This window comes from Microbacterium sp. W1-4-2, from assembly GCF_058349885.2.
This window is the reverse complement of the sequence record NZ_JBYRJC020000001.1, coordinates 115,590-346,275: the sequence shown is the minus strand read 5'-3', so window position 1 is coordinate 346,275 and position 230,686 is coordinate 115,590. Positions and strand designations below refer to the sequence as shown.

Below are 230,686 nucleotides of genomic sequence, written 5' to 3'. Positions count from 1 at the left end.
CCGAGGCCTGCCCCCGCGGCATTCAGGTCACCCGCGCGATCGCCGAGGTCAAGCAGGCCGTCCTGCGCGGCGGTCGCTGACCCGTTCCCTGCTGAGCTCGAGCGCCCGTCGGATTCCGGCGGGCGCTCGCTAGTCTGTGACCGTGACCCAGCCCTCGCGCGCACAGCGATCCGCCGGCAGCCATGAGGCGGCGCAGCGGGCCCGGGTGCACGAGGAGCGGCTGAAGGAGCGGTTCGACGAGACCGAGCGCGAGCTGCGCGACCGCTTCGCCGCGCCGATCGCACGCGCGACGCAGCTGACGCATCGCACGCTGGCGCTGTTTCCGGTGCGGGTGTGGCGGCAGTTCCTGCAGCACAACGGATTTCTGCTCGCCGCCGGGGTGAGCTATCAGGCGCTGTTCGCGTTCTTCGCCGCGCTCTACGTCGCGTTCACGATCGTGGGGCTGTGGCTGGGATCCGATTCGGACGCCGTGAGCGACTGGCTGATCGGGCTGATCAACCAGTACGTGCCCGGGCTGATCGGCACGCAGGGCTCGAAGGGCATCATCGAGGCGTCGCAGCTCGTGGGCATCGCCTCCAGGAGCGCCGGCACGCTGACCGTGACCGGCATCATCGCCGCCGGCGCCCTGGCGTGGACCGCGATCGGCTGGGTGACCTTCTCGCGCCGCGCCGTGCGCGACATCCTGGGCCTGCCGCTGGACACGCGCGGCTACGCGCTGCTGAAGGCGCGCGACTTCCTCGCCGCGCTCGCGTTCGGCCTGGCCATGCTCGTCGGCGGCCTGCTGAACAACCTCGGCACATGGGCGCTCACGTTCGTCTTCGACCTGCTGCGCGTCAGCACGGCATCGGGCTGGTTCTACGCGGCGGTGCGCGTGCTGACGATCCTGATCACGCTGGTGCTGAACACCGCCGCGCTGGCAGGGCTGTTCCGCCTGCTGGCCGGCGTCGGGCTCAAGGGCAGACGCGTGCGGCCCGGGGCTCTGCTCGGCGGCATCGGGATCACGGTGCTGCAGCTGAGCGTGGGCCTGCTGCTGCTCTACACCCCGTCCAACCCGCTGCTGGCGACGTTCGCGATCTTCATCGGGCTGCTGCTGTGGTTCCGGCTGATCGGGATCGTCACGCTGGTGGCCGCCTCGTGGATCGCCGTGGCCGCCGGCGACGACGACATCCCGCTGGAGCGGCTCAGCGAGCAGGAGCGGCTGCGCGCCGCGCACGAGCAGCTGCTGCGCGCCGCCCGGGAGCGTCTGCGCACGGCGCAGGCCGAGCGCGACGCGACCCCCTGGTTCCGCCGGCTGCGCGCGAACCGCGCCGTGCGCGAGGCCGAGAGCGAGCTGCTGCAGGTCGAGACAGCGGCGCCGGCACCGCGGGCCCGCGCCGGCGGGGGCGGTGCCGGCGCGCGTGGGCGTGTCGCCGGCCCTCGCTAGGGTGGAACGCGTGCCAGTTCCCGAACGCCTGCCCGACACCCTTCGCATCGCCTCGATCAACGTGAACGGCATCCGTGCCGCCGTGCGCAACGGCATGCTCGACTGGCTCGAGACGGCCGACGTCGACGTCATGGCGCTGCAAGAGGTGCGGGCCACGACCGACCAGCTGACCGCCGCCCTGCCCGGCTGGCGGATCGTGAACCACGAGGCGCTCGCGAAGGGCCGCGCCGGTGTCGCGATCGTCACCCGCACGCCGGTGACGGCGGTGCGCGCCGGGCTCGAGGCCGACCAGCTCGACTCCGCGGGCCGGTGGATCGAGGCCGATGTCGCGTTCGGCGATCGCACGCTCACGGTCGTCAGCGCCTATGTGCCGACCGGTGAGGCCGACACGCCCAAGCAGGACCACAAGTGGGCGTTCCTCGACGCGATGACCCTGCGCATGCAGCAGCTCGCCGGCGAGGAGGCGCTCGCGCTGATCATGGGCGATCTGAACGTCGGCCACCGCGAGCTCGACATCCGCAACTGGCGCGGCAACGTCAAGAAGGCCGGGTTCCTGCCGCGCGAGCGCGCCTACTTCGACTGCTTCTTCGGCGACGGCGGCGCCGAGGTCATGTGCGTGGACGGGTCGACCGGCACGGGACTCGGCTGGGTGGATGTCGGCCGCCGCTTCCACGGCGAGGTGGACGGCCCGTACACGTGGTGGTCGAGCCGCGGCAAGGCGTTCGACAACGACACCGGGTGGCGCATCGATTACCACGTCGCCACGCCGGCCCTCGCCGAACGCGTGCGGAACTACTGGATCGGCCGCGCCCCCTCGTGGGACACGCGCTGGAGCGATCACGCGCCGGTCGTCGTCGATTACGCCGTCTGAGCGGTGAGCGCGGTAACCGCGGGTCGACGACGGCGAAGGGACGCGGCATCCACTCAATAGACTGTCGTGGTGAACAAACCCCGCCTCTACTCCGGAATGCAGCCCTCCGCCGACTCTCTTCAGGCCGGCAACTACATCGGGGCGCTGCTGCAGTGGCGGGATCTGCAGGACACCTACGACGCGTACTTCTCGGTCGTCGATCTGCATGCGCTGACCCAGCCGAACGATCCCGCCGAGCTGCGCGAGAAGACCCGCCGCACCGCCGCCCAGTACATCGCCGCCGGCATCGAGCCCTCGCGCTCGACGCTGTACGTGCAATCGCACGTGCCCGCCCACGCCGAGCTCGCCTGGGTGCTGTCGACGGTCACCGGCTTCGGCGAGGCGAACCGCATGACGCAGTTCAAGGACAAGTCGCAGCGCTACGGCGTGGACGCCACGACCGTCGGCCTCTTCACGTACCCGGTGCTGATGGCCGCCGACATCCTGCTGTACCAGACCGACATCGTGCCCGTCGGCGAGGACCAGAAGCAGCACGTCGAGCTGACCCGTGACCTGGCCGAGCGCTTCAACGGCCGCTACGGCAAGGCCTTCGAGGTGCCGCGGCCGGTGATCCAGAAGGAGACCGCCCGCATCTACGACCTGCAGAACCCGACGTCGAAGATGTCGAAGTCGGCGGAGTCGGATGCCGGGGTCCTGTGGCTGCTGGACGAGCCGAGCGTCTCGGCCAAGAAGATCATGCGGGCCGTGACCGACTCCGAGGGCACCGTGCGCTACGACCGCGAGGCCAAGCCGGGCGTGTCGAACCTGCTCGTGATCTACGCGGCCCTGACCGGCCGGCAGATCGGCTCGATCGAGGACGAGTACGCCGGTCGCGGCTACGGCGACTTCAAGAAGGGCCTGGCCGAGGTCGTCGTGAACGAGTTCGGCCCGGTGCGCGAGCGCGCGCTGGCCCTGCTGAACGACCCGGCCGAGCTCGACCGGGTGCTGGCCGCCAACGCGGCGCGTGCGTCCCAAGTCGCCGAGCGCACTCTCGCCGAGGTGTACGACAAGGTGGGCCTGCTGCGCCGCGTCGCGCTCTGAGTCGGGTCTGCCGGACCGTCATGCGCGGGCAGGAGCGTCGTTCTGCGCGACTGACCAGTTGATGGCGGATACGCATCAGCTGGTGAGCGCGTGCGCGGTCGCATGTGGTCGCCTCGGCGCCGCGCAAGCGGCACACCGGGGCGGGGGTTCGAGCCGGGTCCCCGAGCGAGTGCGCTCTTGCCGGACTCACGCTGACGCGGCGGTCGAGATCGCGCAGACTGCGCGCTGAGCGCGCTCCGGCGCACAGTTCGTGCAGTCTCGACCGGGGCCGGCGGCCACGTCCAGCGGCGCGGCCGGCCGCTAGCCTGGTCGGATGCAACTCGTCACGCTGCGCACCGCGCGCCTCGAGCTGAGCCTGCCCACCCGCGATGACGCCGAGGCGATCACGGTGGCCGCGGCCGACCCCGAGGTGCCGCGCTGGACGACGCTGCCGTCGCCGTACGCCTTGAGCGACGCCCACGATTTCATCGCCTTGAACGAGAAGTGGGTGGCCGAGGGGACGCAGCTGAACTGGGCGATCCGCCTCGACGGCGCATGGGTCGGCATGCTGGGACTCGCCCACCTCGCGAAGGGCGGATCGGCCGAGATCGGGTACTGGATGGCGGCGCACGTGCGCGGCCAGGGGCTGCTCACCGAGGCCGCGCGCGCGGCGATCGACTTCGCCTTCGCCCCGGACGGCCTGCACCTCGCGCGCCTCGAGTGGCGCGCGATCGTCGGCAACATCCCGTCGGCGCGCACCGCGCGCACGCTCGGCTTCCGTTACGAGGGGATGCTGCGGCAGGGCCTGTCGGACGCCCGCGGCCGGCACGACGGCTGGATCGCCGGTCTGCTGCGCGACGATGACCGAACGCCGGTGGACTGGCCGATCCTCTGACGCGCATCGCGGGGCGCCCCGCCCTGCCGCGTGTCGGCGCCCCGTGGCAGGATGAACGCATGCCCGAGATGCCCGAGGTGCAAGGTCTCGTCGAGTTCCTGCGCGGGCGCATCACGGGTCTGCAGCTCGCGCGGGCCTCGGTGGCCAACATCGCCGCGCTGAAGACCTATGACCCGCCGATCGACGCGCTGCGCGAGGCGCGCATCACCGACGTCACCCGGCACGGCAAGTTCGTCGACGTCACGACCGAGGCCGCGCACCTGGTCTTCCATCTCGCGAAGGCCGGCTGGCTGCGCTGGTACGACGCGCTGCCGTCGACGATCATCAAGCCCGGGCGCACGCCGATCGCGCTGCGGGTCGCCCTGTCGGACGGCTCGGGCTTCGACCTCACCGAGGCCGGCACCAAGAAGTCGCTCGCGGTGTACGTCGTGCGCGATCCCGCCGATGTGCCCGGCGTCGCACGCCTCGGTCCCGATCCCCTTGATGAGGGGCTCACCCGCGACGCCTTCGCCGCGCTGCTGGCCGGCAAGCGCACGCAGATCAAGGGGCTGCTGCGCGACCAGGCGGTGATCGCCGGCATCGGCAACGCGTACTCCGACGAGATCCTGCACGCGGCGCGCATGTCGCCGTATGCGCTGGCGGCCACCCTCGCTGACGACGAGGTCACAGGTCTGTACTCCGCGATGCTGGCGACAGTGAAGGATGCCGTGGCCGAAGCATCCGGCAAGCCGCCCGCCGATCTGAAGGACGCCAAACGGCGCGGCATGCAGGTGCACGGCCGGCGCGGCGAAGCGTGCCCGGTGTGCGGCGACACGGTGCGCAGCGTGTTCTTCGCCGACAACAGCCTCGAGTACTGTGCGACGTGCCAGACGGGTGGCAAGATCCTCGCCGACCGCCGGCTGTCGCGGTTGCTGAAGTAGCGCATTCCGACTCGGGCGCGCTGCGCGCGTCCTCGCTCAACGAGCGGCCGGCTCAATGAGCGGGTCGGTCAGCCCGCGGGGTCGCGGTCGTCCATCAGCGCCCGGGCATCGGCATCCACCCAGTCCAGCGACTTGCCCACCGCCTTCTGCCACATGCGGTAGCGGCGCTCGCGCTCGTCGGCGTCCATCGCGGGCTCGAACCGCCTGTCCTCGCGCCACAGCGCGCGCAGCTCGTCGAACCCGCCCCACACGCCGGTGGCGAGCCCCGCGGCATACGCCGCGCCGAGCGCGGTCGTCTCGACGATCTCGGGGCGCACGACCGGCATGCCGAGGATGTCGGCCTGGAACTGCATGAGCGTGTCGTTGCGGGTCATACCGCCGTCCACGCGCAGCTCGGGCAGTGCCCGGCCGGTGTCGGCGACGACCGCATCGATCACGTCGCGGGTCTGGAACGCCGTCGCCTCGAGCGCGGCGCGCGCAATATGCCCCTTGTTGACGTACCGCGTCATCCCGACCAAAGCGCCCCGCGCATCGGGCCGCCAATACGGGGCGAACAGGCCCGAGAACGCCGGCACGAAGTACGCGCCGCCGTTGTCGTCGACCGTGGCGGCGAGCGTCTCGACGTCTTCGGAGCGCTGGATGATCCCGAGGTTGTCGCGCAGCCACTGCACGAGCGACCCGGTGACGGCGATCGACCCCTCGACGGCGTAACGGGCGGGTTCGTCCGCGCACCGGTAGGCGACCGTCGTGATGAGGCCGTTGCCGCTGCGCACGATCTGCCCGCCGGTGTTCACGATCAGGAAGTTGCCCGTGCCGTAGGTGTTCTTCGACTCCCCCGCGTCGAACGCGACCTGGCCGAAGGTCGCCGCCTGCTGGTCGCCGAGGATGCCGGCGATCGGGATGCCGCGGGCCACCGCCGGCAGGTCGACCGTGCCGACGACCTCGGACGACGAGCGGATCTCGGGCAGCATCGCGCGCGGGATGTCCCACACGGCGAGCATCTGGTCGGACCAGTCGAGGGTCTCGAGGTCCATCAGCAGGGTGCGCGAGGCGTTGGTGACGTCGGTGACGTGCACGCCCCCGTCGGGGCCGCCGGTGAGGTTCCAGATCAGCCAGGTGTCGGGGGTGCCGAACAGCAGGTCGCCGGCCTCTGCGTCGCTGCGGGCGCCGGGCACCCGGTCGAGGATCCAGGCGACCTTGGACGCCGAGAAGTAGGACGCGAGCGGAAGACCGGTCACCCCGGCGAAACGCTGCGTGCCGTCGGGATGCTCCGCCGCCAGCGCGTCGATCCGCTCCTGCGTGCGGGTGTCCTGCCACACGATCGCGTTGTGGACGGGCTTGCCGGTGCGGCGGTTCCACACGATCGCGGTCTCGCGCTGGTTGGTGATGCCGATGCCGGCGACCTCGCGGGCGGTCAGCCGCGCCCGGGCGAGGGCGTGTGCGACGACCCACTCGGTGTTGGTCCAGATCTCGACCGGGTCGTGCTCGACCTGACCCGCGCGGGGGAAGATCTGCTCGTGCTCGCGCTGCGCGACCGCCACGATGCGCCCGCCGTCGTCGAACACGATCGCCCGTGTGGATGTGGTGCCCTGGTCGATCGCCAGCACGTGTCGCGCCATGCCGCCCTCCCTCACGCCGTCGTCCGGCCAGGCTATCGCGTCGCCGATCGCGCTCCCTTCGACCGGCGAGCCGGGCCGCACGTGTCCGCAGCATGATTCGGCTCGGGCGAAGTGAACGAAACGGCCCGCCGCATCGTGTCATCGGTGAGGGTGACTTCGCCGTGCCCCGCCTGCGAAGGACATCCCCGCGCACCGCGTGGAAGGTCGCCGCCATGACCATCAGAACCGAGAGCCGCATCGCTGTCGCCGCGGCCGTCGATGACGCGTGGGCCTACCTGTGCGACGTCGCCCGGTGGGCGGAGTGGGCGCCGACGGTGCTCGAATGCCGGGTGCGCGGCGGCGGCCCGCTGCGGCCCGGTGCATGGATCGAGCAGCGAGCGCGGGATCTGGGCTGGAATCACCACCGGGTCGAGCAGGTGACGGCGGTCGATGCGCCCCGGACGATGGCGTTCGCCGGCACGATGGCGGCGAGCCCGGCGCGCTGGGGGATGGAGTTCGACTCCGTGGACGGCGGCACGAGCGCGATGATGTGGGTCGAGGTCGAGCTCACGGGCATCCTGCGCACCGTCCCCGCCGGCATGCTCCGCCGCCAGGTGCAGCGCGTGAGCGACATCGAGATGGCCGCGATCAAGACGGCGGTCGAGGGTGATCGATCGGAGGCCGAGCGGCCCGAGGTCGAGCGGCAAGAGGGCGCGGGATCGCCGTGAACCAGGCCGACAACGCTCGGGCGCGCCTGGTCGAGACCTACCGCAGAAAGGCGGCGCACTACGACGTGACGTCCCGGCTGTACCCCGTGCCCGGCTACCCGCAGCGGGCGCAGCGGTTGCGCACGGTGCAGGCGCTCGGGCTGCGCGCCGGCGACAGCGTCGTCGATGTCGCGTGCGGTACGGGCCTGAACTTCGCGCTGCTCGAGCAGGCGATCGGCCCCCGCGGCCGGATCGTCGGGGTCGATCTGACCGACGCGATGCTCGTCCAGGCGGCGGCCCGGGTCCGGGCGATGGGCTGGCACAACGTGACGCTCGTGCAGGCGGACGCGGCCCGGTTCGGCTTTCCATCCGAGGTCGACGCGATCCTGTCGACCTACGCGCTGACCCAGGTGCCCGACTGCGGACGGGTCATCGCCCACGGCGCCGCGGCCCTCGCCGCCGGCGGACGCTGGGCGGTGCTGGATCTGAAGGTCCCCGACCGCACCCCGCGCTGGCTGGCGCGGTTCGCCGTGAGCGTGGTGCCCACTTCGGCGTCGCTCGACGCGTGGGTCGCCCACCGCCCGTGGGAGACCATCCGCGCGGCCATGCAGCAGCTGGCCGACCCGTCCTGGGCCGAGCTGTGCTTCGGGACCGCATTCCTGGCCAGCGGGTCGGGCCGGCCGGTCCCCCGCTGACGAGGGCGTGGTTCAGGATGCCACGGGCACGGCCGCATGCACGGCGGCCAGGGCGCGATCGACCTCGGCGTCGACCGCTGCCGCATCCCAGCCGAGCACGTCGGCCACGGCCTCGGCGACCTCGCGTGCCGCCTCCGGCCCGGCCTGCCCCCGGAACGCGACGTCCGTGCGCCGCAGCAGCAGGTCGTCGAGGTGGCGCACCGCCTCGGTGCGGGCGAGGTGACGCAGTTCGCCGGTGCTGAAGTGCGGCAGCGACGCGAGGGGCGCATCGTCGGGGTCGGCGGCGATCGCCGCGATGACGTCCGCGGCCACGGTGCCGTAGCGCTCGAGCAGCCGGCCGACGCGGATGACCGAGACGACGGCGGCGTGATCGGCGATCCACTGCTGGCGCGCCCGCTCGGTGCGCGGGTAGCCGCGGCCGCCGCCGATCGGCACGCCGCGGGTCGAGCGCCGGCGCGGATGCGCGAGCACCGCCAGCGCCCGGTCGGCCAGGTGCTCGGCCGACGCCCGGAAGGTCGTCCATTTGCCGCCCACGAGGCTCAGGATCCAGGCTCCCGTCCCCGGCAGGGGGACCGTCTCTACCCGGTAGTCGCGCGACACGAAGCCCGGTGCCAGGTCGCCGTGCCCGGGCAGCGGGCGCACCCCGGCATATCGATAGACGATCTGGTCGCGCGCGACCGCCACGCCCGGCAGCACATGCCCGATCAGGTTGAGGAAGTAGTCGACCTCGGCGTCGCTGCACACGATCGGGTCGGCCATGTCGTGCTCGAGATCGCTCGTGCCCACCAGCACGCGGCCCTTCAACGGATAGATGAGCACGATGCGTCCGTCGCTGTGCTCGAAGAACAACTCGCGGCCGCCGGTGGCCGCCAGCAGCTCGGCGTTCTCGAGCACGATGTGCGACCCCTTCGTGCCGCCCATGTAGTGCGTGCGCTCGTGCAGCGCGTCGTTGGTCAGGTCGGTCCACGGGCCCGTGGCGTTGACGACGACGGACGCCGCGAACCGCGTCTGGTCGCCGGTGTCGGCGTCGCGCAGCACGATCCGCCCGCCCTCGATGCCCACGGCCGCGGTGTAGTTGGCCGCGCGGGCGCGACCGGCTCCGGCCGCGTGCGCTCCCGCCGCGATGCCGTCGCGCAGCACGTCCAGCGCCAGGCGCTCGGGATCGCGCAGCGACGCGTCCCAGTACGTCGCGGTGTACTTGATGTCGGGGTTCAGCTGCGGCAGCCGCGCCAGCGAGGCCCGCCGGCCGTGGAATGTGTGCCGCGGCACCCGGCTGCCGCCGCGCGAGAACGCATCGTAGATCTCGAGTCCGATCTTGATCAGCACGGCGCCGCGTTCGTGCGGCACGCTCGTACCGTGGCGCAGGAATCGCAGCGGCGCCGCCAGGATCCCCGCGAACGTGGAGAAGATCGGGATCGTGGTCTGCAGGGGCCGTACGTAGTGCGCGGCGGTGCGCAGCAGCATGTTGCGCTCCGTGACGGCCTCGTGCACGAGCCGGAACTCGCCGTTCTCGAGGTAGCGGATGCCGCCGTGGATCATGTGGCTGGATGCCGCGGATGCGCCGGACGCGAAGTCCGCGCGCTCGACGAGGGCGACGTCGATGCCCTGCATCGCGAGGTCGCGGAAGGCGGCCAGTCCGTTGATCCCGCCGCCGATCACGAGCACGTCCGCGTAGGGGCGGTCGGTGAGCGCGCTGAACCCGACGGTCTCGAGAGTGCCGTGCATGTGTCTGTCCCCTTCCCCCTCCCCAGGCTATGCCGCCCGTGCGCCTTCGAGCGCCGCCCGCGCCGGGAGCCTGGTGGGAATGATCCGGTGCCCGATGCGTTGGGTAGACTCGTGAGCATCAACGTGCTCCGGGGTCGGTGAGAATCCGAACCGGCGGTGACAGTCCGCGAGCTGCTCGCGCCGCGCAGGCGCAGCGGTTGACCCGGTGGAATCCCGGGACCGACGGTGATGCGATGGTCCGCCATCGCTAGTCCGGATGGGAGGCAGCACGCGACGCGCGCCTGCGCGTCGTCTCTGGCCCTCTCGTCGAGCTTCGGAGCCGGCACGGTCGGTCAGGAGAACGGGATGACGGTCAGCGACATCGAGCTCGGCGCCATGCGCCGCGCGCTCGAGCTGGCGCGGCGCGGCCCGCGGGGAGTGAACCCGCAGGTGGGCGCGGTCATCCTCTCCGCCGACGGGGACGTCCTCGCCGAGGGCTGGCATCGCGGCGCCGGTACGCCGCACGCCGAGGTCGACGCGCTCGCGAAGCTGTCGCCCGGCCAGGCCGAGGGTGCCACGGCCGTGGTGACGCTCGAGCCGTGCAACCACACGGGGCGCACCGGGCCCTGCGCCGTGGCCCTCATCGAGGCCGGCGTCGTCCGCGTCGTGTATGGACTGGACGACCCGACGCCCCGCGCCGGGGGCGGCGCCGACCGCATGCGCGCCGCCGGCCTGCAGGTCGTCGGCGGGGTGCTCGCCGTCGACGGCCGGGCGCAGCTGTCCGACTGGCTGGCCGTGCAGCAGCTGGGCCGACCCCGGGTGACCGTGAAATGGGCGCAGAGCCTGGACGGCCGGGCTGCGGCATCCGACGGCACCAGCCAGTGGATCACCGGACCCGCCGCGCGCGCCGACGTGCACCGCCGGCGCGCCGCAGCCGACGCGATCGTCGCGGGCGTCGGCACCGTGCTGGCCGACGACCCCGCTCTCACCGCCCGCGCCGGCGACGGCTCCCTGTACGAGCACCAGCCGATGCCGGTCGTGCTCGGCGCCCGCGCCGTGCCGGGCGACGCAGCCGTGCGGCGCCACCCGCTGCCCGCGCTGTTCCTCGACGGACACGACCTCGACGCCGTCCTCGCCGACCTGCGCGGGCGCGGTGTGCAGCGTGTGTTCGTCGAAGGCGGACCGGCCGTCGCGAGCGCGTTCCTGCGCGCGGGGCTGGTCGACGAGGTCGTCGCCTACATCGCCCCCGTGCTGCTCGGCGGCGACCGGCCGGCGCTCGGCGACCTCGGCATCGAGACGATCGGCGACGCGCGGCGGCTGGCCGTGGCATCCATCGACCGCCTCGGCGACGACCTGCTCATCGTGGCGCACCCCCTGCTCTGCGCCCACTCTCCTGCCTCCCCCGACTCACCGACCGTGAAGGAGAACGACTGATGTTCACCGGAATCATCGAAGAGGTCGGCCAGATCACCGCCGTCACCGACTCCGGCGACGGCGTGCGACTGACCGTGCACGCCCCGCTGGCGGTGTCGGATGCCTCGCACGGCGACTCGATCGCCGTGTCGGGCGTGTGCCTGACCGTCGTCGAACAGGGCGAGGACTGGTTCACCGCCGACGTCATGCGCCAGACGCTGGTGATGTCGACGCTCGACCGGATCCCCGCCGGGCACCGCGTCAACCTCGAACGCGCCATGCCCGCCGGTGCGCGCCTGGGCGGGCACATCGTCCAGGGGCACATCGACGGCACCGGCGAGGTGCTGCAGACCCGGCCGGGCCAGCAGTGGCGCGTGCTGCGCATCTCCATCCCCGCCCACCTCGCCGACCTCGTCGTCGACAAGGGCTCGATCGCCGTCGACGGCGTCTCGCTCACCGTCAGCGCGGTCAGCGCCGCGGACGAGGCGCGCCCCTGGTTCGAGGTCTCGCTCATCCCCGAGACCCTGACCGCCACCACCCTCGGTGAGCGCGCACCCGGCGAGCGCGTGAACCTCGAGACCGACATCCTCGCCCGCCATGTGCGGCGGCTCGCACAGTTCGCGGCCGCCTCCGCCGCCCCGCGACGGGCAGACGACGCCGACGCCGCATCCGACCTCAACGAAGGAGGGCTCGCATGAGCCTGGCCACGATCCCCGAAGCGCTCGAGAGCCTGCGAAAGGGCCGCCCGGTCCTCGTCGCCGACGACGAGAACCGCGAGAACGAGGGCGACGTCATCCTCTCAGCGCAGCTGGCGACGCCGGAGTGGCTGGCGTGGACCATCCGCTACTCGAGCGGCTACCTGTGCGCGCCCATGCCCGGCGAGTGGGCCGACCGACTCGACCTGCCACCCATGGTGGCGCACAACGAGGACTCGCGCGGCACCGCGTACACCGTGAGCGTGGACGCAGCCGACCGCATCTCGACGGGGATCAGCGCCGCCGACCGGGCGCATACGCTGAACGTGCTGGCGAACCCCGAGTCGACGCCGACCTCGGTGATCCGGCCCGGTCACGTGCTGCCGCTGCGCGCCGTCGACGGCGGTGTGCGCGAGCGCAGCGGCCACACCGAGGCGGCCGTCGAGCTCATGCGGCTGGCCGGGCTCGCCCCGGTGGGCGCGATCGCCGAGGTCGTCGCCGACGACGGCAGCATGATGCGCCTGCCCGGCCTGATCGAGATGGGCGAACGCGAGGACGTGCCGGTCATCACGATCGAGCGCCTGATCGCGTACCTGGACGAGACCGAGCCGCGCACAGAGCCGGTCGCGCACCGCCGCCGGGTGAGCCTGCGCGCCGAGGCGAACGTGCCGACCGCGCACGGCCGGTTCCGCTTGCTCGCCTACAAGGACCGGGTCACCGGCACCGACCACCTCGCGGTCGTCTCGGGCCAGCTCGACGACGGCGCGCCGCTCGTGCGCGTGCACTCCGAGTGCCTGACCGGCGAGGCGTTCGGGTCGCTCAAGTGCGAGTGCGGGCCGCAGCTGCAGGCGGCGCTGGACGCGATCGACAAGGACGGCGGCGTCGTCATCTACATGCGCGGCCACGAGGGCCGCGGCATCGGCCTGATCAACAAGCTGCGCGCGTACAGCCTGCAGGAGCGCGGGCTCGACACGGTCGACGCGAACCTCGCCCTGGGTCTTCCCGCCGACGCGCGCGACTACGCGGCGGCCGCCGGGATCCTCTCCGACCTCGGCGTGCAGAAGGTGCGCCTGCTCACGAACAACACCGACAAGGTCAACCAGCTGCGCGAGTTCGGGCTCGAGATCATCGAGCAGGTGCCGCTGCTTGTGGGCGTCGGCCCCAACAACCACCAGTACCTGCAGACCAAGCGCGACAAGATGGGCCACGTCATCGACGCCGACGACCTCGAAGAGGCACTGCACGTCATGCGCGACGGCGAGGACGGGTTCGGCGCGCACAGCGCGCACGGCGACATCGGACATCGCGACATCGAGCACAAGGGAGCGGACGCGTGAGCAGGACCGGCGCACCGAAAGCGCAGCAGATCGACGGCACCGGAGTGCGGACGGTGATCGTCGCCGGCACGTGGCACGAGACGATCACCGAAGGACTGATCGCGGGCGCGCAGCGCGCCCTGCACGCCGCGGGCGCCGAGCACACCCTCGTGCGCGTTCCGGGCTCGTTCGAGCTGGCGCTGGCCGCACAGGCCGCGTTCGCCGGCGGGGCCGATGCGGTGGTGGCCCTGGGCGTCATCATCCGCGGCGGCACCCCGCACTTCGAGTACGTCTCGCAGGCGACCACCGACGGTCTGAATCGCGCGGCGCTGGATGCCGGCAAGCCCATCGGATTCGGCGTGCTGACGTTGGACGACGAGCAGCAGGGCCTGGACCGTGCCGGCCTGCCGGACTCGAAGGAGGACAAGGGCGCCGAGGCGGCCGAGGCCGCCCTGCGCATGGTCGGCGTCCTGCGGCAGCTCGCCGGCGCAGCCGAGCCCGCCCGCTGAGCCCGTCCGCCCACCGGCTCACCGAAGCCGCTCGATGAGTCCGCACGGCCGTGACATGCTGGGAGCATGAGCCTGCCGCACGCCCTCCCGCACGATGACATCGACCCCGACGGACTGCTCGAGTACTCGGTGGTGTTCACCGACCGCTCGCTGAACCACATGTCGGCGCGCTTCATCGGCGTCATGCAGCAGCTGCTCGACATCCTGCGCACCACGTATCGCGCCGACAGCGCGGCCGTCGTCCCCGGCGGCGGGACGTATGCGATGGAGGCGGTGGCGCGGCACCTGGCGACCGGCAAGCGGTGCCTCGTCGTGCGCAACGGCCTGTTCTCGTACCGCTGGTCGCAGATCCTCGAGACCGGGCGCATCAGCGACGACATCGCCGTGTGCACCGCACGCCCGGTCGACGACGGCGCTCAGGCCGCGTGGCAGCCGGCTCCGATCGACGAGGTCGTCGAGGCCGTGCGCACCCAGCGCCCCGAGGTCGTGTTCGCCCCGCACGTCGAGACGGCAGCCGGGATGCTGCTGCCCGACGACTACGTGCGGACCCTCGCCGACGCCGTGCACCATGTGGGCGGTGTGTTCGTGCTGGACTGCGTCGCCTCCGGTGCGATGTGGGTGGACATGGAGGCGCTGGGCGTCGACGTGCTCATCAGCGCACCGCAGAAGGGGTGGAGCGGCACACCATGCGCCGGGTACGTCATGCTCAGCACCGCGGGGCGGGCGGCCGTGGCATCCGGAACCTCCACGAGCTTCTCGATCGATCTGGCGAAGTGGCTCGACATCTCGGACGCGTACCGGGACGGCCGCGCCGCCTACCACGCGACGATGCCGACCGACTCGCTCGCCCACAACCTCGCACAGATGGTCGAGACGCAGGGCCGCGGACTCGAGACCCTGCGCAGCGCGCAGATCGAGCTGGGCACCCGGGTGCGCGAGCTGTTCGCCGCACACGGGCTGCCGTCGGTCGCAGCGGCCGGATTCGACGCGCCCAGCGTCGTCGTCGTGCACACCGACGACCCTGACCTGCGCAGCGGCGCAGCGTTCGTGCGAGCGGGGGTGCAGGTGGCCGCCGGCGTGCCGCTGCACTGCGGCGAGCCGGCCTCGTTCTCGACGTTCCGGGCGGGGCTGTTCGGCCTCGACAAGCTGGGCGATGTCGACGGCACGGTGGCGCGCCTGGCAGAGGCGCTCGAGCGCATCCGCGGCTGAGCCGCCGCAGCGTCAAATGAGGCCGGCGCCCTGTGCGGGACGCCGGCCTCGTGCCGTGTGCGGTGTGACTGCTCGGTGGGTCAGGGGTGCCACACCATCAGGACGACCACGAGCAGCAGCAGCAGGCTCGAGATGCCGCTGCTCGCCGCGATCGCCCCGTAGGCGGCGGGCTTGGTGATCTCGGCTTCGCCGTCGACCTGGTCGGCGGCCTTATTCATCTGCGGCACGACGACGAACACGCTCAGCACGAACGCGATCACGTACGCGACGATCGACCACAGGATCCACGGCGTGCCGATGCTGATCTTCCACATGCCGGCCACGCCGAACCCGATCACGAAGGTGATCAGCGACAGCCAGCCGAAGATCGCGGTGGACTTGGCGAGACTGCGCACCGCCGACGCGTTGCCCGAGCGCAGCGTGCGCAGTCCGGTCATCGGGATGATCGCCATCGGGCCGACGATGAAGACGGCCGTGGCGACGTGCAGGATGATCATGACGGTACCCATGCTGTAGAGCATACGTCAGTTCCCGCCAACCTTATGACACCCTGAAGGTTGGCCCGTCGGGGGGGGGGGGGGGGGAAGAGAGGAGGGATGCCGGTGACAGAACGGGGTGGTCAGTCCAGGAAGAGGGCGCGCAGGCGCTTGGTCGTGAAGACCAGGCCGACGGCGATCATCGCGACGTAGTACAGGATGTGCCAGACCATCGCGGTCGAGTAGGCGCCGGTGGTCAGGGCCCGGATCAGCTCGACGCCGTGCCAGAGCGGGAGGGCCATGATGATCGACTGGATCCACTGCGGGTAGATCGCGATCGGGTACAGCGTCGCCGAGAACAGGAACATCGGCAGCAGCACGATGTTGATCCAGTCCATGTGCTGGAACGTCTTCATGTAGCTGGTGACGGCCATGCCCAGGCTCGCGAACCCGAACGCGATCAGCAGCACGGCCGGCAGGGCGAGGATCGCGGTCGCCGCCAGGTTGAGCCCCGCGATCTGCATGATGATCATGAACCCGCACGCGTACAGCAGGCCGCGCAGCAGCGCATACAGGATCTCGCCGAGGGCGACGTCGAGCGGACCGAGCGAGGTGGCGAGCATGCCCTCGTAGAGCTTGCCGTAGTTCAGCTTGAAGAACACGTTCCACGTCGAGTCGTAGATCGCGCCGTTCATCGCCGAGACCGCCAGCAGCGCCGGGGCGATGTAGGCCGGATATGACACCGACACCTCGGGCGACACCTGCACGTTGCCGACCAGGGCGCCCAGGCCGATGCCCATCGACAGCAGGTAGAACACCGGCTCGAAGAAGCCCGAGAGGATGACGACCCAGCTCGACGAGCGGGCTGCGATCAGGCCCCGCTGCACGACCGCCCAGGGGTTGCCCGCCCACAGCGCCCGCACGCCGCCGCGGCGGGTCGTGGCATCCTGCACTGCTTCGGAAGTCGCCACGGTCACTTCGCCAGCCTCCGCGTGAAGATGCGGCGCGTGAGCAGATAGCCGCCGACGCTGAGCACGAGCAGATACGCCAGGTGCACGACGAGCATCACGACATCCACCGGGCCGCCGAAGGTCGCCATGCGGCCGAGCTCGGTGGCGTGCCACAGCGGCGAGATCCAGCCGATCCACTGCAGCCACACAGGCAGCGCGGCCAGCGGGTAGAACGTGCCCGAGAACAGGAACATCGGCATGAACACGAACCGCTGCACGAGCGCGAACTGCCCCTTGTCGTCTTCGAGCGACGCGGCGTATGCCATCAGCGGCATGCCGAAGGCGAGCCCGGCGAGCAGGCCGACCGGCACCGAGATCCAGCCGGAGGCGGGGTCCGGCACCGTGACCAGCGGGAACACCGCCCCGAACGCCCAGATGAACAGGTAGTACGCGGCACCGGCGAACAGCATGCGCCCGGACGCGGCGATCGCGACGCCGTTCGCGATCTGCGGCGACGACAGCGGCGACGCGTTGAAGCCGTAGAAGTAGCGGCGCCACTTGAATCCCGCCATCACCGGGTAGGTGAACTCCTCGGATGCCACGGCGATCGTCGCGGTCATCAACAGCGCCGGTGCGACGAAGACGAGGTACGACACCGACCCGCCGCCCGCCGTCGGGATGTCCTGCCGGATGAGGGCGGCAAGGCCCACGGCCAGTCCGAACAGGTAGACCAGCGGCTGGCCGAGCGCGCCGACGACGATCGTCCACCCGTACGCGCGCATCGCGCGCAGCATGTGCTCGGTCGCGTACCACGACCCGTACCGGCGCGGCCTGCGGCCGCGCTCGATCGCCTCGGCCCGCAGCTCGTCGAGCGAGGGGTGTGCGCTGGTCGCGGCATCCGTCATTCGATCAGCGACCTTCCGGTCAGCCGCAGGAACACGTCCTCGAGGCTCGAGCGGCGCACGAGGCTCGTCAGGGGCTGCAGCCCGGTCTCGGCGATGCGCGCGAGCACGGCCTCGCCGTCATGCGCGTAGACGAGGATGCGGTCGGGCAGCACCTCGATGCGGTCGCCGAAGCCGGCCAGCTGCGCCGCGGCCTGCTCGTTGTGCTGCGAGCCGAACCGCACCTCGGCGACCTCGCGGCTGGAGTGCTCGCGGATCAGCGCCGACGGCGTGCCCTGCGCCATGATCCGCCCCTTGTCGACCACGATGAGCCGATCGCACAGCTGCTCGGCCTCGTCCATGTAGTGAGTGGTCAGCACGAGCGTCGTGCCGCGCTCCTTGAGCCGGAACAGCCGGTCCCACAGGATGTGCCGCGCCTGCGGGTCCAGGCCGGTCGTCGGCTCGTCCAGCAGCAGGATGCGCGGGTCGTTGATCAGCCCGCGCGCGATCGTGAGCCGTCGCTTCATGCCGCCGGAGAGCTGGTCGACCTTGTTCTTGGCCTTGTCGGCGAGCTGCGCGAACGCCAGCAGCTCGTCGGCCTTCTGCGCGCACACCTTGCCGGGCAGGCCGAAGTACCGCCCGTACACGTACAGGTTCTCGCGGGCGTTCAGCTCGCCGTCGAGGTTGTCCTCCTGCGGCACGACGCCCAGCCGGGAGCGGATCTCGGGCCCGTACCGGTCGGGGTCCAGGCCCAGGATCTCGAGGTCGCCGGACGTGCGCGTCGAGACCGCGCCGACCATCTTCATCGTCGTCGACTTGCCGGCGCCGTTGGGCCCGAGCAGGCCGAAAGACTCGCCGGGCGCGACCTCGAAATCGAGGCCGTCGACGGCCAGGAAATCCGGTTTGCCTTTGACCTTGTACGACTTGACGAGGTTCGCTGCGCTGATCACGGGAGCGGGCACCGCACCACTCTAGCCGCGCGCTCCGACACCGGGCGGGACGCCGAACCGGGACGCCGGCTCGCACGCCGCCCGCACGCCGATGACGCCCGATGACGGGTGGGATGCCGCGGCCTGGCCGCCCGTCTAGGATCACGGGATGACCGTTCCTCCGTTCCGTGCCGACATCGTCGGAAGCTTCCTTCGCCCCGCCGCCCTCAAGGACGCCCGCCGCCGGTTCGCCGACGGACAGCTCGACGCCGACGGGCTGCGGGCCGTGGAGGACGCCGCCATCGCCGACCTGATCCGCAAAGAGGCCGACGCCGGACTGCGCCTGGCCACGGACGGCGAGTTCCGCCGCTCCTGGTGGCATTTCGACTTCCTCGGCCACCTCGGCGGCGTCGACATCGTCGAGCTGGACCACGGCATCCAGTTCCAGGGCGTGCAGACCAAGCCGCGGGGCGTCGAGATCTCGGGTCCGATCCGGTTCGACCCACGGCATCCCTTCCTGGAGCACTTCCGGTTCGTGAAGGACGCCGTGGCTGCGGGCATCACGCCGAAGTTCAGCATCCCCGCGCCCACCGTGCTCGACTTCCGACTCGAGCCCGGGCACATCGACGCGTCGGCGTACGACGGGCGCGACGCGATCGTCGACGACCTCGTGCAGGCGTACCGGGACGCGCTGGCCGCGTTCTACGACGCCGGTGCCCGCTACCTGCAGCTGGACGACACCGCCTGGGCGTACCTGTGCAGCGAGACCGAGCTGGCCAAGGCGCGCGAGCGCGGCATCGACACCGACGGCATCGCCGAGCGCTACGCGGGCATCCTCAACCGGGTGCTCGACGGCAAGCCCGACGACCTCGTCGTCACCACCCACGTGTGCCGCGGCAACTTCCGCTCGACGTGGATCTCGTCGGGCGGCTACGAGCCGATCGCCGAGCAGCTGCTGGACGTCGTGCAGTACGACGGCTACTTCCTCGAGTACGACAGCGACCGTGCCGGCGGGTTCGAGCCGCTGCGGTTCCTGCCCAAGGGCGACAAGACGGTCGTGCTCGGTCTGGTCACGACCAAGTCCGGCCAGCTCGAGAACCCCGACGACATCAAGCGCCGCATCGACGAGGCCGCCGCGTACGCGCCGCTCGAGCAGCTGGCCCTGAGCCCGCAGTGCGGGTTCGCCTCGACCGAAGAGGGCAACGTGCTCAGCGAGGACGAGCAGTGGGCCAAGATCCGCTCGGTCGTGGGCATCGCCGGCGACGTCTGGCGCTGATCCCGCGCCGTTCCCGGCGTCCTCCCACCCCGATATGCTGGCGACAGCCTCGAGGAGGAGGAGTCATCATGGGGAACACCGACTACGATCCGAGCGAGCTTCAGCGCGTCTTCGAGTCCCACTTCACGTGGGCCGCCGCGTTCGAGCGCAACACGCATCGCCACGCGCATCGGCCGGCGATGACCGATCCGCCCAGCGGCCGGTCGTGGACGTACGCCGAGCTGGGTCAGGTGACCGGAAGCCTCGTCGAGGGCCTGCGCGCCCACGGCGTCGGCGTGGGCGACATCGTGTGCCATCAGCTGAAGAACTCACCCGAGTTCGCGTTCCTCTATATCGCCGCGCAGGGGCTGCGGGCGGTGAGCTCGCCGATGAACTTCCGGCTCGCACCCGCCGAGACCGCCCACATCCTCGATCAGGCCCGGCCCGCGGTCTTCGTGTACGACGGGACGGATGCCGCGAACGTCGCTGCTGCGCTCGACCTGGCGGCGCACCGGCCCCGCATCATCGCCGCCGTCGGCGGGCAGGACGCCGATCTCGTCGAGGGCGCGATCCGGTTCGAGGAGCTGTTCGCCGCGGACGCGGCATCCTTCCACGCACCCGAGGGCGCGAGCACGTGGGACGAGACGAGCCGCCTGTACACGAGCGGCACAACCGGCATGCCGAAGGCGGTGCCGCTGACGAGCCTCAACGAGATGCTCACGGCCCACGACGTCACGATGCACTTCCCGCTCGGTCCCACCGACAAATCCATGAACATGTCGCCGTGGTTCCACCGCGGCGGCAACTACTGCGCCGGCCCCAACACGGCGTTCTTCGTCGGCGCCGAGGTCGTCACGCTCCCTCAGTTCGACCCCGACGTCGTGCTCGACGCGGTGCAGGAGCATCGGCTCACATACGTCATCGGCGCCCCGACGAACCTCGAGCGCCTGGCCGAGACGCAGGAGGCGCACCCGCGCGACCTGTCGAGCCTGCGCGGCATGGTGACGATGGGCGCCCCGCTCAGTCACGACGCGGCCCTGCGCTACCAGCGTGTGCTGACCCCGCGCATCGCGAACGGCTACGGCACCACCGAGGCGTTCTGGAACACCTACCTGCGCCCCGACGACCTGCCCGCGGCCGCGGGCGCGGCCGGGCGCGCGTGCCTGGACGACGACGTCGCGGTCGTGCACGTGCAGCAGGACCGCATCTCGGAGCCCCACGAGCACGCCCGCCGCGACGGGCAGGAGATCGGAGAGGTCATCATGCGGTCGGTGAAGTCGGGGTACGCGTACCTCGGCAACCCCGACGAGCAGGCCGAGAAGTTCCGGGACGGCTGGGTGTACCCGGGCGACCTGGCCACCTGGGACGAGGACGAGATCGTCACGATCGTGGGCCGCAAGGACGACATGATCATCTCCGGCGGCGAGAACGTGCACCCCGTGCAGGTCGAAGAGGTGCTGGCCTCGCACGCAGGCGTCGCCGACTCGATCGTGGTGGGCCTGCCCGACCCGCAATGGGGCGAGCTGGTCGTCGCCTACGTGCAGCCGCGGGCGGGCGCGTTGACGGATGCCACGGCCGCGGCATCCGAATTGGACGCGTTCCTGCGCGCCAGCGTGAAGCTCGCCGACTACAAGCGGCCCAGGCGGTACACGTTCGTCACCGAGCTGCCGTACACCGCGACCGGCAAGAAGCAGCACTTCAAGCTGAAGGAGCAGGCGCCCGCCGACGCCGAGGCCGGCCTGTTCGTCGACCCGTAGCGGCGCCCGCCCGTTGAGCGAGGCCGCGCGCAGCGCGACCGAGTCGAAACGCGCACAGAGAGTCGTTTCGACTCGCTGCGCTCGCTCAACGGCCGGGCAAGGTTCGTTGAGCGAGGCCGCGCGCAGCGCGACCGAGTCGAAACGCCCCGATGTCCGTCCCCCTGAGTACCGTGGCGTGGATGATCGGCTTCACCTACATCCTGCGCTGCGCCGACGGTACGTTCTACGTCGGCAGCACGCGCGACCTCGTCCGGCGACTCGAACAGCATCAACAGGGACTCGGAAGCGCATACACGCGGCGACGTCTCCCGGTTCAACTCGCGTGGAGCAACGAGTTCGACCGGATCGACGAGGCGTTCCTCTGGGAGAAGCGCATCCAGGGCTGGAGCCACGCGAAACGGCAGGCGCTGGTCGACGGCGGGTTCGATGCCGTCCTCGGGTGGAGCTCACGGACGCGAGCTGCGGAGCGCGCGGCGAGCAGCTAGGCGGCGTCTCGACTCGCGCGCACGGGAGCGAGTCGTTTCGACGCGCCTTCGGCTTGCTCAACGACCGGGGGTCAGGACGTTTCGACTCGCTGCGCTCGTTCGACGGCCGGGCAAGGTTCGTTGGGCGAGGCCGCGCGCAGGGCGACCGAGTCGAAACGCGCACAGAGAGTCGTTTCGACTCGCTGCGCTCGCTCAACGGCCGGGCGGGTCAGCGGCCGGCGAGGGCCTGGCGGTCGATCTCCTCCTGGTTCTCGACGAACGGGGTGCCGTGCGTGTGGAACGTGGCCACGGTCTTCATGCCCCACGCCTGTCCCTTGGCGCGTTCGGCCTGACTCCACTCGACGACCGGCTGGTCGGGGTCCAGCAGCAGGCGCGCCTGCGCGTTGGCGAACTCGATGCGGTTGCCGCCCGGCTCCCACAGGTACAGGAAGAACGTCTGGTTGATCGCGTGCTTGTACGGTCCGTACTCGATGTGGATGCCGTTCTCGAGCGCGATGTCGGCGGCCTTGAGGATGTCTTCGCGTGAATCGGGCGCGAACGCGAAGTGGTGGAAGCGGCCGCGCTCGCCGGTCCAGTCCTCGGAATACACGACATCGTACGACTTCTGGTGGAACCGGAACCACCACGCCGCCATGTGGCCGTCGTCCATCCGCACCCGTTCGGACTCCCGGGCGAACATCACGTCGCGCCAGAACTCCCCCGCCGCGTCGACGTCGGCGGCGAGGTAGTTGATGTGGTCGAGCCGGCGGGCGTTGATGCCGCGCCCCGGGTAGGCCGACGCCTGGTTCTTCAGCGCCGGGCGGTCCTCATCGTCGGCCACGTAGCGCTCGGTGTCGTAGTAGACGGCCATGGTGTGCCCGTCCGGGTCCTCGAACTCATACGAGCGGCCGACGCCGACCTCGGGGTCGCGCCAGCCACGGCCGAGGCCCGCCTTCTCGATCGCGGCGACGCGGCGGTCGAGGGCCTCAGGGCTGGTCGCACGGAACAGCGTGCGGCCGACGCCGTTGGTGTCGGAGGCGGTGAGCTTGAGCGAGTACCGCTGGTATTCGTCCCACGTCCGCAGGTACGCGGAGTCGCCGACCCGGGCGACCTCGCGCATCGCGCAGATATCGCGGAAGAAGTGCAGGCTCTCGTCGAACTTCGGGGTGAACAGCTCGATCGCACCCAGGTGGGCGAGGTCGAAGTTCTCGGGTCGTGCCATGGCGGGTCCTCCTGGACGGTTCGGGGCGGTCAGAGGCGTGGACGGGCGAAGACCCGTCCGTCGAACAGCTTGCGTGCGGTGCGCAGCGAGAACGAGCGAGCCCGCCACTGCCGGTCGTCGCCGTGCTCGACGACGACCCGGGCGGTGAACGCGCCGCTCGGGTGTTCGAGCACGGTGCGGTCGGGGTCGTCGAGCCGGGCCAGGCCCGCGCCCACCGTGCCGGGGATGCGGACGCCGGCGGCGACCGAGGCCGCCATCAGCACGCCGATCGAGGTGTGCACACGGGCGGGGATGAACGCGCGGGTGCCGATCGCACCACCTGACCGCGGCGGCGACAGCAGGAACATCTTCGGCACCGTCTGCGCCGACACATCGCCCAGCCCGAACAGCTCGCCGGCTGCGCGTCGCACGGTCTCGACGGCGGCGCGCAGGTCGGCGCGCTCTTCGAGCTCGGCGGGCGTCTCGGTGCCGTCGACGCCGAACTCCGCGGCATCCATCAGCACGACCGGCATGCCGTTGTCCACGAGCGTGACCCGATGGCCGGCGACCTCGTCCACGACGCTCCCGGTGGGCAGCAGCGGCACCGACGGCGCGATCTCGAGGTCGATCGCGCAGGCCGTGCCGGGGACGCCGTCGATCGCCGCGGATCCGTCGTAGTCGGGTCTGCCGCCGGGGGTGGCGAAGGATGCCGTGGCCACGTCGCCCGTGTTCACCAGTCGGATCCGCACTGCCGTGGTGCCGCCGGACGCTTCGATGAGGCCGCGTTCGATGGCGAACGGGCCGACGCCGGCCAGCAGATTGCCGCAGGTCTGGGTATGGCTGACGACCGGATCGTCGACGGCGACCTGCAGGAACAGGTAATCGACGTCGATGCCGGGCTCGGCCGAGCGCGACACGATCGCGACCTTGCTGGTGAGCGGGTGCGCGCCGCCGATGCCGTCGATCTGGGCGCGGTCGGGGCTGCCCATGATCCGCAGCATGAGTTCGTCGCGGCCGCCCGGATCGGCGGGCACGTCGTCGGCGACGAAGTAGGCGCCCTTCGAGGTCCCGCCCCGCATCAGCATGCAGGGGATGCCGTCGCGGACCGGATCGGACCGGACGGGGTCGGAGGGGGCGAGGTCAGCGGGCATCGTATTCCTGCTGGGGCATGTACACGACGCCGAGGTCGGCCAGGCTCTGCCGCAGCCCCTTGCGGTCCAGGCTCAGCCCGCCCTCCCGGTAGTCGGCGCGGTCAGCGGCCTCTTTCTCGGCGCGCGCATCGGCGGCGGCCAGGGTGGCCGCGGCATCCCGACGGGGCACGCACAGCACACCGTCGTCGTCCGCGACGATCACGTCGCCGGGATGCACGGTGGCTCCCCCGACGATGACCGGGACGTTCACCGAGCCGCCGGTCGATTTCACGGTGCCCTGCGCGTTGACAGCCGCCGACCAGACCGGAAAGCCCAGCTCGCGCAGCTCGGCGACGTCGCGCACCCCGGTGGTCGTGACGAGGCCCCGCACGCCGCGCGCGTGCAGCGCCGTGGCGAACAGCTCGCCGAACGCCCCGTCGACCGACGGCGACACGGTCGTCACGACGAGGACGTCGCCGGCCCGGCACTGCTCGACTGCGGCGTGGATCATCAGGTTGTCGGCGGGCCAGCTGAGCACCGTCACGGCCGTGCCGGCGATCCGTGCGCCGTCCTGGATCGGCCGCAGTCCCGCACCGACGAGCCCCGTGCGTCCCATCGCCTCGTGCACCGTCGCGACGCCGTGCACGGCGAGCGCGTCGACAGTCGCGGCATCCGTGCGTGCGATGTCGGTGACGATCACCCCGCTCACTTCAGAACCCCCGTGACCTCGGGGTAGTAGCGCATGTAGGCCTCGCCCATCGTCTCGTGCGGCAGACCAAGGTTCGGACCGGCGTTGCGCTTGACCTGCACGCCACGACGGACCGCCAGATCCGTGTAGTACGACCACATGTGCTTCTGCGCCGGCAGGCATTCCATGGCCGCGCGCTTGCGTGCGAACGCCTCGGTGATGTCCAGCAGGACGTTCGGCTTGAAGTCACACTGCTCACTCTGGTGCGGTTCGAAGAAGAACACGGGCGGGGCGCCGATGATGTCCTGCTTCGACGGGTACGAGCCGTCGGAATTCGCGACCCCGATCGCCTGGGCGAGCACGCGCGCCTGCAGCGCCATGCGCGCCGCGGCCGGGTGGTCGCCGTTGTACGGGTCGACGAGCGGATGCGTCAGCACGACCGTCGGCTGGGTGCGCCGGTACACGTCGACGAGCCTCGCGACGGCCTCGTCGCTCTCGCGCAGCGGGTAGTCGCCGAGGTCGAGGAACTCGATGTCGGCGCCGAGGGCGGATGCCGCGGCCTCCGCTTCCCCACGACGCACGGCCTTGATCTCGTCGAGGCTCTTGCCCGCCAGCCACTGGCTGGCCGACTCTCCGCGCTCGCCGTAGCTGAGGCAGACCACCGTCGCCCGTTCGCCGCGCATCGCGGCCGCCGCGATCGCTCCGCCCGCGCGCCACACGAAATCCCCGGCGTGGGCGCTGACCACCAGAAGCGACGGGATGCTGTCGGCCATGGGGCTCCTCGAAACTCGACTCGCCGCGCAGATGTCGGCATGCTGACACCAGACAAGCACAGCGCCGCAGAATGGTCAAGATATTGTCTACAATTTTGGTTCCGCCGATTTCCCTCTGCCACATACCTATGGACATAGGTTCCGAGACGCCCTAGCATGAGGGCGGATCGAAGCCCCGGGACAGGGTTGTCCCGGGATCCGCCGGCGACAACGAGGGAGCCCCATGGCCGAGAATCTGCAGCAGCTGCTCGATGAGAACGGGAACATCGTCCAGATGCTCCGCAACTCCCAACTGGGGGCCTACATCTACCCCGTCGTGCCGGCCGAGTTCAGCAACTGGCGGCGCGAGCAGAAGGCCTGGCGCGAGAGCGCGGTGCTCTACGACCAGACGCACCACATGGTGAACTTCTTCATGTCGGGCCCCGACGCGCTGCGGCTGCTGAGCGACACCGGGGTCAACTCGTTCGCGAACTTCCCGGTCGACACGGCCAAGCAGTTCGTGCCGACGGCGTCGAACGGCGGCGTGATCGGGGACGGCATCCTGTTCCACGAGGCCGAAGACGAGTACGTCTACGTGGGACGCAACCCCGGTGCGAACTGGCTGCAGTTCCACGCCGAGACCGGCGGCTACGACGTCGAGACCCGGTACGACGACCGGTCCCCCTCGCGCCCGTACGGCCAGCCGGTGCACCGCGACTACTACCGGTTCCAGATCCAGGGCCCGAACGCGTGGCCGATCATCGAGAAGCTCGCGGGCGGGCCCGTCGAGCAGGTCAAGTTCTTCCACATGGGTCATCTGACCGTCGCCGGCTCCACCGTGCGCACGCTCCGGCACGGCATGGCCGGGATGCCGGGGCTCGAGCTGTGGGGTCCGTATGCCGAGCACGGCCGCATCCGCGACGCGATCCTCGAGGCCGGCGCCGAGTTCGGCATCGAGCCGTGCGGCGCACGGGCCTATTCGTCGAACACCCTGGAGTCGGGCTGGATCCCCTCCCCGCTGCCGGCGATCTACACCGGCGGCGAGATCGAACGCCGCTTCCGCGAATGGCTGCCCGCCGACGGTTACGAGGCGATCAACGCGATCGACGGCTCGTTCGTGTCCGACCGCATCGACGACTACTACCTGAACCCGTGGGAGCTCGGCTACGGCTCGTTCGTGAAGTTCGACCACGACTTCATCGGCCGTGACGCCCTCGAGAAGATCGAACCCGCCACGCAGCGCCGAAAGGTCACGCTGGCCTGGAACGACGAGGACCTAGGCAGGATCCTGACCTCGGTGCTGGACCGCTCCGGCCCCGGGTACCAGTTCTTCGACCTGCCGAACGCGAACTACGGCTCCAGCAACTTCGACGCCGTCATCGACGCCGACGGCACCACCGTCGGGCTGTCGATGTTCACCGGCATCACCGCCAACGAGCGGCGTGGCCTGTCGCTGGCCACGGTCGACCACGACGTGCCGATCGGCGCCGAGGTGCGGGTGCTGTGGGGCGAGAGCCCGAACACCGCGAAGAAGACCGTCGAGCCGCACGAGCAGATCGCGGTGCGCGCCGTGGTCAGCCCGGTGCCGTACGCCGAGACCGCCCGCACCGAGTACCACGGCGGCTGGCGCACGACCGTCAGCCGGTGACCCCGCCCGGGCGCCGGTGCCGCCGCGGCTATCCCGCGGCGGCATGCCGGCCGTCGCCGAGACCCGCGAAGTAGTCGAGCGATGCCAGCGAGCTGCTGACCACGGTGTGCACGCCGCCGCGCGCATGGCTGGGAGCACCATCGGGCAGGTAGGCCTCTTCGAGTGCACGGGTGACTCCGGCGGCGGCGACCGTCAGCAGCTCGACGATCCCCTGCGCGGCGCGCCCGTCGTTGGGCACGACGACACCCAGCGCCGCGTACACCACGCCGTGCGGGCCGACCACCGGCACCGCGATGCCGCGCGACTGCTCGTGGATGTGTCCGGGCAGGTCGGCGAAGCCGTCACTGCGCACCCGCTGCAGGCGGGCGCGCAGCGCCTCTGAGCCGTCGAGGGTGTGCGCGGTGTAGCGCGGCCACCCCGCCGCGATCACCTCGTCGACGAGCCGCGGATCGGCGTGCGCGAGCAGCACGAGTCCGCTGGAGCTGACGGGCAGCGGCGTGCGCCCGCCGATGAGCGTGGCGTTGATCACGGCATCGCGGGTCGACATCCGGTCGATGAACAGCACGTCGCGCCCGCTCAGCACGCCCAGCTGAGTGTGCTGCCGCACCCGGGCATGCACACCGCCCATCCACGGGCGTGCCAGCTCCCGCAGCCCGATCGCCCCCGGAGTCCGTGACGCGAACTCCCACAGCCGCACACCCAGTCGATACGTGCGGTCGGGCAGACGCTCCAGCAGTCCTTCCTCTTCGAGCTGCGCGACGAGGCGATGCGCCGTCGACGGGGCGAGTCCCGTGGTCTGCGCGATCTCGGTGAGGGTCAGGAAGGGGCGCAGCGCGTCGAACGCCTCGAGCACGCGCAGATGTTTGCGCAGCGCTGTCTCGCCGTCCGATCGGCGCGCCATGGCGACCTCCTCGACGCCAGGCTACCGGCCCGACGCCGAGGCGGTGCCGTCAGGAATCCGCGCGATAGACCGTGCGGGCGTACTCGTGGTACGGCGCCGGCGCCACGACCGCCCGGATGTGGACCTGACGGTGGTTCCGATCGGCCTGCGGCTTGTCCGAGACCGGGTCCTCACCCCACACGATCTCGACCTCGGCACCGTCGGGGATGTCGGCGTCGAGCGTCGCGAGCGACATGTACAGCTGGTCGTAGGCGACGTAACCCGCATCGGTGGAGATGCCGACAAGAGAACCGTCCTTGCGCACCTCGTCCATCTGGAAGAGGCCGTACCGGCCTTTGGGGAACTCGAGGAACTTCGCCGGCGTTCCGGGCTCGAGCTGGGAACGCACCACCCCGGCGACGTCGTCGGCGTTCCACAGCAGCGTGACCTTGCGCCGGCGCTGGTTCTCGGCGTGCTTCTCGAGCGCGGCCCGGCCGTGGAAGTCGTGGTCGAAGCGCACCGACTTTCCGAGGCCGATGTCGTACGGGGTCATGTAGTAGTCGTGTACGTCGGCCGAATGGAGCGACCCGCCGATCGAGCCCGCCCGAGCGGCCGGCAGCCACTCGCGGTACTCCGCGAAGTCATCGTCGAAGATCGCGGGGAACGGCGTCGGGACCCAGCCCGACTCCAAGGGCGTCGCCGAATACGCCTTGGCCCCGACGCGGCGGATGCCGAACTCGGCGCCGGCCTCGAGAAGCGCCGTCAGCACGGCCTCGTTGTCGTCCCACGGTCCGTAGAACTCGAAGCCGGGCTGACCGGCCATGCCGTGGCGCAGCGCGCGCACCGGGCGTCCGGCGATCGTGACCTCGCCGATGTGGAAGAACTTGATCTCTGGCACGGGGCCCGCGAACACCTTCTCCATCACCCGGTCGGCCGACGGCCCCTGAAGCTCATAGCGGTAGAACGTGGGCGGGCCCTGCCGCATGTGCGAATTGGCCTCCAGTCGCTGATGGACGTCCTGGCCCGACGCCTCGGCGCGCTCGGCATTGAAGCGCACCCAGTCGATGAGCAGGTGGTGGCCGATCAGCACGAGCCCCTCGGGGCCGTCGTGATTGAAGAAGAGGATGCCGTCGCCGATGAGGTAGCCGTCGCGATTGACCGCGATCAGCTGCTTGGCAACGCCCGGCCGGAATGTGCCGAAGGTGTTCGGCGAGATGCCCGAGAGCATCGGGATCAGGTCTGCACCGTGCAGGAACAGCTGGGTCATGTGATGCGACTGATCCATCAGCGCGACCGTCGTGTTCCACGCCCGCTGCTCGTCACGCCAGTTCGTGAACTCGGGCGCCACCGGGAACGTGAATGCGGGCCAATCCTGGTTGCGCAGCAGCTCGACCGCGCCGCCGGCGCGGTCGATGGCCTGGGCGAGGGACTCGGTTGTCATCATCGACCTCCTGTTCGGGATTCGCAGGCAGAGTATGCACGATCCCCTCGAGCCAGGGTCGCAAATTCCGATCAATGGAATCTCCGCCCCGCCCGGGTCCCGCGAGCGACATCCTGAACACACCCGCTGCACGGGCGGTCCACAACGGTTGCATAAAGACACGCCCAATCTCACACCAAAATCGTTGACAATCTCAGCGCGGATCCGTACCGTCCCTAGCCAGGGACAGTGTCCGTCCTCACCCGGGACGCACCCGAAGACGCTGACCCGCACTGCCCGACCCGCCGAAGACGACAGGAGGCGAGCATGGCCGCTCGACTGACGCTGCAGGACGTGAGCCTGCGCTTCGGTGGCGTCTCGGTGCTCGACGACGTGGGATTCGAGGTCGAGCCCGGCCAGATCTTCGGCCTCGTCGGCCCCAACGGTGCCGGCAAGACGTCGCTGTTCAACTGCATCTCGGGCCACTACCGCCCGAGCGGCGGCTCCATCCGCATCGACGACGACGAGGTGCGCGGTGCGCGCCCGGCGACGCTCGCCCGGCACGGCCTTGCGCGCACGTTCCAGCATCCCGCGCTGCAGCTGAACCAGACCGTGCTGCAGAACGTGCTGCTGGGCGCGCACACGCGCCTTCCCGGCGGTCCGCTGGAGTGGGCGCTGCGCCTGCCGCACACCGTCCGGGCCGAGCGCGATCGGCGCGACGAGGCCCGTGCGCTTCTGGAGCGCAACGGTCTCGGCTGGGCCGCCGACGTGCGCGCCGACGAGCTCTCGCACGGCCTGCACAAGGGCATCGAGCTGTGCCGCGCGCTGCTGATGAAGCCGCGCCTGCTGCTGCTGGACGAGCCGGCAGCGGGGCTGCCCCACTCCGAGGTCGAGCAGCTGATCGCCACCGTGCGCCGCATCCGCGACGACGATGACATCACGGTCGTGATCGTCGAGCACCACATGGGCCTGATCGCCGCACTGACCGACCGCGTGATGGTGCTCGACCACGGCCGCAAGCTCATGGAGGGAACCGCCGCGCAGGCACAGTCCGACCCCCGGGTCATCGAAGCCTACCTCGGGAAGGACGCCGCGGATGCCGCTGCTTGAGTTGACCGATGTGACGGCGTTCTACGGGCCGGTGCAGGTGCTCGATGCGGTGTCGCTTTCGGTGCCCGAGGGCGGGGCCGTGGGCATCCTCGGCGCCAACGGCGCGGGCAAGACGACCACGCTGCGGGCGATCAGCGGCACGGTCCGCACCGGCGGGAGCATCACGTTCGAGGGGCGCGACATCCGGGGGCTGCGACCCGACCGGGTGGCGGCCCTGGGCATCGCCCATGTGCCCGAGGGCCGTGGCACGCTCGGCGGCCTCACGGTGCGCGAGAACCTGCGCGTGGGCGCGTACCTGCGCCGCGACCGCAAAGCCATCGCACACGACATCGACTACTGCCTCGACCTGTTCCCGCAGCTGCAGGACCGCATCCGCTCCACCGCCTCGGCGCTCTCGGGCGGCGAGCAGCAGATGCTGGCGGTCGGCCGGGCGATCATGGCCCGCCCGCGACTGATGCTGCTGGACGAGGCATCCCTCGGTCTCGCGCCCGGCACCGCCAAGACGGTGTACGAGGCGATCGGGCGGCTGCGACGCGAGTCCGGCATCGCCATGGTCGTCGTGGAGCAGAATGCCAACCTCGCCTTCACCCTGGTCGACTCGGCCACGGTGCTCGAGACGGGGCGCAACGCCCTGTCGGGCACCGCCGCCGAGCTCAAGGGGATGGACGAGATCCGACGCGCGTACCTGGGAGGCTGACCGGTGGGCACGTTCATCCAACTCGTCATCGACGGGCTGTCGACGGGATCGATCTACGCCGCGCTCGCGCTCGCGATCGTGCTGGTGAACCAGGCCACCGGCCTGATCAACTTCGCACAGGGCGGCATGGCGGTGCTCTCGGCCTACATCGCCTGGTGGTTCACCGGCGTCGGCGTGCCGCTGATCCCGGCGATCCTGCTGTCGATCGTCGTGTCGTTCGCCCTGGGCGCGATCATCGAGCGCTTTCTGATGCGCCGCTTCGAGCGCGGCGACCCCGACACCGCCGTGGTCGTCACGATCGGCCTGCTGACGCTGATCACCGGTCTGTGCGGCTGGCTGTGGAGCTACAACAACAAGCAGTTCGGCTCGATGTTCACGCTCGACACGATCCCGTTCCTCGGCGCGTCGATCAGCCTGCGCTCGGTCGGCACGATCGTCGTGATCGTCGTGATGATGGCGCTCCTGCAGGCGCTGTTCCTGGGCACCAAGCTGGGCTTGGCGCTGCGCGCGGTGGCGATCAATCCGCAGTCCGCGTCGTTCTCGGGCCTGCCCGTCGGGCGGCTGCTGATGGTCGGGTGGGGCCTGGCCGCCGTGCTGGGGGCCGTGGCCGGGGCACTGGTGGCCCCGCAGCTGACGCTCACGCCCGGGATGATGGACAACGCCCTCGTCTACGCCCTGGCGGCGGTGATCCTCGGCGGCCTGTCGAGCCCGATCGGCGTCGTGGTCGCCGCCTGGCTGATCGGCGTGCTCGAGAACCTCGCGGCCGTGTACGTGCAGTTCATCGGCTACGACCTGAAGGTCGCGGTGCCGTTCATCCTCATCTTCGTGGTGCTCATCGTGCGACCTCAGGGCCTGTTCGGACGGAAATCGGTGGTGCGCGTCTGATGTCCACGCAATCCTTGATGCAGAACACGACACGCAAGAGCCTCCAGAAGACGGCGCAGAAGCCGTGGGTGCGCTGGGTCGCCATCCTCGTCGTCGTCGCCCTGCTGGCCGTCGGTCCCCTGATCCTGCCCGAGTTCGCGAACCAGACGATCGCCCGCATCGGCGTGTTCGCGGTCGGCGTGCTGGGCCTGAACGTGATCATGGGGTACGCCGGCCAGGTCTCGCTCGGCCAGATCTTCTTCGTCGGCCTGGGCGCCTACATCACGGCCTACGGCGTGCAGCACGACTGGAACATCGTCGTGGTCTTCGTCGCCGCCCTCGTCGGCCCCGCCGTGGTCGGGCTGCTCATCGCCCTGGCCGCCGCACGCCTGGGCGGACTCGCGATCGCGATGGTCACGATCGCCCTGCCGATCGTCGGGGTGCCGCTGGCCAAGCGGCTCGGCGACGTCACCGGCGGGTCCCAGGGCATGTCGGCACGGTTCAGCGACACGCCGGAGGGGATTCCGCTGTACAACGACCAGTGGCAGCTGTACCTGGTCATCGTCATCACCGCGATCGTGTTCCTGCTCACCCGCAACCTCGTGCGCGGCAGGTATGGCCGGGCCTTCGCGATCGTGAAGGGCAACGAGGCCGTCGCGTCCTCGATGGGGATCTCGCCGTACTGGTACAAGGTGATCGCCTTCACCGTGGCATCCCTCATCGGCGGCGTCTCGGGCTTCCTCTACATGCTCGTCGTGCAGTACACCTCGCCCGAGACGCTGAGCTTCGGCCATTCCATCACGCTGCTGGCCTCGATGGTCATCGGCGGCGCCGCCAGCATCGTCGGGTCGCTGCTGGGCGGCATGTACTACGTGCTGGTGCCGCAGCTGACCAACATCGTCGACCCGAACGCGACCGCGCTGCTGCAGGGCGCGATCCTGCTGGTGGTGCTGTTCGTACTGCCCGGCGGCCTCGTGTCGCTGCCGCGCGTGCTCCGCCGGCTCGTACAGCGCGGCCGGGGCAGCGGCCGCAGCCAGACCGCTCCGCTCGCCCAGCCCGACACTGCGGCCGCATCGGAGGGAATCCCAAGAGAGAGGCAAGGTCACGCATGAACATGCGCACAACAGCACGGAAGGCCGTCGGCGTCGTCGCCATGGCGTCCGTCGTCGCACTCGCCCTCGCGGGCTGTGCTCGCGGCGGCGGCGGGGACGGCAACGCCGCCGCGAGCCCCGGCATCACCGACACCGAGGTGACGATCGGCATCACGACCCCGCTCAGCGGCGCCACGGCCGGGCCCGGCACCTGCACCGTCGCCGGTGTCACGGCCTACTTCGGCGCGAAGAACGCCGACGGGGGCGTGAAGTTCGGCGACGGCAAGACCCGCAAGGTCACGATCGACGCGCTCGACGACGGCTACGATCCGCAGAAGGCCAAGGCCAACTACGACCAGCTCAAGGACAAGGTCTTCATCATGGGAGTGGGCCTGGGCACGCCGACCAACCGGGCCTGGCGCGAGGCGGCCATCGCCGACAAGGTGCCCCAGGTGCTGGTCGAGACCGGCGACCCGATCTTCAGCAACAAGGAGCAGAGCTCCTGGCAGCTCGGGTTCGTGCCGACCTACCTCAACGAGGGCGAGGCGTTCGGCAAGCTGCTGGCGGCATCGGGCGGACAGCACAAGGTCGCGATCCTGTCGCAGAACGACGACTACGGCCAGGGCTATGTCGAGGGCTTCAAGAAGGGCATCGAAGGCGCCTCGAACATCACGATCGCCAAGGAGCTCACGTACGAGGCCACCGACACCTCGGTGGACGCGCAGCTCACCGAGCTCGCCGGCACGGGCGCCGACGTGTTCTTCAACGCGATGTCGATCACCCCGCTGGCGATCGCCTCGCTGCAGAAGGCGCAGCAGCTTAACTGGAAGCCCAGCTGGTTCCTGCCGTCGAACACCTCGAGCCCCGCCGCGATCCTCGGGCCGGGCAAGGCCTCGGCCTTCCCGGGCGTGTACTCGGTGGCGTTCTCGAAGTCGGCGGCCAGCCCCGCCACGGCGGAAGACCCCGACATGAAGCAGTTCCTGTCGGACCTGAAGACGTACGGGAAGTACGACGGCGTGCCGGCGTTCCCGCACTGCGTCTGGAGCTACATCAGCGGAGCGACGCTGGAGCAGGCGTTCGGCAAGATGACCGCGCCGACCCGCACCGATTTCATGAAGGCGCTGCGGTCGATCTCGGACTACAAGGCGCCGCTGATGCTCGACGGCACCGCCGTGGACACCACCGAGGACGGCCAGCCCGCCGTCTCGACGGTCGTCGTGCAGAAGTACAACGGCAAGGGCTACGACACGGTCACCGAGTTCAAGTGATCACGTCCGAATGACGAGGGCCCGGCCGGTTCGCACCGGTCGGGCCCTCTGTCGTCGAGCGGGCGCAGCGAGTCGAAACGACGCGTGCGCCCTCTTCAGTCCAGGCCGCGCAGCACGTCGATGATGCCGGCCAGGTGACGGCGCGTCTCGCGTTCGGCGGCATCGGCGTCGTGCGCGAGGATCGCGTCGATGATCGCGATGTGCTCGGGGGCGGATGTCTCGGCCCGGCCGGGAACGAACGCCAGCCGGAACTGATGCCGCGCGGACTGGGCGCGCAGCCGCTCCAGCAGCTGCGTCGCGGTCGCGTGCGCGCCGATCTCGCGGATGCGCTGGTCGAGCTCCTGGTTCACACCGGAGTACTCGACGAGGTTGCCTGCCTCGGCCGCCGCGGCGATCCGCCCGCGCAGCTCGCGCAGGGACGCGGCATCCTGTGCCGTGAGGTTCTCGGCCGCCTTGCGGGCCACAAGCGACTCCAGCCCGATGCGCACCTCGACGATCTCGACGGCCTCGTCGACCGTGATCGCCCGCACGCGCGCACCGCGGTTGGGCAGACGCTCGACGAGTCCCTCGTTCGCGAGGTTCAGCAGCGCCGTGCGCACCGAGGCGCGCGATGCGCCGAAGCGCTCGCTGAGATCGGCCTCGATAAGGCGCTGATGCGGGGCGAACTCCGCGTTCTGGATCGCGTCGCGCAACCGCTGCGTGAGATTCGGTCCTGTGACCTGATCGGTCTCGATCGTCGTGGACACTCCGCCTCCTGCAGACGCCGTCGTCGGGAAATCCCGTGTCCGGCCGTGATGCGGCCGCGTTCCGAGACTAACGCGTATGGAGAGTTGTCGCCGAGATTCGTGATGATTTTGTCGCGAGTCTTGAATACGAAGCGATGGTGCGCGAGCATGGAGCCATCGGCGTCCCGCTCCGCCGGGTACGGCGGACGCCGCGACCCGGCGCGACTGTCTGACCCGCGCGCACCCGGGCGCGGGCGGGGCGCGGCACGGAGAGGTGTGGTGGCGATGTCTGGAACGGTGCAGGCGACGGGCGCGGTCGATCAGACGGTGCGGACGGGGCTGTTCATCGGCGGCGAAGAGCGGTTCACGGACGAGGTGCTCGCCGTAGCCGATCCCGGCAAGCCGGGTGTGATCGTCGGCGAGGCGGCATCGGCGTCGCCGCAGGACGTCGCCGATGCCGTGGCGGCGGCCAAGGCCGCCTATCCGGCGTGGGCTGCGCTCGGCGCGGCCGGCCGGGCGCAGGCCATGGCCGAGGCGATCGCCGGGATCGGCGACGACCGCGACACGGATGCCGCGATCCTGTCGCAGGAGAACGGCAAGATCCGCCTCGAGGCGTGGATCGACGCGCTCGTGTTCGAGCTGCGCTGGAACCTCGCGCTGCAGGTGGCCGACCAGGTCGACGAGACCACGACCCTGCCGGTGGTCCCGGGGGCGATCCCCGTGGAGACGACGGTGGCCCATCAGCCGCTGGGCGTCGTGTCGATCATCGTGCCGTTCAACTGGCCGATCGCGATCCTCGGCGCCTCGCTCCCCTACGCGCTGCTGGCCGGCAACGCCGTGGTCGTCAAGGCGCCGCCGACCACGCCGCTGGCGATCACCCGGGTCGTGCAGCGGGTCGCCGCCAAGCTCCCCGCCGGCGTGCTGAACGTCGTCAGCGGCAAGGACGAGAACATGTCGGGTCTGATCGAGAGCCCGGATGTGGCGAAGGTCTCGTTCACCGGCAGCGTCGGCGGCGGCAAGCGCATGATGCAGATGGGGGCGACCAACCTCACCCGGGTCACGCTCGAGCTCGGCGGCAACGACCCGGCCGTGTTCCTGGCCGACGCGATCGTCGACGACGAGCACCTCGACCGGCTGTACGCGGCCGTCTACGACACCACGGGCCAGATCTGCATGAACGCCAAGCGCGTCTTCGTGCACCGCTCGCGGGTCGACGAGGTCGTCGCGGGCCTCACCGCCCGCCTCGAGAAGGCGGTGCTCGGCTACGGCCTGGACGAGGGCACGACCATGGGCCCGCTCAACTCGGCCGCACAGAAGGCGTTCGTCGACGAGATCGTGCAGGAGGCGAAGGATGCCGGAGCCGACGTGCGCGAGTTCGGCACCCTGCCCGGCGGCGACCTCGCGGGCGGCAACTTCGTGCGCCCCGCGATCGTGGTCGACCCCGACCTGTCGCTGCGGGTCGTGGTGCAGGAGCAGTTCGGTCCGGTCATCCCGATCATCCCGTTCGACGACGAGGACGAGGCGGTGCGCCTGGCCAACGACACCTGGGCGGGGCTGTGCGGCTCGGTCTGGACGGCGTCGACCGAGGCGGCGCAGCGCGTCGGCTCGCAGCTCGAGTGCGGCTACGTCTGGGTCAACGACCACGGTGCGACCCGCCTCGACCTGCGCGCCCCGTTCGGCGGCATGAAGGGCTCGGGCTTCGGACGCGAGCAGGGCATCGACGGCGTGCGCGACTTCCAGGACACCCGCGCCATCGCGTTCCTCGACGCCGACGCGTTGGCGGCGATGCCGCACTGACGCGCAGGCACAGAGGGGGATTCGACTCATCTGACGTGCGCCGCGAAGTGGTCGCGATCCCACACCCAGGACCACGTCAACTCGAGTTGACACAATCCGACTACGTCAACTATGGTTGACGACATGAGCGACCAGCTGCACACCGCGATCGACGCCGCCGGCCGGGCCGAGCCCCTGGCCGCCCTGCGCCTGCTGCGCGATGCGCGCGCCGAGATCGCCCGCGCCGAGGCCGAGCAGGTGCGCCGCGCCCGCGCGCAGGACTACTCGTGGGTGGCGATCGCCGACGCGCTCGGGGTGTCCAGACAGGCCGCACATAAGAAATACGGAAGAAAATAGTCCGGGCGCCTCCGAAGCCGAGCTGCGCCATCCCCCACGCCTTCGAGGAGACTCATCGTGTCCGCCACCACCGCGCGGTCCCAAGCACCGGCCCGCCGCTCGCTGTTCCGTCGCCGCAAGGACGACGGCCCGCGCGCGAGCCTGCGCCAGCTGCTGCCGTACATCTTCGAGCACCGCGGTGTGATCACCGTCGTCATCGTGCTGAGCATCATCGGCGCGATCGCGAGCCTGGGCCAGCCGCTCGTGGTGGGCCAGGTGATCACCCGCGTGCAGTCCGCCCAGCCCCTGGGCCAGCTCGTCTGGCTGCTGGTCGCGCTCGTGGTCGCGGCATCCCTCATCTCGGGCTACCAGCACTACCTGCTGCAGCGCACCGGCACCGCCGTCGTGTACTCCAGCCGGCGGCGCCTGATCGCGCGGATCCTGCACCTGCCGATCAGCGAGTTCGACGCCCGGCGCACCGGGGACCTGGTCTCTCGGGTGGGCACTGACACGACGCTGCTGTACGCGGTGCTGACGCAGGGGCTCGCGGATGCCGTGGGCAACGCGCTCATCTTCGCCGGGGCCCTGATCGCCATGGCGATCATCGATCCCGTCCTGCTCGTGCTGATCGTGCTCGTGATCGGGGCGTCGGTCGCCGTGGTCGGGGCCCTCAGCGGCCGGATCCGGCGCGAGACGCGCGCGCAGCAGGAGAAGGTCGGCGAGCTCGCCTCCGGCGTCGAGCGGGCGGTGGGCTCGATCCGCACGATCCGCGCCGCCGGGGCGGCTGAGCGCGAGGAGGAGTCGATCACGGCCGTCGCCGCCGAGACCTACACGGTCGGCGTGCGCATCGCCAAGGCGTCCGCGCTCATCGTGCCGATCGCCGGGATCGCCCTGCAGGTCTCGCTGCTGGTCGTGCTGGGCGTGGGCGGGTTCCGCGTCGCGTCGGGCGCGATCTCGATCGCCGCGCTCGTGACGTTCGTGATGTTCCTGTTCATGCTCATCCAGCCGCTGGGCACGTTCTTCGGCGCGATCATGTCGGTCAATCAGGCCCTCGGCGCGCTCGGCCGCATCCAAGAGGTGCTCGATCTGCCCGTCGAGACCGCCGAGGACGCCGCGATCGCGGCCCGCGTCGCGTCGGCCCCCTCGCCCCAGACGAGGAGATCTCACGAAACGAGGAGCGAGTCGGCTGATTCCATCCTCTTTTCGCCGGATCTCCTCGCTTCAGGCGAGGACGGCGGCCGGGACGCGGCATCCACCCCCGCCATCGAGTTCCGCGACGTCCGCTTCGCCTACCCCGCCGCGGTGGTCGAGGCGCGGCGCAAGACCGAGTCCGAGGCCCTCGCCCTGCTCGAATCGGCGCGCGTGGACACCTCGACGATCGAGCTGCCCGACACCGTCCCCGCCGATGGCAGCACCGACGGCGACGCCGACGTGCGCCGCGAGCGGGTCGGCGGGCGCGACGGCGAGGTGCTGCACGGCATCTCCTTCGCCGTGCCGCACGGCGCCCGCGTGGCCCTGGTCGGCCCGTCGGGCGCGGGCAAGTCCACGACGCTCGCACTCATCGAGCGGTTCTACGACCCGACCGGCGGGGTCATTCTGCTCGGCGGACAGGATGTGCGCACGCTGGACCGCGCCGCCCTGCGCGCGCAGCTCGGGTACGTGGAGCAGGATGCCCCGACCCTGGCGGGATCCATCGCCGACAACCTGCGTCTGGCCGCGCCCGAGGCCTCCGACGCCGACTGCGAGCGGGTGCTGCGCGCCGTCAACCTCGGCGAGGTGCTCGAGCGCAGCCCGCTCGGGCTGGACGCTCCGGTCGGCGAAGCCGGGGTCATGCTGTCGGGCGGCGAGCGCCAGCGCCTCGCGATCGCGCGGGCGCTGCTGGCCGCTCCCCCGATCCTGCTGCTGGACGAGTCGACCTCGTCGCTGGACGGTTTGAACGAGCAGCGCATGCGCGAGGCGATCGACGCGGTCGCCACCGGCCGCACGCTCATCGTGATCGCGCACCGGCTGTCGACCGTGGTCGACTCCGATCACATCGTGGTGATGGACCACGGACGGGTCGTGGGGTCCGGAACGCACTCCGAACTCGTGGCATCCACGCCGCTGTACCGGGACCTCGCCAAGCACCAGCTGCTCGTCTGAAGGCACGACCTCCGAACGGTTGTGAAAAGCTTGTATTAAAGCGTCCGCGCTCCTAGCCTGAAACCGTGGACCGCACAGAGCCAGCACACCCGACACCCGAACCGGTACGTGCGCCGCAGAACTCCGTGGACGACGCGATCACACCCGGCGCCCTGCATGATCTGCGGCAGCAGCTGAAACTGCCCGAAGACACCATCGACACGCACACGTGGGCCGGATCCATCCCCGATGCGCGGGGCACCGCGCCGCACGTACGCGTCGGACGCGACAAATGGTTCAACCTGATGTGGTTGATACCGCTGGGGTTCGCGGTGCTCGTGGCCATGATCGCGATCGCGCAGGGGCTGCGCGAGATCCCCGCCGTGCAGCAGTTCATGCACACCTACCCGGGCACGGTCTTTCCACCGGACGCGGAGCAGAACGCCGGGTTGCCCGCCTGGGTGGGCTGGCAGCACTTCTTGAACATTTTCTTCATGATCTTCATCGTCCGCTCGGGTGTGCAGATCCTCACCGACCACCCGCGCCTGTACTGGACCCGCCACTCGACGCCCGGCAAGGAGTGGTTCCGGTTCCAGAAGCCGGTGCCCGACGATCCGCTGTGGACGGCCAAGCAGGACTCGGTCAACGTGCCGAGCTGGATCGGCCTGCCCGGCCTGCGCCACTCCATCGGCCTGGCCCGGTGGTGGCACCTGGGCATCGACACGCTGTGGCTGCTGAACGGCATCGTGTTCGTCGTGCTGCTGTTCTCTACCGGGCAGTGGAAGCGCGTCGTACCCACGAGCTGGGACGTGTTCCCCAACGCCGTGTCGGTGGCCATCCAGTACGCGTCGCTGAACTGGCCGACCGAGCACGGCTGGGTCGCCTACAACAGCCTGCAGCTGCTGGCCTACTTCATCACGATCTTCATCGCCGCCCCGCTCGCCCTGATCACGGGTCTCGGGATGTCGCCGGCCCTGTCGACTCGCATGCGCTGGATCAGTTCCCGCTTCAGCATCCAGGCGGCCAGGTCGCTGCACTTCCTGGTGCTGTGCTGGTTCCTGATCTTCATCGTCATCCATGTCACGCTCGTGTTCACGACCGGGGCGCTGCAGAACCTCAACCACATGTACGCGGGACGCAACGACCAGACCTGGGTCGGGTTCTGGATCTTCGCCGCATCCATGGTGGTGATCATCGTCGGCTGGGTCGCGGCATCCCCTCTCACCCTGCACAAGCCGCGCCTGATCCAACGCGTCGGCTACGCCCTCATCGGACCCGCCCAGCGCCTGTTCGAGCACATCGACGCCAAGCCCGGTCAGTACACCGAGAAGGACATCTCGCCGTATCTGTGGCACAACGGCAAGTACCCCGAGACCGACGAGTACCGCGCACTGTTCGAGAACGACTTCGCGAACTACCGGCTGCGCATCGGCGGGCTGGTCGACAACCCCGTCGAGCTGAGTCTGACCGAGCTGCGCGCGCTGCCGCACCACGAGCAGATCACCCAGCACTTCTGCATCCAGGGGTGGTCGGGCGTGGCGAAGTGGGGCGGGGTGTCGATGTCGACGATCCTCGAACTCGTCAAGCCCGAGCCCGACGCGAAGTGGGTCGTGTTCTATTCGCTCGGCGACGGGCCCGACGGCGGCACGTACTACGACGCGCACCCCATCGAGCAGATGAGCTACCCGCTCACGATGCTCGCGTACGACATGAACGACGAGCCGCTCTCGTACGGGCACGGTGCCCCGCTGCGCCTGCGCAACGAGGTGCAGCTCGGGTTCAAGCTCGTCAAGTGGATCCGCGGCATCGAGTTCGTCGCCGACTTCGCCGAACTCGGCGGCGGGTACGGCGGCTACAACGAGGACCACGAGTTCTTCGGCTACCGCCAGTCGATCTGAAGGGCCCGTCGCGAGCGCACACGAAAGCGACGAGCGCACATCGAACCTGTGTCGGGTCGATGTGCGCTCGCCGGAATCACACGATCTCGACGCGGCGGATCAGGATGCCGCGGCCTGCTTCAGTCGGTAGCGCAAGGCCGCGAGCTCGGCTTGGAGCGCGGCTGGGATCTTGCCGCCGAACATCGCGAAGTACTCCTCCGTGAGGTCGGCCTCCTGCTGCCAGGTCTCCGGCGTCACCGCGAACAGCTCCCGCAGATCGTCGTCCGAGATCTCCAGGCCCTCGAGGTTGAGGTCGTCGGTGTGCGGCAGGCGGCCGATCGGGCTCTCGACCGCGCCGATCTCGCCGTTTACTCGACGGATGATCCAGTCGATCACACGCGAGTTGTCGCCGAAGCCCGGCCACAGGTAGCGCCCGTCGGCACCCTTGCGGAACCAGTTCACCTGGAAGATGCGCGGGGCCCTGTCGAACCGCATGGCCTGCCCGACCTTGAGCCAGTGCGCGAAGTAGTCGGCCATGTTGTAACCGCAGAACGGCAGCATCGCGAACGGGTCGCGGCGCAGCTCGCCCACGGTGCCCTCGGCGGCCGCGGTGCGCTCGCTCGAGATGTTCGCGCCGAGGAACACGCCGTGCGTCCAGTCGGTGGCCTCGACCACGAGCGGCACGTTCGTGGCGCGGCGTCCGCCGAACAGGATGACATCCAGCGGCACCGCGTCCTCCCAGTCCGGGGCGATCTGCGGGCACTGGGCGGCGCTGACCGTGAAGCGCGAGTTCGGGTGGGCGGCCGGGCGGCCCGAGTCGGGCGTCCAGGGGTTGCCCTGCCAGTCGGTGAGCTGGGCCGGGGCCTTGTCGGTCAGCCCCTCCCACCACACGTCGCCGTCGGGGCGCAGCGCCACGTTGGTGAAGATCGTGTTGCCCCAAAGGGTCTCGACCGCCGTCACGTTCGTGGACTCGCCGGTGCCGGGGGCCACGCCGAAGAAGCCGGCCTCGGGGTTGATCGCCCACAGCCGCCCGTCCTCGCCGGGGCGCAGCCACGCGATGTCGTCACCGAGAGTCTCGACGCGCCAGCCCGGGATCGTCGGACGCAGCATCGCGAGATTCGTCTTGCCGCAGGCCGACGGGAACGCCGCGGCCACGTGGTATGCCTTGCCGTTCGGGTCGATGACGCGGATGAGCAGCATGTGCTCGGCCAGCCACCCCTCGTTGCGGCCGATCACCGAGGCGATGCGCAGCGCGAAGCACTTCTTGGCGAGGATCGCGTTGCCGCCGTACCCCGAGCCGTACGAGTAGACCTCGAGCGTGTCGGGGAAGTGCACGATGTACTTCTCATCGCTGCACGGCCACACGACATCCTCTTCTCCGGGCGCCAGGGGCGCGCCGACCGAGTGGACCGTGCGCACCCACGGCGCGCCCTCGGCGATGAGCTTCGTGACGGCGTCGCCGACGCGGGTCATGATGCTGATGGATGCCACGGCGTAGGCGCTGTCGGTCACCTGCACGCCGATATGCGAGAGCGGGCCGCCGACGGCGCCCATCGAGAACGGGATCACGTACATCGTGCGTCCGCGCATGGACCCGGCGAACACGCCGTTCAGCGTCTCGCGCATCTGGTCGGGGTCGGCCCAGTTGTTCGTGGGACCGGCGTCCTCTTCGCGCGCCGAGCAGATGAACGTGCGCGCCTCGGTGCGCGCGACGTCCTTGGGGTCGGAGCGGGCCAGGTATGAGCCCGGACGCCACTCGGGGTTCAGCTTGATGAGCTTGCCCTCGTCCACCATGTCGCGCAGCAGCGCGTCGTTCTCGGCGCGCGAGCCGTCGATCCAGTGGACGCGCTCGGGCTGGGTGAGCGCGGCGATCTCGTCGACCCAGTCGATCAGCGCCTGCATGCCCGGTCCGTCATAGTCGGGCCGTTCGCCGAATTCGTGAGCAGTGCGCAGGTGCTGCAGTCCTGCGGGTGCGTGGTGGGTGATCGATTCGGCAAGGGCCATGGCTGCTCCCATCAGAAGGCTGAGATCCAGAGGGCGTGAGATCCCGGGATGTGGAATCCACGATCAGATCGTCGCTACATGTCAACTGTCCCAAGAGTTGGGGCAGTCTTTCCGTCATTCTCGGCGCAAAGAAGTGCCTTTCTTTCGCTATGATCAAGGAATGCCGTCCACCGTCGAACTCAGCACCCTCGGCCACCGCATCCGTCATCATCGTCTCGCGTCGAGCCTGACCCTCGACGAGCTCGGCGCAATGGTCGGGGTGGCGGGCAGTCACCTGAGTCTCATCGAGAACGGCAAGCGCGAGCCGAAGCTGTCGCTGCTGCAGGAGATCGCGCGGGCGACCGGCACCGACGTCACCGACCTGCTCTCGCCCGAGCCGCCGAACCGGCGGGCGGCCCTCGAGATCGAGCTGGACCGTGCGCAGTCCAGCTCGGTGTTCCGGCGTCTGGGCATCGCGCCGGTGAAGATCACCAAGGGCACGAGCGACGAGACGATCGAGTCGATCCTGGGCCTGCACCGCGAGCTGCAGCGCCGTGAGCGCGAGGCCATCGCCACGCCCGAAGAGGCGCGGCGGGCCAACACCGAGCTGCGGCTGAACATGCGCGAGCGCGACAACTACCTGCCCGACATCGAGAAGCTCGCCGAGAAGCAGCTGCGAGCTGCCGGCCACGCGACCGGCGCGCTCACGCACCGCACCGTGAGCATCATGGCCGAGCAGCTCGGCTTCGAGCTGATCTACGTGAACGACCTGCCGCACTCGGCGCGGTCGGTCACCGACCTCGAGAACGGCCGGATCTACCTGCCCCCGGCCTCGATCCCCGGCGGCCACGGGCTGCGCTCGATGGCGCTGCAGGCGATGGCTCATCGCCTGCTCGGCCACACCCGGCCGGAGGACTACGCCGATTTCCTCAAGCAGCGCCTCGAGATCAACTACTTCGCCGCCTGCTGCCTGATGCCCGAGACGGCGGCGGTGGCGTTCCTGCAGCAGGCGAAGAAGGAGCGCAACCTCGCGGTCGAGGACTTCCGCGACGCGTTCGGCGTCACCCACGAGGCGGCGGGCATGCGCATGACGAACCTGCTCACCCGCCATCTCGGCATCCAGCTGCACTTTCTGCGGGTCGACGGCTCGGGCGCGATCTCACGCGTCTACGAGAACGACGACCTGCCGCTGCCGATGGATGTGACCGGGTCGGTCGAGGGTCAGATGGTCTGCCGCAAGTTCTCGGCCCGTTCCGCGTTCACCGAGCAGAACCGCACGACCGAGCACTACCAGTACACCGACACGCCTGCGGGCACGTTCTGGTGCGCGACGCAGACCGGATCGACCTCGGCCGGCGAGTTCTCGGTCACGGTGGGCGTGCCGTTCGACGATGCGAAGTGGTTCCGCGGGCGCGAGACGCCGGGGCGCGCGGTCTCGACCTGCCCCGATCCGGCGTGCTGCCACCGCCCCGCCCCCGAGCTGACCGCCCGCTGGGAGGGCAAGGCGTGGCCGAGCGCCCGGGTGCACATGCAGATGTTCAGCCCCCTGCCGCGCGGCGCGTTCCCCGGAGTGGACGACAGCGAGGTGTACGCCTTCCTCGACAAGCACGCGCGCGAGTAGAACCGGTCGCCCCCGTTGTGCTTCGCGCGGCGCGGCCCGCGGTTGTGGTGCCGACGCCCACCAGCCGATCCCCGCGTGGATCAACGGTGAGCGCGCCGAACGTTGAGCGCCAGGCGCGGCGCCGCGCGAGGCTGTCGCGCACCCCGGGAGCGGCGGGTGTTCGCGGCTCGGCGCCGCTGTGCGATCAGCCGGCGATGAAGCGTGCGTAGCGGTCGAGGGCCGCCGACACCTCGTCGATGGATGCCGCAGCCCCGTCGACGAGCTCGGGAACCGGATCGTCGGCATGGCGGCCGACGGCTTTCGAGTGCGCCCACGCACCGGCGACGAGCCCGTCGACGAGCAGGATCGGACGCACCATGCCGTTCTTGCCGGGCCCGATGAGCGCAGCGAGCTCGGGGGTCGCCACCGTCGTGCGATCGGCATAGGAGATGTAGTACTCGTCGAACGACGGCAGCGCGACCACGCGTGCGGCGGACGGGTCGACGGCCGGCGCGTCGCGCGCAGCGAAGACCCCCTCGTCGATCTCGTCGAGGCGAGAGGCGGATGACTCGGCCGCCTGGCGTGCGACGGTGATCGGCAGTCCCGACCACCAGGCGAAGTCGGGGGCGCCGGCCGGGCCGTGCCCCTGGATGTAGCGCACGAAGAACTCGGCGAGAGGATCAGCGGGTGCGGCGGCCTCACGGATCCACTCGTCGCTGAGCACGAAGTACTGCTCGCGTGTGGGTGCGCCCTCGCGCGGCACCACGGGACCCTGGCAGATCCGTCCGGCCACGCTGAGCGCGTACAGCAGGTGGTACCCACGCTGACCCGCCGTCGAGACGCCCGCGCCCTCGAGTACCGCGAAGACCTCGGCGCGGGTCAGACGCCCGCCGCCGCGCAGGGCTGACACGACCGCGCGCTCGGCCCGCTCGAGATCGGCGTCATCGAGCCCGAGCTGCCGCTGCCGCGACGCGGCCTTGCGATGCTGGCGCTCGCCGGTGACCTGCAGCACCCAGCCGAGGTCGCGCGCGGGGATCACGTGGATCGTGCCGCGCATCGTCCACGATCGCACGAGGTCGCCGCGCTCGAATGCGACATCCACGTCCGACAGCGTCGGCGCCGCAAGATGGCGGTCGTTCGAGCCATGATTGCGCTCGTCCCCCGCGCGGCCGTGCGCGCCGTCCCCGCGATGGTGCGCGCCGGCGCCGTGGCCGTCCGTCGCGGCGCCGTCCGTCGCGGCGCCGCGCCCTCCGCGCGAGCGGACCGCGAGCGCCCAGCGACCGCCCCAGAACTCCTGCGCCTGCACGGCGAGCAGATGCACGGCGGCATCGACCGGCGAGGCGGCGGGAGCCGTCAGACGGTGCGCGCGCAGACGGGCGTCGATCAGAGAGGCGGCCGTGCTCATCCGTCCATCATCGTCGCCGGTTCCGACATCCCTCGGCCGCCAGTTGCGCTCTCGCGAACAGGGAGCTGCACTCTCGCGGGCAGCGGGGGTGGCGGCAGCGGGGGTGAGGCGGACGACGGCAACGGGCGGCAGCAGCAGGCGGCGGTCACCAGGGGCGCCAGAGGGCGACCATGATGACGACCGCGGCGGCGCAGGCGATGACGACGGATGCCGCGACGAGGGCCGGCAGCGTTCCCCCGGTCGTGAGCTGCTCGGCGCGGACGAGCCCGGCGTGCGCCCGCCGGTAACGCATCGCGCTGAGCACCCACGCGACGCCGGCCAGCGCGATGCCGGCGACGCCGAGGAACGTCGCCCACGTGCCGAGTGCGTCGGAGAGGTACTTGATCGCGACGCCGTTGCCCGCCACCAGTGCCAGGCTCGTGCGCTGCCACGCCAGCAGTGTGCGCTCGGGCTGCAGGCCCCGATCGAACGGGGCATCCGGTGGGGCGTCGGACGCGGCATCCGTCACAGCAGCATCCCGACCACCAGCAGCAGGGTCGCGAGCACGACGCCGACCACGAGAACGACGCCGGTCGACGGTCCGGGCAGGGCGCGGTGCAGCCGCATCGCCTTCTCGTGCCGCGCCCACGAGAACCAGGCGTGGATTCCCGCGATCACCGCGAGCACGACGAAGATCATCGCCGCGATGAACCGCAGCACGGGCTGCATCTCCAGCCGCAGTGCCTCGATGGCGACGCCGACGGCCAGAAGCCCCAGCGAGGTGCGGATCCAGGCGAGGAACGTCCGCTCGTTGGCGAGACTGAAGCGGGGGTCGGGCTCGTTGCCGACCTGGTACACGCCACGGGGGAATCGGCGACCGGTCATGGATCGATTCTGCCCGCCGACCGCCCGGCCGTGCCTGATCCGCCCGGGTGCGTCGCGCCGGTCGACTCGGCGCCGGGCCCCGCCGTCCCGCGCCGTCAGCGCCGCGGGCGCAGCGCGACGGCCCCGGCCACGGCGATCGCGGCGGTCACGACGGCGAGCGCGCCGAAGCCGGTGGCGAGGGATGCCGCTGTCCCGACGGCGCCGACGAGCAGAGGTCCACCGGCATCGCCGAGCTCGCGGCCGAGCTCGGCATTGCCCATCGTGCGCCCCATGCGCTCGTGCGGAGTCGACGCCGAAAGGTGCGCGTACGCCAGCGGTGTCGCGATCCCGACGGCCGCGCCGATCAGCACGGCCACGACGAACATCGTCACCACCGACACAGCGACACCGGCCGCCGTCCCAGTATCGGCCACCACACCGACCACCGTACCGGCGCCCGCGACCCCGCCCGAGCCGGCGATCGTCTCGACGACCATGAGCAGCGCGAACGCGACCACCCCGGCCGCCAGCGCTCCGGTCGCTCCCCCGCGGGCGGTGAGCGCGCCGCGGTCCCGCCATCTGCCGGCCATCGGCTGCGCGACCGCCGAGACGATCGCGAGCACCGCGACCGGCGCGGCGCTGGCCACGGCATCCATACCCAGACGCGTGCCGAGCAGCGGAAGATAGCCGACCGCGACCCCCAGCATCCCGGTCGACGCGGCCAGGATCAGCACCGGGATGACGAATCCGCGCTCGGTGGTCTGTCGCACCAGATCCGCCAGCGTGTAGCGCGGGCGCGGCAGCACGGCCGGCGCGGGCAGTGCGACCAGGATCCACAGCGCGGCGACCGCACCGAGCACGGCGAGGGCGGCATACAGCGCCCAGAGCCCCGCGAGCATGATGAGCACTGCACCCAACAGCGGGCCGGCGACATAGCCGATGCTCTTCCACGCGCCGTACCGGCCGAAGTACCGGCCGAGTCGGTCGGGGCCGGCCAGGCGCGCGACCGCCGACGACGACGCGGGCGAGAACGCCGACGCGGCCGCGCCCTGCGCGAACCGCACGACGCCGAGCGCGACCGGGTCGGTGGTGAACAGACCGACCGCCGACACGAGTGCGAACGCGATGAGGCCGCCGAGGATCACCGGTTTGATGCCGATGCGGTCGCTGAGCACCCCGAACACCGGTTTGAGCACGACCTCGGCCAGGTCGTACAGCGCGAGGATCGCGCCGAAACCCAGCAGCGACAGGCCGAGCTCGCCGGACTCGACGCCGAGGCCGGTCGCAACGCCGTGGGCGCCGAACGCGGTCGTGAAGCCGGCGAGGTAGAGCGGCGCGAGCATGCGCGGAGCCGCGTCGGGCCGGGCGTCTCCGAGAGAAGTCACCGAACCGTTCTAGCGCATCCGGTCGCGACGGCCATCATTCCTTCTCGGCCGGCGCCGAGCCGCGACGTCGGTGCCGCGCCTTGTGCCGCGCCTTGTGCAGCCGGTACTCCCGTGCGGTCAGAGCGACGATGAACACGTCGAACAGCGTGAGCGCCAGCATCCCCCACGTGTAATTCACGACCATGTCGTAGACCTGGTAGCCGATGAACACGATGAGAAAGCCCATCAGCCACGGGTAGGCCCACAGCCGGTCGCGCAGCACGGCGACCACGAGCACGACCTTCACCGCCCCATGCAGCAGCAGATAGATCGCGCCGAACAGCGTGGCGGATGCGTCGAGGGATGCCGCGGCCCGCACGAGTGCGTTCGCGATGAGGTCCTTGGGGTCCTCCGACAGCTCGTGCTGGGTGAGCACCTGGACGATCGCCGCGATCTGGGTCGGCTTCAGCACGAGCAGCAGCCCGCCGCCGATCAGCTCGAGCACGCCGTCGGCGCCCTTCAGGACCAGGCTGATCCAGAAGACCCTGTCGAGCAGCCACCTCCCGCCCGGTACCCTCATGCCTCGGAGGCTACCGCGGCGGGGCGGCCTTGTCTCCGAGCACAAGAGCCTCGTCTGCGTTTGCGGGCAGCGGGCGGCGGGCGGCGAGCAGCGGGCAGCGGGCGGCGGGCGGCGAGAATGGGACCATGCCGCACACCTTCACCGCCGATGCCGTCCTGCTCGACATGGACGGCACCCTCGTGGACTCGACCGCCGTGGTCGAACGCCTCTGGCTCGCGTGGGCGGATCGCCACGGCGTCGACCCCGACGCGGTGCTCGCGGTGGTGCACGGCCGGCAGGGCCACGAGAGCATGGCGATCCTGCTGCCCGAGCGCGACACAGCGATCAACCACGCCGAGAACGCCGAACTGCTGGCGGCCGAGAGCGCCGACACCGACGGCGTCGTCGCGATCGCGGGGGCTGCGGAGCTGCTCGACGCGGCCGTCGGCGCGCCGCACGCGCTGGTCACCTCCGCCGACGCGCGGCTCGCGGCCGCGCGCATGGGCGCGGCAGGGCTCAGGATGCCGGTGGTGCGCGTGACGGCCGAGCACGTATCGCGCAGCAAGCCCGACCCGGAGGGCTTTCTGCGGGCAGCGACCCTGCTGGGCGTCGAGCCCGCCCGGTGCGTCGTGTTCGAGGACTCCGAGGCGGGGATCGCCGCGGGCCTGGCCGCCGGCATGACCGTGATCGGCGTCGGCGAGCGCGCCGCCGACCGAGGAGCGCACGCCGTGGTGGCCGACCTCACGCAGGTGCGGGTGGAGCCCGACGCCGCGAGTCGCGGCATCCACATCGTCATCGACTGATCGTCAGCGCGAGCGCGCGGCGTCCAGCAGCTCGCGCACTCGCTCGTGCGGCGGGCGCCGCGAACGTACCCGCCGATGGTCATCGTCAGCCTCGCGCCGAGGTCCTTCGGGTTGTCGGGCTCGTTGTGGTCTCCAAGCAGGGGCAGGATGCGGCATCCATGCACGCATCGCGGGCGAAATGGCACTTCTGCCCGCCGGTGCCCCTGCCCGATCGTCTGGCACCGGTGCGGTACTTCTCCGCTGATGCGACAGGAATTCTCTGGCGCATCATCAGGAGACTGCAGCGTCCGGTGAATCCCTGGCGCATCAGCAGAGAGCTACAGCTTCGGCGCGCAGGCGCGATCCTCGCTTCAGGCGAGGAGATCTGACGAAACGAGGATGCCACGGCCCGATCCGGTCCTCGCTCCGTGAAATCTCCTCGCCTCGCGCGAGGACCGGCGCCGACCGGCCCGCCGCCGACAGTCGGCTGCCGCCGCTCGCCGGTATACTCGGTGCGTCCGGCAGTCGCGCGATCGCGCGAGAGGGTCGGTGCCCGAAAAAGGGGCACGAAGTTCGCGCCGCACCGCAGCGCACGGGCGAGACACATACGGATCCGCTTCCGTTCCGTCTCGAAAGGCTTCGCCATGCCCACCGTGTCCGCCCACGTCGCCGCGACCCTCGCCGCCCACATCGACAACGTGTTCGGGGTGATGGGCAACGGCAACGCGTACTTCCTCGACGCGCTCGAGCGCGACACCGCCGCCACCTACACCGCGGTGCGTCACGAGGCGGGCGCGGTCGTCGCCGCCGACGCGCACTACCGCGCCTCGGGCAGGATCGCCGCGGCCACCGCGACGTACGGCGCAGGGTTCACCAACACGCTGACCGCGCTCGCCGAGGCGGTGCAGGCCCGCATCCCGCTGATCCTCGTCGTCGGCGACGAGCCCACGAGCGGTCCGCGCCCCTGGGACGTCGACCAGATCGCGATGGCGTCGGCCGTGGGCGCGCGCACCTACACGGTGGGGCGGACGGATGCCGCAGCCACGACCGTGATCGCGATCGAGCATGCCCTCTCCTACCGGGTGCCGACGGTGCTGGCCATCCCCTACGATGTCGCGCGGCTCGAGGCCGGCCCCGTCCCGGCCGCGCCCGAGCCGGTGCTGCCCGTTCCGGTGGCCCCGAGTCCCTTCGGCACGGCCGAGATCGCAGCCCTGGCCCGCACGCTGGCCGGGGCGAAGCGTCCCTTCCTGCTCGCCGGCCGCGGCGCGTGGCTGGCCGGCGCGGGCGAGGCGCTCGGCGCGCTGGCCGCCGCCACCGGCGCGGTCACGGCATCCACGGCCCTCGGCCGCGGCGTGTTCCCCGACGCGCGGTACGACCTCGGGGTGACCGGCGGGTTCGGCGCCGACGGCGCCATGGCACTCGTGCGCCAGGCCGACGTCGCCGTCGTGTTCGGGGCATCCCTCAACCAGTTCACGATGCGCTTCGGCGACCTGTTCGCGCCCGGCACGCAGGTCGTGCAGGTCGACGTCGCCCCCGCCGCATCGCACCCGCACGTCGGCCGGTTCATCCGGGGCGACGCCACCCTCGTGGCCGCGGCCCTGGTCGCCGAGCTCGGCACACTGGAGGCCGTCGGCAGCGGCTGGCGTGAGACGATCGATCTGGCCGCGGCGACGGTCCGCGAGCCCGGCGACGAGCTCGCCGCCGACGGTCTGCTCGACCCGCGCTCGGTCGCGCGCCGGATCGGCGAGCTGCTGCCGGCCGACCGCGTGGTCGTCTCGGACGGCGGTCACTTCATCGGCTGGGCGAACATGTACTGGCCGGTCGCCTCGCCTGACCGGATGATGATGGTCGGCACCGCGTTCCAGGCGATCGGTCAGGGCTTCCCATCGGTGGCGGGGGCGGCGCTCGCTCGCCCCGAGTCGACCGTCGTGCTCACCACAGGCGATGGCGGCGGGCTGATGGCGATCGCCGATCTCGAGACCGCAGTGCGCGTCGCCGGCGGCCGGGGCTTGGCGGTGGTGTGGAACGACGGCGCCTACGGCGCCGAGGTCAACCTCTACGGCCTGAAAGGCCTGGCGACCGCGCCGATGCTGATTCCGCACGTCGACTTCGCCGGGCTCGCCGCCGCGGTCGGCGCTGAGGGCGTCGTCGTGCGGACGCTGGCCGATCTCGACCGGCTCGCCGAGTGGGCTGCCACCCCGGCATCCCATCGCCCGTTCCTGCTGCTGGACTGCCGCATCTCGTCGAGCGTCATCGCGCCCTACCAGCAGGAGATCATCCGCGTGAACTCCTGACCGCCCGGCCGCGTGCACCCGGCCCCAATCCATCCCGCCGCAATCCACAGGGATTGGGCGAGTCAACACCCCATAGGGCATGGATTCGCCCACTCCCTATGGATTCGGCGGTCAGCGAGACCGCCGGCGAGACAGACAGCGGGACCGACAGCGAGATCGACAGCGAGACCGACCGACAGCGGGACCGGCAGCAGGAAGGCGACAGGTCAGTCGGTCATGCCGCGGCGCAGCAGCCGACCCTTCGGCGTCTGGCCGTCGACGACCTCGCCGTGCAGATACGTGCGACGCACCTTGCCGGCCACGGCCTTGCCCTGGTAGGGCGTGATCGGGTTCTTGTGGTGCAGGTTCTTCACGTCCACGACGTACGCGTCGTCGGCGGCGAAGATCGAGAAGTCGGCGTCGTACCCGGGGGCGATGCGGCCCTTGCCGGTCAGGCCCGCGAACTGCGCCGGGCGGTCACTCATCCACGACACCACGGTCTCGAGGGCGATACCGCGCTTGCGCGCCTCGGTCCAGATCAGCGAGAGGCCGAGCTGCAGCGACGACACCCCGCCCCAGGCGACGGCGAAGTCGCCGTTCTCGAGGTCCTTGAGGTCCAGCGTCGAGGGCGAGTGGTCCGACGCGATGAAGTCGATCGTGCCGTCCAGCAGGCCCTCCCACAGGTGCTCGCGGTTGCCTGCCTCGCGGATCGGCGGGCAGCACTTGAACTGCGTCGCGCCGGCCGGGATCTCTTCTGCGGTCAGGGTCAGGTAGTGCGGGCACGTCTCGACCGTGAGCTTCAGCTTGTCGCGCTTGGCGCTGCGGATCATGTCCAGCGCGTCCGACGACGACAGGTGCAGGATGTGCGCGCGCACGCCGGTCCAGCGGGCCCGCTCGATGACCTCGGCGATGGCGAGGTTCTCGGCGCCGCGGGGTCGCGACGCGAGGAACTTGCCGTAGTTGTCGCCCTCGGGCTGGGGCGCACGGTCGATGGCGCGCGAGTCCTCGGCGTGCACGACCATGACGGAGTCGAACGACGCGAGCTCGCGCATGTCCTTCTCCATCTCGTCGGGATCCAGCGGCGGGAACTCGTCGACGCCCGAGTGCAGCAGGAAGCACTTGAACCCGAACACGCCGGCATCGTGCAGCGCGCGCAGCTGATCGGTGTTGCCGGGGATCGCACCGCCCCAGAACCCGACGTCGACGTGCACCTGGTCGCGGGCGACGCTGCGCTTGAGGTCGAGCGCCTCGACGTCGACCGTGGGCGGAATGCTGTTCAGCGGCATGTCGATGATGGTCGTGACGCCCCCGGCGGCGGCGGCGCGGGTGGCCGACGCGAAGCCCTCCCACTCGGTGCGGCCGGGCTCGTTCACGTGCACGTGCGAGTCGACCAGGCCCGGGATCAGCGTCTCGTCGTCGGCGAGGTCCACGATCTCGTCGCCGACGAGGTTGTTGCCCAGCGGCTGCAGCGCCACGACGACGCCGTCGCGCACGCCCACCTCGCGGGCGCGGATGCCGGCGGTGGTCAGCACCTTCTGGCCGCGGATGACGAGGTCGTAGCGCTCGCCCGTCGGGTCGAGCGAGACCGTGCCGGCCGCGGCATCCTGCTGTTGTGTCTCCTGCGACATGTCGCTTTTCCTTTCCCGTCCGGCGCCGCGCCGGGCGGTTGATCTATCGATTCCGATGAGAAGATTCTGCGCCCGGCTCAATGCGCGAGCGCCGGGAACCCGGTGACCCGCTTGGGCCGCGGCGGCGCGTACGTGCGCACCTTCGAGGTGGTCAGCCCCAGGCGCACGAGCCCCTCGGCCACCGCGACTGCGGCCTGGACGCCGTCGACCACGGGCACGCCGCAGCGTTCGACGACGCGGTCCTTCAACTCGGCCATGCCGCCGCAGCCGAGCACGACGACCTCGGCGCGGTCCTGCTCGACGGCGATCTGCGCCTCGGCGACGATGGCCTCGATCGCGCGGTCGGGGTCGGACTCGAGCTCGAGCACGCCCAGGCCCGACGAGCGCACCGACGCGCACCGCTCGTGCAGCCCCGCCAGGATCAGCCGGTCCTCGATGAGCGGCACCGCCCGGTCCAGGGTGGTGACCACCGAGTACGATCGCCCGAGATACTGTGCGGTGGATGCCGCAGCCTCGGTGATGTCGACGACGGGCACCGTGAGCAGCTCCTGCAGGCCCTCGCGGCCGTGCTCGCCGTAGCCGGCCTGGATCACCGCGTCGTACTCGCCCTCGTACCGGACGATCGCGTCCATCACGGCGATCGCGGCGAGATAGCTCTCGAAATTGCCTTCGCACGACTCCGCACCGAACGCCGGGGTGATCGGAACGATCTCGGTGCCGGGCGAGGCGACCGCGCGAGCAGCCTCGGCGATGCCGTCGGTCATGGTCTGGGTGGTGTTGACGTTCGCGACGAGAATGCGCATGTGTGCTCCTTGGGGATGGCCTGTGCGATGACTGGTGCGTGACGGGTCAGTGCTTGGGCGTGACGGCGATCTCGTCGCCGTGCAGGTCGTGGAACGGCCCGCGCCGGTCCGCGATGATGCCGTAGATGATCGCGGCCAGGCCCGCGGCGAAGAACCACGAGAAGTCGCGTACCGCTTCGAACTCGGGCAGGAACGTGAACAGCAGCGAGAGCACACCGGAGATGATCAGGGCGGTCACGGCGCGCGGGTTGAAGCCGCGGCGGTAGCCGTACTCGCCGCTGGGCGCGTCGGAGTACAGCGCCGGCACGTTGACGCGGGTCTTCTTGATCAGCCAGTAGTCGACCATGATGATGCCGAACAGCGGGCCGAGCAGGGCGCCGAGGCCGCCGAGGAACACGTTGATCACGATCGGCGAGTTGTACATGTTCCACGGCGTGATGACCAGGCCGATGACGGCCGAGATGAGCGCCGCCTTGCGGAAGTTCAGGTGGCGCGGGAACAGGTTGTTCAGCGCGTAGGTCGGGGCGACGAAGTTCGCCATCAGGTTGACCGCGATGGTCAGGGCGATGAGGGCGAGCGAGGCCAGCACCAGCAGGAACGTGTTCGGGATCGCGGCGACCACGTCGGCGGGCGACGTGATGAGCTTGCCCGAGATCTTGAACGTGCCGCCGGTGAGCACGACCACGATCGTGCCGAAGAAGAGCATGTTGACCGGGATGCCCCAGACGTTGCCCTTCACGATCGACTTCTTCGACTTGGCGTTGCGGGTGAAGTCGCAGAAGTTCAGCACGAACGTGCCGTAGATGGCGACCCACAGCGAGGCGGCGCCGAGCATCTTCAGCCACATCTCGCCGCCGGTGGCGGACGGCGTGGGCGCCCAGTCGATCTGGAAGCCGGACTGCACGAGCACCCAGCCGGCCAGCGCGACGAACGTGACGAGGATGATGGGGCCCGCGTACGCCTCGTAATGGCGGATCATCTCCATGCCGTAGCTGACGATGACGACCTGCACGACCCACAGCGCGACGAACGTGATCCAGCCCGCGGGCGACAGACCCAGGAACGACCCGTGCTGCAGCGCGGCGAAGCCGGGGAAGATCGCGATCACAACGACCTGCAGCACCTGCGAGGCGAGGTAGGTCTGGATGCCGAACCAGGCGATGGCCACGGCGCCGCGCAGCACGCCGGGGATCTGCGCGCCGTGGATGCCGAACGAGACGCGGCTCATCACCGGGAAGGGGACGCCCGTCTTCTCGCCCATGAAGCCCGAGAGCGTGAGCAGGATGAACAGGAACAGTGCGCCGAACGCGAGCGCCCCGAGGATCGCGCCGCCGGACAGGCCCAGCGAGAACAGCCCGATCGCGAACGCGTAGTTGCCGAGGCTGTGCACGTCGTTGGCCCACAGCGTGAAGATGCTGTAGCCGCTCCAGTGCCGCCCCCTGCGGGTCGTCGGCGCGAGGTCGTTGTTGTACAGCCGGGGGCTGATGCCCATCTCGACCGCGAACGTGCCGGACGGCGGATTGGCGAGGCCCTCGTGCTCCAGGCTGGGGACGTGGACGTATTCCTTTTCGGTAGACATCGAGAACCCTCTTTCGGACGTCGTTGTCGAGTCTGCAACCCTGGAGCAAGTTCCGATATGTGGAAGATTACTTTCGGATGTAGAGAATCGTGGCATGCCCGAGCCGATTCTGTCAAGATCGGATGTCGCATTCGCACGCCGGGATCCGGCATCCCATTTCGTGCGTTCTGCTCACGCCGCGACCGCGCCCGCACGCAGCCTCGCGTGGCATGATGTCTGCGGCGGTCCGCGCGCACCCGGGCGCGCTGCCGCGTGTCCGCAACGAAGCTGGAGCGTCCGCATGACCCGCAGCAGTCGCCTGTCGACGAGCATTCTGCGCACCCAGCTCGCCGTGCTCTTCTCGGCCCTGCTGGTGGGCTTCGCGCTGTCTCTGTGGCAGGCGCACAACATCCTCGTGCACCAGTTCGAAGAGCGGGCGCTGGCGATCGCGAACACCGTGACGGTCGAGCCCGGCATCGCCGCCGCAGTGCTGTCGCACGACCCGCTGGGTGTCGTGCAGCAGCGCGCCGAGACGATCCGGCACTCGACGGGCGCCCTGTTCGTCGTCGTCACCGACGACCAGGGCGTGCGCTACTCGCACCCGACTCCGGAGCGCGTCGGCCAGGTCGTCTCGACCGACCCGGAAGAGGCGCTGTCGGGCAAGACCGTCGTCAACGTCGAGCGCGGCACGCTCGGCCTGTCGGCCCGCGCGAAGGTCCCGCTGCGCGCCGACAGCGGCCGCATCGTGGGCGAGGTCTCGGTCGGCATCGACGCTGAAGAGATCGAGACCGGTGTGTGGCGGCTGCTGCCCTCGATCGCCCTGTACTCGGGCATCGCGCTGGCCGTCGGCGTCGTCGGATCGATCCTGCTCGCCCGACGGCTGAAACGGCAGACGTTCGGGCTCGAGCTGCGCGAGATCGCGACCCTGCTGCAGGAGCGCGAGGCCATGCTGCACGGCATCGCCGAGGGCGTCATCGGCCTCGCGCCGGACGGGCGGTTCGCGCTGATCAACGACGAGGCGCGCCGGCTGCTGGGCATCCCCGGCGCGCAGATCGGGATGCCGGTGGCACAGGTGGTACCGCCAGGGCGGGTCCGCGACATCCTGACCGGCGACATCACCGGCGGCGACCTCGTCGTCGTCACCGACGAGCACTTCCTCGTCGTGAACCGGATGCCGGTGCACCTGCAGGGTCGCGACCTCGGGCACATCCTCACGGTGTCGGACCGCACCGAGCAGGAGGGGTTGCTGCGCGAGCTCGACAGCGTGCGTGGCCTGACCGACGCGCTGCGCGCGCAGCAGCACGAGTTCGCCAACCGCGTGCACGCCCTGTCGGGCATGCTCGAGCTCGGCGCGATCGACGAGGCGACGGCGTACGTCGCCGAGCTGTCGGCGACGGCGACGAACATGGCCGCCCAGCTGCAGCAGCAGATCGCGAGCCCGCAGCTGGTCGGGCTCCTCGTCGCCAAATCCGTGGTGGCCGCCGAGCGCGGCGTCGCGCTCGTGCTCACCGAGGACTCGGAGCTCGGCGGCGGGCAGGGCGATCCGCGCGTGCTGCTGACCGTCCTCGGCAACCTCGTCGACAACGCGATCGACGCCGCGGTGGCCGGTGCCTCCCCCGGCCGCGTCGAGGTCGACATCCGTCCGGTGGGCGAGACGATCCGGGTGCGCGTGCGCGACTCGGGCCGCGGCATCCCACCCCACGCGGCCGCACAGGTCTTCGAAGACGGCTTCACGACCAAGCCCGACGACGGCGTGCGCCGGCGCGGCCTCGGGCTGGCGCTCGTGCATCGCGTGGTGATCCAGCACGGCGGCACGATCGCCGTCTCGGAGGGACCCGGCGCCGTGTTCACCGTCGAGCTGCCGCTGCACGAGCTCGAGCACGCCGAGACGCACGCGCACGCAGAGCCGCCCGCGCACGCCGAGGACCCTTCGGCGGTGACGACATGACCGCCCCGGCCCCGACGCTGCGCACCCTCATCGTCGACGACGACTTCCGGGTGGCCTCGCTGCACGCCAAGTTCGTGGCGAAGGTGCCCGGGTTCGAGGTGAGCGGCGTCGCCCATACCGCCGCCGAGGCCTTCGAGCAGGTCGCGACGGGCCGGCCCGACCTGGTGCTGCTGGACCTGTACCTGCCCGACGAGCCGGGCCTGGACCTCATGCGGCGCCTGGCGGAGCTGCCGGTCCAGCCCGGGGTGATCGTGATCACCGCGGCGCGGGACCTCGATCACATCCGCACCGCGATCACCCAGGGCGCCGTGCACTACCTGGTCAAGCCGTTCCGGTTCGCGACCCTCGCCGAGCGGCTGAACGCATTCCGCGACCTGCACGTGCGCCTGGCCGACCTCGGCGCCCGCACCGACGCCGCCGACCAGCAGGAGGTGGACGGTCTGTTCCACCTCATGCGCACCGGCACGATCACGACGCCGCCGAAGGGGCAGTCGGCCGAGACGATGAAGCTCGTGCGCGACTACGTCCGCCGCGCCGATCCCGACGTGTCGGCGTCCGACGTCGCGCAGAATCTCGGCATCAGCCGCCCGACGGCCCAGCGCTATCTCACCTCGCTCGCCCAGCAGGGCGTCATCGAGCTGCGGCTGCGCTACGGCACGACCGGACGCCCCGAGCACCGCTATCGCGCCACCGGCGGCTGAGCTCGCCCGCCCGGTCGCGGCATCCCTCTCTCCCCTCCAGAATCCAGAGGCTCCTCACTCCCGACTCCACAGAGCTCCTCATCCCGACTCCAGAGAGCTCCTCACTCCCGACTCCACAGAGCTCCTCACTCCCGAATCCACAGAGCTCCTCACTCCCCACTCCACAGAGCTCCTCACTCCCGAATCCATAGGGATTGGGCGAATCCATGCCCTATGGGCTATGGACTCGCCCAATCCCTATCGATCGGTGTGGGAAGGGAGGGTGGGACAAGGGGGAAGGGGGAAGAGGGAAGGGAGGGTGGGACAAGGGGGAAGGGGAAAGGGGGAAGGGAGGAGCCCGTGCCGGGTCAGGATGCCGCGGGGAGCAGGTGCTGTGCGAAGAACGCGGCGAGCTCGTCGGTGGCCTGCAGTGGCAGCACGGCGGCCACGTACTGGTCGGGCCGCACGACGACCACGACGCCGTCGCGCGACAGTCCCCGCTCGTCGAAGATGTCGGCGCCCGGACCGGTCGCGTACACCTTCTCCCAGTTCATCAGGCCGAGCGTGCCGCACCGCGGCCGGAACACGTCGGGCGCGAGCATGACGTCGACGTCCTCGTGCGGCTGCTGGTAGGTGACCTTGACGTCCAGCACCGCGTCCTCGTCGGCACCGGTGGGCGTGAAGCGCACGACCGGCGAGTCGGGCGAGGTCTGCATCCACTGCGCCCAGTCGGAGAGAGCGGATGCCTCGCCCTGGCCGGGGCGGTCGGCGAAGGCGTAGACGCGCCAGCGTCCGTCGGCCAGGTGGTGGTGGCCGATGTGCTCGGTGTTGCCATCGCACACCCGCACGACCTCGGCGGACTTGAACCGCTTGCCGATCGGGTACCCGGTCGCGAGCTCCTGGTGGGCGGCACCCCCGGTGATCATCGACGGCGGGTACTGCGTCATGAAGCCGGAGGGGAACTCGCTGGTGGCCATGTAGAAGTTCGCGAGCTCCTGGGGGTCCGAGATCTCCTCGGGCTTGCGGGCCATCAGCGCCGACCATTCGCGATCGAAGTCGATCAGCTGCTGGGCGACGGGCTGCCGCTCGGCCGAATAGGTCGCCAGCAGGGACTCGGGGCTGCGGCCGGTGAGGACGCTCCCGAGCTTCCAGCCCAGGTTGAAGCCGTCCTGCATCGACACGTTCATGCCCTGACCGGCCTTGGCGGAGTGGGTGTGGCACGCGTCGCCCATGAGGAACACGTGCGGCGCGTGGTCGGCGTCGACGTCCACGTCGTCGAACTTGTCGGTTACACGGTGGCCGACCTCGTACACGCTGTGCCACGCGGCCTGCTTGACCTCGAGCGTATAGGGGTGCAGGATCTCGTTCGCCTTCTCGACGATCCTCTCCAGCGGGGTGTCGCGCACGCGGTGGTGGTCGTCTTCGGGCACCTCGCCGAGGTCGACGTACACGCGGCACAGGTACCCGCCTTCGCGCGGGATGTGCAGGATGTTGCCGGCCTCGGAGTTGATCGCGCACTTCGTGCGCCAGTCGGGGAAGTCGGTCTCGACCGTGACGTCCATGACGCCCCACGCGTGGGCGGCGAACTTGCCGACGTGCTTGCGCCCGATCGCCTCGCGCACCTGGCTGCGCGCACCGTCGGCGCCGCCGACGTACTTCGCCCGGACCGTGCGCTGTTCGCCCTGGCGGGGACCGGCGACGTAGCGCACCTGCACCTCGACGGGGTACTCCCCCTCGGGGTGCACGGTGAGACCCGCGAACTCGATGCCGTAGTCCGGCGTGATGCGGCCGGGACCGCGCACGGCCGCCTCGGCGAAGTAGTCGAGCACGCGTGCCTGGTTCACGATCAGGTGCGGGAACTCGCTGATGTCCTTCGCGTAGTCGGCCTGCCGCGTCGTGCGGATGATGTTCTCGGGGTGCTCGGGGTCGGGGGTCCAGTAGTTCATCCAGGCGATGTTGTACGCCTCGGCGATGATGTGCGGGCCGAAACCGAAGGCCTGGAAGGTCTCGACGCTGCGCGGCTGGATGCCGTCGGCCTGGCCGAGTGCCAGGCGCCCCGGGCGCCGCTCGATCATTCGTGTGGTCACCGTGGGAAACTGCGACATCTGCGCGGCCAGCAGCATGCCGGCGGGCCCCGAGCCGACGATCAGCACGTCCATCTCGTCGGGCAGGTCGGAGGGACGGTCGATGCCCGTGCCCGCGGCGGGCAGGACGCGCGGCTCGCCCGACACGTATCCGTTGTGGTGGAACTGCATGGTGGGTCCTTCCCGGACGGCTCTGTCGAGGTGTTGCATCGAGGTCTTGCCAGGCCGAACGTCGTGTTCTATATTCGAACGCAGCGTTCTACTATTGAACAGATCGTATATGACGGTGGATGCCGGGTGCAAGGGCTTCGGCACAGACCCGGCGCATCGCACCTGTGAGGGAGACACATGGTCACGGCTTCCCGATCATCGACGGCTCCCGCGTCGCAGACCCTGAGCCGCGGCATCCGGATCCTGGAAGTGCTCGCCGACGCGCAGGGCCCCCTCTCGATCGACGAGGTCGCGGCCCGGCTCGAGGTGCACCGCTCGATCGCGTACCGGCTGCTGCGCACGCTCGAAGACCACGCGCTGGTCACGCGCGACTCGGCCGGACGGGTGCAGCTGGGCGCGCGCATGGCGGCCCTCGCGGCCGGCGTCGCGCACGACCTGCAGGCCGGAGCCCTGCCCGAGCTGACCGCGATCGCCAACGAGCTGGGCATGACGTGCTTCCTGGCCGTGCTCGACCGCGATGAGTGCATCACGCTGACCAGCGTCGAGCCGAGGCACGCGGTGGCCTCGGTCGCGCAGCGGCCCGGGGCGCGGCATCCCATCACCGTCGGCGCGCCGAGCAAGGCCATCCTCGCGGCACTGCCCGAGGCGGAGTGGCCCGTCACGGTCGGCGACCGGCTGCGCGCCGAGATCGCCGCCGCCCGCGAGCACGGCTTCGCCACCAGCCACGACGAGGTCATCCCGACCGTGCAGGCCGTGGCCGTCCCGCTGCGGCTGCGGCCGAGCCAGCGCCCTGCCGCGATCGCCGTCGTCCACGTCGGCCCGACCGGCGACGCCGCCGAGATCGCCGCCCGCCTGACCCGCTCGGCCACCGCGATCCGCGAGTCGCTCGGCGGGTGACCCGCCCTCCGTCGGCAGCCGCGGCACCCGGATCACGCGCTCGCCCCGCACCACCAACCAGCGAGAGTGCATCCGACGGCCGGGGGTGGGGAAGCACCCGCTCCCTCGCCCGTCAGGTGAACCCTCGATGAAGCGGCTCGGGGGTGCAAGACCGCACCCCCGAGCTCAGATCGGCTTCAGACCTTGGCGAGCCCGTACACCGGGCTCTTGGCCTGCTCGTCCTCGTGCTCGGGGCCGAGCGGGATGCCGGTGCGATCGCGCAGCAGCAGCGTCGCGACGAGTCCGACCACGGTCATGCCGGCCAGGTACCAGGTGATCCCGTCGGTCGAGCCCGTCGACTGGAAGATCGCCTGCGCGATCATCGGCGAGAAGGCCCCGCCGACGATGGCGCCGATGGCGTACGAGATCGAGACCCCGGAGAACCGGATGGATGCCGGGAACAGCTCCGAGTACAGCGCGGCCTGCGGTCCATACGTGAAGCCGAGACCGACCGTGAGGATCACGAGGGCCGCCGTGAGCGAACCGATCGTGCCCATGTTGGTGAGCGGGAACAGCAGGACCACGCCGACCAGCTGCACGATCCAGCCGAGGATGTACGTGTTGCGACGACCGAACCGGTCCGACAGCCACCCGGCGAACCAGGTGAAGAACAGCCAGCTCACGCCCGACACGGCGACGACCCAGAACACCGGGCCCGGGTCGAGGGCGATCGGGCCGTCGGCGGCGGTGGCGTAGTGCTGCACGTACCCGCCGGTGGTCATATAGCCGACGGCGTTGTTGCCGGCGAACACGAGCGCTGCGACGATCACCAGCAGCAGGTGGTGGCGCAGCAGCTGCACGATCGGCATGCGCGTCTCTTCCTTGCGCTCCGCGATCTCGGTGAACACCGGGCTCTCAGAGACGCGCCGGCGCACCCAGTAGCCGACGCCGATGAGGACGATCGACAGCAGGAACGGGATGCGCCATCCCCACTGCCCGAACGGGGTGTCGGCCAGGGCGATGTCAGAACCGGCCGGCACGCCGGGGAAGATGCCCTCGACCACGGCCAGCACCATCGATGCCAGGAGCAGCCCGATCGGCACGCCGATCTGCGGGGATGCCCCGAACAGGCCGCGCTTGCGCTTTGGCGCGTGCTCGACCGCCATCAGGACCGCGCCGCCCCATTCGCCGCCCGCCGAGATGCCCTGGATGACGCGCAGCAGGATGAGCAGAATCGGAGCCCACACTCCGATCAGCGCGTGCGTGGGCAGGACGCCGACGAGCGTGGTCGCGCCGCCCATGAGCAGCAGCGTGATCACGAGCATCGGCCGACGGCCGATCTTGTCGCCGAAGTGGCCGGCCAGGAACGCACCGAGCGGGCGGAACAGGAAGCTCACCCCGACGCTGAAGAACGAGACGATCTGCGCGAAGTCCTTGCCCATCGGCTCGAAGAACAGTGCGGCGAACACGGTCGCCGCGGCGAACGCGTAGATGAAGAAGTCGTACCACTCGACGGTGGTGCCGACGACGGTGGCGACCACGACGCGTCGGCGATCGGTCGCCGAGGCGATGGTTCCGGTGGATGTGAACCCGTCCGCATCCGCTGGCACGGATGAACTCATGATGACTCCTCTGTCAGGGACTTCGTTGTCGCCGGCGCCGCTGCCCGCCCGGATCGCGGGGGCCTCTTGCCGGACTTCCGTTGATCATATACGATTTCGAATACAACACAAGGGCGAGGGGGCTCATGAGCACGGACAGCACGTCGACGACGGATGCCGCGGACTCGCGTTTCGCGGGACTTCCCACGCGTCCCGGCAAGATCATCGCGATCCACCTGAGCTACGGCTCGCGGGCCGACCAGCGCGGGCGCCGTCCCGCCGCGCCCTCGTACTTCTTCAAGCCGTCGAGCTCGGTCGCGGCCACCGGCAGCACGATCGAGCGTCCCGCCGGCACCGAGCTGCTCGCGTTCGAGGGCGAGATCGCGCTCGTGATCGGCATCCCGGCCCGTCGTGTGGGCGTCGACAGCGCATGGGACCATGTCGCCTGGGTCACGGCCGCGAACGACTTCGGCCTCTACGACCTGCGCGCGAACGACAAGGGCTCGAACGTGCGCTCCAAGGGCGGCGACGGCTACACCCCGATCGGTGTGCAGCTGATCGACGCGCGCACGGTCGACCCCGCGGCCCTGCGGCTGCGCACGTGGGTCAACGGCACGCTCGTGCAGGACGATACGACCGCCGACCTGATCTTCCCGCTCGCGCAGTTCGTCGCCGACCTGTCGCAGCACTTCACGCTCGAGCCGGGCGATGTGATCCTCACCGGCACCCCGGCCGGGTCATCGGTGGTCGTCCCCGGCGATGTCGTGGAGGTGGAAGTGGATGCCGCGGCCGGCGCGATCAGTTCGGGCCGGCTCACGACGACCGTCGTGCAGGGCGAGCACGGCTTCGACGCCGCGGTCGGCTCGCTGCCGTCCGCCGACGACACGCAGCGCGAGGACGCCTGGGGCTCGCGCGAGGCCGCGGGCCTCGCCCCGATCGCCGGGCCTCCGGCCGCCGAGCCGGCGCAGTCCCCGGTCGTCGATCGAGCGCAGCGGGTCGAATCCCCCGCCCCCTTCACCCTCACCCCCGAACTGCGCGCGAAGCTGGAGCAGGCGCCGACGGCGGGCCTGTCCGCCCAGCTGCGCAAGCGCGGCCTGAACAACGTGTCGATCGACGGCGTGACCGCGATGCACCCCGACGCGAAGCTCGTCGGCGTCGCGAAGACGCTGCGGTTCGTACCGAACCGCGAAGACCTGTTCAAGGCGCACGGCGGCGGATACAACCCGCAGAAGCGCGCGTTCGACGCGCTGGCGCCCGGCGAGGTCATGGTCATCGAGGCGCGCGGCGAAGCCGGTGCCGGCACGCTGGGCGACATCCTGGCCGCCCGGGCGCTCGCCGCGGGCGCGGCCGGTGTCGTCACCGACGGCGCGGTGCGCGACCACGACGGCGTGGCGGCCGTGGGCATTCCGGTCTTCTCGAACGACGCGCACCCCGCCGTGCTCGGCCGCCGGCACGTCGCCTGGGACTACGACCTGACCATCGCGTGCGGCGGCGCCACCGTGCAGCCCGGCGACATCATCGTGGGCGACCGTGACGGCGTGATCGTCATCCCGCCGGCGCTGGTCGAAGAGGTCGTCGACGAGGCGCTGATGAAGGAGGCCGAGGACGGCTGGGTCCTGCAGCGGGTGGCCGAAGGCGAGCGGCTCGAGGGCCTGTTCCCGATGAACGACCACTGGCGTGCCCGCTACGAGTGCCGCCTGCCCGATGCGGAGCAGTCATGAGCCACGCCCTCGCGACCGCGCCGAGCAAGTCCGAACGCGCGTACCAGCACATCCACGACCGGATCGTGCATCACGAGTACTCCCCCGGGTACCGGCTCGTCCTGGGTACGATCGCCGACGAGCTCGACATGAGCGTCGTCCCGGTGCGCGAGGCCATCCGCCGGCTCGAGGCCGAGGGCTACGTCACGTTCGAGCGCAACGTCGGTGCGCGGGTGGCCGTGGCCGACGAGAGCGAGTACGTGTACACGATGCAGACGCTGGGCCTGGTCGAAGGCTCCGCGATCTCGCTGGCGGCGCCGCTGCTGACCGCGCAGGACCTCGAACGCGCCCGCCGGTACAACGGCCAGATGCGTCGGCTGCTCGACAACTTCGACGCCCACGAGTTCACCCGGCTGAACCAGCTGTTCCACGCGACGCTGTTCGAGTCCTGCCCGAACCCGCACATCCTCGACCTCGTGCATCGCGGCTGGCGGCGACTGCCGAACGTGCGCGACTCGACGTTCTCGTACATCCCCGGCCGCGCCGGCGGATCCGTCGACGAGCACGACGAGATCGTCCGGCTGATCGAGACCGGCGCGCCCGCGCTCGAGATCGAGCTGGCCGCCCGCAACCACCGCTGGCGCACGATGGACGAGTTCGTCGCCGCGCGCCACGGCGCCCATCACGACATCCCTGCCCCCACCCCCACGGAGGAATCATGACCGACACCGCTCTGAGCGCCCGGCACGTCCCGGCCGACCTGCCCAGCCGCATCCAGCACTACATCGACGGCGAGTTCGTCGACTCGGTCGACGGCGACACGTTCGATGTGCTCGACCCGGTCTCGAACGAGGTCTACCTGCAGGCCGCCGCCGGCAAGAAGGCCGACATCGACAAGGCCGTCGCCGCCGCCAAGCGCGCGTTCGACGAGGGACCGTGGCCGCGCATGCTGCCCCGCGAGCGCTCGCGGGTGCTGCACCGCATCGCCGACATCGTCGAGTCGCGCGACGCCCGGCTGGCCGAGCTCGAGTCGTTCGACTCGGGCCTGCCGATCACGCAGGCGCTGGGCCAGGCCCGGCGCGCCGCCGAGAACTTCCGCTTCTTCGCCGACCTGATCGTGGCCCAGTCCGACGACACGTTCAAGGTGCCCGGCCGCCAGATCAACTACGTGAACCGCAAGCCGATCGGCGTCGCGGGCCTGATCACGCCATGGAACACGCCGTTCATGCTCGAGTCGTGGAAGCTGGGGCCGGCCCTGGCCACCGGCAACACCGTCGTGCTCAAGCCCGCCGAGTTCACTCCCCTGTCGGCATCGCTGTGGGCGGGCATCTTCGAAGAGGCGGGACTGCCGCAGGGCGTGTTCAACCTCGTGAACGGACTGGGTGAGGATGCCGGTGACGCCCTGGTCAAGCACCCCGACGTGCCGCTGATCTCCTTCACCGGCGAGAGCCGCACGGGCCAGATCATCTTCGGCAACGCCGCCCCGTTCCTGAAGGGCCTGTCGATGGAGCTGGGCGGCAAGTCGCCCGCCGTCGTGTTCGCCGACGCCGACCTGGACGCTGCGATCGACGCGACCGTGTTCGGCGTGTTCTCGTTGAACGGCGAGCGCTGCACGGCCGGCAGCCGCATCCTCGTCGAGCGCTCGATCTACGACGAGTTCGTCGAGCGGTACGCCGCGCAGACCAAGCGCGTCAAGGTCGGCTACCCGCACGACCCGTCGACCGAGGTGGGCGCCCTCGTGCACCCCGAGCACTACGACAAGGTGATGAGCTACGTCGAGATCGGCAAGACCGAGGGTCGCCTGGTCGCCGGCGGTGGCCGCCCCAAGGGCTTCCCCGAGGGCAACTTCATCGCCCCGACCGTGTTCGCCGACGTCGCCCCCGACGCCCGGATCTTCCAGGAGGAGATCTTCGGCCCGGTCGTGGCGATCACCCCGTTCGACACCGACGAAGAGGCCCTGGCCCTCGCCAACGGTGTCAAGTACGGCCTGGCCGCATACGTGTGGACCAACGACCTCAAGCGAGCGCACAACTTCGCGCAGGGCATCGAGGCCGGAATGGTGTGGCTGAACTCGAACAACGTGCGCGATCTGCGCACGCCGTTCGGCGGCGTCAAGGCCTCGGGCCTGGGCCACGAGGGCGGCTACCGCTCGATCGACTTCTACACCGATCAGCAGGCGGTGCACATCACCCTCGGCAAGGTGCACAACCCGACCTTCGGCAAACAGGATCACCACACCGAGATCGACCTCGACGACCCGGACCCCCGCTGAACCCCTCCCTCCCCGGTCGTTGAGCGAGGGCCGAAGGCCCGAGTCGAAACGTCGCGGGCGACCGTTTCGACTCGCTTCGCTCGCTCAACGACCGACACCACAGACAAGGACGCTGCCATGACCCACCGCGAAGACATGACCCTGACCTCTTCGGGCTTCTACGTATCCCAAGAGGCTCCGATCGAGGCATCCGACCCGGTGCCCACCCCCACTTCCCCGGCCCCTGACATCCTGCGCTGCGCGTACATGGAGATCGTGGTCACCGATCTCGCGCGCTCGCGCCGGTTCTACGTCGACGTGCTCGGGCTGTACGTGACCGAAGAGGACGCGAGCACGATCTACCTGCGTTCGACCGACGAGTTCATCCATCACAACCTCGTGCTGCGCAAGGGGCCGATCGCCGCGGTCGCCGCGTTCAGCTACCGCGTGCGCACGCCCGCGGACCTCGACCGGGCGGTGGCGTTCTACACCGAGCTCGGCTGCGACGTGCGCCGCAACCCCGAGGGTTACACGAAGGGCATCGGCGACTCGGTGCGCGTGGTCGACCCCCTCGGCTTCCCGTACGAGTTCTTCTACCAGACCGACCACGTCGAGCGGCTGAGCTGGCGCTACGACCTGCACAAGCCGGGCGAGCTGGTGCGCCTGGACCACTTCAACCAGGTCACCCCCGACGTGCCGCGGGCGACGAAGTTCATGCAGGACCTCGGCTTCCGCGTCACCGAAGACATCCAGGACGAAGAGGGCACGGTGTACGCCGCGTGGATGCGCCGCAAGCCGACGGTGCACGACACGGCCATGACCGGCGGCGACGGACCGCGCATGCACCACGTCGCGTTCGCCACCCACGAGAAGCACAACATCCTGGCGATCTGCGACATCCTCGGCGCCCTGCGCATGTCGGACTGCATCGAGCGCGGCCCCGGCCGCCACGGCGTCTCGAACGCGTTCTACCTGTACCTGCGCGACCCCGACGGCCACCGCGTCGAGATCTACACGCAGGACTATTACACGGGCGACCCCGACAATCCCGTCGTCACCTGGGACGTGCACGACAACCAGCGCCGCGACTGGTGGGGCAACCCGGTCGTGCCCTCGTGGTACACCGACGCGTCGCTCGTGCTCGACCTCGACGGCAACCCGCAGCCGGTCGTGGCCCGCACCGACACGAGCGAGATGGCCGTGACCATCGGCGCCGACGGCTTCTCGTACACCCGCGAGGGCGACAGCGAAGAGATGCCGGAGTGGAAGCAGGGCGAGTACAAGCTCGGCCACCAGCTGTAAGCGCGACGAGAAGGAGACAGGATGCTGGACCCCGACACCATCGCGCGGATCGCCGACGAACTGGCCGAGGCGGATCGCGCGCACAGCGTCATCCCGCGCATCACGGCCCGGTACCCGGACGCGACCGTCGAGGACTCGTACGCGATCCAGGGCGTGTGGCGCGACAAGAACCTCGCCGCCGGCCGCCGTCTCGTCGGCCGCAAGATCGGGCTCACGTCGAAGGCGATGCAGCAGGCCACGGGCATCACCGAGCCCGACTACGGCGTCATGTTCGACGACACCGTGCACGAGAACGGCTCGACGATCGCGTTCGACCAGTTCTCGAACGTGCGCATCGAGGTCGAGCTCGCGTTCGTGCTGAACCGTCCGCTCGAGGGCCCGAACTGCTCGCTGTTCGACGTGCTGCGCGCGACCGAGTACGTGACCCCCGCGCTCGAGGTGCTCAACTCCCACATCGAGCTCGAGGGCCGCACGATCGTCGACACGATCAGCGACAACGCCGCCTACGGCGGCATGGTGCTCGGCGGCATCCCGATGCGCCCCGACCAGATCGATCTGCGGTGGGTGTCGGCGATGCTCTACCGCAACGAGACGATCGAAGAGACCGGGGTCGCCGCGGGCGTGCTGAACCACCCCGCGACCGGCGTCGCGTGGCTGGCCAACAAGTTCCACCAGCACGGCTCGCGGCTCGAAGCGGGCGAGATCATCCTGGCCGGGTCGTTCACCCGGCCGATGTGGGTGCAGCGCGGCGACACCGTCCACTGCGATTACGGACAGATGGGAACCATCACATGTCGCTTCGTCTGAAGCCCACCCTGCGTGATCGCCTGGCCGAGAAATCCCGTCCCCTGGCCGGCATCTGGACGTGCTCGGGCTCGCCCCTGGTCGCAGAGATCTGCGCGGGCAGCGGCATGGACTGGCTGCTCGTGGACGGAGAGCACTCCCCCATCGAGCTGCAGGAGCTCGTCGGCATCCTGCAGGCGGCCGAGGCTTACCCCATCACGCCGCTGGTGCGCGTGGCGGCGAACGACCTGTCGCGCATCAAGCAGGTGCTCGACACCGGGGCGCAGAACGTGCTCGTGCCGATGGTGTCGTCGGTCGCCGAGGCGCAGGCGGCGGTGGATGCCGTGCAGTATCCGCCGCGCGGGCGTCGCGGCGTCGGCTCGGCGCTGGCCCGGTCGGCACGCTGGAACCGCGTCGACGCGTACCTGCAGAACGCCGCCGACCACGTGTCGCTGTTCGTGCAGATCGAGACGGCGGCCGGGGTCGACGCCGCCGCCGAGATCGCGGCCGTCGACGGCATCGACGGCGTGTTCGTCGGGCCGAGCGATCTGTCGGCCTCGATGGGGATGCTCGGCCAGCAGTCCCATCCCGAGGTCGTCGCCGCCGTGCACCGCGTGTTCGCCGCCGTCCACTCGGCCGGCAAGCCGGTCGGTGTGAACGCGTTCGACCCGGCGGTGGCCGACGCGTACATCGAGGCGGGCGCCGACTTCGTGGCCGTCGGGGCCGACGTCGCGCTGCTGGCGCGCGCGTCCGAGGCGCTCGCGGCCCGGTTCATCCCCGCCGAGGCGGACGAGGCGTCCGCCCCCCGCGCCTCGTACTGACGCGGTCTCGGCGGGCGCCCCCGCTCGCTCGGCCGCCGTGTCCGCAGGCGACGAAACCCGGCTGCCGTGTCATCCTGAACGCATGAAGAAGTGGATCGTGCGGTTCGCCTCGCTCCTCGTGTTCGACATCGCCGTGCTGCTGACCGGCGGGCACGTGTCGGGCTGGTTCTGGGGCTACGCGTTGCTGCCGGTCATCCTGCTCATCGGGTGGGCGGTGTACGACCTGATCGACGACAGGGTCGAGGCGCAGGCATCCAGCCTCTACGACAAGGCCACCGGCGGCTCTTCCCGCTGATCCGACGGCCGGCCGATGTCGATCCGAGGGCGGCTGGATCGTCATCATCGTGTCAGCATCCCTACGGAAGGACCGATCATGCGTTACACCCTCCTGCTCCAGTACCCCGAGATGACGGCCGACGACCTCGGACCCGAGGCGATCGCCGAAGGCATGCGCGCGTTCGACGAGTACGCGAAGGCGCTCGACGCCGCCGGCATCCTGCGCAGCGCCGAAGTGCTCCAGCCGAGCATGGTGACCACCACCGTCCGCGAGCGGGACGGCGAGCTGCTCGTCCAGGACGGCCCGTTCGCCGACACGAAGGAGCAGCTCGGCGGCACCTTCGTGATCGAGGTCGACGACCTCGATCGGGCCATCGAGTGGGCTCGCCGCGCGCCGTCGGTCGCATGGGGCGCCGTCGAGATCCGCCCGACCGCGACCCGGTTCGTGGACGGTGCGTGGCAGGGCGCCGCGCCCGTCCGGTGAGCCGTCCGCCGGCATGAACGCGGACGACGAGGCCGGGGCCGCCGCCGAACGCGCGGTCCGCGCCTCGTACGGCCGGCTCGTGGCGCTGCTGGCATCCGGTACGGGCGATCTCGCCGTCGCCGAGGACTGCCTGGCCGACGCCCTCGAACGCGCGCTGCGCACATGGCCGGAATCCGGCATCCCCGACAATCCGGAAGGATGGCTGCTCACCGTGGCCCGCAACCGGCTTCGCGACGTGCTCGGCTCGGCCGCGCACCGCACGAGCGCGCCGCTCGATGACGACGTGTCGCCGCTCGGCGGTGCCGGCGTGCCGGGCGCGGGCGACGATCTCGCCGCCCTGCTCGAGCGCGGCGACACGATCCCGGATCGGCGGCTCGAACTGCTCTACGCGTGCGCGCACCCGGCGATCGACGCCGCCGCGCGCACACCGCTCATGCTGCAGACCGTGCTCGGCTTCGACGCCGCCCGCATCGCCGCCGCCTTCGCGGTGGAGCCGGGGGCGATGGCCCAGCGCCTCGTGCGGGCCAAACGCAAGATCCGGGCCTCCGGCATCCCGTTCATGATCCCGCGCCGCGCCGACATGCCCGCGCGCACGAGCGCCGTGCTCGAGGCGATCTACGGCGCGTACGCGATCGACTGGCTCGATCAGGGCGACGCGATCCGCACCTCGATCGCCGACGAGGCCCGCTGGCTCGCGGTGCTCACGGCGACGCTGCTGCGCACGAACGCCGAGGCGTGGGGCCTGGCGGCGCTGCTCACCCTCGCCCAGTCGCGCGCGCCGGCCCGGATCGGCGACCCGTGGCCTCCGCTGGACCGGCAGGACACGGCGCTGTGGGACCGCGAGCTCATCACCGAGGGCGAGGCGCTGCTGCACCGGGCCTCGACGCTCGGGCGCCCTCTCGGACGGTTCCAGCTCGAGGCGGCGATCCAGTCCGTGCACTGCGACCGCGCCCGCACCGGCACGCTCGACCGGCAGGCGCTGATCACGCTCTACCGCGGCCTCGTGGCGATCTCGCCGACCGCGGGCGCGCGCGCCGGATTGGATGCCGCGACCGCCGCGTCGCGAGAGCCCCGAACCTGAAGGGGGCCCGGCGGATGAACCGCCGGGCCCCCTCTTCGTCAGCGGACTACTGCACGGCCGCGAGGGCGTCGACGATGCCCTCGCCGTAGTAGCTGTTCTCGGCCGCGGTGCCCTCGCACACTGGACCGCGGTTCGCCTGCGGAGCCGAGCACGCGGTGTCGGTGGCGTCGGCGCGCAGCTTCGCGGTCAACTGCGCCGGCGTCATCGTCGGGTGAGCCGACTTCATGAGCGCCAGCACGCCGGCCACGTGCGGCGACGCCATCGACGTGCCGCTCTTGTAGCCGTACCAGTTGTTCGTCACGATCGTGGACAGGATGCTCGAGCCCGGCGCCGCGACGTCGGTGACGCCGAGCCCGCGGTTCGAGAACGACGACAGCTGGCCGGTGCTCGTGATCGACGAGACCTTCACGACCCCGGGCAGCTCGGCCGGGATCGTCTTGCACGTGTCGTTGATCGTGCGCGCGATCGGCGTGGGCTGATCGTTGGGGCTCGCCGTGTCGACCGTGTTCGTGCGCAGGTCGAGGCTGGAATTGCCCATGGCCGCCACGTTCACGACGCCGCGATCGGTCGACCAGGCCGTCGCCCGGCGCACCGCCTCGAGCGCGGCCGCCTGCTCGGGCTGGTCGCCGCACCAGAACATGAACGGGTCGACGTAGTAGCTGTTGTTCGTCACGTCCATCTTGTGCTCGCCGGCCCACATGAACCCGCAGACCGCGTACTCGGGGTAGATGTACCCGTCGTCGTTGACGACCTTGACCGAGGCGATGCGCACGTTGGGTGCGACCCCGACGATCCCCTCGCCGTTGCGGGCGGCGGCGATCGTGCCCGACACGTGCGTGCCGTGGTCGCTCGTGGTCGGATGCCAGCCGTCCGCCGACGTGTCGGGCCGGCCGGCCGCCGTACAGTTCACCGAGTCCGCGACGTCGATGTTCGGCGCCAGGTCGGGGTGGTCGGGGTCGATGCCGCTGTCGAGCACCCCGACGAGCACGTTGCGCGAGCCGTCGGTGATCTCGTGGGCCTTGTCGGCCTTGATCATCGCCATGTCCCACTGCAGCGACTCGAACTCGTCCATGCTCTGCGCGGGGGTCGTCACGTCGTCGATGTCGCCGTTGGCCTTGACGTTCTTGCCCTTGTTCCAGGCCGAGGACCCGGGGCCCCACGGGGCCTGCACGCCGTCGGGCGTGCCCTCGGTGACCGGCGTGGTGCGCGTCGGCCCGACCGACTGCAGGGCATTGCCGGCGGCCCTGACGACGTCGGTGCGGAACGCCGCGCGATCGGAGTGCGCCACGACGACGCCGATCTGCGGCCACGACTGCACGACGACGCCGCCGGCCGCCGCCACCGCCCTCTCGAGCAGTCGGGTCTGGCCGGGGTTGGCGACCTTCGCGTTGAGGATGTAGCTCATGATCGCGCCGTCTTCGGCGACGATCGGCACCGGTGTCGACGGCTCCGCTGGGGAAGACGGGGCCGCCTGTGCCGCCCCCGCGACGCCGCCGGCGGCGATCATCGCGAGTGCGACCGTTGTCACCGCTCCTGCTCGCCAGCGGGCAGAGAGTGATTTCATGATCCGGATCTCCTTCGATCTGGTGGCGGGCGCTGAGGCGCGCCCGGTGGGATGGTGTCCCGGATCCTGTCTATCAGTCGCCTATGACGAATGCATCCTTCTTCTCGCCGTTTGCTATGAGTGTCGGTGAGAAAGTTCACACCCTCCGCACCGGCGTCTGCCCGGGCGCCCGCAGCACGTCTCGCTACGCCCGCTCGGCCGACCGCTCGGCCGCCTCGACGACGTTGGTCATCAGCAGCGCGACGGTCATCGGGCCGACGCCCCCGGGGTTCGGCGAGAGCCAGCCGGCCACCTCGGCCACGGCCGGGTCGACGTCGCCGTGCACCGTGCTCTTGCCGGTGGCGGGGTCGGTCTCGCGGGTCACGCCGACGTCGAGCACCGCGGCTCCGGGCTTGACGTCCTCGGGCCGCACGATGTGCTTGACGCCGGCGGCGGCCACGATCACGTCGGCCCGCTGCAGATACGATGGCAGGTCGACCGTGCCGGTGTGCGTCAGGGTGACCGTCGCGTTGATCTCGCGGCGCGTGAGCAGCAGCCCGATCGAGCGGCCGATCGTCACCCCGCGCCCGACCACGACGACGTGCTTGCCCGCAAGGGAGTAGTCATTGCGCAGCAGCAGCTCGATCACGCCGCGCGGCGTGCACGGCAGCGGCGTGTGGATCGGGCCGTTGACGTTGAGCACGAGCCGGCCGAGGTTCGTCGGATGCAGTCCGTCGGCGTCCTTGGCCGGGTCGATCCGCTCCAGGATCGCGTCGGTGTCCAGGTGCTTCGGCAGCGGCAGCTGCACGATGTAGCCGTGGCAGGCGGGGTCGGCGTTGAGCCGGTCGATCGCCGCCTCGACATCGGACTGGGCGGCATCGGCGGGCAGTTCGACGTGGATCGAGTTCATCCCGATCGCCTCGGACTGCCGGTGCTTCATGCCGACGTACAGCTGCGACGCCGGGTCGGCGCCGACGAGCACCGTCGCGATGCCGGGCGTGATCCCGCGCGCCTTCAGCGCGGCCACGCGCTCGGTCAGCTCGGCCTTGATCGCCGCCGCGGCGGCCTTTCCGTCCAGCACCTGTGCGGTCATCTCACGTCTCCTCGTGTTCGCTCACCCCGAGAGGGAGGGCCGGGTCAGGGGTGGAGCAGGGGGTGGATGCCGCGACCGGCGCGATGCGGACGGCTGCGGCATCCGATCGGGTCACTGCTGCAGGTCGGGGTACAGGGGGAACGCGTCGGCCAGCACCGCGACGCGGGCGCGCAGCGCGGCCACGTCGGGGTTCGGCAGCAGCGCCAGCGCGATCACGTCGGCCACCTCGGTGAACTCGGCGTCGCCGAAGCCGCGGGTGGCCAGCGCCGGGGTGCCGATGCGCAGGCCCGAGGTGATCATCGGCGGCCGCGGGTCGTTCGGCACGGCGTTGCGGTTCACGGTGATGTGGATCTCGTGCAGCAGGTCCTCGGCCTGCTTGCCGTCGATCGCGGCGTCGCGCAGGTCGACGAGCACGAGGTGCACGTCGGTGCCACCGGAGCGCACCGAGATCCCGGCATCCTTCACGTCCTGCTGCGACAGCCGGTCGGCGATGATCTTCGCCCCCGACAGCACGCGCTGCTGGCGCTCGGCGAACTCGGGGGTGCCGGCGAGCTTGAACGCGGTCGCCTTGGCGGCGATGACGTGCATGAGCGGGCCGCCCTGCTGGCCCGGGAACACGGCCGTGTTGATCTTCTTGGCGATGTCGGCGTCGTTCGTGAGGATGAAGCCCGAGCGGGGGCCGCCGATCGTCTTGTGCACGGTCGACGACACGACGTGCGCGTGCGGCACCGGGCTCGGGTGCAGGCCCGCGGCCACGAGCCCGGCGAAGTGGGCCATGTCGACCCACAGGGTCGCGCCGACCTCGTCGGCGATCGTGCGGAACGCGGCGAAGTCGAGCTGGCGGGGGTAGGCCGACCAGCCGGCGATGATGACCTTGGGCTGGTGCTCGATGGCCAGCCGCCGCACCTCGTCCATGTCGATGAGCGAGGTCTCGGGGTCGACGCCGTAGGCGACGATGTTGTACAGCCGGCCCGAGAAGTTGATCTTCATGCCGTGCGTGAGGTGACCGCCCTGGTCGAGCGACAGGCCCAGCAGGGTGTCGCCGGGACGGGCGATGGCGTGCAGCACGGCGGCGTTGGCCGTCGCGCCCGAGTGCGGCTGCACGTTGGCGAACTCCGCGCCGAACAGCTCCTTGGCGCGGGCGATCGCGAGCTCTTCGGCCACGTCCACTTCTTCGCAGCCGCCGTAGTAGCGCCGTCCCGGGTAGCCCTCGGCGTACTTGTTCGTCAGGACCGAGCCCTGCGACTGCAGCACCGAGACGGGGACGAAGTTCTCCGAGGCGATCATCTCGAGATACGAGCGCTGGCGGTCGAGCTCGCGCTCGAGCACCTGGGCGATCTCGGGATCCACCTCGGCCAGCGGGGCGTTGAAAAAGCGATCGATCATGGGCGTTTCTCCTCGACTCGGCACGTGCATCGGAAAGGGTGTTTCACATCGGCCCAGGCGTGCGGTCGAATGCCGGTCGGTCGCTTCCCGGTGGTGGCCCACCTCAACGCCAGTCGCGACACGTCGAGCATAGCGGATGCGCGCCCCGCGCCCGGGCGCGGTGACGGGCCCGCGTCGGTACGATCAGCGCCGCTGCGCACCCGGCGCTCGCCCTTGTCGGCGGGGCGGCGGGTTTGTTAGTGTTCCTTACACAGACGTTCCTCATGCACACGTTCCGCAAGGAGGCGCAATGGCGGCATTGGTCCCGGTTCCCGCATCGTCGACGATGGATGCCGCAGCCGCCCCCTTCGTGCTGTCCGACGCCGCTCGGCTGGTCGCGGTGCCGGCGGCGCGGCCGACCGCCGAGCTGGCCGCGGCGGCGCTCGCCCCGGTGATCGGCCGCACGCTCGAGATCGCCGAGCCGATCGCCCGCGCCGGCGACATCGTGCTCGAGGTCCTCGCCCAGGGCGTGTCCGAGACGTACACCCTCACGGTCGCCGGCGACGGCGTGCGGATCGTCGGCGGCGACGAGGCCGGGCTGTTCTACGGCGTGCAGACGCTCGTGCAGCTGGTCGCGGCATCCGGCCCCGAAAGGCGGATCGCGGCGACCGTGATCGACGACCGCCCGCGGTTCGCGTATCGCGGGGCGATGCTCGACGTGGCGCGGCACTTCTTCCCCGTGCCGGTGGTCGAGCGCTTCATCGACCGGCTGGCCGCCCTCAAGCTCAACCACCTGCACCTGCATCTGACCGACGACCAGGGCTGGCGCGTCGAGCTGCGCTCCCGCCCCGAGCTCACCCGGGTCGCCTCGGGCACCTCTGCCCAGGGCGACGCGGGCGGGTTCTACTCGAAGGACGACTACGCGCACCTCGTCGCCTACGCGGCCGCGCGGCACGTCACCGTGGTCCCCGAGGTCGACGCGCCCAGCCACACGCACGCGATCGGCCTGGCCTATCCCGAGCTCATGGAGCCGGTCGTCCTGAGCGAGCACGTGATGGACACCGTGGACGCGTTCGGCGGCGGCGTGCCGACCGCGGGCGAGCCCTACACCGGCTTCGCGGTCGGCTTCTCGTCGCTGAAGACGCGGGACGAGGCGACCTACGACTTCCTCGCCGACGTGTACGGCGAGCTGGCGGGCATGACCCCCGGTCCGTACCTACACGTGGGCGCCGACGAGGCGCTGGGCACCGACCCCGCCGACTTCGCCGAGTTCATGAACCGCGCGACCCGCATCGTGTCGAACCTCGGCAAGACCCCGATCGCGTGGCACGAGGCGGGCGCGTCGGACGACCTCTCCGACGACACGATCGGCCAGTACTGGGGCCTGACGACCCCTGCCGACGACATGGACGAGAAAGCCCGCGCGTTCGTGCGCAACGGGGCGCAGGTGATCCTCTCGCCCGCCGATGTGATCTACCTCGACATGAAGTACGACGCCGACGACCTGCTCGGCCTCACGTGGGCGGATGGTCCGACGAGCGTGCAGCACTCCTACTCGTGGGAGCCCACGGCGATCATCGACGGGATCGCCGAGGGCGACATCCTCGGCATCGAGGCGCCGCTGTGGACCGAGACGATCCGCACCCCGACCGACATCGATACCCAGGCGTTCCCGCGCATCGCATCGGCCGCCGAGATCGCCTGGTCGCCGGCCGACGGGCCGGAGCGCACCTGGTCGTCGTTCCGCGAACGGGTCGGCGTGCTCGGTGCGCTATGGCATCGGCAGGGCATCGGGTTCTTCCGCTCTCCTGAAATCGACTGGGCGTTCGAGGCGGCCGGTCGATGAGCTGCGACCTCGTCATCCACTCCGCCCGGCTCGTCGACGGCGGGCAGGCGATCGACGACGCGTGGGTGGCCTTCCTCGACGGGCTCGTGGCCGGAAGCGGCACCGGCGACATCTGGCGCGAGCTCGGCCCGGCGCGGGCCGAGGACGCCGAGGGCGCGTGGCTGACCCCGGGGTTCGTCGACATCCACGGCCACGGCGGCGGGGGCGCGTCCTTCGACGACGGCGCCGAGGCGATCGCGACCGGCCGTGCCGTGCACCGCGCGCACGGCACCACGCGCGCCGTGGTGTCGCTGGTCACCGCCTCGATCGACGACCTCGCCGCCCGCGCCGCGCTGATCGCCGGGCTCGCGGCATCCGACCCCACGATCCTCGGCTCGCACCTGGAGGGGCCGTTCCTTGACATCGGGCACAAAGGCGCCCATGCCCCGTCGCTGCTGCGCGCGCCCGATGCCGCCTCGGTCGACCGGCTGCTCGCGGCCGGTGCGGGCACGATCCGGCAGATCACGATCGCTCCCGAGCTGTCCGGCGGCATGGCGGCCGTGCGGCGATTCGCCGCGGCGGGCGTCGCGGTCGCGGTCGGACACACCGACGCCGACGAGCACGTCGCCCGCGCGGCGTTCGATGCCGGTGCGACGATTCTGACGCACGCGTTCAACGGCATGAACGGCATCCATCACCGCGCGCCGGGGCCGGTGGTCGCCGCTCTCGGCGACGAGCGCGTCACGCTCGAGGTCATCGCCGACGGTACGCACGTGCACCCCGACGTCATCCGGCTGCTCGCGCAGGGCGCGCCCGGGCGGGTCGCCCTGGTCAGCGACGCGATGGCCGCCACCGGATCGGCCGACGGCGCCTACGTGCTCGGCGGGCTGGCCGTCACCGTCGCGGACGGGGTCGCGCGCCTGGACGAGGGCGGATCGATCGCCGGTTCGACGCTCACGCAGGACGCGGCCATCCGACTCATGGTCGAGCAGGTCGGGATGCCGCTGCCCGACGCGGTCGCCGCGGCCACGGTCGTGCCCGCCCGGGCGATCGGGGTGGCCGATCGATTCGGCACACTCGAGCCCGGGCACGCCGCCGACGCCGTGCTGCTGGACGACGCGCTTACGGTGCGGGGCGTGTGGGTCGACGGCGTGCGGGTCTCTGGGACTGAGTCCTCGGGCGCCTGAGTCCTCGGCTCCTGAGTCCTCGGGCTCCTGAGTCCTCGGGCTCCTGAGTCCTCGAGCTCGGCAGGGACGCCGGGGCCGCCCCTGGCCCCCGCATCCCTCCCCCTCCCGCTTCCCCGCGAGGCATCCCTGAATATCCCGAGGTACCGCTCCATCTCAGCGGGACACTTCGTCCCGGACGAGCGACTGCCGCCAGTCGGCGCGGAGTCCCACCGCCGCCGTTCAGCGCTACACCTCCCTGCAGATGCGCCAGGAAAAAGCAGCAGCATCAGCGGGATCGTGCAGCCCTGGGAGGGAGTCAGCAGCATCAGCAGGAAGCTGCAGCTCTCAGCGACGACCGATGACGGAGGATGCCTCGCGGGAACGGAGGATGCCTCGCGGGAACGGAGGATGCCTCGCGGGAACGGAGGATGCCTCGCGGGAGCGAAGGATGCCTCGCGGGAACGGAGGATGCCTCGCGGGAACGGAGGATGCCTCGCGGGCGAGCGGCGCCGGGCGGGCGGCGCCGGGCGAGCGTCGGCCGGGCGGGCAAGCCGACCGGGGCAGGGCGGGGAGGGGCCCGCGTAGACTGGGGGCATGTCCTCCCCCGACCACGTCGCCCCTTCCGGCGCGGCCGCCCAGCCCGACGCGGGCGCGCTGCCGGCCGGCACCCGCGCACCGCTGTCGGCCGTCGATCTGGTGGCCTTCGCGTGCGAGCTCTTCGCGTTCTTCACGTTCGCGTTCTGGGGGTTCGCGGGATGGGCGTTCCCGATCAACATCGCGATGGGCGTCGGCCTGCCGGTGGTCTCGATCCTGCTGTGGGCGCTGTTCGTCTCGCCCCGCGCCGTCATTGCCGTGCACCCGTTCATCCGCGCCGTGATCGAGCTGCTGGTGTATGCCGGTGCCACGGTCGCGTGGTGGAGCATGGGCCAGCCGTGGGTCGGCCTCGTCTTCGCCGTCATCGCGGTGACGGCGGGCATACTCGCGGGACGCCGCCGGTTCGCATGACCGAACCGGGCGCAGCGCACGCCGACATCCTCGCGCGTCCGCACGCCGACGTCCTCGCGCGTCTGCGCGCCGCCCTCGGCGATCGGCTCGACACCTCGCCCACCGCTCTCACGGCCGCGCGCGCCGACAAGTCCGGGCATGCGTCGGCGGGCACCCCGATCGCCGTCGTGGACGCGGCATCCATCGCCGACGTACAGGCGACCCTGCGCATCGCATCCGAGACCGGCACCCCGGTCGTCCCCCGCGGCGCCGGCACCGGACTGGCCGGCGGCGCGAACACCGGCGCCGGCGAGATCGCCCTGTCGCTGCGCTCGATGGACCGCGTCCTCGAGATCCGCCCTGACGACCTGCTGGCCGTCGTCGAACCTGGGATCGTCAACGGCGACCTCAACCGCACGCTCGCCCCGCACGGCATGTGGTGGGCTCCCGACCCGGCCAGCCGCGACATCTCGACGGTCGGCGGCAACATCGCCACCGGCGCGGGCGGACTGCTGTGCGCGAAGTACGGCGTCGTGCGCGACGCGGTGCTCGGCGTCGACGTCGTGCTCGCCGACGGGCGCCTGCTGCACCTGGGCCACCGCAGCGTCAAGGGCGTCACGGGCCTCGACCTCACGAGCCTGTTCATCGGCTCCGAGGGAGTGCTCGGGGTGATCGTCGGCGCGACCCTGAAGCTGCGCCGCCTCGTGCCCGGCGCCGTGCACACGCTCGCGGCGACGTTCCCCGACGTCCGCGCCGCCGCTGCGGCATCCGCGGCGGTCACCGCTGCCGGCATCCAGCCGTCCATCATGGAATTGATGGATGCCACGTGCCTGGCCGCCGCCCATCGTCTGCTGCGACTGCCGGCGCCCGATGCGGGAGCCGCGCACCTCACGGTGCAGACGGACGGGCCGGCCGCCGCCGACGAGGCGGACGCGATCGAACGGGTCCTGCGCGCGGCGGGCGGAGAGGTCGTCGCCTCGGGCGACCGCGCCGAGGGCGACCGCCTGCTCATGATCCGCCGGTCGATGCATCCGGCGCTGGAGACCCTCGGCACGACCCTGATCGAAGACGTCTCGGTGCCGCGCAGCCGGCTGGCCGAGATGTTCGACGAGATCGCGCGCGTCGAGCGCGAGCACGCCGTGACGATCCCCGTGGTCGCGCACGCCGGCGACGGCAACCTGCACCCGAACTTCATCTTCGAGGGCGCCGCCGACGGCGGGGTGCCGCAGCGGATCTGGGATGCCGCCGACGACCTGTTCCGTTCGGCCCTGCGCCTGGGCGGCACCCTCACGGGCGAACACGGCATCGGCATGCTCAAGAGCCGGTGGCTCGCCGACGAGCTCGGCGACGACCAGTGGAAGCTGCAGCGGCAGATCAAGGCCGTGTTCGACCCGCTGGGCATCCTCAACCCCGGCAAGGTGTTCACCGCGTCACGGCCGTGATCCGAGTCGGCGCCGCCGTGGTGGCCGACGCCGACGGGCGGGCCCTGGTCGTGCGCAAGCGCGGCACGGACATGTTCATGCAGCCCGGCGGCAAGCCCGCGCCCGATGAGGCGGCCACCCTGCCCTGGCCCCGCTGAGCCGCGACATCCTGCTGCCCCTGCTCTGGGGCTCGCCCGTCGGTTGAGCGCGGCGATTCGGCGTGTCGCGCAAGGATGCTGCCGATCCGGCCTCACCAGCCGATGCGTATTCACCATCAGCTGGTGAGGCGCGCGCGACGACATGCGGGGCGCACCGGCGCGCGCGGCGGAGACCGGATCAGCGCCAGAAGGCGGCGAGCCGCTCGGCGAGCGCGCGGCCCTGGTCATAGCCGGCGCGGGCGGCCAGCGGGCGCAGCGAGACGTCCATCGAGCCGAGCCAGGTCTCGGATCCGGGGCCGGGAAAGATCGTCTCCACCGTGCTGCCGCCCGCGCGCAGCTGCTCGACCTGCGCTGCCAGCCGCAGGCCCCACGCTTCGGGGAACAGCGACCGGCCGCCCAGCGGCGACAGCACGAGCACCCGCTCGAATCCGGCGGCGAGGTCGGCGTTGTCGGGGTTGGAGCGGTAGCCGCCGTCGATGTACCGGCCGTCGTCGATGCGGTACGCGAAGCCGCCGCCCGAGCAGCTGGCGGCCACCGCGTCCACCAGCCCGACACCGCTGTCGCAGTCGAACGCGAGCGGCGTCCCGGTGCGCGCGTCGACCGCCGTGATGAGCAGCCGCCGCTGTGGCCAGCTCTCGTCCGGCAGCCGTGCGGCGACGGTCGCACGCCACTGCGCCTGCCGCGCATCGTCCGCCGTGGCCGGGGCGACGAGGGCCGCCGCGCCGAGTCGGCGCCGCATGTCGGCGGCGTCCGCGGACGACGCGATGACCTCGCGCAGCCTTGCCCGATGGTCGCTCCCAGGCCGCCTCGAGCCGTCGATCGCGCCTGCGGTGGCCGAGGCGGCCGGTCGTGCACGCGGTGCGGCGGGCGGTGCGGCCAGCGTCGCGGCGAGCAGGTCCGCCGGCGATGCGCCTGCGAACTGGGCCGCGGCGGTGGCGCCGGCCGACGTCCCTATCGTCAGGTCGGCCTCGGTCACGTCGAGCCCGGCCCCGCACAGGCCGCCGACGACACCGATCAGCCATGCGTTGCCGGTCGCTCCGCCGCCGCCGATGACGAGTGCGCGTGCCCCTGCCGAGGGCGTGCGCCCGAGGGCGTCGACGGATGGCCGAGCGCACGTGGGTTCCGTTCGGGGAGTCGCCTTTCGCGAACGGCGTTCGGAGCGCTCCTGGCGACGACTATCGTCATCGCGCGATCGTGGGCGGCTGGGGAGCACCGCGGACCTCGCTACAGCCCCTGCCAGGCCGGCTTGTTCGCGTACGTGTACCGGTAGTAGTCGGCGTGCGCGAGGCGGGATGCCGCAGCCTCGTCGACCACGACACTCACGCGCGGATGCAGCTGGATCGCCGATCCCGGGAGGGATGCCGTGACCGGCCCCTCGACGGCCCCGGCGACCGCCCCGGCCTTGCCTTCGCCGAACGCCAGCAGTACGAGGTGGCGGGCGCGCAGGATCGTGCCGAGACCCTGCGTGATGCAGTGCATCGGCACCTGGTCGATCGAGTCGAAGAAGCGGGCGTTGTCTTGACGGGTCTGCGCGGTGAGGGTCTTCACCCGCGTGGACGATGCGAACGACGAGCCCGGCTCGTTGAACCCGATGTGGCCGTCGGTCCCGATCCCGAGAATCTGCAGCTCGACCCCGCCGGCCTCGGCGATGGCCCGCTCGTAGTCCTCGCCCGCGTGCTCGATCGTCTCGAGCGCCCCGTTGGGCACGCGGATGCGCGCGGGGTCGAGCCCGAGCGGCTCGACGACCTCGCGCGCGATGACGTTGCGGTAGCTCTCGGGGTGCGTCGGGTCGATGCCCACGTACTCGTCGAGCGCGAACCCCCGCACCCGCGAGACGTCGAGGCCGTCGAGCCGCTCGCGCAGCGCCTCGTAGACCGGCAGCGGGGTCGAGCCGGTGGCCAGCCCCAGCACGACCTCGGGATCGTGGACGATGAGCCCCGCGATCTCGTCCGCGACCAGCGCCCCGGCCGCTGCCGCGTCGGGGACGATGATGACCTCAGCCATGTGCGACTGCCTCTTTCGTGTCGTGATCCGTGTCGTGGTCTGTGCCGAGCGCGTGCGCCGCTCCGACCAGCGCGGCGCCGAAGGCCGCCGCCGCAGACCCCTGCGGCAGCAGTTCGATCCGGTCGGCGAGCCGGAGCGAACGCAGGAACGCGGATGCCTCGGCACTCGCGGTCAGCTGTTCGGCGACTCCTGTCAGGAGCCTATCGCCGAGCGCGGTCATCCCGCCGCCCAGGACCACGACGTCGACGTCGCACGTGAGCACGAGGATGCGCACCGCCGCCGCGACCCCCTCCATGAAGCCGGCGCGCAGGCGCTTCGCATCCGCAGCGCCCGCGTCCGCGGCATCCAACATGTCCAGCACCGGCAACGGCGACGGCCGTCCCCACCGCCGCGCGATGGATGCGCCGCCCGAGAGTGCTTCGACGCAGCCGTGCTGCCCGCAGCGGCACAGCGGGCCCTGCGGATCGACCGAGATGTGCCCGACCTCGCCGGCGGTGCCGTGTGCGCCGCGCCACAGCCGCCCACCTCGCACGATGCCGGCAGCGATGCCGGTGCCGAGGTTGAGGTAGGCCATCGCCTCGTCGCGGTCGCCGCGCAGGGCATGCGCGCCCAGTGCGGCGGCCTTCACGTCGTTCTCGACGCCGACCGGCGCGCCCAGCCGGGGACCCACCGCCGCGGCGAGATCGAGCTCGGCGACGCCCAGGTTCACCGCGTGCAGCACGCGGGTGGTGCCGGGCTCGACCTGCCCGGGCATGCCGACCCCGACCGACGAGATCGGTGTGCGTCCGATGTGCTCGCGGCGCAGGGCCGCGACCGCGTCGATCACCGTCCGGACCACAGCCTCGGGGCCCCAACCGGTGGCCAGGCGCACGCGTCCGGCGATGGCCCCGTCGGCATCGACCGCGACGGCGTCGGTCTTGCTGCCGCCGATGTCCAATCCCACTCTCATCGGCCGTCCTCCCGATGGGAGGCGGCTCGTGCACTGCTGCGCATCAGCCCTTGACCGCCCCTGCGGACATGCCCGTCACGAGGTGGCGCTGGATGATGAGGAACACGATCACGACCGGCAGCGAGAACAGCACGGACGCCGCCATCTGACCGCCGTAGTCCACGGGCTGGTTGGGCACCGCGAACGAGGCCAGCCAGATCGGCAGGGTGTACATGCTGGTGTCCTTCATGAACGTGAACGCCAGGATGTACTCGTTCCACGCCGTGATGAACCCGAAGATGCTCGTCGAGATGAGGCCGGGCACCACCAGCGGGAACAGGATGCGCCACAGGATCGTCCAGGTGCTCGCTCCGTCCACCATCGCGGCCTCTTCGACCTCGACCGGGATCGCGACGAAGAACCCGCGCAGCGACCAGATCGAGAACGGCAGCACGGCGGCGACGTACGCCAGGATCAGCCCGATGTACTTGTTGAGCAGCCCGAGGTCGTTGAAGATCAGGAACTGCGGGATCAGCAGGGCCGCGCCCGGCAGCATCTGCACGGCCAGGATCAGCACCATGATCGTGCGGCGGCCGCGGAAGCGGAAGCGGCTGAGGGCCGCCGAGGCGAACAGCGCGATCAGCAGCGCGAAGACGATGGCCGTGAACACGACGACGACGCTGTTGCGCAGGTTCAGCAGGAAGCTCGTCTTGGTGACGGCGGTGATGAAGTTCTGGATGGTCGGCGTGTGCGGCCAGAACTGCGGCACCGGCGTCATCACCTCGGAGCGCGGTTTGAACGCCGTGATGGTCATCCAGTAGACGGGGAAGATCCAGATCGCGCTGAACACGATCGCGATGATCGTCGACCAGATCGGCGGGCGGCGGCGCCGCCGGCGCGGCACGGGGCCGCCGCCCGAGCCGCGCGCGGCCCGCGTGGTGACGGCTTCGGTCTCGGTGACGACGGCGCTCACAGGTCTTCTCCCGATCGCAGCAGGGCGCGGATGTAGAACCCGCTGATGATCATGAGCATGAACGTCGTGACCACGGCGATGGCAGCTCCGGTGCCGATCTTGAACTGGTTGAACGCGGTCAGATAGCTCCAGATGCCGAGCGTCGCGGTGGTGTTGTTCGGACCGCCCTGCGTGGTCAGCCAGATCTGGTTGAACACGTTGAAGTCCCAGATGATCGACAGGACGGTGATCAGCAGCAGGGTGGGCTTGAGGTGGGTGAGGATGACGGAGAAGTAGATGCGCCATTCGCCGGCCCCGTCGATGCGGGCCGCCTCGAGGAGCGCGGTGTCGATCTGCGTCTGCGCCGCGTAGGTCGTCAGCGCGATGAAGGGCACCGCCTGCCAGACCACCAGCATCCAGACGTTGAACAGGCCGAGCCAGGTGTTGTTCGTCCACGAGAGGCTGGTCTGATCGCCGAAGACGCCCAGCTGCGTGATCATCCAGTTGACCACGCCGTACCCGGGCTGGAACAGCCAGTTCCACACCTGCGCCGAGGCGACGTTGGGCATGCCCCACGCGAAGATGAGCACGATCGTGACGACGTAGCGCATGACTGTGCCGAGCTTGGTCATCAGCTGGGCCACGCCCAGCCCGATCGCGAGACTCCCGACCACCATCGCGGCCGTGAACCCCAGGGTCAGGACGGTCGAGAACCAGAACTGGTCGTCGGCGAAGATGCCGAGGTACTGTCCGAAGCCGACGCTGTTGTACGCGCCCGTGAACAGCGTCCGCTGGTTGTAGTCGGTGAACGAGGTGAAGACCAGGAACACGATCGGGGCCACGATGAGCGCGACGATCACGATCCCGGCGGGTGACAGCAGCCACAGCGGCGCGAAGCGCGACTGCCGGCTGTAGCGGCGAGGGGGCCGTGGCCGCCGTCCGCCCGGGTGGGCGGCGGCCACGGCCTCACCTGCGACGACCGTCGCAGTGGAGGTGCTCATGCGGTTCTCTGCGTCGCGCGACGGGGATTACTGGTTCAGCGTGGAGTCGACCGTGTCATCCCACGCCTTCGCCGCGTCCGCCGGCGACTTGGTGCCCGAGGCCACCGTCTGGAAGAACTGCTTCATGCCGGGATCCTCCAGCGACGCCCAGTTGCCCGAGGCGGGCGTCGCCTTGGAGTTCTGCGCCGCCTGGTAGAACGCCTTCTGCAGGTCGGTCAGCGCGCCGCCGTCGACGGCCTTCTTCGAGCCCTCGACGCTGTTCGGGATCCAGCCGTCCTTGACCACGTTGTTGTTCTGGATGTCGGGGCTCGCCGCGATCTTCACCCACACGCGTGCGAGGTCCTGGTTCTTGCTCTTGGCCGCGATGCCCCAGTCGGAGCCGGCCAGCATGACCGGCTGGCTGCTGCCCGAGACGCCCGGCATCGCGAACGTGCCGAGGTCGGCGTCGGTCAGCTTCGGGTTGGCCTTCTCGATCGCGCCGATCTCCCAGTTGTTGCCGATGATCGCGCTGGTCTTGCCGTCCGCGAAGACCTGGTCCTGGTCGGGCTTGTCGGTGTTCAGCGTCTGGCTGGCCTTCGACGAGTAGGCGTTCTGGAAGGTCTTCCACTCGGTCAGTCCCTGCTGCGCTTTCGCGTCCGAGAAGCCCGCCGCCCACGTGCCGTCCTGCTGCGCGGCGATGTCGCCTCCCGCGTCCCAGATCCACTGCATGGCGGCGTACCAGTACTGGCCGGGCAGGTAGAACGACGAGAAGTCGGCGGCGGTGTTCTTCGCCTTGACCTTGTCGAGGGCGGCCTTCAGCTCGTCGTACGTCGTCGGCGCGACGGTGACGCCCGCGGCGGTCCACGTCTTCTTGTTGTAGATGACGGTGCGGGTGGCGCCGAACGACGGGACGGCGTAGAGCTTGCCGTCGATCGTGGCGGGGTCGGCGAGGCCGCCGAGCCAGGTCTGACCCTGCGCGAGCGCGTCCTTGTACGCCGTGAGGTCGGCCAGTCCGCCGCTGGCGGCGAACGTCGAGACCTGGGTGTTGCCGATGTCCACGACGTCCGGCGGGGTGTCAGTGGCCAGGGCCGTGGTGATCTTGGTCGCGATGTCCTGCCACTGCTGGGTCTCGACCTTGACCTTGGCGCCGGTCTCGGACTCGAACTGCTTGTTGATCGCTGCGATGGTGGCGTCCGACAGGTCGCCGGTCATCGACCAGACGGTCAGGGTGCGGCCGCTGCCGTCCACCTTGCCGATGGTGCCGTTGTCGCTGCCCGGGTTGCCGCCGTTGCCGGCGTTGCCGGCGCTCGAACACGCGCTGAGCGCGAGGGCGGCTGCGATGCCGACCGCGCCGAACGCGACGATGCGTGATGTGCGCATTCTGTCTCTCCTTGGTTGCCTTCTCTTGGTGCGGAAAGGCCGGATGGCCTATCCGGGGGGGTCTTCGGGCGGCGTCTACGACACCCCGAGCTGTGCGGACAGGACCATGACAGCGGCTCCGCGCAGGACGATGTCCTGCCCCTGCTCGGTCATGCGGACGCGGATGCCCTCGTGCACCTTCGCCAGGGTGCGGGTGCGCAGCGTCTCGACGGCGGCGTCCGTGAAGGGCCCGTCGAGCAGGTCCACAGGGCCCGAGAGGACGACCTCCGACAGGTCGAGCGCGCCCACGACGGGCGCCAGGGCGATGCCCAGCCGCTCCCCCGCGTCGCGCAGCACGCCCGCGCGCGCCTCGTCGTCCGCGGCCTCGGCCATGCGCGCGGTCAGCGAGGGCGCCGAGATCCACGCCTCGAGGCAGCCCACCTTGCCGCACGAGCACCGCGGCCCGCCGTCGGTGGCGACGGTGACGTGGCCGATCTCGCCCGCGGCGAACCGGCTGCCGACCATCGGACGCCCGCCCGAGAGCAGCCCCGACCCGACGCCGCGGCCGACCTTGACGAGGATGACGTCGTCGCCGGCGCCCCCGAACGTATACTCTGCCAGCACGGCCGCGTTCGCGTCGTTGGCCACCACGACCGGGAGGTTCAGTTCGTCCCGCAGCGCCCCTTCGAGGTCGAAGCCGGTCAGCCCCAGGTTGGGAGCGGTGAGCACCACCCCCGCGTCGTCGACGATGCCCGGCGTTCCCACGCCGACGCCCAGCACGGGGGCGTGCGAATCGGCCACCAGCTCGACGGCGAACGCGGTGATCGCCCTGATCACATCACCCTCGGCGCCCGGGTGCGGGATCTCGCGGCGCACGACGATCGTGCCGTCGAGGGTCAGGATGCCGCCGGTGAACGACGTGGGTCCGGACAGATCGAGACCGACGATGCGGTGCCCGGCGTGATCCAGGTCGACCAGGATCGCCGGCTTTCCGGGCCGCGACACCTCGCGCACGCCCTTCTCGGCGACGAAGCCGTCGGCGATGAGCTCCGAGATCAGGTCCGAGATCGTGACGCGGGTCAGGCCCGTCTCGCGGGCGAGGTCGGCGCGGCTCATCGCGCCCCGGTGGAACAGGGTCTGCAGCACCAGCGAGCGGTTGTGCGCACGCGCGTGCTCGGGGAGGACCTTGGCGGCGTGCCGAGGGTGTCGCGACGGCGCCAGCGCGTACGGTGCGGGGGTTCCCGAGGCGGCCGAATCGACGGCGGAAGGGCCACGCCGCGCTTCCGATGCAGACATGTTTGTTAGTAAACCTTACGAACAAGGCCCGCGCAAGCTCTCTGCGAGGTTTGCACAGCGAGTTTACAAAAACGTTATCTTCGTTCCGCGGAATCACGCGGGCCGGCGCCGCACCTCCCCCTCACGGCTCGCCCTCGGGCTCGAATACCATAGGGACCAGGGGAACACAATCGGGGGTGATGGGGCGTGGCAGACGACGCACCGAAGAACTCGGGCGCCGGCGCAGGCGTGACCGCGTATGCCTGGGCGCCCGCGCCCCGGCACAGACGGCGGTGGGGACTGTGGATCGGCACGCCGGTCGCGGTCGCCCTCGTCGGCGTGGTCGCCGCATCGCTCATCCTGATCGCGCCCGGCACGGCCGTCGCCGGGGTCCAGGTCGGCGGCATGACCGCGGGCGCCGCGGCCGCCGCGATCCAGCGGCAGCTCGACCGCACCTCGTTGACGCTCACCGGCGACGGCGTGCATGCGACGCTGACCGCCGCGGAACTCGGCGCGAAGGTCGACGCGCAGGCCCTGGCCGACGCCGCCTACGGCGACCACCCGATGTGGAACGTCGGCTCATGGTTCTCGGGCACCCGCCATGCGCCGGTCGCGCTCGACGCGGCCAAGGCCGATGCAGCTCTGCGTCAGGCGGCGCCGTCGCTGTACCGCGACGCCACCGACGCAGGCGTCACGTTCGACGCGAAGACCGGGTCGTACACGGTGACGGCCTCCGCCGAAGGTACCGGCATGGATCTGAGCGCCGTCACCGCGGCGGTGCAGGATGCCTTCGCCAACGGCCGGACGACCGTCTCGCTGACCGCGGCCGCGGTGCCGACGGCGCCGGCGATCTCGACGGCGACGGCGAAGAAGACCGCCGACGGCCTGAACGCCATGCTCGCCACGGCCGGCTTCTACGTCGGCAAGGAGCGCACCGTCCCGCTCGCGCCGGCGGACGTGGCATCCTGGCTCACCCTCACGTCGAAGGGCGACCGGTTCGAGATCACGGCCGATCGCGCCGCGATCGAGAAGGTCGTGGACGCCCTGCCTGCGAAGGTCGACCGCGCACCCCAGAACGGCACGACCGTCACCGACACGCAAGGCAGAGTGATCGGCACCGGAACGCCGACGCTCGACGGGCGCACCCTCGGCGACACGTCCGGGGTCGCGGCCGCGTTCGCCGGCCAGCTGGCAAAGGGCAACGGGATCTACACGCTGCCGGTCGTGATCGCCAAGGCGAGCACGACCAAGGTCTCGCGCAGCGCGATCGTCGACCTGAGCGACCAGACGGCGTACTTCTACGAGAACGGCGCGCTGTGGCGCAAGTATCTCGTCTCGACGGGCGATGCGACCCACACGACGCCGACCGGGTACTTCCGCGTGTTCGCACACGTGCCCATGCAGGATATGGGCTGCTACCCGGGTGCCGAGTACTGCACGAAGAATGTGCCCTGGGTCACGTACTTCGCGCCGAACATCGGCTTCCACGGCACGTACTGGCACAACAACTTCGGGCACGTGATGAGCCACGGCTGCGTGAACATGCCCATCGACATCGCCCACCAGATCTACAACTGGGCCCCCGACGGCATGGAGGTCACCGTCCGCCAGTGACGATGCGGCTGTCGGCTCGCGCCGGGCGCATCGCACACGAGAGGATGACGGCATGCGCATCGGCATCGTGATCCTTCCCCAGCAGCCCTGGACCCGCCAGCGCGAGCTGTGGCGACGGGCCGAGGGCTACGGCTTCGACCACGCCTGGACCTACGACCACCTGTCGTGGCGATCGCTGGCCGGCCAGCCGTGGGCGGCGACCGTGCCGATCCTCACCGGCGCCGCTCTGGTCACCGAGCGCATCCGGCTGGGCACGTTCGTCGCGTCGCCGAACTTCCGTCACCCGGTGCCGTTCGCCAAAGACGTCGCCACGATCGACGAGATGTCCGGCGGCCGGTTCACTCTGGGCCTCGGCGCCGGCACCACCGGCTTCGACGCGGCGGTGCTGGGCGCGGCTCCGCTGTCGGCGCGCGAGCGGCACGAGCGCTTCGTCGAGTTCGTCGACGCGCTCGACGTGCTGCTGCGCTTCGAGCAGCCGGGCAGCGGCGGCATCGATCTGGACGGCGACCGGTACACGGCGGTGCACGCCCGCATGGTGGGCGAGCCGGCGCAGCGACCGCGGATGCCGCTCGCGATCGCCGCCAACGGCCCTCGCGGCATCCGGCGCGCGGCCGAGCTGGCCGAGGCGTGGGTGACCACCGGCGTCGAGACCGACGACGAGAAACGGTGGTGGCACGGCGTGAGCGAGCTGGCGCGGCGCGTCGACGACGCCGAGGCTGCGGCATCCCGCACCCGCCCGCTCGATCGCATCCTCTCGCTCGACAGCGGGGCGATGTACTCGCTGTCGAGCGCTGCTCGCTTCGACGACGCCGTCGCCCGCGCCGAGGCCCTCGGCTTCACCGACGTGATCGCACACTGGCCGCGCAGCGAGGGGGTCTACGCCGGCGACGAGGCCGTCCTCGAGAAGATCGCCCCGGTGCACCGGTAACCCCGACGCTGTCAGCGCATGCCGTCGACGATGCCGTTCAGCGTCTCGGACGGGCGCATCACCTGCGCGACCTGCGCGCCGTCGGGACGGTAGTAGCCGCCGATCGAGACCTCGTGGCCCTGCACGGCCAGCAGCTCGTCGACGATCTTCTGCTCGTTCTCGCTCAGTGCCTCGGCGACCGGGGCGAACGCCGCGGCCAGCTCCGCATCGTCGTTCTGCCGCGCCAGCTCCTGCACCCAGTACAGGGCCAGGTAGAAGTGGCTGCCGCGGTTGTCGATCGTGCCGAGCTTGCGTCCGGGCGACTTGTCGTTCTCGAGGAAGGTGCCGGTCGCGGCATCCAACGTCGCCGCCAGCACCTGCGCCTTCTGGTTGCCGGTGAACTCGGCGTAGTGCTCGAGCGACGCGGCCAGCGCGAAGAACTCGCCCAGCGAGTCCCAGCGCAGGTAGTCCTCGGCCAGCAGCTGCTGCACGTGCTTGGGCGCGGAGCCGCCGGCGCCGGTCTCGAACAGGCCGCCGCCCGCGAGCAGCGGCACGATCGAGAGCATCTTGGCGCTCGTGCCGACCTCGAGGATCGGGAACAGGTCGGTGAGGTAGTCGCGCAGCACGTTGCCGGTGACCGAGATCGTGTCCAGGCCCTCGCGCATGCGGGCCAGCGAATAGCGCGCGGCCTCGGCCGGCGGCAGGATCGTCGTGGTGACCCCGGCGGTGTCGAGCTCACCGAGGTACTCGGTGACCTTCGCGATCAGCTGCGCGTCGTGCGCGCGATTCTCGTCGAGCCAGAACACGGCGGGCGCGCCGGTGGCGCGCGCGCGGGCGACGGCGAGCTTGACCCAGTCGCGCACCGGGATGTCCTTGGTCTGGGTGGCGCGCCACACGTCGCCGGGCTGCACGGCGTGCTCGATGAGCACCGCGCCTTCGCCGTCGACGATCTGCATCCGGCCGGCCGCCTCGATCTGGAACGTCTTGTCGTGGCTGCCGTACTCCTCGGCGGCCTGCGCCATGAGCCCGACGTTGGACACGCTGCCGATCGTGGCGGGATCCAGCGGCCCGTTCGCGATCACATCGTCGATCGTCGCCTGGTAGACCCCGGCGTACGACGAGTCGGGGATGACGGCCAGCGTGTCGTCCTCGCCTCCGTCGACACCCCACAGCCGCCCGCCGTTGCGGATCAGGGCCGGCATCGAGGCATCCACGATCACGTCGCTGGGCACGTGCAGGTTCGTGATGCCCTTGTCGCTGTTGACGTAGGACAGGCGGGGGCCGCCGGCGAGATCGGCTTCGATCGCCGCGACGATCTCGGCGCCGCCGTCGACGTTCTCGAGCCCGGCCAGGATCGCGCCCAGGCCGTTGTTCGGGCTGAGGCCGGCCTCGGCGATCTTGTCGCCGTAGCGGTCGAACACGTCCGCGAAGTACGCCTTGACGACGTGGCCGAAGATGATCGGGTCCGATACCTTCATCATGGTGGCCTTCAGGTGCACCGAGTACAGCACGCCGTCGTCCTTGGCCTGCTGCAGCGTCTGGGTGAGGAACGCGTCCAGCGCCGCCGCCGACAGGAACGTACCGTCGACGATCTCGCCGGCGAGCACCTTCAGGCCGGTCTTCAGCGGAGTGACCGTGCCGTCCTCGGCGACGTGCTGGATCGTGAGCACGTCGTCGTTCTCGATGACGACCGACTTCTCGTTGGTCTTGAAGTCGTCGTGGCCCATGGTGGCCACGCGGGTCTTCGAGCCGTTCGGGAACGGCTTGTTGGTGTGGGGGTGCTTGCGCGCGTAGTTCTTCACCGACAGCGGCGCGCGGCGGTCGCTGTTGCCCTCGCGCAGCACCGGGTTCACGGCCGAGCCCTTGATGCGGTCGTAGCGGGCGCGCACGTCCTTGTCTTCGACCGTGGTCGGCTCGTCGGGGTAGTCGGGGATGTCGTAGCCCTTGCCCTGCAGCTCGGCGATCGCGGCCTTCAGCTGCGGGATCGAGGCCGAGATGTTCGGCAGCTTGATGATGTTCGCCTCGGGCAGGGTCGCCAGGCCCCCGAGCTCGGCGAGCGCGTCGCCCACCTGCTGCTCGGGTGTCAGCTTCTGCGGGAACGCGGCGAGGATCCGCCCGGCCAGCGAGATGTCGCGGGTCTCGATGTGCACGCCCGCCTGCCCGGTGACGGCCTGGATGATCGGCAGGAAGGATGCCGTGGCCAGCGCCGGAGCCTCGTCGGTGTACGTGTAGATGATGGTGGATTCGGTCACCGCACGCCTCTTCGTTGTCGCTGAGATAGGGGTCGCCCCAGCTTACCGTGGCGGGCGAGATATCTTGATATCGAGATATCTGAACGGGATGCCGCAACCCGCCGTGCACGGTGGCGGCAATTGCCGATACCCTGGCCTCATGGGTGACCTTCGACTGGTGGAATTGTCCGCGACGACGATCGTGGCCGTGAACAACTTCTCGCTCAAGCCGGGGCAGGAGGAGTTCCTCTCTCCCATCAGCTACGGAGTCGCCGCCACCGTTGTGAACCCGCAGACCTCGTGGCAGCGCGTGGTGGTCGACGGCGACGAGGTCGTCGGATTCATCAGCGCCAACTTCGACAACGACTTCCCGCAGGAGCACTTCCGCTCCGTGCTGTGGCGCATCAACGTGGACGCCGGCGAGCAGGGCCGCGGCGTCGGCCGCTTCGCCGTGGCGGGGCTGCTCGAAGAGGCCCGCAGCCGCGGCATGGACCACGTGGACGTCATCTACGAGGCCGGCAGCGGCGGCCCGCAGGCCTTCTTCGAGCGCGTCGGCTTCTCGCCCGTGGGCGAGACCGAGTACGGCGAGGTCATCGCCGAGATCGCGGTCTGACCCTCGACGCGCCAGCGGTCTGACCGCCGACGAGCCGCGGCGGGGCCCCGGACTTCCCTCCCCCACCGAGGCCTCGTCGCCTTCTCATGCAACCCCGGTCGCACCACACCAGTGACTCGCCCCACGCCCGGCGTCACTCGTCGTCAGACGAGTGACTGCCTCCAAGCACTGTGCAGCTGGGCGAACTTGCCGTCACCGGCGATGAGCGTCTCGGGCGCGTCATCCTCGATGATCCGCCCGTGCTCCATCACCAGCACGCGGTCGGCGATCGCCACGGTCGACAGGCGGTGCGCGATGATGATCGCCGTCCGATCGGCCAGCAGCGTCTGCAGCGCCTCCTGCACCTGGCGCTCGCTGGGCATGTCCAGCGACGCGGTCGCCTCGTCCAGGATCAGCACCGCGGGGTCGGCCAGGAACGCGCGCGCGAACGAGATCAGCTGACGCTGCCCCGCCGACACGCGCCCGCCGCGCTTGTTCACGTCGGTGTCGTAACCGTCCGGCAGCGCCCGGATGAAACCATCCGCCCCCACCGCGCGAGCCGCCGCCTGGATCTCGTCCAGCGACGCGTCCGGCTTGCCGAGCGCGATGTTGTCGGCCACCGTGCCACTGAACAGGTAGGCCTCCTGCGTGACCATGACGATCGCTCGGCGCAGGTCCTTCGGGTGCAGCTCGCGCAGGTCGACGCCGTCGAGGGTCACCGAGCCGCGCGTCGGGTCGTAGAACCGCGACACGAGCTTGGCGAGCGTCGACTTGCCCGCGCCGGTGGTCCCCACCAGCGCGACGGTCTGCCCGGCGGGGATGTCCAGCGAGAAGTCCGGCAGGATCGTCTTGCCCGCGCCGTACCCGAACTCGACGTTCTCGAACCGCAGGCCGCCCTTCGCGTTCCATAGGTCGACGGGGTTCGCCGGGTCGGGCACGCTCGGCTCCTCCTCCATGACGCCCGAGACCTTCTCGAGCGCTGCGGTGGCCGACTGGTACGAGTTCAGGAACATCGCGACCTCCTCCAGCGGGCTGAAGAAGTTGCGAATGTACATGACCGCCGCCAGCAGCGACCCGATCAGCAGCGTCCCGTCGACGACCCGGAACGCGCCCCACAGCAGCACGATGGCCATTGTGATGTTCGCGAGCATGATCAGGCCGGGGTCGAAGATGCCATACAGGTTCACCAGGCGCAGGTTGACCCGGCGGTAGTCCTCCGAGATCCCGCCGAACTCGCCGTCGTTGCGCTTCTCTTTGCGGAACGCCTTGACGGCGCGGATGCCGGTCATCGTCTCGACGAACTGCACGATGAGCTTCGCCGACACCACGCGCGACTCGCGGAACCCCTTCTGCGACTGGCGATAGAACCAGCGCATCAGGAACGCCAGGGGCACGCCCATGCACACGAGCACGGCCCCGCTGCGCCAGTCCAACAGGAACAGCGAGATGAGCGTGAACACGCCGAACAGCACGCCCGACACCAGCTGGTTCAGGCCCCCGTCCAGCAGCTCGCGGATCGACTCGAGATCGCTGGTCTGGCGCGAGATGATGCGGCCCGACGTGTACGTCTCGTGGAATTCGAGGCTCAGCCGCTGCGTGTGCCGGAAGATCCGCGTGCGCAGATCGAGCAGGATCGTCTGCGTCAGCCGCGCCGACAGCACGACGAACCAGCCCATGAGCAGGGCGCCGAGCCCGCCGACGACGATGTACGCGATCGTGATGCCGAACGCCGGCATCCAGTCCGCGTACTCGAGGGCCCGCGGCAGCGCCGTGTTGATGCCGTATGCGATCAGCGTCGGGCCGATCACCTGCATGGCGGTGGAGATCACGATCACCACGGCCGAGAGGACGACCAGCGCGCGCATCGGCGAAATGAGCGAGCCCAGCAGGCGCAGCGAGCGCTGCCGGATCGCGCGGCTCTCGGCCTTCGTGTAGTCGTTCCGGTCCTCGCCCTGGGTTCCGACGACGGTGCTCACAGGTTCACCTCCACCTCTCGTACGCGTTGGTCTTCGGTCTCTAGGCTCGAGATCACGAAGCGATAGTGGTCGCTGGAGCGCAGCAGCTCGGCGTGCGTGCCGACGGCGGTGACGCGTCCGTCCTCCAGCAGGGCGACGCGGTCGGCCAGGGCCACCGTCGACGAGCGGTGCGCCACGATGAGCGCCGTCGTCGAGGCCAGGACCCGGCGCAGCGCGGCCTCGACCAGCGCCTCGGTGTCGACATCCAGTGCCGACAGCGGGTCGTCGAGCACCATGACCGTGGGAGCGGCCGCGACCGCACGCGCCAGCGCCAGCCGCTGCCGCTGGCCGCCCGACAGGCTCAGTCCCTCTTCGCCCACGGTCGTGTCCACGCCCTCGGGCAGCTCGTAGGCGAACTGCGCCTGCGCGGTCTCAAGGGCCTCGTCGAGCACGGCCTGCGCCTCGGGGCTGTGGATGTCGAGGTCGTCGCGGCCGAGAAGCACGTTCTCGCGCACCGACGCCGAGAACAGCGTCGCGTCCTCGAATGCCATCGCGATGTGCCGGCGCAGCTCGTCGAGCGTCAGATCGCGCACGTCGACGCCGTCGAGCTCGACCGCTCCCCCGGTGACGTCGTACAGCCGGGCCGGCAGGGTCGTCAGGGTGGTCTTGCCCGAGCCGGTCAGACCCACCAGGGCCATCGTCTCGCCGGGGCGCAGCACCAGGTCGATGCCGTCGAGCAGATCGCGCTCGTCGGCCGCGGCATCCTGATACCGGAACCGCACCCCGCGGAACGCGAGTTCACCGCGCGGGGCGGCGATCGTCGCCGGATGCTCGGGCGAGGTGATCGTGTTCTGCTCGTTGAACACCTCGAAGATGCGGTCGGTGGCCGTGCGGGCGTCCATCAGGAACGAGAACAGGAAGCCGAGGGACTCCAGCGGCCAGCGCAGGGCGGTGGCCATCGCGAAGAATCCGAACAGCTCGCCGACCGTCAGCTGACCCTGCGTGGCGAGCCAGATGCCCAGCAGCAGGCACACGGCGAACGCGAGCATCGGCACCGAATCGAGCCAGAACCACAGCAGCCCGACCTCGCGCGCCTTGCGCATCTCGATGCCGCGCAGGCTGTCGGCCTGGCGCGTGAACTTCTGCAGCGCGTGCTTGCCGCGCCCGAAGGCCTTGAGCACCCGGATGCCGTGCACGCTCTCTTCGACCGCGGTGGCGAGGTCGCCGGCGCGGTCCTGACTCTGCCGGGTCAGAGACCCGTAGCGCTGCTCGAAGCGGTAGCCGAAGAACCACAGCGGGATCGAGATGACGATGAACGCCGCGCCCAGGGCCCAGTGCCAGCGGAACAGCAGCACGGTGCCGATGACGATCGTCAGCGCGTTCACCACGAGCAGCGTCAAGCCGAACACGAGCCAGCGGCGCACGAGGTTGATGTCCTGCATCATGCGGCTCAGCAGCTGGCCGGACTGCCAGCGGTCGTGGAAGGCGACCGGCAGACGCTGCAGCCGCTCGTAGAAGTCCTGGCGGATGCGGTACTCGACCCGGGTGGCGGGGGCCAGGATGAATGCACGGCGGAGGTACACGAAGACGGCTTCGAGCACGCCCAGCACGAGCACGCCGGCGCACGCCCAAGCGATGAGCGGGATGTTCTTGCTCGCGATCGGACCGTCGACGGCCGCCTGCAGCACGATCGGGATGAGCAGGGTCATCATGGCCGCCGCCAGAGCGGCGACCATGCCGCCGATCAGGCGCGGCAGGACGGGTTTGACGAACGGAGCCAGGCGCGCGAGCGCGCGCAGAGTGGAAAGACGCGGGGATGGCGAAGCAGACATGATCCTTGCAGGGTGGAGAGAGGATGCCGCAGCAGGGCGGCGAGGAGAGTGGCGTGCGTGACGCCGGCGCGTGCCCGGAGGGCACGGATGCCGAGGGGTCCTCGGCGGCGGGTGGCGGAGCGGCCTATCCCTCGACGACGCGCGTGCGCACGATCCGGCGGAGGACGAACGACCCTGCAGCATAGACGGCCTGGGACATGGCTTCCTCCTCGGATCGCGGACTGTGTGTGATCGCTTCGACGCGACAGCCCTCCAGCCTATTCCTGAACATTCGCTGAGCGCAACCCCGGATTGCGTCATCCCTCACCCCGTCGGGCGACCCCTCCCTCCCTCCGAGGCATCGCCGCACCCCCGAGGCATCCCTCGACCCGCGATGCTTCCCGCGATAATGAGGGCTGCCTCGCGGGACGAGGGACGTGGGTCAGGCGGCGGCCTCGCGGGCGAGCAGGCGCTCCTTCACGGCGGTGCCCCACGCGAATCCGCCCATCGTGCCATCGCTGCGCAGCACCCGGTGGCACGGCACGAACAGCGCCGGCGCGTTGCGCGCACAGATCGACGCCACCGCGCGCACGGCCCCCGGCTGCCCGAGGGCGGCGGCGAACTCGGTGTAGGTCAGTGGGCGACCCGGCGCGATCGTGCGCAGCGCGCGCCATCCGTCCTCCTGCATCGCGGTCCCGTGCTGGCGCACCTCGACGTCGTCGATCGCCGACAGATCCCCGTCGTAGTACGCGCGCACGGCTGCTGCGGCATCCGTCTCTCCGGGCATGACGTCAGTGGGCCGCAGGCTCGGATGGATGCGGTCGATCGTCGCCGTCACGTCGTCGGTCCACCCGGACGCGAGCACGCGCCCACCCTCGTCGACGATGATCGTGAACGGCCCGTCGACGGTGTCGATGGTCTGGAAACTGGCGGTCATGATTCTCCTTGTGGCAAGAGTTCGGCCCGGCGGTCGCGCCGGTCGGCTTCGGTCCGTACGGTCCCGCGGGTCCGGCTCGTGGCGGCGCCCGCCGGGGCGCGCCCGGACGTCGCACGCGTGCCGGGCGCAACCGCACCCGCCGGGGCCGGGATGGATGCCGCGCGCCAGAAGTGCGCGGTCAGGTAACTGCGCCAGGGCGCCGCGGCTGCGGCCCAGGCAGTGAGCGGTGCAGCGTCGCCGGGCAGGCCCAGGCGGGCGGCGCCCGCGCGCGCCGCGACATCGCCCGGCAGGAACACGTCGGGATCGCCGGTCACGCGCATCCGCACGTAGTCGGCCGTCCACGGCCCGATGCCGGGCATGGCCAGCAGCGCCGCGCGCTGCTGGATCGGGTCGTCGCCCGCGGTCAGCTCCAGCTCGCCCGACGCGAGCGCCGCGGCCGCCGCCGTGATCGCGCGGATGCGCGCGCCCGGCCCGCGCAGCACGTCCGGTCCGTGCTCGGCGATCGCCGCCATCGTGGGGAACAGCCGCGAGCCGTCGGGCAGCTCCTCGCCGAGCGCCGCGGTCAGACGCGTCAGCGCGGTGCGCGCGGCGGCCACCGAGACCTGCTGGCCGATCATGGCGCGCACGAGCATCTCTCCACCGTCGACCGCACCGGGGACCCGGATCCCCGGGGTCGCCGCGACGGCGGCGCACAGTTCGGGATGCCGCGACAGCGCCGCGTCGATCCCCACCGGGTCGGCGTCCAGGTCGAACAGGCGTCGCACCCGGGCGATGAGCACCGGCAGGTCGGCGAGGTGGGTGAGGCGGGCGTCGAGCCGCAGCCGGTCGGCGTCCGTGAAGATGCGGAACCATCCCGGCCCGTGCGGCAGTGCGATCGTCCGCGCGTACGCGTCGGCGGCGGCGTCCTCGACCCCGTCGACGGCGCGGGCCCGCATCCACCCGAACAGCCCGGGCAGATCGATCGGAGTGCGGTGGGCCAGCAGCAGCGAGATGTGCCCGGTCTCGACGGCGCCCGGCACCGCGCGCCGGCGGGCGCGCAGCTCGAGCGGCGTCATCCCGAACACCTCGCGCACGGTGTCGTTGAACTGTCGGATGCTGGCGAAGCCGGCCGAGAAGGCGACATCGGCGGCGGGCAGGTCGGTTCCCACCAGCAGCACGCGGGCGGTGTGCGCCCGGTGCGCGCGGGCGAGGGCGAGGGGGCCCGCGCCGAGCTCGGCGGTGAGGATGCGGCCGAGCTGACGCTCGGAGTAGCCCAGGCGCCGGGCGAGCCCGGGCACGCCCTCGCGCTCGACGATGCCGTCCTGGATCAGACGCATCGCGCGGGCTGCGGCATCCGTCCTCAGATTCCATTCCGGAGACCCCGGCGCCGCATCCGGCAGGCACCGCTTGCATGCGCGGTACCCGGCCTCGTGCGCGGCGGCGGCCGTCGGATAGAACGTGACGTTCGCCGGCTTCGGCGTGCGCGCCGGACAGCTCGGGCGGCAGTAGATGCCGGTCGAGTGCACGGCCGTGATGAACTGGCCGTCGAATCGCGCGTCGCGCGCGTCGATCGCCCGGTATCGCTCGTCGAAGGTCAGCGCCGTCGTGCCCATGCCTCCAGCCTGGCACGCCCGCACGCCGTGGTCTCGCGGAAATCGGACACGGCCGTGCCGGCCATCCCCCGCCCCCGTCCCCCGCCCGCGACCGGCCCGGCGTAGCGTGTCGGCATGGACACGGACACGTATGACCTGATCGTGATCGGCGCCGGCCCGGTCGGCGAGAACGTGGCGGACCGCGCTGTGCAGGGCGGGCTGTCGGCCGCGATCGTCGAGAGCGAGCTCGTCGGCGGCGAATGCTCGTACTGGGCATGCATGCCCTCGAAGGGCCTGCTGCGCGCCCCCGCGGCCCTGCGGGCGGCGCGCGACGTCGACGGCGCCTGGCAGGCCGTGACCAACGGGCTCGACGCCGTGGGCGTCTTCCGCCGCCGCGACGCGCTCACCCACGACTGGAGCGACGACAGTCAGGTCGACTGGCTGCACAGCGCCGGCATCGACCTGGTCCGCGGGCACGGCCGGCTCACCGGCGAGCGCGAGGTCACGGTCACCCCCGCCGAGGGCGCGAGCATCACGCTGCACGCCCGCCACGCGGTGGCCGTGTGCACCGGCACGACCGCGATGATCCCCGATATCCCGGGTCTGCGCGAGGCGCGCCCGTGGACGAGCCGCGAGGCCACGAGCGCGCACACCGTGCCGGGCACGCTCGCGATCATCGGCGGCGGCGTCGTGGCGTGCGAGATGGCGACGGCGTACGCCGCCCTCGGCAGCCGCGTCACGATGATCGTCCGCTCCGGACTTCTGCGCCGCGTCGAGCCGTTCGCGCAGGACGCGGTGCGCGATGCACTGACCGCGCAGGGCGTCTCGATCCGCTCCGGCGAGGTGGCCCGCGCCGACCGCGCCACCCGCCGGGGACGGGTCACGCTCACGCTCGAGGACGGATCCGCGGTCGCCGCCGAGGAGGTGCTCGTCGCGACCGGCCGCGCGCCGCACACCGACGACATCGGGCTGGATGCCGTGGGCCTGGCTCCCGGCTCATGGCTCGACGTCGACGACACGATGCGGGTCGACGGCGTCGACTGGCTCTACGCGGTCGGCGACGTCAACCACCGCGCCCTGCTCACGCACCAGGGCAAATACCAGGCCCGCGCCGCCGGCGACGTCATCGCCGCGCGCGCCCGCGAACAGTCGGTGGATGCCGCGCCCTGGGGCCGTCACGTCGCCACGGCCGATCACGACGCCGTGCCGCAGGTCGTGTTCACCGACCCCGAGATCGCGTCGGTCGGGCTCACCGAGGCCGACGCGAAGGCCGCGGGCCGCGGCGTCCGGGTCGTGGACTACGACCTGTCGTGGGTGGCCGGCGCCGCCACCCACGCCGACCACTACGAGGGCCGGGCGCGGGCGATCGTCGACGGCGAGCGCGACGTGCTGCTCGGGGCGACGTTCGTCGGCCCCGACGTGTCGGAGATGCTGCAGGCGGCCACGATCGCCGTGGTCGGCGAGGTGCCGATCAAGCGCCTCTGGCACGCCGTGCCCGCCTACCCGACGGTCAGCGAGGTGTGGCTGCGCTGGCTCGAGGACCTCGGCCGCGCCACCGCCTGACGGCCCTGCGAGCCCCGAACTCCCGAGCGCCGCGCGCCTCAGTGGAAGAAGTGCCGCTCGCCGGTGAAGAACATCGTGATCCCACGCTCGCGGGCGAGGTCCACGGTCTCCTGGTCGCGCACCGATCCGCCCGGCTGCACGATCGCGGTGACCCCGGCATCCATCAGCACCTGCGGTCCGTCCGAGAACGGGAAGTATGCATCGGATGCCGCGACCGAGCCGATCACGCGATCGCCCGCGCGCTCGACGGCCAGCCGGCACGAGTCGACGCGGTTGACCTGGCCCATGCCGATGCCGACCGTCGCCGAGCCCTTCGCGAGCACGATCGCGTTCGACTTGACGGCGCGGCAGGCCTTCCACGCGAAGATGAGGTTCTGCATCTCCTCGTCGGTCGCGGGGCGCTCGCCCGAGACGAGCTCCCACTCGTTGGCGACCGACTCGATGTCGTCGGGAAAGCGGTCGGCGTCCTGCAGCAGCAGGCCGCCCGAGACCAGGCGCACGTCCATGCGCTCCTGCTTCCAGTCCGCCGGCAGACGCAGCACGCGCAGGTTCTTCTTGAGCTTGAACAGCTCGAGCGCCTCGGGTGCGAAGTCGGGGGCGACGATCACCTCGGTGAAGATGTCGCGCAGGTTCTCGGCCATCTTCAAGGTCACGGTGCGGTTCGCCGCGATCACGCCGCCGAACGCCGACAGCGGGTCGCACTCGTGCGCGCGCAGGTGGGCGCTGGCGATCTCGTCCAGCGCGCCCGGGGCGCTCACGGCGATGCCGCACGGGTTCGCGTGCTTGATGATCGCCACGGCCGGCAGCACCATGTCGAACGCGGCGCGCAAGGCGGCGTCGGCGTCGACGTAGTTGTTGTACGACATCGGCTTGCCCTGCAGCAGGTCTGCCTGCGCGATGCCGTGCCCGCCCACGCGGGAGTAGATCGCGGCGCGCTGGTGCGCGTTCTCGCCGTACCGGAGCGGCGCGATGCGCTCGGCCTTGATCGTCAGGTGCTGGGGCAGGTCGACGCCCTCGGCGAGCGTCTCCTCCGAGAACCAGGTCGCGACGGCCCGGTCGTAGTTCGCGGTGTGCGCGAACGCGCGGGCGGCGAGCTCGCGGCGCTGGGTGAGCGAGGTGCCGCCGCCGCCGACGGCCTCGATGACGGCGGCGTACGACTCGGGCGAGACGACGATCGCGACGTTGGCGTAGTTCTTCGCCGACGCGCGCACCATCGCCGGTCCCCCGATGTCGATCTGCTCGACCACGTCGTCGCCGCTCGCGCCCGAGCGCACCGTCTCGACGAACGGATACAGGTTCACCACGACCAGCTCGAACGGCGCGATGCCGAGCTCGGCCAGCTGCTGCTCGTGCGAGGCGAGGCGCAGGTCGGCCAGCAGTCCCCCGTGCACGTTCGGGTGCAGCGTCTTGACGCGCCCGTCGAGCATCTCGGGGAAGCCCGTCACGGCCGCCACGTCGGTGACGGCCAAGCCCGCGGCGCGGATCGTCGCGGCCGTCGAGCCCGTCGAGACGATCTCGATCCCGGCCGCGGCCAGCGCCTCGGCCAGCGGCACCAGGTCGGTCTTGTCGCTGACCGAGACCAGCGCCCGACGGATCGGCACGACATCGCGCTCGCGGTACTCAGAGGGATCGTGGCGGGGACCGGCCATGGGGGGCTCCTGGTTCTTCGGGGTCGGGTCAGCGGGGCTGCGTCGAGCGGTCAGACGGGACGGGGGACGGATGCCGCGACAAGATCGAGCTCGCCGGCGGCGACGCGACGCACCACGTCGATCAGGAGGCGCCGCTCGACGGGCTTGATGCGCTCGTGCAGGGCGTGCTCGTCGTCGCCGTCGAGCACGGGAACGCGCTCCTGGGCGAGGATCGGGCCGGTGTCGACCCCGTTGTCGACGACGATGACGCTCGCCCCGGTCTGCCGGGCGCCGGCGGCGAGCGCATCGCGCACGCCGTGCGCGCCGGGGAACTCGGGAAGGTACGCGGGATGGGTGTTCACGATGCGGGGGGCCCAGGCATCCACCAGCGCCTGCGGCAGCAGCCGCATCAGGCCCGACAGCACGATCAGGTCGGGGTCCCACACCCGCAGCTGCGCGTCGAGCTCGGCACCCCACTCCTCGCGCGTGGCGAAGCCGGTGAACGGCACGGTGAAGCTCGGGATGCCGAAGGCATCGGCGTGGGCGAGGCCGTCGGCCTCGCGATCGGCGCCGACGACGACGATGCGCGCGGGATACGCGGGATCGTCTGCGGCATCGAGCAGCGCGCGCAGGTTCGAACCGGTTCCCGAGATGAGGACGGCGACCTTCAGCACGCTCCCAGTCTACCCGGCGGGCGTCGCGGGCCCATCGGCGTATGACGGGGGCGGCGACCACGCGGATCGTGCCGCAGAAGATGCGGGTCCGTGCCGGTCAGGGCCGGTCGCCGAAGATCCCCGGCTCGACGGGCGCGGTCTCGGTCTCGTCTTCGGACCGGGGGGTGGAAGCCGCGCCCCGGGCCCGCACCGTCGGCCCATGTGCGGTGCGCGGCAGGGGTTCCGCGTGCCGTCCCGCCTCGGCACCGGCATCGACCCGTGCACGAGCATCGACACCGGAACTCACATCGGCATCCGCATCGGCATCCGCGAGGCTGTGCCATGAGCCGGCCGAGTATCCGCCGTACTCGTGCGGCTCGGGGCCGAGCAGCAGGATGCCCGCGCCGATCAGGACTTCGACCCCGACCGCCAGCGCCACCGGCCCGGGGTGGGGTCCGACCTGTGCGAGCCGATCCGGCCCGAGCGCGCCCGAAGCCGCCCACGCGAGCAGGGCCGCAGCTCCCGCCGACAGCGCAGCCGTGCCCACGGCGGCCGCCGCGCGCTCGGCCCAGCCGACGGCGCCGCCCGAACCCGCCACACCCATACCGCCCGAACTCGGCGCACCGGCGCGGGCCGCGGCATCCCGTGCGAACCGGGCCCGCACGGCGGCGCCCGCAACCGCACCGGCGCCCACGGGCAGCAGCACGATCACCAGCAGCCACGGCGAGGTCGACTCGGGCAGCAGCCCGAGTGCGGGGATGCCGGGCACCACGCCCAGTTGCGTGCCCGCCGGCGACACCGCGGTGCCCGCACCGACCGCGAACCCGGGGCCGGCCAGGAACGCGACGCCCCACACGACGAGCGTGGGCACGTACAGCAGCTGCGCGAGCGAGACGACGATCACTCCGACGGCGTCGAGGTTGCCGGCCTGGTACAGCGCCACGATCTGGTCGCCGCGCAGCAGGAGGGCGATCACGATGGCCGCAGATCCCAGCCCGGCGAGCGCCGTCAGCACCATCCCGGCTCCGCGCAGCGCGAGCCCGGGGACGTCGGGCCAGAGGCCGGGCAGATCTGAGAGCAGTTCCCGGGCGGAGCCGATGACCCCCTGGCCGGTGCGCCACGCCGCGGCCACGGCGCCCGCGACGACGGGCAGCCCGAACACGAGCGCCGGGAACAGGATCGCCTGCCACCCGGAGGCGCCCACCACCGTGCTGCGGCCGGTCGCCCACAGCACCGCCGCGACGACCGTGAACGTCGCGGTGCCCGATGCCGCCCCGGTCCAGGCCGCGCCGCTGCGACCGGCCCGGGCGCCCGAGCGTGCAGCACCCCAGACCGCGAATGCGGCGAAGGCCAGCGGGGCCAGCGACACGGTGAACGAGGCCGCCGCGTCGGGGATGCCGGCGACGGCGAGGTACTCGGCCGGCAGGTGCAGATCCAGGGGAACCAGGTGGCCGAGCAGCCAGATCGAGGCGGTGGCCGGCCACAGCGCCGACCAGTCCGGCGCGCCGATCCCGAGCACCCAGAGCAGCGTCAGCGGCGCCAGCACCACGACGATGCCGACGACCGCGACGACGAACGCGTCGAACGCGGCGAGCAGGGCGACGAGAAGACGATGCATGGGCGCAGTCGAGACTACCCAGGGCTGCGGCATCCGCCGTCATGGGCGCGCCCGCGCGCATGAAGTCCGGTTGCCGAAGAAGGGATGATGAACGGATGCTGTGAACCCGGCCGGGTGACGATAAATTTCTCTCGGAGGTCCCCCGATGAGCACAGCCCCGTCCACCGACACGATCGTCGAAGAAGAACCCGAACCCAAGAACGGTTTCGACCGGTTCTTCGAGATCAGCAAGCGCAGATCGACTCTGGGCACCGAGATCCGCGGCGGTCTCGTCACATTCGTGACGATGGCCTACATCGTGATCCTGAACCCGATCATCCTGGGCGGGGCGAAGGACGTCGCCGGCCACGCCCTGCAGAACGAGCAGGTGGCGGCGGTCACCGCCCTCACCGCGGGCGTCATGACGATCCTGTTCGGCCTGGTCTCGCGTCTGCCGTTCGCGTTCGCGGCGGGCCTGGGCATCAACTCGTTCCTGGCGGCGAGCGTCGTCGGTCAGCTGACCTGGCCCGAGGCGATGGGCCTGGTGGTCATCAACGGTCTGATCATCGTGCTGCTGTCGGCCACGGGCCTTCGGCGCATGATCATGGATGCGATCCCGATGGAGCTGAAGATCGCCATCACCGTCGGCATCGGCCTGTTCATCGCGTTCATCGGCATGGTCGACAGCGGACTGGTCACCGCGACCGGCTTCGCCTCGCCGCCGGTGGGCCTGGGCACGGGCGGCTCGATCGCCACCGTGCCGGTGCTGATGTTCGTGGTCACGCTGCTGCTGGCCGCCGTGCTGATGGCCCGCAAGGTCAAGGCGGCGCTGCTGATCGCCCTGGTCACGGGCACCATCGTCTCGATGATCATCGAGGCCATCTGGCACATCGGCGCCCGGGGCGACAAGAACCCCGGCGGCTGGGGGATGTCGGTGCCCACGCTGCCCTCGCACTGGCTGAGCATGCCCGACCTGAGCCTGGTCGGCCAGGTCGACCTCGTCACCAGCTGGGGCCGGATCGGCGCCATCGCCTGCATCATGCTGGTCTTCACGCTCGTGTTCACGAACTTCTTCGACGCGATGGGCACCATGACGGGCCTGGCCGAAGAGGCCGGTCTCTCGGACGGCAAGGGCAACTTCCCGCGCCTGAAGTCCGCGCTGATCGTCGAGGGCGTCGGCGCCGTCGTCGGCGGGTCGACGTCCGGCTCGTCGAACACCGTGTTCGTCGAGTCGGCGGCGGGCATCGGCGAGGGGGCGCGCACGGGGGTGGCGAACCTCGTGACCGGTGTGCTGTTCCTGCTGGCGATGTTCCTGACGCCGCTCACCTCGATCGTGCCGAGCGAGGTCGCCGCCGCGGCGCTGGTCGTGGTCGGTGCGCTGATGATGTCGCAGATCCGCCGGATCGGCCTCGGCGACGGGTCGGTGCTGCTGCCCGTGTTCGTCACGGTCGTCGTGATGCCGTTCACGTACTCGATCGCGAACGGCATCGGCGCCGGGTTCATCGCCTGGGCGATCGTGCGCTCGCTGTCGGGCAAGGCGCGCCAGATCAGCCCGCTGCTGTGGATCGTGGCCGCCGGGTTCGTGATCTACTTCGCCCGAGGGCCGATCGAGCAGCTCATCGGCGGCTGAGCCGGTCGCTGCAGCAGGGCTGCGGCATCCCCTCCCCTGCCGGAGGCACCGTCGATATCCGGCTGCACGGCCGGCGCCGTGGGATGAACGCCGCCCTGTGTTCCGGCGGGGGACCCCGTGCTAGCGTCACGGGAATGACCGGAGTCACCCCGTACCTGTACTTCGACGGCACCGCGCGCGAGGCGCTCGCGTTCTACCAGTCCGTGTTCGGGGGCGAGGTCGGCCTGAACTCCTACGCCGACTTCGGGCGCGACGACGGGCCCTCCGATGCCATCGCCCACGGGATGCTCAGCGGCCCGGTGACGGTCTTCGGCACGGACGCGGCGCCGGGCGAGGCGACCGTCGGGGGCGACGGCATCCTGCTCTCGCTTCTGGGCACGGCGCAGCCGGACGAGATGGAGCGCTGGTTCGCGGCGCTGTCAGAGGGCGGGACGGTCGTCGACCCGCTGCAGGTGCGTCCGTGGGGAGACCACGACGGACGCGTCACCGACCGCTACGGCGTGACCTGGCTCATCGGCTACGAGGGCTGAGTCGCCTCACACATCGACCGGGTCGAGGACGAAGACCGCGATCAGCCGGTCGGTCTTGGTCTGATAGTCCGCGTACGCCGGCCACGCCTGCACCGCGCGCGCCCACCACTCGACACGATCGGCGCCGTCGGCTTCGCGGGCTCGGTACTCCGCCTTGACGGCGCCGTCCTGCAGTTCGACGCGCGGGTGCTTGCGCATGTTGCCGGCCCACTTGGGTTCGTCGGGGGCGCCGCCCTTCGAGGCCACGACGGCGTAGCGGCCGTCGTGCTCCACGCGCATCAGCGCGGTCTTGCGCAGCGCGCCGGTCTTCGCGCCGACCGTCGTGAGGACGATGATCGGCTTGCCCCGCAGCGTGTTCGCCTCGGCACCGTCGGTGGCCTCGAACGTCTCGGCCTGCTCGCGCGCCCACGTCGAGGTGCTCGGCCTGTACTCTCCGGTCAGTCCCATGGCCTCCACGCTATCGTGGGCGGGCGCCGCTCAGAGCGTGAGCGGCTCGCCCGCCGTCGGCACGCGCAGCCGGGATGCCAGCCCCGCGTACTCGAACTCACGCTCGAGCCGGTCGCGCGTCTCACTGAAATGGTGCCATCCTTCGGCGTGCACCGGGACGATCAGCGCGTCGCCGAGCGCGCGCGCAGCCTCGACGGCCGTGCGCGCGTTGAGCGTCAGGTCGTCGTCGCCGAACCGTCCGACGTTGGCGGCCCCCGCGAACAGCATCGCGATGTCGATCGAGCCGACGCGCGCGACGATCTGCTCGACGAACTCGACCGCGGCGTTGTCGCCCGACACGTACACGGTCGGCGCGCCGGCCGCGCGCAGCAGGAAGCCGGTGACCGCCCCCGACAGTGCCTCGGCGCCGACGGGCCCGTGGCGGGCCGGCAGGCCGGTGATCTCGACGTCGCCGACCGTCGCCGTCTGCCACGGCTCGAGTCCCGTCACGCCGTCGACGCGCCCGGCGGCCTCCGCGGTCGACAGCACCGTGTCGACGCGCCCGAGGTACTCCCGGCCGGCACGGTCGAGGTTGTCGGGGTGCTGGTCGTGCGAGAGCAGCACGACGTCGATCGCGCCGATCTCATCCGGGCCGAGCGCGGGCCCGACGAGCTTGTGCAGCGCCACGCCACCGGGATAGTCGCCCGGCGGGTCGAACGTGGGGTCGGTCAGCAGGCGCAGACCGGCGTACTCGAGCACGGCGGTGGGGCCGCCGATCAGCGTGAGCGTGAAAGGTGCCATGACCTCATCGTGCCGCACGAAGACAGGGGGTGGATGCCGTGACCCACGCGCGATGCGCGGGTCGAGGCATCCACCCCCGGAAAAGGACCTGCTTACAGCGCGGTGATGATCTCGCGCATTAGGTCGGCGGTCTCGCTCGGCGTCTTGCCGACCTTGACGCCGGCGGCCTCGAGGGCCTCCTTCTTGGCCTGTGCGGTGCCGGCCGAGCCCGAGACGATGGCGCCGGCGTGGCCCATGGTCTTGCCCTCGGGGGCGGTGAAGCCTGCGACGTACCCGACGACCGGCTTGGTGACGTTGGCCTTGATGAATTCGGCCGCGCGCTCTTCGGCGTCGCCGCCGATCTCGCCGATCATCACGATCGCCTTGGTCTCGGGGTCGGCCTCGAACGCGGCGAGCGCGTCGATGTGCGTCGTGCCGATGACCGGGTCGCCGCCGATGCCGATGGCGGTCGAGAATCCCAGGTCGCGCAGCTCGAACATCATCTGGTAGGTCAGGGTGCCCGACTTCGACACCAGGCCGATCGGGCCCTTGCCGGTGATGTTGGCGGGGGTGATGCCCACCAGCGCCTCGCCCGGCGTGATGACACCGGGGCAGTTCGGGCCGATGATGCGGGTCTTCTCACCCTTGCTCTTGGCGTACGCCCACGCCTCGGCGGTGTCGCCGACCGGCACGCCCTCGGTGATGACCACCAGCAGCGGGATCTCGGTGTCGATGGCCTCGATCATCGCGTCCTTCGTGAACGCCGGCGGCACGAACGCGATCGACACGTCGGCCCCCGTCTTCTCGATGGCCTCGGCGACCGTGCCGAACACGGGCAGCTCGACCGGATTGCCGTCCTTGTCGACGTGCGAGACGGTCGTGCCGGCCTTGCGGGCGTTCACGCCGCCGACGACGTTGGTGCCGGCCTTGAGCATGAGTGCGGTGTGCTTGGTGCCCTCGCCGCCGGTGATGCCCTGGACGATGACCTTGGAGTCCTTGTTGAGGTAGATCGACATTCTCTTGTCCTTGTCTCGTCGCAGTTCAGGCGTTCGCCAGCTCGGCGGCCTTGTCGGCGCCCTCGTCCATGCCGGCGGCCAAAGTCACCAGCGGGTGGTTCGCCGCGGCGAGAATGGCGCGGCCCTCTTCGACCTGATTGCCGTCGAGGCGCACGACGAGCGGCTTGGTGGCGGTCTCGCCGAGGATCTCGAGTGCCTTCACGATGCCCTCTGCGACGGCGACGCACGAGGTGATGCCACCGAACACGTTCACGAACACGCTCTTGACCTGCTCGTCGCCGAGGATGACGTCCAGCCCCGCGGCCATGACGGTCGCCGAGGCCCCGCCGCCGATGTCGAGGAAGTTCGCGGGCTTCACGCTGCCGTGCTTCTCGCCGGCGTAGGCGACGACGTCGAGGGTCGACATGACCAGGCCCGCGCCGTTGCCGATGATGCCGACCTGGCCGTCGAGCTTGACGTAGTTCAGGTCGTGCTGCTTGGCCTTGGCCTCGAGCGGGTCTGCGGCCGACTTGTCTTCGAGCGCCTCGTGGTTCGGGTGGCGGAACGCCGCATTGTCGTCGAGCGAGACCTTGCCGTCGAGGGCGATGATCTGACCGTCCTCGGTCTGCACGAGAGGGTTCACCTCGACGAGTGTCGCGTCCTCGCCCTTGTAGACGTCGAACAGCTTGACGAACACGTCGGCGACCTTGGGCGCCAGCTCGTCGTCGAAGCGCGCGGCCTTGGCGATCTCGAGCGCCTTGGCGTGGTCGATGCCGGCGATCGGGTCGACCTCGACGCGCGCGAGCGCCTCGGGCTTCTCGACCGCGAGCTGCTCGATCTCCATGCCACCCTCGACCGAGCACAGCGACAGGTACGAGCGGTTGGCCCGGTCCAGCAGCACCGAGAAGTAGAACTCCTTCGCGATGCGGGCGCCGCCGGCGACCATGACGCGCTTGACGACATGGCCCTTGATGTCCAGGCCCAGGATCGCCTTCGCGGCCTCGTACGCCTCGTCGGGGTTCTTTGCGACCTTGACGCCGCCGGCCTTGCCGCGGCCGCCGGTCTTGACCTGTGCCTTGACGACGACCACACCGCCGAGCTTCTCGGCTGCGGCCCTCACTTCCTCGGGGGTGTCGGCGATGATGCCGGGGAGCACCGGCACCTCATACTGTTCGAACAGGTCTCGTGCCTGGTACTCGTAGAGATCCACGTGCGATCCTTCGTTGGGACGAATGCGGGATGACGAGGCGAAAACGTCTCGATGTCGAGAGAAAATCGACCAGTCCCCCAGCCTACTACCCGCGCCTGGGAGCCCTGACTGTGTGGCAGATCCGGGCCGGACGCGCACCGGCGCGTGCGGAACCGCACCGCACGGGCCCAGGCATCCCGCGACTACTCTCTTAGCATGACCACGTCGTCGACCGCCGCACCTCAGCACGCCGCGGTGATGTCTGCAGCGCTCGACCTGTTCAGCAGGCAGGGGTTCGAGGCCACGAGCGTCGAGCAGATCGCACAGGCCGCGGGAATGTCGCGCTCGACGTTCTTCCGCCAGTTCGGCGGCAAGGACGACGTGATCTTCGCCGACCACGAGGTGCTGCTCGACATGCTGCGCGCCGACCTCTCCCGGCCGCACGACGACCCGTGGACGGCCGTGCGCGACGCGTCGATGAAGGTGTACCGGCACTTCGCGTCCGATCCTGAGCTCGCCCGGCGCCGCTACGCGGTCGTGCGTCAGGTGCCCGCGCTGCGCGAGCGCGAGATCGTCACGGTCTTCCGTTACGAGCGGCTGTTCGACGAGTACCTGCGCGGCGCGCTGCCGGGCCTGGACCCGATCGACGCGGTGAGCTTCGCCGCGACGGTGACGGCGATCCACAACCACGTGCTGCGCCGGCTGATCCGCGGGTCCAAGCGGGTGCCGGCGTCGGTGCTGCGCGACGCGCTCGACGACGCGATGCGCCGGTTCGGCGTGCTGGAAGAGGATGCCGCAGCCGCCGCGGACGATCTCGTGGTCGCCGTCTTCCCCCGCCGCATGCCGGCCGCCGAGGTCGCCCGCCGTCTGCAGCGCGACCTCGAGCTCTGACCGGACCATCGTACGGCCGCCGTGTGCGCGGCCGCCCTGCCCGCGGCCTCCGTACCCGCGGCCGCTTCTGTGCGCGCAGCCTCCGTGTCCGCGGCCGCTTCCGTGCGCTGCCGCGTCGGCCACGGCATCCCGTCATCCCAATCCCTACAGCGTTCAGTCGTCGCAAATGGTCGGTCCGGTGCGCTCCAGGCCGCCATCTGCGACGACTGAAATGTCAAGCCCTTGCTTCAGTCGTCGCAAATGGTGGGTCTGGCGCGCTCCAGGCCGCCATCTGCGACGACTCAATCGCCTAAGACGCCGGCACGCAGAAGTAGGGCACCTCGCGTCGCCGAGATAGGGCGACTGCCCGATTCGGCGCACCCCCTCAGCGAGGAATGTCGTACCTGTCAGAACGACCACCACCGGGACCCGGCCACGACGACAGGAAAGACATCATGTTCGACATCATCTACGCCGCAGAGGTCACCAACAGCGTCCGGGCTGCCGAGGCCGAGCGGGCTGCCGAGGCCGAGCGGGCTGCCGAGATGCGCCGGCTCGCGATCGAGGCTGCCGAGGGAGCCGCAGGCGGCAGGGCCGAAGGCGCCGCACGCAGACGCCGACATGTCCGGATCCTCAGGCTTCCCGCATCAGCCCTCGGGCGTCCCCCACCGATCGCCCGACGGCCTTCCGCGCGCCATCTGCGACGGGCAGGATGGACCCATGCCGCACGACATCCCCGCCCCGATGCTCGCCAAGGCCGTGCCGACGGTGCCGGAATCCGGCAGCGTGTCCGGCGGGCTGAGCTACGAACCGAAGTGGGACGGCTTCCGCGGCCTCGTCTCGTGGGACGGCGAGAAGGTCGAGATCGGCAGCCGGGGCGCGAAGCCGCTGACCCGCTACTTTCCCGAGCTCGTCGAGGCGTTCGCCGCCCAACTGCCCGAGCCGTGCCTGCTCGACGGCGAGATCGCCGTCCCGATGGGCGAGCCGGGGCACCGCCGCCTGGACTGGGAGGCGCTGACCCAGCGCATCCATCCCGCGGCCTCGCGCGTGGCGAAGCTCGCCGCCGAGACACCGGCCATGTTCATCGCGTACGACCTGCTCGCCCGCGGCGACCGCGACCTGATGGACGAGCCGTTCGCGGTGCGCCGCGCCCAGCTCGAAGAGCTGTTCGCAGGGCTGCGGCATCCCCTCTTCCTCACCCGCACCACTCACGACGCCGAGCTCGCCCGCCGTTGGCTCGGCGAGTTCGAGGGCGCAGGCCTGGACGGCGTGGTCGCCAAGCCCCTCGCGCAGCCGTACGCGCCGAACAAGCGCACGATGTTCAAGATCAAGCACGCCCGCACCGCCGACGTGGTCGCCCTCGGGTATCGCGTGCACAAGTCGGGCACGGGCGTCGGCTCGCTGCTGCTCGGTCTCTACACCTCCGACGGCATGCTGGTCAACGTCGGCGCGGTCTCGGCGTTCAGCGACGCGCGCCGGCGCGAACTGGTCGACGAGTTCGCGCCGCTGGTCGAGCTGGATGCCGAGGGCAACGCGGTCACGGGCGCCACCGACAAGTCCCGGTTCTCAGCCGGCAAGGACGTCTCGTTCGTGCGGCTGCGGCCCGAGCGTGTGCTCGAGGTGCGGTACGACCAGCTCGAGGGCATGCGGTTCCGGCACACGGTGCAGTTCGAGCGGTGGCGGCCCGACCGCGAGCCGCGCTCGTGCACGTTCGATCAGCTCGAGGTGGTCTCGGCGTTCGACGTCGACGAAGTGCTGGCCTGATCCGGCGGAGTGAACTCGACGAGCGGGATATAGGCGTCGCCCCCGGCGGCGAAGTCCATCGCGCCCTTCAGCCGCCTCCACCCCTCAGGGTGCTCGGCCGCATAGCGTTCCAGACCGGCGGCCGACTCCTCGCGGCTGAGCAGACGCACGTGTGCGGGCACCCGTCGGGTGCGGCCGGTGCTGAGGTAGGCGACGCCGTTGGCGCGCAGGTTGCGGTACCACTGGGCGCTGGTTCCGAATCCGGATGCCACGACGATCCGGTTGCGGTCGCGCTCGGCCACTTCGACCACGACGAACCGTGGCTCGTGCGAGGTGCGCCCGAGGTGTTCGATCATGACGAGACGTCCGCCGAAGAGCCACCCCCATCCCGCGCGGTACAGCGCTATCGGGGCACGCACGAGCCACTGGGTGCGCAGCAGTGCGGCGATCGCCCGGTCGAGGACTCCTGCCTTCTCGCTCACCGCTCCGGCCTCATTCGGTCGCATCGGCCTTCTTGGCCCTGCTGGGCTGCACGCGTGGTGGCTCCCCCGGCATCTTCGGGAACTCGGGCGGGAACGGCAGCTCGCCCAGTCCGTCGGCCAGGTCGCGCTCCCACCACTCCAGCAGCGTGTCGATGCGCCCGGGCTTGGCGGCGAGGTCGCGCCACGGATCGCCGGCCTCGGCCAGGCGCCGCGGGATCGTGCGAACAGTGAACGACGAAGGGTCGACCGATGCGAGCTCGTCCCACGTGATCGGGGTCGACACCGTCGCGCCGGGCAGCGCCCGCGGGCTGTACGCGCCGGCCATCGTGCGGTCGCGGTTGGCCTGGTTGAAGTCGATGAAGATGCGCTTGCCGCGCTCCTCTTTCCACCAGTCCATCGTGACCTGCTCGGGCATGCGCCGCGCGAGCTCGCGGCCGGCCGCGATCACGGCGTGGCGCACGTCGAGGAACTCGTTCGTCGGCTCGATCGGGCAGAAGACGTGCAGGCCGCGGCTGCCGCTCGTCTTGATCCAGGCATCCAGCCCCGCTTCGGCGAGCACGTCGCGCAGCGCCGGTGCCACGGCCGCGGCATCGGCGAAGTCGGTGCCCGGCTGCGGGTCGAGGTCGATGCGCAGTTCGACCGGGTTGTCGGTGTCGGATGCGAGCGACGCCCAGGGGTGGAACACGACCGTGTTCATCTGCGCGGCCCACACGGCCGTCGCGATCTCGGTGATGACGAGCTGTGGATGCCGCCGGCCGCTGTTGTACGTCACGGTGACCGCTTCGACGTACGGCGGGGCGCCCTTCGGCGGGTTCTTCGAGAAGAAGCTCTCGCCGTCGATGCCCTCGGGGAACCGCTGCAGCGACACCGGCCGATTGCCGTTGGCCGCGAGGAACGGCTCGGCAACGGCGACGAAGTACTCGGCGAGCTCGCGCTTGGTGATGCCGGCGTCCGGCCAGATCACACGGCTCGGGCTCGACACCCCGATCTCACGGTCGCCCTCGGGGCCGGGCACGGTCAGGGTGATCCGCTCTGAAGCCATGCGGCCCAGGCTAACGTGCGCCGCCGACGCCCGACAGGTGCGTGCGTCAGCGAGTTCGGTCCGTCAGCCGCGCTCGGGCTCGTCGTCGGTCCGGGATGCCTCGGCCTCGGCGTCGCCGGTCTCCCCGGCCTCGCCCGACTCGGCGTCGTCCTCGACGGTCGCCTCGTCGCCAGGCTCCACGACATCCGCGGCATCCTCGGACTCCACCGGCTCGGCCTCGCCGGCCTCCTCGACATCCGATGCCTCGGGCTCATCGACGTCCGTCTCGTCGGCCCCTGCGTCCTCATCGCCCTCGTCGGCGATCTGCTGGTCGGCGTCCGGCTCGGGCAGCTCCATCACGGGGCCGAGGTCGGCACGGTCGATGCGGATCCACGGGCCGGCCGGGTCCACGACCACACCATCGATGCCATCGTCACCGCGCAACGCAGCGCCCAGCTGAGCAGGGGCGAACGGCGTCGGGCGGTCGCCCCGGCCGAGCGCGACGACCTCGAGCGGGTGCGAGAACACGGGCAGAATGCGCTCGCCTTCGTCGGTGTGCGACTCGGCCACGCCCCACTCGTCGTCCTCGGACGCGCGGTTGACGGCGATCCACAGCGGCACGGTCGCGAGCGCCTGCGCGACCTGCGCGGTCGTCTCAGCCGTGCGCGGGCCCGTGACCAGCTGCTTGAGGGTCAGCGAGGGATCCATCTCGGCGAACATCCGCTCGATCAGCACACGCGGCAGCACGACCGAGGCCGGCGTCGACGCGTGATCGACCATGATGCCGGCGAAGTCGCCCTGCAGCACGTACTGCAGGATGGCCGGAGCGGCCTGGCCCATGGCCGAGGTCGCCGTGTCGCCGTCGGCGTTCACGGCGGCGGCGAGCGCCTCGCCCGAGCTGTAGACCATGACGTACTGGCCGTCGTCGCGGGTCGCGATCGCCAGCGGCAGCTCGGCGCCGGCGTCGACCAGCTCTTGCGCGTTGCCCTTGATGCGCAGGTACGCGTTGCCCTGCAGCAGCTGGCGCGCGACGTTCAGGACCTCGTGCCCCTCGGGGTTGTCACCGAGAGCCGCGAGCGCGCCGCGCAGCACGACGTTGTCGGGCAGGCCCGGAATGCTCTCGCTCGGCGCCGGCGCTTCACCGGTCGGCGCCGCGGGGGCGGGCGTTGCGGGGGCGTTCGCGCCGAACCCGCCGTACGACGTGGTCGAGATGCCGACCTGCGGAACCGACTCGGCGGCGGCCGTGGCATCCCTCCCCTCAGCCTCGTTCGTCGTGTCGTCCGTCGAGCCGTCGGCGGCGGTTGCGGCGGCGTCGCCGGTCGCGGGATCGGCGGGCGTCACCGTCTCGTCGGTGGATGCCGATTCCACCGATTCTGCGGCGGACTGAGAGGCCTCATTGCCGGTCGTCTTCGAGCCACGTGAGAAAAGCGCCATTGTCCAACCCTAACCCGGCGCGACCACTCGCCCGTGCCGCTTGACATCTGTGCCTGCAAGGGGTTACCCGTGTCGCCGCGCCAGTTCTAGAGCTTCTCGATCGGGGCGATCTTGATGAGAAGTTTCTTCGCTCCGGCCTTCTCGAACCGCACATGGGCGACGCGCTTCGCGCCCTCGCCGGTGACGGCGTCCACGATGCCGTCACCGAAGTCCTCGTGCCGGATGCGATCGCCCGACGCGAGCTGCATGTCGCCGTTGTCGCGCACCCGCGCGGGGATGCGATTCGCGAACTTCTCGAGCGACGTCGACTTCGGTTTGAGTGCGGGAACGTCGTCGACGCGGCGCTGACCCCACGGGCGCCGCGCGTTGAGCGCCCGTGACTGCGTGCCGCCGCGCGAGTTGACGTCTCCCGGCGATTGCCGCCAGTCGATGAGCTCGGGCGGCACCTCTTGCAGGAACCGGCTGGGCATCGCGACCGACACCTCGCCGAACTGCGCCCGGGTCATCGCGAGCGTCAGGTACAGGCGCTGCCGTGCGCGGGTCACGCCGACATAGAAGAGGCGGCGCTCTTCGGCGGGCCCGCCGGGCTCACCGGCCGAGATGCGATGCGGAATGAGATCCTCTTCGACGCCGGTCAGGAACACGGCGTCGTACTCGAGGCCCTTCGCGGTGTGCAGTGTCATGAGCGAGACCGTGCCCGAGGCGTCGTCGAGGTCGTCGGTGTCAGAGACCAGGGCGACCTCGGTGAGGAAGTCCAGCAGCGTGCCCTCGGGGTTGTTGCGGGCGAACTCGCGGGCGACAGCCACGAACTCGTCGAGGTTCTCAAGACGCGCCTCGTCCTGCGGGTCGCGACTCATGCGCAGCGCGTCGCGATAGCCGCTCTTCTCCAGCAGCAGTGACAGCCCCTCGCCCACCGCCGTCGGCGGGGCGATCTCGCCCGAGGACGGCAGCATGAGCTCGGATGCCTCGGCCAGCACCGCATCGAGGCGCGCCACGGCGGTCTGCAGCTTGGGCCCGAGCCCGATCGCCGACGCATTGGCGAGGGCGTCGCGGAACAGGATCTGCTCGTCGACGGCGTAGCGCGCGATCGCCTGGACGGTCACGTCGCCGATGCCCCGCTTGGGCTTGTTGATGATGCGCCGCAGCGCCATCTCGTCTGCCGGGTTGGCGACCGCGGTCAGGTAGGCCAAGGCATCCTTGATCTCGGCCCGCTCGTAGAACCGGGTGCCGCCCATGATCTTGTACGGGATCGCGGCGCGGATGAAGATCTCTTCGAGCGCACGCGACTGCGAATTGGTGCGGTAGAACACGGCCATCTCGCCGTAGCCGACGCCTTCGCGCCGCAGCACCTCGATCTCGTCGGCGACGAACTGCGCCTCGTCGTGCTGCGAGTAGCCGGTGTAGCCCACGATCTTCTCGCCCGCGCCGACATCGGTCCACAGCCGCTTGTCTTTGCGATCGAAGTTGTGGCTGATCACGGCGTTCGCGGCGCTCAGGATGTTCTGCGTCGACCGGTAGTTCTGCTCGAGCAGCACGACCTTCGCACCCGGGTAGTCGCGTTCGAACTCGGTGATGTTGCGGATGTCGGCGCCGCGGAACGCATAGATCGACTGGTCGGAGTCGCCGACGACGGTCAGCGACGCGGGCTCGACCTCGGGTGCATGCTCCGGCTCGAAGATCATCATGCCCCCGGAGGCATATGGCTCGGCGGCCCGGCCGACGACGGGCCGGGTGAGCTCGTGGATGAGCGCGTACTGGGCGTGGTTCGTGTCCTGGTACTCGTCGACGAGGATGTGGCGGAACCGCCGCCGGTACACATCGGCCACGTGCGGGAACGCCCGGAACAGGTACACGGTCTGGGCGATCAGGTCGTCGAAGTCGAACGCGTTGGCCTTGCGCAGCGCACGCTGGTAGTCGCCGAACACCTCCGCGAACTTGCGCTCGGCGGGGTCGGACAGGTTCGCATCGCGAGCGAACGACTCGGCGTCGGCGAGCTCGTTCTTGAGCTTCGAGATGCGGCTCTGCACGGCTCCGGGCGTCAGCCCGAAGGCATCTGCTTCATGCTCTTTGACCAGGCGCTTCACGAGCGCGCGCGAGTCGCCGGAGTCGTAGATCGTGAACGACTTCGTGAACCCGAACTGCTCGGCCTCGCGCCGCAGGATGCGCACACAGGCGGAGTGGAACGTCGAGATCCACATGCCCTGCGCGTGCTGGCCGACCAGCTGCTGCACGCGTTCGCGCATCTCGCCGGCGGCCTTGTTCGTGAACGTGATCGCGAGGATCTGACTCGGCCACGCCTCTTTGTTGCGCAGCAGCGACGCGATGCGGTGCGTGAGCACACGGGTCTTGCCCGAACCGGCGCCGGCGACGATCAGCAGCGCCTGTCCGCGGTACACGACGGCCTCGCGCTGCTGCGGGTTCAGCCCCTCGAGCAGGTCGGCGTCGGGACGGGGCGCCCCGGCGCGGTCGGGGGTCGCGCGCGGACTCGAGTCCCCGCCGACGATGATGGGCGTGGATGCATCGGTCATGGCCCTTCGAGTCTAGGCGCGCGCCCCGACACCGGCTGCCGCCGCCGGGGCGGGAACGCTGTCGTCGGGCGTGGGTAACGTGGCCCGCATGGATGCACGCGTCACGTTCATCACGCTCGCCGTCGCCGACCTCGACGCCACCCGCCGGTTCTACATGGACGGGCTCGGGTGGCAGCCGGCGTTCGAAGCCCCCGGCGAGGTCATCTTCATCCGCATCGGGCCGACGCTCATGCTGTCGCTGTGGAGCCGCGCGGGCTTCGAGGCCGAGGTGGGCCCGCTGCCGGCCGAGCGCAGCATTCCGCCGATCACGCTCGCGCACAACATGCCCGACACGGCCGGGGTCGACGCGGTGATGAGGGATGCCGCGGCCGCCGGTGCCGAGATCGTCACTGCCCCGCAGCAGCGCGAATGGGGCGGGTACTCCGGCTACTTCGCCGATCCCGACGGCTTCCGCTGGGAGGTGGCGTACAACCCCCAACCGCTCGCGATGGACCTGCTGCGGGCGGCGGGCCTGGTGTGAGTGCGGCGCTCACGCACACTATTTGACACCGAGTGATCGGCTCAGCGGAGGGCCGGCTGGCGCACGGCCTCCCAGCGCACGGCGAGCAGCGCCCCGACGACGAAGACCACGAATCCCGCCACCACGGCCAGCCACACGGCGCCGGCGGGCACGTTCAGTCGCAGAGCGACGGCGAGTGCGCTGGCAAGGCCCGACGGCATGGGATCGGTGTGCCGGCTCCAGACGGTGAGCACGCGGTCGAACCCCATCGTCGCGACGGCCACGGCGGCCACCGTCGCCGCGGCCCCCGTTGCGCACAGCACCGCCCCGACGCCGCGCCGCGCACCGAGCTGGGCGAACAGCGACCAGCCGGCGGCGATGAACAGCCAGAGGAACAGCGCCACGGCGACGGTGACGTACAGCCCGCGCACGGCGTGCAGCTCCCAGAATGCGTACCAGTAGCCGCCCGGGCCGTCGATCGACAGCGCGATCAGGGTCAGCATGCAGCGCAGCATCATGACGCCGCCGACCGCCGCCATCACCGGCCACGGCGAGCGCTTGCGCACGACGATGCGCAATGCGATCGCGAACAGAGTCCACGCACCGATCACCACCGACAGCCGCATCCAGCCTACGAACGACGACTGCACCGCGCGGGTGGCGATCAGCAGGGCCACCGGCACGGCGAACAGCAGCCACCGGTCGAGCAGCAGCATGCCGAGCGTCGACTCGCGGGCCCGCCAGGGTCGGGTGGAGGCGAGCCAGGTCGCCCGGGCTGCGGCGGCGCCGGGACGGGCCACCAGGCTTGTGCGCGCGGCCAGGATGCCGATCAGCACCCAGGCCGCAGCGAGCAGCAGCAGGATGCGTGCGAGCCACGCCATCGCTCGGTCGGCGGGCGCCGGCGGCGGCGGCGTCGCGCCTTCGGGGAACGGATGCGACTCGATCGCTCCGGCCAGCACGACGGCGGCCGCGGCTCCGAGAGCCAGCAGCAGCACGACGATGGCGAGTGCGAGGATGCCTCGTCTGCCCTCCGTCGTCATGGATCGATTTTAGAGGTACGCGCGCCGCGCTTCACACCGCGGTCCCCTTGCGCCGACGGATGCAGTCGGTAGCGTGGCCTCGATCGGAGCCGTTTCGTCCCGTCGACGACGAGGAGGCAGGCGAGATGAAGATGCGAGATCGACATTCATCGAAGACGAACGGTGTGCCGCCGCTCCTGCTCGTCGGCGTCGCGATCCAGGCGGTGGGCATCGGAACGCAGGCGCTGTTCCACCTGTCCGGTGGGCGTCTGCCCTGGTTGACCGAGCGGCGCACGTCTGCGATCGACCACACGCTCTCGAACGCGGGCGTCCTGTGCCTGGTATCGCATGTCGGACGATGGCTGCGGTCGGGGACCGCCTGGTCGAACGCAGTACGCCGGCTCACGACGATCGGCACTGCGATCGAGGCGGTCGGCGCCGCCGCTGACGGCGTCGGGCACGCGCTCGGCGGCGAGCATCGACTTCCGCTCCTCGCGATCGTGGCCGGGTACGCGACGATCCTGGCCGGCGGTGTGCTCTCGGCTCTCGATGCCGGCCGTTCATCAGCCGACCGCCCGAGCCGATGCGCGCGACGTCCCGACGGCGAGGAGCGCCGCCTATCCTGAAAGGCAGACGAAGGAGCCGCGATGACCGGACGTCGCTGGGCGCTGGGTGCCGGCATCCTTCTTCTCGCGCTCACGGGATGCTCGGGAGGCACGATGTCCACACCTCCGGACGGCCCGAGCGAGCCCCCGTCGCAGGGCACCCCGAGCGAACCGTCGATGTCGCCGTCGAGTCCACCGGGCGTCCCGGCCGCGCGGTGGGCGGCGATCGAGAAGGATCTGGCCTCGCGCGGGGTGGATGCCACGCCCACTCTCGTGTCGGCCGAGGCCGTCACGTGGCGCAACGGCGCACTCGGCTGTCCGCAGCCGGGCATGCAGTACACGCAGGCCCTCGTCGACGGCATGCAGGTGATCGTCGAGGCCGGCGGGCGGCAGTACGACTACCGGTTCGGCACCGGTGACAGGCCGCTCCTGTGTCAGGGCGGCCGGCCCGGCGCGTCGACACGGCCCTGATCGCCCGGTTCACTCCTGTCGTGTCGGACGTGTGCGAGCATTCATCCGATGGACAGTGCCGACATCGAAGAGCTGCGCGCGCTGCGCTCGCGCGCGTACGGACCCGCTCCCGACATCGCGGGCGATCCCGTCGCGATGCGCCGCTTGATCGAGCTCGAAGCCGCCGCCCGGGCCGCACGGCCGACATCGGCTTCGCAGGCGCGATCGGATGCCGGGATCAGCGCGGCGATGCCGCGCTCGTCGGCTGAGGCATCCCCTCTTCCGGCATCCGCGTCCGCACCCGCCCCTCCGCCCCTGCCGGAGCGTCCCGTGACCCCGCCGCTGTCGGCGGCGACCGCGCCGGTCGTGCCGGCCCCGCCGCCCCCGCTGCCGGGCCCGATCGTCATCGCCACGGACGGCCTGGGCCAGCGCCGCGCGACGGTCGAGCCGGCACCGCGGCGCTGGTTCCTCTCGCGCGGATTGGCGGTCGTGTGGGCGGCATCTCTGATCGCGGTCGCGGGCGTCGGCGCGGGCGTCGTCTTCGCAGCGACCTGGATCACGCCGATCGCGAGGCATGCCGACGTGCGACAGATCGCCACGCTCACCGCCGAGCCCGGCTTCGTCTGGCCGGAACGGGTCTTCGGGGCGCGGCCAGAGGGCAAGGGCTTCGAGTTCCACGGCCTGACCGTGATGAGCACCAACGGCGACATGTTCTCCACTGAGGCCGCCACGTCGTGCCTCATCGTCGCGCCCACCCGGGGCCTCACCGACGGCGACCCCGAGGCATTCTCGGGACCTGTCTCGTACGGCTGCGGTGCCGGCGCGTTCCCTGCGACGGTCCAGCTCGAGGTGACCGGCCGGATGCCCAGCGAGCTGCTCGAGGTGCTTCCCGTCGGCAGCGCCGTGCAGTTCGTGTTCGACGGCGAACGCATCGGCGTCTTCTCCGACGCGAAGTGAACGCGCGGCGCGTCATACGCGGTCATCGGGGTTCACGCGCCGACACGCCCGCGGCCGGGTGTCGGAGCGTGCGCCTAGCCTGGGTGCATCGCGACGATCCGGGTGGTCCCGGGCGCCGGTTCATACCCGGCCGTGCAGCGGGTTCGACTCCCGCCGTCGCGTCCGATTCCGAATGCCGATCACTGCCGAACCGTCAGCCGGGGCCTCACTCGAGGAACAGCAGCGAGGTCAGCGCGTCCTCGGTCCCCGTGACGATCAGGCGCAGAGCGCCCGGGCCGGTCTCGACCGTCCAGTCGACGTAGCTGCAGCAGTCGCGTTCGGCCTCGGCGAGCCGCGACAGCCGGGCGCGGGCGTCGTCGACCGGTGCGTAGCGGAGCGTGAGCGTTTCGGGAGTGCGGCTGCGCTCGAGCAGGTAGTCGTCGGCGAGCGCACGCCACTGAGCGACGCGCCTTCCGCCCTCGGCCAGCGGCAGTGAGCACGCGATCGGCAGCCGGCTGCGGTCGTTCTCGGTCATCGGCAGCACTCGCATCCGTCAACCAGGCAGGGGGCGCCCTCGTCGACGGCGACGACCGCTTCGAGCAGTTTGCGCAGGCCCTGGGTCAGGTGCGGATCGGCGATCTCGTATCGGGTCCGCCGCCCTTCGGGCATCCCGACGACGAACCCGCACCCACGCAGACACGCGAGGTGATTCGAGACGTTGGTGCGGGTCAGGTCGAGGTCGCGGGCGAGGTCAGCGGGGTAGCCGGGCTCGTCCAGCAGTGCCAGCAGGATCCGAGAGCGCGTGGGATCGGCCATGGCGCGTCCCAGCCTGTTCATCACGTCCTGACGAGAAGCAATGGTCAGCATGTACTGACTATACAGCATGAACTGACCCATGGGGCGGACCGCAGCCGCATGCCGGCGACGGTCAGTGGCCGATGGTGTCGCGCGGAAGGTTGAGCGCGACCTCCTCGGGCAGCAGCTCGATGCCGCCGGTGCTGTTGGCCGAACGCATGAGCTGCTCGATCCACTCGCGGTTCAGCTGAGGCGGCTCGTCTTCGTCGAAGATGAAGTGCAGCGGGATCGAGGGGTGCAGCCAAAGCGTGCTGCGACCCGTGGGCGCGTCGGCGCCGTGCTGCCACGACAGGGTGAAGCTCTCGTTACGCCGCAGCTTGGTGAACACCGCGATCTTGAGGTGGGCGAGCGTGCGGTCGTCGACCTCGATCGATGTGCCTGAATCACCGTAGAAGAGCTTGCCCATGCGGCTGAGTGTAGCTCCCCGGCGAGGCACACCAGACCACGCGCCGAAGGTCTCGCGCATGTCCCTGTAGAAGGTCTCGCGCATGCGCTTATACCTGTCGGGTACGGCGTCGTCAATGGTGAGATACCCGTCGCTTGGGCGGCTTATGGTTCAGTCGGGAGAAAGGGGCTTCCATGACCCTCATCGAACACTCGCCGCACGTCGGCGAGCGCGTTTCACACGGCGACGCGGCACCCGCCGAGGCCGACCGCACTCGCACGCATCCGTACGCACTGACCTCCATCGGCGCGGATGGATGGCTCATCCACGACACACGGTTCCCGCGCAGCGACGCGCGCCACGTGATCGCGCACCTGTCGTGGGTCGCAGGCCATGTCGAGGCCACCTGGATCGTGCCGCGCCCGCTGCCGTGCCGGTTCGCCACGGCGGCCGAGGCGCTCGACGCGCTCGAGCAGTGGGCCGCGTGCACCATCTGGGCCGCGCCGACCGAGCCGATCGACCTCACCGCGATCCGTCAGCCGGACTGACCTGGCGCGGGGGACGCCGCCCGATCGCCACGTCCGAACACGACCGCGCCGAGGTCGGGGTGATCGACGAACACGCCGTCCACGCCGGCGTCGCGCAGCATCCGCCACTCCGACGCAAAGTCGCCGAACGCCGCCGGCCCGCCACGCGAGCGGAACGTCCGCACGAGAAACGTGTTCTCGGGGCGGCACGTCCACGCGAACACGCTCAGACCCCGCTCGTGGGCATCGGCGACGAGCGTCGACGGCCCGGTCACCCGGCCGAGCCGGTCGGGGGCGAGGATCATGCGCTTGGCGACGCTGATGCCGTCCACCGCACCGGACAGGCCCGACAGCCCCTCGGACGTGGCGATCCGTGCATACGTCGGCGCATCGCCGCCACGCGCCGCGACCAGGTCGAACGGCCGACCGCTCGCCTCGAGCAGATAGACGTACTGGGCGACGACGCCGCGCGCCCGCACCTGCTCGAGCACCGTCGATTCGAACGACTCGACCACGAGTGGATGGGTGCCGTCGGCCCAGCCCGCGGCACGCAGCTCTCGCGCGACCAGGTCTGCGACATCCCAGCCGAGCCCGCCGAAGTACGTCGCGTGCTTGATCTCGAGAACGACCCCGCGCCCGGCCGCACCGGCGAGGTCCAGCACGTCGCGCAGCCGCAGGATCGGCTCCTGCCCGTCATAGGCCGTGTTGCCGGGGCGCAGCTGCGGCAGGCGTTCACGGCAGTGCAGGGTCGCGAGCTCGTCCCAGGTGAAGTCCTCGGCGAACCAGCCGGTCATCTTCTGACCGTCGACCCGCTTCGTGGTGCGGCGCGAGGCGAATTCGGGTCGGGATGCCACATCCGTCGTGGCCGAGACCTCGTTCTCGTGGCGCACGACCAGGACCCCGTCGTTGCTGACCACGACGTCGGGCTCGACGGCATCCACCCCCATCTGCAGGGCCAGCGCGTACGAGGAGCGCGAGTGCTCGGGGCGATACCCGGGCGCGCCTCGATGGCCGATGATCAGCGGAGTCGGATTCGGCACCGTTTCAGGCTACGTGCCGTTCGACGCCGTCACTCAGCTCAAAGCCGAATCTCAGCAGATCCGTGCGCATCGGAAGGATGCGCCGCTATCGTGGAGGCACAGCAGATTGCTGTCACAGCTATCCGTGGAGTGTGCGAGCATGCCTTCGGCAAACCCCGCCTTCAACAATCCCGCCTTCCAGGACCAGAGCGCGGTCAGGTCGTATCCGGGCGGATCCGGCGCCGCATCGATCGGAGGGCAGCCTCAGACCGCCGCCTCGGCGCAGACCGCTTCGGTGAACGCTCAGCTCGAGGGGCAGTTCGCCGCCCCGTCCGCCGGCGCGGTCGAGACCGACCGCATGACGGTCGAAGACACCGTCCTGAAGACCCTCGGGCTGTTCGCGATCCTGGTGGTCGCCGCGGTCGTCGGCTGGGTCTGGTCGATGTCGACCGTGACGGCCGCGAACCCGGTTCCCACGATCGCCCCCTGGCTCGTCGGCCTGATCGGCGGCTTCGTGCTGGCGATGGTCATCTCGTTCTCGAAGAAGGTGCGCCCGGCGCTGATCCTCGTGTACGCCGCGTTCGAGGGATTGTTCGTCGGCGGCATCTCGGCATTCTTCGAGGTGCTCTTCCCGGGCATCGTCATGCAGGCGACCCTGGCCACCCTCGCGGTCGTCGGCGTGACCCTGGCGCTGTTCGCCAGCGGAAAGATCCGCGCATCGAAGCGGGCCACCAAGATCTGGATGATCGCGATGATCGGGTACCTCGTGTTCCAGCTCATCAACGTCGTCCTGATGTGGACCGGCGTGCTCAGCGCCGCCGACACGTTCGGCCTGTACAGCGTGAAGATCGCCGGCATCCCGCTGGGACTGGTCATCGGCGTGCTCGTGGTGATCATGGCCGCGTACTCGCTCGTGCAGGACTTCGACTTCATCCAGCAGGGCGTGCGCAACCGTGCTCCGCGCCAGTACGGCTGGCTCGGCGGCTTCGGCATCATGGTCACCGTCGTCTGGCTCTACATCGAGATCCTGCGCATCATCGCGATCGCGCGCAGCAACTAGCTTTCGATCGCACGAAGGGGCCGTCCGCGAGGGCGGTCCCTTCGTCGTCTTCCCCTCTTCCCACGTTGCCCCCGAATCCATAGGGATTGGGCGAGTCACTGCCCTACGGGGTATGGAGTCGCCCAGTCCCTATGGATCGGGAACTCCGCCGGCTCGGTCACCCGCCGCACCTCGAGTTCTGAGCCGGGTTGCCCGGCGTCCCGCAAGGGGGTGGCCGTGGCATCCACCCGCCGCTAGCGTGGCGATCATGAGCGGTTCCGACGAGGCGCACGTCGAGGTCGACGGGCAGGACGTGCGGGTCTCGCACCCCGGCAAGGTGGTCTTCCCCGAGCCGGGGCTGACCAAGCTCGACCTCGTCGAGTACTACCTCGCGGTCGCGGACGGAGCGCTGCGCGGGGCCGGCGGGCGGCCGCTCGTGCTCAAGCGCTTCGTGAAGGGCATCGACGCCGAGCCGTTCTTCCAGAAGCGGGTGCCCGAGAACCACCCGGCCTACATCGACACCGCGACGCTGCGGTACGCGTCGGGCACGTCCGCAGAAGAGGCGGTGATCCGGGATGCCGCGGGTCTCGCCTGGATCGTCAATCTCGGCTGCCTCGACCTGAACCCGCACGCGGTGCGTGCCGAGGACCTCGACCATCCCGACGAGCTGCGCGTCGACCTCGACCCGATGCCCGGGGTGGACTGGTCGCAGATCGTGGACGCCGCGTTCGTCGCGCGCGACGTGCTCGACGACCACGGGCTGGTGGGCTGGCCGAAGACGAGCGGGTCGCGCGGCATCCACATCGTCGTGCGGATCCGGCCGGAGTGGGAGTTCCGCGACGTGCGCTCGGCCGCCGAGGCGCTGGCCCGCGAGGTCGAGGCGCGGGCGCCGGGGCTGGCCACGGCACGCTGGTGGAAGGAGGAGCGCGGCGAGAGCGTGTTCGTCGACTTCAATCAGAACGCGAAGGACCGGACCGTGGCATCCGCGTACTCGGTGCGTCCCCTGCCGGACGCGCGCGTCTCGATGCCGCTGGGCTGGGACGAGCTGCGCACCCGCCGACCCGAGGAGTTCACGGCGCGCACGGTGCCTGCGCTGTTCGCCGACCGGGGCGACGCACACGCCGGGATCGACGCCGCCGCCGGGTCGCTCGACGGGCTGCTGCGCCTGGCCGCGGAGCTCGGCCCCGCCGAGAAGGCGCCGCGCGGCGCGAGCGGCACGGGGCAGCGCGCGTCGACGATGCCCCTGATCGAGATCGCGCGCACGAAGACCAAGCCCGAGGCCGAGGACGCGCTCGCGCAGTGGAAGGACGCGCACCGGAAGGTCGCCGGGATGCTGAACCCGGCCGACGTGCTCGTGGACGGCATGCGCGGCTCGAGCTCGCTGTGGTACCGGGTGCGGATCAATCTGCAGCATGTGCCCGAGGCCGACCGCCCGCCGCAGGAGCCGCTGCTGGCCGACTACGACCCGTGGGCGGCCGCCGGTCGTTGACCGAGCGCAGCGAGACGCCCACGGGGCGACGGCCATAGCATGGCTGCATTCCCCACCCACGCCGGAGGCGCACATGGAACTCGGCCCCCACCTTCGCCGGATCGGCAACGACATCGTCGCCGCGTATCTGATCGTGACCGACGAGGGCATCACCGTCGTCGACGCCGGCCTGCCCGGCCAGTGGAACGATCTGCAGGCCGAACTGCGCGCGATCGGCCGGTCGCCGGCCGACATCCGGGGGTTGATCGTGACCCACGGCGACTCGGACCACCTGGGCTTCGCCGAACGGCTGCGGCGCGAGACCGGAGTGCCCGTGTATGTGCACGCCGCCGACGCCGACCGCGCCCGCGGCGGCAAGAAGCCCAAGGCGCCGTGGGGTGCGATGAAGCTCGGCGCGGTGCTCGGGTTCCTCGGCTACAGCATCCGCAAAGGCGCGTTCCGCACGACGTGGCTCACCGACCTGGTCGAGGTGGAGGACGGCGCCGAGCTCGACCTGCCCGGCACCCCGCGCGTGATCGCGATGCCCGGGCACTCCCCCGGCAGCATCGCGGTGTACTCGCCCGTCGCGCAGGCGGTGTTCGTGGGCGACGCGCTGACGACCCGCAACGTGCTGACCGGGGCGGCCGGAGCCGCGCCCGCGCCGTTCACCGACGACCCCGTGCAGGCGCTGGCGTCGCTCGAGCGGATCGCGGATCTCGACGCCGTCTGGGTGCTGCCCGGCCACGGCACGCCCTGGAAGGACTCGCCGCGCCGCATCGTCGCCGCCGTGCGCCGCGCCGCCGCCGCACCCCACCGCTGAGCAGGGTGATCCTGCGCCCCATTCCCTATGGATTCGGCGAATCAACACCCTAGAGGGGCTGGACTCGCCCACTCCCTATGGATTGGGATGCGTCCGGGGCTGGGGATGGAGGCGGGGAGCGGGTCAGGCGCGACGGGAGGGATGCCGCAGCGCGGTCGTGATCGCGGCGACGAGCGCCGGGCGCACGGCCTCGGGCGCGAGACGTCGCGCGGCCTCTCTCGCGTTGCGCGACAGAGCGAGACGTCGCTCGGGGTCGCGCAGCACCGCGATCACGGCGTCGGCGAGGGCGTCGACGTCGCCGCGCGGCACAAGGATGCCGCCGTCGCCGATCACCTCGCGCGGACCGTACTTGGCGTCGAACGAGACCACCGGCAGGCCGCGAGCGAGCGCTTCGGCGATCGACAAGCCCTGCCCCTCGAACGCGGCCGAGACCAGCATGAGCGTGGCCGTCTCGAACAGCGCATCGCGCTCGGCGTGGCCGATCACGCCCCGCAGCCGTACGACGCCGTCCAGGCCTCGCTCGTCGATCCGCTCCTGCAGCTGCGCCCGCAGCGGGCCGTCGCCGTAGATGTCCAGGGTCGCCTCGGGCACCGCCGCGTGCACGCGGGCGAATGCGTCGATCGCCCGGTCGATGCGCTTCTGGTCGGCCAGCCGGTTGACCATGACCACGCGGGCTGCGGCGCGGCGCTCGGGCGCGGGCGGCTCGGGTCCGAGCTCGATCGGCGACGGCACGACGTGGAACCCCTCGTCGGCGCCGAAGCGGGCGGCGACGTCGGCGAGCTGGGCCCGCGTCGGCCAGACCACGGCGTCGTACGCATGCACCAGGTCGAGCCAGCGCCGCCACGGCGGCGCCAGCGGCGCGTCGGGGTCGTCGTACGGCGCAGGCAGGTGCGAGTTGTGCACGGTGTGCACGATCCGCACGCCCGGGTCGTCCCAGTCGGCGAGCAGCTCGCCGACCTGCCGCGCCTCGCACACCACGACCACGATGCGGCCGGGCTCGCCCCGGCGCAGCTCCCCGACGATGTGCTCGAGCCATGCACGGTACAGGCCGCGGAACCCGGCGAGCACCCGCGTACCCCCCGGCGCGTGCACGACGACGGGCGCGTCGGTCAGATGCCAGGCCGGGTCGTTCGGCAGCACGGGCAGCGACACCAGCGGGCGCCCGGCCGGATCCGGCACGACCCGGTACTCGAGCGCATCGCCCGCGGCGCCGGGCTCCCCCGCAGCGAACAGCCACGCCGGCTCGGCGGCGGCATCGTCGAACAGATTGCGCCAGGCCGCGGCATCCGGCAGCAGTCCCCGGCCGACGAGGTCGTCGCGCCACGCGGCGTGGGTGGCGGGGTCCGCGGCATCCAGCGTCAGCAGCAGGGGATGCCGCGCCCCGGCCGCCGCCAGCTGCCCGACGCGCGACGGCACGGCCACGGCGAAGCCGCCGTCGAGGGCGGGCGCGACGCGGCTGGCCAGCACGACGTACGCGGCGTCGGGCAGCACCTCGGTCACCGGGACCCCGCGCTCACTCCCACTCGATGGTGGCCGGCGGCTTGCTGGTGACGTCGAGCGTGACGCGGTTGATCTCGCGCACCTCGTTCGTGATCCGGTTCGAGATCTTCGCCAGCACGTCGTACGGCAGCCGCGTCCAGTCCGCAGTCATCGCGTCTTCGGAGGACACCGGGCGCAGCACGACCGGGTGGCCGTACGTGCGGCCGTCACCCTGCACGCCCACCGAGCGCACGTCGGCCAGCAGCACGACCGGGCACTGCCAGATCTCGCCGTCCAGGCCCGCGGCGCTGAGCTCTTCGCGGGCGATCGCGTCGGCCTCGCGCAGGATGTCGAGCCGCTCGCGGGTGACCTCGCCGATGATCCGGATGCCGAGGCCCGGGCCGGGGAACGGCTGTCGCCCGACGATCGCCTCGGGGATGCCGAGCTCGCGGCCGATGGCGCGCACCTCGTCCTTGAACAGGGTGCGCAGCGGCTCGATGAGCTCGAAGTCAAGGTCTTCGGGCAGCCCCCCGACATTGTGGTGGCTCTTGATGTTGGCCGCCCCCGTGCCGCCGCCGGACTCGACGACGTCGGGGTACAGCGTGCCCTGCACGAGGAACTTGATCGGAGCGCCCTCGGCGGCCGCCTCGGCGACGAGATCGCGCTGCACCTTCTCGAACGCGCGGATGAACTCGCGGCCGATGATCTTGCGCTTCTCCTCGGGGTCGGTGACGCCGGCCAGGTGCCCGAGGAACGTGTCGGCGGCGTCGACCGTGATCAGGCGCACGCCGGTCGAAGCCACGTAGTCCTGCTCGACCTGCCGGGCCTCGCCCTTGCGCAGCAGGCCGTGGTCGACGAACACCGCCGTGAGCTGGTCGCCGATCGCCTTGTGCACCAGGGCGGTCGAGACGGCCGAGTCCACGCCGCCCGACAGCGCCGAGATGACCCGGGCGTCACCCACCTGGGCGCGGATGCGCTCGACCTGCTCGGCGATCACGTTGCCGCTGTTCCAGTCGGCCGGAAGGCCGGCGGCCCGGTGCAGGAAGTTCTCGATCACGCGCTGGCCGTACGTCGAGTGCTTGACCTCGGGGTGCCACTGCACCCCGTACAGGCCCTTCTCGACGTTGCTGAACGCCGCGACGTCGGTCGCCGCGGTGGTGGCCAGCACGGTGAAGCCCTCGGGCGCCTCGGCGACCTGGTCGCCGTGGCTCATCCACACGTTCTGCGCGGCCGGCGTGCCCTCGAGCAGCACTCCGGGCTCACCCGTGATCGTGGCATCCGTCGCCCCGTATTCGCGCAGCCCCGTGTTCGCGACGCGACCACCGAGGGTCTGCGCCATGATCTGGAAGCCGTAGCAGATGCCGAGCGTGGGCACGCCGAGCTCGAACACGCCGGGGTCCAGGCTCGGGGCGCCCTCTTCGTAGACCGACGACGGGCCGCCGGTGAGGATGATCCCGACCGGGTTGCGCGCGGCGATCTCGGCCGCGGTCGTGTTGTGGGGCACGATCTCGCTGTAGACACCGGCCTCGCGCACGCGACGCGCGATCAGCTGCGCGTACTGCGCGCCGAAGTCGACGACGAGCACGGGACGCTGCGCGGTGTCCAGAAGCGACGTCTCGGGGATCGAGGCCTCGGCGCTCGCGGCGTCGGCAGGCAGGGTCTCGGGGGTGTCGGTCACCGTGCTCCTTCAGAGGCAGGGGTCGGGGAGGAGGATGCCGCGGCCTCGCGGTCGGCCAGGTAGTGCTTGACGTCGCGGGCGACGATCGCCTCCATGATGAACGACAGGAACGGCACGACGCCGCCCGCGGCCAGCATGATGAAGCGCCAGAACTGCCAGCGCATGAGGCTCCACACGCGGAAGCAGCTGAACAGGTAGACGACATAGAACCAGCCGTGCACGACGAGGATCGTCATGTTGATGTTCATGCCGTCGCCGGTGGACGCGCCGCTGGGCGACACCGGCGAGAAGTACAGGAAGCCGCCGGAGCCGGCCAGGAACAGCTCATAGCCGAACCCGTATTTCATCACCATCTCACCCACCAGCAGCAGCAGGAAGGTTCCGGTGATGATGGAGCAGATCTGGTAGAACGTCAGTGCGCCACGGATGGCAGGAAACGACGCCAGCTTCGGGGCGAGGGGCATGGCCTCAGTCTAACGTCGGGGGCTGTGCGTCCCCTTCGGAATCGGATGCCGCAGCCGCGGCATCCTGCAGCTCTTCGACCTCTTTCTCCCACGCGTCCTTCGCGAGCCGGTACCAGAGGTAGAACGCGAAGCCGGCGAAGACCGCCCACTCCGCTGCATAGAAGAGGTTCAGCCAGTTCAGGCCGCCGCCGGCTTCGGGCGGCAGCGACGAGATCGCGTGGAGTCCGCCCAGCGGCTGGGCCGCGGTCATGTAGGGCCGGTACACGTTCAGTCCCTGGATGTCGTGCCAGCGGCTGAGCAGCGCGGGCGTCGCCATCGCGGTGATCGCCGTCGCGTCGTCGTGCGGGGGCACGGCGGCGCCCTCGTCCGAGATGAGGCGCCCGGTCAGGGTCATCGTGCTCGGCGCCTGCCCGGCCAGGGCGGTCGCGGCATCCTCGGCTCTCTGCCGCGTCGGCGCCCAGCCCACGGCGACCGCGAGCGACGTGGGGGCGGGCACGTCGAGGCGGAACTGCCCGGTGACCCAGTAGCCCACGGTGCCGTCGTTCACCCGGTTCGAGACGACGATGAAGTCCTGGGAGACGAAGCGGCCGGTGACCTCGACCTTCTGGCCCACCAGCGGGGCGTTCAGGTAGGCGCCGGGCTGGACGACCTGGTCGATCGGCTTGACGGTCTCGGTCGCGCCCGGCGTGGTCGCGCTGGTGTCGAGCGCACGCCCCAGCTGCCACTGCCCGAGCCACGCGAACACGGCCGCGACGATCAGGCACAGCGCCAGCATCGCCAGCCACCGCGGGCGCAGCATGACCTCGCGCAGGGTGGGCGGGAAGACCTCGGGGATCTCGTCCGCGGGAGCCTGGGGTGCGGTCATTCCACGCCGTAGGGAGCCACGACGACCTCGACCCGCTGGAACTCCTTGAGGTCGGAGTACCCGGTGGTGGCCATCGACTTGCGCAGGGCTCCGACGAGGTTCGCCGTGCCGTCGGCGACCGGTGCCGGGCCGTACAGGATCTCTTCGAGCGCGGCGACCTGGGCGACCTTCACGCGGCGGCCGCGCGGCAGCTGGGGGTGGTGCGCCTCGGCGCCCCAGTGGAAGCCGCGGCCCGGGGCGTCGGTCGCGCGAGCGAGTGCGACGCCGAGCATGACGGCATCCGCACCCATGGCCAGGGCCTTCACGATGTCGCCCGACGTGCCCACGCCGCCGTCGGCGATCACGTGCACATAGCGGCCGCCGGACTCGTCCATGTAGTCGCGGCGGGCGCCGGCGACATCGGCGACGGCGGTGGCCAGGGGCACATGGATGCCGAGGGTCGCGCGGGTGGTGGATGCCGCTCCCCCGCCGAAACCGACGAGCACGCCCGCGGCGCCGGTGCGCATGAGGTGCAGGGCGGCGGTGTAGGTCGCGGCCCCGCCGACGATGACGGGTACGTCGAGGTCGTAGATGAACTTCTTGAGGTTCAGCGGCTCGGCGACGCTGGAGACGTGCTCGGCCGACACCGTGGTGCCGCGGATCACGAACAGATCGACGCCGGCCGCGACGACCGTCCCGTACAGTTCCTGCGTGCGCTGCGGCGTGAGGGAGCCGGCGACGGTGACCCCGGCCGCGCGGATCTCGGCGATCCGGTCGCGCACGAGCTCGGGCTTGATCGGCTCGGAGTACAGCTGCTGCATGCGGCGGGTGGCATCGGCATCCGACAGCGCGGCGATCTCGACCAGCAGCGGCTCGGGGTCGTCGTACCGGGTCCACAGGCCTTCGAGGTCGAGCACGCCCAGGGCGCCGAGCTGACCGAGCATGATCGCCGTCTTGGGACTGACGACCGAGTCCATCGGAGCCCCGAGCACAGGGATCGCGAACTGGTAGGCGTCGATCGCCCAGGCGGTGGAGACATCCTCGGGGTTGCGCGTTCGCCGCGAGGGCACCACCGCGATGTCATCGAACGTGTACGCGCGACGGGCGCGCTTCGCGCGGCCCAGCTCGATGTCCATGCTCACTCCCCCAGCCTATCCCGCCCCGCTTTTCGCCCGCCCCGCCCGCCGCGCACCGCCCCGCGCCGCCTCACAGAGTTCGGAGGATCAGACGATGTTCGGATGATTCCGGCGGAATCGTCCGAACCTCGCGCGATTGTCCGAACCCTGTGAGTCATCCGGCGAGCCCGGCTGCGACGGCTTGAAGGATGGTCCGCTCCACGGACGGCCAATCGTGGACGATCTGCGCATAGCTCAGACGCAGCACGGTGTAGCCCCGCAGTCTCAGCTCGGCGTCGTGCGCGATGTCTTTCGTGCGCTGCCCGCTCGAGGAGTGGAACTCGTACCCGTCGATCTGCAGCACCAGCCTGTCGCCCACCACCGCGTCCACCAGATGCCCCGCGATCATCACCTGCTGACGCACGCGCAGGCCCAGCCGCCGCAGCGGCACGACGACGAGCGTCTCGAGCCCCGAATCGGCCAGGCCCGCCACGACGCCGGCGAGGTCACGCGCCGCAGCCGTGGTCCACGGCAGCGTCCGCAGATAGTCGGCCGCGAGGCTCTCGATGCGCGCGGCCGACTCCCACAGCACGAGAGCCGTGTCGAACGGCTGGCACACCGCGATGTGCGCCAGCGCGTCTTCGACGTTCGCGACCAGCGCATGCGGCGCGAACGTCAAGATCGGCTTGGCCCAGTGCAGCACCCCCGTCCAGTCCTTGTCGAGTCGTGCGGAGCCGGCACGCGGATGCAGGTGCAGATGGATGCCGCGACCCACCGCGTCGGGGACCCACCAGCGTCGCCGGCGCGCCAGCGTCGTACACGAGATGCGGCCGCCGGCCCTGGCCGCCGTTACCAGTGCGGCGTCAGCGTCGGGCAGCGCGATCCATGCGCGCCGGATCAGTGCGGCGTGCCCATCGTGCACGAACGACCGCAGCAGCGCGAGAGCGAAGCCCGCCCGCAGCAGGTCGTCGCGATGCGCGATGCCGTCGCGCGCACCCAACCACCGCGCGAGCTGATCGGACGACTTCATCCCCGCAGTCTGGCGTGCTGCGGCATCCCGACACGTGCGCCGGGGCACATCCGTGGACAATCACGCCCGGGCGCGAGCCTGTGGAGGAAGCGGCGCGCACCGCACCCGCACACAGGGTTCGGATGATCGAACCGACGTCGGACGATTCCGGCAGAATCATCCGAACCTGGCGCGATCCTCCGAACTCTGTGAGGCTCGGGCACGGGCTCAGCGTGCGCGGGCGACGCGGCGCTCGTCCCAGACGGGGTCGGATGCCTCGTACACGGCGCCGTCCGAGCCGAAGACGAGGAACCGGTCGAACGAGCGCGCGAACCACCGGTCGTGGGTGACGGCGACCACCGTGCCCTCGAACCGGGCGATGGCGATCTCGAGCGCCTCGGCCGACTCGAGGTCGAGGTTGTCGGTCGGCTCGTCCAGCAGCAGGAGCGTCGCCCCCGACAGCTCGAGCAGCAGCACTTGGAATCGGGCCTGCTGCCCGCCCGAGAGCTGGTCGAACTCCTGCGCGGCCTGTCGCACGAGCCCGTAGCGATCGAGGGCTGAGGATGCCGCGTCCCGCGGCATCCCGGTCCTGCGGTCGTCTCCGCGGTGCAGGATCTGCAGCAGCGTCCGGCCCGCGAACTCGGGGTGCGCGTGGGTCTGCGCGAACAGACCGGGCACCACCCGTGCGCCGAGCACCGCGGCGCCCGTGTGGGCGACCGGGTCGAGCCGACCGCCGGCCGACGTCAGGTGGCCGGCGGCCGGGTCGGGGTCGCTGCCGCCCCGCGCCAGCAGCCGCAGGAAGTGCGACTTTCCCGACCCGTTCGAGCCGAGCACGGCCATGCGGTCGCCGAACCAGATCTCGACGTCGAACGGGCGCATGAGACCCTCGAGCTCGAGCGCGGTGCACACGACGGCCCGCTTGCCGGTGCGCGCTCCGCGCAGCCGCATGTCGAACTCCTGCAGCTGGGGCCGCTCTTCGGGCGGGCCGGCCAGCTCGAACGTGCGCAGCCGCGTCTGGGCGGCCTGGTAGCGCGACGCGAAGCCGTCGTTGACCGCCGCCTTCGCCTTCATCGCCGCCACGAGGGCCTTGAGCTTCGCGTGCTGCTCGTCCCACCGCCGGCGCAGTTCGTCGAGGCGGTCGAACCGCTCCGCCCGCGCCCGGTGGTACGTGGCGAAGCCGCCGCCGTGCACCCACGCGGTCGCCCCGGCGCCGCCGGGCTCGAGCGTGACGATGCGGTCGGCCGCGCGGGCCAGCAGCTCGCGGTCGTGCGACACGAGCAGCACGGTCTTCGGCGTCTCGCGCAGCTGCTGCTCGAGCCAGCGCTTGCCGGGCACATCGAGATAGTTGTCGGGCTCGTCCAGCAGCAGCACGTCGTCGGGTCCGCGCAGCAGCGCCTCGAGCGCGAGCCGCTTCTGCTCGCCGCCCGAGAGCGTGCCCAGGTCGCGGAAGCGGGCGCGGTCGAACGGGATGCCGAGGGCCGCGACGGTGCACTGATCCCAGACGGTCTCGTGCTCATAGCCGCGGGCGTCGGCGTACTCGGCGAGCGCGTTCGCATACTGCAGCTGGGTTCGCTCGGTGTCGTCCTCGATCAGGGCGTTCTCGGCCGCCTCGAGCCCCAGGGCGGCCGCGCGGATGCGGGCCGGCGCGACCGCGATCAGCAGATCGTGCACGGTCTGGCCGGCGTGGGCGTGCCCCACGAACTGGTCCATCACGCCGAGGGACCCGTCGATCGTGACGGCCCCGGAATCGGACGCGAGCTCGCCCCGGATGATGCGCAGCAGCGTCGACTTGCCCGCCCCGTTGGGCCCGATCAGCGCACTGGCAGAGCCGGCGCCCACCCGGAACGTCACGTCGTCGAGCAGGGGTCGCCCGTCGGGCAGGGTCAGCGCGACGGCCGCCACATCGATGTATCCCACGTCCAGCCCTTTCGCCCGCGGGCGCGTCCGGCGAGCCTGTCAGGCTATCAGGCGATGGATGCCGCGTGCCCGGCTCGCGACGGGATTCGGTCAGTGCGATCCGCGCGCGTGCCGCCCGCGACGGCGACGGGCGCTGACCGTCGCGGTGGAGGTGCTCGGCGGCGTCGCGAGGTCGGAGCCGGACACCGGAGCGGGAGCAGGTGCCGGGTCGGTCGTCGTCGTGGCGCCCGTCGTCCCGGTGTCGTCCGAGCTCGTGGCAGAGGATGCCGCGGCCCACTCGGCCTGCACCTCGTCCAGCGTCCGCGGCGTCGTCGTGTCCGCCGCGCCCTGCGCGTTCAGCTCCGCGACGAGCGCCTGCGCCTGGGCGATCACGGCGCTGAGCGTCGTGCCGGCGGGCGCCGAGGTGGACGTCGAGGCGGCCGAGACGAGGTCGGCGCTCAGCACCGGCGCGGTCGGAGCCGATCCGAGCACGGGCGGAGTCAGGTCGGCCTCATCGTTGTTCCAGCCGTTGAGCAGGGTCTGCAGGTTGTTGATCTGGGTGGCATCCCCAGACGCGAGCGCGGCGTCGACGGCGGCGATCACCCAGGCCGAGCTCTGCGGGTAAGAGATGTACTGGCTCGTCGTCGACAGCAGCGCAGCCACCGCCGACCGCATCAGCGCGATCACGCCGCCGCCGCCGGCGCTGAGCGCATCCAGCAGCGTCCAGCCGCCCATGTCCGCCGGCACGTTCGTGAATACCGACGTCAGCAGCTGGTCGGGCGAGAAGATGAGCGTGCCGTCGGACTGCGCCGGCCACAGCGTCGTGTGGTTCTTCCAGTACCCGGGCGTCAGCCCTTCGCCGAAGCCGTTGCCGTAGTATCCGGCGACGTCGCTGCCGCTGGCCGCCTGGTGCGTCACGGTCTCGGTCACGACGGCCGCGGCCGTGTTCTGGTAGGCCCCCGCTGCGACGACGCTGGTCGCGCGGAACAGCCACGTCTCGCCGACGTCGATCAGCCCGTTGTGGTTCGCGTCGCCCGCGTTGTACGGCGCGCCCTGCCACGTGACCAGCACCGGCACCGGCGCGACGTCGTCGGTCGTGTCGTTCGGTGTGCCGTTGTCGTCCCACAGGCTCGTGAACGTCACCGGGAAGTTGCCGGTGTTCGTCACGAGGTATGTCCACACGGCGGTGGTGCCGACCAGCAGCTCCTTCGCCGGCTGCGTGTTCGCGTCCTCGATCGTCGTGGGGTGCCACGGATCCAGCGCGTTGACCGCCTTGTCGACGGTGATGGATGCCACGACCCCGAACGAGTAGTTGATGTCGGCGCTCCACACCGTGACCTCGGGCGCGGCGCCGACGAGCTCGCCGCGGGCGCGCACCACGTTGTCGTAGTCGCCGGCGGGCACGAGGTGCGGTGCGGAGAAGATCCAGACCTCGCCCGGGTCGAGCAGGCCGTTGCCGTTGGCGTCGCCCGAGACGTACGTGGGCGTGAGGTCGTCGGTCGGGTCGTCGGGGGTGCCGTTGTCGTCGACGAGCACGACGTCCGCGAGCGACGCGCCGGTCGTCGAGGTGACCCGGTAGGTGAAGGTGGCGGTGCGTCCCGCAGCCAGCAGGACCGCGGCATCCTTCGTGTGCGCGGCCACGCCGTCCACGTACTTGATCACCGCGATGCCGGGCACCGTGCCGGTGTAGGTGGCGTCGTCGTTCGCGGTGACCGACTGGTCGACCTGGCCGACGATGCTGGCGGTCACGGTGGCGACGTTGCGGTAGGCGCCGGCGGTGACCGTGCCGGTCGCGAAGAAGCACCAGGTCTCACCCGGGTCGAGCATGCCGTTGCCGTCGACGTCGCCGCCGCCCGGGATCGTGGTCGAGCACAGCTGCTCGACGGCGAACGCGCCGCTGCCGTCGCTCGTGCCGCCGTCGTCGGTGATGCCGGTGATGTCGAGCACCGTCGTGCCGGTGTTGGTGACGAGGTACGTCCAGGTGACGGTCGAGCCGACGGCGAGCACGGGACCCTGTGTGTTCGCGTCCTCGCGCGCGGTCGGGTGCCACGGGTTCACGGCGTTCACGGCCTTGCGGATCGTGATCGAGCTGGTGGCGCCGAAGTGGTCGCTGATGTCGCTGGCGGTGGCCTGCGCCCCGGTGCGGGGCTCGGCGACGGCGACGGTGCCGGTGTTGGAGTACTGCCCGGCCACGACCGTGGCGCTGACCACGCCCGCCGACGTGTACAGCCACACTTCACCGGGGTCGAGCAGCCCGTTGCCGTTCGCGTCGCCGGCGACGTAGACCGGGTGGAAGTCGTCGGCGGTGCTCGCCGTCCCGCGATCGTCGGTGATCGACACGACCCGCACGGCGACCGTGCCGGGGTTGGTGACCAGGTACGTCCACGTCAGCGCGGTGCCGATCGGCAGCACGAGCTGGTGTGACGTGTCGTCGCCGTCTTCGAGAACGGTGGGGTGCCACGGATCGGCCGCGTTCGTGGCCTTGACGATGTGCACCTGCGGGCTGACGCCGAGGTACCAGGCCGGGTCGGTGGCCGCGTACGTCGTGCGGCCGACGACGGCGACGACCGTGCCGACGTTGCCGTGCAGGCCCGCCGCGGCGATGCCCGGGATCACCCCGGCCGACGTGAACTGCCACACCTCGGTGCCGTCGAGGATGCCGTTGCGGTTCGCGTCGCCGATGTTGAACAGGACGGTGGAGCCCTTGACGTTCACCGCGACGGTGACCGGCACCGGTGTGAAGTCGTCGGCGGTCATGCCGGGTGTGCCGTTGTCGTCGACGATCCGCAGCGCGCTGCCGGGGATCGACGCCCGGTTCGGGCTGCTGACGAGGTAGGTGAACACGACCTTGCCGCCGGCGGCGACGTACACCGGGCTGGTCGGATCGTTCGCGTCCTCGGCCGCCGTGGGGCTGCCGGGGTTGGCCGCGTTGACGGACTTGACGATGCGGATGCCGCCGGCCGGGCTGCCGGTGTAGTAGGTCGGGTCGGTCGAGGTCACGGGTGCGCCCGCGCTCGGCTGCCCCGTCACCGACGAGCCGTCACGGTACACGCCGACCACGGCCACCAGGGCCGGAGTGATCGCGCCCTGCGAGGTGAACAGCCACGTCTCGCCGACGCCCAGCACGCCGTCGCAGCCGGTATCGCCGACGATGCAGCCGCTCCCGTCGCGCACCGGCACGGGGCGGAAGTCGTCGGCCGTGCTCGCGGTGCCGTGGTCGTCCGTGACCACGACGTCGGTCAGATCCAGGGCTCCGTCGTTCGTGACCAGGTAGGTGAACGCGACGGGCGAGCCTTGCTGCAGATACGCACCCGGGGCGGTGTCGGCATCCTCGGCGCTCGTCGGATGCCGCGGATCTGCCGCGTTCACCGCCGTCTGGATCGTGACGTGCGGTCCGAGGCCCGTGTACTGCGCGATGTCAGCTGCGGTGACCGGCTGACCGGCGCCGTTCGTGGCGGTGACGGTCGCCGTGTTGACGATCGGGCCACCCAGCTTCGCGATCGTCGCCCACTGGAACACCCACGTCTCGCCGGCGTCGAAGACGCCGTTCGCGTTCACGTCGCCGATGTCGTGGATGCCGTCGGCGCCCAGCAGCGGGGTCATCTGGGCGAGCGTCACGTCGTCGCCGGACACTGCAGGCGTGCCGTTGTCGTCGACGAGGCCGGTGATGACCATGGGCTCGGCGCTGGAGTTCGTCACCAGGTACGTGAAGACCACTCGGGAGCCTGCCGGGACGGTGGGCCCGGTGGTGTTCGCGTCTTCGGCGGGGGTGGGATGCCGCGGGTCGGCCGCGTTCACGGCCTTGACCAGGCTCAGCCCCGAGTCGCCGAAGTACCACGCCGGGTTCGCGTCGGTGTACGTCGCGCCCGTGGCATCGGTCGCCGTGACGGTGCCGACGTTTCCGCGCCAGCCCTGGGCGGCCAGCGTCGGGGCGCCGGCGACGCCGGCCGAGGTGTAGAGCCAGACCTCGCCGGCTTCGAGCAGGCCGTCGTAGTTCGTGTCGCCGGCGTTGTACTGCTGGCCGCGGAACGTGACGAGCACGGGCAGCGGCGACCAGTCGTCGGCGGTGCCGGGCGTGCCGTTGTCGTCGACGACCGAGACCACGGTCACCGGGGTCGTCGCGTTGGTGATGACCCGGTAGGTCCACACCACCGCGTTCCCGACCGCGAGGTGCGGTGCGGTGGCCTGCGTGTCGGCCTGCTCGGTGACGGTCGGGTGCAGCGGCACCGCTGCATTCACGTCCTTGAAGATCTGGACCGTGGGCAGGATGCCCGTGTAGTTCGTGGGGTCGGCGGAGGTGACCTCGGTGCGGCCGACCGGGTCGAAGCCGGTGGCGGTCACGACGTGCTCGTGCCCGCCGACCAGCGCGTGCTGCGGGGCCCCGGGCACGCCGACGGCCGTGAACAGCCACACTTCGCCGGGATCGATCAGGCCGTTGCCGTTCGCATCGCCCGACACGTAGACGGGGTGGAAGTCGTCGCCCGGGGTCGCGGGGGTCGCGTTGTCGTCGCTGATCGATACGAGCTGGAACGAGATCGTCGACGGATTGGTGACCAGATAGGTCAGCACGAGTGCGGAACCCACCGCGAGCCCGGGCCCCGGCGGCACCTCGGCGTCTTCTGCGACGGTCGGGTGCAGCGGGTCGGCGGCGTCGACGGCGCCGGCGACGCGGATGGTCGTCAGCGGGTTGCAGCCGCAGGCGAGGTCGACGAGGCCGCGGTAGTCGATCTGCACGCCGGGCACGTTGCCGGGCTGCGGGTCGCGCGGCCCGCCGTGCTGGTCGTTGAAGTACGAGCCTCCGGGGATCGGCATCGCGGTCTCGTCCAGCGGCGTGTTCGGGGCGAACGTCATGTCCTGGCCGCCGGCGACCGACAGCGCCGTGATGAACGCCTGGATGTGCGGGTTCGGGCTGCGGTTGACGACCGGGGCGCCGAACGGGCTGAACGGCACGATGAAGCTGTTGAACTCGCCGGTCCAGTCGAACATGCGCGCCCGGCCGGTGTCGGCGATCAGCACGTCCAGTCCCGCGCCGCCGTAGGCGAACGTCGGCGCGGACCACAGCGCGGCCTCGGGCACCCGGTTGTGCTCGCCGTCGGTCTCGAGGTTCTGCGAGGACTGCAGCAGGTCGTCGCCGAACCCGCCGAACAGCCAGTTGGTGTCGGTGCCGCCGACGAGCCAGTCGTTGCCGTTGTCGCCGTAGACGATGTCGCAGCCGTCGTCGCTCTTGATCACGTTGCCCGACGCGTCCAGGACCGGGTGGCCCGCGGCATCCAGCACGAACGGTGTGAAGTTGAGGAAGAAGTCGACCTTCTGGCCCGAGGCGCACGTGCCGTCGACGCCGATGTCCTTGGTGCCGTCGGTGCAGTCGTAGATCTTCGACCACGGGTCGGCGGCGTTGTAGTCGGCGAACTTCGTGGTGGCCGGGTCGTACTGCAGCGGGTCGACCGGCTCGATGCCCCAGGTGCTCAGGATCGCGGACTGCGGGATGTCGCTGTAGTAGAACGGCAGGGCTGCCGCGCCCGAGACCGCGTCGTCGCCGGCTTCGCCGTGGATCCCGTCGTCGCCGAGGCCGCCGTAGATGATGTCGGCGTAGCCGCCCACGGTGGGGTCGCTGTTGTCGTAGCCGAGCAGGCGGGCCTCGTCGAACAGCGCGCCGCCGACGAAGGTGGTCGCCTGGGTGAAGGGGCCGGGCAGTGCGAGCAGCACGTCCGTCGCGTTGGGGGTGGCGAGGTCCCACAGCGGCTCGGTCAGGCCGTTGCGGCTGACCTTGAAGTAGCCGTCGTCGCCGAGGATGCGGTCGTCGCCCGCGCCGCCGTAGATGCGGTCGTCGCCGGTTCCGCCGATGATCGTGTCGTCCTGGCCGTCGCCGGCGAGCACGTCGTCGTCGACCTGGCCCAGGATCACGTCGTCGCCGGCTTCGCCGTGCACGAGGTCGGCGCCGCCGATGTCGGCGGCGGATGCGGTGCCGACCGTGTAGTCGAGGTAGCTGTACGACCGGGGCACGATCCGCTCGGTCGTGCCGCCGCCGTAGGTGTCGTAGTTGAACGTGAGGAACGACAGCGCCGGCTTGGCGCGGCCGTTCGCGTCGAGGGTCGGGCTGCCGGAGGCGCCGACCAGGCGGTAGACGTCGCCGTTGTCGGCCATGATCACGTCGGCGTCGTGGGCGTGGCCCTGCGCCGACAGGTCGCCGCGGTCGTTCAGTCCCACCCGCGTGCCGGCGCCGCCGTAGATCGTGTCGGCGCCGTCGGGGCGCTGGTCGCGGCTGATCAGGCCGAACATGTCGGAGCTGCCGCCGACCAGGTCGTCCTGCCCGAGGTCGCCGTAGATCACGTCGGCGCCGCCGTTGCCCTCGACGTAGTCGTTGCCGTCGCTGCCCGGGCCTGCGGCATCCTCCACCGACGCGCGCGGATCGGTGACCGTGTTGCGCGTCTGCACGTCGATCGTGACACGGCCCTCGTCGTCGATGACCGATCCGTCGCCCTGGATCCAGTCGTCGCCGAGCTGGCCGAACAGCACGTCGTCTCCGGCGCCGCCGGCGATGTCGCTGTCCGAGAACGTGCCGGCGGGCGGGGTGAAGCTCTGGTCGTACAGCTGGATGTACCGCACGTGCGCGCCGCGCGGATCGCGCTGATAGCCGTAGTCGGTGCAGGTCGCGGGGACCAGCCCGTTCGGGTCGATCCACTGGCACGGCAGGCTCACGCCGTCGACGTTCGTGCCGGCGATGTTCGACGATCCGTCGATGGTGCTCAGGATATCGGTGCCGCGCAGCACGCGCATGCGGGCGCTCGCGTCGGATCCGGTGCGCAGGATCGTCGCGTTGTCGCCGGCGATGACGTCGTTGCCGGCGCCGCCGTCGAGGAAGTCGCCGTAGCGGCAGTCGGCCGCTGTGGTGCAGGCGCTGTGGGCGCCGTCGGTGCCGCCGGTGCGGTCGAACACGTCGCCGAACGCGACGAGGCCGCGGCTGTCGTCGACGCCGCCGTTGTAGCCGCCGGCGCCGCCGGTGTTCGCCACGACGCCGCCGTCGGCGGTCGCGACCGGGTCGCCGGTGTTGCCGCCGATGATGTCGTCGTCGCCCGCGTCGCCGGTGATGCGGTCGGAGCCCGCGCCGCCGATGAGGATGTCGGCACCGGCGTTGCCGTTGATCAGGTCGTTGCCCCAGTTCGCGCCGGCCTGCGTGTCGAGCGAGGTCCAGCGGAAGGTGTGGTCGTTCAGCGGCACGTCGAACGGGAGCAGGCTCGCCGCGATGCGGCAACCGGCGTTCGACAGCGTCGGGTCGACGGGCGCAGTGCCGATCTGGGTGCACGACACGGCGCCGAAGTCGCCGAAGGCGAGGTCGTTGCCGTCATTGCCCCAGATGGTGTCGCCACCGCCGCCGCCGATGAGGATGTCGTTGCCGAGGTCGCCTTCGAGCGTGTCGCTCGCGCCGTTCTGCTGCTGCACGCTCTGCAGCGCCATCAGCTCGGTCGTCGTCTGCAGCCGCTGCGGGCGGGCGCCGCTGGTCTCGACGAACGTGTTCGTTGCTTCGTCCAGCGCCCAGGTGCGCTGGTCCTGCACGTCCTGGACGACGGCGCCGTGGTCGCCGAAGATGACGTCCTCGTCCTCGCTGTTCGCGTCGCCGGGCGTCGTGGCGCTGCTGGGCGCCGAGCCCAGTCCCTCGCCGATGAGCACGTCGTGGCCGGCGATCAGGCTGTCGGCGTCGGGCAGCGTGCTCACGTTCACGGTCGCGACCGTGAGCACGCGGCTGATGACGTCGATGTTCACGCCCGAGTCGCCGTAGACGAGGTCGCGGCCGCGTTCGCCGAGGATGAGGTCGTCGCCCGAGCCGCCGGCGAGGATGTCGCCGGCCTGGCTGCCCAGAATCGTGTCGTCGCCTGCGCCGCCGTAGATCGTCACGCCGATCGAGGGCAGTGCGAAGCCGGGGATCGCGGCGTCGAGCGCGCTGGCGTCGATCATGTCGTTGCCGGCGTAGGCGAACGGCTGCGCGACCGGGAACACGTAGTCGGCCGCGTTGCCGACCGGCTCGATCGTGGGCTTGGGACCGAAGTCGTGGCCGGACTGAAGCGCCGTGCTGCCGCTGTACCAGATGCCGTCCTGCGACGTGTCGCCGTAGATCACGAGCGGCGAGCTGGGGCCGGGCGAACCGGCGCCGACGCCGGGGCCGTCGAGCACGACGATGTGGTCGCCGCCGACCCGGACGTAGCCGGTCTGCGGCGAGGCGGGATCGTAGACCGAGACCACGCCTGCCAGGGTGCCGGCGGCCGGAGCGCCGACGAGGGCGCCTTGCAGCAGCAGGGTCTGGCCGCTGCCGCCCGCGAACCCGGTGATCGTGTAGGCGCCGTAGACGGCGCTGCCGGGCAGGGTGATCCGTTGGCCGACGGCGAAGCCGGCGTCGTGCCACGAGTAGCCGTCGGTGCGTGTCAGGGTCGCGGCGCCGGCCGAGCCGGGCGTCCACGTGAACGTTCCGGTCACCTGCAGCAGCGCGTTGCCGCCGCCCTGGAGGACGGTCAGGCCCCCGTGCAGCGCGGGGATGCCCGTCGGCAGGCCGTCGTCGGCGGCCTGGTCGGGCCCGGGGATCATCGTGCTGTGGACGGTCAGGCTGTCGTTGCCCTGGCCGAGCACGATGTTCAGGACCTCGATCGTCGTGTGCGAGGCATCCGTCACGAAGTTCCCGTTCGCGTCGACGGTGATCGTGCCGTACGAGATGCCGCCGGGGAACGAGCTCGGCTCGCCGAACGAGGTGGGGCCGGTGAAGCTGACGCCGGGGCCCATGCCGAAGCCGGTCAGCGCGGTCGAGGTCAGGTCGCCGGTCTGATCGGCGCGGCTGCCGTCGTCGAACACGTTCAGCACGTCGACCTGGCGCGCCTCGGACGGCTGGCGGCCGATGCCGAACGGCGGCGTGTCGATCTCGCCGGGCAGGATGACGGCGGTGCTCAGTGTGTGCTGCTCTCCCCCGGTGCCGCCGTCGATCTCGAGCGGGCCGCGGATCGCCGAGAGCAGGTGCGGCTGCTTCGGGAACGTGTACAGGTCGGCCCGGCCCGGGGGCAGCACGTAGGACGCGTCGGCAGAGACCGTGACGCTGACCGGGACCCACCAGTTCGTCGCGTCGAACGTGACGGCCGGCATCATGGTGCCCATGGACGCGGTGCCGCCGATCGAGACCATGCAGACGTGGCCGAGAAGGCTGGTCGCGCACGCGGCGTCGGTCGCGACGAGCACCTGCCCGTCGGTGACCAGGCCCACCGTGACCGGTGCGGCCGGGGCCGACAGCAGGCGCACCGTGAACGTGTCGGTGATGCCGGGCGTGCCGCCGCTGCCCACGCTGACGACGGTGCTGCCGCCGGTCTGGGCCGTGTACACGCCGGGGGTGCTGTCGCCGTAGACCATGACATCCGTCTGCGCGGTGACGCCGTCGAACGCGGTGTCGCGGCCGGTGCCCGCGGCGAGCGTGGTGATCTTCAGCGTCGTGTATCCGGCATCCGACCGTCGGAAGTCCACGGCCGCGCGCACCGTGATGATGACCGGGGTGGTGCCGTCGGCCGGGCCGAACACGATGCGGTAGGTCTGGATGCCGCCGACCACGGCGCCGAGCGAGAAGCGGGAGTCGGCACTGGAGAGGATGAGGCGCGCGTCGGTCGGGGTGATGATCTCGGTGACGGTGCCGGCGGGGTCATGCGACAGCGCGATCGAGACGGTGTCGGTCAGCTGCGTGACGGTCGTGCCCTCGATCACGGTGGTGTCGCCGTCGGGGGCGCCGGACGGGTCGAGCTGGACGACGTCGACGCCGGGAGTGAGGTTGTCGCGCACGGTGACGGTCACGTCGCGGACCACGGCGCCGGCGAAGACGGGGTCGGCGCTGATCACGGAGTGGGCGACGACCACCTTGATGTCGCCCTGCGGGGTGGTGTCGTTCGCGGCGGCGACCCAGACCAGCTGCGGGATGTTCCAGTCGCCGGGGGTGAAGTGCAGCACGACCGACCGGTTCGCGATGCCCGGGCCGTTCAGTCCTTCGTACTGTGCGACGCCGTCGACGTACACGGTGCGGAAGTAGTCGGAAGGCTGCGCGCAGGCGGCGGCCGAGCCGGTGCACAGGTAGACGGTGTCGGCGCCCGGGCGCAGTTCGTCGGGGCTCACGCCGGCCGAGACGGTGATCCAGACGTCGGAGGTCGGCGCGGTGCTCAGCGCGACGGTGTACGAGTCGACCGTGCCGATCGGCCCGCCCTCGCCCAGCCGCGCGACCGAGGTGAGACCCCCGGTCTCGCCGATGATGACGACGCCCTGCGTGGGCCGCGACACCGAGACCGGGATGCCGGCGGCCACGACGTCCTTGTAGGCCGGGTCGCTCGAGCTGACGAGCTCGTTGATCGTGGAGTGGGTGCCGTTCGGGTCGCGGCTGACGACGTCGCCCACGACGTCGCCGGCGACGTCGATGACGTCGCTGCCCAGCCCGCCGAGCACGCGGGTGACCACACCCAGGGCGGTGGAGAGCACGTCGACGGTGTCGTCGCCCTGCAGCGCGTCGACCTCGACGACCTGCACGTTGCCGTAGTCGACGGTCAGGCCCGCGCCGTAGATCGCCGCGGCGGTGACGACGATGTGGTCGGCGAACTCGGTGCCCAGCACGACCATCTTGTTGAAGCCGGTGCCGCCGTCGACCGAGACCGGGGCGTTCACGTTGTATTGCACCTGGTCGTCTCCGGCGCCGGCGCGCACGTCGGTCTGCGCGGCGGTGCTGAAGCCGGTGGTCAGAACAGGGCTCGGCAGCACGGCGCTGACGGTGGCGCCGGTGAAGACGCCCGGGGTGAGCACGGCCTGCACGGTGAGAGTGGATGCCGAGACCTTCGTGATGACGTACGGCAGGCACGGCTGGGTCGTGGTCGCCGTGCACCCGACCCCGTTGTCGTCGGCCCCGGTGCCGACGAGGCCGATGGCCTGGCCGACCAGATAGCCGTCGGCGACGAAGCTGCCGGCCGTGCGGGTGATCGTGCTGATGCCGGCCGTGGACCCGGCGGCGACGGTGACCGTCGTGCGCGTGACCGGTCCGCCGCTGATCGACACCGTGAAGGTGCCGCCGTGCTGCAGCGGGGCGGTCGTGGTCAGGCCCTTGGCCAGAGTGATCGTGGTGGCGGTGACCGCGCTGATCACCGCGGTGTGCGCCGCGTCGTGGTCGTCGCCGGCGCCCGCGCCCTGCATCGCGAGGGTCTGGCCGACCGCGAAGCCGTCGGCCACGAAGCTGCCGCCGTCGGTGCGGGCGATCGTGCCGGCCGCGGCATCGATCGTGACCTGGCCGGTGAAGACCGGCCCCGTGATGAGGGTGCCGTTCGCGTCGGTGCGAGCGAGGGCGAACGCCTGGATGAGGAACAGGTCGTTGCCGGCATCGCCTTCCAGCCGCAGCGCAGCGTGGTTGGAGTACACGGTGAACGTGTCGTCGCCGCTGCCGCCCTGCGCGGTCAGCGGAGCGCTCGTGCCCTCGGAGAGGTAGCCGCGGGTGGTGGCGATGGTCGCGAACCGGTCGGCGGGAGACAGACCGCTGTAGGCGGCGTCGCGGCGCATGCCGAAGATCTGGCCGACCTGGAACGTGTCGTCGCCGGCCCCGCCGTCGAGGTTCGTGATCGCGGCGTTGTCATCGACGGCGAAGTGGTCGTTGCCGCCGAGGCCGAGCACCGAGAGCATGCCGTTGACGGCGTTGTCGTAAGTGATCCGCTCGGCCACGCCGGCGTAGCCGGAGGTCTGCGCGGCCACCAGCGGGTCGGTGCCCGCGATCGGCGCGGGGTGCAGCACGGCGATGTAGGCGGGGTGGTTCGTGCACGCGCTGTCGCCAGTGGTGCCGCAGTACACGTCGGGGCGTGCGGCGGACTCACCCGGCAGGTACGACGCGGCGCGCAGCAGGAAGATGTCGTCGGTCGGGTACGGCAGGTGCGTGTTCGGGTCGATGCCGTTCGCGGTGCTGTCGGCGCCGTAGGCGGTGAGCGTGTCGACGCCGTCGGCCGGCGCCCCGCTGTCGAGCACGTTGATCACATAGTGGGCGTCGCCGTGCTCACTGCCGTGCGTCCACACGACGTAGTGGTCGGTGCCGGCCTGGCCGTCCAGGCTCAGCGTGGTGCCGGTGCGCGGCATCGTCTGCAGCAGGTAGACGGTCAGCGTGTCCTCGCCGTCGCCGGCCGGGGCGAAGCCCTTGTACGCGGTGGGCTGCGCCGATCCGTAAGCGCGGGTCTGGCCGCCCAGCAGCGTCTGGTCGAACGTGATCCGGTCGTCGTCGCCGTTGCCGAACACGCGGGTGAGTCCGCCGGCTCCGGGGGTGAGCTCGCCGCGCAGCACGATCATCGTGCCCTCGTTCGCGGTGGCGTCGGCAACGCCCGGGTGCCAGTCGCCGTGGATGTCGATGTTTCCGGTGGCGGTGCCCGGCCGGTTCGGGTCGGCGGTGTTGCCGGTGCCGGGGTCGCTCGCTTCGGTCGTGGCCAGGATCTGCCCGCTCGGGTCGGTGACGACATCGTCGGCGGCCAGCAGCAGCACGTTGCCGTTGTCGGCCTCGATCAGGCCGTTCGGGACCTGCTGCGGGGCGTTCTCGCGCACGAGGGTGGAGCCGTCGTGCAGGAGCAGGATGTCGCCTCCCTCGGTCTGCGTCTCGGTCGTCGTGATGCGCGCGTCGCCGTTCGCCGCGTGCGCGAGCAGCACGTTCGCGGGGCCGGAGAGCTCGGTCAGGTGGATGCCGGTCGACGCCTGCGCGGCGATGTCGCACGTCGCGGTGACCGCGCGCTGGGCTGCCGTGGCGTGGAGCCAGTCCAGAGTGTAGGTGCTGAGGCATCCCACCCCTGCGGCGGAGTCGAGCTTCAGGTCGCCGGTGAACACGCCGGTCGGCTCGTCGGTGAAGGCGCCGATGCCGCCGCCGACGGCGAGCAGGTCGATCGAGTTGCCGATGACGTTGACGGTCGTGCCGCCGGCGGCGCCCGTGCCGCTCGGGAGCAGGTTGTGGCCGTCGAGGATCGAGCCGGCCGTCGTGGCCAGGCTGACGTCGGCGCACGTGGCGGCGCTGGTGCCGTAGCAGGTGGTGACCGTGTTGACGTTGAGGTCGCCGGGGTGCGCGTAGCCGGCCGTGCGGTCGCCGCTGGTCTCGGTGATGCGGATCACGCCGGTAGCCGACGCCGTCAGCACGCCGAACCGGTCGACCGACGAGTCGATCTCGAGGAAGTTGCCGTCCTGCCCGATCGAGCCGCCGTTCGCGGTCATCGTGATGTCGACGCCGACCACGTCGGGGCCGGCATCGCCGGTGGCGGGCGGGATGGCCGAGCCGACCGGTGCGTCGACGATCGAGCCGGGAGAGGTCAGCGTCACGTCGTCGTCGGTGGATTCGATGAGGCCCGCGCGCAGGTCGCGGTTGGGGCCGGCGGCGATGGTCTGGGTCGTCGTCGTGACGAAGTCCGTGGCGTCGGGCAGCTCGCCGGTCTGGATCACCAGGTGGATCGCGATGCTGTCGGCGGCGCTCTCGGTGAGCGTGACGTACCCGTTCGTCATCGTGTTGACGTTGCCGTTCTGGTGCACCTCGACCAGGCCGATGAGGTTGATGCGGGTGTCGGCGGGTGCGGAGTGCGCGGCGGCGACCGTGATCGATCCGTTCGGGATGGCGGAGCCGGCGTCCAGCAGGCTGAAGTCGTAGGTGCTGGCGACGGCGTGCGGCGTGTCGCCGAACGCGCCGACGTTGTACGGGCACGCGTCGGTGGTGCTGCCGGGCACCGGGCACAGGGCGTCTTCGCGGAAGAAGTTGAAGTAGGTGCGGTCAAGAGGTTCGGAGGGCACGACGACCTCGACACCGGGCAGGTTCTTGGTGCCGACTCCGTACACGGTGGCCTGCAGCAGCAGGTTGAGGTCACCGCCGGCGACGAGGTGGTCGATGGCGATCACGGGGACGGGTGCCCCGGCGATCGCGGAATCGGGGATCGTCGGGTCGCGCAGCCAGGTGCGCAGGTCGAGGTACAGGTCGGTGCCCGCGGTGGCGGTGATCTGCTCGGGGTGGCCCTGATACGAGATCAGGTCGACGCTGAGGCGGTGGCTGCCTGCCGTCGTGGCCGCACCGATCGAGGCGGTCGGGGCGTCCAGATGCAGGACGTTCGTCGTGATGAGCGTTGTGTGTCCGTTGACCATCTGGCCCCGGTCGGTGGCCGAGACGATCGCGCCGCCGAGGTTGTGCACATCTGTCTCACCGATCGGGTTGGTGATCGTGCCGGCGAGGGTGAGGGAGCCGGATCCGGCGCCCGCGAGCACCACACGAGAGGGGGTGACCAGCTGCGCGATCCGGAAGTGCACGGAAACGCTCTTCGGGTCCGGCGCCTCGACGGTGTTCAGCGTGACCATGGGTGTGCCGGTCGCGTTGATCACGTCGATGTCGCCGATCGTGATGTCGAGGTTCGACTCGTTGATGATGGTGACCGCGTCGAAGTTCTGGTGGAACGTGAACGTGCCCCAGAAATGCCCGTCGGGCGTCCCTGCGCCGCCGCGGATGTACCCCTCGGCGGAGGTCATGTAGATGTCGCCGGTGCCGTGGTTGATGATGTCTTGGACGATGATCGGGCCGGTGAGGACGTCCCCGATGTTCGGCATGATGAACGCGCCGCCCACCAGGACCTTCACGTTGACGTCTGTCAGCACCTTGCCGTCGGGGCCGATCACAAGATAGGGATCGGGCCCGGAATCCACGACGACGTCGGAGTTCCAGCCGATGCTGTTGGCAGACGACGGGCCGTCCCCGAAGTCGCTGGTGTGGTTGTACGCGCCCTCGTTCTGGCCTTCGACGTACAGGACGAGCGAGCCGTCGCCATTGGTCTTCAGCGGTGACGCCGGGGCATTTCCCGGCTCGTTGACGCCCGGCACCAGGCGGGCCCCGACGTACAGGGTCACGCCGGCGTCGCCGATGACGCTGTTGGTCAGCGCCATGCTGTCGGCATAGTCGCCGCCGGAGCTTCCGATGCAGCCGCAGTGCGAGTAGGCGTCGCTCAGGTACGACCAGTTCCCGTGCCAGGCACGCACATCGACGCCGTGGCGGCCGGTGACCAGCGTGTGTGTCGACGGGTCCCCGTCGAGAGCGGTCTGGTCACTCGAGCTGATCTGGATGCCGTGGTTCGTCTCCGTGCTGCCGAACAGCGCGTGCATGACGGCGTGCACGAACGACGTGCTGTGGCCGCCCGAGGTCGCCGTGGCCTGCACCGTGTCGCCGGCCACGTTCGCGTTGCGGCCGACCGTCGCGGTGGTGTGATCGGAGATGTCGGTGGCTCCGTTGGCCGTGAAGCCGCCGGCGAAGCCGCCGCCCTCGCTGTCGGCGTACAGGTCCGAGAAGACGGTGGTGGATGCCGCCACCTTCACATTGCGGCCGGTCGAGACCACGGCGTTCGGGGCGACGCTCGCCTGGTTCGTCACGTTCACGTCCAGCGTGGAGTCGACCACGCCGACGGCGACGAAACCGCCGGTGGTGTTCTGCGCAGACGAGGCGTCGAATGTCACCGCGTTCGAGAGGACCGACACATCGCCGGCGGCGATGATCGTCCCGCCCAGGACCGCAGTCACCGTCGTGGTGTCGTCGACCTCGGCAGAGGGCACGCCCACCGCCACGAACCCGCCGTTGCCGCCGGCCGCCGACGCCGACGACTGGCCGTCGCCGGCCGGCGGCGTGACGAGCCGCAGCGACACGTAGGATGTGCCGTCGGTCGGGACCACGGGGGCATACAGCGAGTAGTCGCCGGTCCCCGACGCGGCGATGTCCAGGCGCACGGTTCCGGTGCCGCACGAGCCCGTGCAGGCCTGCAGCGCGAGTCCGGTGGCGAACACCGTCTGGGTGCCGAACACGTGCGTCGTGTCCCACGTCAACGGCTGGCCGTTCACGCTCTGCAGTGTGAAGGTCGTCGCCGTCGGGTTCGGACCGACGACATAGGTGTATCCGTCGACGAGGTTCCCGATCGGGGCCGGTGCGATCTCGTAGGTTCCCGAGTCGCTGGCCGGCGGTGTGGTCAGTGCGATCTCTTTGCCTGCCACTGCGTCGTCATACGAGGCGGCCAACTGGATGATGTACGGGTCGACATAGATGACGTAGTAGGTGTGCCCGCTGACCAGCCCGCTGCCCAACCCGTATGCGCCGGTGGACGCCCGGTAGACGACGGCCTGGCCGGTCTGCAGGTTGTGGGCGTTCAACACCGGCAGGTTGTCGGCGTTCTGGCCCGCGTACGGGCCGACGAGGATGTTGTTCGCGCCCGGGTTCGACGCGTAGCACGCGTCCTTCGTGCACGAGGTCGACACGTTCACGGCGGCCTGAGTGAAGGTCAGGGGCCGCGGTGCCTGGTAGGTGACCCGCTCTCCAGCCGTGAACGAGTTGGCTGCGGTGATCGTGCCGTCACCCGCGACCGAACCGACGCTGAAGGTGACGCCGGCGGCCATCGCGTCGGTCTTGCTCAGGTAGAGCTGGATCGTGTAGGGGTCGATCACGCGCACGTACAGCGTCTTGCCGCTGACGTCGACGCCGTTGACGATCCCGGTGCCGGCCAGGACGACGGCGTCGCCGGTGACGAAGTTGTGGGGCGTGGCGAATCGGATCGTTGAGCGGTTCGGGTCGACCCCGGCCGAGCCGCTGAGGTCGCTCGAGTCGATCGTGGCGGTGTTGTCGAAGGCGGCGCCGAACTGCAGGTCATCGGGCCCTGCGGTCAGCACCGTGTAGATGCGCCCCGTGGTCAGGCCCGACACCGACGTGCCGATGTACAGCACGGTGTCGCCGTCGGCCAGACCGTGGCTGGGGAAGTACAGCGTGTCGGCGCTGCTGTTGACGTTGGCCAGGTTCGTCGGGATGCCGTTGATGATCTGGTAGCCCCCGGCGGCGTAGCTGTCGAGCAGCGGCGTGCTTCCCTTCGCCTGGGTCTGCGCCTGCACCGTGACCGCCCCGCCGGCGGTGATCGTGACGCCGGTGCCGGTGAATGCGCTGACGGTCGGCGCGGTCGTGACCGTCGCCCGAGCGAAGCCGACGTCCACGCCGCCGCCGCCATAGCTTCGAGAGGTCGCGTTGCCTTCGGCCCTGACGGACGTGGCAGTGACCGTGACGTCTCCGCTCACCCGGATCGGGGTCGGTGTGGCGGCACCGGCCGTGCTGCCGATCGACGCCGTCACGGTCGGCGCAACGGTGGTGTGGCTGTCGGAGCCGCGCACGTTGATCGCGCCGCCGGCGCCCACCACGGCGGATGAGGAGCCGGTGGACGTGTCCTGCGCCGTCACCGACAGTGATCCTGCAGCGGCCGCGGCCGAGCCGATCTTCACACCGTCGGCGACGCCGGCGGTCGTGCTGCCGGTGGCTGTGGCGTCGGCGCCCGGGTGGGTGACCGAGATCAGAGCGCCCGCACCGCTGGACGCGGAGGCATTAACGGTCTGACTGTGCTGCGCGTCCACACTGACCACGGTCCCGACGGCCAGCACCTGCGCTCCGGCGCCGAGGCTCGCCGAGACGGCCCCCGACACGGTGCTCGAGGCTTCCAGAACCTCCACCTCACCGATGATCGACACATTCGCGATGATCATGTCCGTGGTGGCGGCATCGGTGCCACCCGCCGCGACATCCAGCGTCGCGCCCGAGTGCATCGTGCCGGCGAAGGTCGCGGCGGCTCCCGCGGCGTCGCCCGCGGTCGCGTTCAGTGCGGACACCGAGACGGCGCCCGACCCGGCCCCGCCGACGATCGTCGCCTTCGCGCTGTTGTGGTCGGTCGCACGGACCGCAGCCCCGTGAGCTGCGAGCGTCAGATCGGCTCCGATCGCGACGGCGGCGCTCACATCCGCAGACGTCGTGATCTCGGCATCCGCGCCGCCGGCCTCGACCGCCGTGATGAGGCCGACGACGACAGGCGTCAACGTCGTGGTGGCGGTGTTCGTGCCGTCGGCGGTGACGCTCAGCCCGTTGCCGTGGATCGTGCCGGCGAAGGATGCCGTGACCCCGCCGTCGATCCGGCTGGTGGGCACTGCCACGCCGACGTCGACGAGAAGGCTGCCCGAGCCGCTGTCTGCCGCGGCGGTCGCGGTGTTCGTTCCCGTCGCGGAGATCGTGGTGTCACCGGTGACGGCCAGCTGAGCGCTGGATGCTGCGGTCGCGGTGACGGCCGCGTCGGCCGTCACCGCCGCGTAGTCGACGACGGTGTTGACGTTCGCCCCGAGGCCGATGCCGGCCGCTGTCGTCTCGCTGTGCACGTTCGACCCGCCGGTCGCGGTGACGCTCAGACTCGACGCGGTGATCACGCCGTCGGCGTGTGCGGCGACCGGTGCGCCGACCGTGGCCTCGGCGACGAACGCACCGGCGTTGATGATCCCGCCGTGGCCGCCGCTCGCCGAGGCGTTCGCACTGTTCTGCCCGATGGACAGCGAGCTGCCGACCGTCACGGCACCGGTCGCGGTGACATGGGCCACAGCACCGATCCCGGCGCTGGTAGCGGCATCCCTCGTCACCGTCGCGGTGGCCCTCGTGCCTTCTCCACCCGCCAGCGTCACGTTGACGACGACGGTGGTCGCGGAGGCGGTGCTGCCGCCGGATGCCGTCACCGAAAGGGAGCCGGTGGACACGATGCCGTCGACCTCGGCGACGACGGCGCCTTCGACGGTGGCGGTGGGCAGCATGACCGCGATGGACAGGCCGGCGAGCGCGCCGCCGTCGGACTTCGCGCTCGCCGCGTTCGTGCCGGTCGCGGCGACCGAGGTCGCGCCGCTGACGGTGGTCGAGGCGGTCGATGTGATCTGTGCGGTGACGTCGGCGCCGGAGGTGATGGTCGCCTCCGACGATGCGCCGCTGCCGGCGGCGAGACCGACGGTCACGGCGACGGCCTCAGCGGACGCGGTGTTCACGCCCGAGGCTGCGACCTGCAGCGATGCGGCACCCGTGACGGTGCCTGTCACCGAGGCGATCACCGCTCCGGAGATGCGCGCCGTCGGCAGGGTCACGCCGATGGCCAGGCCGAGCGTGCCGGAGCCGGCGTCGCTCTTGGCGTCGGCCGAGTTGGCACCCTCGGCCGATACGACGACGGCGCCCGTGGCCGCGGCGGTGCCGGTCAGTCGTGCGGTCACGTCCGCGGTGTCCGCGATGGCGGCGAGCGACCCGGTTCCGACCCCCGAGACCCACGTGCCGATGCCGACGGCGACGGTGTCGGCGCTCACGGTGTTGCTGCCGACGGCGGTGACGCTCAGGGCATCGGCGGTGGCGACGGTTCCGTCGACGGACGCGGTGACGGCGCCGGCCACCTCGGCATCCGACACCAGCACGCCGACGCTGATCTCGCCGGTCGTTCCGCCACCGGCGGTGGCGGTGGCGGTGTCGCCGACGCCCTGCACCGCTGCGTTCACGATGACCGCGCCGGTGCTCGTGAGGGATGCCGCAGACCCGACGATCGCCGAGATGACGGCATCCGCGGTCACACGAGCCTGTGCGAAGGCGCCGCTGGCGCCCACGCCGATCGACACCGCGACCACCGCCACGGTGGCGGCTGTCGAGTTCTCAGCGCGCGCGCCCAGAGTGATCGACTGCGACCCGGTGACATCACCGTCGATGCGAGCACCGGTGTGGCCCGACACCGTCGCGAATGCCAGCATCAGCGTGAGGGCCGCGACGTCTTCGCCCTGGAAGCCGCCCGAGACGCCGGTGCCGGTCGCGTTCACTGAGTTGCGGGACTCGGCGGTGACGGCGACATCGCCGGCCGCATTGATCGCCCCGGTCGTGAGCAGCGCCGCTTCGGTGGACCGGTCGTCGGAGGCCTGGGCCAGGGCGATGCCGACGCCGACCGCGGCGCCGGCGGCCACGTTCACGATCAGCGCGTCCACGTTCGTGCGCTGCCCGGTGGCTGCGATCGTGACGTCGCCGCCGATCTGCACGGTGCCGTGCGCGCCGGACTCGGCACGCGTCGTGCCGCTGTAGGTGACGACGGCGACGGCGGCGCTCAGCGCGCCCAGGCCCACGCCTCCTTGGAGCGAGACGGCGATGTCGGTGGGCGTGAACATGTCGGAGGCGACCACCGAGATGCCACCGATGGGGCCGGCGGCGCCGATCGCGACGTCGCCGATCGAGGCCAGTGTGTCACCGGTGACCTGCACGACCGCGACCGAGGCTCCCGCGGCTGCCACCTCTCCCAGGCCGACGCCCACGGCCACCCCGCCGACCGCGCGGGTGGCGGCGGTGTGGACGTCGATGAGGCCCGCGGTGGGGATCGCCGCACCGGAGTCGATGTGCGCCTTCTGCGCGCTGCCGTCGTGGACGACGACGACCTGACCGCCGATCGCGATGCCGCCGACTCCGCCGGTGAAGGCGGTGCCGAGCACCTGCTCGTCGAGTTCGGCGTGTACGGCAACGCCGCCACCGGCGCTGACGATCCCCGTGTTCGCGATGCCGGCGTCGGTGTTCTGGCCCAGCGAGACGATGCTGACACCGGCGCCCACGGCACCGATCCCGCCTGCGGCGGCGCCCGCGACCGAGAGCACGCCCAGTCCGTCGGCGGCGTGCACCAGCACGCTGCCGCCGGCGTGCACGGTGCCGTAGACCGTGGCTGATGTTCCGGTGGGCGGTGCCGGCTGCGTGAACGGCGTCGAGACGACCGCTGTGCCGGGGGCGGCGGCGCCGACGGCGTTCTGCCCCGCGGTCATGACGGTACCCAGCTGCTGCTGGTAGCCCGGACCGGCTTGCCCGGGGTTCGCGGCGTTCGCGAGGATCGAGCTCCAGCCGCCGTTCGCGCCCGACGCGACGGCGTCGCCCATGCCTGTCGACGAACCGCCGTCGCCTGCCGTGGGGTCATGGTCGCTGAGCGCCCAGTAGACGGTGTCTCCCGGGGTCGGCGTGTGGCCGAGGTTGCCGTTCACACGCGACGCGTAGGTGTGTCCGCCCGAGGTGACGACGTCGCCGACCGCGTATGTCGTGCCGGGCGTCCACTGGCCACGGTTCGTGCCCTGGTCGTTCTGCTGGTAGGTGGTGGTCGGGTTCGCCCCGACCGACCACACCGACACGGCGCCGGCGACCCCGACGACGCCGGCGCCGATGCTGATCGCGAAGGTGCGGATGTTCTTCAGCGCGAGGGCGGCGAGAGTGACGCCCTGCGACGCCCAGATGACGCTGCCGGCGCCCAGGTAGGACTGAACGGTGACGTTCGCGATGCCGATGTCGACGCCGCCCGCCGCACCGCCCAGGCCACCGGCCAGTCCCCCGGCGAACGTGACTGTGCTCATCGAGTCGGTGGCCGCCACCGACACCGACTGGTTCGGCCCCACTGTGGAGTCGATGCCCGAGGCCGCGGCGTTCACGGTGGTGCCGGCGGCGATGAACGCCTTGACGGTCACGGTGAAGACAGTGACGCCCACGCTGCCGCTGACCGCCCCGGCGCCGACGGCGAGGCCCGCGACGATCCCGAACAGCTGCTCGGTGGATGCCGCCTGCACGGCGAGCCCGTGGAACCCGGCGGTCACGGTGCCGAACGTGCCACCGCCGCCGGCCGCCGTCTGCATCGTGCCGTCGTCGATGCCTGCCAGGGCACCGCCGCCGGCACGGACGGTGACGGTGTTCGTGCCGCCGAGGTACGCCTCGGTGTCTTTGGTGACGACGGCGACGTTCACGCCGACGCCGACGCCCGCGAAGGCCCCTCCGGACACGTTGGCGACCACGAGGGTCAGCGCGGTGTCGTCGGTGGCGCCGATGAGCAGGTTGTCGCCGGCGGTCAGCGTCACGTCAGCGCCGGTCGAGGCCGTCGTCGTCATGGTGAGCACGGTGACGCCGACGTTGCCGGCGACGGCGCCGTCGCCGCCGACCGCGACGGCGGCCGTGACGTCGACGAGCTGCTCGGCGCCGGTGGCGGTCACAGCGACGTCGCCGCCGGCGCCGACGGTCGCGCCGGCGCCGATCGTGGCCGTCGTGGTGAGGGTCACGACGCCCACGACGACTCCGGCGCCGGCCGACACCGAGGCGGACAGATCACCGGCCGCGGCGACGGCGAGCTGATGGTATTCGCTACCGGCGGCGACGAGCAGGCTTCCCGTGGTGATGACCGATGCCGACGCACCGATCGTGGCGGTGGTCGTGATGTTCGAGACGACCACGGCACCCACGGGGTTCACGGCCACGCCGCCCGAGGCGGCGGCGCTCACGCCGACCGACGAGATCAGGTCGCTGTTCGCGGCGGTGACCGCCACACCGCCGAATCCGCCGCGGGTCTCGGTGGTGATGGTCTGGGGGCCGGTCGCGGTGCCGTCGGCGACGGGCAGTTGGCCGGCCGGCACGATGCTGTGCGAGCGGCCGGTGGCGCCGGCGCTGAGGGACAGCCACTGCTGTGCGATGCTCCCGGTGGCCGAGGGGTCGCAGTCGGCTGCCTTGCCGGTCGCGTGGCACTTGCTGTCGGCGAGACGGATCGTCATACCCGTGGTGCCGGTCGCGGCCGCCATGACGATGACGTAGTAGGTGTGGCCATCGGCGAGCCCGCCGACGGGAGCGCCGCCGCCGGCGCTGTAGACCACCTGGTCGCCGGTCTTCAGCGGCTTGCCGTCCGGGGTCCGCAGCAGGTACGGAAGCGTGATGCTGCCGTCGGGGTTCACGTCCGTCGCCGGGTCGAACCGGGGGACGATCGTCGTGCCCTGTGTGATGGGGGTGCTGGCCTGGCTGGTCGCGACGAACCGCTGTGCTTCGCCCATCAGGCCTGTGGTCGGGACGCCGACGGCGATCGGGGGGCCGCGCGGCGCGAGCGAGAGCTGGATCTCGGTGGGCGAGACGACGATCACGTAGTACGTGTGCCCGGGGACCAGTCCGGTCAGCGGCACGCCGCCGCCGGCGTCGTAGGCGACCTGCTGCCCGTTCGAGAAGCCGTGCGCATACCCGAGATTGAACGTGACCCCGTCGGGCTCGAGGCCCCGTGTGCCGCCGGGGCCCGACGTGCCGCGCACGCGCGGGTTGAACGCCGGGTCGATGCCGATCACCTGGGTTGCGCCGGTGGCGACGGTCGAGTGTGTGATGTTCGCCGTCTGCGCAAGCGCGGTGACATCGGCCCCCGAGCCGATCGTGGCGGTCGTCTTCTTCGTGACCACGGGCACGACGGCGCCCGCGCCGACTCCGACCGCGCCGCCGACGGCGACGTTGCCGGCCACGGTGTCGAGGTTCATCGTCTCCGTCGCCGAGACGATGACGTTGCCGCCGGCGCGCACGATCGCGTCGTCGCCGAGACTCGCAGCCGTGGTGATGTCGATGACCGGTACCGCCACGTTCGCGGCCACGCCGACGAGACCTCCGCCGGTGCCGCCGGCAGAGAGCGCGAGGATGTCTTCGCTCGAGGTGGCCGAGACGACGACATCGCCGCGCGCCTGCACGTGTGCGGACGTGCCGATCCTCGCGGTCGTCGCCTTCGTGATGGACTTCACATCGACGCCGGCGCCGACGCCGACGTAGCCGCCGATGGCGAGCATGCCTGCCGCGCCCACGATGTGGCTGGTGTCGGTGGCGGTGACCACGACGGATTGAGTGGATGTCGACGCCGCCGGGTTCACGCATCCCGCATAGCAGTTGACCAGGGTGCGGTCCCCGATCGATGCGGCCGTCGTGTCGCTGAGGACCAGGACCGTCGACGAGCCGCCGACGGCCGCGTCGCCGCCGGCGGCTCCGGCGATGGCGATCTGGGTGATCTTCTGCGCCTGCTCTGCGGCGATGAGCGTGTCACCGACCGCGCTGACGTCGTCGTCCGACGCGACTGCGGCAGTGACGGGGCTCGTGCGCACGAGCGTGGCTGCGGCAAGGCCGAAGCCGGCACTGTCGCCGTAGGCGAGTCCGCCCGCGTACAGCTGGATCTTCTGCGCCGCGGTGCCGTCCAGCGCGTCGGCGGCCCGGAAGGCGCGGTCGCCGAACGCGACGAGGTCGCCGGCCGAATAGTGGGCACCGGACTGCCAGGCGGTGACGGGCGCCCAGTGCGCGGCATCCATCGCCGGTGTGGCCGATGAACCTGCGACGGCCGTGGTCGCCCGGTAGAACGCGGTGCCGAACAGCACGACCTGACCCGCCTGGTACGAGCCGCCGGCGACCCACAGGTCGGTGCGCTGCCAGTCGGCGGTGTCCAGGACGGGGTTCGTCATCGAGTGGTCCTGTGCCGTCAGCGCGCGATAGGTGAGCCCTTCGTAGAGGGCCACGTCGCCGACGGCGTACGAGCCGCCGCGGGTCCAGTCGTCCACGGCCGCCCAGTCGCTCGGCGCATCGGCGGCCGCGACGACGTCGACGGTGGCGCGGTACAGCCGCCCGCCGTCGGTGACGAGATCGCCGGTGGCGTAGTCGGAGTCCTTCGACCAGTCGCCCGGCGTCGGCAGCGCCGCCCACTCGGTCTCGTCGGCGTCCGGCGTGAGGATCTTTCCGTCGGGGCCTCGCGCCGCGCTCAGCACCTGCACCAGCGCTGCGTACGGCGTGCCGCCGAAATCGACGACAGTGCCCGCATCGTAGTCGGCGGTGGCATCCCACGCCGGGATGATGCGCCACGTTCCCGGCTGGTCGGTCGATGTCGCGACGGTGCGCGTCGCGACGAACGCGCCGGCGTTGTCGCCCACGACGGCCCCCGCCTGGTAACCGGTGCCCGACTGCCACGTGCTCGCGGGCTGCCAGTGCGCGCTGCGGTCGGGGGCCGTGGTCAGGGCCGGGTCGTCGGCGTTCTGGTGTGCGGTGACGGTCAGGCCGGCGCCTGCGCGCACCGTGGTGCCGGTGCCCGCTCCCCCGCCGATCGAGGCAGTGACGCCCCGGCCGCCCGCCTGGTTCTGCACGATCACGATGATGGATCCGGCGCCGCCGCCTTCGCCGGCGATGCCCGCCGAGGCGGCGATCGCGAGCACGGGGTCGGTGGAGGCGGCGCTGACGGTGATGTCGCCGCCCGCCGCCGCCCGGGTCGATGCACCCAGGCTCGCCGTCACCGTGGTGTCGACGACATCGACGATGACGGCCACGCCGATGCCGGCATCCCCGGTCGACAGTCCCAGGGCACCCGCGATCTCGACCTGCTGCGTGTCGTCACGGGCGAGCACGGTGATCGTCTGCGTCGCGCCGCCGGTCATGCGCTGGTCGACCACGGCGCCGTCGCCGATGGTCGCGGTGGTCGTGCGGTTCCACACGTTGACGACGAACGAGCCGCCGACCGACGCGACACCCGAGCCCACACCACCGGCGACCGCCATGGTCGAGACGGCGGGCGAGGCCACGACGCTGCCGGGAGACGGGATCAGCACGACGCCGGGAATGCCCTCCAGGCTTGCCAGGACGTTCGAGCCCATGAGTCCGACGTCCACGCCCAGCAGCTCGATGCTCGCGCTGCTCTGGACGGTCAGTGCGTGACCTGCGTCCAGGCGGGTGCGGGATGTGGCCGACGAATCGACGGTCGCCGTGGTCGCCATCGTGAGGATGTTGACGGCGGTCGCCGCCCCGACGGCGGCGCCGCCCTGCGAGAGCGCACCGGCCACGGCGAGGTTCTGCAGCCCGAGCGGGTTGCCCGCGGTGACGACGAGATCACCGGCCGACGACAAGCCGGCACCGGCACCGATGTGGGCACTGGTCGTGTAAGAGACGACGTTCAGGCCCACGGATGCCGCGACCTGCGGGTCGGTCTTGCCGCCGGCGGCGGCGATGCCCCACGCGATGACGCTGTTCTGCCCGGGGACGCCGGTGTCAGAATCGACCGGGGTGCCGGCGGTGACGCGGATCGCGCCGGCCGTGATGGTGGCACCGGCGCCGATGTCGGCGGTGTTCGACACCGACAGTGAGGTGAACCCGACGCCGGCGCCGATGTTGGTCTTGGCGTCCTTGGGGTTCAGCGCGATGCCCATGGCCCGGGCTGCGACGCCCGTGAGCTGGGTGGCTTCCACCTCGACCGGGCCGGTGACTGTGACCGTGACACCCGGGAGGATGCGTGCTGTGTTCGTCGTCTGGATCCAGACGACGGCGATGGATGCTGCGGCTCCGACGCCTCCGCCGGACTTGCCGCTCTGTGCTGCGGCTTTCGTGCCGCCTTGCGTGGCGGTGCTGTCGGCCGACGGGGGCGAGTTCGCACCCTTGCCGCCGGCGTTCGGGTCGCTCGTGATCGTGTCGCTGACCGTCTGGTCCGCGGACTTGCCGGCACCGCCGAAGGTGGGCAGGTCGAATCCGCCGATGGCACTCGCGTTCGTGTTGGCCGAGGCATCCACCTCGGACTCCGCCGACACGGTGACGGCGGCGGCCGCGACGCCGCGGCCGAGCTGCGCCAGCGTGCTCCAGCCGGTGATGATCGGCAGCGCGACGGCGGCGCCGACGCCGATCTCTTCGGCTTCGACGTTCGCGTTGGCCTCGGTCTCGGCCGTCACCGTGTGCGTCGCGCAGATCGTCACTTCGCCGTCGAGGGTGAGCACGCCGGTGGCCGCGCCCAGCAGGGCGGTGGCCGTGTCGCCGGTGTCGACGACGAGCGCGACCGAGGGGCTGAACGCGTTGCCGCCCTTGGTTCCCGCCTCGGCGACCGTCGTGATGGTCCGCTCGGAATCGGCGGTGATCGTCACGTCGCCGCCGGCGATCAGCGGCACGCCGTCGGCGATCATCGCGATGGTCTTGGTCGGGGTGAGTACTTGGATGGCGGCCGACGCGCCCATGCCGAGGCCCGAGCCGCTCGCGTCTTCGCCGGTGATGGCAGTGGAGATGTTGCACGGCAGGCCGAACAGATTGCCGCACGTCTTGAAGCCGGCCTTCGACGATGCCTCGGCCGTGGCATCCTGCACGAACTGCGCGGTCAGGGTCACGTCACCGGCGCCGGCGTTCACCGACGCCCCGGCCGGGACCAGGGCCTCGGTGTCGGACGCGACGATGTTGATCGCCAACGCTCCGGCCACGCCGATCTTCTCGGGGTTGCTCGAGCCCGAGATGGCCGTCGCGCTCACGGTGTGCACGCGGTCCGGGGCTGCAGGCGGGGCCGACTCCGTGCCGTCGGCGGCCTCGGGCGTCTCGGCGGCGACAGGCGTCATCGTTGCGGTGACAGAGAGCCCGTCGGCCGTGATCGCGGAGGCGCCGGTGGTGGCGATGTTGGTCATCGAGACCTGGTTGACGGCGACGCCGGCGCCCACTCCTGCCGTCGAGGCCGTCACCGTGCTGCCGTTGGCCGCACTGACCGCATCGGTGTTCGCGCTGCTGGCCAGGGTCACGGCGCCGCCGTCGGCGGTGATCGTCAGCCCGTCGGCGAAGGCGGCCCGCGAGGTCGTGGTGATCATGAGGATCGTGAACGCGCCGGCGATCGACAGCGATGCGCCGCCGTCGTCGCTCGTGCCGGCGGTGGGCGTCGCCTTCTTGCCGGTGGTCGCCGTCGTGAACAGATTGCCCTGACCGAGCACGTTGTCGGCGATGCCGTTGATGCCGTCGGCCGACTGCGTGGTCGCGCCGGGGGCCGCGGCATCCGTCCCGCCCTCGTTGGCCGACGACCCGCTCGCCGTGAGCGTGACGGCTCCGCCCGCATGCACGTCGCGCGCAACGGTCGCGTGCACATCGTCGACGGCCTCGCCCAGCACCAGTGCGAGGGCGATTCCGAGCGTGTCGGGGTCGGTGTCACCGCTGGCCTCGCTGCCGGCGCTCGCCGTCTGCTCGGCGCCCAACGCGACATCGCCTGTGACGGTCAGGGCGGGGCCCGTGCCGATCTCGGCCGCAGTGGTCAGGAACACCATCGTCAGGGCGACCGACGGCGACAGGGCGACGGTACCGCCAGAGCCGCTCACGGCCAGCGTGTCGACGGCATTCTCGTCGGCGGCGGTGACGGTCAGGTCGTGTCCGCCGGTGAGCACTGCGCCGTTCTGCATGCCGGCGATCGTCGTGACCTGGCCGAGGTCGAACGCGAACGAGGCGCCGATGCCCATCTTCGGGTTCTCACCGTCGGGCACGAAGTAGTGCATATCGCCGGTGGCCTCGCTCGGGATGAACACGAGCGGGTCGCCCGGGTGACCCGGCGCTCCCGCAATTCCCTCCACCCAGGTCTCAGTCAGTTGGAAGTAGCCGGGCTGGAGCAGGATGACGTAGTACTTCTGGTTGTTCACCAGTGTCTTGGCAGTGCCGGTGGTCAGCAGGGTCGGCTCGATGCCGATCGGGTCGCCGCCGCCGGTGCGGTAGACGACCTCGTCGCCGGTGTGCAGATTGCCGTCGGCCAGCGCGTAGTCGAGGTGGATGATCGTGTACTTGCCGTCGGCGTCCTTCAGGATGTGCGCGCCGTCGTTCGGGTCGAACGCGTCGAGGAAAGGCAGCGCCGTGGCGGACTGTTCGACGTTGGAGGCGGCATCCATCGTCACGTCGCCGGTGCCGGCATCGGCCGTCGCGACGAACCCGTTCGCCGACCGCAGCTGCGCACTCGTGGTCACCGTGACCAGATCGATGCCGACCGAGCCGTCCAGGCCCAGCGTGCCGCCACCGGACGCGGCCGAGTCGCCCTCGGCGCTGAACGTGTGGGTGGTGTCGCCCCACTCGGTGCAGTTGCCGTCCTCGTCCTCTGCGGTGCACACGGGCGTGACCGTCGCGCTCAGGGTCAGTCCGTCGGCATGGATCACGGCACCCGGGGCGACGTCGGCCGTATTCACGGCGGTGACGACGTTCATGCCCAGGCCCGCACCGATCGCGGCGACCGCACCGTCGGTGGCGGTCTCGCCGTCGCCGGTGGCCGATGCGTCGGTGTTCGCCGAAGAGGCGAGCGTGACCGGTCCGCCGGTCACCGTCAGCGTCACGCCGGCCGGCAGCGTGGCATCGCTCTTCGTGTGCACGAGGTTGAACGAGATGGCCGCAGCGACGCTGAGGGGTGCACTGTCGCCCGCGGTGCCGCCGTTCGGGATGCCGGAGGAACCACTCGCCGCCCCGTTGGCGCCGGCGAGGTTGTCGGCGATGCCGAGGAAGTGGGTTCCCTCGTCGGTCACGGAGGTGAACGCCGAGGTGTTCTTGTCAGGAGCTCCGACGGTACCGGCCCACGAGTATGCGGAGGTGGCCGACGAGCCGGTGGCGCGGAAGGTCGCGGACCCCGCCGCGGTGATGTCGCGCGCCGTGGTGGCGGTGACGGTGTGGTTCGCGTCGTCGATCGCGGCGGAGACGCCGATGGCCCCGTCCGATGTGGTGTCGCCGCTGGCGCTGACGCCGACCGATGCCGTCTGCGTCGCCTCGGCGTCGAACGCACCGGTGAGCACGAGAGCGGTCCCGGCGCCCAGGCCCGCATGCGTCGTGACGTTCGAGATGGCGACCGAGGCGACCGGGGTGAGGGCGACCGTGCCGCCCGACGAGCCCGCCTTGCCCTCGACGGTCATCTCGTGGGTCGTGCCGGCGGTCAGCGTCAGATCGCGGGCTCCGATGAGCACGGCCCCGTCACCGACGGTGGCATTGCCCGCGTCGTCGACGATGTTCACCGAGATCCCGGCGCCCACGCCGATCGTGTCGGCGGGCTTGTCGAGCAGCGTCAGCAGGTGGTCGGTGCCGGAATCCGGCTCGACGCCCAGGGTGATGACCTTCAGGTCGGCCGAGGCGGGGTTCAGCGACAGGCTCGCCCACGCGAGCTTGACGCGGGTGACCTTGGCGATCGGGTCGTACACGCAGACGCCGGGCAGCGCGGAGGTGCCGACGCAGTCGAGGTAGTACGTGCCACCTGCGACCAGCCCGTCGATGTTCGTGCCGCCGCCGTTCGTGTACACGACCTTCTGCAGCGTGCTCGCTGGCAGTCCGCGCGCGTCGATCAGCGGATACGGCAGGTCGATGGTCTGGTGGTCTGGTTCGATGGCCGTCGCCGGGTCGAAGAAGAAGCCGGAGGGACGGGCGCTGGTCGTCGACTCGGTTGCGTGGTTGCTGGCGAGCACGACGTCGGCGCCGTGCACAGCGAGGTGGGCGCCTGCGGCGACGGTGGCGTTGTGCACGACCGTGAGCACGTTCACCGCGAACGAGCCCTGGAAGCTCGCGGCCGAGATGCCGGCCCCCGGCACGGGGATGATCGGATTGCTCACGGTGGCGCCGCCGCCGGAGAGCGCCCGGGTGTCGAATGTCTGTGAGGATGTCGGAGCCTTGCCCGTCGCGGGGTCCGCGGGTTGCACCGTGTCGACAGTGACCGTGCCGGTCTGCAGGTCCACCGCGCCGCCGATCGAGGCGGCGGTGGTGTCGTGGGCGATGGCGACGGCCACCGCGGCGGCGATCGCCGAGCCGGTGCGCAGCATTGCGTGGCCGTCGGCCGTGGTGGTGGCCACGGTCGGGCCGTCGGCGTGCACCCACACGCTGCCCGCCGCCGGAGTCGCCATGCCGAACGACCCGGATGCCGGCGTGATATACGCCTCGGTGTCGGTGTTCACCTTCGTGACGGCGAGGGCGGCCGCGACGTCGAGGGGGCTGAGGGCCGTGATCGTTCCGCCGACGAACTGGGCCGGGGTGATCACCGTGTGGCCGTCGGCGCCCGTGTTCTGCGTCGCGCCGCCGGGGCTTGCCGCGGCGTGGGTCGTGATCGTGTTGTCGGTGTCGGCGGTGACCGCGAGGGATGCCGCCGTGTTGCCGGAGCTGTTCGCGTCGATGTACGCCCTGGTCGTCTGGTTCAGTGTGAGGACCGCGACGCCGGCGCCGGCGCCGGCCAGCAGCGCATCCCCGGTGGCCGTGAGGTTCGACGTCGTGCGCGCCGACAGGTCGAGCGCACCGGCGACGTGGAACGAGGTCGAGCCCGACAGGTTGGTCTGCGCGTTGGACGTGACGTTCAGTTGTGCGTAGGCGGCGTCGACGGCCGGGAGGTCGGCGGTGCTGCTGATGGTCGGGGTGGCGGCGGCCGTGACCGTCGAGTCGCTCGAGACGGCGACGTCGCCGGTCGACTCGATCCTGCTGTTCGTGAGCGACACGGTCGCGTTCGAGGTCACGGTGACGACGCTGACCGGCGTGCTCAACGAGGGCGCCGCGGTGGCGGATGCCGCCAGGGTGATCACACCGCCGCGAACAGTGGCGCCGGTGATCCGGATCGTCGCCTTCGGGGCCGCCGTGATGGTGGCGACCTGTGCGGTGCCGTCGTCGGAGGCGATCGCCTCGAAATCGATGGAGCCGTCGGCGGCCCCGCCCTGCGTGTTGATCGTGACGCCGTCGACGGTGATGGTCTCGGCGTTCACCGTGAGCGAGACGCCGGGGATCACCAGGTCGGACGAGAACGACACCGAGTCGTTGCCGGCGCCGCCGTCGATCTCGACCGAGGTGACCGCCGATGAGAAGTCGAGCGTCTCGAACGTCGGCGAGCTGACGGTGATCACGCCTCCTGTCAGGCCGACCGTGATCACGTCGTCGCCGGCGGTGCCGTTCACGTGCACGACGCCGGCGTCGAGCGTGATGGGTTCCAGACCCGCGTAGGCGATCGTCGTGCCGTCGATGTGCAGGGCGCCCGAGCTGTGGTCGATGGCGGTCGAGCCCACGGTGCCCCGCCGGCCCGCCACCACGAGGGTGTCGTAGCCGCCGGCACCGCCGTCGAGCAGCCCGGTGAGCGACGCGCCGGGCTGGACCGTGAACGTGTCGCGGTTGCCCGCAGCTCCGACGAGGTGGCCGACGTGCGTGAACGCGACGGCGCCGAACGCGCCGGCGTCGGGCCCCGTCACCGACCACTGCGTGTCGGATGCCGGGCCGCCGATCGTGTTGGCGCCCGCACCGCCGTCGAAGCGGAACGCGAGCCCCGCGGGCGCGCCCGTCACATCGAACGTGACGGCGTCGTCGCCGGCGCCGCCGAGGATCACGACGCTCGTCGCGCCGCCGATCGGCGCGATCGCGGTGGCGCCGTCCGCACCGGTGAAGCGGACGGCCCCGGTCGCGGGCTCGTACGTGACGGTGCCGTGCAGCGCGGTCGCGCCGGCGGCGAGGGTCAGCGTGCCGCCGTCCGTCGCCCACGCGAGCCCTGTGGGGGCCGTGGTCGTCGGTGCGTCGCTGGTGATGGATGCCGCGTCCGCCGTGGATGCGGTGTCGGTCGTCGTCGCGGGGGTCGCGCTGTCGGTCGCGGTCGTCGTCGTGTCGCCGGTCGTGGTGACGGTGGTCGGGGTGCCGGATGTCGAGGTTCCGGCCGATGAGGTGTCGGCCGTCGTCCGGCTGCTCGCAGAGGTCGTCGAGGTGTCGGCCGTCGTCGCGTCGGCGGGGCTCGTGGTCGCGTCGGTCGGTGCCGTCGAGGCGGAGTCCGTCGGCGCGGACGACGTGGAGTCCGTCGCGGTGGTCGTCGCGTCGGTCGACGTGGTGTCCGTGGAAGACGATGTCTGGTCGGCGGTCGCCGTCGACGTCGAGCCGGAGGTCGTCGTGGAGGATGCCGAGGTCGTGGGCGCCGCCTGCGGAAGCAGCGACGCATCGACGTTCCAGCTCTGACCGGCCGCGAGCGTCGGCGCCATCAGCCCGCTGGTGTCGTGGCCGAGGCCGAGGAAGTGGCCGATCTCATGCCGGACGACCGTGAGCAGGTCCATGTGGTCCGCGCCGGTTCCCCAGCCCCAGCCGGCGGCGTCCGTGTCGATGACCACGGCATCGGATCCCTCGGAGCCGAGGTCGAGGCCGGGCAGATCGCCCACGCTGGCCGAGAACCCGGCGAATGAGGCGCCCGGGTCGACGGCGAGCCACTCGGACTCGGCCTGCGCGACCGCGGCGGCCAGGTCACTCGACGAGAGGCCTGCTCCGGTCGCCGCCGTCGCGGGAGCGGATGCCGCCTGCAGCAGGTGGGTGCCGGTGTCGGTGCCGGTCGCGTCCGACGGCGCGGGGCTGGAGGTGTCCGACGGCGCCGGACTCGGCGACTCGCTCGGTGCCGGGCTGGAAGATTCCGTCGGCGTCGGGGACGGGGACGCCGTGGGCGTCGGAGTCGGTGTCGGAGTGGGCGTCGACGTGGGCGTCGGAGTCGGCGTCGACGTGGGCGGCGTCGAGGTCTTGCCCGAGCTGCAGGTGACCGAGTTGCCGTCCGCCGAGCGGACGCAGACCATCTGCGAGCCGGTGCTCGTCGCGGTCGGCGTCGGCGTCGGGGACGCCGTCGGCGTCGTGGTCGGATGAGCAGTGGTCGGCGTCGGCGACGTCGTGGGAGCGGGCGAGCCGGTCGCGACGTGCACTGTGATCCGGCGGGCGCCCGCCGTCGGCGGGACCACGATGCGGATCGTCTTGCGCGTCACCGGCTTCTGCGCGCCGGTCGAAGGACGGACGGTCACGCCCGTGCTGCCCGCACCGGCCGGTGCGGTCGCCGACGGCGAGGGGCTCGCCGCAGACCGCGGAGCGGCGGCGGCGGCCGGCGCCGAAGCCGCCGGCGCCGAGGCGACCGGCACGGCGAAGGCGGCCGCGGATCCGCTCATCGGCGCGATGGCCACGGCCAGCGACACGAGGAACGTCAGCAGGGGGCGGGCCGATCGACGGGAAGACGCAGCAGCGCGCTCGTGAGCGCGGAGCGGCACATCGCCGATCGCAGCCATTGCAGCAGCTTCCCCGAAGCGACCGAAAGGATCGCGAGCCTGGACGCTGCGCGGAAGTCATGAACCGAAACCCAGATCGGCCAACGGGCGCGGTGTCCGTGCGAAAACGTATACCCGCCGTCGCACGGCCGTCAAGAAAGCTTCTCGCTCGCCGAAAGCGTCGCCTTCACCGGCGTCGCGACGGCATCCACGGCTGCTTGCCGTCCGAGAACCTCATATGCGCCTCAACGCATATGCCGCTTGCGCGCAACCGGCTCTGTCGTCAGAAACGCCCGAAGACCAGCCGTTTCCGGACAGACCCTGCGACACGCCATCGGGCATAGACGACGACCGAGCCCCTGCGTGCGCGGCAGACGCAGCCGGTCTCGGTCGTCATTCGGGGGGATGCCCCGACCCGGGAGCCCTACTTCTTGTAGTTGGGCGCCTCGACCACGATCTGCACGTCGTGGGGGTGCGACTCTTTGAGACCGGCCGCGGTGATCCGCACGAACCTGCCTCGAAGCTTCAGCTCTTCGACGGTGCGCGCACCGACGTAGAACATCGACTGACGCAGGCCGCCGATCAGCTGATAGGCCACGGCCGCCACGGGTCCACGGTAGGCGACCTGACCCTCGATCCCCTCGGGGATCAGTTTGTCGTCACTGGGAACGTCGGCCTGGAAGTAACGGTCCTTCGAATACGAGGTCTTCTTGCCGCGCGTCTGCAGTGCGCCCAGCGACCCCATGCCGCGGTACAGCTTGAACTGCTTGCCGCCCTGGAACACGATCTCGCCCGGTGCCTCGTCGGTGCCGGCGAACAGCGAGCCGATCATGACGGCGTCGGCACCGGCCACAAGGGCCTTCGCGATGTCGCCGGAATACTGCAGTCCGCCGTCCGCGATCACCGGAACACCCGCTTCGCGGGCGACGAGGGATGCCTCGTAGACGGCCGTGACCTGGGGGACCCCGACGCCTGCGACGATGCGCGTGGTGCAGATCGAGCCCGGCCCCACACCGACCTTCACAGCATCCACACCCGCCTCGATGAGCGCCTGCGCGCCCTCGCGCGTGGCGACGTTGCCGCCGATCACGTCGATGTGCGCGAACGTCGGGTCGGCCTTCAGCCGCTTGACGATGTCGATGACGCCCGCCGACTGCCCGTTCGCCGTGTCGACCACGACGACGTCGACGCCGGCGTCGCGCAGCGCCTCGGCGCGCTCCCACGCATCGCCGAAGAAGCCGATCGCGGCCCCGACGCGCAGGCGGCCCTGCTCGTCCTTCGTGGCCAGCGGATACTTCTCGCTCTTGTCGAAGTCCTTGATCGTGATGAGCCCGGCGAGCTTTCCGTCGGCGTCGAGCAGCGGCAGCTTCTCGACACGGTGCTTGGCGAACGTGCCGATCACCTCTTCGGCGCTGATGCCGACCGGCGCGGTGATCAGCCCTTCGCTGGTCATCACGTCGCGCACCTTCGTGGTCTGCCGCTCGAAGCCCGACACGAACCGCATGTCGCGGTTCGTGATGATCCCGACCAGGTGCCCCTCCTCGTCGACGACCGGCAGGCCCGAGATGCGGTACTGCGCACACAGCGCGTCGACCTGCTCGATCGTGGCGTCGGGCGTTGTCGTGATGGGGTCGGTGATCATGCCCGATTCGCTGCGCTTGACCTGGTCGACCATGCCGGCCTGGTCGGCGATCGACATGTTGCGATGCAGGATGCCGAGCCCGCCCTGGCGCGCGATGGCGATCGCCATGCGGGCCTCGGTCACGGTGTCCATCGCCGCCGAGATCAGGGGCGTGGCCACCGTGATGCGCCGCGTGACCCGCGACGACGTGTCGGCCTCGCTGGGGATCACATCGGTGTGCCCCGGCAGAAGCAGGACGTCGTCGTACGTGAGGCCGACGAAGCCGAACGGGTCGGGCTGTTCCATGGATGCTCCTCTCGCGCCGGGCGCGCTGCAATTGGGATCGCGGCGGTCGACATCGGCGAGCGGAGTTCCGCCGTCTTCCCAGTGTAATCGCGACCGGGCTCGAGGTATTCCAAACCGTGACCGGCTCCAAGTAGGCACCCCCGCGTCCGGCCCGGTACGCTCGGAGCGTCGCACAAGACGGCGCCGCACACCCGAGGGCGCCGCGATGTACTCAATGTGGAGGTCGCGTGAGACACAGAACGAGGGCGCTTCGGCCCGGCATCTGGCGGGCTGCGCTCGTCGGTGCGGCCGCGGCCGGACTCATGCTCATGGTGGCGCCTGCCGCCTCTGCGACCGCTGCCGCGCAACCCGCCGCATCCGTCGCAGCACCGGCTCCGGCATCCGCCGACGGCACCGCCCTCGCCCCGCCCGCCGTCCTGTCCGCGACCCGGTCCGGACCCGTGCACGCCGACGAGAACACCCCGAAGACGGACTTCTTCTTCGCCGGCTTCATCTCGTACAAGGACAAGCCGCTCGCCGGCGTCGTCGTCAAGATCGAGGGCAACGGATTCTCGGCGCAGACCAAGACCGACGCCGAGGGGTCGTGGAAGCTGTACGTGCCGAAGAAGGGCACCTATACGCTCACCGTCGATGAGTCGACGCTGCCCAAGGGCGTGATCGTCAAGGGCGAGTCGGCGTCTCGCGAGGTCAAGTTCGGGTTGACGAACTCGGCATACGTCAACCTGTTCCTCGGGCAGGGCGTGCGCGAGACGCAGTCGTTCGCCTCGCAGCTGCTGACCCGGCTCGTCAACGGCGTGAACTTCGGTCTGCTGCTGTCGCTGGCCTCGATGGGGGCCGCGCTCATCTTCGGCACGACGAAGCTCGCGAACTTCGCACATGCCGAGATGGTGACCTGGGGCGGCCTTGTCGCCCTCGTCGCGTCGACGATGTGGGGACTGCCGATCTGGCTGGCACTGGCGGCGACCGTCGTCGCGGGCGGTGCCCTGGGATTGGGGATGGATGCCGGTCTCTGGCGACCGCTGCGACGCAAGGGCCTGGGCACGGTCCAGCTGATGATCGTCAGCATCGGCCTGTCGCTGGCGCTGCGCTACGCGTTCCAGTACGCCATCGGAGGCGGCACGGCGCAGCTGCCCGGTGCCAGCCCCAAGCCCATCCAGTTCGGCCCGATCTCGCTGTCCTACATCGACATCACGAGCATGGTCGTCAGCCTCGTCGCGACACTGGGTGTCGCGTACTTCCTGACCCGCACCCGGATCGGCAAGGCGACGCGCGCCATCTCCGACAACCCGCAGCTGGCCGCGGCATCCGGAATCAACGTCGATCGCGTGATCCGGATCGTGTGGACCCTCGCGGGCACGCTCGCGGCGGTCTCGGGCGTGCTGTGGGCGTACTACCGCCCCGGCGTGAAATGGGACATGGGCGTGCAGATGCTGCTGCTGATCTTCTCGGCGATGACCCTCGGCGGCCTGAACACCGCGCTGGGCGCGTTCGTCGGATCGCTGATCGTGGGCATCGCCGTGGAGGCGTCGACGCTGTGGATCCCGTCGGACCTGAAGTACGCCAGTGCGATGGTCGTGCTGATCGTGATCCTGCTCGTGCGCCCGCAGGGTCTGCTCGGGCGCAAGGAGAGGCTGGGCTGACATGGACTGGGGACAGATCTTCGGCAACACCGCGAGCTACCTGCTCAGCCCGGTCACGATCGCATACGCGCTCGCGGCCACGGGCCTGGCCGTCCACTTCGGCTATGGCGGACTGCTCAACTTCGGAATGGCGGCCTTCATGGCGCTGGGCGCCTACGGCTATGCGATCTCGGTGCTCAGCTTCGGCGCCCCGTGGTGGCTGGGCATGATCATCGGCCTGGCGTGCGGCGCCCTGTTCGCACTCCTGCTCGGCATACCCACGCTGCGATTGCGTGCCGACTACCTGGCCATCGCGACGATCGCGGCCGCCGAGATCGTCCGGCTGCTGTTCACGACGCAGGTGTTCAACAAGTGGACGGGCTCGGCCGAGGGCCTGGCCAACTACAACGCCGGCTTCAACGGCGCGAACCCGTTCCCGCGGGGCGTGACGTACGGGTTCGGCCCGTGGACGTACACGGCCGCACAGCTGTGGGTCATGGTGTTCGGGCTGGTCGCTCTGGCGGTGTCGATCCTGGTCGTGTGGGCGCTCGTTCGCAGCCCGTGGGGGCGCGTGCTCAAGGGCATCCGCGAAGACGAGGACGCCGTGCGCTCGCTCGGCAAGAACGTCTTCGCCTACAAGATGCAGGCGCTCGTGGTCGGCGGGGTGATCGGCGCGGCCGGCGGCATCGTGTTCGTGCTGCCGTCGGCGGTCGTGCCGGGAAGCTACACGACCTCGCTCACGTTCTTCCTGTGGGTGATCGTGCTCCTCGGCGGCGCCGCCACCGTGTTCGGCCCGACGCTGGGCGCCGTGCTCTTCTGGGTCGTGCTCGCATTCATGAACAACCTGCTGCCCGCGGCCGCCGCCGCGGGCTGGCTGCCGATGTCGTCGGCCCAGGCCAGTGTCATCCAGTTCATCCTGGTCGGCGTCGTCCTGATGCTGCTCGTGATCTTCCGCCCCCAGGGCATCCTCGGCGACAAGAGGGAGATGACCTTTGTCAAGTGACCAGCCCCTCCCCGGCGCAGACCCCCGCGAGCCGGGCGGCGAGCCGCCCGCCGCGACCGGCGGCGTGCACCGGCCCAAGACGACCGGTCTCGCGGCCGGCGATGCGGCGCCGGGCGTGCCCAAGGTCGACCCGATCCTCGTGATCGACGGCGTCAGCCGCCACTTCGGCGGCGTCGCCGCGGTCGATGTCGAGCACCTCGAGATCCCCCGCGGGGCGATCACGGCGCTGATCGGCCCGAACGGGGCCGGCAAGACGACCCTCTTCAACCTGCTCTGCGGGTTCGACCACCCGAACAGCGGGCACTGGACCTACGAAGGCAAGGACATCGCCGGGGTCCCCTCGTTCAAGGTCGCCCGCATGGGCCAGGTGCGCACGTTCCAGCTGACGAAGTCGCTGTCGCTGCTGACCGTGCTCGAGAACCTGAAGCTCGGCGCCCGTCACCAGGTCGGCGAACGGTTCTGGCAGAGCATGTTCCCGTTCCTGTGGCGTGCGCAGGAGCGCGAGATCGAGCAGCGGGCGCGCGAGCTGCTCGTGCGGTTCAAGCTCGACGCGAAGGAGAAGGACTTCGCCGCCTCGCTGTCGGGCGGCCAGCGCAAGCTGCTCGAGATGGCGCGGGCGCTGATGTGCGAGCCGCAGCTGGTCATGCTCGACGAGCCGATGGCCGGCGTCAACCCGGCGCTGACGCAGTCGCTGCTGGGGCACATCCTCGACCTCAAGGATCGCGGCATGACGGTGCTGTTCGTCGAGCACGACATGCACATGGTGCGCCACATCGCCGACTGGGTGGTGGTCATGGCCGAGGGCCGCGTCGTGGCCGAAGGCCCGCCCGAGGTCGTCATGGAGGACCCGGCCGTGATCGACGCGTACCTGGGTTCGCACCAGGACGTCGACCTGGGCGTGGTCACCGGGCGCATCGAGGGCGAGCTCGACACCTCGGCGATCGACCTGCTCGAGGCGATCGAAGAGGAAGTCCAGGAGGAGTCGGGGCCGGATGCCGCGGACTCCGACACGAAGGAGAGTGACGCGTGAGCGAGCAGGGCGTGCCCATCGTCGAGGTCGAGAACGTGCAGGCCGGATACCTGCCGGGCGTGAACATCCTCAACGGCGCGAACCTCGTCGCCCACCAGGGCGAGCTGGTCGGCATCATCGGCCCGAACGGCGCCGGCAAGTCGACGCTGCTGAAGGCGATCTTCGGCATGGTGCACGTGCGCGGCGGCGACATCCGCGTGAAGGGCGAGAGCATCGTCGGCCTGAAGGCCGACAAGCTGGTCGCACGCGGTGTCGCGTTCGTGCCGCAGACCAACAACGTGTTCCCGTCGCTCACGATCGCCGAGAACCTCGAGATGGGCCTGTACCAGAACCCGAGGGTGTACCGCGAGCGGCTCGAGTTCGTGACCGGCATCTTCAGCGAACTCGGCAAGCGGCTCGGCCAGCGCGCGGGGTCGCTGTCGGGCGGTGAGCGCCAGATGGTCGCGATGTGCCGCGCCCTGATGATGGACCCCTCCGTGCTGCTGCTGGACGAGCCCAGCGCCGGCCTGTCGCCGGTGCGCCAGGACGATGCGTTCATCCGCGTCTCGGACATCAACAAGGCCGGGGTCACCACGATCATGGTCGAGCAGAATGCGCGGCGCTGCCTGCAGATCTGCGATCGCGGCTACGTGCTCGACCAGGGCCGCGATGCCTACGAGGGCACTGGCCGCGAGCTGCTGAACGACCCGAAGGTCATCGGCCTCTACCTCGGCACCCTGGGCACCGACGCCGCCTGACCCCGCCCCGAGGCATCCCCTCCCGGCGCCGAGCAAGGGATGTCGCGCAGCACGACGAAGCGCCCCGGGCCGCAGCCCGGGGCGCTTCGTGCGGATCAGGTCAGTTGGTCCGCTGCGGCGCGTTGTTCGCGTCGTACTTGTAGATGCCGATGACCGCGCCCTGGGGGTCGTTGTGGTCGTCGAACTTGCTCTCGCCGGAGAAGCCCTGGTAGGCCGCGACCCCGCCGCTGTTGATGATGTCGGCGCAGGCCTTGAACGAGTCGCACGTCTTGCCGTTGCCGGACCCGCCCGAGACCTCCTGCATCTTGGCGCCCATCTTCGCACCCTCGGTCGACTTGGCCGCCAGTGCCGACAGAGCCATGAGGACCGTGGCGTCGTAGGCCTCACCCGCATAGGTGAAGTCCTTCATCGCCGGGTTGCCCGCGGCGGTCCAGAACGCGTTCAGGTCCTTCGTGAAGCTGTCGGGCAGCGCGGGGCCGGGCTTGGTGCCCTGAGCGCCCTCGAGCGACACCGGGAACTTCGTGGTGTAGTCCGACAGGTTGCCGTCGACCATGTAGAAGTCCTTGGCCGGGATGCCGGCGTTCACCAGCAGCGGGCCGATGGTCTTGAACTGGTCGAACGAGACGATGGCCACGGCATCCGGGTTCGCCGCCTTGATCGTCGCGACCTGAGCGTCGAACTGCGAGTCGCCGACGTTGAACGACGCGTTGGCGACGACGCTGCCGCCGGACGCCTCGAACGTCTTCTTGATCGCCTGGTACAGCCCGTTCCCGTAGGCGTCGTTCTGGAAGATGACCCCGAGCGACTTCTTGTGGTCCTGGGCGAGCAGGTTGCCGAGGACCTCGCCCTGCAGCAGGTCGCTGGGCGCGGTGCGGAAGTACAGGTGGTCCTTGTTCGGCCAGTTCGTGAAGTCGGGCGACGTGTTCGACGCCGACACCGTCAGGATCCCCGCCGAGATGTTCCCGTCCAGGATCAGCTTCGTGACACCGGATGCCGCGGCCCCCACCATTCCGGTGATGCCCGCGCTGCGCAGCTTCGAGATCGACGTCTCGTACGCCTTGGTGTCGGTGTCGCCCTCGTCGGCTGCGGTGTAGTTGACCGTGATGCCGGCCTTGGCGTCGTTGATGTCCTTCACCGCCATGCCGACCGCCGATTCCATGGGCGGACCGAGGAAGGCGAGTGAACCGGTTTCGGGCAGCAGTGATCCGAGCTTGAAGGTCAGTTCGGTCGCCGGACCTCCGCTCGTGTTGCCGGGCGTCGACGCAGGGGTGCTGCTGCAGCCGGCCATCACGAGAGCAGCCGCACCGGCAAGCGTGATCGCAGCTGCGATCCTGCCGCGCCGCAGGCCTCTCAATCCGTTCATGGTGCTCCTTTGCTTTGAACGTGGACTGTGCCCACTTCGGGTGCTCTAACCATATGGCGTGAACGGCATGATGAGCCGCAACCGATGATCTCGGTGCGCTAACGATCGCGGGTGTCTCAGGCGATGTCGGCGACGCTGCTCACGCCCCGGCGGGAGCGTCGCGCGTGCGCCAGCGAGTCGGCGGTGAGCACCACCAGCGCGACCCAGACCAGGCCGAACCCGATCCAGCGCTCGAGCGACATCGACTCGTGCAGCAGGAACGCCCCGGTGAGGAACTGCAGGATCGGCGTGAGGAACTGCAGCAGCCCCACCAGGCTGAGCGGCGCTCGTCGGGTCGCGGCGGCGAACAGCAGCAGCGGCACGGCGGTGACCACGCCCGCCAGCGCGAGCATGACGGCGTGGAACGCGCCCTCGGCGCCGAGCGTGATGCCGCTGGTGCCGCCGATCCAGATCAGCATGACGGCGGCGACCGGCGTGAGCCACGCGGTCTCGAGCGTGAGCCCGCTGACCGCGTCGACCGAGGGGCCGACGCGGTTCTTGGCCAGTCCGTACAGGCCGAACGAGAACGCGAGCGCGAGCGCGATCCACGGCATCTGCCCGTAGCCGATCACGATGACCACCACCGCGATCACGGCGATCGCGATCGCGATCCATTGCGCTGTGCGCAGGCGCTCGCGCAGCACGAGCACGCCGAGCAGCACCGTCACGATCGGGTTGATGAAGTACCCCAGGCTTGCCTCGATCACGTGCCCGGTGAGGGTCGCGACCAGGTAGACGGTCCAGTTGACGAAGATCAGGATGCCGGCGGCCGCCGTCCATCCGAGCAGCCGCGGCCGGCGCACGATGCGCCACAGCGACCCCCAGGTGCGCGTCACGCTCAACGCGATCACACAGAACACGAGCGACAGCAGCACCCGCCACGCCACGACCTCCCACGGCGTGGACGGCAGAAGCAGCAGGAAGTAGAGCGGGAACATCCCCCACAGCAGGTAGGCGACGAACGCATACACGCCCCCGACGACGGTGTCGTTCCGCCGCCGCGCCTCGGTCTGCTTCACTGCACCAGCCTAGTTCGTCGCATCGACACTCCCTCCGCGCCGAGGCCCCCGCCCCCGCCCCGACTACGGCCCCGACCACGGCCGCGACCACGGCATGCCCATTGCCATCTCCCAATCCCTATGGATTCGGCGAATCAATACCCCAGAGGGTGTGGACTCGCCCAGTCCCTATGGATTGGGCGCTCGACGGGTATGGATTGGGCGCTCGGCCGGGTAGGGATCGGGCGATCAATCCACCCCGGGAACGCCGAAGGCCCGGATGCCGCAGCACCCGGGCCTTCTGAAACAGCGGGCCTCAGCGGACGACGACCGCCAGGACGTCGCGCGCCGACAGGACGAGGTACTCGTCGGCGCCGAACTTGACCTCGGTCCCGCCGTACTTGCTGTACAGCACGCGATCGCCCACGGCGACGTCGAGCGGAACACGGTTGCCGTTGTCGTCGATGCGGCCGGGGCCGACCGCGACGACCTCGCCCTCCTGGGGCTTCTCCTTCGCGGTGTCGGGGATGACCAGGCCACTCGCGGTGGTCTGCTCGGCCTCGACCTGCTTGATGACGATGCGGTCCTCGAGCGGCTTGATGGAAACCGACACGGTCTACCTCTTCCTTGTTGAGACTGAAGACTCGTTAGCACTCTGACGTGTCGAGTGCTGATCCCAGTTTAGGCATCCATTGGCACTCACGCAACGCGAGTGCCAATCCGGGTCACCGTACCCTGGAGCGATGGAGATGTCCGAGCTGACGGCACTGCTGACCGCCGACGGTCTGCGGCTGCTCGACGACCTCGGGCCGATCGCCACCACCGACGCCGTCGCCCGGGCCGTGTCGCGGCTGCGCGCGGCCCGGCACTCCCCCGACCTGGTCTCGGCCGTGGTCGGCCAGGCGCATCTGCGGGCGAAGGCGCGGGCGAAGTTCGGGGACTTCGCAGACAGGATGCTGTTCACCCGCGCGGGTCTGGAGCAGGCCACGCGCTTGCCGGTCGCGATCCACCATGCGCGGCGCCTGCGCGCCGCCGGCATCGGAACGGTCGCCGACCTCGGCTGCGGCATCGGCGGCGACGCGCTCGCGTTCGCCGGCGCGGGCCTGGCGGTGCGCGCGGTCGACGCCGACGAGGTGACCGCGGCGATAGCGGCCTACAACCTCGCCGCCTTCGGCACGGCCGCGAGCGTCGTGCACGGCCGGGCCGAGGCATCCGATCTCGACGACGTGGATGCCGTGTGGCTCGACCCCGCTCGCCGCACAGCGGGGCACCGCGAGACGCAGCGCGTCGCGTCCGCCGAGTACTCGCCGCCGCTGGAGTGGGCGTTCGAGACCGCCGGGCGCATCCCGACCGGGATCAAGCTCGGGCCGGGGCACGACCGCGGCGCGCTGCCCGATGACGCCGAGACGCAGTGGGTCAGCGACGGCGGCAGCGTCGTCGAGCTCGTCGTGTGGAGCGGCCGGCTCGCCCGCGACGGCGTGCGCCGGGCGGCCCTGGTGCTGCGCGGCGACGACGCGCACGAGTTGACGGCGCCGGACGATTCCGAGGACGCCGAGGTGCGCGAGCTCGGCGCCTACCTGCACGAGCCAGACGGTGCGGTGATCCGGGCGCGGCTGATCGGCGAGGTCGCCCGGCAGCTGGACGGCGGCATGCTCGACCCGCACATCGCCTACGTCACCGGCGACGCGGCGCTGACGAGCCCGTTCGTGCAGTCGTTCCGCGTGCGCGAGAAGCTGCCGACGGGCGCGAAGGCGCTCGGTGCGGCCCTGCGCGCACGCGGCATCGGCACGCTCGAGATCAAGAAGCGCGGGGTGGATGTCGATCCCGCCGCATTCCGTCGCGCCCTCGCGCTGCGCGGCGACGAGTCCGCCACCCTGATCCTCACCCGGGTCGGCACGCGGCGCATGGCGGTCCTCACCGACCGCGTGGGGTGAGGCACCCGAAGCGTCGTCCGGCCGAGCGCAGACCAGCCGCACCCCTGGTGATAACGTTCCCTCGAAGAAGCGAGGAGCTGCGGACATGAGCGATGAGCGTCGGCGCCCCACCGTCAAGGAGGTCGCCGAACGGGCGGGCGTGAGCCCGATGACCGTGTCACGCACCCTCGCGGGGGGCGTCAACGTCAAGCCGGAGCTGCAGGAGCGCGTGCTCGCAGCGGTCGCCGAGCTCGGCTACCACCGCAACGAGAACGCCCGCAGCATCCGCCCGGGCCAGCCGAGCGGCCTCATCGGCGTCGCGATCACGAACATCGCGAACCCGTACTACAGCACCTTCGCGCTCGGCGTCGAAGAAGAGGCTGCCGGCACCGGGCGTCGCATCCTGCTCGGCAACACGTCCGAGGATCCCCTGCGCGAGGCGCAGCTGGTCGGCGACTTCCTCGGCCGACGCGTCGAGGGCCTGATCGTCGTGCCCACGGGCGTGTCATCGACGCATCTCGAGCACGCCCGGCAGGGCGGCGTGCCGGTCGTGCTGGCCTCGCGGCGCCTGGCCGATCTCGCGGCCGACAGCGTCGTGCTCGACGACGAGGACGGCGCCTTCCGCGGCACCAGCGCACTGCTCGAGGCCGGGCACACGCGCATCGCGTACCTCGGCAACATCCGGCGCATCTTCACCGGCGAGCGCCGCTACCGCGGCTACGTGCGCGCGCACCGCGAGCACGGCGTCGACCTCGACCGGCGCCTCGTGCCCGACGGTCAGCAGGAGGTGGACGAGGCGGCGGGCGCGATGCGCGCGCTGCTCGCGCTGGACGACCCGCCGACGGCCGTGTTCTGCGCGAACAACCGCAACGCGATCGGCGCGGTGACCGAGATCGGCCGCCAGATCGCCGAAGAAGGACGGGCGGCGGCCGACCTGCCCGAGCTCATGAGCTTCGACGACTTCGAGCTGTCGGGGCTGATGCCGGTGCCGGTCAGCGTCATCGACCACGACCCGCGCGAGCTCGGCCGCCGGGCCGCGCGACTGCTGCTGGATCGCCTCGAGGACGACGCCGACGCGCCGCCGCGAGAGCTCGAGCTGCCGGTCACGCTGCGCCGGCGCACCCGCTGACGAACGACCCGCAGACCCAGGCTTGACGCTCGCGCATCCGGGTTGGTAACGTTACCACTCGTCCCCCTCGGAAAGGAGACGCGCATGCAGCTCGGCATCGACTTCGGCGGCACGGCCGTCAAGTTCGGCCTCGTCGAGCACGGCGCGCTCGTCGCGACCGACACGATCCCGATCACGGGAACCGCGGCCGATCTCGACCGCGCCGCCGCCGGCGCCGCCGCCCTTGTGCGCGGCGCGGCGACCGGGGTGGATGCCGTGGGCATCGCCGTCCCGGGCGTCGTGACCGCCGACGGCCGCGGCATGCTCCAGGCCAACGACAAGTACGCGTATCTGCAGGGGGTCGACCTCGTCGACTGGTCGGCGCAGACGCTCGGCGTCCCGGCGATCGTCGAGAACGACGCCCGGGCCGCCCTCGTCGGCGAGGTCGCCGGCGGCTGCGCCGACGGCGCACGCGATGCCGTCGGCGTGATCCTCGGGACCGGCATCGGCACGGCCGCCATGATGGACGGCGTCCTGGTCCGCGGCAGGCACGGCCACGCCGGCATCCTGGGCGGTCACGTCACGGTGGACCTCGACGCCCCCGCGTGCCCGTGCGGCAATCTCGGCTGCGCCGAGTCGCTCGCGAGCACCCGCGCCCTGCGCGAGCAGCTGCCCGAGCTCGACGGCTACGACGAGCTGATCGCCCGCGCCGGCGACTCCCCGCGCCTCGCCGAGATCCTGACCCGCCACCTCGCCGTGTGGGGTGCGACCGTCGTCGCGATGTGCCACGCGTACGACCCGGATGTCGTCGTCCTCTCCGGCGGCATCCTGCGCGCGGGCGACGCCGTCCGTGGCCCGATCGCCGCGTACGTCGACGAGCATCTCTGGTCGTCCGCGCACCGGCCGCGCATCGCCGTCCCGACGGCGCCCGACCTGTCGGTCGTGCGCGGCCTTTCGGCACTGGCTGCACACGACCGCGGCGTAGGCCGCGAACGGGGCGCGCGCCCCCGAGGGAAGGAGACGCGATGAACGGCACGATCAGCGGGATGTCGGGCGGACACACCGCACGGGGGCTGTACGACACCCAGCCCACCGTGGACCTGCCCGCCGGCGCGCGCATCGTGCGGGGCGGCGATGCGTGGCGGGCCGCGGCCGAGCTCGCCTCGGCCCGTGCCGCGACCGGACCCGCGCGTCTGGTCGTCGACGCCTACCCCGGCACCGACCTGTCCGCACTGACGGCTGCCGTCCACGACGCGCTGCCGGACTGGCGCGTCGTGTCGGTCGAAGACGCGGCGCGCCCGATCTCCGAGATCGATGCCCTCATCGGCCCGAACCTCACCGACGATCGCGTGTTCGGCGTGCTCAGCCATGCGACGCTCGCCGACTTCTACGACGATGCGGCATTGACCCGGCTCGCCCAGGACGTCGACGCGACCGACGACGATGTCGTCGTCGTCGGCTGGGGCGCCGAGCTCGTCGGCCGGCGGCTGGCCGCGGCATCCACCCTCGTCCTCGTCGACATGGCCCGCTGGGAGCTGCAGCTGCGCCAGCGCGCCGGGGCGACCAACTGGCGGGCCGACAACCCCGGCGAAGACAACCTGCGCAAGTACAAGCGCGGCTTCTTCGTCGAATGGCGCGTCGCCGACCGGCACAAGCGCAGCCTGTTCGACCGCCTGGACTTCGTCGTCGACGGCAACGCGATCGCCCCCGCCGACCCGCGCCCCGACGCGCCCGAGGCCGGCATGGTCACCGGCGACGCGTTCCGCGCGGCGCTCGGCCACGCCACGACGCGGCCGTTCCGGGTCGTGCCGTTCTTCGACCCCGGCGTCTGGGGCGGGCAGTGGATGAAGAGCCTGATCGGCCTGGACCCGAGCAAAGACAACTACGCCTGGTGCTTCGACTGCGTGCCCGAAGAGAACTCGCTGCTGCTGCAGGGCGAGGGCGGCGTCGTCGAGATCCCCGCGCTCGACCTGGTGCTCAGCCACCCCGTCGACCTGCTCGGCGCGAAGACGTTCGCCCGCTTCGGTGCCGAGTTCCCCATCCGCTTCGACTTCCTCGACACGATGGACGGCGGCAACCTGAGCCTGCAGGTGCACCCCCTCACCGACTACATCAAGAACACGTTCGGCATGCAGTACACGCAGGACGAGAGCTATTACCTGCTGGATGCCGGTGAGGATGCCGTCGTCTACCTCGGCACCAAGACCGGCGTCGACCGGGACGCGATGCTGCGCGACCTCGAGATCGCCCAGGACGGCGGGCACCCGTTCCCCGCCGAGAAGTACGTCAACTCGTTTCCGGCACGCAAGCACGACCACTTCGCGATCCCGGCCGGCACGGTGCACTGCTCGGGGGCGGACTCGATGGTGCTGGAGATCTCGGCCACACCCTTCATCTTCACGTTCAAGCTCTGGGACTGGGGGCGCGTCGGGCTCGACGGCATCCCCCGCCCCGTCCATCTGGACCACGGCGCCCGCAACATCCAGTGGGATCGCGACACCGAGTGGACCCGGGCGAACCTCGTCGACCGGGTCGAGGTGGTCCGCGATGCCGGCGGCGTGACCGAGGAGCGCACGGGCCTGCACGAGCTGGAGTTCATCGAGGTGCGCCGGCACTGGTTCGCGCAGTCCGCCGACCACGACACGCAGGGCACGGTCAACGTGCTCAACCTCGTCGAGGGCGACGAGGTGCGGGTGGTCAGCCCGACCGACGCGTTCGAGCCGTTCACGATCCACTATGCCGAGACGTTCATCGTCCCCGCCGCGGTCGGACCCTACCGCATCGAGCGCACCGAGTCTTCGCGCAGCGACCGCTTCGCCACCGTCAAGGCCTACGTGCGCGGCTCGCGCACGGTCGACGACCGGTGGGCGGGCACCGCCGGGTCGGGCGACGCGCGCGCCGGCGAGCGCGAGGAGGCGCCGTGACCGCATCGTGACACCACGGCGGCATCGGCCCTTGCAGGTGCCCCCCGGCGTTGCTAACCTAGCCGCATGAGCGGTTGGTAACGATACCAAAATAACAGGATGTCGAATACCCCGGTGCCGATGAGCGCCCCCGGACGGACCGGCACCCACGAACAAAGGAGTTCCCATGACGTCACGACGCATCCTGGCGGCGGCACTGGCGGCCGTCACCGTCCTCGGCATCGGCGGCCTCGCTGGCTGTTCAGGCTCGACCGGGTCCACCGGGTCGGACCAGAAGACCACCGGCACGCTGAACTTCTACACCGACAAAGCCGCGTGGAAGCCCAACTTCGAATCGCTCAACACGACGAGCAAGAAGGACGTCGACATCTCGTTGAAGACGACCGGCTACTCGGATTCAAACCAGTACGACGCCTTCATCAAGCAGTCCTTCCGCACCTCGAAGAGCCCCGGGCTGTTCACGTGGCACACGGGCGATGCGCTCAAGCAGCTCGTCGATCAGGGCCTGCTCGCCGAGACGACAGACATCTGGGCCAAGGCCGTCAAGCAGGGCTGGGTGAGCGAGGACCTGCGCAAGTCCTACACGTTCGACGGCAAGCAGTACTGCGTGCCGATGAACATCGCGTACTGGGTGATGTTCTACAACAAGAAGACGTTCGACAAGTACGGGCTGCAGGTGCCTACGACCTGGGACGAGCTGAACCAGGTCGCGACCACACTGAAGAGCAAGGGCGTCACGCCCTATTACCAGACCAGCCAGCTGTTCACGTTCCAGTGGTTCCAGCACCTGGTGGCCTCGACCGACCCAGCGCTGTACACCGGCCTCGAGGACGGCTCGGTCAAATACACCGACCCGCGCATCGTGGCGGTCATGAACACGTGGCTCGACGAGGAGAAGAAGGGCTGGTTCAGCGACGCCGGCAGCACGACCGACCCGGCGGTCGGCCTCAAGCAGGGCGATTTCGCGATGATCGACTTCGGCACCTGGTACGCGGGCAACCTTGCCTCGGCGGGCATGAGCGCGGACGACTACGGCATGTTCGCCATCCCCTCGGTCAACTCCAGCCTCACCAAGACGCCGGTGGCGGTTGAGTCCGGTCCGATCTGCGTGGCCGAGAAGTCCTCGCAGAAGCAGATGGGCCTGAAGTACTCCGACTGGTGGATGTCGGCGACCGCGCAGTCCGCGTGGAACAAGGCGCACGGCGACGTGGCCTTCAACCCCAAGGCCACGGTCTCGGATCCGGCGTTGGCCAAGATCGGCACCGAGATGGCGGGCCCCGACTACCAGCTGTACGACCGCTTCTTCGAGGCGATGCCGACCGACATCATGTCCGTGGCCATCGAGCAGTTCGGCGCCTTCTCGGCGAACCCGGGTGATCCGACGCCGTTCCTGCAGAAGATCCAGGATGCCGCGGACAAGTACTGGGCGAGCCACAAGAAGTAGGAACACCCACCGCATGACGACGCGCGCCACGCCGTACCAGTGGTCCGCCCGGGGCTTCGTCGCCCCGGGCGTGATCCTGGTCGCGGTGCTGCTCTATCTTCCGCTGCTGTGGACCGTGTACCTCAGCTTCACCGAGTACAACGGCCTGGGCGATCCGGTGTGGATCGGCCTCGACAATTACGCTGCGATGTTCACCGACCCCGACTTCGTCGGCTCGGCGCTGAACACGCTGCTGTGGGTCGTGGGCACGCTCCTCGTGCCCGTCGGCGCGGGACTCGCGATCGCGCTGTTGACCTGGAACCTCGGCGGCGGCATCTGGCTGCGGCTGCCGTTCCTGATCCCCTATGCACTGTCGGGCATCGGGGTCGGCGTGATCTGGTCGTTCATCCTGTCGTCCGGCGGGGCGCTCGACCAGGCCCTCGCGGCGTTCGGGATCACGGACCCGCCTCGGTGGCTGCTGGACGCGCCGCTGAACACGGTGGTGATGATCATCGCCGCGGCCTGGCAGGGCGTGGGCGTGAACGCGCTGCTGTTCACGATCGGCCTGCAGTCGATCCCGAAAGAGCCGCTCGAAGCCGCCCGCATCGACGGCGCGGCCGGCGCGCGACTGTTCGGCAGCGTCCTGTGGCCGATGCTCCGCCCCCTCACCGCCGTCGTGGTGGGCCTGTCGATCGTGGCGAGCCTGAAGACGTTCGACATCGTCTGGAGCATGACCAAGGGGGGTCCGGGCACGGTGTCCGAGACGCTGGCGCTCACGATGTACAAAGACACGTTCGTCGACAGCAACTACGGGCTGGGGTCAGCTGTGGCTGTATTCCTCACCGTCGTCACCCTCGTGGCATCCATCATCTATCTGCGCCAGCAGCTGTCCCCGAAGAACGAGATCTGACATGTCCCGCATCGTCCGCACCGTCGTCCTCGTCATCCTCGGCATCGTCTGGCTGCTGCCCACGTACCTGCTCGTGATCAACGCCGCGAAGGACCCACTGACGTTCACCACCAAGCAGAGCTGGTTGCCCACCGACTTTCACCTCTTCCAGAATATCGGCCAGGCGCTGGCGCTGTCGGGCCTGGGCAACAGCGTGATCAGCACCGTCCTGTATGCCATCGTGTCGGCGGCCCTTGCCGTCCTCGCGGGGGCGGCGGCGGGCTTCGCGATCATCGCGCTCAAGCTGAAGCGCGGCTTCCTGTGGTTCGTGGTCATCTTCGGCGGGACGGTGTTCCCGATGCAGATGATCCTGCTGCCGCTGTTCGACGGCTACTCGAGGGTGGGCCTGTACGACACCCGCCTGGGCATGGTGATCGTGTACACGGCGATCTCGATCCCGTTCTCGGCATTCGTGATGCGCAACTTCTTCACCGGCGTCGCGCACTCCGTGTTCGAGGCGGCGGTGCTCGACGGCGCGACGACCTGGCGGATCTTCACCCGCCTGTACCTGCCGATCGCGTCGAGCGCACTGGTGGCCATCTTCATCCTGCAGGCGACGTTCGTGTGGAACGACCTGCTGCTGGGGCTGACCCTCACCCAGTCCGACGACATCCGTCCGATTGTCACGACCCTGTCGGGCATGCAGAGCACGTACGGCGGCGCGCAGATGTCGACCGTGCTCGCGGCGGCGGTGCTCGTGTCGCTGCCCACCGTCGTCCTGTTCCTGTGCACGCAGCGGTTCTTCGCCAAGGGCCTCGCCCTCGGCCAGTACTGAGAGGCCCCCGTGAACCCCCTGATCCCCACGGTCGACGACCTCGCCGCCGACCCGGTCACCCACCACGATGACGACATGATCGCCCCGACGGGCCTGACGAACCTGCTCGGCACGGTGCGGATCGACCACGACCTGACCGCGCTGTCGGCGGTCCAGTTTCCGCCGGTGTCGCAGGGGCTCACACAGACCGCGGCGCTGTTCGTCGACGGACGGCTGTTCACGTCGCTGGGCGTGCCGGTCACGTACGAGTGGCGACCCGATCGCGTCGTTCGCTCGGCCGCGACCGGTGACTGGGCGATCACCACGACCACGGTCTGCCCGCCCGGCCGAACCGCAGTGGCGATCGACATCCATGTGCACAACCGCACCGATCGGCAGCGCACCGTCCGCCTGGCTCTGTCGATCGCTGCGGGTGTGACCCGCCCGATCGGCGCGTGGCGCGACGCAGTGTCGCCGAGCGGCCGCACGATCGCTCGGGCCGACGACCGGCGTCTCGTGTTCCATGCGCCCGGCGAGCGGGCGTGGAGCATTCAGGGACTGGATGCCGGGGGCGCGGCGCGCGTGAGCGGAGTGGTGCCCTCGACCCAGGAGTTCGAGATCGGCATCGGCGGCAACGGGCGCGGCGGCGAGCTCACCGTCGAGCTCACCGTGGCCGCCGGCGATACCGCCCGGATCGGCTACGCGCACGCGGTCGGCGAGACCGAGGATGCCGCACAAGCGGCCTATGCGGCCGTTGCGCAGGACGTGCCGGCGGCGATCGCCGAGGCCGAGCGGTGGTGGAACGCGCTGCTGGCCGCCGCGTTCACGCCCGGCGACTCCGAATTCTCCGGCCACCTGCCCGTACTCGACACGGCGTCGGCGCCGCTGCGCCGGCTGTACTGGTGGGCTGCGCTCGGAGTGATCTGGTTCCGGCGCGACTTCGCCGGCAACGTGCTCGGCCGCAGCTACGACACGCTGATGCCGAACTACTGGGGCACGACGACGTTCATCTGGGACTACAGCCTCAGCTCCCTCAGCCACGCGCTGCTGGACCCGGCCGAGATGCGCCGGCAGCTCACGCACTGGATCCGCCTCGACACGCACTCGCATTTCGGCACGTCGTCACTCACCGGCGAGCCGGTCGGCCAGTGGTACTCCGTGAACGACTACGCCATGACCCGGCTCGTGCACGACTATGTGCGCCTCACCGGCGACACGGCGTTCCTCGACGAGCCGGTCGGCGAGCGCGGCACCGTGATGGACTGCCTGCACGCGTGGGCCGTGGCCTGGAAGGGCCTGCGCACCGACTCCGGCTCGGGCCTGGCCGACTACGGCGAGATCGACAACCTGCTGGAGTGCGTCAGCTCCTATACGCACGAGGTCGCGGGCCTGAATGCGGCGAACGTCTGGAACATGCGTACGGTGGCCGCGCTCGCCGAGCTGCACGGCGACGGTTCCTCGGCTGCGGCGCTGCGCGCCGAGGCCGACGCCCTCGTGCCGGCAGTGCTTTCGCTGTATCAGGACGGTGCCGGGTTCTTCGCCGCGGGGCAGCCGGACGGCTCGCGGCTGCCGGTGCGGCACTGCTACGACTTCAGCGTCGTTGGCACCACGATCCCGGGTGACCTCACCCCCGCGATGCGCACCGAGATGACGGACTTCTTCCGCCGCGAACTGCAGACCGAGAACTGGATGCGGGCGCTCTCGCCGTGGGACCCCGACGCCAGCTACAGCGTCCGCCCCGACCACCAGTGGAACGGCGCGTACCCGGCCTGGCCGGCCGATGCCGGGCGGGCACTGACCGCCCTCGGCGCGCCCGAGGTGCTCGCCGACTGGCTCACCGGCCTGGCCCGTACGGCAAACCAGGGGCCGATGGGCCAGGCGCATTTCGTCGCCGAGGCGCAGCCGGCCATCCACGGCGGCGCGCGCAAAGCACCGCCGCAGCTGCCCTACATCATCGACTGGTCGTGCTCGTCGTCGGGCGCCTGGATCGAGCTGATCCTCGAGGCCGTGTTCGGCATCCAGATCCGTGTCGACGGCACGATAACGGCGGGAGGCTGCGCCGCACTGCTGGACCCGGATGCCGTGGTCCGAGGTCTGCGGATCGCCGACCGTCTCGTCGACGTGCACGCCGATGGCAGCATCCGCGATACGGCCTGACCGGGGTCCGCGAGCCGGGCCGACCTCGACACGCGACCTACACCTGAAGGACTCAACACGAAGGAGTGACGAGCATGAACAGACGACGTCTTCGCACCCTGGGGGCGGTCACGGCCGCAGCGGCGACGCTGACCCTCGCGGTGCCGCAGATCGCCCAGGCACAGGTTCCCGCCATACCAAGGGCGGTACCGGCGGCCGTGCCACGGGGGGCCGGCACGGCCGGGGCCGACATGACGTCGGCCGGCCAGTGCTCACTCGTGCACAGCTCGCTGACGGCGTCCGCGCACGTCGACCAGCCGCTGACCGATCGGTTCACGCAGTACGGCGACACGGGCGGTGGCTGGACCGGCGGCGACAGCACGTTCTCGCTGCCGCTCGGCGAAGGCCGGCTCGGCTGGTTCTTCTCCGACACGTTCCTCGGCACGGTGAACCCCGACGGATCGCGGCCCAAGGACGCCCCGCTCGTGAACAACTCGATCGTCGTGCAGGACGCGCACGGGCTGCGCACCGTCGCCGGTCCCGACGACGGCGGCGTCGTCCCGCCTGAGCCCGACGGCCGCTGGTACTGGGTGGGCGACCCTGCGACCGGACCCCGCGGGACGATCCAGCTGCCGCTGCTGCAGTTCGAGAAGACCGGCACCGGCAGCTTCGATTTCCGATGGACGGCGAACCGGCTCGCGATCCTCGACCGCACGACGCTGCGGCTGCAGTCGATCCTCGACCTGCCGTCGGCGACCGGCATCAACTGGGGGTCGTGGACGCTGCAGCAGGGCGACACGACCTACATCTACGGCGTCACCGACGTCGACGGCGTGCGCTCTGCCTACATCGCGCGCACCGAGGGGCGCGACGGGCTGGCCGGATCATGGGCATTCTGGGACGGGCAGAGCTGGTCGCCGCGCGAGGCCGACGCGGCCGCCGTCGCACCGTACGTGTCCAACGAGTTCAGCGTCGCACCGTTCCGCGACGGCTACCTGATGGTCACGCAGGACACCTCGGAGCTGTTCAGCACCCGCATCGTCGCGAAGGTCGGATGCTCGCCGACCGGTCCATTCACCAGCGCCGTCGAGTTGTACCGCACGCCCGAGACCGGGATCTTCGGCAGCTACGGCGACGCCGACGTGTTCACCTACAACGCGCACGAGCATCCCGAACTGCGCCGCGGCGACAGCATCCTCGTCACCTACAACGTCAACACCTTCGACAACGTGGGTGATGTGTACGACGACGTGACCATCTACCGGCCGCGATTCGTCGACGTGCAGCTGACCGTGCAGCCGGCGCGATGACCGATCGCATCGTCGTGGTGCCCGGCTTCGGCGCCGACCCGGACTGCCACTGGTTTCCGTGGCTTGCCGGCGAGGGCCGGGGCCGCGGCGCCGCGGTCGAGGTCGTGAGCCTGCCCGACCCGCTCTCGCCGCGGCGCCGCGACTGGGAGGCCACGACCGCCGCGGCCCTCGGCCGCCCCGACGAGCGGACGTGGCTCGTCGGGCACTCGCTGGGCTGCATCACGGCCCTGCGGGTGCTTGACGGCGCCTCCGGCCCCTGGCGACTGGGCGGACTGCTCCTGGTCGCGGGATTCTCGGGCCTGCTGCCGAACCTGCCCGAACTGGACGGATACCTGGCCGAGCAGGCTCCGACCGATCGGGTGCGGGACCGGATCGATCGCCGCATCGTGTTCTGCTCGGACGATGACCCGGTCGTGCCGGTGACCGCGACGGCGGACCTCGCCGTCGACCTGGATGCGCGGCTGGTCGTGCTGGCCGGGCGCGGGCATTTCACCCAGGAGACCGGGGTGCGCGAACTGCCCGAAGCGCTCGCCGAGATCTTCCCCGCGAGCTGAGCGTCAGAGGCGCGGGCGATCAGACCGGGTGGGTCACCGCCCAGAGCACCCAGCCGGCGCTGTAGAGCACAGACAGGACTCCCAGCGCGAGCGCCCATCCGCCGACCGTGCGGCTCTCGACCGGGCGGCGCAGGGCGACGATCGCCAGGATGATCGCGACGAGGCCGAGCGGAAAGCCCCACCCGACGAAGAACGAGACGCCCAAGCCGGCCACGGCGAACGACAGCGCCCACGCGCCGACGCCGCGCTGCGGCCCATGCGGCACCGGCTGCGTCGCCCACCGCACCTCGAGTGTGGGGCCCGTGTCGGTCTCGGGGACGTCATTGCGACTCTCGTGCACGACGTCGACGGGCGCCGTCGGCGGGCGGGTGAAGCCGCCGCGGTGCTCTCCCGGCAGGGACGGAGCGTCGGTGCCGAGGTCGATGTCGGGGGTCGGAGCCGAGGTCCCGATCGGGGCGGCCGCGGCCGGCGGCGCGGGTGTGGCCGGCGGCGCGGGCGCGGCCGGCGGCGCGGGTGTCGCGGGTGGCCTGGGCTTCACGGGCGTCGCGGGAGGCCGCGCAGGCTTCGTGGGCGGCGCGGCCGACTCCGCCTTCGCCTTCGCGGGCCGTCCAGGCTTCGAACGGGTCGGGCCCGCAGCATCCCGCGCGGCACCGGATCCCGGCCGCACGGCACCGGATCCCGGCCGCACGGCATCGGCGCCCGGCCCCACGGCATCGGCGCCCGGCGCGGCCGGCCCCGCATCGGCCGTCGACTCGGCCGGCTTCTTCTCGTTCGCGTCGTCGTTCATGCCGCCGCTCCGGCATCCCGTTCCGCCACCTGGATCTCGGTGACCGGCAGCGTCGAATCGGCGCCGAAGGCGAGCGCCGACGGCTCGCGGCCCGACATGATCAGCTGCGACGCGAGGGCCGCGATCATCGCGCCGTTGTCGGTGCACAGGCTCAGCGGCGGGATGCGCACGGTCACCCCGGCCTCGGCGGCACGCGCGAGGGCGACGTCGCGCAGGCGCCTGTTGGCGATCACTCCCCCGCCCAGCAGCAGCCGCGGCACGTCGTACCGCGCGCACGCGTCGAGGGCCTTCGTGACCAGCACGTCGACCACCGCCTCGCGGAAGCTCGCGGCGACGTCGGCGATCGGCACGGCCTCGCCGGCGGCTTCGCGCTGCTCGATCCAGCGGGCGACCGCGGTCTTCAGTCCCGAGAACGAGAAGTCGTAGCGGTGCTTGTCCATGTCGGACGCGCGCGAGAGCCCGCGGGGAAAGCGGATGGCGGCCGGGTCACCGGATGCCGCGGCCCGGTCGATCTCGGGACCCCCGGGGTAGGGCAGCCCGAGGATGCGCGCCACCTTGTCGAACGCCTCGCCGGCCGCGTCGTCCATCGTCTCGCCCAGCAGCTCGACGTCGGTGGTGAGATCCCGCACGACCAGCAGCGAGGTGTGCCCGCCCGACACCAGCAGCGCGACGGTCGGATACTCGAGGGGCCCGGCCTCGGCGTCGAGGACGTCGGCGGCGATGTGCCCGACGAGGTGGTTCACGGCGTAGAGCGGCTTGTCGAGCGCGACGGCGAGCGCCTTGGCCGCGCCGACGCCGACCATCAGGGCGCCGGCGAGGCCGGGCCCGCTGGTCACGGCGATCGCATCGAGGTCGGCGAGAGCGAGGGCTCCGGGCCGGCCGAGCGCGGCGCCCGCCTCGGCCAGGGCCGCCTCGAGCGAGGGCTGCAGCGCCTCGAGGTGGGCGCGCGCCGCGATCTCGGGGATGACCCCGCCGTAGCGGGCGTGCTCGTCCATGCTGCTGGCGATCGTGTTGCTCAGCAGCGTGCGGCCGAGCACGACGCCGATCCCGGTCTCGTCGCAGCTGGTCTCGATCCCCAGCACGAGCGGTTCAGGCATCGTTCGTCACCTCCGTCGGCGTGCCGGCGCCCGGCATCACCGGCTGTGTCGGCTGCGCCTCACAGGGTTCGGAGGATCGCGCCAACTCCGGATGATTCGGCGAGAATCCTCCGAACTTCGCGTGATCCTCCGAAGTCTGTGAATAGTCAGACCCCGCAGAACCCGCAGCACCCGCAGATCCCGCAGAACCCGCGGCACGGCCGCGCAGATCGGCCTGCATCACGATCGCATCGATGTCGTCGGGCTGGTAATAGCGCGGCCGGCGCCCCACCTCGCGGAACCCCTCCGAGTCGTACAGCGCCTGCGCCACCGGGTTGTCGGCGCGCACCTCGAGGAACAGGTCGTGAACCCCGCGGCGCGCGGCTTCGGCGATGAGGGCGGTCAACAGCATCCGCCCCCAGCCATGGCCGCGGGATGCCGCAGCCACCGCGATCGTCTGGATGTCGCCGTCGCGCGACCCGCCCACGGCGCGCAGGCCCGCGTAGCCGACGACGGCGCCGCCCTGCTCGATCACGACGTAGTGCCCGTGCGGTGAGGCGAGCTCGGCGCGCATCGCGCTCTCGCTCCAGGCGTCGGAGGGGAACGAGGCCCGTTCGAGCGCCATGATCGCGTCGAGGTCGCCGCCGGTCGCCGGGCGAAGCCCGGGCGCCGCGAGGTGCGGCCCCGCCATGGCTGAGCCGTCGCCGCCGTGCACCCGCGCGGTCTCTCGTTCGTCGGCCGTCATGACGCGACCCGCTTCGGCGCGGCCGGGACGGCGACGTCCGGCGAGCGCAGGTACAGGGCGTCGTGCGGCCCGATCACACGTCCGGCGGCAAGAGCGCGCGCGGCCGCGAGCGCCACCATCGCGCCCGATACCGCGTGGACGTCCTGCCGGCGCGCGTCGTGCCCCGCCAGCACCTCGTCGATCTCGTCGCGGTGCGCGAGGGCGGGTCCGACGGCGCGCACGGGCAGCCCGTCGTCGTCGTCGATGCCGTCATAGACCGAGTACGCGTACTCGCGCCGGCGCGCGTCGGTCACGACGGCGAATCGCGGCAGCTCGGCGAACGGATCGCGCAGCGACACCTCGAGCGCCGCCGCGTCATGGCTGACCACCGGAATGACCGGGATGCCGCGCCCCAGCGCGAAGGCGCGGGCGGCCGCGATCCCAATGCGCAGCCCGGTGAACGGTCCCGGCCCCATGCCCGCGGCGACGTGCGTGATCTCGGCATCGCCGACCGCCTGGTGCAGCAGCGTTCCGATCACCTCGGCGTGCGCGAGCGGATCGCTGCTGTCTGCCTGGGCGACGATCACTCCGTCGGGCTCGACGACGGCGACCGTCGTGCCGAGCGAGGTGTCGATGCCGAGGATCATCCCTCCAGCGTATCGGCGCAACGCCGCCCCCGGTCGTCGAGCGAGGCTGCGCGCAGCGGGTAGACGCGTCCGCCCGTTCGGCTCGCAGGACGGATTGCACATCGCGCCGTGACACGCTGCGGAACCACCGTGCCGCCGAGCGATCTTCCTGAGACCTGAAAGCCCGCAGTTGATCCGTCACTCAGGGGCGCGGCGAGCGCGAGATCACCACGACGCGCGGGTCCGCGGCATCCTCGTCCAGCACATCGGTCGCGCCGCCCCCGACGGCCCGCTCGATGTCGACCTCCCACCACACGTCGCGCAGGCCCTCGGCCATGCCGCGGCCCCACTCGACGACGACGACCGAGCCGTCCACGTCGATGTCGAGGTCGTCGAGTTCGGCCGCCGATCCCAGCCGGTACGCATCGACGTGCACGAGCCGCGGCCCGCCCACCAGCGACGGATGCGTCCGCGCGATCACGAACGTCGGGCTCTGCACGGGCCCGCGCACGCCGAGCCCCTCGGCGATGCCGCGGGTGAGCGTCGTCTTGCCCGCCCCGAGCGGACCGGTCAGCACCACGAGGTCGCCGGGCCGCAGCATCCTTCCCATCTGCAGGCCGAGCCGTTCCATGTCGTCCGCCGCGGCGACGTCGTGCCGTCCGACGAGCGGATCCAGGCCGGTCATGCCCGCGGCCCCGTGCAGAACTGCGGAGCTCTGCGCGAAACGCCCCCGATATCGCCCCGAACCGGCCCGCACAGCTCCGGAACTCCGCAGTCCTGCGCTCCGACCGGCGCGCACCCGCTCACGCCGACTCCTCGCGGCGCGGCACGCGTGGGCCGATGCGGGTCACGATCTCGTAGTTGATGGTGGATGCCGCAGCCGCCCACTCTTCGACCGCGGGCGCTCCGAGCGTCGGGTCGCCGAACACGATCGCCTCGTCGCCGACCGCCACCGGGGCGTCGCCGACGTCGACGATGAACTGGTCCATCGCGACCCGGCCCGAGACGCGGAACCGGCGCCCGCCGATGGCCAGCGGCCCCGCGTTGGACGCCTGTCGCGGGATGCCGTCGGCATAACCGATCGGCACCAGCGCGAGGGTGGTCTCGCGCTCGGTGCGGTAGGTGTAGCCGTACGAGACGCCCTGCCCCGCCGGCACCCGCCGCACCGCGGCGACCGTGGCGCGCAGCGTCATCGCGGGGCGCAGCCCGAGGTCGGCCGACGTGCGATCGTCGAACGGCGACAGGCCGTAGATGCCGATGCCGAGCCGCACGCAGTCCAGCCGCGTCTGCGGCAGGTCGATCGCGGCGGCCGTCGCCGCGATGTGCCGCACCCGGGGGCGCAGGCCCGCCGCCGAAGCGGCCGCCTCCCCGTCGTGGAACCGCGCGAGCGCCGCCAGGTCGTCGTCGTGCGACGTGTTCGAGACGTGGCTGAACAGGCCCACCACGCGCAGGCGGCCGATGCGCTCGAGGCGCGCGGCCTCGGCGAACACCAGGCCGGCGTCCTCGGGCGCGATGCCGTTGCGCCCCAGACCCGTCTCGAGTTTGAGGTGCACCGCGACGGGTCGGTCGCTGGATGCCGCAGCCGCCGCCCGCTGCAGCTGGTCCATGCTCGAGATGCCCAGCTCGATGCCGAGCGCCGCCGCCTCGTCGAACGAGGTCTCCATCGCGTGCAGCCACGCCAGGATCGGAGCGTCGATGCCGCCGCGGCGCAGCTGCAGCGCCTCGGCCACATCGGTCACGCCGAGCCGCGCGGCTCCCCCGCGCAGGGCCGCGGCCGCGCAGCGCACGGCGCCGTGCCCGTACGCGTCGGCCTTCACGACGGCCATGACCTCGGTGCCGGTCAGCCGCCGCAGGTGCCCCACGTTCGCCGAGATCGCGGCGGTGTCGATCACCGCCTCGCGCAACACGCCGGGCGCGAGCCGGCTCATGCCCGCCCGCTCCGTTCGGCTCCGGCATCCCGAGCCGATGTGTGCCCCGAATCCGCACCCTCATCATCCCCAATCCATAGGGATTGGGCGAGTCCATGCCCCATAGGGTGTGGATTCGCCGAATCCCTATGGATTGGGGTTGCAGGAACCCCGGCCGCGGCGTCGGGAGTCGCGGCGTCGGGAGGCGCGGCGGCGGCAGGCGCGGCGTCGGCAGGCCCGGCGTCGGGAGGCCCGGCGTCGGGAGCCTCAGCGATCACGTACGCGATGGCCAGCCCCGCGTCGTGCGACATGGTCAGGTGCAGGATGCCGATCCCGCGCGCCGTGACGACGTCGGCCGTCGTCCCGCGCAGGGCGAAGCCCGGCTTGCCCTCGCCGTCCGAGACGATCTCGATCTCGGTCCAGTGCACCCCGTCCGAGCCGCCGAGCGCCTTGATCAACGCTTCTTTCGCGGCGTATCGCGCGGCCAGCGACCGGGCGGCGAGCGGCCGCTCCGACGGGGCGAACAGGCGCGGCAGCAGCCGGGGCGTGCGCGCGAGGGTGCGCTCGAATCGCGGGATGTCGACCAGGTCGACGCCGGTTCCCACGATCATCCGGACTCCCCTCGCGCCGCGGGTTGCGGCATCCTCGACCCTATCGCGCGCGACCCGCCCGCCCGCCCTGCCGCCATCGCGCGCATCAAGGTCGAGAATGCACGAACTGCGCATCCCACGGCGTCAGCGGCGCAGTTGCGATCTCGAACCCGCATCGCAGTGCGAGATGACGGCCGCCCGCCGCGCACCGCCGCCCGCCGCGCAGCGGCCCCTACTCGACCGTGACCGACTTGGCCAGGTTGCGGGGCTGGTCGACGTCCAGACCGCGGGCCTCGGCCAGGCCCATCGCGAAGATGTGCAGCGGCACGACGGCCAGCAGCGGCTCGAACAGGGGCCCGGCCAGCGGGATGTGCAGCACCTCGTCGGCGAACGGCAGCACCGCGGCGTCGCCCTCTTCGGCGATGACGATCACGCGGGCACCGCGGGCACGGATCTCCTGGATGTTCGAGACCACCTTGTCGTGCAGCTGCGGCGAGTGAACGGGCGACGGCACGATCACGAACACCGGCTGCCCGGGCTCGATCAGCGCGATCGGGCCGTGCTTGAGCTCACCGGCGGCGAAGCCCTCGGCGTGGATGTACGAGATCTCCTTGAGCTTGAGCGCGCCCTCGAGCGCGATCGGGAACCCAACGTGCCGGCCGAGGAACAGCACCGAGCGCGAGTCGGCCATCCAGCGCGCCAGCTGCGTGGTGCGCGCCTGCTCGGCCTCGAGGATCCACGAGATCTTGCCGGGCACGGCTTCGAGCTCGACGACGGCCCGCGCCGACGCCTCGGCCGACAGCGCACCGCGCACGCGGCCGACGTGCAGCGCGAGCAGGTACAGCGCGGTGATCTGTGCGACGAACGCCTTGGTCGAGGCGACGGCGACCTCGGGGCCGGCGTGCGTGTAGACGATCGCGTCGGACTCGCGCGGGATCGTCGCCCCCTGCGTGTTGCAGATCGACAGCGTCTTGGCCCCGCGCTCGCGCGCGTACTTCACGGCCATCAGGGTGTCCATGGTCTCGCCGGACTGGCTGATCGAGACGACGAGCGTGCCCTCGTCGAGCACCGGGTCGCGGTAGCGGAACTCGTGCGCGAGCTCGACGTCCACCGGCACGCGCGCCCACTGCTCGAGCGCGTACTTGCCGACCTGGCCGGCATAGGACGCGGTGCCGCAGGCCACGACGATGATGCGATGGATGCCGCGGAACAGCTCGTCGAGTCCGTCGAGCTCGGGAATGACCACCGCCTGGTCGTGGATGCGTCCGCGCACCGTGTTGGCGACGGCCTCGGGCTCTTCCGACACCTCCTTCGCCATGAACGACGACCATCCGCCCTTTTCGGCGGCCGCGGCATCCCACGTCACCTCGAACGGCTCCGGCTCGACCGGCGCGCCGTCGAAGTCGGTGACGACGACGGCCCCGGGGCGGATCGCGACGATCTGGTCCTGCCCGATCGCGAGGGCCTTGCGGGTGTGCTCGACGAACGCGGCGACGTCCGAGCCGAGGAACGTCTCGCCCTCGCCCAGCCCGATCACCAGCGGAGAGTTGCGGCGCGCGCCGACGACCAGGCCCGGGTGGTCCTCGTGCATCGCGAGCAGCGTGAACGCGCCGTCGAGGCGGTTGACCGTCGCGCGGAACGCGGCCTCGAGGTCGTTGCCGCCTGCCCGGTATTCGCGGGCCAGAAGTGCTGCGGCGACCTCGGTGTCGGTCTCGCTCACGAAGGTGACGCCGGATGCCACGAGCTCGGCCTTCAGGGTCGAGAAGTTCTCGATGATCCCGTTGTGGATGACCGCGAGCCGTCCGTCGTCGGCCAAGTGCGGGTGCGCGTTCTGGTCGGTGGGGCCGCCGTGCGTGGCCCAGCGGGTGTGCCCGATGCCGCTCGTGCCGTCGGCCATCGGCGAGTGCTTCAGGTCGTCGCGCAGCACGCTGAGCTTGCCGGCGCGCTTGCGCATGCCGAGGTGGCCGTCGGCGTCGATGACGGCGATGCCAGCCGAGTCGTAGCCGCGGTACTCGAGTCGGGCAAGTCCCGACAGCAGGATGCTCTCACTCGGCCGCGAGCCGACGTATCCGACGATTCCACACATGGAGTCCATCGTACGAAGACGTGAATGCGAGGAGCCTGAACTTATGCCGGCCCTGCAGCGCCCCGGCTTCGACGAGCTCGGCCAGCACGGCGTCGACGAGGGCGCCCGAATCGGCGGCGTCGATCACATCGGCCACGTCGTCGACGCGCGCAGGGTCGTCGAGCGGGACTCCCGGAGCGGGCCGCGGCATCCCATCGCCTACTCGTCCTGCGGCCCGGCCGCAGCCGACGCCTCCACGGCGCCGCGCCGCGAGGACGCGCGCACCCGAAACTTCGTGGACGTCATGATCGGTCCCGCACTGGGGCGGCCCGCCATGCGCGCCTGCAGCAGATCGAGCAGGGCATGCGACTCGCCCCACGGGTTCAGCTCGAGCGCCGAGATCGCCGGCCGGGAGTGCCGGCTGTGCTCGGAATCGGACGCCGTGGCGATCATCACGTCTTCGGGGACGCGCAGCCCTCGCTCACTCAGCTGCAGCAGGACTCCGGCCGCGTGCCGGCCGGTGAGGCACAGCAGCGCGTCGGGCACGCCCTCGACGGCGATGCGCGCGGCGACGGCGCGCCCGCCGGGCACGCCCTCGCGTTCGGCGGCCGTGTGCACGCGGGGTGCGATGCGGCGGGCCTCGCACCACTGCCGGTACACGGCCTCGCTGTCGATGTTCCAGGCGTTCGGGTCGGTTCCCCGCACCAGCCCGATCGTGCGGGCGCCCTGGGCGGCGAAGTGGTCGAGGATCTGCCTCATGCTGACGGTGTCGTCCTCGCTGACCCAGTCGGTGAAGTCTGGACGACTGAGGTCGCGGCCGAGCGTGACGTAGGGGATGCCGCGCCGCTCGAGCATCGCGATCACCGGGTCGTCGACATGCGGCAGGTTCACGATGTATCCGTCGAGGCCGAACGCCAGCGGCGGCGAGGGTCGGCGAGTCGGGTCGGGCACGAGCATGACGCTGAGCCCGCGGGTCATGGCCTGCGCCGAGGTCGCTCCCATGAAGCGCGCGAAGACGTCCACGCCTTCGGGCGCGTACTCGCCGAGTGCGTCGAGCGATCGGATCACGAGTCCGATCACCCCGACAGGCGCGCCGCGCAGGCCGCGGGCCAGCGCATCGGCCTGATACTCCATCTCGTCGGCGACCGCGCGCACCCGCAGACGCGTCGCCTCGCTGAGCGTGCCGGTGCCGTTCAGAGCCATCGACACCGCCGCCGTCGACACCTGCGCCCGCCGCGCCACGTCGCGGATCGTGACCCCGTTGTTCCGCGGCATCCTCGCCTCCTCACTCCACGACGATTGTATTAAACGTTTAATGCATTTAGTCTCACCTGCATCGACTCCGACGACGGTGTCGACGACACGATTCCCCGATGAAGGCTCGACGTGAGACTGCACACCCTGCGCACCGCCGCTGACCCCGCCCGGCGCGGCCATGAGATCGGCACCGCGTTCGCGGGCCCGCTGCGGACGGCCATCGCCGGCTATCTGGCCCATTTCGAGCAGCTCGGCATCCCGACCGCGCAGGTGCGGGCGATCGTCGAGCGCAGCCGTGGCGCGCTGCAGCAGTGGGCGCCGCATCTGGCGGAGGAGTCGGATGCCGCGGCCGCGGCCGCGGGGATCGAACCCTGGCGGGTGTCGGCCATCGGATCGCGCACGGAGGTGCTGGCCGTGGCGCCGTCGGCGGGCGAGGGCGAATGCACCACCGCGGTGCACCTGGCGGCGCACGAGCCGCCCGAGACGATCCAGACCTGGGACTGGCACGGCCATCTCGCCGCGGACGGGCTGCTGATGCAGCTGACGACGGCGTCCGGCCGCGGCGTGAAGCTGTTCACCGAGTTCGGCGCTCCCGCCAAGATCGGCGTGAACGACGCCGGCCTCGCCCTGCACTTTAACATCCTGTCGCATCGCAGCGATAGCGACGCCGGCGGCGTGCCGGTGCACGCGATCGCGCGCCGGGTCCTCGAAGACGCCGCGAGCGTCGACGAGGCCGTGCAGATCGCCGCGTCCGCGGCTGTCAGCGCGTCGACCGTGCTGACCGTCGCCACCTGGGATGGCGAGACGGCGAGCGCGGCGAGCATCGAGATGTCGCCGGCGGGCGTCGCGGTCGTGCGCCCCGGCGACGACGGCTGGCTGCTGCACACGAATCACTTCCTGGACGAGTCCCTGCACGACGGCGACACGATCGACGGCTCGTCGTCCACCACGTACGAGCGGTACGGGCACGCGCAGGCCGCGCGGTCGGCCATGGCCGGACGCAGCCCTCTCGCCCGGGCCGCCGCCTTCTGCGGGGCCGAAGGCGGCGATGCGGCGGTGTGCGTCCGCGCCGATCCGGCACAGCCGGCGCACCTGCGGTGGGAGACGCTGCTGACGATCGCGCTGGACGCCGCCGATTTCGCGCTGTTCACGCATCCGGGCCCGCCGGCCGAAGCAGCGAGCACCGGACTGGACCGATTCTGACCGACCGACCGAGAAGGAGTGCGACGACGATGCCGATGCAGCTCTACCGCAACGCGCGGATCTTCACCGCCGACCGGCGACCGTGGGCCGAGGCCCTGGTCGTCGACGGCACGCGGATCGCCTATGCCGGCGACGACGCCACGGCGCGGCAGATCGCCGGGACCGACGCGCAGACCACCGACCTGGACGGGGCCCTCGTGCTGCCCGGCTTCGTCGACGGCCACGCCCACGTCGTGGGCACCGGCGAAGCGGCCGGCCAGGTCGACCTGTGGGGCGCCGAGGATGTCGGCGAGATCCAGCGCCGCATCCGGGCGTGGGCCCGGGCGCATCCGACCGCGCCGCGCATCCGGGCGCAGGGCTGGAACCACGGCGCGATCGGCGGCGGCGCGCCCACGCGCGCCATGCTCGACGAGGCGGTGCCCGATCGGCCGGTGTATGCGCAGTCGTACGACTACCACTCGATCTGGCTGAACACCGCTGCGCTGGCCGAGGTGGGCATCGACGACGACACAGCGTCGCCCGCCGGCGGCACCGTGCACCGCGATGGCCATGGAGTGGCGACGGGATACGTCGACGAGACCGCGATGCACCGCCTGGTCTGGCCGATCCTCGACGGCTTCTCGGACGACGCGCACCGCGACCAGGCGCTGCAGGCGGTGCTGGACGGCTATCGCCGCAGCGGCGTCACCGCCGTCACCGACATGGCGCTGATCGAAGACGATCTGGCCGCGATGCAGCGCGCCGAGGCATCCGGGACGCTCACTGCCCGCATCACCGCCTTCTGGCGCGTGCAGCCCACCGGCGATCCGGCCGCCAATCTCGCCCAGGTCGCCCGCGCGACACAGCTCGCGACGCAGCAGAGTTCGGCGTTCCTGCGGGTCACCGGCATCAAGATCATCGTCGACGGGACCATCGACGGCTGCACCGCGGCTCTGGGCCGCCCGTACGCCGACGGCTCCACAGCCGAACCCGTGTGGAGTCTCGACGAGCTGGCCCCCGTGGTCGCCGCTGCCGACGCATCCGGCCTGCAGGTGGCTCTGCACGCGATCGGCGACGAGGCCGTCCGCATCGCCGTCGACGCCGTCGCCCGCGCCGTCGCTGCGAACGGCATCCGGCCGCGCCGGCACCGCATCGAGCACCTGGAGGTCGTCGAGCCCGCCGACATCGCCCGTCTCGCTGCGCTCGGCATCACCGCCAGCATGCAGCCCGTGCACGCCGACCCGTCGCATCAGGCCAACTGGCGTGCGCTGCTCGGCGACGAGCGCGTGCAGCGCGGCTACCCCTGGCCGGAGATGACGGATGCCGGAGCCCGGCTCGTGTTCGGCACCGACTCGCCGACCGCCCCGTCGGCGCCGCTGCCGAACATGTTCATCGCCGCGACCAGGCGCTCCGCGAAGGACCCCGCGCTGCCGCCGAACATCCCGCACTACGCCGTCCCCCTGGCCGACGCCGTCGTGCACGCGACCGCGGACGCCGCGTGGGCGGCCCGCGCCGAGAACGAGTACGGCCGCCTGGCCGCCGGCCTTGCCGCCGACTTCATCGTCCTGGACCGCGACGTCTTCGCCGCGCCGGCCGACGAGCTGCTCGCCGCGCGCGTGGTGCGCACGGTCGTAGCCGGCCGCACCGTGCACGCCGCCGCCCCCGTCGAAGTGGGTGCGCCATGAGCAGTCAGACGACCGTCGTGGCCGCGCAGCGGGCCGCCGCGAAGCGGTGGCCCGGGTGGCCCCTGGTGCGTTTCGTCGCCGGGCGCGTCGTCGGGCTCGTGGTGACGCTGCTGATCGCCAGCGTCGTCGTGTTCGGTGCCCTGTACGTCGCACCGGGCAATCCGCTCACGTTCCTCACGCACGGCAGGACCATGTCGCCCGAGGGCATCGCGGCCCTCGAAGCGCAGTACCACCTCGACCTGCCGCTGTGGCAGCAGTACGCCCTGTGGCTGGGCGGCGTCGCGCACGGCGACTTCGGGACCTCCATCGTGTTCAACCAGCCGGTGTCGTCGGTGCTGGCTGCCCGCACGCCGGCGACGGTGCTGCTCGTGCTGTTCGCCGCCGTGATCGTGCTCGTGGTGGGCCTGGTCGTCGGGGTCTACGCGGGGCTGCGGCCGGGCTGGCTGTCGCGGTCCACCATGGTCACGGCCACGGCCGTCATGGCCGTGCCGACGTTCGTCGCCGCCGTCGTGCTCATCGTCGTCTTCGCCGTGAACCTGCGCTGGTTCCCGGTGTTCGGCGCCGGCGCCCCCGGGGTGGACGCGCTGTACCACGCGGTCCTTCCGGCCATCTCGCTCGCCCTGGCATCGGTCGCGTTCGTGGCCCGGCTGACCCGGACGGCGATTCGCGAAGAGCTGTCGATCGACCACGTGCAGACGGCGGTCAGCCGAGGGCTGCCGCGGCGGTTCATCGTGCGACGTCACGTCATCCGCAACGCGGCGATGCCGGTGCTGACCGTGGCGGGTCTGACGATCGCCGGGCTCATCGCCGGCAGCGTCGTGATCGAGCAGGTCTTCCAGCTCGGGGGCCTCGGCCAGCTGCTGATCGCCTCGGTGCAGCAGAAGGACTTCCCGGTGGTGCAGGCCGTGTGCCTGGTCTACGTGGCGGCCTTCATCGTGCTCAACACCCTGATCGACCTCGCCTACTCGCTGCTCGACCCCCGCGTGGACGTGGGAAGGACCGCCTCATGACCGTCGCCACCGTCGAAGACGCGCGCCTGCTCGCCCGCGAGGAGCGTCGCCTGCGGCGCGCAGGATCGCTCGGCGCGGCCGAATGGACGTCGCTGATCGTGCTGATCGCCATCGCCGCGATCGCGCTGCTCGCCCCTCTGCTCGCACCGGCCGACCCGAACGCAGCGAGCCTGTCGGACGCGTACCAGGGTGCGAGCGGCGCCCACCTGCTGGGCACCGACGCGAGCGGCCGCGACCTGCTGTCGCGTCTCATGGTCGGCTCGCGCACAGCGCTGGTGGGCCCGCTGGTCGTGGTCGTGGCATCCACGATCCTCGGCACGTGCCTGGCACTTGCCGCGGTGTGGTTCGGCGGATGGTTCGACCAGGTCGTCGTGCGGGTCATCGATGCGGTCTTCGCCTTCCCCGGCCTGCTGCTCGCGATCCTCGCCACGGCGCTGTTCGGGTCGGGCCTGACCGCCGCGGTCATCGCCCTGTCGATCGCGTACATCCCCTACATCGCCCGCATCGTGCGCAGTGCCGCGCTGCGCGAGCGCGCCCTGCCGTATGTGGCCGCGCTGCGCGTGCAGGGCGTGCGCGGTGTAGTCATCTCGCTGCGGCACGTCCTGCCCAACGTGGCAGGCCTGATCCTGGCGAACGCGACGCTCGCGTTCGGGTTCGCGCTCATGGATCTGGCGGGTCTGTCGTTCATCGGCCTGGGGGTGCAGCCACCCACAGCCGACTGGGGCGCGATGGTCGGCTCGGGCATGGCGGGCGTGCTGCAGCAGCGCCCGCAGGAGGCGCTGTACGCCAGCGTCATGATCGTCATCGTCGTCGCTGCGGTCAACACGCTGGGCGACCGGCTCAACGAACGATCGGAGGGACGGGCATGAGCGCGCTCGTCGAAGTCGACGACCTGACCGTGCGCCTCCCGGTCGGAGGGCGCATGCGGCCCGTGCTGCGCGACGTGTCCTTCGCGCTCGAGCCGGGCAGGACCCTCGGGCTGGTCGGCGAGTCGGGATCGGGCAAGTCGATGACCGCGCGCGCGGTGGCACGGCTGCTGCCCGCGGGCGCTGACGTGGCGGGCCACGTGCGTTTCGACGGCGTCGACGTGTTCGACATGCGCGCCGACGCGCTGCGCGCCTACCGCGCGGGCGACGTGGCGATGATCTTCCAGGATGCCCGCGCCCACACCAACCCGGTGCGACGCATCGGCGACTTCCTCACCGAGGCGCTGCGCACGAACGAGCGGGTCCCGCCCCGGCAGGCCGCCGAACGGGCCGCAGAGGTGCTGCGCCAGGTGGGCATCGGCGACCCCGAGCGCCGCATGCGGCAGTACCCGCACGAGCTGTCGGGCGGTCTGCTGCAGCGGGTCATGATCGCCGCGGCCGTGGCCGTGCGCCCGCGGCTGATCCTCGCCGACGAGCCGACGACGGCTCTGGATGTCACGACCCAGGCCGAGGTGATGGCGATCCTGGGCCGCATGCAGCGCGAGTACGGCATGGCGATGCTGTTCATCACCCACGACCTGGAGCTCGCAGCCGCCGTGTGCGACGAGACCATCGTGCTGTACGCGGGCCAGGTGATGGAGCGCCAGTCGTCGGCGCGGCTCGTGGCCGACCCGCTGCACCCGTACACGGCGGCGCTCGTGCAGGCGCGTCCCGACATCGACCGGCGCGCCGCACGCCTACCGGCGATCCCCGGGCATCCCACCACCGCGTACGAGGCGCCGGACGGCTGTCCGTTCGCCCCCCGCTGCCGGTTCGCACAGGACGCCTGCCGCGCCACGGTGCCGCCGCTGCTGCAGATCGGTCCGGCTGATGCCCCGCAGGGGCTGTCGCGCTGCGTGCGCATGCCGGAGCTGCAGGGTCGGATACTCTCACCCGACCTCACGTTCGCACAGAGCGAAGGAGCGGCACGATGAGCGAACCGCTGCTGGCCGTCGAAGGCCTCACGAAGACGTTCGGGCGCGGACGCAGCGAGACCACCGCCGTCGCCGACGTGAGCTTCACGCTCGAGGCCGGCGGAGCGCTCGGCATCGTCGGCGAGTCCGGGTCGGGCAAGACGACCACGGCGCGGATGATCATCGGCCTGGAACGGCCCACGTCGGGCCGCATCCTCGTGCGCGGGCAGGATCGGACGCGGCCCGCGCGCGGCGCGCGCCGGCTGCGTGAGCGCGGGCGCGACATCCAGATCGTCTTCCAGGACCCGTATACGTCGTTGGACCGTCGGCAGCGCATCGGCGACTGCCTCGCCGAGGTGATCGGCGTGCACTTCCGGCTCGGGCGCGACGAGACCCGGCGCCGGGTACGAGAGCTCGCCGATCTCGTCGGGCTCGACGAGCACCGGCTGTCGGCGCTGCCCAGGGCCCTGTCGGGCGGGCAGCGGCAGCGGGTCGCGATCGCGCGAGCGCTGGCGGCCGAACCCGACGTGCTGATCCTCGACGAAGCGGTCTCGGCGCTGGACGTATCGATCCAGGCGCAGATCCTCAATCTTCTCTCCGACATCCGCGAAGAGCGTGGAGTGAGCTACCTGTTCATCAGCCACGATCTCGCGGTGATCCGTCAGGTCACCGACGACACGATCGTCATGCGCCACGGCTCGGTCGTCGAGCAGGGCACCACTGCCGCCGTGCTCGACGATCCGCAACACCCCTATACCAGGCTCCTGCGCGACAGCGTCCCGCAGGAGGGCTGGGATCCCACCGCTATCACAGCGCGGCGCTGATCCCACCGAACAGGAGGCATCACATGTCCATCACCCGCTCCCGCATCGCCGCCGTCGCCGTCGGCGCGGCGGCGCTCATGGTCCTCGCCGGCTGCTCCGGCGCAGGCGGCCCCGCCCCGACGACGTCATCCGCCGGCAGCGGGCTGACCACCCTCACCCCGGCCGGCACGAGCGAGGTCGACTCGATCACGTGGAACGTGTTCCAGGGCGAGCCGCAGACGATCGACCCGTACCACGGCGCCGACTACACGCCCAACATGATCAACTCGAACATGTGCGAGACGCTGCTCGCGCAGACCCCCGACTTCAAGATCACACCGAACCTGGCATCGTCGTTCTCGAACCCCGACCCGTTGACCTGGGTGTACGAGCTGCGCGACGACGTCACGTTCTGGGACGGCTCGCCGATGACCGCCGACGACGTCGTGTGGAGCCTGCAGCACACCCTCAACGACAAGACGACGTTCTACAGCTACCTGTTCAGCAGCGTGAAGTCGATCGCGAAGACGGGGCCCCACGAGGTCACCGTGAAGCTGAAGACGCCCGACTATCTGTTCAACGACGAGCTGGCCAGCTTCGCCGGGGTCATCGTGCAGAAGAAGTTCTGGGAGGAGCACGGCAACAAGGTCGGCAGCCCCGACGTCGGCCTCATGTGCACCGGGCCGTACGAGTTCAAGAAGTGGACGCAGGGGCAGTCGATCAGCGTGAGCCGCTACGACGGCTACTGGGACAAGAAGCGCACCCCGAAGGTGAAGAACATCGACTTCACCTTCGTCACCGACGACTCGGCCATCACCGCAGGCCTGCTCTCGGGTCAGATCGACGGCACGTACGACCCGCCGACCGCCGGCATCCCGCAGCTGAAGGCCTCGTCGGCGGGCAAGCTCTACTACGGCCCCGCACCGCTGGAGGTGACCCTCGTGGTCGCCAATCCGAAGGGCGCGATGGGCAACGCCGACGTGCGCAAGGCGCTGCAGATGGCGATCGACTGGAAGGGCATCGGCCAGCAGATCTACGGCGGACGGGGCACCCCCGCGGCGCTGCAGACGGTGCCGGCCGTCTTCGGCTTCGCGAAGGACGAGCTGACGGCGTATGCCGACTCGGTCAAGACCGACGGCACACCGCAGATCGAGGCCGCCAAGAAGCTGCTCGCCGGCGTCTCGGCCGACGTCAAGGCGAAGACGATCAGCCTCGTCGTGCCGCAGCAGAACGACACGCAGCAGCTGGGCATCGCGATCAAGTCCGCGGCCGACAAGATCGGACTGAAGTTCAAGCTCAACGTCGTTCCGGCGACCGGCTACTCGAACTACCTGTACGACCCCGCCACCCGCGGCGACACCGACTTGCTGTACACGCAGTTCTGGCCGAACATCCCGAACCCGCTGGACTGGCTGGCGTTGACCGCCGTGTCAGGCGCGTCCTTCAACCAGTCGGGCTATTCGGGCATCGACGACCTGTTCGGTCAGGCGGTCGCCGAGAAGGATGTCACGGCCCGCGCGAAGCTCGTCGTCGAGATGGAGAAGAAGCTCCACGATGAGATGAACCCGATGTTCCCCGGCGTCGAGCTGACGAACGACCTGTGGCTCGGCAGCCGGATCACCGGAGCTCCCGCCGCGTTCGACTACGTGTTCTACCCGTGGGCGGCATACCTGGGCGGCACCGGCAAGTGAGACCCGGCTGGGGTCGGGACGGGACCCGGCCCCAGCCGTCACAGCTTGCGCAGCAGCACCCGCTCCACGGCGTGGTTCGGGCCCTTGCGCAGCACGAGCGAGGCGCGATGGCGCGTGGGCAGCACGTTCTCTTCGAGGTTCGGCAGGTTGATGTCGTTCCAGAACCCGAGCGCCCGGGCCACCGCCTCGTCGTCGCTGAGGCCGGCGAACACGTTGAAGAACGAGTTCGGGTTGCTGAACGCGCTGTGCCGCAGGGTGAGGAACCGGTCGACGTACCAGCGCTCGATGTGCGAGGCATCCGCGTCGACATAGATCGAGAAGTCGAACAGGTCCGACACGGCGATGTCGTTGGGACTCGGCGGCGGCTGCAGCACGTTCAGTCCCTCGACGATGAGCACATCGGGACGGCGCACGGTCACCTGCGCGTCTGACACGATGTCGTACCGCATGTGCGAGTAATAGGGAGCCTGCGCCTCGGCCACGCCGCTCTTGATCTGCATGAGGAAGTCGACGAGCGCCCGCCGATCGTACGACTCCGGAAAGCCCTTGCGGTCCATCAGCCCGCGCCGGGCGAGCTCGGCGTTCGGGTAGAGAAAGCCGTCGGTCGTGATCAGCTCGACCCGCGGGGTGTCGGCCCAGCGGCTCATCAGCTCGCGCAGCAGGCGCGCGATCGTCGACTTGCCGACGGCGACCGAGCCGGCGACTCCCACCACGAACGGCGTCGTGGTGTCGTCGCTCTCGTTCAGGAACTCGGCCGTGTCGGCCCCGAGCCGCTTGGTCGCCCGCGCGTACAGGCTCAGCAGGCGGCTGAGCGGCAGGTAGACGTCGCGCACCTCGGCGAGGTCGAGCCGGTCGCCGAGCCCGCGGATCTGCACGACCTCGGTCTCGGTCAGCGGCTGCGACATGCCCGCCGCCAGCCGCGACCATTCGCCGCGAGGGATCTCGCGGTACAGCTCCGGCGCGGACGGACCGGCGTCGGTCATCGATTCAGCGGGCATCGCGGATCATCGTATCGTCTGCCGCTCCCTCCCTCCCCCCTCCCTCCATCCCCCCATCCCTCCCTCCTCCCCTCCTCATCCCCGCCGAGGCATCCCTCCATCCCGCGAGGCATCCCGCTCGCGTGTGGGCGCCTTCCCCAATCAATAGGGATTCGGCGAGTCCACACCCCATAGTGTGTTGATTCGCCGAATCCATAGGGATTCGGCCCGGCATGCACCGGAACGACTCGACCGGCGCGCCGAAGCCGAGGCATCCCTCTCACGAGAGGGTGGATGCCGCAGCCCGTGCAGTCGTGTCACGATCGGTACACGCAACGACAGGAAGCACCGCGCCATGACCACCACCCCGTCCGGCACGTCAGGCGGTCTGGCGCGCCGGCTGAACTTCGGCGACGCGGTGGTCATCGGACTCGGATCGATGATCGGCGCCGGAATCTTCGCGTCGTTCGCCCCGGCGGCCGCCGCGGCGGGAGCCGGGCTGCTGATCGGCCTGATCGTCGCAGGCTTCATCGCGTTCTGCAACGCGACCTCGTCGGCGCAGCTCGCGGCCCAGTATCCGACCTCGGGCGGCACGTACGTCTACGGACGCGAACGCCTCGGCGAATGGCCCGGGTTCTTCGCCGGGTGGTCGTTCGTCATCGGCAAGACGGCGAGCTCGGCGGCGATGGCCATCACGTTCGCCACCTATGCCGTGCCCGCGTCGTGGGTGAAGCCGGTCGCGATCGCCGCGGTCGTGCTGCTCACGATCGTGAACACGCTCGGCATCACCCGCACGGCGCTGCTGACCCGCATCCTCGTCGCGATCGCCCTCGTCGCCCTCACGCTCGCCGTGATCATCGGCTTCACGCACACGTCCGCCGCCGCGAACGCGAGCGCAGCAGCACCCGGTCCGGCGATGGCCCTCTACGGCATCCTGCAATCGGCCGGCTTCCTCTTCTTCGCGTTCGCCGGCTACGCCCGCATCGCCACGATGGGCGAAGAGGTCATCGACCCGGCCCGCACGATCCCGCGCGCGATCATCACCGCCCTGACGATCACGCTCATCGTCTACGTGCTCGTCGCCGTGTCGGCCCTGCACGCGCTCGGCCCCGCCGGGCTCGCATCCGCCGCGGCGCCGCTGGGCGCTGTGGCCGACACCAGCGGAGCCCTCTGGCCGGGCATCGTGATCCGCATCGGCGCGGCCGCCGCCGCGCTCGGCGCCCTGCTGGCCATGATCGCCGGCATCGGCCGCACAAGCCTCGCGATGGCGCGCAACCGCGACATCCCGCCGTGGTTCGCCGCGGTGCATCCGCGGTTCCGCGTGCCGCACCGCGCGGAGCTCACCCTGGGCCTCGTGGTCTGCGTGCTGGTCGCGTTCACCGACCTGCGCGGCGCGATCGGCTTCTCGTCGTTCGGCGTGCTGCTGTACTACCTCATCGCGAACGTCTCGGCCTGGACGCAGACCCGCGAGCACCGCCGCTATCCGCGCCTGCTCGCGATCGCGGGAGCGGTGGGCTGCGGCATCCTCGTCACGACGCTGCCGCTGACCTCGATCGTCGCCGGCCTCATCGTCCTGGCGATCGGCCTCGGCTACCGGCTGATCCGGCTGCGCGTGCACACGCCCGGCCGGGACTGAGAATGGATGCCTCGTCGGCGGCTATGCGGACGTCAGGAGCTGCGCGACCCGCTCGAGAGCGTCGGGCTGCAGCTGGTAGTACGCCCAGGTGCCGCGCTTGGAGCGGCTGAGGAATCCGGCCTCGGTGAGGATCTTCAAGTGATGCGAGACGGTGGGCTGCGACAGCCCCACCGGGTCGATCAGATCGCATACGCACGCTTCGCGCCCCTCGGACGAGGCGACGATCGACAGCAGCCGCAGCCGGGCCGGATCGGCGAGCGCCTTCAGGGTGACGGCGAGCGATTCGGCCTCGTGCTGATCGAGCGGCTCTTTCACGAGCGGGGCGCAGCACGTCGCGCCGGCGGCGGTGACGTCGGTGACCTCGATCATGGTTGCCATATATCGATGATATTCGATATTGACAGACTTCGATAGAGCGTCCGATACTAGGCATCGACAATCATCGATGTTCTGGAGGCTCCCGCGATGACGCTGCTCGATCTGACACCCCGCACGGTCGCCGATGACCGGCTGACGACGCTGCCCGTGGTGATCATCGGGGCAGGCCCGATCGGTCTCGCGGCAGCCGCGAACCTCGTCGAACGCGGGGTCGACTTCGTCGTCCTCGAGGCGGGCGCCCGCGTCGCGACATCGATGCGACTGTGGGGCCACACGCGCCTGTTCTCGCCGTGGCGCCACCTGATCGACCCCGCCTCACGCCGCCTGCTCGAGATGTCCGGATGGACGGCGCCGGCGGACGAGGGACGCGCCCCCACCGGGCACGAGCTGGTCGACGAGTATCTCGCGCCGCTCGCCGCGCTCGACCCGATCGCGGCGAAGATCCGGTTCGGTGCGCGTGTGGTCGCGGTGACGCGCGAGGGCATGGACCGCACCCGCACCTCCGGCCGCGACAGGACGCCGTTCCTCGTGCGCCTGCAGACCGTCGACGGCGGGGTCGAGGAGTTCACCGGCCGGGCGGTCATCGACGCGTCCGGCACCTACGGCACACCGAATCCGCTCGGCTCGGCCGGCCTGGCGCCGATCGGCGCCGACCTCGTCGCGGAGCGCATCGTCCACGCCCTGCCCGACGTGCTCGGCGCCGACCGCGCCGTGTTCGCGGGTCGGCACACGACCGTCGTCGGCGCGGGCCACTCCGCGGCCAACACCCTCATCGCCCTCACCCGGCTGGCCAAGGACGAGCCGGGCACCCGGGTCAGCTGGCTGATCCGCAACCGGTCCGCCGTGCGCGTCTCGTCGTCGCCCGACGACGAACTGGCCGACCGCGCCCGGCTGGGCTCGCGGGTCGACCGGCTGGTCGCCCACGGCGCGATCGAGAAGATCGACTCGTTCGAGATCGCGCGGGTCGCGGCACAGGGCGACGGCGTTCGCCTCATCGGATCGCGCCGGGGTGAGGCATCCGTGCACGACACCGACGTGGTCGTGAACGCGACCGGGTTCCGCCCGCAGCTCGACATGCTGCGCGAGGTCCGCCTGGAGCTCGACGACATCGTCGAGGCGCCGCGGCGGCTCGCGCCGCTGATCGATCCGAATCTGCACTCGTGCGGCACGGTCGCCCCGCACGGTTTCGACGAGCTGCGCCACCCGGATGCGGGGTTCTTCATCGTCGGGATGAAATCGTACGGCCGGGCGCCGACGTTCCTGCTCGCCACCGGCTACGAGCAGGTGCGATCGGTGGTCGCCTGGCTCGACGGCGACATGCGGGCGGCCACCGAGGTGCAGCTGGTGCTGCCGGCGACCGGGGTCTGCTCGACCGACATCGGCGGGGGCTCCTGCTGCTCATGACCCGGATCAGGCCGATGCGGGCGGACGACTGGCCGCAGGTCGAGGCGATCTTCGCCGCGGGCATCGCGGGCGGCGAGGCCACGTTCGAGACCGCGACCCCGTCGTGGGAACGGTTCGATGCGGGCAAGGTCGACGATGCGCGTCTGGTCGCGGTCGACGAGGTCGGGGCGGTGGTCGGCTGGGCGGCCGCCTCGCCGGTCTCGGCGCGCGAGGTCTATCGCGGTGTCATCGAGCACTCGCTCTACATCGATCCGGCGCGGCGGGGCGAAGGCATCGGTCGGCAGCTGCTGCCCGCGTTCGTCGCCGCGGCAGACGACGCCGGATACTGGATGCTGCAGTCCAGCGTCTTCCCCGAGAACACGGCCAGTCTGCACCTGCATGCGCGGGCGGGTTTCCGCGTCGTCGGGCGGCGCGAGCGCATCGCCCGCTCGCAGCTCGGCCCGCACGCCGGCCGGTGGCGCGACACCGTGCTGATCGAGCGGCGATCCACCCGGAACGGAACCACCCCATGAGCGAGAAGCCCACCGTCCTGTTCGTGTGCGTCCACAACGCGGGCCGGTCGCAGATGGCCGCCGGCTTTCTGCAGCACCTGGCCGGCGACCGCATCGACGTGCTGTCGGCAGGATCCGAGCCAGGCGACCGGATCAACGCCGCCGCGGTCGCAGCGATGGCCGAAGAGGGCATCGACATCGCGGGCAACGCGCCGAAGCTGCTCACCGTCGACGCCGTGCGGGAGTCGGATGTCGTGATCACGATGGGATGCGGCGACGCCTGCCCGATCTTCCCCGGCAAGCGGTACGAGGACTGGCAGCTCGACGACCCTGCGGGGCAGGATGCCGCCACCGTGCGCCGCATCCGCGACCAGATCCGCACCTGCATCGAATCCCTCATCGCCGAGCTCCTCGACGCGCCCGCCTAGCCCCGAGGCATCCCTTCATCCCGCGAGGCATCCTGCCCGCGACACCACCCCGCATCACGAAATGACCACCGCCTCTTGACATTCCTGTGTTCTGTATACAGAATACTGAGGAACAGCGTGGTTTTCCTTTGAGAGGGGTCCCCCAAAATGCCGCGTACCCGCACTTTCCTCAAGATCGCCACGACCGTCACGGCGGTCACGGCGCTCAGCATCGGTCTCGGCGCGTGCAGCGGCGGCGGCGGAGCCACCGGTGGCAAGCAGACCGTCGTCTGGTCGACCTGGGGCACTCCGCAAGAGCTCACCCGGTTCAAGCAGTTCGACACCCAGTTCATGAAGGACCACCCCGACATCAACGTGGTCCTCCAGCCGGTCGCCGACTACGGCGACTACCACACCAAGCTGCTCACCGAGCTCGCCTCGGGCACCGCGCCCGACGTGTTCTACATCGGCGACGACCAGATCGGCAAGTTCGTCAACGCGAACGTGCTGATGCCGCTCGACAGCCTGATGGCCTCGAAGAACAGCCAGACCAACCCCGACGACTTCGCGCCCGGCCTGCTCGGCGCCGCGAAGAAGGACGGCAAGATCCTCGCCGAGCCGAACGACTCCAACCCCGACGCGCTCTGGTACGACAAAGTCGCGCTGAAGAAGGCCGGCATCACCGAGGACCCCGCCACGCTCGCCGCCGAAGGCAAGTGGACCACCGCGACGTACCTCGCGATGAACGACAAGCTGCACGCGGCGGGGCTGACCGGCTCGATGTTCTGGAACTACTGGTCGACGCACTGGAGCTGGATCTCTTCGCAGGGCGGCAAGGCCTTCGACGCCAGCGGAAAGTTCGTCGGCAACACCGATCCGACGGCCGTCGCCGCCATGACGACGTTCGGCAAGTACTTCCAGAACAAGACGTTCCTGGTCGCCGACACGCTGCCCAGCGGCGCCGGGTCGGACTCGCTGTTCGTCACGCACAAGGCCGGCTTCTACATCCAGGGCCGGTACACGATCGGCACCGTCAAGGCCGCCGGCGACCCGCAGGACTACGACGTCGCCCCGTGGCCCACGCCCGACGGCAAGGCCGCACCCACCGGCGTCGCCGTCAGCTACCTCGCGATCAACGCCAAGACGAAGGCGAAGGATGCCGCGTTCACGTTCTGGACGAGCTTCTTGAGCAAGCAGGGCCAGACGTTCCGCCTGCAGGGCAGTGGCAACGCCGTCCCGTCGATCAAGGGCGCCGACAACGTCGTGCTGGACGGCTACCCCGCTCACGCGCAGACGCTGCTGGACATGCGCGACCTCGGCTTCGAGGACTACGCGACCGAGGCGCAGGTGCCCGGCCTGTCGACCGACGTCAGCAACATCATGCTCAAGCTGTACCAGGGCAAGGTCACGGCCCAGCAGGCCCTCGACGAGTCGGCGCAGCTGATCAGCAGCAAGACCGGCGGAAAGTAAGGAAGGCCCGTGACCGCAAGCTCCGTCGGATTGGCGGAAGCCGCGACGGTCGGCATGCCGTCGTCAGGTGCGCCTCGTGCAGAGGCCGCCTGGCGGCGGCGTGACCGCCGCTGGGGGTACGTCTTCGTCGCCCCGCAGATGATCGGCATGGCGCTGTTCGTGCTCGTGCCGTTCGTCGCCGCCCTCGTGCTCGCGTTCGCACAGTGGGACGGTCTGACCCCGCTGACCTGGATCGGCTTCGACAACTTCAAGACCGAGTTGACCGATCCGCTGTTCGGCCGGGCGCTGATCAACACGATGCTGATCGCCGTGATCACGGTGCCGGTCGGACTGGGCCTGGCCGTGATCGTCGCGGTCGCGCTCGAGCGGCTGAAGACGCGCACGCTCTATCTGGCGCTGTTCTTCGCCCCGGTGATCACGAGCAGCATCGCGGTGGCGATGATCTGGCAGCAGCTGTTCCGCAAGGACGGCGTGCTCTCGAACGCGATCGCGACGGTCTTCCACGTCCCCGCGCCGGACTGGCTCGGCGACCCGCACCTAGCGCTGATCGCCGTGTGCATCGTGACGATCTGGTCGTCGCTTGGCCTGAACGTCGTGATCTTCCTGGCGGGGCTGCAGAACATCTCCCCGAGCGTCATCGAGGCCGCGCGCATCGACGGCGCCGGCGCGGTGTCGCTGTTCTTCCGCATCCGACTGCCGCTGCTGTCGCCGGTGCTGTTCTTCTCGTCGATCATCGCGTTCATCAGCTCGCTGCAGACGTTCGACATCGTCTTCGTGCTGGTCTCGAACGCGGGCCCCGACAACGCGACCCGCACGATCGTCTACCACATCTACGATCTGGGCTTCGGCAAGACGCAGTTCGGCGTCGCCAGCGCGGCATCCATTCTGCTGCTGATCCTGACACTCGTGATCACCGGCATCCAGTTCGCCTTCCAGAAGCGATTCGTGCACTACGAGGACGGTGCCGCATGAGCGTCTCGACGCCCCGCCTGACCGACGGCACTCTGAGCCCCCGCACCGACTCGACCGTCGCGATCACCGCGCCCGGCCGCCGCATCCGGCCGAACGCGCGCCCGGGCCGCGGCAAGCGGCGGCTGACCGCGACGGTCCTGCACGTCGTGCTGATCGTCGCGGGAATCGCGATGGTGTATCCGTTCATCTGGATGCTGGTCACCTCGTTCAAGGGCCTGCCTCAGCTGCTGAATCACCCGCTGAGCTTCTGGCCGAGCCCGTGGGCGCCGCAGAACTTCATCGACGCGTGGAACGACGCCCCGTTCGCGCAGGCGTACGCGAACAGCATCTACATCGCGATCCTGGTCGTGATCGGCACGCTGATCACGGCGTCGATGGCCGGCTACGCGTTCGCGCGCATCAGGTTCCGCGGCTCGCGGGTCATGTTCATCGTGTTCCTGGCGACGCAGATGATCCCGATGCAGGTCACCCTGATCCCCTTCTACCTGCTGATGGCGAAGCTCGGGTGGGTGGATTCGCACCTGTCGCTGATCATTCCCGCAGCCTTGGCGAACCCGTTCGCCGTGTTCCTGATGCGGCAGTTCGTGCTGTCGCTGCCTAAGGAGCTCGAAGAGGCAGCCCTCGTCGACGGCGCGGGCCGCTGGCGCATCTTCTGGAGCATCGTGCTGCCGAACCTGCGCCCCGGGCTCGGCGCCCTGGCGATCATCGTGGCGCTGAGCACGTGGAACAACTTCCTGCTGCCGCTGGTCATGCTCAACAGCCAGAACCTGTTCACGGTGCCGCTGCTGCTGCAGAGCTTCCAGGGCCAGTTCGGATCGATCAACTACGGCCTGATCATGGCGGCCTCGGCCGTGGCGACGATCCCGATGCTGATCGCATTCGTGATCGGCCAGCGGCAGATCCTCAACAGCATGGCCGCGTCGGGGCTGGGCGGCCGGTGACGCGTCCGCCGACCCCCGAGGCGCTGGCCGCGCTGGCCGGGCGCCACCTCGACCTGGTGCGCGCGCCGTTCACCCTGCCGTCGTCGCGGATCATCGCGTTCCGCGCCGACGAGACCGAGGGTCCGGATGCCGCAGCCCGCGGCATCCGGATCCACACGGCCGAATACGAGAAGCCCTTGCGCGCATGCCGGGTGATCGACCTGCTGCAGGTGCGCGACGCGGGCGACCGGGTGCTCGAGATCGCCGACGTGCAGCCCGACCGCATCGTGTTCGCGGGCGGGTCGACCCTCACCTTCGCCGGCCCCACGGCCCTGAGCGTCGCGGTGCCGGCCGGCGGCAGTGTCGTCTGGACGCTGCCCGACGGCACCCGCGACGCTGCGCGCGCGAACCCCGACGGCCCGCTCGCCGTACGCATCGACGTGCAGCCCGACCGCAGCGTGACGGCGTCCGCCTCCACGACCCACGACGCCGACCTCGCGGCGACGGCCGCCCTCTGGCGCGACTGGTTCGCGCGGTGCCCGATTGTGCGCGACGACCTGCAGCAGATGACCGCGTTCTGCTGGTGGGTGCTCGGCGCGAACATCGTCGCGCTGCCGCGTCTGGGCGACGTGCGCGCGGTCGTGCCGTCCAAGGTCGGCTACGTCGGGCTGTGGCAGTGGGACGCGTACTTCATCGCGACGGGCCTGCGCCACGGCGACCCCGACCTTGCCCGCGAGCAGCTCGACCTCGCCCTGCGCTTCCCGACCCCCGACGGGCAGCTGCCCGACGTCGTGCACGAGACGGGCACCCTGGCCTCGAGCGACGACCTGCCCGCCGCCGACCGCGAGCACCTGCGCCGCGACGGCTCGGCGATCGCCGACCCCGACGCGCCGATCCCGCTCACCAAGCCGCCGCTGACCGCGTGGGCCGTGCGCAAGCTGCTCGAGGTCGCCCCCGACGACGCGTGGGCGCGGCGGCTGCTGCCGGTCATCGAGCGCTCGCAGGACTGGTGGTTCGCGCACTCCGACGCCGACGGCGACGGGATGCCGGAGTACGCGCACCCCTATTCCTCCGGCCTCGACGACAGCCCGATCTTCGACGGCGCCCTGCCGATCGCCTCTCCCGATCTCGGCGCGTATCTCGTGCGGCAGGACCTCGATCTGGCCGACCTGTGCGAACGTCTTCAGACCGGCGACCCCGGCGCCCACCGCGACCGCGCACGGCGCACCATGACGCTGCTGGGCCGGATGTGGCATCCCGATCGCCGCGCCTTCCTCGCCGACGGGTGCCCGTCCGATGCCGTCGTCGGGCTCATGCCGCTGCTGACCGGCCTGCTGCCGGACGACGTCGCCGCCGAGCTGGACGCCGCCCTCGGCGACCCCGACCGGTTCGGCATGCCGTGGGGGCTGCCGACGGTCGCCGCGACCGACCCGGACTTCTCAGCCGAGCGCATGTGGCGCGGCCCGGTGTGGATCAACACGAACGTGCTGGTCGCCGAGGGGCTCGAGCGGTCCGGATACCCCGACCACGCCCGCGCGCTGCGCGAGCGCACCGTGCGGCTCGTGATCCACGGCGGCGGCCCGCACGAGTACTTCAACCCCGAGACCGGACAGAGGGCCCGCACCGCGACCACCGCCTTCGGCTGGTCGGCCGCCCTGTTCGTCGACCTGGCCGTGGGCCTGTCCGAGTGACCCCCGCCGGTGCACCGCCGGCGGCCGGACGGGTCAGTCGGTGAAGTACGAGTTCGACGCGTTGTCGAGGATGCGCGTGGCCCCGTGCATCCAGTTCGCCTCGAGCGCGGCGACCGCGCCGGGCACGTCTCCGGCCGCCAGGCACCGGGCGATCTCGCCGTGCTCGGCGGCGACACGGTGGATCGTGGCGTCGCTGGGCACGAGCAGCGACTCGTATCGGTGGAAGGCGCCGCGCACGGTCTCGATGATCGCCAGCAGCCTGCCGTTCGGGCAGGCCGAGAGCATGAGCGTGTGCCATTCGTCGTCCTTCGAGACCACGAGCGAATGCTCGACCTCTTCTTGCGTGAAGGCCGCGGCCATCGTGCTCAGTCGCTTGCCGAGCCGCTTCAGCTCGTCGATCGGGCTGAGCTGCAGCGCGAGCCCCTCGAGGCTGGCCATGATCGGCGCGAGCTCTTCGAACTCCGCCTTGCTCAGCGGCGCGAAGCGGAAGCCCTTGCCGTTCTCGCTCTCGATCTGGCCTTCGCTCTCGAGCCAGATGAGGGCTTCGCGCAGTGGGGTGCGGCTCACGCCGATCTCGGCGGCCAGCTGCACCTCGTTGATGCCCTCGCCGGGGCGCACCTGGCCGGCACGCATGCGCGTCAGTAGCTCTTCGCGCACCTGCATCCGCAGATTCTTCCGCTCGATCGCCATGGCGCCTCTCCTCGTCGCACTTGACCCTCACCAGTATTCAGCATACGCTCGCTGTATACAGAATACATTCGACACGCGCTGATGGGCGTGCGATCCGTGGATGACATCGACGATGAAGGAGCCGGCATGACGGATGCTTCCCGCACGTTGCGGCTGGACGCCCTCGCCTACGGCGGCGACTACAACCCCGACCAGTGGGACGAAGCCGTCTGGGCCGAAGACGTCGCGCTCATGCGCGAGGCGGGCGTGAACATCGTGAGCCTTCCGGTGTTCAGCTGGCCGCAGCTCGAGACCGCGCCCGGCGTGTACGACTGGGGCTGGCTCGACCGCATCGTCGACCTGCTGTGGGACGCCGGCATCCACGTCGACCTGGCGACGGCGACCGCGACGCCGCCGGTGTGGCTGCTGCGCGCGCACCCCGAGATGATGCCGATGGATGCCGAGGGCCGGCGTCTGGAGTTCGGGTCGAGGCAGACCTACTGCCCGAGTTCGCCGGTCTGGCATGAGCACGTCGCGCGAATGGCCCGTGCGATGGCCGAGCGCTACGGCGAGCACCCCGCAGTGCTGCTGTGGCACGTCTCGAACGAGTACGGCGACCACACCTCGCGCTGCTACTGCCCCGAGTCGGCCCGGCACTTCCGCCGCTGGCTGGCCGAGCGCTACGGCAGCATCGACGGGCTCAACGAGGCGTGGGGTGTGAACGTGTGGGGCCAGCGCTACAGCGCGTGGGACCAGATCGAGACACCGCGCCGCGCGCCCGGCCCCATCAACCCGACCCAGCTGCTGGACTTCGAACGGTTCTCGTCCGACGCTCTGCTGGACCTGTTCCGCCTCGAGGTCGACATCCTGCGCGAGGTCACCCCCGGCATCCCGGTCACCACGAACTTCATGAGCATGTTCCACGACCTGGACTACTGGCGCTTCGCCGAGCTCGAAGACCTCGTCACCGACGACGCCTATCCCGACCCGTCCGACCCGCTGGCGCCCGTGGGCGCCGCCCTGAACTACGGCCTCATGCGGTCGCTGAAGGGGCAGCCGTGGCTGCTGCTCGAGCAGTCGGCCAGCGCGGTCAGCTGGCGCGACGTGAACGTGCCCAAGGCGCCGGGCAAGATGCGCGCCGACAGTCTGCAGGCGATCGCGCACGGCTCGGACGGGGCGATGTTCTTCCAGTGGCGGCAGGCCCGGTACGGGCAGGAGAAGTTCCATTCCGCGATGCTCGGGCACCGCGGCCGCGCGTCGCGCACGTTCGCCGAGACCAAGGCGCTGGGTGCCGAGCTGGCCGGGCTCGGGTCCGTGCGCGGCACCCGGGTGCGCGCCCGCGTCGCGCTCGTGTTCGACTGGGACTCGCGCTGGGGGTCGGCGGCGGCCGAGTCGATGCCGTCGCAGCGCCTGAGCTGGGCGGACCAGGCGCGCGCGTGGCACCGGGCCATGCACGCCCTCGGCCAGCCCGTCGACGCAGTGCGCGCGACCGGCCCGTTCGACGGATACGACGTCGTGCTGGTGCCGAACCTCTACGTCGCCGACGCCGCACAGGCCCGGGCGCTCACCGCGTTCGCCGAGTCCGGCGGCCGCGTGGTGGTCGGCCCGTTCTCGGGCGTGGTCGATGCGACCGAGAAGGTGCACCCCGGCGGCGCGCCCGGGCCGCTGCGCGATCTGCTAGGCGTCGAGGTCGACGAGCCGTGGCCGCTGGCCGACGGCGACAGCGGTGCGCTCGACTTCAACGGCGAGCGCCTCGCGTTCGCGCACTGGGGCGAGTGGATCGAGGTGGATGCCTCGGCCGTCGTCCGCGCCCGCTATGCGTCCGGCGACCTGGCCGAACGCCCGGCCGTCACCGCCCGTCCGGTCGGGGCGGGCTCGGCGTGGTATGTCAGCGCGATGCTCGACGGCGACGGGCTGGTCGCCGTGTGGCGGCAGGTGCTGGCCGAGGCCGGCCTGCCCGCCCGCGACCGGATCGCTCTGGACCTGGACGCCGTGACCCGCTCGAGCGCCGACACCGACTACACGTTCGTGCTCAACCACGGCCGCGAGCCGCTGACCGTCGCCGTGCCCGCCGGCGCCCGCGACCTGCTCGGCGGTGACGACGCGCCCGGCACGACCCTCACCCTCCCCCGCTTCGGCGTGGCCGTCCTCGTGACGCCGCGCGCCGAGACCGTCCCGTTCATCACCCTCGCTGCAGGCCCGACCGAAGGAAGGATGCCGTGACCGACGCGTTCGTGCACCCGTACATCCCCAACACCGCCCCCGACACGAAGGCCGCGATGCTCGCCGCGGTGGGCGCGGCATCCGTCGACGACTTCTATGCCGACGTGCCCGACGACCTGCGACTGGACCGCCCGCTCGACCTGCCCGCGGCCCTGCCCGCCGAGCAGGACCTCGCCCGCCACGTGCGCGGCCTGCTGCGCCGCAACCGCTCGACCGAGGACGTGCTGAGCTTCTTGGGCGCGGGCACATACCGCCATTATGTGCCCGCCGTCGTCGACGAGGTGATCGGACGCAGCGAGTTCCTCACCGCGTACGCCGGTGAGCCGTATGAGGACCACGGCCGCTTCCAGGCCCTGTTCCAGTACCAGTCGCTCATGGGCGAGCTGCTCGGCATGGACGTCGTGAACGTCCCCACCTACGACGGCTACCAGGCCACGGCCACGGGGCTGGCGATGGCCGGGCGGATCACGGGCCGATCCCGCGTGATCGTGGGCAGCGACATCCTGCCCGCCAAGCTCTCGAAGGTGCACGACTTCGTGCGCACGCACCTGACGCTGGATCATGTCCCGACGCTAGGGGGCACCGCCGACATCGCTGCCCTGCGGGCCGCCCTCGGCGACGACGTGGCCGCCGTCTGGATCGAGACCCCGAGCTTCACGGGTGCCGTCGAGACCCGCCTGCGCGAGATCGCCGACCTGGCGCACGCGGCGGGTGCCGTCGTCGTGGTGGGCACCGACCCGATCGGGTACGGGGTGCTCACCCCGCCGGCCGCACAGGGCGCCGACATCGTCACCGGCGACATCCAGTCCCTCGGCCTGCACCCCTGGTACGGCGGCGCGCACGGCGGCTTCATCGCCGTGGACGACGACCCGACGTTCGTGATGGAGCTGCCCTCGCGCCTGTTCGGCCTCGCGGCCACCGACGTGCCCGGAGAGTACGGCTTCGGCGACGTGGCCTACGAGCGCACCTCGTTCGCACTGCGCGAAGAGGGCAAGGAGTGGGTCGGCACGGCCGCCGCACTGTGGGGCATCGCCGCCGGCGTGTACCTCGCGCTGATGGGGCCGGCCGGCATGGCCGAGCTCGGTGAGCTGCTGCTCGCGCGCACCGCCTATGCGCGGCAGCGCCTGGGCGCCGTCCCCGGCGTGCGCCTCGGCGACGACGCCCTGCACCTGCGCGAGTTCACGATCGTGCTCGAGGACGCCTCGGCCGCCGCCGTCGTCTCGCGGTTGCGCGAGGACGGCATCGAGCCGGGCGTCGTCGTCGACGAGCGCACCCTCCTGGTCTGCGTCACCGAACTGACCTCGCAGGCCGACATCGACCGCCTCGCCGCCGCGATCGCGCACGCGACCGGTGCGACGGACCGCACGTCAGCGGCCGGGGCGGACGCCGCCGCAACCGTCTTCGCCGCCGGCGCGGCATCCACCTTCGTCACCGAGGAGCAGAACGCATGAGCCTTCCCGTCGCCCCCAAGCCGCCGCTGCGCCGCTTTCATCAGGCGCGGTGGGACGAGCCGATCGTGTTCGAGCTGTCGACGCCCGGCGAGCGCGGCGTGCTGGTCACTCCCGTCGAGCCCGGCGTGCGCGCGGCCGTCGGCGACGTCGTCGCGGCGCTGCCCGCCGGCATGCGCCGTGCGAGCGCGCCGGCGCTGCCCGAGATGGGCCAGATGCGTGTGCTCAAGCACTACCTGCGGCTGTCGCAGGAGAACCTCGGCGCCGACCTGAACGTCGACATCGGCCAGGGCACGTGCACCATGAAGTATTCGCCGAAGATCAACGATCAGCTGATCGGCACTCCCGAGCTGACCGAGCTGCACCCGCTGCAGGACCCGGCCGATGCGCAGGGCGTGCTCGAGATCATCTGGCGTCTCGAGCGCATGCTCGCCGAGATCTCGGGGATGGACGAGGTGTCGCTGCACACGCAGGGCGGGTCGGCGGCGATCTGGTCGAACATCGCGATGATCAGGGCGTTCCACGAGGCCAACGGCGAGGGCGCGCAGCGGCGCGAGGTCATCACGACGATCTTCAGCCATCCCTCGAACGCCGCCGCCGCGAAGGCCGCCGGGTACGACGTCATCACGATCCACCCTGACGCCGACGGCTACCCCGACCTCGCTGCGCTGAAGGCCGCGCTCAGCGACCGCACCGCCGCGATCATGGTCACCAACCCCGAAGACACGGGCATCTACAACCCCGCCATCGAAGAATGGGTGGATGCCGCGCACGCGGTCGGTGCGCTCGCTTCGTACGATCAGGCCAACGCGAACGGCATCCTCGGCATCACCCGGGCGCGGGACGCCGGCTTCGACGTGTGCCACTTCAATCTGCACAAGACGTTCTCGACCCCGCACGCGTGCGGCGGACCGGGCGCCGGGGCGAACGCCGTGTCGGCGGCGCTGGCCCCGTTCCTGCCCGGGCCGCGGGTCGTGCGCACGGACGACGGGTTCGCGGTGCGTGAGCAGGGCCAGCAGTCGATCGGGGCGGTCGCGCCGTTCCACGGCGTCGTGCCCAACATCGTGCGCGCGTATTCGTGGATCATGGCGCTGGGCGCCGACGGACTGCTTGCGGCGGCCGAGATCGCGGTGCTGAACAACAACTACCTGCTCGAGAGGGTGCGGGCGATCCCGGGTGCGTCGGCCCCGTACGCCGAGGGCCGTCGGCGCATCGAGCAGGTGCGCTACTCGTGGCAGGAGCTGTTCGAGCAGACCGGCATCTCGTCGGAGGAGATCGGCGTGCGCCTGTCGGACTTCGGCATGCACTACTGGACCAGTCACCACCCGTACGTCGTGCCGCAGCCGTTCACGCTCGAGCCGACCGAGTCGTATTCGAAGGCCGAGATCGACGAGTACGTCGCCGCCCTCGCCGAGGTCGCGCGCGAGGCCCGCGAGACGCCCGAGGTCGTGCGCACCGCGCCGCACAACCAGACCGTGCACCACACGCACCACGACGACCTGGACGATCCGGACCGTTGGGCCATCACCTGGCGCGCCTACCTGCGGAAGTACCCTTCGGCAGGCTCGGAGCATCCCTTCGGGGAGCGTGCGGACGCGGGCTCGGCCGCGGGGTCGGGTGCCGACGCGGGGTCGGGTGCCGACGCGGGGTCGGGTGCCGGCTCGGGGTCGGCCGCCGCAACCGGTGGGAGCGCCGCCTGAGTCATGCTCGCCCTCGTCGTCAATCCGGTCGCCGGCGTCGGCGGCCCCGCAGGGCTCGCCGGCTCGGACGGGGCCGCCGTGCAGCGAGACGCCGCCGCCCGCGGCGGCGTCTCGCGCGCAGCCGCCCGCGCCGTCACGGCGCTGCACGTGGTCGCCGAGGCGCACCCGGGCGCCGAGGTGCTGACGGCGGCGGGATCGATGGGCGAGGACGCCGTGCGCGCCGCCGGCCTCCTACCGAGGGTGGTCTACACGCCCGGCGGGCCATCACCGGTGCACAGCGACGGGGATCTTCCCCAACGCGCCGCCGACGAGGCATCCACCCCCGGCGTGTCGCCCACGATCCCCGCAGCTGTGCACGCCGCAACGACCGCGGCCGACACCACCGCTGCGGTCCGTGCGGTGCGGGATGCCGGGGCCGGCCTGATCCTGTTCGCCGGCGGTGACGGCACCGCCCGCGACGTCGCCGCCGCCTTCGCCACCGACCCCTCGGCGGCGGCGCCCGCCTCCCCGACCCACCCCACCCCCTCCCACCCCTCACCAATCCATAGGGATTGGGCGAATCAACACCCTCTAGGGCATGGACTCGCCCAATCCCTATGGATTCGGGATGCAGAAGGGGCCACGACCTCGGCGGCGCTCGGCATTCCGTCGGGGGTCAAGATGTACTCGCCGGTGTTCGCGATCAGCCCGAGTGCGGCGGGCGCCCTCGCCGCCGCGTGGATCGACGCGCCGCTGCCCGTCCACGACCAAGAGGTGCTCGACATCGATGAGGCCCAGCTGCGCCGCTCCCGCGTCGAGCCGCGCCTGTTCGGCATGCTGCCGGTGCCCTACCGGGCCGGGCGCACCCAGGCGCGCAAGGCCGCGACCCCGGCCGGCGAGCACGCGGCGGTCGTCGCGGCGGCGCGGGCCGCGGCATCCTCCCTGCGGCCAGGGGTGCGCTACCTGCTCGGCCCGGGCGGCACGATGGCCGAGCTCGCGCGGCAGCTCGGCATCGACGGCACCCCCCTCGGCGTCGACGTCGTCCTCGACGGACGCGTCGTGCGCGCCGGCGCCAGCGAGCGCGAGCTGCTCGACGAGATCTCGCGCGGACCCGCCAAGGCCGTGGTCACCGTGATCGGCGGCCAGGGCTTTCTGCTCGGCCGCGGCAACCAGCAGCTGTCGGCGGCGGTGATCCGGGCGCTCGGCCCCGATCCGCTGATCGTCGTGGCCACTGAGCAGAAGCTCATCGACCTGCGCGGCCGGCCGCTGCTGGTCGACACCGGCGACGCCGAGGTCGACGCCGCCCTCGCCGGGTACGTCCGGGTCGTCACCGGCGCCGGATCTGCCAGCATCTATCCCGTGGTCGCGCCCGAGTCCGCGGCATCCATCCCCACGACGTCCATCGATGAAGGAGCACTCCATGCGACTTGAGAACAAGAAGGCCATCGTCACCGGCGGAGCGGGCGGCATCGGCCGCGCCACCTCCCTCGCGTTCGCCGCCGAAGGCGCCGCCGTCGCCGTCGTGGATCTGAACGAGGATGCCGCAGCCGCCGTCGCCGATGAGATCCGCGCTGCCGGCGGCACGGCCGTGGCGATCGCCGCCGATGTCTCGAGCGAGGCCGACATCGAACGCGTCGTCGCCACGGTGCTCGACGAGTTCGGCACGATCGACGTGGTGTTCAACAATGCGGGGATCATCCGTCGCACGACCGCCGTCGAGACCACCGTCGAGGAATGGGATCGCGTGTTCGGGGTCAACGTGCGTGCGATCTTCTTGATGTGCAAGCACGTGGTCCCGGTCATGGCTGCCGCCGGCGGCGGATCGATCGTCAACACCGGCTCGGGCTGGGGGCTGAAGGGCGGCGGGCAGGCGATCTCGTACTGCGCGTCGAAGGGCGCCGTGGTGAACATGACGCGGGCGCTGGCGATCGACCACGGGCCGCAGGGCATCCGCGTCAACTCGGTCAACCCCGGAGACGTCAACACCGGCATGCTGCGCAGCGAGGCCGCCCAGCTCGGCCAGGAGGAGAAGTCCTTCCTCGCCGAGTCGGCCGATCGCCCGCTCGGGCGCATGGGCGAGCCGAGCGAGATCGCCGCCGCCGTGGTGTGGCTGGCCAGCGACGAGTCGTCGTACGTCACGGGCTCCGCCCTCGTCGTCGACGGCGGCGGCATCGCCTAGCCCCCGCCTCCTCCCTCCCCTTCTCCCCTCCCGCGGGGCGTCCCTTCCTCCCACGAGGCATCCTGTCCTCCCACGAGGCATCCCTTCCTCCCACGAGGCATCCCTCAGATCCGCGAGCATCCCCCGCTCCGCGCGACTGCAGACCACGCTGCTCACGCGCGATAGCGAGATCGACCGCCACTCCCCCACGCGCACTACGCTCATTGCGTGCGCCTCGGAGTCCTCGACATCGGATCGAACACCGTCCACCTGCTGATCGCCGACGCGCGCCCGGGCGGACGGCCGCTGGCCACGACCAGCGAGCGCGCGGTCGTGCGCCTGATGCGCTTCCTCACGCCCGATGGCGCCATCAGTGACGAGGGCGTGCAGGCGCTCGTGGATGCCACGACCCGCGCCCGCGAGATCGTCGCCGCTGATCGGGTCGACGAGCTCCTGGCCACCGCGACCTCGGCCGTGCGCGAGGCCACGAACGGCGCCGAGGTGATCGCGAAGATCGAGCAGGCCCTCGGCCAGCCGCTGCAGGTCCTCGACGGAGAGACCGAGGCCCGCCTGACCTTCCTCGCCGTGCGGCGGTGGTTCGGCTGGGCCTCGGGCCGCATCTGCCTGCTCGACATCGGCGGCGGCTCGTTCGAGTTCGCGGCGGGCGCCGACGAACTGCCCGAGGTCGCGGCATCCGTCCCCCTCGGTGCCGGGCGCATGACCCTGCGGTTCCTTCCCGACGACCCGCCCGGCGAGGCGGCGGTCGACGCGCTGCGTACGCACGCGCGCCAGGTGCTCGTGCCGGTGGCCGAGCGCTTCCGCGCCCTGCCCCGCGCCGACCACGTCGTCGGCACGTCGAAGGCGATCCGCTCCCTGGCACGGCTCGCCGGCGTGCCGTTGGCGGGATGGAGCGGCGGGGAGAGGATGCTGCTGCCCCGCGCCGCGCTCGGCGCATGGATTCCGCGACTGGCCCGGATCCCGGCATCCGCCCGCCAAGAGCTGCCCGGCATCACGCCCGACCGCACGTTCCAGATCGTGGCCGGCGCCGTCGTGCTGCACACCGCGATGGAGCTGATGGAGATCGCCGAGCTCGAGGTCTGCCCCTGGGCGCTGCGCGAGGGCGTGCTGCTGCGCTACATCGAGTCACTCGCGTGGGAGTCGGGCGGCTGACTTCCGCAGTCGGATGCCACGCCCCGGCACGCCCCGGCACGCGCCGGCATCCCTGCGCGCCGGCATCCCTGCGCGCCGGCCCACCCGCCTCGCCGCCCGAATCCCTATGGATTCGGCGAATCCATAGCCCATAGGGTATGGAGTCACCCATTCCCTATGGATTGGGCACGTCGAACGGATTCGGCGAGTCGAACGGATTCGGCGAGTCGAACGGATTCGGCACGTCGAACGGATTGGGCACGTCGAACGGATTGGGCACGTCGAACGGATTCGGCGAGTCGAATGGATCGGGCACGTGAAACGGCGAGACTCAGGCCGGCACGGGCGCGGGAGCCTCGCGCACCCCGAGGTACGCGCCGTCGGCCTCCAGCCGCGCCTGCAGGGCGGGCACATCCACGTCGGCGGCCGAGACGCCGGCCTGCAGCGCGAGGTCGGCCGCCACGCCGGCGGCCTGTCCCATCGCGAAGCAGGGGCCGGTGACCCGGCCGGAGGACTGACCGAGCTGCGTCATCGACGCGCAGCGCCCGGCGACCAGCAGG

Annotated in this window: 182 protein-coding genes, 1 pseudogene and 2 riboswitches (2 of these 185 only partly in view); of the genes and pseudogenes, 100 read left to right on the top strand and 83 right to left on the bottom strand. The window is 70.9% G+C overall.

Annotation, left to right across the window (positions count from 1 at the left end; all coding sequences use genetic code 11):
• The 6 genes from AC3RX0_RS01495 to AC3RX0_RS01470 form a co-directional block, all read left to right on the top strand.
• Positions 1–80 carry the 3' portion of a succinate dehydrogenase iron-sulfur subunit gene (locus AC3RX0_RS01495; protein WP_491504174.1) on the top strand. The gene continues 688 nt to the left of window position 1, outside the view, so the window shows 80 of its 768 coding nt (coding positions 689–768); its start codon lies off the left edge, out of view; the stop codon is at positions 78–80.
• Positions 81–142: 62 nt separating this feature from the next.
• Positions 143–1,423 carry a YihY/virulence factor BrkB family protein gene (locus AC3RX0_RS01490; protein WP_491504173.1) on the top strand — a complete coding sequence of 427 codons (1,281 nt, stop codon included), beginning with the start codon at positions 143–145 and terminating at the stop codon, positions 1,421–1,423.
• A gap of 28 nt (positions 1,424–1,451) precedes the next feature.
• The gene (locus tag AC3RX0_RS01485) at positions 1,452–2,294 is read left to right on the top strand and encodes an exodeoxyribonuclease III (protein WP_491505348.1); all 843 of its coding nucleotides are present in this window, start codon (positions 1,452–1,454) and stop codon (positions 2,292–2,294) included.
• Between the two features lie 69 nt (positions 2,295–2,363).
• Positions 2,364–3,374, top strand: coding sequence for a tryptophan--tRNA ligase (gene trpS, locus AC3RX0_RS01480; protein ID WP_491504172.1), 1,011 nt, complete (start codon positions 2,364–2,366; stop codon positions 3,372–3,374).
• 313 nt (positions 3,375–3,687) lie between these two features.
• Positions 3,688–4,248, top strand: a complete 561-nt coding sequence (locus AC3RX0_RS01475) for a GNAT family N-acetyltransferase (RefSeq protein ID WP_491504171.1) — start codon at positions 3,688–3,690, stop codon at positions 4,246–4,248.
• A 59-nt stretch (positions 4,249–4,307) separates the two neighbouring features.
• The gene (locus AC3RX0_RS01470) at positions 4,308–5,168 is read left to right on the top strand and encodes a DNA-formamidopyrimidine glycosylase family protein (protein ID WP_491504170.1); all 861 of its coding nucleotides are present in this window, start codon (positions 4,308–4,310) and stop codon (positions 5,166–5,168) included.
• 68 nt (positions 5,169–5,236) lie between these two features.
• On the opposite strand, the gene glpK is transcribed toward AC3RX0_RS01470, so the two are convergent.
• Positions 5,237–6,787, bottom strand: a complete 1,551-nt coding sequence (gene glpK / locus AC3RX0_RS01465) for a glycerol kinase GlpK (RefSeq protein WP_491504169.1) — start codon at positions 6,785–6,787, stop codon at positions 5,237–5,239.
• 212 nt (positions 6,788–6,999) lie between these two features.
• Here glpK and AC3RX0_RS01460 point away from each other — a divergent pair, with 212 nt between their 5' ends.
• Together AC3RX0_RS01460 and AC3RX0_RS01455 are read left to right on the top strand one after the other, a co-directional pair.
• Complete coding sequence (locus AC3RX0_RS01460) at positions 7,000–7,494, top strand: SRPBCC family protein (protein WP_491504168.1); 495 nt, start codon at positions 7,000–7,002, stop codon at positions 7,492–7,494.
• Positions 7,491–8,168, top strand: coding sequence for a methyltransferase domain-containing protein (locus AC3RX0_RS01455; protein ID WP_491504167.1), 678 nt, complete (start codon positions 7,491–7,493; stop codon positions 8,166–8,168). The genes AC3RX0_RS01460 and AC3RX0_RS01455 overlap by 4 nt, the downstream gene beginning before the upstream one ends.
• Before the next feature lie 12 nt (positions 8,169–8,180).
• On the opposite strand, the gene AC3RX0_RS01450 is transcribed toward AC3RX0_RS01455, so the two are convergent.
• Positions 8,181–9,893 (bottom strand): glycerol-3-phosphate dehydrogenase/oxidase, encoded by a 1,713-nt coding sequence (locus AC3RX0_RS01450; RefSeq protein ID WP_491504166.1) that lies wholly within the window; start codon positions 9,891–9,893, stop codon positions 8,181–8,183.
• Positions 9,894–10,013: 120 nt separating this feature from the next.
• Positions 10,014–10,166: riboswitch (FMN riboswitch) on the top strand.
• Positions 10,167–10,238: 72 nt separating this feature from the next.
• Here AC3RX0_RS01450 and ribD point away from each other — a divergent pair.
• From ribD to AC3RX0_RS01425, 5 genes are all read left to right on the top strand, one after another.
• Positions 10,239–11,306, top strand: coding sequence for a bifunctional diaminohydroxyphosphoribosylaminopyrimidine deaminase/5-amino-6-(5-phosphoribosylamino)uracil reductase RibD (gene ribD, locus AC3RX0_RS01445; protein ID WP_491504165.1), 1,068 nt, complete (start codon positions 10,239–10,241; stop codon positions 11,304–11,306).
• Positions 11,306–11,983, top strand: a complete 678-nt coding sequence (locus AC3RX0_RS01440) for a riboflavin synthase (protein WP_491504164.1) — start codon at positions 11,306–11,308, stop codon at positions 11,981–11,983. Before ribD ends, AC3RX0_RS01440 begins: the two co-directional genes overlap by 1 nt.
• Positions 11,980–13,317 carry a GTP cyclohydrolase II gene (gene ribA / locus AC3RX0_RS01435; RefSeq protein ID WP_491504163.1) on the top strand — a complete coding sequence of 446 codons (1,338 nt, stop codon included), beginning with the start codon at positions 11,980–11,982 and terminating at the stop codon, positions 13,315–13,317. The genes AC3RX0_RS01440 and ribA overlap by 4 nt, the downstream gene beginning before the upstream one ends.
• Positions 13,314–13,805 carry a 6,7-dimethyl-8-ribityllumazine synthase gene (gene ribH, locus AC3RX0_RS01430; protein ID WP_491504162.1) on the top strand — a complete coding sequence of 164 codons (492 nt, stop codon included), beginning with the start codon at positions 13,314–13,316 and terminating at the stop codon, positions 13,803–13,805. Before ribA ends, ribH begins: the two co-directional genes overlap by 4 nt.
• A gap of 66 nt (positions 13,806–13,871) precedes the next feature.
• A complete protein-coding gene (locus tag AC3RX0_RS01425; protein ID WP_491504161.1) occupies positions 13,872–15,014 on the top strand; it encodes an aminotransferase class V-fold PLP-dependent enzyme in 1,143 nt (380 codons plus the stop codon).
• Between the two features lie 80 nt (positions 15,015–15,094).
• On the opposite strand, the gene AC3RX0_RS01420 is transcribed toward AC3RX0_RS01425, so the two are convergent.
• From AC3RX0_RS01420 to AC3RX0_RS01405, 4 genes are all read right to left on the bottom strand, one after another.
• The gene (locus AC3RX0_RS01420) at positions 15,095–15,523 is read right to left on the bottom strand and encodes a DUF2269 family protein (RefSeq protein WP_491504160.1); all 429 of its coding nucleotides are present in this window, start codon (positions 15,521–15,523) and stop codon (positions 15,095–15,097) included.
• Positions 15,524–15,633: 110 nt separating this feature from the next.
• The gene (locus tag AC3RX0_RS01415) at positions 15,634–16,461 is read right to left on the bottom strand and encodes an ABC transporter permease (protein ID WP_491505347.1); all 828 of its coding nucleotides are present in this window, start codon (positions 16,459–16,461) and stop codon (positions 15,634–15,636) included.
• 2 nt (positions 16,462–16,463) lie between these two features.
• A complete protein-coding gene (locus AC3RX0_RS01410; protein WP_491504159.1) occupies positions 16,464–17,345 on the bottom strand; it encodes an ABC transporter permease in 882 nt (293 codons plus the stop codon).
• Positions 17,342–18,283, bottom strand: coding sequence for an ABC transporter ATP-binding protein (locus AC3RX0_RS01405; protein ID WP_491504158.1), 942 nt, complete (start codon positions 18,281–18,283; stop codon positions 17,342–17,344). The genes AC3RX0_RS01410 and AC3RX0_RS01405 overlap by 4 nt, the downstream gene beginning before the upstream one ends.
• Positions 18,284–18,419: 136 nt before the next feature.
• Between AC3RX0_RS01405 and AC3RX0_RS01400 the strand changes: the two genes are divergently transcribed.
• From AC3RX0_RS01400 to AC3RX0_RS01390, 3 genes are all read left to right on the top strand, one after another.
• Positions 18,420–19,526 (top strand): 5-methyltetrahydropteroyltriglutamate--homocysteine S-methyltransferase, encoded by a 1,107-nt coding sequence (locus AC3RX0_RS01400; protein WP_491504157.1) that lies wholly within the window; start codon positions 18,420–18,422, stop codon positions 19,524–19,526.
• Between the two features lie 68 nt (positions 19,527–19,594).
• Positions 19,595–21,262 carry a class I adenylate-forming enzyme family protein gene (locus AC3RX0_RS01395; RefSeq protein WP_491504156.1) on the top strand — a complete coding sequence of 556 codons (1,668 nt, stop codon included), beginning with the start codon at positions 19,595–19,597 and terminating at the stop codon, positions 21,260–21,262.
• 149 nt (positions 21,263–21,411) lie between these two features.
• Positions 21,412–21,747 (top strand): GIY-YIG nuclease family protein, encoded by a 336-nt coding sequence (locus AC3RX0_RS01390; RefSeq protein WP_498165835.1) that lies wholly within the window; start codon positions 21,412–21,414, stop codon positions 21,745–21,747.
• A 208-nt stretch (positions 21,748–21,955) separates the two neighbouring features.
• Here the strand turns inward: AC3RX0_RS01390 and AC3RX0_RS01385 are convergent, their stop codons facing one another.
• Genes AC3RX0_RS01385 through AC3RX0_RS01370 form a run of 4 tightly spaced genes read right to left on the bottom strand, consistent with a single transcriptional unit; the run spans position 21,956 to position 25,518 of the window.
• Positions 21,956–22,948 (bottom strand): VOC family protein, encoded by a 993-nt coding sequence (locus AC3RX0_RS01385; RefSeq protein WP_491504154.1) that lies wholly within the window; start codon positions 22,946–22,948, stop codon positions 21,956–21,958.
• 29 nt (positions 22,949–22,977) lie between these two features.
• On the bottom strand, positions 22,978–24,078 hold the full coding sequence (locus AC3RX0_RS01380) for a 4-oxalomesaconate tautomerase (protein ID WP_491504153.1): 1,101 nt from the start codon (positions 24,076–24,078) through the stop codon (positions 22,978–22,980).
• The gene (locus tag AC3RX0_RS01375; protein ID WP_491504152.1) at positions 24,068–24,766 is read right to left on the bottom strand and encodes a 4-carboxy-4-hydroxy-2-oxoadipate aldolase/oxaloacetate decarboxylase; all 699 of its coding nucleotides are present in this window, start codon (positions 24,764–24,766) and stop codon (positions 24,068–24,070) included. Before AC3RX0_RS01375 ends, AC3RX0_RS01380 begins: the two co-directional genes overlap by 11 nt.
• Positions 24,763–25,518, bottom strand: a complete 756-nt coding sequence (locus AC3RX0_RS01370; RefSeq protein WP_491504151.1) for a PIG-L deacetylase family protein — start codon at positions 25,516–25,518, stop codon at positions 24,763–24,765. Before AC3RX0_RS01370 ends, AC3RX0_RS01375 begins: the two co-directional genes overlap by 4 nt.
• A gap of 223 nt (positions 25,519–25,741) precedes the next feature.
• On the opposite strand from AC3RX0_RS01370, the gene ligM reads away from it, so the two are divergent.
• Complete coding sequence (gene ligM / locus AC3RX0_RS01365; RefSeq protein WP_491504150.1) at positions 25,742–27,145, top strand: vanillate/3-O-methylgallate O-demethylase; 1,404 nt, start codon at positions 25,742–25,744, stop codon at positions 27,143–27,145.
• Between the two features lie 28 nt (positions 27,146–27,173).
• Here the strand turns inward: ligM and AC3RX0_RS01360 are convergent, their stop codons facing one another.
• Positions 27,174–28,046 (bottom strand): IclR family transcriptional regulator, encoded by an 873-nt coding sequence (locus tag AC3RX0_RS01360; RefSeq protein WP_491504149.1) that lies wholly within the window; start codon positions 28,044–28,046, stop codon positions 27,174–27,176.
• A 49-nt stretch (positions 28,047–28,095) separates the two neighbouring features.
• Entirely contained in the window at positions 28,096–29,466 is a 1,371-nt protein-coding gene (locus AC3RX0_RS01355) for an aminomethyl transferase family protein (RefSeq protein ID WP_491504148.1), read from the bottom strand.
• A 306-nt stretch (positions 29,467–29,772) separates the two neighbouring features.
• Between AC3RX0_RS01355 and AC3RX0_RS01350 the strand changes: the two genes are divergently transcribed.
• From AC3RX0_RS01350 to AC3RX0_RS01330, 5 genes are read left to right on the top strand one after another with little or no spacing between them, the layout of a single operon-like run.
• On the top strand, positions 29,773–30,555 hold the full coding sequence (locus AC3RX0_RS01350; protein WP_491504147.1) for an ABC transporter ATP-binding protein: 783 nt from the start codon (positions 29,773–29,775) through the stop codon (positions 30,553–30,555).
• On the top strand, positions 30,542–31,252 hold the full coding sequence (locus tag AC3RX0_RS01345) for an ABC transporter ATP-binding protein (RefSeq protein WP_491504146.1): 711 nt from the start codon (positions 30,542–30,544) through the stop codon (positions 31,250–31,252). Before AC3RX0_RS01350 ends, AC3RX0_RS01345 begins: the two co-directional genes overlap by 14 nt.
• 3 nt (positions 31,253–31,255) lie before the next feature.
• A complete protein-coding gene (locus AC3RX0_RS01340) occupies positions 31,256–32,137 on the top strand; it encodes a branched-chain amino acid ABC transporter permease (RefSeq protein ID WP_491504145.1) in 882 nt (293 codons plus the stop codon).
• A 17-nt stretch (positions 32,138–32,154) separates the two neighbouring features.
• Entirely contained in the window at positions 32,155–33,228 is a 1,074-nt protein-coding gene (locus tag AC3RX0_RS01335; protein ID WP_491504144.1) for a branched-chain amino acid ABC transporter permease, read from the top strand.
• On the top strand, positions 33,225–34,475 hold the full coding sequence (locus tag AC3RX0_RS01330; RefSeq protein WP_498165832.1) for an ABC transporter substrate-binding protein: 1,251 nt from the start codon (positions 33,225–33,227) through the stop codon (positions 34,473–34,475). The genes AC3RX0_RS01335 and AC3RX0_RS01330 overlap by 4 nt, the downstream gene beginning before the upstream one ends.
• A gap of 95 nt (positions 34,476–34,570) precedes the next feature.
• Here the strand turns inward: AC3RX0_RS01330 and AC3RX0_RS01325 are convergent, their stop codons facing one another.
• Positions 34,571–35,221, bottom strand: a complete 651-nt coding sequence (locus tag AC3RX0_RS01325) for a GntR family transcriptional regulator (protein ID WP_491504142.1) — start codon at positions 35,219–35,221, stop codon at positions 34,571–34,573.
• Positions 35,222–35,485: 264 nt separating this feature from the next.
• Here AC3RX0_RS01325 and AC3RX0_RS01320 point away from each other — a divergent pair, with 264 nt between their 5' ends.
• The 4 genes from AC3RX0_RS01320 (at position 35,486) to AC3RX0_RS01305 (ending at position 41,331) form a co-directional block, all read left to right on the top strand.
• Entirely contained in the window at positions 35,486–36,997 is a 1,512-nt protein-coding gene (locus AC3RX0_RS01320) for an aldehyde dehydrogenase family protein (RefSeq protein WP_491504141.1), read from the top strand.
• A gap of 123 nt (positions 36,998–37,120) precedes the next feature.
• On the top strand, positions 37,121–37,333 hold the full coding sequence (locus AC3RX0_RS01315) for an AsnC family protein (RefSeq protein ID WP_491504140.1): 213 nt from the start codon (positions 37,121–37,123) through the stop codon (positions 37,331–37,333).
• Positions 37,334–37,390: 57 nt separating this feature from the next.
• Complete coding sequence (locus tag AC3RX0_RS01310; protein WP_491504139.1) at positions 37,391–39,454, top strand: ABC transporter ATP-binding protein; 2,064 nt, start codon at positions 37,391–37,393, stop codon at positions 39,452–39,454.
• Between the two features lie 65 nt (positions 39,455–39,519).
• Positions 39,520–41,331 carry a molybdopterin-dependent oxidoreductase gene (locus tag AC3RX0_RS01305; protein WP_491504138.1) on the top strand — a complete coding sequence of 604 codons (1,812 nt, stop codon included), beginning with the start codon at positions 39,520–39,522 and terminating at the stop codon, positions 41,329–41,331.
• A gap of 99 nt (positions 41,332–41,430) precedes the next feature.
• Here the strand turns inward: AC3RX0_RS01305 and AC3RX0_RS01300 are convergent, their stop codons facing one another.
• Positions 41,431–43,314, bottom strand: a complete 1,884-nt coding sequence (locus AC3RX0_RS01300) for a phosphoenolpyruvate carboxykinase (GTP) (RefSeq protein WP_491504137.1) — start codon at positions 43,312–43,314, stop codon at positions 41,431–41,433.
• 160 nt (positions 43,315–43,474) lie between these two features.
• On the opposite strand from AC3RX0_RS01300, the gene AC3RX0_RS01295 reads away from it, so the two are divergent.
• Entirely contained in the window at positions 43,475–44,914 is a 1,440-nt protein-coding gene (locus tag AC3RX0_RS01295; protein ID WP_491504136.1) for a helix-turn-helix domain-containing protein, read from the top strand.
• Between the two features lie 184 nt (positions 44,915–45,098).
• Here the strand turns inward: AC3RX0_RS01295 and AC3RX0_RS01290 are convergent, their stop codons facing one another.
• From AC3RX0_RS01290 to AC3RX0_RS01270, 5 genes are all read right to left on the bottom strand, one after another.
• On the bottom strand, positions 45,099–46,298 hold the full coding sequence (locus AC3RX0_RS01290; RefSeq protein WP_491504135.1) for a winged helix DNA-binding domain-containing protein: 1,200 nt from the start codon (positions 46,296–46,298) through the stop codon (positions 45,099–45,101).
• Positions 46,299–46,443: 145 nt separating this feature from the next.
• Entirely contained in the window at positions 46,444–46,806 is a 363-nt protein-coding gene (locus AC3RX0_RS01285) for a DUF202 domain-containing protein (protein WP_491504134.1), read from the bottom strand.
• Positions 46,803–47,162, bottom strand: a complete 360-nt coding sequence (locus tag AC3RX0_RS01280) for a YidH family protein (RefSeq protein ID WP_491504133.1) — start codon at positions 47,160–47,162, stop codon at positions 46,803–46,805. The genes AC3RX0_RS01285 and AC3RX0_RS01280 overlap by 4 nt, the downstream gene beginning before the upstream one ends.
• A 95-nt stretch (positions 47,163–47,257) precedes the next feature.
• Complete coding sequence (locus AC3RX0_RS01275; protein WP_491504132.1) at positions 47,258–48,526, bottom strand: MFS transporter; 1,269 nt, start codon at positions 48,524–48,526, stop codon at positions 47,258–47,260.
• Positions 48,527–48,560: 34 nt separating this feature from the next.
• A complete protein-coding gene (locus AC3RX0_RS01270; protein WP_491504131.1) occupies positions 48,561–49,085 on the bottom strand; it encodes a DUF2127 domain-containing protein in 525 nt (174 codons plus the stop codon).
• A gap of 125 nt (positions 49,086–49,210) precedes the next feature.
• On the opposite strand from AC3RX0_RS01270, the gene AC3RX0_RS01265 reads away from it, so the two are divergent.
• The 3 genes from AC3RX0_RS01265 to AC3RX0_RS01255 all read left to right on the top strand — a co-directional run bounded on the left by AC3RX0_RS01265 (position 49,211) and on the right by AC3RX0_RS01255 (position 52,140).
• Positions 49,211–49,867 carry an HAD-IA family hydrolase gene (locus tag AC3RX0_RS01265; protein ID WP_491504130.1) on the top strand — a complete coding sequence of 219 codons (657 nt, stop codon included), beginning with the start codon at positions 49,211–49,213 and terminating at the stop codon, positions 49,865–49,867.
• 158 nt (positions 49,868–50,025) lie between these two features.
• Positions 50,026–50,235, top strand: a complete 210-nt coding sequence (locus AC3RX0_RS01260) for a hypothetical protein (protein WP_498165830.1) — start codon at positions 50,026–50,028, stop codon at positions 50,233–50,235.
• A 255-nt stretch (positions 50,236–50,490) separates the two neighbouring features.
• The gene (locus tag AC3RX0_RS01255) at positions 50,491–52,140 is read left to right on the top strand and encodes a thiamine pyrophosphate-binding protein (protein WP_491504129.1); all 1,650 of its coding nucleotides are present in this window, start codon (positions 50,491–50,493) and stop codon (positions 52,138–52,140) included.
• A 206-nt stretch (positions 52,141–52,346) separates the two neighbouring features.
• Here the strand turns inward: AC3RX0_RS01255 and allB are convergent, their stop codons facing one another.
• The 3 genes from allB to AC3RX0_RS01240 form a co-directional block, all read right to left on the bottom strand.
• On the bottom strand, positions 52,347–53,747 hold the full coding sequence (gene allB / locus AC3RX0_RS01250) for an allantoinase AllB (RefSeq protein ID WP_491504128.1): 1,401 nt from the start codon (positions 53,745–53,747) through the stop codon (positions 52,347–52,349).
• Between the two features lie 77 nt (positions 53,748–53,824).
• Positions 53,825–54,550, bottom strand: coding sequence for an aspartate/glutamate racemase family protein (locus AC3RX0_RS01245; protein ID WP_491504127.1), 726 nt, complete (start codon positions 54,548–54,550; stop codon positions 53,825–53,827).
• Positions 54,551–54,596: 46 nt separating this feature from the next.
• Positions 54,597–56,042, bottom strand: coding sequence for an NCS1 family nucleobase:cation symporter-1 (locus tag AC3RX0_RS01240; RefSeq protein WP_491505346.1), 1,446 nt, complete (start codon positions 56,040–56,042; stop codon positions 54,597–54,599).
• Positions 56,043–56,409: 367 nt separating this feature from the next.
• Between AC3RX0_RS01240 and AC3RX0_RS01235 the strand changes: the two genes are divergently transcribed.
• Entirely contained in the window at positions 56,410–58,056 is a 1,647-nt protein-coding gene (locus tag AC3RX0_RS01235) for an ATP-binding protein (protein WP_491504126.1), read from the top strand.
• Positions 58,053–58,757: a response regulator gene (locus AC3RX0_RS01230; protein WP_491504125.1), complete on the top strand. Its 705-nt coding sequence runs from the start codon at positions 58,053–58,055 to the stop codon at positions 58,755–58,757. The genes AC3RX0_RS01235 and AC3RX0_RS01230 overlap by 4 nt, the downstream gene beginning before the upstream one ends.
• 347 nt (positions 58,758–59,104) lie before the next feature.
• Here the strand turns inward: AC3RX0_RS01230 and AC3RX0_RS01225 are convergent, their stop codons facing one another.
• Positions 59,105–60,991, bottom strand: coding sequence for an FAD-dependent monooxygenase (locus tag AC3RX0_RS01225; RefSeq protein ID WP_491504124.1), 1,887 nt, complete (start codon positions 60,989–60,991; stop codon positions 59,105–59,107).
• Positions 60,992–61,168: 177 nt separating this feature from the next.
• On the opposite strand from AC3RX0_RS01225, the gene AC3RX0_RS01220 reads away from it, so the two are divergent.
• Positions 61,169–61,888, top strand: coding sequence for an IclR family transcriptional regulator (locus tag AC3RX0_RS01220; protein WP_491504123.1), 720 nt, complete (start codon positions 61,169–61,171; stop codon positions 61,886–61,888).
• Positions 61,889–62,064: 176 nt separating this feature from the next.
• On the opposite strand, the gene AC3RX0_RS01215 is transcribed toward AC3RX0_RS01220, so the two are convergent.
• Positions 62,065–63,489, bottom strand: a complete 1,425-nt coding sequence (locus tag AC3RX0_RS01215) for an MFS transporter (RefSeq protein ID WP_491504122.1) — start codon at positions 63,487–63,489, stop codon at positions 62,065–62,067.
• A gap of 125 nt (positions 63,490–63,614) precedes the next feature.
• On the opposite strand from AC3RX0_RS01215, the gene AC3RX0_RS01210 reads away from it, so the two are divergent.
• The 9 genes from AC3RX0_RS01210 (at position 63,615) to AC3RX0_RS01170 (ending at position 72,166) form a co-directional block, all read left to right on the top strand.
• Positions 63,615–65,189, top strand: coding sequence for a fumarylacetoacetate hydrolase family protein (locus AC3RX0_RS01210; RefSeq protein WP_491504121.1), 1,575 nt, complete (start codon positions 63,615–63,617; stop codon positions 65,187–65,189).
• A complete protein-coding gene (locus tag AC3RX0_RS01205; RefSeq protein ID WP_491504120.1) occupies positions 65,186–65,890 on the top strand; it encodes a GntR family transcriptional regulator in 705 nt (234 codons plus the stop codon). The genes AC3RX0_RS01210 and AC3RX0_RS01205 overlap by 4 nt, the downstream gene beginning before the upstream one ends.
• On the top strand, positions 65,887–67,440 hold the full coding sequence (hpaE, locus tag AC3RX0_RS01200) for a 5-carboxymethyl-2-hydroxymuconate semialdehyde dehydrogenase (protein WP_491504119.1): 1,554 nt from the start codon (positions 65,887–65,889) through the stop codon (positions 67,438–67,440). The genes AC3RX0_RS01205 and hpaE overlap by 4 nt, the downstream gene beginning before the upstream one ends.
• A gap of 117 nt (positions 67,441–67,557) precedes the next feature.
• Complete coding sequence (hpaD, locus tag AC3RX0_RS01195) at positions 67,558–68,721, top strand: 3,4-dihydroxyphenylacetate 2,3-dioxygenase (RefSeq protein WP_491504118.1); 1,164 nt, start codon at positions 67,558–67,560, stop codon at positions 68,719–68,721.
• Positions 68,722–68,742: 21 nt separating this feature from the next.
• On the top strand, positions 68,743–69,528 hold the full coding sequence (gene hpaH / locus AC3RX0_RS01190; protein ID WP_491504117.1) for a 2-oxo-hept-4-ene-1,7-dioate hydratase: 786 nt from the start codon (positions 68,743–68,745) through the stop codon (positions 69,526–69,528).
• A complete protein-coding gene (locus AC3RX0_RS01185; protein ID WP_491504116.1) occupies positions 69,513–70,325 on the top strand; it encodes an HpcH/HpaI aldolase family protein in 813 nt (270 codons plus the stop codon). The genes hpaH and AC3RX0_RS01185 overlap by 16 nt, the downstream gene beginning before the upstream one ends.
• 82 nt (positions 70,326–70,407) lie before the next feature.
• Positions 70,408–70,620: a hypothetical protein gene (locus AC3RX0_RS01180; protein WP_491504115.1), complete on the top strand. Its 213-nt coding sequence runs from the start codon at positions 70,408–70,410 to the stop codon at positions 70,618–70,620.
• Positions 70,621–70,698: 78 nt separating this feature from the next.
• On the top strand, positions 70,699–71,085 hold the full coding sequence (locus tag AC3RX0_RS01175; RefSeq protein WP_491504114.1) for a YciI family protein: 387 nt from the start codon (positions 70,699–70,701) through the stop codon (positions 71,083–71,085).
• A gap of 13 nt (positions 71,086–71,098) precedes the next feature.
• A complete protein-coding gene (locus AC3RX0_RS01170) occupies positions 71,099–72,166 on the top strand; it encodes an RNA polymerase sigma factor (protein ID WP_491504113.1) in 1,068 nt (355 codons plus the stop codon).
• A 46-nt stretch (positions 72,167–72,212) separates the two neighbouring features.
• Here AC3RX0_RS01170 and AC3RX0_RS01165 read toward each other — a convergent pair whose 3' ends face one another.
• From AC3RX0_RS01165 to glyA, 3 genes are all read right to left on the bottom strand, one after another.
• Positions 72,213–73,694: a S8 family peptidase gene (locus AC3RX0_RS01165; protein ID WP_491504112.1), complete on the bottom strand. Its 1,482-nt coding sequence runs from the start codon at positions 73,692–73,694 to the stop codon at positions 72,213–72,215.
• Between the two features lie 220 nt (positions 73,695–73,914).
• Positions 73,915–74,802, bottom strand: coding sequence for a bifunctional methylenetetrahydrofolate dehydrogenase/methenyltetrahydrofolate cyclohydrolase (locus AC3RX0_RS01160; RefSeq protein ID WP_491504111.1), 888 nt, complete (start codon positions 74,800–74,802; stop codon positions 73,915–73,917).
• 111 nt (positions 74,803–74,913) lie between these two features.
• A complete protein-coding gene (gene glyA, locus AC3RX0_RS01155) occupies positions 74,914–76,188 on the bottom strand; it encodes a serine hydroxymethyltransferase (RefSeq protein WP_491504110.1) in 1,275 nt (424 codons plus the stop codon).
• Positions 76,189–76,232: 44 nt separating this feature from the next.
• Positions 76,233–76,315: riboswitch (ZMP/ZTP riboswitch) on the bottom strand.
• Positions 76,316–76,477: 162 nt separating this feature from the next.
• Between glyA and AC3RX0_RS01150 the strand changes: the two genes are divergently transcribed.
• The 5 genes from AC3RX0_RS01150 to AC3RX0_RS01130 all read left to right on the top strand — a co-directional run bounded on the left by AC3RX0_RS01150 (position 76,478) and on the right by AC3RX0_RS01130 (position 81,721).
• Positions 76,478–78,013, top strand: a complete 1,536-nt coding sequence (locus AC3RX0_RS01150; RefSeq protein ID WP_491504109.1) for a beta-N-acetylhexosaminidase — start codon at positions 76,478–76,480, stop codon at positions 78,011–78,013.
• Positions 78,010–79,179 carry an N-acetylglucosamine-6-phosphate deacetylase gene (gene nagA, locus AC3RX0_RS01145; RefSeq protein ID WP_491504108.1) on the top strand — a complete coding sequence of 390 codons (1,170 nt, stop codon included), beginning with the start codon at positions 78,010–78,012 and terminating at the stop codon, positions 79,177–79,179. Before AC3RX0_RS01150 ends, nagA begins: the two co-directional genes overlap by 4 nt.
• A 573-nt stretch (positions 79,180–79,752) precedes the next feature.
• On the top strand, positions 79,753–80,163 hold the full coding sequence (locus AC3RX0_RS01140) for a YrdB family protein (RefSeq protein WP_491504107.1): 411 nt from the start codon (positions 79,753–79,755) through the stop codon (positions 80,161–80,163).
• Positions 80,160–81,584: an FAD-binding oxidoreductase gene (locus AC3RX0_RS01135; protein WP_491504106.1), complete on the top strand. Its 1,425-nt coding sequence runs from the start codon at positions 80,160–80,162 to the stop codon at positions 81,582–81,584. Before AC3RX0_RS01140 ends, AC3RX0_RS01135 begins: the two co-directional genes overlap by 4 nt.
• Positions 81,581–81,721, top strand: coding sequence for an NUDIX hydrolase (locus AC3RX0_RS01130; RefSeq protein WP_491504105.1), 141 nt, complete (start codon positions 81,581–81,583; stop codon positions 81,719–81,721). The genes AC3RX0_RS01135 and AC3RX0_RS01130 overlap by 4 nt, the downstream gene beginning before the upstream one ends.
• 178 nt (positions 81,722–81,899) lie before the next feature.
• Here AC3RX0_RS01130 and AC3RX0_RS01125 read toward each other — a convergent pair whose 3' ends face one another.
• The 7 genes from AC3RX0_RS01125 to AC3RX0_RS01095 all read right to left on the bottom strand — a co-directional run bounded on the left by AC3RX0_RS01125 (position 81,900) and on the right by AC3RX0_RS01095 (position 89,240).
• The gene (locus tag AC3RX0_RS01125) at positions 81,900–82,934 is read right to left on the bottom strand and encodes a patatin-like phospholipase family protein (protein WP_491504104.1); all 1,035 of its coding nucleotides are present in this window, start codon (positions 82,932–82,934) and stop codon (positions 81,900–81,902) included.
• 11 nt (positions 82,935–82,945) lie between these two features.
• Positions 82,946–83,725 carry a glucosamine-6-phosphate deaminase gene (locus tag AC3RX0_RS01120; RefSeq protein ID WP_491504103.1) on the bottom strand — a complete coding sequence of 260 codons (780 nt, stop codon included), beginning with the start codon at positions 83,723–83,725 and terminating at the stop codon, positions 82,946–82,948.
• On the bottom strand, positions 83,718–84,674 hold the full coding sequence (locus AC3RX0_RS01115; protein WP_491504102.1) for an ROK family protein: 957 nt from the start codon (positions 84,672–84,674) through the stop codon (positions 83,718–83,720). Before AC3RX0_RS01115 ends, AC3RX0_RS01120 begins: the two co-directional genes overlap by 8 nt.
• Positions 84,675–84,717: 43 nt before the next feature.
• The gene (locus tag AC3RX0_RS01110; RefSeq protein ID WP_491504101.1) at positions 84,718–85,626 is read right to left on the bottom strand and encodes a carbohydrate ABC transporter permease; all 909 of its coding nucleotides are present in this window, start codon (positions 85,624–85,626) and stop codon (positions 84,718–84,720) included.
• Complete coding sequence (locus tag AC3RX0_RS01105; protein WP_491504100.1) at positions 85,623–86,606, bottom strand: carbohydrate ABC transporter permease; 984 nt, start codon at positions 86,604–86,606, stop codon at positions 85,623–85,625. Before AC3RX0_RS01105 ends, AC3RX0_RS01110 begins: the two co-directional genes overlap by 4 nt.
• Before the next feature lie 27 nt (positions 86,607–86,633).
• Positions 86,634–87,965 carry an extracellular solute-binding protein gene (locus AC3RX0_RS01100; protein ID WP_491504099.1) on the bottom strand — a complete coding sequence of 444 codons (1,332 nt, stop codon included), beginning with the start codon at positions 87,963–87,965 and terminating at the stop codon, positions 86,634–86,636.
• A gap of 75 nt (positions 87,966–88,040) precedes the next feature.
• Positions 88,041–89,240 carry an ROK family transcriptional regulator gene (locus tag AC3RX0_RS01095; RefSeq protein ID WP_491504098.1) on the bottom strand — a complete coding sequence of 400 codons (1,200 nt, stop codon included), beginning with the start codon at positions 89,238–89,240 and terminating at the stop codon, positions 88,041–88,043.
• 186 nt (positions 89,241–89,426) lie between these two features.
• On the opposite strand from AC3RX0_RS01095, the gene AC3RX0_RS01090 reads away from it, so the two are divergent.
• Both AC3RX0_RS01090 and AC3RX0_RS01085 read left to right on the top strand, forming a co-directional pair.
• Entirely contained in the window at positions 89,427–90,833 is a 1,407-nt protein-coding gene (locus tag AC3RX0_RS01090; RefSeq protein WP_491504097.1) for a L,D-transpeptidase, read from the top strand.
• A gap of 52 nt (positions 90,834–90,885) precedes the next feature.
• Positions 90,886–91,761, top strand: coding sequence for an LLM class flavin-dependent oxidoreductase (locus AC3RX0_RS01085; protein WP_491504096.1), 876 nt, complete (start codon positions 90,886–90,888; stop codon positions 91,759–91,761).
• 11 nt (positions 91,762–91,772) lie between these two features.
• Here AC3RX0_RS01085 and AC3RX0_RS01080 read toward each other — a convergent pair whose 3' ends face one another.
• Entirely contained in the window at positions 91,773–93,992 is a 2,220-nt protein-coding gene (locus AC3RX0_RS01080) for an NADP-dependent isocitrate dehydrogenase (protein WP_491504095.1), read from the bottom strand.
• A 139-nt stretch (positions 93,993–94,131) separates the two neighbouring features.
• Between AC3RX0_RS01080 and AC3RX0_RS01075 the strand changes: the two genes are divergently transcribed.
• The gene (locus AC3RX0_RS01075) at positions 94,132–94,584 is read left to right on the top strand and encodes a GNAT family N-acetyltransferase (RefSeq protein WP_491504094.1); all 453 of its coding nucleotides are present in this window, start codon (positions 94,132–94,134) and stop codon (positions 94,582–94,584) included.
• 143 nt (positions 94,585–94,727) lie between these two features.
• On the opposite strand, the gene AC3RX0_RS01070 is transcribed toward AC3RX0_RS01075, so the two are convergent.
• The 4 genes from AC3RX0_RS01070 to AC3RX0_RS01055 all read right to left on the bottom strand — a co-directional run bounded on the left by AC3RX0_RS01070 (position 94,728) and on the right by AC3RX0_RS01055 (position 100,858).
• A complete protein-coding gene (locus tag AC3RX0_RS01070) occupies positions 94,728–96,539 on the bottom strand; it encodes an ABC transporter ATP-binding protein (protein WP_491504093.1) in 1,812 nt (603 codons plus the stop codon).
• Complete coding sequence (locus AC3RX0_RS01065) at positions 96,536–98,350, bottom strand: ABC transporter ATP-binding protein (protein WP_491504092.1); 1,815 nt, start codon at positions 98,348–98,350, stop codon at positions 96,536–96,538. Before AC3RX0_RS01065 ends, AC3RX0_RS01070 begins: the two co-directional genes overlap by 4 nt.
• 421 nt (positions 98,351–98,771) lie before the next feature.
• On the bottom strand, positions 98,772–99,266 hold the full coding sequence (locus tag AC3RX0_RS01060) for a methylated-DNA--[protein]-cysteine S-methyltransferase (protein ID WP_491504091.1): 495 nt from the start codon (positions 99,264–99,266) through the stop codon (positions 98,772–98,774).
• Positions 99,263–100,858 carry an AlkA N-terminal domain-containing protein gene (locus AC3RX0_RS01055; RefSeq protein ID WP_491504090.1) on the bottom strand — a complete coding sequence of 532 codons (1,596 nt, stop codon included), beginning with the start codon at positions 100,856–100,858 and terminating at the stop codon, positions 99,263–99,265. The genes AC3RX0_RS01060 and AC3RX0_RS01055 overlap by 4 nt, the downstream gene beginning before the upstream one ends.
• A 114-nt stretch (positions 100,859–100,972) precedes the next feature.
• Here AC3RX0_RS01055 and AC3RX0_RS01050 point away from each other — a divergent pair, with 114 nt between their 5' ends.
• Positions 100,973–102,400, top strand: coding sequence for a dihydrolipoyl dehydrogenase family protein (locus AC3RX0_RS01050; RefSeq protein WP_491504089.1), 1,428 nt, complete (start codon positions 100,973–100,975; stop codon positions 102,398–102,400).
• A 38-nt stretch (positions 102,401–102,438) separates the two neighbouring features.
• Here AC3RX0_RS01050 and purH read toward each other — a convergent pair whose 3' ends face one another.
• From purH to AC3RX0_RS01035, 3 genes are all read right to left on the bottom strand, one after another.
• Entirely contained in the window at positions 102,439–104,049 is a 1,611-nt protein-coding gene (purH, locus tag AC3RX0_RS01045; protein ID WP_491504088.1) for a bifunctional phosphoribosylaminoimidazolecarboxamide formyltransferase/IMP cyclohydrolase, read from the bottom strand.
• A 50-nt stretch (positions 104,050–104,099) separates the two neighbouring features.
• Entirely contained in the window at positions 104,100–104,702 is a 603-nt protein-coding gene (gene purN, locus AC3RX0_RS01040; protein WP_491504087.1) for a phosphoribosylglycinamide formyltransferase, read from the bottom strand.
• Positions 104,703–104,799: 97 nt separating this feature from the next.
• The gene (locus AC3RX0_RS01035) at positions 104,800–106,299 is read right to left on the bottom strand and encodes a cell division protein PerM (protein ID WP_491504086.1); all 1,500 of its coding nucleotides are present in this window, start codon (positions 106,297–106,299) and stop codon (positions 104,800–104,802) included.
• A gap of 145 nt (positions 106,300–106,444) precedes the next feature.
• Here AC3RX0_RS01035 and AC3RX0_RS01030 point away from each other — a divergent pair, with 145 nt between their 5' ends.
• Both AC3RX0_RS01030 and AC3RX0_RS01025 read left to right on the top strand, forming a co-directional pair.
• The gene (locus AC3RX0_RS01030) at positions 106,445–107,908 is read left to right on the top strand and encodes an NCS2 family permease (RefSeq protein ID WP_491504085.1); all 1,464 of its coding nucleotides are present in this window, start codon (positions 106,445–106,447) and stop codon (positions 107,906–107,908) included.
• A 134-nt stretch (positions 107,909–108,042) separates the two neighbouring features.
• Positions 108,043–108,438, top strand: a complete 396-nt coding sequence (locus AC3RX0_RS01025) for a VOC family protein (protein ID WP_491504084.1) — start codon at positions 108,043–108,045, stop codon at positions 108,436–108,438.
• A gap of 6 nt (positions 108,439–108,444) precedes the next feature.
• On the opposite strand, the gene AC3RX0_RS01020 is transcribed toward AC3RX0_RS01025, so the two are convergent.
• The 4 genes from AC3RX0_RS01020 to sucC all read right to left on the bottom strand — a co-directional run bounded on the left by AC3RX0_RS01020 (position 108,445) and on the right by sucC (position 111,849).
• Positions 108,445–108,885, bottom strand: a complete 441-nt coding sequence (locus AC3RX0_RS01020; RefSeq protein WP_491504083.1) for a nitroreductase family deazaflavin-dependent oxidoreductase — start codon at positions 108,883–108,885, stop codon at positions 108,445–108,447.
• Positions 108,886–108,915: 30 nt separating this feature from the next.
• A complete protein-coding gene (locus AC3RX0_RS01015; RefSeq protein WP_491504082.1) occupies positions 108,916–109,665 on the bottom strand; it encodes an MBL fold metallo-hydrolase in 750 nt (249 codons plus the stop codon).
• A gap of 92 nt (positions 109,666–109,757) precedes the next feature.
• A complete protein-coding gene (gene sucD / locus AC3RX0_RS01010) occupies positions 109,758–110,660 on the bottom strand; it encodes a succinate--CoA ligase subunit alpha (protein WP_491504081.1) in 903 nt (300 codons plus the stop codon).
• A 25-nt stretch (positions 110,661–110,685) separates the two neighbouring features.
• The gene (gene sucC / locus AC3RX0_RS01005; RefSeq protein ID WP_491504080.1) at positions 110,686–111,849 is read right to left on the bottom strand and encodes an ADP-forming succinate--CoA ligase subunit beta; all 1,164 of its coding nucleotides are present in this window, start codon (positions 111,847–111,849) and stop codon (positions 110,686–110,688) included.
• A gap of 195 nt (positions 111,850–112,044) precedes the next feature.
• Here sucC and AC3RX0_RS01000 point away from each other — a divergent pair, with 195 nt between their 5' ends.
• Positions 112,045–112,719 (top strand): TetR/AcrR family transcriptional regulator, encoded by a 675-nt coding sequence (locus tag AC3RX0_RS01000; protein WP_491504079.1) that lies wholly within the window; start codon positions 112,045–112,047, stop codon positions 112,717–112,719.
• A 386-nt stretch (positions 112,720–113,105) separates the two neighbouring features.
• On the opposite strand, the gene AC3RX0_RS00995 is transcribed toward AC3RX0_RS01000, so the two are convergent.
• Complete coding sequence (locus AC3RX0_RS00995) at positions 113,106–113,321, bottom strand: hypothetical protein (protein WP_491504078.1); 216 nt, start codon at positions 113,319–113,321, stop codon at positions 113,106–113,108.
• 97 nt (positions 113,322–113,418) lie between these two features.
• Between AC3RX0_RS00995 and AC3RX0_RS00990 the strand changes: the two genes are divergently transcribed.
• Positions 113,419–114,462: an ATP-dependent DNA ligase gene (locus tag AC3RX0_RS00990; protein WP_491504077.1), complete on the top strand. Its 1,044-nt coding sequence runs from the start codon at positions 113,419–113,421 to the stop codon at positions 114,460–114,462.
• Here the strand turns inward: AC3RX0_RS00990 and AC3RX0_RS00985 are convergent.
• From AC3RX0_RS00985 to AC3RX0_RS00970, 4 genes are all read right to left on the bottom strand, one after another.
• Entirely contained in the window at positions 114,414–114,947 is a 534-nt protein-coding gene (locus tag AC3RX0_RS00985; RefSeq protein ID WP_491504076.1) for a nitroreductase family deazaflavin-dependent oxidoreductase, read from the bottom strand. The genes AC3RX0_RS00990 and AC3RX0_RS00985 overlap by 49 nt on opposite strands.
• Positions 114,934–115,965 (bottom strand): non-homologous end-joining DNA ligase, encoded by a 1,032-nt coding sequence (ligD, locus tag AC3RX0_RS00980; protein ID WP_491504075.1) that lies wholly within the window; start codon positions 115,963–115,965, stop codon positions 114,934–114,936. The genes AC3RX0_RS00985 and ligD (AC3RX0_RS00980) overlap by 14 nt, the downstream gene beginning before the upstream one ends.
• A 63-nt stretch (positions 115,966–116,028) precedes the next feature.
• Positions 116,029–117,378, bottom strand: a complete 1,350-nt coding sequence (locus AC3RX0_RS00975) for an SseB family protein (protein ID WP_491504074.1) — start codon at positions 117,376–117,378, stop codon at positions 116,029–116,031.
• An 86-nt stretch (positions 117,379–117,464) separates the two neighbouring features.
• A complete protein-coding gene (locus tag AC3RX0_RS00970; protein WP_491504073.1) occupies positions 117,465–119,906 on the bottom strand; it encodes an ATP-dependent helicase in 2,442 nt (813 codons plus the stop codon).
• A gap of 88 nt (positions 119,907–119,994) precedes the next feature.
• Here AC3RX0_RS00970 and AC3RX0_RS00965 point away from each other — a divergent pair, with 88 nt between their 5' ends.
• Entirely contained in the window at positions 119,995–120,426 is a 432-nt protein-coding gene (locus AC3RX0_RS00965) for a VOC family protein (protein WP_491504072.1), read from the top strand.
• 41 nt (positions 120,427–120,467) lie between these two features.
• Here AC3RX0_RS00965 and AC3RX0_RS00960 read toward each other — a convergent pair whose 3' ends face one another.
• The gene (locus AC3RX0_RS00960) at positions 120,468–121,445 is read right to left on the bottom strand and encodes a hypothetical protein (protein ID WP_491504071.1); all 978 of its coding nucleotides are present in this window, start codon (positions 121,443–121,445) and stop codon (positions 120,468–120,470) included.
• A 164-nt stretch (positions 121,446–121,609) separates the two neighbouring features.
• Here AC3RX0_RS00960 and AC3RX0_RS00955 point away from each other — a divergent pair, with 164 nt between their 5' ends.
• The 3 genes from AC3RX0_RS00955 to AC3RX0_RS00945 are packed head-to-tail and all read left to right on the top strand — an operon-like array spanning position 121,610 to position 123,436.
• Positions 121,610–122,050, top strand: coding sequence for a hypothetical protein (locus AC3RX0_RS00955; RefSeq protein ID WP_491504070.1), 441 nt, complete (start codon positions 121,610–121,612; stop codon positions 122,048–122,050).
• 21 nt (positions 122,051–122,071) lie between these two features.
• Positions 122,072–122,500, top strand: a complete 429-nt coding sequence (locus AC3RX0_RS00950; protein ID WP_491504069.1) for a DUF8738 domain-containing protein — start codon at positions 122,072–122,074, stop codon at positions 122,498–122,500.
• A 48-nt stretch (positions 122,501–122,548) separates the two neighbouring features.
• Positions 122,549–123,436, top strand: a complete 888-nt coding sequence (locus AC3RX0_RS00945) for a hypothetical protein (RefSeq protein ID WP_491504068.1) — start codon at positions 122,549–122,551, stop codon at positions 123,434–123,436.
• A 205-nt stretch (positions 123,437–123,641) separates the two neighbouring features.
• Here AC3RX0_RS00945 and AC3RX0_RS00940 read toward each other — a convergent pair whose 3' ends face one another.
• The 3 genes from AC3RX0_RS00940 to AC3RX0_RS00930 form a co-directional block, all read right to left on the bottom strand.
• A complete protein-coding gene (locus tag AC3RX0_RS00940; RefSeq protein ID WP_491504067.1) occupies positions 123,642–123,950 on the bottom strand; it encodes a hypothetical protein in 309 nt (102 codons plus the stop codon).
• Entirely contained in the window at positions 123,947–124,282 is a 336-nt protein-coding gene (cmtR, locus tag AC3RX0_RS00935) for a Cd(II)/Pb(II)-sensing metalloregulatory transcriptional regulator CmtR (RefSeq protein ID WP_491505345.1), read from the bottom strand. Before cmtR ends, AC3RX0_RS00940 begins: the two co-directional genes overlap by 4 nt.
• A 61-nt stretch (positions 124,283–124,343) precedes the next feature.
• Positions 124,344–124,676: a DUF7882 family protein gene (locus AC3RX0_RS00930; RefSeq protein WP_491504066.1), complete on the bottom strand. Its 333-nt coding sequence runs from the start codon at positions 124,674–124,676 to the stop codon at positions 124,344–124,346.
• 173 nt (positions 124,677–124,849) lie between these two features.
• On the opposite strand from AC3RX0_RS00930, the gene AC3RX0_RS00925 reads away from it, so the two are divergent.
• Entirely contained in the window at positions 124,850–125,203 is a 354-nt protein-coding gene (locus tag AC3RX0_RS00925) for a hypothetical protein (protein WP_491504065.1), read from the top strand.
• Here the strand turns inward: AC3RX0_RS00925 and AC3RX0_RS00920 are convergent.
• Complete coding sequence (locus AC3RX0_RS00920; RefSeq protein WP_491504064.1) at positions 125,191–126,222, bottom strand: glycerophosphodiester phosphodiesterase family protein; 1,032 nt, start codon at positions 126,220–126,222, stop codon at positions 125,191–125,193. The genes AC3RX0_RS00925 and AC3RX0_RS00920 overlap by 13 nt on opposite strands.
• Positions 126,223–126,361: 139 nt before the next feature.
• Between AC3RX0_RS00920 and AC3RX0_RS00915 the strand changes: the two genes are divergently transcribed.
• The 3 genes from AC3RX0_RS00915 to AC3RX0_RS00905 all read left to right on the top strand — a co-directional run bounded on the left by AC3RX0_RS00915 (position 126,362) and on the right by AC3RX0_RS00905 (position 129,528).
• Complete coding sequence (locus tag AC3RX0_RS00915) at positions 126,362–127,261, top strand: Bax inhibitor-1/YccA family protein (RefSeq protein WP_491504063.1); 900 nt, start codon at positions 126,362–126,364, stop codon at positions 127,259–127,261.
• 247 nt (positions 127,262–127,508) lie between these two features.
• Positions 127,509–128,729, top strand: a complete 1,221-nt coding sequence (ligD, locus tag AC3RX0_RS00910; protein WP_491504062.1) for a non-homologous end-joining DNA ligase — start codon at positions 127,509–127,511, stop codon at positions 128,727–128,729.
• 73 nt (positions 128,730–128,802) lie between these two features.
• A complete protein-coding gene (locus AC3RX0_RS00905; protein WP_491504061.1) occupies positions 128,803–129,528 on the top strand; it encodes an MBL fold metallo-hydrolase in 726 nt (241 codons plus the stop codon).
• A gap of 123 nt (positions 129,529–129,651) precedes the next feature.
• Here the strand turns inward: AC3RX0_RS00905 and AC3RX0_RS00900 are convergent, their stop codons facing one another.
• The 8 genes from AC3RX0_RS00900 to AC3RX0_RS00865 all read right to left on the bottom strand — a co-directional run bounded on the left by AC3RX0_RS00900 (position 129,652) and on the right by AC3RX0_RS00865 (position 170,527).
• On the bottom strand, positions 129,652–131,028 hold the full coding sequence (locus AC3RX0_RS00900) for a glycosyltransferase (protein WP_491504060.1): 1,377 nt from the start codon (positions 131,026–131,028) through the stop codon (positions 129,652–129,654).
• 13 nt (positions 131,029–131,041) lie between these two features.
• Complete coding sequence (guaA, locus tag AC3RX0_RS00895) at positions 131,042–132,631, bottom strand: glutamine-hydrolyzing GMP synthase (RefSeq protein ID WP_491505344.1); 1,590 nt, start codon at positions 132,629–132,631, stop codon at positions 131,042–131,044.
• Positions 132,632–132,681: 50 nt separating this feature from the next.
• A complete protein-coding gene (locus tag AC3RX0_RS00890; RefSeq protein WP_491504059.1) occupies positions 132,682–133,149 on the bottom strand; it encodes a DUF3817 domain-containing protein in 468 nt (155 codons plus the stop codon).
• Between the two features lie 4 nt (positions 133,150–133,153).
• A complete protein-coding gene (locus AC3RX0_RS00885) occupies positions 133,154–134,014 on the bottom strand; it encodes an SURF1 family protein (RefSeq protein WP_491504058.1) in 861 nt (286 codons plus the stop codon).
• On the bottom strand, positions 134,011–135,129 hold the full coding sequence (locus AC3RX0_RS00880; protein WP_491505343.1) for a GuaB3 family IMP dehydrogenase-related protein: 1,119 nt from the start codon (positions 135,127–135,129) through the stop codon (positions 134,011–134,013). The genes AC3RX0_RS00885 and AC3RX0_RS00880 overlap by 4 nt, the downstream gene beginning before the upstream one ends.
• 154 nt (positions 135,130–135,283) lie before the next feature.
• Positions 135,284–136,138: an endonuclease domain-containing protein gene (locus AC3RX0_RS00875; RefSeq protein ID WP_491504057.1), complete on the bottom strand. Its 855-nt coding sequence runs from the start codon at positions 136,136–136,138 to the stop codon at positions 135,284–135,286.
• 207 nt (positions 136,139–136,345) lie between these two features.
• Positions 136,346–138,034, bottom strand: coding sequence for an ATP-binding cassette domain-containing protein (locus AC3RX0_RS00870; RefSeq protein ID WP_491504056.1), 1,689 nt, complete (start codon positions 138,032–138,034; stop codon positions 136,346–136,348).
• Between the two features lie 90 nt (positions 138,035–138,124).
• On the bottom strand, positions 138,125–170,527 hold the full coding sequence (locus AC3RX0_RS00865; RefSeq protein WP_498165827.1) for a hypothetical protein: 32,403 nt from the start codon (positions 170,525–170,527) through the stop codon (positions 138,125–138,127).
• Between the two features lie 154 nt (positions 170,528–170,681).
• On the opposite strand from AC3RX0_RS00865, the gene AC3RX0_RS00860 reads away from it, so the two are divergent.
• Complete coding sequence (locus tag AC3RX0_RS00860) at positions 170,682–170,996, top strand: hypothetical protein (RefSeq protein WP_498165824.1); 315 nt, start codon at positions 170,682–170,684, stop codon at positions 170,994–170,996.
• A 3-nt stretch (positions 170,997–170,999) separates the two neighbouring features.
• Positions 171,000–171,374 (top strand): hypothetical protein, encoded by a 375-nt coding sequence (locus tag AC3RX0_RS00855; RefSeq protein WP_491504053.1) that lies wholly within the window; start codon positions 171,000–171,002, stop codon positions 171,372–171,374.
• A gap of 435 nt (positions 171,375–171,809) precedes the next feature.
• Here the strand turns inward: AC3RX0_RS00855 and guaB are convergent, their stop codons facing one another.
• Positions 171,810–173,312, bottom strand: a complete 1,503-nt coding sequence (gene guaB, locus AC3RX0_RS00850) for an IMP dehydrogenase (RefSeq protein ID WP_491504052.1) — start codon at positions 173,310–173,312, stop codon at positions 171,810–171,812.
• Between the two features lie 227 nt (positions 173,313–173,539).
• Between guaB and AC3RX0_RS00845 the strand changes: the two genes are divergently transcribed.
• The 4 genes from AC3RX0_RS00845 (at position 173,540) to AC3RX0_RS00830 (ending at position 177,701) form a co-directional block, all read left to right on the top strand.
• Positions 173,540–174,952, top strand: a complete 1,413-nt coding sequence (locus tag AC3RX0_RS00845; protein ID WP_491504051.1) for an ABC transporter permease subunit — start codon at positions 173,540–173,542, stop codon at positions 174,950–174,952.
• 1 nt (position 174,953) lies between these two features.
• Positions 174,954–175,934, top strand: a complete 981-nt coding sequence (locus AC3RX0_RS00840; protein WP_491504050.1) for a branched-chain amino acid ABC transporter permease — start codon at positions 174,954–174,956, stop codon at positions 175,932–175,934.
• A gap of 64 nt (positions 175,935–175,998) precedes the next feature.
• Positions 175,999–176,964 carry an ABC transporter ATP-binding protein gene (locus tag AC3RX0_RS00835; RefSeq protein ID WP_491505342.1) on the top strand — a complete coding sequence of 322 codons (966 nt, stop codon included), beginning with the start codon at positions 175,999–176,001 and terminating at the stop codon, positions 176,962–176,964.
• The gene (locus tag AC3RX0_RS00830; RefSeq protein WP_491504049.1) at positions 176,961–177,701 is read left to right on the top strand and encodes an ABC transporter ATP-binding protein; all 741 of its coding nucleotides are present in this window, start codon (positions 176,961–176,963) and stop codon (positions 177,699–177,701) included. Before AC3RX0_RS00835 ends, AC3RX0_RS00830 begins: the two co-directional genes overlap by 4 nt.
• A 100-nt stretch (positions 177,702–177,801) precedes the next feature.
• Here the strand turns inward: AC3RX0_RS00830 and AC3RX0_RS00825 are convergent, their stop codons facing one another.
• The 3 genes from AC3RX0_RS00825 to groES all read right to left on the bottom strand — a co-directional run bounded on the left by AC3RX0_RS00825 (position 177,802) and on the right by groES (position 180,714).
• Positions 177,802–179,064: an ABC transporter substrate-binding protein gene (locus AC3RX0_RS00825; protein WP_491504048.1), complete on the bottom strand. Its 1,263-nt coding sequence runs from the start codon at positions 179,062–179,064 to the stop codon at positions 177,802–177,804.
• A 116-nt stretch (positions 179,065–179,180) separates the two neighbouring features.
• Positions 179,181–180,122, bottom strand: a complete 942-nt coding sequence (rarD, locus tag AC3RX0_RS00820; protein ID WP_491504047.1) for an EamA family transporter RarD — start codon at positions 180,120–180,122, stop codon at positions 179,181–179,183.
• Between the two features lie 295 nt (positions 180,123–180,417).
• Positions 180,418–180,714, bottom strand: coding sequence for a co-chaperone GroES (gene groES / locus AC3RX0_RS00815; protein WP_039394204.1), 297 nt, complete (start codon positions 180,712–180,714; stop codon positions 180,418–180,420).
• Positions 180,715–180,844: 130 nt separating this feature from the next.
• Between groES and AC3RX0_RS00810 the strand changes: the two genes are divergently transcribed.
• The 10 genes from AC3RX0_RS00810 (at position 180,845) to AC3RX0_RS00765 (ending at position 193,172) form a co-directional block, all read left to right on the top strand.
• On the top strand, positions 180,845–182,035 hold the full coding sequence (locus AC3RX0_RS00810) for a THUMP-like domain-containing protein (RefSeq protein WP_491504046.1): 1,191 nt from the start codon (positions 180,845–180,847) through the stop codon (positions 182,033–182,035).
• An 85-nt stretch (positions 182,036–182,120) separates the two neighbouring features.
• Positions 182,121–183,143 (top strand): LacI family DNA-binding transcriptional regulator, encoded by a 1,023-nt coding sequence (locus AC3RX0_RS00805; protein ID WP_491504045.1) that lies wholly within the window; start codon positions 182,121–182,123, stop codon positions 183,141–183,143.
• 84 nt (positions 183,144–183,227) lie between these two features.
• Entirely contained in the window at positions 183,228–184,151 is a 924-nt protein-coding gene (locus tag AC3RX0_RS00800) for an ROK family protein (RefSeq protein WP_491504044.1), read from the top strand.
• Positions 184,148–186,046 (top strand): class I mannose-6-phosphate isomerase, encoded by a 1,899-nt coding sequence (locus AC3RX0_RS00795; protein WP_491504043.1) that lies wholly within the window; start codon positions 184,148–184,150, stop codon positions 186,044–186,046. The genes AC3RX0_RS00800 and AC3RX0_RS00795 overlap by 4 nt, the downstream gene beginning before the upstream one ends.
• A gap of 166 nt (positions 186,047–186,212) precedes the next feature.
• Positions 186,213–187,490, top strand: coding sequence for an ABC transporter substrate-binding protein (locus tag AC3RX0_RS00790; RefSeq protein WP_491504042.1), 1,278 nt, complete (start codon positions 186,213–186,215; stop codon positions 187,488–187,490).
• Positions 187,491–187,503: 13 nt separating this feature from the next.
• Entirely contained in the window at positions 187,504–188,379 is an 876-nt protein-coding gene (locus tag AC3RX0_RS00785; RefSeq protein WP_491504041.1) for a carbohydrate ABC transporter permease, read from the top strand.
• Between the two features lies 1 nt (position 188,380).
• A complete protein-coding gene (locus tag AC3RX0_RS00780) occupies positions 188,381–189,193 on the top strand; it encodes a carbohydrate ABC transporter permease (RefSeq protein ID WP_491504040.1) in 813 nt (270 codons plus the stop codon).
• A 9-nt stretch (positions 189,194–189,202) separates the two neighbouring features.
• The gene (locus AC3RX0_RS00775; RefSeq protein ID WP_491504039.1) at positions 189,203–191,329 is read left to right on the top strand and encodes a glucosidase family protein; all 2,127 of its coding nucleotides are present in this window, start codon (positions 189,203–189,205) and stop codon (positions 191,327–191,329) included.
• Positions 191,330–191,403: 74 nt separating this feature from the next.
• Positions 191,404–192,618 carry a DUF5005 domain-containing protein gene (locus AC3RX0_RS00770; protein ID WP_491504038.1) on the top strand — a complete coding sequence of 405 codons (1,215 nt, stop codon included), beginning with the start codon at positions 191,404–191,406 and terminating at the stop codon, positions 192,616–192,618.
• Positions 192,615–193,172, top strand: coding sequence for an RBBP9/YdeN family alpha/beta hydrolase (locus AC3RX0_RS00765; protein WP_491504037.1), 558 nt, complete (start codon positions 192,615–192,617; stop codon positions 193,170–193,172). Before AC3RX0_RS00770 ends, AC3RX0_RS00765 begins: the two co-directional genes overlap by 4 nt.
• Positions 193,173–193,191: 19 nt before the next feature.
• Here AC3RX0_RS00765 and AC3RX0_RS00760 read toward each other — a convergent pair whose 3' ends face one another.
• From AC3RX0_RS00760 to AC3RX0_RS00715, 10 genes and pseudogenes are all read right to left on the bottom strand, one after another.
• A complete protein-coding gene (locus AC3RX0_RS00760) occupies positions 193,192–193,959 on the bottom strand; it encodes a hypothetical protein (protein WP_491504036.1) in 768 nt (255 codons plus the stop codon).
• Entirely contained in the window at positions 193,956–195,056 is a 1,101-nt protein-coding gene (gene tsaD, locus AC3RX0_RS00755; protein WP_491504035.1) for a tRNA (adenosine(37)-N6)-threonylcarbamoyltransferase complex transferase subunit TsaD, read from the bottom strand. The genes AC3RX0_RS00760 and tsaD overlap by 4 nt, the downstream gene beginning before the upstream one ends.
• Positions 195,049–195,780 carry a ribosomal protein S18-alanine N-acetyltransferase gene (gene rimI / locus AC3RX0_RS00750; protein WP_491504034.1) on the bottom strand — a complete coding sequence of 244 codons (732 nt, stop codon included), beginning with the start codon at positions 195,778–195,780 and terminating at the stop codon, positions 195,049–195,051. Before rimI ends, tsaD begins: the two co-directional genes overlap by 8 nt.
• Complete coding sequence (gene tsaB / locus AC3RX0_RS00745) at positions 195,777–196,406, bottom strand: tRNA (adenosine(37)-N6)-threonylcarbamoyltransferase complex dimerization subunit type 1 TsaB (RefSeq protein WP_491504033.1); 630 nt, start codon at positions 196,404–196,406, stop codon at positions 195,777–195,779. Before tsaB ends, rimI begins: the two co-directional genes overlap by 4 nt.
• A 181-nt stretch (positions 196,407–196,587) precedes the next feature.
• Positions 196,588–197,070 carry a tRNA (adenosine(37)-N6)-threonylcarbamoyltransferase complex ATPase subunit type 1 TsaE gene (tsaE, locus tag AC3RX0_RS00740; protein ID WP_491504032.1) on the bottom strand — a complete coding sequence of 161 codons (483 nt, stop codon included), beginning with the start codon at positions 197,068–197,070 and terminating at the stop codon, positions 196,588–196,590.
• A gap of 118 nt (positions 197,071–197,188) precedes the next feature.
• The gene (alr, locus tag AC3RX0_RS00735; RefSeq protein ID WP_491504031.1) at positions 197,189–198,313 is read right to left on the bottom strand and encodes an alanine racemase; all 1,125 of its coding nucleotides are present in this window, start codon (positions 198,311–198,313) and stop codon (positions 197,189–197,191) included.
• Positions 198,314–198,555: 242 nt separating this feature from the next.
• A pseudogene (locus AC3RX0_RS00730) lies at positions 198,556–198,903 on the bottom strand (holo-ACP synthase); the annotation flags it as partial.
• A 211-nt stretch (positions 198,904–199,114) separates the two neighbouring features.
• Positions 199,115–200,968 carry a glutamine--fructose-6-phosphate transaminase (isomerizing) gene (gene glmS, locus AC3RX0_RS00725; protein WP_491504030.1) on the bottom strand — a complete coding sequence of 618 codons (1,854 nt, stop codon included), beginning with the start codon at positions 200,966–200,968 and terminating at the stop codon, positions 199,115–199,117.
• The gene (locus AC3RX0_RS00720; protein ID WP_491504029.1) at positions 200,928–201,104 is read right to left on the bottom strand and encodes a hypothetical protein; all 177 of its coding nucleotides are present in this window, start codon (positions 201,102–201,104) and stop codon (positions 200,928–200,930) included. Before AC3RX0_RS00720 ends, glmS begins: the two co-directional genes overlap by 41 nt.
• Before the next feature lie 62 nt (positions 201,105–201,166).
• Entirely contained in the window at positions 201,167–202,222 is a 1,056-nt protein-coding gene (locus tag AC3RX0_RS00715) for a LacI family DNA-binding transcriptional regulator (protein ID WP_491504028.1), read from the bottom strand.
• A gap of 111 nt (positions 202,223–202,333) precedes the next feature.
• Here AC3RX0_RS00715 and AC3RX0_RS00710 point away from each other — a divergent pair, with 111 nt between their 5' ends.
• Genes AC3RX0_RS00710 through AC3RX0_RS00680 form a run of 7 tightly spaced genes read left to right on the top strand, consistent with a single transcriptional unit; the run spans position 202,334 to position 210,454 of the window.
• Positions 202,334–203,407, top strand: a complete 1,074-nt coding sequence (locus AC3RX0_RS00710) for a C45 family autoproteolytic acyltransferase/hydrolase (RefSeq protein ID WP_491504027.1) — start codon at positions 202,334–202,336, stop codon at positions 203,405–203,407.
• A gap of 29 nt (positions 203,408–203,436) precedes the next feature.
• The gene (locus AC3RX0_RS00705; protein ID WP_491504026.1) at positions 203,437–205,071 is read left to right on the top strand and encodes an amidohydrolase; all 1,635 of its coding nucleotides are present in this window, start codon (positions 203,437–203,439) and stop codon (positions 205,069–205,071) included.
• Positions 205,068–206,081: an ABC transporter permease gene (locus AC3RX0_RS00700; RefSeq protein ID WP_491504025.1), complete on the top strand. Its 1,014-nt coding sequence runs from the start codon at positions 205,068–205,070 to the stop codon at positions 206,079–206,081. The genes AC3RX0_RS00705 and AC3RX0_RS00700 overlap by 4 nt, the downstream gene beginning before the upstream one ends.
• Entirely contained in the window at positions 206,078–206,950 is an 873-nt protein-coding gene (locus AC3RX0_RS00695; protein WP_491504024.1) for an ABC transporter permease, read from the top strand. Before AC3RX0_RS00700 ends, AC3RX0_RS00695 begins: the two co-directional genes overlap by 4 nt.
• Positions 206,947–207,981 carry an ABC transporter ATP-binding protein gene (locus AC3RX0_RS00690; protein ID WP_491504023.1) on the top strand — a complete coding sequence of 345 codons (1,035 nt, stop codon included), beginning with the start codon at positions 206,947–206,949 and terminating at the stop codon, positions 207,979–207,981. Before AC3RX0_RS00695 ends, AC3RX0_RS00690 begins: the two co-directional genes overlap by 4 nt.
• Positions 207,978–208,784 (top strand): ABC transporter ATP-binding protein, encoded by an 807-nt coding sequence (locus AC3RX0_RS00685; protein WP_491504022.1) that lies wholly within the window; start codon positions 207,978–207,980, stop codon positions 208,782–208,784. The genes AC3RX0_RS00690 and AC3RX0_RS00685 overlap by 4 nt, the downstream gene beginning before the upstream one ends.
• Positions 208,785–208,807: 23 nt before the next feature.
• Positions 208,808–210,454: an ABC transporter substrate-binding protein gene (locus AC3RX0_RS00680; protein ID WP_491504021.1), complete on the top strand. Its 1,647-nt coding sequence runs from the start codon at positions 208,808–208,810 to the stop codon at positions 210,452–210,454.
• Positions 210,455–210,492: 38 nt separating this feature from the next.
• Here the strand turns inward: AC3RX0_RS00680 and coaA are convergent, their stop codons facing one another.
• Positions 210,493–211,452: a type I pantothenate kinase gene (gene coaA, locus AC3RX0_RS00675; RefSeq protein WP_491504020.1), complete on the bottom strand. Its 960-nt coding sequence runs from the start codon at positions 211,450–211,452 to the stop codon at positions 210,493–210,495.
• 334 nt (positions 211,453–211,786) lie between these two features.
• Here coaA and AC3RX0_RS00670 point away from each other — a divergent pair, with 334 nt between their 5' ends.
• Positions 211,787–213,067, top strand: a complete 1,281-nt coding sequence (locus tag AC3RX0_RS00670; RefSeq protein ID WP_491504019.1) for an APC family permease — start codon at positions 211,787–211,789, stop codon at positions 213,065–213,067.
• A gap of 21 nt (positions 213,068–213,088) precedes the next feature.
• Here AC3RX0_RS00670 and AC3RX0_RS00665 read toward each other — a convergent pair whose 3' ends face one another.
• Positions 213,089–213,445: a metalloregulator ArsR/SmtB family transcription factor gene (locus AC3RX0_RS00665; protein ID WP_491504018.1), complete on the bottom strand. Its 357-nt coding sequence runs from the start codon at positions 213,443–213,445 to the stop codon at positions 213,089–213,091.
• Positions 213,446–213,532: 87 nt separating this feature from the next.
• Between AC3RX0_RS00665 and AC3RX0_RS00660 the strand changes: the two genes are divergently transcribed.
• The 7 genes from AC3RX0_RS00660 (at position 213,533) to AC3RX0_RS00630 (ending at position 220,800) form a co-directional block, all read left to right on the top strand.
• On the top strand, positions 213,533–214,849 hold the full coding sequence (locus tag AC3RX0_RS00660) for an NAD(P)-binding domain-containing protein (protein WP_491504017.1): 1,317 nt from the start codon (positions 213,533–213,535) through the stop codon (positions 214,847–214,849).
• Complete coding sequence (locus AC3RX0_RS00655) at positions 214,846–215,361, top strand: GNAT family N-acetyltransferase (RefSeq protein WP_491504016.1); 516 nt, start codon at positions 214,846–214,848, stop codon at positions 215,359–215,361. The genes AC3RX0_RS00660 and AC3RX0_RS00655 overlap by 4 nt, the downstream gene beginning before the upstream one ends.
• The gene (locus AC3RX0_RS00650) at positions 215,358–215,768 is read left to right on the top strand and encodes an arsenate reductase ArsC (protein WP_491504015.1); all 411 of its coding nucleotides are present in this window, start codon (positions 215,358–215,360) and stop codon (positions 215,766–215,768) included. Before AC3RX0_RS00655 ends, AC3RX0_RS00650 begins: the two co-directional genes overlap by 4 nt.
• A 147-nt stretch (positions 215,769–215,915) precedes the next feature.
• Complete coding sequence (locus AC3RX0_RS00645) at positions 215,916–217,217, top strand: ABC transporter substrate-binding protein (RefSeq protein WP_491504014.1); 1,302 nt, start codon at positions 215,916–215,918, stop codon at positions 217,215–217,217.
• A 9-nt stretch (positions 217,218–217,226) separates the two neighbouring features.
• Entirely contained in the window at positions 217,227–218,189 is a 963-nt protein-coding gene (locus tag AC3RX0_RS00640; RefSeq protein ID WP_491504013.1) for a carbohydrate ABC transporter permease, read from the top strand.
• On the top strand, positions 218,186–219,130 hold the full coding sequence (locus tag AC3RX0_RS00635; protein ID WP_491504012.1) for a carbohydrate ABC transporter permease: 945 nt from the start codon (positions 218,186–218,188) through the stop codon (positions 219,128–219,130). Before AC3RX0_RS00640 ends, AC3RX0_RS00635 begins: the two co-directional genes overlap by 4 nt.
• A complete protein-coding gene (locus tag AC3RX0_RS00630; protein WP_491504011.1) occupies positions 219,127–220,800 on the top strand; it encodes an amylo-alpha-1,6-glucosidase in 1,674 nt (557 codons plus the stop codon). The genes AC3RX0_RS00635 and AC3RX0_RS00630 overlap by 4 nt, the downstream gene beginning before the upstream one ends.
• Positions 220,801–220,833: 33 nt before the next feature.
• On the opposite strand, the gene AC3RX0_RS00625 is transcribed toward AC3RX0_RS00630, so the two are convergent.
• Positions 220,834–221,490 (bottom strand): GntR family transcriptional regulator, encoded by a 657-nt coding sequence (locus AC3RX0_RS00625; protein ID WP_491504010.1) that lies wholly within the window; start codon positions 221,488–221,490, stop codon positions 220,834–220,836.
• 126 nt (positions 221,491–221,616) lie between these two features.
• Here AC3RX0_RS00625 and AC3RX0_RS00620 point away from each other — a divergent pair, with 126 nt between their 5' ends.
• From AC3RX0_RS00620 to AC3RX0_RS00595, 6 genes are all read left to right on the top strand, one after another.
• Positions 221,617–223,692 carry a beta-galactosidase gene (locus tag AC3RX0_RS00620; protein WP_491504009.1) on the top strand — a complete coding sequence of 692 codons (2,076 nt, stop codon included), beginning with the start codon at positions 221,617–221,619 and terminating at the stop codon, positions 223,690–223,692.
• Positions 223,689–225,143 (top strand): aminomethyl-transferring glycine dehydrogenase subunit GcvPA, encoded by a 1,455-nt coding sequence (gene gcvPA / locus AC3RX0_RS00615; RefSeq protein WP_491504008.1) that lies wholly within the window; start codon positions 223,689–223,691, stop codon positions 225,141–225,143. Before AC3RX0_RS00620 ends, gcvPA begins: the two co-directional genes overlap by 4 nt.
• Positions 225,140–226,840, top strand: a complete 1,701-nt coding sequence (gcvPB, locus tag AC3RX0_RS00610; protein WP_491504007.1) for an aminomethyl-transferring glycine dehydrogenase subunit GcvPB — start codon at positions 225,140–225,142, stop codon at positions 226,838–226,840. The genes gcvPA and gcvPB overlap by 4 nt, the downstream gene beginning before the upstream one ends.
• A gap of 3 nt (positions 226,841–226,843) precedes the next feature.
• Positions 226,844–228,250, top strand: a complete 1,407-nt coding sequence (locus tag AC3RX0_RS00605) for an ATP-NAD kinase family protein (RefSeq protein WP_491504006.1) — start codon at positions 226,844–226,846, stop codon at positions 228,248–228,250.
• Complete coding sequence (locus AC3RX0_RS00600; protein WP_491504005.1) at positions 228,240–228,998, top strand: SDR family NAD(P)-dependent oxidoreductase; 759 nt, start codon at positions 228,240–228,242, stop codon at positions 228,996–228,998. The genes AC3RX0_RS00605 and AC3RX0_RS00600 overlap by 11 nt, the downstream gene beginning before the upstream one ends.
• Before the next feature lie 207 nt (positions 228,999–229,205).
• The gene (locus tag AC3RX0_RS00595; protein WP_491504004.1) at positions 229,206–230,147 is read left to right on the top strand and encodes a Ppx/GppA phosphatase family protein; all 942 of its coding nucleotides are present in this window, start codon (positions 229,206–229,208) and stop codon (positions 230,145–230,147) included.
• 154 nt (positions 230,148–230,301) lie between these two features.
• Here AC3RX0_RS00595 and AC3RX0_RS00590 read toward each other — a convergent pair whose 3' ends face one another.
• Positions 230,302–230,442 (bottom strand): hypothetical protein, encoded by a 141-nt coding sequence (locus AC3RX0_RS00590; protein ID WP_491504003.1) that lies wholly within the window; start codon positions 230,440–230,442, stop codon positions 230,302–230,304.
• Between the two features lie 15 nt (positions 230,443–230,457).
• Positions 230,458–230,686 carry the 3' end of an FAD-dependent oxidoreductase gene (locus AC3RX0_RS00585; protein ID WP_491504002.1) on the bottom strand. Its footprint extends 1,127 nt past the window's final position, so only the last 229 of its 1,356 coding nucleotides appear in the window; its start codon lies beyond the right edge, outside the window; it ends in the stop codon at positions 230,458–230,460.

Coding starts and splice junctions, on each gene's coding strand:
- AC3RX0_RS01475 (WP_491504171.1), top strand. CDS start 3,688: ATGCAACTCGTCACGCTGCGCACCGCGCGCCTCGAGCTGAGCCTGCCC.
- AC3RX0_RS01470 (WP_491504170.1), top strand. CDS start 4,308: ATGCCCGAGATGCCCGAGGTGCAAGGTCTCGTCGAGTTCCTGCGCGGG.
- glpK (WP_491504169.1), bottom strand. CDS start 6,787: ATGGCGCGACACGTGCTGGCGATCGACCAGGGCACCACATCCACACGG.
- AC3RX0_RS01460 (WP_491504168.1), top strand. CDS start 7,000: ATGACCATCAGAACCGAGAGCCGCATCGCTGTCGCCGCGGCCGTCGAT.
- AC3RX0_RS01450 (WP_491504166.1), bottom strand. CDS start 9,893: ATGCACGGCACTCTCGAGACCGTCGGGTTCAGCGCGCTCACCGACCGC.
- ribD (WP_491504165.1), top strand. CDS start 10,239: ATGACGGTCAGCGACATCGAGCTCGGCGCCATGCGCCGCGCGCTCGAG.
- AC3RX0_RS01440 (WP_491504164.1), top strand. CDS start 11,306: ATGTTCACCGGAATCATCGAAGAGGTCGGCCAGATCACCGCCGTCACC.
- ribA (WP_491504163.1), top strand. CDS start 11,980: ATGAGCCTGGCCACGATCCCCGAAGCGCTCGAGAGCCTGCGAAAGGGC.
- AC3RX0_RS01425 (WP_491504161.1), top strand. CDS start 13,872: ATGAGCCTGCCGCACGCCCTCCCGCACGATGACATCGACCCCGACGGA.
- AC3RX0_RS01420 (WP_491504160.1), bottom strand. CDS start 15,523: ATGGGTACCGTCATGATCATCCTGCACGTCGCCACGGCCGTCTTCATC.
- AC3RX0_RS01410 (WP_491504159.1), bottom strand. CDS start 17,345: ATGACGGATGCCGCGACCAGCGCACACCCCTCGCTCGACGAGCTGCGG.
- AC3RX0_RS01400 (WP_491504157.1), top strand. CDS start 18,420: ATGACCGTTCCTCCGTTCCGTGCCGACATCGTCGGAAGCTTCCTTCGC.
- AC3RX0_RS01395 (WP_491504156.1), top strand. CDS start 19,595: ATGGGGAACACCGACTACGATCCGAGCGAGCTTCAGCGCGTCTTCGAG.
- AC3RX0_RS01390 (WP_498165835.1), top strand. CDS start 21,412: ATGTCCGTCCCCCTGAGTACCGTGGCGTGGATGATCGGCTTCACCTAC.
- AC3RX0_RS01385 (WP_491504154.1), bottom strand. CDS start 22,948: ATGGCACGACCCGAGAACTTCGACCTCGCCCACCTGGGTGCGATCGAG.
- AC3RX0_RS01380 (WP_491504153.1), bottom strand. CDS start 24,078: ATGCCCGCTGACCTCGCCCCCTCCGACCCCGTCCGGTCCGATCCGGTC.
- AC3RX0_RS01370 (WP_491504151.1), bottom strand. CDS start 25,518: ATGGCCGACAGCATCCCGTCGCTTCTGGTGGTCAGCGCCCACGCCGGG.
- ligM (WP_491504150.1), top strand. CDS start 25,742: ATGGCCGAGAATCTGCAGCAGCTGCTCGATGAGAACGGGAACATCGTC.
- AC3RX0_RS01360 (WP_491504149.1), bottom strand. CDS start 28,046: ATGGCGCGCCGATCGGACGGCGAGACAGCGCTGCGCAAACATCTGCGC.
- AC3RX0_RS01355 (WP_491504148.1), bottom strand. CDS start 29,466: ATGACAACCGAGTCCCTCGCCCAGGCCATCGACCGCGCCGGCGGCGCG.
- AC3RX0_RS01350 (WP_491504147.1), top strand. CDS start 29,773: ATGGCCGCTCGACTGACGCTGCAGGACGTGAGCCTGCGCTTCGGTGGC.
- AC3RX0_RS01345 (WP_491504146.1), top strand. CDS start 30,542: ATGCCGCTGCTTGAGTTGACCGATGTGACGGCGTTCTACGGGCCGGTG.
- AC3RX0_RS01335 (WP_491504144.1), top strand. CDS start 32,155: ATGCAGAACACGACACGCAAGAGCCTCCAGAAGACGGCGCAGAAGCCG.
- AC3RX0_RS01330 (WP_498165832.1), top strand. CDS start 33,225: ATGAACATGCGCACAACAGCACGGAAGGCCGTCGGCGTCGTCGCCATG.
- AC3RX0_RS01320 (WP_491504141.1), top strand. CDS start 35,486: ATGTCTGGAACGGTGCAGGCGACGGGCGCGGTCGATCAGACGGTGCGG.
- AC3RX0_RS01315 (WP_491504140.1), top strand. CDS start 37,121: ATGAGCGACCAGCTGCACACCGCGATCGACGCCGCCGGCCGGGCCGAG.
- AC3RX0_RS01300 (WP_491504137.1), bottom strand. CDS start 43,314: ATGGCCCTTGCCGAATCGATCACCCACCACGCACCCGCAGGACTGCAG.
- AC3RX0_RS01295 (WP_491504136.1), top strand. CDS start 43,475: ATGCCGTCCACCGTCGAACTCAGCACCCTCGGCCACCGCATCCGTCAT.
- AC3RX0_RS01290 (WP_491504135.1), bottom strand. CDS start 46,298: ATGAGCACGGCCGCCTCTCTGATCGACGCCCGTCTGCGCGCGCACCGT.
- AC3RX0_RS01280 (WP_491504133.1), bottom strand. CDS start 47,162: ATGACCGGTCGCCGATTCCCCCGTGGCGTGTACCAGGTCGGCAACGAG.
- AC3RX0_RS01270 (WP_491504131.1), bottom strand. CDS start 49,085: ATGAGGGTACCGGGCGGGAGGTGGCTGCTCGACAGGGTCTTCTGGATC.
- AC3RX0_RS01265 (WP_491504130.1), top strand. CDS start 49,211: ATGCCGCACACCTTCACCGCCGATGCCGTCCTGCTCGACATGGACGGC.
- AC3RX0_RS01260 (WP_498165830.1), top strand. CDS start 50,026: ATGCACGCATCGCGGGCGAAATGGCACTTCTGCCCGCCGGTGCCCCTG.
- AC3RX0_RS01255 (WP_491504129.1), top strand. CDS start 50,491: ATGCCCACCGTGTCCGCCCACGTCGCCGCGACCCTCGCCGCCCACATC.
- allB (WP_491504128.1), bottom strand. CDS start 53,747: ATGTCGCAGGAGACACAACAGCAGGATGCCGCGGCCGGCACGGTCTCG.
- AC3RX0_RS01245 (WP_491504127.1), bottom strand. CDS start 54,550: ATGCGCATTCTCGTCGCGAACGTCAACACCACCCAGACCATGACCGAC.
- AC3RX0_RS01240 (WP_491505346.1), bottom strand. CDS start 56,042: ATGGGCATCAGCCCCCGGCTGTACAACAACGACCTCGCGCCGACGACC.
- AC3RX0_RS01235 (WP_491504126.1), top strand. CDS start 56,410: ATGACCCGCAGCAGTCGCCTGTCGACGAGCATTCTGCGCACCCAGCTC.
- AC3RX0_RS01230 (WP_491504125.1), top strand. CDS start 58,053: ATGACCGCCCCGGCCCCGACGCTGCGCACCCTCATCGTCGACGACGAC.
- AC3RX0_RS01225 (WP_491504124.1), bottom strand. CDS start 60,991: ATGCAGTTCCACCACAACGGATACGTGTCGGGCGAGCCGCGCGTCCTG.
- AC3RX0_RS01220 (WP_491504123.1), top strand. CDS start 61,169: ATGGTCACGGCTTCCCGATCATCGACGGCTCCCGCGTCGCAGACCCTG.
- AC3RX0_RS01215 (WP_491504122.1), bottom strand. CDS start 63,489: ATGAGTTCATCCGTGCCAGCGGATGCGGACGGGTTCACATCCACCGGA.
- AC3RX0_RS01210 (WP_491504121.1), top strand. CDS start 63,615: ATGAGCACGGACAGCACGTCGACGACGGATGCCGCGGACTCGCGTTTC.
- AC3RX0_RS01205 (WP_491504120.1), top strand. CDS start 65,186: ATGAGCCACGCCCTCGCGACCGCGCCGAGCAAGTCCGAACGCGCGTAC.
- hpaE (WP_491504119.1), top strand. CDS start 65,887: ATGACCGACACCGCTCTGAGCGCCCGGCACGTCCCGGCCGACCTGCCC.
- hpaD (WP_491504118.1), top strand. CDS start 67,558: ATGACCCACCGCGAAGACATGACCCTGACCTCTTCGGGCTTCTACGTA.
- hpaH (WP_491504117.1), top strand. CDS start 68,743: ATGCTGGACCCCGACACCATCGCGCGGATCGCCGACGAACTGGCCGAG.
- AC3RX0_RS01185 (WP_491504116.1), top strand. CDS start 69,513: ATGTCGCTTCGTCTGAAGCCCACCCTGCGTGATCGCCTGGCCGAGAAA.
- AC3RX0_RS01180 (WP_491504115.1), top strand. CDS start 70,408: ATGAAGAAGTGGATCGTGCGGTTCGCCTCGCTCCTCGTGTTCGACATC.
- AC3RX0_RS01175 (WP_491504114.1), top strand. CDS start 70,699: ATGCGTTACACCCTCCTGCTCCAGTACCCCGAGATGACGGCCGACGAC.
- AC3RX0_RS01170 (WP_491504113.1), top strand. CDS start 71,099: ATGAACGCGGACGACGAGGCCGGGGCCGCCGCCGAACGCGCGGTCCGC.
- AC3RX0_RS01160 (WP_491504111.1), bottom strand. CDS start 74,802: ATGACCGCACAGGTGCTGGACGGAAAGGCCGCCGCGGCGGCGATCAAG.
- glyA (WP_491504110.1), bottom strand. CDS start 76,188: ATGATCGATCGCTTTTTCAACGCCCCGCTGGCCGAGGTGGATCCCGAG.
- AC3RX0_RS01150 (WP_491504109.1), top strand. CDS start 76,478: ATGGCGGCATTGGTCCCGGTTCCCGCATCGTCGACGATGGATGCCGCA.
- nagA (WP_491504108.1), top strand. CDS start 78,010: ATGAGCTGCGACCTCGTCATCCACTCCGCCCGGCTCGTCGACGGCGGG.
- AC3RX0_RS01140 (WP_491504107.1), top strand. CDS start 79,753: ATGTCCTCCCCCGACCACGTCGCCCCTTCCGGCGCGGCCGCCCAGCCC.
- AC3RX0_RS01135 (WP_491504106.1), top strand. CDS start 80,160: ATGACCGAACCGGGCGCAGCGCACGCCGACATCCTCGCGCGTCCGCAC.
- AC3RX0_RS01120 (WP_491504103.1), bottom strand. CDS start 83,725: ATGGCTGAGGTCATCATCGTCCCCGACGCGGCAGCGGCCGGGGCGCTG.
- AC3RX0_RS01115 (WP_491504102.1), bottom strand. CDS start 84,674: ATGAGAGTGGGATTGGACATCGGCGGCAGCAAGACCGACGCCGTCGCG.
- AC3RX0_RS01105 (WP_491504100.1), bottom strand. CDS start 86,606: ATGAGCACCTCCACTGCGACGGTCGTCGCAGGTGAGGCCGTGGCCGCC.
- AC3RX0_RS01100 (WP_491504099.1), bottom strand. CDS start 87,965: ATGCGCACATCACGCATCGTCGCGTTCGGCGCGGTCGGCATCGCAGCC.
- AC3RX0_RS01095 (WP_491504098.1), bottom strand. CDS start 89,240: ATGTCTGCATCGGAAGCGCGGCGTGGCCCTTCCGCCGTCGATTCGGCC.
- AC3RX0_RS01085 (WP_491504096.1), top strand. CDS start 90,886: ATGCGCATCGGCATCGTGATCCTTCCCCAGCAGCCCTGGACCCGCCAG.
- AC3RX0_RS01075 (WP_491504094.1), top strand. CDS start 94,132: ATGGGTGACCTTCGACTGGTGGAATTGTCCGCGACGACGATCGTGGCC.
- AC3RX0_RS01065 (WP_491504092.1), bottom strand. CDS start 98,350: ATGTCTGCTTCGCCATCCCCGCGTCTTTCCACTCTGCGCGCGCTCGCG.
- AC3RX0_RS01060 (WP_491504091.1), bottom strand. CDS start 99,266: ATGACCGCCAGTTTCCAGACCATCGACACCGTCGACGGGCCGTTCACG.
- AC3RX0_RS01055 (WP_491504090.1), bottom strand. CDS start 100,858: ATGGGCACGACGGCGCTGACCTTCGACGAGCGATACCGGGCGATCGAC.
- AC3RX0_RS01050 (WP_491504089.1), top strand. CDS start 100,973: ATGGACACGGACACGTATGACCTGATCGTGATCGGCGCCGGCCCGGTC.
- purH (WP_491504088.1), bottom strand. CDS start 104,049: ATGGCCGGTCCCCGCCACGATCCCTCTGAGTACCGCGAGCGCGATGTC.
- AC3RX0_RS01035 (WP_491504086.1), bottom strand. CDS start 106,299: ATGCATCGTCTTCTCGTCGCCCTGCTCGCCGCGTTCGACGCGTTCGTC.
- AC3RX0_RS01030 (WP_491504085.1), top strand. CDS start 106,445: ATGAGCACAGCCCCGTCCACCGACACGATCGTCGAAGAAGAACCCGAA.
- AC3RX0_RS01025 (WP_491504084.1), top strand. CDS start 108,043: ATGACCGGAGTCACCCCGTACCTGTACTTCGACGGCACCGCGCGCGAG.
- AC3RX0_RS01020 (WP_491504083.1), bottom strand. CDS start 108,885: ATGGGACTGACCGGAGAGTACAGGCCGAGCACCTCGACGTGGGCGCGC.
- AC3RX0_RS01015 (WP_491504082.1), bottom strand. CDS start 109,665: ATGGCACCTTTCACGCTCACGCTGATCGGCGGCCCCACCGCCGTGCTC.
- sucD (WP_491504081.1), bottom strand. CDS start 110,660: ATGTCGATCTACCTCAACAAGGACTCCAAGGTCATCGTCCAGGGCATC.
- AC3RX0_RS01000 (WP_491504079.1), top strand. CDS start 112,045: ATGACCACGTCGTCGACCGCCGCACCTCAGCACGCCGCGGTGATGTCT.
- AC3RX0_RS00995 (WP_491504078.1), bottom strand. CDS start 113,321: ATGTCGGCGTCTGCGTGCGGCGCCTTCGGCCCTGCCGCCTGCGGCTCC.
- AC3RX0_RS00990 (WP_491504077.1), top strand. CDS start 113,419: ATGCCGCACGACATCCCCGCCCCGATGCTCGCCAAGGCCGTGCCGACG.
- AC3RX0_RS00985 (WP_491504076.1), bottom strand. CDS start 114,947: ATGCGACCGAATGAGGCCGGAGCGGTGAGCGAGAAGGCAGGAGTCCTC.
- ligD (WP_491504075.1), bottom strand. CDS start 115,965: ATGGCTTCAGAGCGGATCACCCTGACCGTGCCCGGCCCCGAGGGCGAC.
- AC3RX0_RS00975 (WP_491504074.1), bottom strand. CDS start 117,378: ATGGCGCTTTTCTCACGTGGCTCGAAGACGACCGGCAATGAGGCCTCT.
- AC3RX0_RS00970 (WP_491504073.1), bottom strand. CDS start 119,906: ATGACCGATGCATCCACGCCCATCATCGTCGGCGGGGACTCGAGTCCG.
- AC3RX0_RS00965 (WP_491504072.1), top strand. CDS start 119,995: ATGGATGCACGCGTCACGTTCATCACGCTCGCCGTCGCCGACCTCGAC.
- AC3RX0_RS00960 (WP_491504071.1), bottom strand. CDS start 121,445: ATGACGACGGAGGGCAGACGAGGCATCCTCGCACTCGCCATCGTCGTG.
- AC3RX0_RS00950 (WP_491504069.1), top strand. CDS start 122,072: ATGACCGGACGTCGCTGGGCGCTGGGTGCCGGCATCCTTCTTCTCGCG.
- AC3RX0_RS00945 (WP_491504068.1), top strand. CDS start 122,549: ATGGACAGTGCCGACATCGAAGAGCTGCGCGCGCTGCGCTCGCGCGCG.
- AC3RX0_RS00940 (WP_491504067.1), bottom strand. CDS start 123,950: ATGACCGAGAACGACCGCAGCCGGCTGCCGATCGCGTGCTCACTGCCG.
- cmtR (WP_491505345.1), bottom strand. CDS start 124,282: ATGCTGACCATTGCTTCTCGTCAGGACGTGATGAACAGGCTGGGACGC.
- AC3RX0_RS00930 (WP_491504066.1), bottom strand. CDS start 124,676: ATGGGCAAGCTCTTCTACGGTGATTCAGGCACATCGATCGAGGTCGAC.
- AC3RX0_RS00925 (WP_491504065.1), top strand. CDS start 124,850: ATGACCCTCATCGAACACTCGCCGCACGTCGGCGAGCGCGTTTCACAC.
- AC3RX0_RS00915 (WP_491504063.1), top strand. CDS start 126,362: ATGCCTTCGGCAAACCCCGCCTTCAACAATCCCGCCTTCCAGGACCAG.
- ligD (WP_491504062.1), top strand. CDS start 127,509: ATGAGCGGTTCCGACGAGGCGCACGTCGAGGTCGACGGGCAGGACGTG.
- AC3RX0_RS00905 (WP_491504061.1), top strand. CDS start 128,803: ATGGAACTCGGCCCCCACCTTCGCCGGATCGGCAACGACATCGTCGCC.
- AC3RX0_RS00890 (WP_491504059.1), bottom strand. CDS start 133,149: ATGCCCCTCGCCCCGAAGCTGGCGTCGTTTCCTGCCATCCGTGGCGCA.
- AC3RX0_RS00885 (WP_491504058.1), bottom strand. CDS start 134,014: ATGACCGCACCCCAGGCTCCCGCGGACGAGATCCCCGAGGTCTTCCCG.
- AC3RX0_RS00880 (WP_491505343.1), bottom strand. CDS start 135,129: ATGGACATCGAGCTGGGCCGCGCGAAGCGCGCCCGTCGCGCGTACACG.
- AC3RX0_RS00875 (WP_491504057.1), bottom strand. CDS start 136,138: ATGAAGTCGTCCGATCAGCTCGCGCGGTGGTTGGGTGCGCGCGACGGC.
- guaB (WP_491504052.1), bottom strand. CDS start 173,312: ATGGAACAGCCCGACCCGTTCGGCTTCGTCGGCCTCACGTACGACGAC.
- AC3RX0_RS00840 (WP_491504050.1), top strand. CDS start 174,954: ATGGACTGGGGACAGATCTTCGGCAACACCGCGAGCTACCTGCTCAGC.
- AC3RX0_RS00825 (WP_491504048.1), bottom strand. CDS start 179,064: ATGAACGGATTGAGAGGCCTGCGGCGCGGCAGGATCGCAGCTGCGATC.
- AC3RX0_RS00810 (WP_491504046.1), top strand. CDS start 180,845: ATGGAGATGTCCGAGCTGACGGCACTGCTGACCGCCGACGGTCTGCGG.
- AC3RX0_RS00805 (WP_491504045.1), top strand. CDS start 182,121: ATGAGCGATGAGCGTCGGCGCCCCACCGTCAAGGAGGTCGCCGAACGG.
- AC3RX0_RS00800 (WP_491504044.1), top strand. CDS start 183,228: ATGCAGCTCGGCATCGACTTCGGCGGCACGGCCGTCAAGTTCGGCCTC.
- AC3RX0_RS00795 (WP_491504043.1), top strand. CDS start 184,148: ATGAACGGCACGATCAGCGGGATGTCGGGCGGACACACCGCACGGGGG.
- AC3RX0_RS00790 (WP_491504042.1), top strand. CDS start 186,213: ATGACGTCACGACGCATCCTGGCGGCGGCACTGGCGGCCGTCACCGTC.
- AC3RX0_RS00785 (WP_491504041.1), top strand. CDS start 187,504: ATGACGACGCGCGCCACGCCGTACCAGTGGTCCGCCCGGGGCTTCGTC.
- AC3RX0_RS00780 (WP_491504040.1), top strand. CDS start 188,381: ATGTCCCGCATCGTCCGCACCGTCGTCCTCGTCATCCTCGGCATCGTC.
- AC3RX0_RS00770 (WP_491504038.1), top strand. CDS start 191,404: ATGAACAGACGACGTCTTCGCACCCTGGGGGCGGTCACGGCCGCAGCG.
- AC3RX0_RS00765 (WP_491504037.1), top strand. CDS start 192,615: ATGACCGATCGCATCGTCGTGGTGCCCGGCTTCGGCGCCGACCCGGAC.
- AC3RX0_RS00760 (WP_491504036.1), bottom strand. CDS start 193,959: ATGAACGACGACGCGAACGAGAAGAAGCCGGCCGAGTCGACGGCCGAT.
- tsaD (WP_491504035.1), bottom strand. CDS start 195,056: ATGCCTGAACCGCTCGTGCTGGGGATCGAGACCAGCTGCGACGAGACC.
- rimI (WP_491504034.1), bottom strand. CDS start 195,780: ATGACGGCCGACGAACGAGAGACCGCGCGGGTGCACGGCGGCGACGGC.
- tsaB (WP_491504033.1), bottom strand. CDS start 196,406: ATGATCCTCGGCATCGACACCTCGCTCGGCACGACGGTCGCCGTCGTC.
- tsaE (WP_491504032.1), bottom strand. CDS start 197,070: ATGACCGGCCTGGATCCGCTCGTCGGACGGCACGACGTCGCCGCGGCG.
- alr (WP_491504031.1), bottom strand. CDS start 198,313: ATGAGCCGGCTCGCGCCCGGCGTGTTGCGCGAGGCGGTGATCGACACC.
- glmS (WP_491504030.1), bottom strand. CDS start 200,968: ATGTGTGGAATCGTCGGATACGTCGGCTCGCGGCCGAGTGAGAGCATC.
- AC3RX0_RS00715 (WP_491504028.1), bottom strand. CDS start 202,222: ATGCCGCGGAACAACGGGGTCACGATCCGCGACGTGGCGCGGCGGGCG.
- AC3RX0_RS00705 (WP_491504026.1), top strand. CDS start 203,437: ATGCCGATGCAGCTCTACCGCAACGCGCGGATCTTCACCGCCGACCGG.
- AC3RX0_RS00700 (WP_491504025.1), top strand. CDS start 205,068: ATGAGCAGTCAGACGACCGTCGTGGCCGCGCAGCGGGCCGCCGCGAAG.
- AC3RX0_RS00695 (WP_491504024.1), top strand. CDS start 206,078: ATGACCGTCGCCACCGTCGAAGACGCGCGCCTGCTCGCCCGCGAGGAG.
- AC3RX0_RS00690 (WP_491504023.1), top strand. CDS start 206,947: ATGAGCGCGCTCGTCGAAGTCGACGACCTGACCGTGCGCCTCCCGGTC.
- AC3RX0_RS00685 (WP_491504022.1), top strand. CDS start 207,978: ATGAGCGAACCGCTGCTGGCCGTCGAAGGCCTCACGAAGACGTTCGGG.
- AC3RX0_RS00680 (WP_491504021.1), top strand. CDS start 208,808: ATGTCCATCACCCGCTCCCGCATCGCCGCCGTCGCCGTCGGCGCGGCG.
- coaA (WP_491504020.1), bottom strand. CDS start 211,452: ATGCCCGCTGAATCGATGACCGACGCCGGTCCGTCCGCGCCGGAGCTG.
- AC3RX0_RS00670 (WP_491504019.1), top strand. CDS start 211,787: ATGACCACCACCCCGTCCGGCACGTCAGGCGGTCTGGCGCGCCGGCTG.
- AC3RX0_RS00665 (WP_491504018.1), bottom strand. CDS start 213,445: ATGGCAACCATGATCGAGGTCACCGACGTCACCGCCGCCGGCGCGACG.
- AC3RX0_RS00660 (WP_491504017.1), top strand. CDS start 213,533: ATGACGCTGCTCGATCTGACACCCCGCACGGTCGCCGATGACCGGCTG.
- AC3RX0_RS00655 (WP_491504016.1), top strand. CDS start 214,846: ATGACCCGGATCAGGCCGATGCGGGCGGACGACTGGCCGCAGGTCGAG.
- AC3RX0_RS00650 (WP_491504015.1), top strand. CDS start 215,358: ATGAGCGAGAAGCCCACCGTCCTGTTCGTGTGCGTCCACAACGCGGGC.
- AC3RX0_RS00645 (WP_491504014.1), top strand. CDS start 215,916: ATGCCGCGTACCCGCACTTTCCTCAAGATCGCCACGACCGTCACGGCG.
- AC3RX0_RS00635 (WP_491504012.1), top strand. CDS start 218,186: ATGAGCGTCTCGACGCCCCGCCTGACCGACGGCACTCTGAGCCCCCGC.
- AC3RX0_RS00625 (WP_491504010.1), bottom strand. CDS start 221,490: ATGGCGATCGAGCGGAAGAATCTGCGGATGCAGGTGCGCGAAGAGCTA.
- AC3RX0_RS00620 (WP_491504009.1), top strand. CDS start 221,617: ATGACGGATGCTTCCCGCACGTTGCGGCTGGACGCCCTCGCCTACGGC.
- gcvPB (WP_491504007.1), top strand. CDS start 225,140: ATGAGCCTTCCCGTCGCCCCCAAGCCGCCGCTGCGCCGCTTTCATCAG.
- AC3RX0_RS00605 (WP_491504006.1), top strand. CDS start 226,844: ATGCTCGCCCTCGTCGTCAATCCGGTCGCCGGCGTCGGCGGCCCCGCA.
- AC3RX0_RS00600 (WP_491504005.1), top strand. CDS start 228,240: ATGCGACTTGAGAACAAGAAGGCCATCGTCACCGGCGGAGCGGGCGGC.